Genomic DNA, 227,440 nt, shown 5'->3' with positions numbered 1-227,440 from the left:
AAGACCCACCTGTGGGCTTCGGATCGCGGCGTGTTCAACCCGGGTGATCGCTACGCCACGTGCCTGTGGAACGGCGTGCGCGTCGGCCTGCTGATCTGCTACGACATCGAGTTCCCGGAAACCGCCCGCGCCCTGGCGCAGTTGGGCGCCGAGCTGCTGATCGTCACCAACGGCAACATGGACCCGTACGGCCCCACGCATCGCACCGCAATCATGGCTCGCGCCCAGGAAAACCAGGCGTTTGCGCTAATGGTCAACCGGGTCGAAGAGGGTGACGGCGACCTGTTGTTCGCCGGCGGCAGCGCGCTGGTGGACCCGAACGGCACTTTGCTGTTTGAAGCCGGGCGCGAGGAAGGGCAATTCACTGTCGAGCTGGATCTCGACCAATTGGTGGCGGCTCGCAAGGACTACCGCTACCTGGATGACCAGCGCTTGAAATTGCCCGGCGAGGTGATTGAGCGCAGCGATGGCACGCGCGAATTGCTGATCCCCCACGTTTAAGACTGGCCCCTTGTGGCGAGGGAGCTTGCTCCCGCTGGGGCGCGTAGCGGCCCTAAGATTTTGGTGCCGCTGCGCAGCCCAGCGGGAGCAAGCTCCCTCGCCACAACAGCAGCATTAAGCATAAAAATAGTTTGCGCTTCACCGACTTCAGTTCTGCCATAAATCTAATAAATCAGCGGAGAATCGCTCATGGCTCGTTTGCAACGCACCCTGTCGTTAGGGTCGGTGGTGCTGTTTGGCATCGCCTATATGACGCCGATCATTGTGCTTGGCACCTTCGGCATCCTCGCGCAATCCACCGGCGGCATGGTGCCGGCCGCGTACCTCGCGGCGCTGGTGGCGATGTTCTTTACCGCCATGAGCTACGGGCGCATGGCCTCGGCTTTCCCGGTGGCCGGTTCCGCCTACAGCTATGTGCGCAAGGCTATCAGCCCCAAGCTGGGTTTTATCGCCGGTTGGGCGGTGTTGCTCGACTACCTGTTCCTGCCCATGGCCATCTGGCTGATCGGCGCTGCGTACCTGCACTCGGCGTTCCCGACGGTGCCGCAGTGGGTGTGGGTGCTGGCGTTTATCGGCATCACCACGGCAATCAATATTATCGGCTTGAAGCTCGCCAACGGCATCAACGCGCTGCTGATGCTGGTGCAGTTTCTGGTGCTGATCGCATTCGTCGCGCTGTGCATCCACTACATCGGCGGTGACGCGAGCAAGCCACTGTGGACGCTTGCCCCCTTCTTCAACGGCCAGATGCACATGCCGCTGATCATGAGCGGCGCGGCCATCGCCTGTTATTCGTTCCTGGGCTTTGACGCGGTCAGTACCCTCACCGAAGAAACCCGCGACCCACGCCGCACCATCCCACGGGCGATCATGCTGATCACCTTGATCGGCGGGCTGATCTTCGTGGGGGTGTCGTACTTCGTGCAGATCGCGCACCCCTCGTTTGAGTTTGCCGATGTGGACTCGGCGGCCTATGAGATTGCCCGCAACGTGGGCGGCGACCTGTTTGTGTCGATCTTCCTGATCGGCCTGATCGTCGGCCAGTTCGCCTCGGGGCTGTCGGCCCAGGCCAGCGGTTCGCGTCTGTTGTTTGCCATGGGCCGTGACGGCGTGTTGCCCAAGTCATTCTTCGGCACCTTGCACGCGCGCTTCGGCACGCCGGTCAACAGCATCCTGTTGTGTGCGGTGGTGGCCTTGCTGGCGTTGAAGCTCGACGTGACCACCTCGACTTCTTTCATCAACTTCGGCGCGTTCCTGGCGTTCAGCCTGGTGAACCTGTCGGTGATCTTTCACTACTGGATCGGCGCCAAAGCGCGCGGTGTGCGTGAGGTGATTCTGTTCCTGGTCTTCCCGACCATCGGCCTGTTGGCGGACCTGTGGCTGATGGTCAGCCTCGATCACCTGGCGATTTACCTGGGCGCGGTGTGGTTGGCGATTGGCGTGGTGTACCTGGGCTTCCTCACACGCGGTTTCTCAAAGCAACCGCCGGAAATGGACTTTCAGGAAGCGGCATAGAAGCAGTCGGCCTATTCTTATTGCAATCGGTTCTCGTTTGGGCGCATGATTTGTGTTACTGTATAACACTTCAATTGCACCCAGACGCCCCGGAGGCCTTATGAAAGCTGGTATCCATCCCGACTACCGTACCGTGCTGTTCCACGACACCGCCGCCGACGTGTTCTTCCTGATCGGCTCCACCGCCGACAGCGACCGCACCCATACACACAGCGACGGCAACACTTACCCGTACATCCCGCTCGATGTGTCCAGCGCCTCGCACCCGATCTACACCGGCCAGCAGCGCAAGACCCAGGTCGAAGGCCGGATTGCCGGGTTCAACAAGCGTTTCGCTTCGTTTGGGTCCAGCCCAAAAAAGGCGGATGCATAACCCAGACTCGACGGCGTGCCCTACGCCGTCGTTTGCCGAATCGGCAGTACCACCCGAAAGGTCGTGCCCTTGCCCAGTTCACTGCTGACCGAGATTGAGCCCCGGTGTTTCTTGACGATGCCGTAGGACAGTGACAATCCCAAGCCGGTGCCTTCGCCGACGGGTTTGGTGGTGAAGAAGGGGTCGAAAATCTTCTGCACGGTTTGCGGCGCAATCCCACAGCCGTCGTCCGCCACTTCCAGCCAGATGTTCTCACCTTCCACGCCATTGCTGATGGTAATGGTGCCACGTTCCGGGCCCATGGCTTGTGCGGCGTTGATCACCAGATTCATCACCACTTGATTGAGCTGCGACGCCAGGCACTCGATGTCCGGCAGCGGCAGGTAGTGCTTGACCACATCAGCCTTGTACTTGAGTTCGCTGGCGACGATGTTCAGCGTCGAATCAATGCCTTGTTGCAGGTTGGAGAATTGCCAGGTCTGGTCGTTGTCCACCCGCGAAAAATTTTTCAGGTCTTTGACGATTTGCACCACGCGGCCAATGCCATCCTTGGATTCGCGGATCAGGACCGGGATGTCCTCCTTGAGAAAGTCCAGCTCCAACGTAGTGCGCAAGGCCTTGAGCTGGTCGCGCTGTGGTTGCGATGCGATTATTTCCTCACTGTGTCGATAAGCTTCAAGCATTTGTTGCAGCTGGTTAAAGTAGCCATCAAGGGTGTTGAGGTTGGACGAAATGAAGCCTACCGGGTTGTTGATCTCATGGGCGACACCGGCGGCAAGCTGACCCAGTGAAGCGAGCTTTTCCGACTGCACCAGCTGGCTTTCCAAGTGTTTGCGCTCGTCGATTTCCAGTTGCAGCGCCTGGGTACGTTGTTCCACCAGCTGTTCCAGGTGCAAGGTTTGCAAGGCGGCGCGACGGGCCATGTCCCACTTGTTGGCCAGGGTATTGGCCATTTGCTGGACTTCAATGTTGTCGAAGGGTTTTTTCAGGATCAGCAAACGGTCATGGGCGTGCAGGCGAAAGAGCAGGTCCTCCCAGGAGTAATCCGAGTACGCGGTGCACACCACCACTTGCAGGTCGGGGTCGACCTTCCACAAGGCCTCGATGGTCTTCGCGCCGTCCCAGCCCTGGGGCATGCGCATGTCCACAAAAGCCAGCGCGTAGGGCCGTTGTTCCGCCATGGCCGTGGTCAGCAAACCCAGGCCTTCTTCGCCACCGTACGCCGAATGCAGGTCGAATGCCTGAGCCTGAGGCGTGACGGCGTCGCCGAACAGCGCTGACTCCAGGTCATCCAGTGCGGGGTTGGAGGCCACGCTCGGCATCAGAATCTTGCGAAAATCTTCATGAATTGACGGTGTGTCATCAATCAGCAGAATGCGCCGGTTGGGAGGCTGGTTCATGGGGCAGTTCCGGCAAGGGTGAGAGGAATCGTCAAGGTAAACACTGCGCCAAGGCCTGGCCCATCACTGTGAGCACTGAGTTGGCCGTGCATTTCCACGGCGGCCAGAGCACAGCTGTGCAGGCCGAAACCATGGCCTTCTTTGCGGGTGGTGAAGCCGTGGGTGAATATCCGGGTCATGTTCTCGGCGGGTATGCCTTCGCCATCGTCCTTTACACTGATTTTCAGGGTCTCGTCAGCCGCCGGTTGCACGGTCAGGGTCATTTGCCGTGGCCGGTCACTGAGGTTGGACATGGCGTACTTGGCGTTGCTGATCAGGTTGACCATAATCAGCAACAGTCGGTGTTTGTCGCCCAGAATCTCCGGTACTTGGGCGTACTCCTTGACCACCGTGACGTGATGACGGCTTAAAGCGCCGGCGTTCATGCGCAGGGCGTCTTCCATCAGCGCGCTGATGTTGACGGGTTCGAGCAGTGTGGAGGCGCCGGCATAGGATTGCTGGGTCGAGACGATGTCCTTGATGTGGTCAACGCTTTTGCTCAGTTGCGTCAGTTCCTCGCTCATGCCTTGCTGTTCGAGTGCAATCGCTTCGACCAACTGGTTCAGGTAGCCCGGCAGCAATTTGCCCTTTTCATCCTCGCTGAGGAAGGTGCCCAGGTCGCCCTGATGCGCGTTGATCAGCTGCATGGCTTTACCCAGGCCCTGGACCTTGCTGTTGCGCAGTTGGCGCGCCACCAGGTCGGCGGAAATGTTCACGCTGTTGAGCACGTTGCCAACGTTGTGCAGCACGTTCGTGGCGATTTCCGCCATGCCCGCCTGGCGGGCGCTGTCCATCAGCTCGCTCTGGGCATCCTTGAGCTGTTGCGTGCGCCGCTCCACCCTGTGTTCCAGGGTTTCGTTGGCGGCCTGCAAGGCACGATTGATCCGGTTGATCTCGGCGAAACTGCGCAACAGGCGTACTGCCAGGTACAGCAGCAACACCACCAGCAAGGTTGAGAAAATCAACAGGTAGCGGTGGTATTGATGATCAACGAGGTCGGCCGCCTGCTGGTCCTGGTTGAGGTGGGTGGTCAAGTCATCCAGGCGCTCGGCCACGGGCACTGCGGCAATTCGTTCGAGGAGGCTGTTGACCACCGGCTGCTCGCGCAGGATCAGCGAAATGTGGTTGCTGAGGATCACGACCGGTGCCTGGAATTCACTGGGCAGGCGCTCCTTGTTGACTTTCAGCTTGCCCAGGCCCACCAGAATATCGGCCGCGCGATCGGTCACTGGTGACCTGGGCGAACTCCAGGCTGCTGAGCAGCAGGTCGTAGGTGTCGGTGGCCACGCTTTGCAGTTGCAGCCGACTTCCATCGTCAATACGACTGAACTGGGCCTGGATATCGTCTTCAGCGGTCGGCAGAAACGCCAGCGAGTTGCGCAGCACCGCATTGTGGGATTTGAACTGGTCTACCAGCCGCGCCTTTTCCTGGATGGCGGCTTGATACGCTTGCTGGGTGGCGCGCCAAAGGGGCAGGTCGGCGGTGTTGTGGTAGGTGTCGCGGCTGCCCAGTTCGGCCCATATGCGCGTCATTTCGGTGAGCGGTGTCACCAGCGGATCGTAGTTGTGGGTAATCGAGATCCGGGCCTTGAGCACTTCGCTGTCCCATTGCGCATTGAGTTGCTGGAGCTGGCGAATCAGGTCCCGTGACTGGGTGTAGCTGGCCGTTTGGTCGCGGGAGGACATGAGGTACAAAAAGATCAGGGTCGAGGCCAGCAGCAGGGTCATCAACCCCAGCAGCAACTGGCTGGTACGGCGGCTGGACAGGCTCGGCAGTCGGCTCATAACGGCTTGCCCGCCCATTGGCCGGTCAGGGTCTTGAGAAACAGGATGATCAGGTCCTTGTCTTCCTGGGTCGGAGTGCGCCCCAGTTGATACTTGAACATTACGTCCACGGCCTCTTCCAGGCTTTTGGCCGAAGCGTCGTGAAAGTAGGGCGCGGTGACCGCCACATTGCGCAGGCTGGGCACCTTGAACACATAGCGGTCCTCTTCATCCTTGGTCAACAGGTAACGCCCCAGGTCCGACTCGACCGGGTTGCCGCGGGCCGTGAAGTAGTCATCCATCACGCCGAATTTTTGAAACATGTTGCCGCCGATGTTCACTCCCTGGTGGCAGGCGATACAGCCGTAATCTTTGAAATGCAGGTAGCCGTACTTTTCCTTGAGGGTGAGGATATCTGTATTGCCATTCAAGTATTGGTCGAATCGCGAATCGGGCGTGAGCAGCGTGCGCTCATAGGTGGCCAGGGCGTTTTGCACATTGGCTGCAGTGACGCCATCGGGATAGGTCCGCTGGAATGCGGTCTGGTAGGCGGGCACGGCTGCGAGGTTCTGCACCACGGTTTTCCAGTCGCTGCCCATTTCTGCCGTGCTGATGACCGCGTGTTCGACTTGCGCTTCCAGCGTGTCGACACGACCATTCCAGAACTGTTTGAAGTTCAGGCTGGCGTTGAACACCGATGGGGTGTTGACCTCTACCGGTTTGCCGTCAAAACCGATCGAAAACGGCTTGTCGTCGCCGCCGCCGGACGCCAGGCGATGGCAACTGGCGCAGGACAGTGTGTTGTTGGCTGACAGGCGCGGCTCATTGAACAGTTGCCGGCCCAGTTCGACTTTGGCCGGGTCCAGCCTCGGCACGCCCGGCAAGGGTTTGAGTGCCTCGTCCAGCGGTGCGGCTGCCAGTGGCAGACTCGCGCTTAACCATAAGGTGAGGATGAGCCCGTGGGTTGATACTTCGTTCAAGCGAGCACTCCTTGCAATCGGCTATTGATCGGGCATCAGGGTAGGGTGACCGGCTTGCATCAACTGCGCAAAATCCTTTGGGGGCACGGCTTTGCTGAATAGAAAACCTTGGCCTTCTTCGCACCGCTGAGCTTGCAGGAAATTCAGCTGTTCGAGGGTCTCCACGCCTTCGGCAATGATGCTCAGGTTCAGACTTTTGCCCATGCCGATGATAGCGCTGATCAGTTGGGCGTCCTGGCTATTTACGCTCATGCCGCGCACGAAAGATTGGTCGATTTTCAGCACGTCGATGGAAAAGCGCCGCAGGTAGCTGAGGCTGGAGTAACCGGTGCCGAAGTCATCCAGGGCCAGACGCACGCCCATGGCCTTGATGGTGTTCAAGGTGGCAACGGTGTCGTCGACATTCTGCATTAACACGCTTTCGGTGATTTCCAACTCCAGTTGGGCAGGCGGCAGGCCGGTCTGTGTGAGTATCTCGGCCAGGTTGTCGGTAAAGTCCCGCTGGCGAAAGTCGATGGCCGAGACGTTCACCGAGATGCACAACGGGCTCAAGCCCATGGCGCGCCAGGCTTGCCCTTGCTCGCAGGCCCGGCGCAGCACCCACTGGGTCAAGGGCACTATCAGCCCACTGTCTTCGGCCACCGGAATGAACTCAGACGGGCTGATCCATCCCGAGCGCGGCTCAAACCAACGTATCAAGGCTTCAGCACCGACGATTTTGCCGGTTCTCAATTCCAGTTTCGGCTGGTAGTGCAGCACAAACTCGTCATGCTCCAGGGCCTGGCGGATTGCACTTTCCAGGCCCTGTTGCTGTTGCGCGCGCAAGTTCATGGTCTGGGTATAAAAGCTGAAGTCACCCGGGCCGCGCTCCTTGCTGGTGTGCATGGCGGTTTCGGCATGTTTGATCAGTTCCACCGCGGTGCTGCTGTCATTGGGGTAAATACTGATGCCGAGGCTGGCGGTGACGCTCAGGTCGTGCCCGGCGAGGTGGCGGGTTGCGCGCACGGCCGTGAGCAACTTTTGCGCAATATGCTGGGTTTGTTGCGGGTGCTGGATATCGTTGAGCAGAATCACAAACTCATCGGCCACATAGCGAAACACTGAATCCGAGCCTCGTACCGTCGCCACCAGGCTCTGGCTGATCTGCTGGAGTACCTCGTCGCCCACCGGATACCCCAAGGCATTGTTGATGCGCTTGAAGCGGTCTAGCCCGATAAATATCACCGCCAGTTGTGTGTCATGCCGTCGGCCCAGGGCGATGGCCTGGGTCAGGCGATCACCCAGCAAGGTGCTGTTGGGCAACTGCGTGAGCGCGTCGTATTGCAGCAGGTGCGAAACTTTGAGCAGTTCCTGCACGCGTTCTTCAATGGTGCGCTCCAGGCTCTGCACCTTGAGGGCGACGTCTTGGGCGAGCTGCCATTTCCAGGTCAGGGCGCTGGCCATCTGGCGGATTTCCAGGTGGTCAAAGGGTTTTTTCAGGATCAGTAACTGGTCGTTGTACTTCAACCGCGCTTCGATGGCCTCAAAGGAGTAATCGGAATAGGCGGTGCACAGGGCAATCTGCAGGTTGGGGTCGACGCTCCACAACTGTTCGATGGTGTGCAGACCATCCCAGCCGGGAGGCATGCGCATGTCGATAAACACCATGGCGTAGGGCGCACCGTCCGCCAGGGCCTCGTTCACCAGGGCAAGGGCCTCCTGGCCCTGATAGGCCGAATCCAGCAAAAACGTCTGGCGCACCGGCACCTCGGTGCCGAACAGGGCTTCTTCCAGGCTGTCCAGTGAGGGGGCATCGTGGGGGTGGGCGCACAGAATCTTGCGGAAATCTTCGTGGATAGAGGCCGTGTCATCCACGATCAGAATGCGTCGGTTGGCCCGCCCTGAGTTCGGGTTCATGGCGCACTTTGCATTGGCAACAGGTTCGATGGCATAACGCTTCCTTCCTTGGTTTGACATCCGGGAGGAGTACGTACCGGTTGAGACAGCATAGTTGAGTTCCCTTGATATCGACGGCTAATTGGCGTCAAATCAGCTGCGTGGCTACGTGCATCAAGCGCAGATACGCGGCGGGATATCAGGCTTCAATTCAGCTCAATTACGTTTATTTTTAAGGCGCAGTAACCATGGACGAACAACTTGCGACCCCACCCACGATTCTGCTGGTTGACGATGAAGAGTCGATCCTCAACAGCCTGCGCCGGCTGTTGCGCGGCCACCCTTTCAATGTCGTGCTCGCCGGCAGCGGCGCCCAGGCCCTGGAGATCATGGCGGCCCAGCCCATCGACCTGGTGATGAGCGACGCCCGCATGCCCGGCATGGACGGCGCGCAGTTGCTGGCTGAAGTGCACCGGCTGTACCCGGCTACCAGCCGCATCCTGTTGACCGGCTATGCTGACCTCGCGACGATCATCAAGGCGATCAACGAAGGGCAGATTCACCGTTACATCAGTAAGCCCTGGAATGACGAAGAACTGCCGCTGGTGTTGCGCCAGGCCCTGGAGCATCAGCGCCTGGAGCGCCTGGCTCATGAGCAGAACGATCAGCTCAAGGTGTTGAACGCCAACCTGGAAAAACGCGTGGCAGCCCGAACCAGCGAGCTGCAACAGACCGCCGACATGCTCGACCTGGCCTACGACGAGCTCAAGCGCAGCTACGTGACCGGTACCGAAGTGTTTTCGCTGTTGGCCAACCTGCGCTTGCCCAAGAACAAACAGACCAACCGCGCCTTGATCGAACTGGTGCGGGTCTATTGCGCGGCCCAGTCCATCGACGAAGCCAGCACCCGCGACCTGACTATGGCCGCTGCGCTGTACAACATCGGTAAGCTGAGCTGGAGCGACAGCATGATGGTTGCGCCGTCGGACAAGCTGCACAGCACCGACCGTGGCCTGTACCGCGAGTACCCGACCCAGAGCGAATCGCTGCTGATGACCCTCGACCCCATGAAGGATGCGGCGCGGATCATTCGCCACCACCAGGAGCGTTGGGACGGTACGGGGTTTCCCGATCACCTCAAGGGCGATGCGATCCCGCCCGGCTCGCGCCTGCTTAAACTGGCGGTGGACTTCATCGAACTGCAAAAAGGCTTGATCCTGGAACGGCATCTGAACAGCGACGAAGCGCTGCTGTATATCCGCAAGTACGCCGGGCGCCTTTACGATCCGGAACTGGTGGAAGACTTCGTGCAGGCCTGCGCGGCCTTCCTCAGCGATGTGACCCTGGGCGACCCCAACGTCAAGGTCCTCTCCACCCGAGAACTGGAAGCCGGCATGGTGCTGGCCCGCAACCTCAATGCCGATAACGGCATGCTGTTGCTGAACGCCGGCAAGGTGTTGAACCTGCCGCTGGTGGACAAGCTAATTGCCTTCGAAACCATGGAAGGCGCGCGGTACAGCGTGTTCATCAAGGAAGACGCAGTCATCCCAGGCTGAACACAATCAAAAATGTGGGAGCGGGCTTGCTCGCGAAAACGGTGTATCAGTTACAGATGCAGTGGCTGACACACCGCTTTCGCGAGCAAGCCCGCTCCCACAGTGGATTGCGGCGTGCCTGTGGCTCATGTGATCCTTGCGCTCTTTGCACCCAAGGAAGATTTCAAATGCCATCCGTCATCCGCATCGCCGCCGCCCTCCTGATCGGCAGCGACGGTCAAACCCTGCTGGTGCGCAAGCGCGGCACCCAGGCCTTTATGCAACCGGGCGGCAAGATCGATGCCGGTGAGCAACCTGCCGAGGCGTTGGCCCGTGAGCTGTACGAGGAACTGAACCTGCGTATCGACCCGGCTGAGGCTGTCTACCTGGGCCAGTTTTCGGCCCCGGCAGCCAACGAGCCGGGCTTCACCGTGGAGGCTGAGCTGTTCCAGGTGCATATCGATTCGCCGGTAAGCCCGGCCGCTGAAATCGAAGAAGTGCGCTGGATCGACCCGGCCGGCGAGGGTGGTTTGCACCTGGCGCCGTTGACTCGCGATTGGATCCTGCCGTTTTATCGCGCGTCGCTCGCTGCATGCTGATCCGCACACTGGTGGCCAATGACGCCGAAGCTTATCGCGCGTTGATGCTCGAGGCCTATGGCGCCTATCCCCAGGCGTTTACCTCCAGCGTGGCGGAACGCGCACGAATGCCATTGAGCTGGTGGGAAAAGCGCCTACAGAGCCCGCTGGATCAGGTGCTCGGCGCTTTCGAAGAGCAAACCCTGGCCGGCATTGCTGGCCTGGCCTTTGAACCACGGGAAAAGGCCCGGCACAAAGTCACGCTGTTCGGCATGTACGTGACCAAAGCCTATCAGTGCCAGGGCCTGGGCCGTCAGTTGGTGGAGGCGGCGCTCGATGGCGCGCGCCGCCAGCCCGGCGTCAAACTGATCCAACTGACCGTCACCGCGGGCAACGACGCCGCGTTCGCGTTGTACCAGCGCTGCGGTTTTATTCAATACGGCCTGGAGCCGTTGGCGGTGCGGGTGGGGATCGAATATTTCGACAAGATCCACATGTGGCGTGAACTCAAAGGCGACTGAATCTGCATTGGGGCACTCAATCGAATGTGGGAGCTGGCTTGCCTGCGATGGCATCACCTCGGTGTGCCAGGCAGACCGCGTCATCCACATCGCAGGCAAGCCAGCTCCCACAGTAGAGTCGTCATTTGTGCGCGATTAACGCACGGCGCTGACACCATCCAGGGTCGAAAACGAGGTGTCCTTGGCTGTCAGCAAGAAGTCGCGCATATACGGCGCATCCAGCATGTCCGCACGAATCCCCGCATACAACGTCGCAAACAAGCCCTTCTCGCCCAAACGCTTGGCCTTCACATACCCACGCGAGCTGTATTCATGCAGCGCCCAATGCGGCATGCCGCACACGCCGCGGCCGCTGGCGACCAACTGCATCATCATCACCGTGAGCTCCGAGGTGCGCACCTGGGCCGGTTCCACGTCAGCGGGTTCCAGGAACCGCGTGAAAATGTCCAGGCGGTCGCGCTCAACCGGGTAGGTGATCAGGGTTTCGCTGAGCAAGTCTTGCGGCACGATATACGACTTGTTCGCCAGCGCATGCTGGTTGGCCACGGCCAACATGGCTTCGTAGGTAAACAAGGGTACATAGGTGATGCCCGGCAGTTCCAGCGGGTCGGAGGTCACCACCAAGTCCAGGTCGCCACGGGCCAGGGCCGGCAGCGGCGCGAAGGCAAAACCTGAGGCCAGGTCCAGCTCAACCTCTGGCCAGGCATCGCGGAACTGGTCGATGGTCGGCATCAGCCACTGGAAGCAGCTGTGGCACTCGATGGCCATGTGCAGACGCCCGGCGGTGCCACCGGCCAGGCGCGCGATGTCGCGTTCGGCGCCGCGCAGCAAGGGCAGGGTGGCGTCGGCCAGTTGCAGCAGGCGCAGGCCGGCACTGGTGAAGCGCAGCGGCTTGGTCTTGCGCACGAACAGCGGCATGCCCAGGCGCTCTTCCAGCTCCTTGAACTGGTGGGACAGCGCCGATTGCGTCAGGTGCAGGCGTTCGGCGGCTTCGACCAGGCTGTCGGCTTCGCGCAACGCGTGCAGGGTCTTGAGGTGGCGGATTTCGAGCACGGGCGCTCCATGAAGATAATTTGTGATAAATACAGATAGCGTGAGTTTGTCTCATGTTGCCAGTCCTGTCGACCATGACCGTTGGGCGCACTTCATCAAACTGTCACGCAACTGTGGCAGCGCGCTTGTACAAACTTCATCAGACTCGCGCTCTACTGGGGTTCTGCGTTTCGGTGTTTTTCATGCGCGTGTGGTTTTTACTGGCCGCTCTATTGTTCGGCCTGCCGTCCTTTGCGGCTTCTCGATGTGATGTCAATGTCCCGACCCAAACGGTCGACCTGGAAAAAGTCAGCATCGCCTATCAGAGTATCGGCCGAGCGTCCGACCCTGCGTTGCTGCTGGTCATGGGCCTGGGCGGGCAGTTGATCCACTGGCCGGATGAAGTGGTGGTGGCCTTGTGTGAACAGGGTTTTCGGGTGATTCGCTACGACAACCGTGACGTTGGCCTGTCCACCTGGCGCCAGGCACCCGCCAGCGCCAACCTGACGTTCGAAGTGCTGCGCTACAAACTCGGTTTGCCGGTGGCGGCGCCGTACACGCTGACCGACATGGCCGACGATGCATTGGGCTTGATGGACGCGCTGCAGGTCCAGCAATTCCACGTGCTGGGCGCAAGCATGGGCGGCATGATCGCCCAGCATCTGGCGGCCATGGCGCCGCAGCGGGTCGAAAGCCTGACCCTGGTGATGACCAGCTCCGGCGCCGAAGGCCTGCCGGCGCCCAACGCGGCGTTGGTGCAGTTGCTGTCGCGGCGCAGTGCGCCGAACCGTGAAGTGGCGCTGGAACAACAAGCCGATTTGCTTGCCGCCCTGGGCAGCCCCAACGTGAAGGATGATCGCCAGGCGCTGCTGCACCAGGCCGCGCTGTCCTACGACCGCGCCTTCAACCCGGACGGCTTGAAGCGCCAGATCATGGCGATTTTGGCTGAGCCGAGCCGCGTGCCCTTGCTTAACCAATTGCGCGTGCCGACCCTGGTGGTGCACGGCACCGCCGACCCGTTGTTGCCGGTGATGCACGGCGTACACCTGGCCGCGCATATCCAGGGCAGCCAGCTGAAGCTCATACCGGGCATGGCCCACCGCTTTCAGGAAGCCTTCAAGGCGCCATTGTTGACGGCTGTGCTGCCGTACCTCAAAGCCCATCGCGAAGATGCGGCGCATTGGGCGCAGATTGACCTGGGCGAGCCTTCGAAGGTGCTGTGAAGTTGGTGTATCGTGCAACCTTTACGGCGCATTAATACTGCCAGCGAGGTTGCCTGCCATGAGTACTCCCCTGAAAATCGATTTTGTCAGCGACGTGTCTTGCCCCTGGTGCATCATCGGCCTGCGCGGCCTGACCGAAGCCCTCGACCAACTGGGTAGCGAGGTGCAGGCCGAGATTCATTTCCAGCCGTTTGAGCTGAACCCGAAGATGCCCGCCGAAGGGCAGAACATCGTCGAGCACATCACTGAAAAATACGGCTCCACCGCCGAAGAGTCCCAGGCCAACCGTGCGCGTATCCGCGACATGGGCGCGGCGCTGGGCTTTGCCTTTCGCACGGACGGGCAGAGCCGCATCTACAACACCTTTGATGCGCACCGGCTGCTGCATTGGGCGGGGCTTGAAGGGTTGCAATACAACCTCAAGGAAGCGCTGTTCAAGGCGTATTTCAGTGATGGGAAAGACCCGTCCGACCACGCGATATTGGCGATCATCGCCGAGAGTGTCGGGCTGGATATCCAGCGTGCTGCGCAGATTCTGGCGTCCGACGAATACGCAGCTGAAGTCCGTGAGCAGGAAGAATTGTGGATTTCACGCGGTGTGACTTCAGTACCCACCATCGTGTTCAACGACCAGTACGCGGTCAGCGGTGGGCAGCCAGCAGAGGCCTTCGTGGGCGCGATTCGCCAGATCATCCAGGAAGCCAAAGCCTGAGCGCCGATGAATCTTCCTGTGGCACTAGGTTTGTGTGGGAGCTGGCTCCCACAGGGTCAGTCAAACTTGTAGCTGATCGCCGTCTGCACCTGGCCCTGGTTCACGTTGCCGGTCTCCTTGACGATGCTGCTGTTGGCCGCCGAACCCACCAGGTGTGTCCAGCTGGCGCTGGTCAACAGCGACCAATGGCTCGCCAGCGGGAACTCGAAGCTTTGGGTCAGCGTCAGGTTCTGAAAGCCCGCACTGGCGTTATAGGCGCGAATGCCGGACGCCGCTGACTCCTTATCGTCAACGCCAAAAAACGCCTGGGTCTGGCGCGCATCGGCAAAATGCGCCATCAGGCCGGTGCTGCCGATAATGCCGCCGCCCAGCGGGTAGCCCAGTTCGCCACCGACCTTGCCCAACACACCACTCTGATCACGCGGGCCGCCGACGGCCTGGCCAACCTGGGCGTACACGCGCCAGAACTCGGCCGGTGCGTACTGGATGAAACCCCCGACTTCGGCCATGTCCGGCACATCCCGCAAGCCACGCAGCGAGCGATCGGCCGTACGGCCCGGCAGGTAATTGATATACGGGCCAGCGGTGAAACCGTGGGTATTGAGCGCGCTCCAGGTCAGGCCATCGTCGGTGCCCAGGCTCACATTGCCCCAGTCCAGATCGAAGTAGGGAATCGGCCGGGTTTCGTAGCGGCTGCCTGTCGGGTCATGGGGCTGGTAGCTGACGCCTGCGCCGACTTCGCCGGTAATGCCTTCGGCCCATGCCGTGCTGGAAAAGCCCCACAGCCCCAGCAAGCCGGCGAATACAGCAGAAGTAACCTTGAACATGGAGCGTTTCCTTATCTGAACGTGCGCGCATTCACGCGCGAAGCGCCTCCCTGACGCAAGCACTCATCTTGTTTGTAGCAAGCTACAAAAATTGTAGCTCCTGCGACACAAATCCCCCTGCATATCGACCAAAACCCCAGCCCCGCTGGGGTTTGGCCGGTTGGCACAGTCTCTGCAATACCCGATGGCACAAGCGCATAGAGCGCTACTCCTCAAGGTAAACGCAATGATCCAGTGGCATATCGTGTGCGACTTCGACGGGACCATCACCCCCACCGACGTCATCGACAACGTCCTCCAGCGCTTCGCCGGCCCTGAGTGGGAAACCATCGAACAGGAATGGCTGGATGGGCATATCGGTTCCCGCGAATGCCTGAGCCGTCAACTGGCGCTGATCAAAGCCACCCCGGCTGAACTGCTGGCGTACTTCGACAGCGTGGAGATCGACCCGGACTTCCCGGACTTCGTCGATCACGTCATGGGCCTGGGCGCGACCATCGAAGTGGTCAGCGACGGCATTGAGCAAGGCATCGCGCGCATCCTGTCGCGCAACTACGTGACCTTGCTGCCGATCCTCGCCAACCGCCTGCGCCAGGTTGACCAGAACAGCTGGCGCATCGACTTCCCGTACTCCAGCGATGCCTGCCGCGCCGCCTCCGGCAACTGCAAGTGCAAATCCACGCCGCGCAACAAGCGCGTGCTGGTGATCGGCGACGGCAAGTCCGACATGTGCGTGGCTTCAACCGCCGACTTCGTCTTCGCCAAAGGCAGCCTCGCCAAGTACTGCGAAGCCAACAACATTCCCCATGCGCGCTTCGACACCTTTGCCGAATTGCCCGCATTGCTGACCGCTTTGCCACAAGGCATCGCCGCTAACGCCGGCGCCTTTGCCGCCGACCTCTCTGTTGAAAATCAGGAACTCTTCCACCATGTCTGATATTCGTATTGCTACCGCCGAAGACCGGATTCTTCTGGATAAAGAAGCCAAATACTGCTCCTACGGCGACACCGTTCACTACATCGAGCCGCCGCGTATTTTCAGCCGTTGCGAAGGCTCCTACGTGTGGGACACCGAAGACCAGGCCTACCTCGACCTGCAAATGTGGTACTCGGCCGTTAACTTCGGCTACGCCAACCCACGCCTGAACAACGCGCTGAAACAGCAGATCGATACCCTGCCGCAAATCGCCAGCCAGTACCTGCACAAAGGCAAGATCGAGCTGTCGGAAATGATCGCCGTCGACGCCAAGAACAAATTCGGCCTCGACGGTCGCGTGCACTTCAACGTCGGCGGTTCGCAGTCGATCGAAGACTCGTTGAAAGTGGTGCGTAACGCCTCCAACGGCAAGAGCCTGATGTTCGCCTTCGAAGGCGGCTACCACGGCCGTACCCTCGGCGCCTCGTCGATCACCTCAAGCTTCCGCTACCGTCGCCGCTACGGCCACTTTGGCGAGCGCGCCAACTTCATCCCGTTCCCGTACCACTTCCGCGGCCCTAAAGGCATGACCAAAGAAGAGTACGGCAGCCACTGCGTGCAGCAATTCGCGCGGCTGTTCGAGACCGAATACAACGGCGTCTGGGACCCTAAAACCAACCAGTGCGAATACGCAGCGTTCTACGTCGAGCCGATCCAGGGCACCGGCGGCTACGTGATCCCGCCGATGAACTTCTACCGCGAATTGAAGCAAGTGCTGGATCAGCACGGCATCCTGATGGTGTCCGATGAAATCCAGATGGGCTTCTACCGCACCGGCAAACTGTGGTCGATCGAACACTTCGACGTGCAGCCGGACGTGATCGTCTTCGGTAAGGCGCTGACCAACGGCCTCAACCCGCTGGGCGGCATCTGGGCCCGTGAAGAGTTGATCAACCCGACGGTGTTCCCGCCAGGTTCGACCCACTCCACCTTCGCCTCCAACCCGCTGGGTACGGCGGTAGGCCTGGAAATGTTCAAGATGACCAGCGAAGTCGACTACGGCGCGATGGTCATGGCCAAGGGCAAATACTTCCTGGAAGGCCTGCAAGACCTGCAGAAACGTTTCCCGATCATCGGCGACGTCGACGGCCTGGGCCTGGCCCTGCGCTGCGAAATCTGCGGCCCGGATGGCTTCACGCCGGATAAGGCGACCCTGGACTACATGGTCGAAGAAGGCATGAAGGGCGACATGATCGTGGATGGCCAGAAACTCGGCCTGATCCTCGACGTGGGCGGCTACTACAAAAACGTGATCACCCTGGCACCGTCCCTGGAAATCAGCTACCCGGAAATCGACCTGGGCCTGAAACTCCTCGAGCAGTTGCTGGTGCGAGCGACCAAGCGGTGAATGCTCCTGAGTTAAAAAGCATCGGGATCGACCTCGGTGAAGGTGATGCCGGCTTCGTTCTCGGTGAAGGTCCGGTCGGGATCCTGTTGGTCCACGGCCTGACCGGCACCCCGACGGAATTGCGCCAGGTCGCCAAAGGCCTGGCCAAAGCCGGTAACTGCACGGTGTACGTGCCCACGCTGGCTGGGCACTGCGGCGATAACAGCGACCTGCAGGCCACCGGCTGGCTGGACTGGTACGAAGGCGTGCGCAAGACCTTTGCGCAGGTCAAGCAGCGCCACGAGCAGGTGTTTGTCGGTGGCTTGTCCATGGGCGCGGTGATGTCCATGTATGTGGCCGCCGAGCACCCAGGGCAAGTGGCCGGGCTGTTGATGTATTCGACCACCTTGAAGTACGACGGCTGGAGCATTAACAAGCTGGCGTTTCTGACGCCGTTGCTGATGAAGATCCCGTTCGGCGTGCACATCTGCCGCTTCGAAGAGAAGCCGCCTTACGGCATCAAGAACGAGCGCCTGCGGGCCATCGTCGAGCGTCAGATGAAGGAAGGCGAAAGCAGCGAGGCCGGTTTGCTGACCATGGAAGGCATCACGGTGCGCGAGTTGCACCGCATGAACGCCGTGGTCAAAAAGCGCATGCCCGAGGTCAAGGTACCGGCGCTGGTGTTGCACTCCATCGAGGACGACATCACCAGCCGCTGGAACGCCGATTACGTGGAACGCCACCTCGGTGGCCCGGTGACCAAGATTCTGCTGGATAACTGCTACCACATGATCACCGTCGACCTGCAATACCGCCGGGTGATCGAGTTGAGCGCAGAATTTGTCGAGCAGCACGCCGCCCCGGCTGTGCAGGCGCCCGTGGATTATCGACAGCGGGCATCAGCCTAAGGACTAGACGTGATTACCGCTCAAGCCTTCTCGACTATCCGGGCCATCCCGCGTTGCGCCTGGAATGACTGCTTTCCCGCAGCCCTGGAGGATTGGGATTTTTACGTTGCCGTGGAAAACGCCGCGATCGATGATTTCAAGTGGCGTTACCTGGCCGTCTACGACGATGAAACGCTGGTGGCCGTTGCCGCCGCGTTCATCACTTATTATCGCCTCGACACCACGGTGTCGGGCGCCGGCAAGCGCTTTACCGAGCGCCTGGAGCGACTGTGGCCGGGTGTTTTGCGCTTGCAGCTGTACGCCATCGGCTCGCCGGTGGCCGAGCGTTGCGACGCGGGTATCGCCAGTCACGTGCACCAGGAGCAGCGCCCGCTGCTGATCAAGAACTTGCTGGAGGCGGCCCGCCAGGACGCCAATACCTTCGGGATTGGCCTGGTGGCGGTCAAAGACGTGCCGACTCATGACCTCGACTGGGCAGACAATTGCCGTCAGGCGGGCTTTCAGAGCATGCCAAGTTTACCCAGTGGCTGGCTGACGGTGCCTTACGGCTCGGTGGACGCCTACCTGGGCTCGCTGTGCAAGGCGACCCGCAAAGACCTGCGCCGCAAATTGCGCGCGCCGGGCCCACGGGTCGAGTGGCGGTACACCATTGATGACGTGTTACCCGAGGTGATGCGCCTGTACGAAGACACGCTCAGCCGCGCCGATTTGCAGTTCGAACGCCTGCCGGCAAGTTACTTCACCGGCATCCTGGAACGGCTGCAAGGGCGTGCGGTCTGTGCTCTTTACTGGGTGAATGAGCGGCTGGTAGCGTTCAACCTGGTGTTGTTGGACGAGCACCGCCTGGTCGATAAGTTTTTCGGGCATGACCGTGAATTTACCCGCGAATACAGTTTGTACTTTCGCTACTGGCTGACCAATGTCGACTACTGTATTGCACACAAGATCCCGCTGTACGAGTGCGGTCAGGAGGGTTATGCCAGTAAGCTGCGCCTGGGCTGTAAGTTCCAGGGCAACAGCATGTTCTTCCGTCACCGTAACCGGCTGGTCAACAGCGTGCTCAAGCTCGTGAAAATGTATATAAGACCGGATCGATCCGACCCTGCCATGGCTGCTGCGATAAGCGAAACCTGATGATCACCAAGACCCGCCAAAAAGCCCGCCCCTTTGCCATTTCGCGTTGGAGCGTCCAGCGCAAGCTGGTGCTGGCGTTCTGGCTGGTCAGCGTTATCCCGACCATGATCGCGGCCGAACTGGCGGCGACCACCTTGTCGCAGATTTTCGACAGCAACGTGCGCATCTGGCTGCAAGAGTCGACCAAGATCGTCAAGGACGAAATCGGCGACATCCTGCATGACAACGCGCGCATGGCCAAACTGTTCCTGCGCTACACCGCGCCACCGTCGAGCAAGCAAGCGGCCAAGCATGACCGCCTGACCGCGGACATCGCCGACGCCACCGATATCGATGTGGTCGCGCTGATCCGTGTGAGTGACCACAAAGTGGTGTTCAGCACCGCGGCAGACGATGTGGTCAAGCAGATCAACCTGACCAGCAACGCCGTGTTGCAGACCGTGCAAGTGGCCGGCGTGACCACAGGCCTGGTGGTCTCCACATTCGAAACCACCCAGGAGGGCGTCGATTACCTGCTGCTGGTGGCCACCTACCTGGACAGCAGTTTCCTCACCAGCGTGGCCGATGTGCATTCCCTCGACCTGCGCCTGTACCTGGCCAACCCCCAAGGGTTTTCCGAGATCTTCTCGACCCAGCGTTTTGAAAACCACCCTTCGCGCATCCCGAAGAATGTCGAAACCGCCATGCGCGCCACCAAGCAGCCGAGCGAGCAGTTCACCAATAACTACAGCGGGTTGTACTGGCCGATCTTCAATGACGCCGGCGAACTGCAAGGCGTGATCTTCAGCGGCCTGTTGCGCCATACCAGCCTGGTGGGGCTGGTGAATCAGAGCAACCTGTTCGTGTTGATCTTCCTGCTGAGTTCGGCGTTGTCCCTGGGCGCCGGTGTGCTGGTGTCACGCCGCCTGACCAAACCGCTGCGCGATTTATCCCAGGGCGTTGACGCGGTGATCTCGGGCAATTACGAACACCGTGTGTTGGTCACTGGCGGCGATGAGCTGGCGCAACTGAGCAGCACCTTCAACCACATGACCGAGCGCCTGGGCGAGTTGCATCACCTTGAAGCCCAACTGCGTCGCCGCGACCGGCTGCATGCTTTGGGCGAAGTCGCCATGGGCCTGGCCCACGAGATTCGCAACCCGCTGGGCATCATCAAGACCGCCACCCAATTGCTGCACCGCCGAGTTGACCTGCCGGACACCGACAAGCGCCACCTCGAATACGTGATCAGCGAAGTCAGCCGCATCAACGACCTGATCACCGAGTTTCTGGATTTCGCCAAACCCAATCCGCCCCTGCGTGTGTTGCAGGCGGCGCGCCCGGTGGTGGAAGAAATCCTCGGCTTTTGCAGCCCGGAACTGGCCACCCATAACATTGATGCGCACATCGATGACCAGTCGCCCGGCGCGACAATCTATGCCGATGCCAAGCAACTCAAGCAGGCGTGCCTGAACCTGATCCTCAACGCCATCGACGCGATGCCCGGAGGCGGGCGCCTGACCCTGGGCATTCGCAGCGTGGACGGCAACACGGTGATCAGCATCGCCGACACCGGCCAAGGCATTCCGGCCGATATGATCGAGCGCATCTTCACACCATTCGTCACCACCAAGGCCTCGGGCACGGGCCTGGGGCTGGCTAAAGTCTATTCGATCATGGAAAGTCACGACGGCAGCATCGAATGTGCCAGTGAGAAAGATGCCGGCGCCACCTTCAGCCTGTACATTCCGGCCCATGGCGAAGACGACGGCGACGATGAGGAAGTTCATGACGCATAACGTATTGGTAGTCGACGATGAGCCCAAGCTCTGCGACTTGCTGTCATCGGCCTTGAGCCAGAATGGCATCCAGGTCTTTACCGCCGGCAACGGCCTGCACGCACTCAAGGTGCTGGAGCAGGAAGACATCGACCTGGTGATCAGCGACTGGCGCATGCCGGGCATGGACGGGCCGGCGCTGCTGGCCGAGATAAAAGTGCGCTTTCCGGAGTTGCCGGTGATCGTGATGACCGCCTACAGCACGGTCAAGAACGCCGTGCAGTCGATGCGCAACGGCGCCTATGACTACATTGCCAAGCCGTTCGATATCGACGAGCTGGACATCACCGTGGCCAAGGCCCTGCAGTTTCGCGACATCATGCGCGACAACGCACGCCTGCGCGCCGAGCTGGATCACCATGCGCAGTTCGACAGCCTGGTGGGCGACAGCCCGGCGTTTCGCCAGGTGCTGCACGCGGTCGATTCGGTACGCGACAGCAACGCGACCATCCTGCTGACCGGCGAAAGCGGCACCGGCAAGGAAATGGTCGCGCGAGCGATTCACAAACATGGCAGCCGCGCCGACAAGCCGTTCGTGGCGGTCAACTGCGCGGCCATTCCCGAAGGCTTGCTGGAAAGCGAGATGTTCGGCCATCGCAAAGGCGCCTTTACCGGCGCCGTGGCCGACCGGGTAGGGCGCTTTATGCAGGCCGACCAGGGCACTTTGTTTCTGGATGAAGTGGGCGATATGCCGTTGGCGTTGCAGGCCAAAATCCTGCGGGCCTTGCAGGAGCGCGTGATCGAGCCGGTGGGCGACCCCCGCGAGCGCAAGGTGGATGTGCGCGTGATCGCCGCCACCAACAAGAACCTGCTGGATGCGGTGGCCAATAAAGAGTTTCGCGAAGACCTGTATTACCGCCTCAATGTATTCCCGATCCCGTTGCCGGCCCTGCGCGAGCGCGCCGAAGACATCGTGCCCCTGGCCCGCCACTTCGCCCAGACCCTGAGTGCTACGGCGGGCAAACGCATCACCGGTTTCAGCCCCGAGGCATTGCAGGCGATGGCGGCCTACCACTGGCCGGGCAATATCCGTGAGCTGCAGAACTGCGTGGAGCGGGCGACCATCGTCGCGGCTTCGCCGGTGATCGAAGACATTGACTTGCCGGCTTACCTGTTTGCGTCCAAGCCTGCCGAGGATGGCGTTGCGGCGCTGCTCGGTGATACACCGGGCGTGCCTGCCGACCTGGATGCGGCGCTGGCTGAGGTTGAGAAAACCTACATCATGGCCGCGTTGAACGAGAGCAACGGCGTGCAGGCCGCCGCGGCGGCGAAGATCGGGATTTCCGAGAGGAGCTTCTGGTATCGGCTGAAGAAGCTGGGGATTCAGGTCGAGAAGATCATTCGCTGATCTATCAGGCTCACCATGAACCCCAATGTGGGAGCTGGCTTGCCTGCGATAGCGGTCTGTCTGGGCCAGATAAGTTGGCTGATACACCGCCATCGCAGGCAAGCCAGCTCCCACAGGTTTAACCGCGTTGTGTCAGGCGTGGACGCGGACCCACACGCTCACCAACACCGTCGCCGCCATCAGCCACTGAACTCAATGTGGGAGCTGGCTTGCCTGCGATAGCGGTCTGTCTGGGCCAGATGAGTTGGCTGATACACCGCCATCGCAGGCAAGCCAGCTCCCACAGGTTTAACCGCGGTGTGTCAGGCGTGGACGCGTACCCACACGCTCACCAACACCGTCGCCGCCATCAGCCACTGAACTCAATGTGGGAGCTGGCTTGCCTGCGATAGCGGTCTGTCTGTGCCAGATGAGTTGGCTGATACACCGCCATCGCAGGCAAGCCAGCTCCCACAGGTTAAACCGAGGTGTGTCAGGCGTGGACGCGTACCCACACGCTCACCAACACCGTCGCCGCCATCAGCCACTGAACTCAATGTGGGAGCTGGCTTGCCTGCGATAGCGGTCTGTCTGTGCCAGCTAAGTTGGCTGATACACCGCCATCGCAGGCAAGCCAGCTCCCACAGGTTAAACCGAGGTGTGTCAGGCGTGGACGCGTACCCACACGCTCACCAACACCGTCGCCGCCATCAGCTACTGAACCCAATGTGGGAGCTGGCTTGCCTGCGATAGCGGTATTTCTGGGCCAGATGAGTTGGCTGATACACCGCCATCGCAGGCAAGCCAGCTCCCACAGGTTTAACCGCGTTGTGTCAGGCGTGGACGCGTACCCACACGCTCACCAACACCGTCGCCGCCATCAGCCACTGAACTCAATGTGGGAGCTGGCTTGCCTGCGAGCGGTCTGTCTGGGCCAGATGAGTTGGCTGATACACCGCCATCGCAGGCAAGCCAGCTCCCACAGGTTAAACCGAGGTGTGTCAGGCGTGGACGCGTACCCACACGCTCACCAATACCGTCGCCGCCATCAGCCACTGAACTCAATGTGGGAGCTGGCTTGCCTGCGATAGCGGTCTGTCTGGGCCAGATGAGTTGGCTGATACACCGCCATCTCAGGCAAGCCAGCTCCCACAGGTTTAACCGCGGTGTGTCAGGCGTGGACGCGGACCCACACGCTCACCAACACCGTCGCCGCCATCAGCCACTGAACTCAATGTGGGAGCTGGCTTGCCTGCGATAGCGGTCTGTCTGGGCCAGATGAGTTGGCTGATACACCGCCATCGCAGGCAAGCCAGCTCCCACAGGTTTAACTGCGGTGTGTCAGGCGTGGACGCGTACCCACACGCTCACCAACACCGTCGCCGCCATCAGCCACGCCACCGCCGCCACGGCGAGTGACGCCTCCAGGCGCATGCGGTCGACCATCACATACAGCGTCGCCAAATACACAAAATACGGAATGATCGACCACATCCCAAACAGGATTGTGGTCTTCAGGTCGTCCAGCGAACGGCCTTTGCCGACGATGTAGTGCGCGATCAACGCAAAGGTTGGAAACAGCGGCACCAGCCCTGCGATGTAGTAGTTTTTGGTCTTGGCCAGCGCCGCCAGGATCAGCACCACCGCCGCGCCCAGGGCGGCTTTCAGGAGTAAGTCCATCAGTGGCTCAACCCGTATTTCTTGACCTTGTCGAACAGCGTGGTCTTGGCCATTCCCAGTTCCAGGCTCGCCTGGGTAAGGTTGCCGCCGCTGCGTTGCAGGGCATCGTTGAGCAGGTTGCGCTCGAAGGCTTCCACCGCCTCGGTAAAGGCCAGGCCGTGATTGCTGCTGCTGGCGCCGCTTTTCTTGAAGGCCGGCAAGCCCAGCGCAAAGCGCTCGGCGACGTTGCGCAGTTCACGCACGTTGCCTGGCCAGTCGTGGCTCATCAGGGTCGAGACGGTCTGGTTGTCCAGCTCCGGCACACTGCGGTCAAAACGCAAGGAGGACTGCTGCAGGAAGTGTTCGAACAACTGCAGAATGTCCTCGCGGCGCTCGCGCAGCGGTGGTAATTCCAGGGTCACCACGTTGAGGCGGTAGTACAGGTCGCTACGGAACTGGCTGGCGCGGCTCAGCTCGTCAAGGTCGGATTTGGTCGCGGCAATCACCCGGCAATCCACCGCCACGCTCTGGTTGGAGCCCAGGCGTTCCAAGGTGCGTTCCTGCAACACGCGCAGCAGCTTGATCTGCAGGTTGATCGGCATGCTTTCCACTTCGTCGAGGAACAGCGTGCCCTCATGGGCGTGTTCGATCTTGCCGATACGCCGCTTGCCCGCGCCGGTAAAGGCGTTGGCTTCGTGGCCGAATATTTCGCTTTCGAACAGGTTCTCCGGCAGGCCGCCGCAGTTCAGGGCAACGAACTGGTGGTCGTGGCGCCGGCTGAAATCGTGCAAGCAACGCGCGACCAGTTCCTTGCCGGTACCGGTTTCGCCTTCGATCAGCACGTTGGCCGAGGTGTCAGCGACGTTGGCGATCAGCTCGCGCAGGTTCTGCATGGCGGGCGAGCGGCCGATGATGCGGCCTTCCAGCGAGTCGCGCTCGGCCAGTTGGCGGCGCAGCGACCAGACTTCCCGCGCCAGCCCACGTTGCTCAAGGGCGCGGCGCGCCACATCGACCAGGCGTTCGGGGGAGAAGGGTTTTTCCATGAAGTCGTAGGCGCCGTTACGCATGGCGCCCACTGCCATCGAGATATCGCCATGGCCGGTGATCAGCACCACCGGCAGGCTTTTATCCAGGGCCTTGAGGCGGGTCAGCAGCTCCAGGCCGTCGATGCCTGGCAGGCGAATGTCGCTGATGACGATGCCGGCAAAGTTCTCGCCGATGCGCTTGAGGGCTTCTTCGGCGCTGCCCACACCCACGCTGTGAATGTCTTCCAGCGCCAGGGCTTGCTGGCAGCCGAGCAGCACATGGGGGTCGTCTTCGACGATCAGAACGGTGAGGTCTTTAGGATCGGTACTCATCATGTCGACTCAGCTTTTTGGGTGCCCACCAACGGCAGGCACAAGACAAAGGCAGTACCACCACTGGCCGGGTGTTCCACGGCGAGGTTGCCGCCGGTGGCCGCCGCCAGGCTGGCGGAAAGGGTCAGGCCCAGGCCCAGGCCTTGTTCGCCGGGTTTGGTGGTGAAGAACGGTTCGAATAAATGTTTGCGCGCTTCGGGGTCGATGCCGTGGCCATTGTCGCGCACGTGCAGACGGTATTTACCGTCGGCGCCCTGGCCGTCCAACCATAGCTCGGGTGTCGGCTGAGCTTGCATCGCATCGAGCGCGTTGCCGATCAAGTTGACCAGGATCTGTTCCAGGCGGGTCTGGTCGATCTGCAGCTGGGCGGCGGCGAAGTCGCGGTGCACGGTCAACGGCAAGCCGTCCAGACGCGCGCCCAGCACCTGGAAGGCGGCGTCCACGGCTTTGCCCAGGTTGGCTTCGCCCTGGTCATCACCGCGCCGGGCAAACGAGCGCAGGCTGGCGGTAATGCGGCCCATGCGGTCGATCAGCTCGTTGATGGTCTTGAGGTTGGCGCTGGCGGTGTCGAGGGCGCCACGTTCGAGGAAGCGCACCGTGTTGCCCGACAGCGTACGTAATGCCGCCAGCGGCTGGTTAAGTTCATGGGCAATGCTGGTCGACATCTGGCCGATGGCCGCCAGCTTGCCGGCCTGCACCAGTTCATCCTGGGCGCGGCGCAGGGTTTCTTCGGCCTGGCGGCGTTCGCGGATCTGGCCCTTGAGCCGTTCGTTGCTGGCGCGCAGGTCGGCGGTGCGTTCGGCAATCCGTCGTTCCAGCTGGCTGTTGGCTTCCTGCAAGGCTTCGCGCGCAGCGAGGCGGGTGGCGATGACTTTGCGCCGCTCGTTCCAGGCGATCAGCAAGAACGCGACCAGGCCAAAGGCGACCGCCACCAGAATGCCCTGATTGATCGCGGCGCGGCGCAAGTCGTTAAGCGGGGTCAGCAGGGTGAAGTTCCACGGCGTGTCGCTGAGCGGGCGGGTCTGGGCCAGGTAGCTGACTTCACGCTCGTCGTTGACCACTTCGCTGTTGGCCGGGAAGGTGAGTTTCTCGGTGCCTTCGTTGAGGCGCTCGCGGGCCAACGGCTCCAGCTCGTTCAACGTTGCCCAGTAATATTGCAGGCTGTGGGCCAGGCGTTCCTTGGTGTCATCGCTCAGCGGGCGCACGGCCTTGAGGCGCCGGGCCGGGTCGCTGGAAAGGATGATGATGCCGTTTTCGTCGCTCACAAAGGCTTCGAGGCGCGCGCGCTGCCAGCGTTCTTCGAGGGCTTCAAGACGCACTTTGACCACGGCCACGCCGATGATCTTGCCGTGCTCTTCGAGGCCGTGGGCCAAGTAGTAACCGGGTTCGCCGTTGGTGCTGCCAATGCCATAGAAACGGCCGGGCTGGCCGCGCACGGCATTTTGGAAATAGGCACGGAAGGACAGGTCTTCACCCTGGTAACTGTCGGCATCGCGCCAGTTACTGGTGGCCAGCACGCGGCCGGTGGTGTCCATCACGTAGATGGCCCGACTGCGACTGCGTCGGTTCAGGCCTTCGAGGTAACCGTTGACCGTTTGCCGGGTTTCCTGGCTCGGGTCGGCCAGCAGCCTGGAGACGCTGGATTCGAGCTCCAGCAGGCTGGGCAGGTAGGTGTATTTGCTCAGCTCGCTTTCGACGGTGCGGGCATGCAGTTCCAGCTGGCGCTCGCCGTTGTCGCTGAGGGTGCGAATGCCATAGTACTCACTGACCCAGAAGCCGATGTAACCCAGGCCGACCATCAGGGCGATGATCAACGGCGGCAGGAACAGTTGGCGAATCAGACGAGGTTTCACGGCAAGTGATGGCGGTGCGGCGCGAAATTGGTTGGGGTCGCATTTCATCACAGATGCCTTGGGTCAGCTACCAATGTGAATACAAGGATCTTTGCCTGGGAATGCTGATTGTGGCGAGGGAGCTTGCTCCCGCTGGAGAGCGAAGCGCTCCCAGCTTTTGGGGCCGCTGCGCAGCCCAGCGGGAGCAAGCTCCCTCGCCACAGTAAAGCCTCTGAGCACTGCCTGTATTCAGCGTAATCAGTGCTGCAGGATTTTCTCAAGGAAGTGCTGCGCGCGTTCGGAGCGGGCGCTGATGTCGCCGAAGAACTCCTCTTTCGGGCAGTCTTCGATGATCTTGCCGGCGTCCATGAAGATCACACGGTCGGCCACTTTGCGCGCAAAGCCCATTTCGTGGGTCACGCACATCATGGTCATGCCTTCGTGGGCCAGTTGCACCATCACGTCGAGCACTTCGTTGACCATTTCCGGGTCGAGGGCCGAGGTCGGTTCGTCGAACAGCATGACGATCGGGTCCATGGCCAGGGCGCGGGCGATGGCCACACGCTGTTGCTGGCCGCCGGAGAGCTGGCCCGGATGCTTGTGGGCGTGTGCCGACAGGCCAACGCGTTCAAGCAGTTGCAGCCCTTTCTTGGTGGCTTCTTCCTTGCTGCGGCCCAGCACCTTGATCTGCGCGATGGTCAGGTTTTCGGTGATGGTCAGGTGCGGGAACAGCTCGAAGTGCTGGAACACCATGCCCACGCGCGAGCGCAGTTTGGGCAGGTTGGTCTTCGGGTCGGCGATGGAGGTGCCGTCGACCACGATGTCGCCCTTCTGGAACGGTTCCAGCGCGTTGACGCACTTGATCAGGGTGGATTTGCCCGAGCCCGATGGGCCGCACACCACGATCACTTCGCCTTTTTTGACATCAGTGCTGCAATCGGTCAGCACCTGGAAGTCGCCATACCACTTGTTGATGTTCTTGATAGAGATCATACGGCAAACCTTTTTTGCAGACGCTTGACCAGCAGCGAGGCGGAAAAGCTGATGATGAAGTAGACGACACCGGCGAAGATCAGGAACTCATTGGAGCGGCCGATGATGTCGCCGTTGGAGCGGGCGGAGTTGAGGAAGTCCACCAGGCCCACGGTGTAGACCAGCGAGGTGTCCTGGAACAGGATGATCGACTGCTGCAGCAGCAACGGGGTCATCTTGCGGAACGCCTGGGGCAGGATGATCAGGCGCATGGTCTGGCCATACGTCATGCCCATCGCCTGGGCTGCGGCCATCTGGCCCTTGGGGATCGACTGCACGCCGGCCCGCACGATTTCACAGAAGTACGCGGCTTCGAACATCATGAAGGCCACGACGCAGGAGGTGAACGCACCGATCGGGGTGTCTTCGCCGGTGATCCAGCGCAACACGAACGGCACCGCCAGGTAGAACCAGGTGATCACCAGCAGCAGCGGGATCGAGCGGAAGTAGTTCACGTAGGCGCCGGCCAGGCGTGACAGCAGTTTGCTGGACGACAGGCGCATCAGCGCCAGGACCGTACCCAGCGCGATACCGCCGACCACGCCCATGACCATCAACTGCAAGGTCATGACCATGCCGTTCCACAGGCCCGGGATGGCGGGGATGATACCGCTGAAATCGAAGTCCATTATTTACCCCCCACGGAGATCAGGCCGGGCACCGCGACTTTCTTCTCGATCACGCGCATCAGCAACATCAGGCTCATGTTCAAGGTGAAGTAGATCAACGTGGCCAGGGTGAAGGCTTCAAACAGGTTGGCCGAAAACTCGGCGGTCTGTTTGGTTTGCGCCAGCAGTTCCATCAAACCGATCAAGGACGCCACGGAGGAGTTCTTGAACACGTTGAGGAATTCGGAGGTAAGCGGCGGAATGATGATGCGGTAGGCCTGGGGCAGCAGCACGTTCCAGTAGATCTGCGGCAGCTTGAAGCCCATGGCACGCGCTGCAGCTTCCTGGCCACGCGGCAGCGCCTGGATGCCGGTACGCACTTGTTCGCACACCCGGGCGGCGGTGAAGAGGCCCAGGCACACGACAACGCTCAGGTAGGCCGAGGTGGTCGGGTTGAGGTCTTGTTTGTACCAGTCCTGCAGGTTCTGCGGCAGCATATCGGGCACCAGGAAGTACCAGATAAACAGCTGCACCAGCAGCGGCACGTTACGAAACAGTTCCACGTAGCAGGTCGCGATGCCCGCTACGAGGCGGTTTGGCACGGTGCGCATGACGCCCAGAATGGAGCCAAGCAACAAGGCGATGATCCATGCCACGACAGCGATGGCGATGGTCCAGCCCAAACCGGCGATGTACCAGTCGAGATAAGTCTCGCTGCCAACGCCGGTGGACTTGAAGAACACGCCCCAGTCCCAGTTGTAATTCATTAGGGTCTCCCCTCGAGATCGATCGATGTACAAGCACCTGCTTGGGGAAGATCCTTTCCCGCCTGACGGTGAACGCCAGGCACACGCGATCGGCTCGAAAACCGCCAGGTCGAGTGTTCCACAATAAAGCCAGCAGGTAGTAACAGACGCCTGAGGGAGGGTTGGCTCCCTCAGGACATAAGCTTAGTCAGGTATCAGATTTTTACGTCAGGGGCTGGCTTGTCGCTTGGGTTAGCGATCAGCTCCTTAACCTTTTCGCTCATCGGGAAGTTCAGGTTCAGGCCTTTTGGTGGGATCGGGCTCTCGAACCACTTGCTGTAGATCTTGTTGATCTCGCCGGACTTGTACAGGGCGACGATGGCGTCATCCACGGCTTTCTTGAAGGCCGGGTCGTCTTTACGCACCATGCACGCGTAGGCTTCGAAGGACTGTGGAGTACCGGTGATGACCCAGTCGTCCGGCTTCTTCGCCTTGGCTTCTTCGCCGGCCAGCAGGGCATCGTCCATCATGAACGCAACGGCACGGCCGCTTTCGAGCATCTGGAAGGATTCGCCGTGGTCTTTGGCGGAGATGACGTTCATGCCCATCTGCTTGTCGGCGTTCATCGCTTTGATGATGCGCTCGGACGTGGTGCCGGCGGTGGTCACGACGTTTTTGCCTTTCAGGTCGGCAAAGTCAGCGTAGGACGGCTTGCCATCCTTGTCCTTCTTGACCAGCAGGCGGGTGCCGATTTCGAAGATGTTGACGGTGAAATCAACTTGCTGGGCGCGTTCGGCGTTGTTGGTGGTGGAGCCGCACTCAAGGTCCGCAGTGCCGTTCTGGATCAGCGGGATACGAGTCTGCGAAGTCACCAGGTTGTACTTGGTCTTCAGGTCGGGCTTGTTCAGGTCTTTTTTCAGGGCTTCAACCACAGCCAACTGAACGTCGTGGGAGTAGCCCACGGGTTTGCCCGAGCCATCCGCGATGTAGGAAAACGGAATGGAGCTGTCGCGGTGAGCGAGGGTGATGGTGCCGGAGTCGTTGATTTTCTTCAGTGTGCCGGTGAGTTCGGCGGCGAAAACTGGAGTGCTGATCAGAGCAGCAGCGATAGCTGCGCCCAGGATATGGGGAACGATGCGCATCAATACTTCCTCGACATTTGTTTTTTTTATGAAGCCGGCTTAGCGGCTCTCTTTGTACTGCGAATGCCCATGACGGCTCCTAAGGCGCCTCAGGCAATCGTCAGGGAGTGTAGAGCATGAGTCGTGCCATACCGGAAATAAAAGGTTATATGATTGATTTATAAGGAGATTAACTTTGTGTTACGAGGGATTTGTAACAGTGCGGTCCGGCAAACCGAATCGTTTGGGGTGTAGCGTTCGGAAAACCGAATGCTTGATACGGATAGATGGAGATCCAAATGTGGGAGCGGGCTTGCTCGCGAATGCGCAGTGTCAGTCAATACAGCTTTAACTGATCCACCGCATTCGCGAGCAAGCCCGCTCCCACATTTTTGACCGAGATCCGCTCTTAGAAGGTGTAGTCCGCCGACACCACCGCCGCACGCCCGTCACCCGGCACTGCCCAACCGTTGTTACGGATGCGTGTCAGGTATTGCTTGTCGAACAGGTTGTTGACGTTCAACTGCAGGTTCAGCTGTTTATTGACCTTGTAACCGAGCATCGCGCGCTGTACCGCGTAGCCAGGCGCAGTCGGTGCCCCGGCGGCACTCACCAGGTACTGCTTGGACTGCGCAGTAATGCCGTAGCCCACCTGGAAGTCATACGGCAGGTCGTACACCGTCCACAGGCTTGCCGCATGTTTGGGCGTAAACGGCAGCGGTTCACCTTTCTGCGCGTCGAACCCGGTGCTGGCCAGGGTGAAGTCGCTGGCGCTGCGCAGCACGCGGGTGTCGAGGTAGGTGTAGTTGGCGAAGACCTTCCACTTGTCCGTGATCGCGCCGCTCAGGCCCAGTGCAACGCCGTCCGCCCGTGCCTTGCCGTCGAGCGATTGCGTGCCGCTGAGGTTGGTTGGGTCATTGCTGGCGACTTTGTAGTTGGTGCGGTCATTACGGAAGACTGCGCCAGTGATCGACAGGGCGTTGTCGAAGAAGTCCCACTTGGTGCCAATCTCATAGCTGACCGCGGTTTCCGGAGAGACGTTGCAGTTGTTGATGGCGGCCGTGTTGTTCTTGGCCGGGGTGTAGCAACTGCCGTTGACGCTGGCCTGGGACGGCGTCTTGCTGTTGCCGTAGGCAATGTAGAGGCTGCCGTTTTCGGCCGGCTTGTACACCAGCGCCAGGCGATAGGACGTCAGGTCATCCGCCTGGCCGAAGCGCCCGCCAGGGGTTTCCACGCCGGTGCTGGAGTAGGCGTTGGTCACCGAACTGCCGGCGTTGTGCTCGTAGCGCAGGCCGCCGTTGATTTCCCATTGCGGGTTGAGCTTGAGCGTGTCGAAGGCATAGGCGGCGCGGTTGTTAAGCGCACCGTCGATGTGCGCCGCGCGGGTGAAGTTGACCGGGCCGGTCCACTCCGAGTTCGGGTCACTGAAGCTGACGGGTGATGGCACGATGGTGCTGCCGTTGGCGTTGGTCAGCCATTTGCCGGTGTCCGCCTCGTATTCCTCGCGGCTGATGGCGATGCCGGTCACCAATGTATGCTCGACGAAACCGGTGCTGAAGTGGCTGGTCACGTCAGTCTGGTTGGTGAACATTTTGTTCTGGGTGTTGCGCTCGTTACCCAGCGAGCCGCCGCTTGGCTGGAAGTAGCCGGGTTTGAGCCCGCCCGTGCACGGGGCGCCGGTGATCTGGGTGCCGGTGGCCAGGCAGCCGGCCTGGGCGCCTTCGGGGCCGGAGGCGCGCAGGTCTTGGCGCACGCGCTCGACGCGGGTGAAGTTGCGCACCGATACGGCGTCGTTGAAGTCGTGCTCGAGCTTCAAGCTGAACGCGTCCGAGGTGATTTGCTGGTCATTGATGTTGTGGTAGCCGTAGTAGTCGCTCCAGCCCACGCCCGGCATCGGTTTGCCGTTGTAGATCGGGATGCCGTACTGCGGCGTGTTGTCGTCTTTCTGATGCTCATAACTGACGGTCACACGCGTCGGTGTGCCCAGGCCGAAAGCGATCGAGGGCGCGATGCCCCAGCGCGAGTAATCTTCATAATCGCGGCCCGGCACGTCGTTACCATGGGCCATCAGGTTCAACCTGAAGGCGGTGGTGTCGTTGAGTTGCTGGTTGGTGTCCAGGGTGAGGCGCTTGTAGCTGTCGGTGCCGATGCCGGCGCTGACGGTGGTTTTATCGCGCAGCTCAGGTTGCTTGGTCACCAGGTTGATGGTGCCGCCGACTGCACCGGAACCCGAATACACCGAGCTTGCGCCGCTGACGACTTCGACCTGTTCGAGGTTGAACGGGTCGGTGCGGCTGTATTGCGCGCTGTCGCGCACGCCGTCGACGTAGATGTCGCCACTGGCCGAGAAGCCGCGCAGGTTGATGCTGTCGCCATAACCGCTGCCGCCTTCGCCGGCCCCAAAGGTGATGCCGGGCACGGTGCTGAGCACATCGCGCAGGGTCAACAGGTTCTGGTCATGAATGACTTCCTTGGGCACCACCGTGATGGTCTGCGGCGTATCGCGCAGCAACTCGGTGTATTTGGGGGATGAGGGAGCGGCGGGGTTGTAAGTGCTCTGGCTCGGCGCCTGACCTTCGATACTGGTCGCGCCGAGCTGGATTACGCCCGTGCCGTCATCTGCTGCCGTCTGCGCCGCATAACTGAATCCTCCCTGCGCAGCCACTGCCAAACCCACTGCCGACGCGAGCAAATGCCGCGATGAAAGGGGGGCAGAACTGATCCCGGTAGCCATTGATTATTCTCGTGTGGGTGAAAGTGAGAGGCGATCGTAATTGATAAAGGATCTCAAATGTAATAGTTTGTAACGAAATAATTCATGAAACTTTTGCGGTCACAGATCGCGATACAGGGCAGTCATGCAGAGCGATCCGTCGGATATCGGTGAAAACCCACGTGCCTTTGCACGTTGGGTCATGCATGCCGCGCAACTGGGCGATGTCGACGCGCAGGCAACACTGGCGCAGCTGTTACTTGACGGCCGTGGCGTGCAGAAGGATGAGGCGCTGGCGCTGAGCTGGTTTCGCATCGCTGCACGCCAGCGTCACCCCATGGCAATCAACATGATCGGGCGTTGCCTGGAGAACGGCTGGGGTTGCGCGATCGATCTGGCGGATGCCGCGCAGCATTACCGACAGGCCGCCGAGCTGGGCCTGGATTGGGGCTTGTACAACTACGGGCAATTGCTCACCGGCGGGCGTGGTGTAGAACGTGACCTGGGCGCGGCGTATGCGCTGTTTGCGCAGGCGGCGGATAAGGGCCACGCCAAGTCGATGAACCTGCTGGGGCGTTTCCACCATGAGGGCGTGGTGGTGCCCAAGGATGTGCGCCTGGCCAAAGCGTGGTATCAGCGCTCGGCCGAGGCCGGGGATTTTCGCGGGCAGTACAACCATGCTGCGGAGTTGGTGGCAGAGGGCGATGAAGCCCAGGCCTGCGTATGGCTTGAGCGTGCGCTGGCGACGGCGACGCCGGGGTTCCTGCAGGCAGCTTATCCAGTGCTGCTGGGCTCGACGTTCGGCGCGATTCGCGACATGGGCCTGCGCTATCAGCGCCAGGCACACGCCACATAAAAAAGCCCCTGGACCTTGCGGTACAGGGGCTTCTCGTTACTGGCTGCGATCAGGCAGCTTCAATCTTTGCGCGGTTTTGCTCGACCTTGGACAGGTAGCGCTGCACGTTGTCCTGCTCTTGCGGCGTGGTGAACAAGCCCAGCTTGGTCCGGCGCCACAGCACGTCCTGCGGTTGCGTCACCCATTCTTCAGCGCACAGGTAATCGACTTCGCGGGTGTACAGGCCGCCACCCAGGTGTTCGCCCAAGTCAGCCAGCGATTGCACGCCTTCGAGCAAGCGCCAGGTACGGCTGCCGTACGTGGTGGACCAACGGCGTGCGATCTCACTCGGCACCCAGTCAAATTTGGCGCGAATCGCTTCGGCCAAGGCTTCTGGCGTGGTCATGTTTTCGCCACCCGGCAGGCTCGCCGTGGCGGTCCAGCTTGGGCGCATCTGCGTGAAAAACGGCGCCAGTTGCGCCATCGCCGACTCGGCCAGCTTGCGGTAGGTGGTCAACTTGCCGCCGAACACGGACAGGATCGGCGCTTCACCATTACCGCCAGACAGTGACAGGGTGTAGTCGCGGGTAATGGCCGACGGGTTATCGGATTCGTCGTTGCACAGCGGGCGCACGCCGGAGTAGGTGTGCACGATGTCGTCGCGGCTCAGCTGCTTCTTGAAGTGCGCATTGACCACTTTGAGCATGTAGTCGGTTTCACCTTCGGTAATCGCAACTTTCGCCGGGTCGCCAGTGTACTCACGGTCGGTGGTGCCGATGATGGTCAGGTGGTTCAAGTACGGAATAGTGAAGACGATGCGCTGGTCTTCGTTCTGCAGAATGTGCGCATGCGCACCTTCGTAGAGTTTCGGCACGATCAAGTGGCTGCCCTGGATCAGACGGATGCCGTAAGGCGAGTCCAGCTTCAGGTCTTCCTTGATGAACTTGGCGACCCACGGGCCGGCGGCGTTCACCAAGGCGCGAGCGCGGATCGAGAACAGGCTGCCATCGGCGCGTTCCATGTTCATTTCCCACATACCGTTGCTGCGATGTGCGCTGATGCAACGGGTCTGGGTGTGGATATGCGCGCCTTTTTCGCGGGCGGCCATGGCGTTGAGCACCACCAGACGGGCGTCATCGACCCAGCAGTCGGAGTATTCGAAGCCTTTGGTGATTTCGCTTTTAAGCGGGCTGTCGGGGCCGAACTTAAGGCTCTTGGAACCGGCGAGTTTTTCGCGCTTGCCCAGGTGGTCGTACAGGAACAGGCCCGCGCGAATCATCCACGCCGGGCGCAGGTGCGGGCGGTGCGGTAACACGAAGCGCATCTGCTTGACGATGTGCGGGGCCTTGGCCAGCAGCACTTCACGTTCGGCCAAAGCTTCGCGCACCAGGCGGAACTCGTAATGTTCGAGATAGCGCAGGCCACCGTGGATCAGCTTGCTGCTGGCCGAAGAGGTGTGGCTGGCCAAGTCGTCCTTTTCGCAAAGGAATACCGACAAACCGCGCCCGGCTGCGTCTGCTGCAATGCCGACGCCATTGATCCCGCCGCCAATTACGGCAACGTCATAGACTTCGGCAAGCGGTGGAGCAGGCAAGGTGGAAAGGTTCATCGGCTGGCCTCGCGATCTTTTCGTCTTGGAATTCGAACATTAATGTTCATTTGCGAAAATGGTAGCTGATAAACGCGCGCACAGCCACCTGACTTCGATTGAAAAAACTCATCGAAGGGCGGAAAAAGGAAAAATTGTGAACATGAGCCAAGGAAAGGCTCGAGAGCGGGGGGGCGATATATCGCCATCGCGGGCAAGCCCGGCTCCCACAGTTGACCGAGTGCCTGCATGAGAATGCGGTCAACTGTGGGAGCGGGCTTGCCCGCGATGGCGCCAGTCCAGGCGCTAAACCACTTCCAGCCTGACTTTGTGCTGATTCAACAACTGCACCAACGCCGGCACCGGCTGCTGATCGGTCACCAGGCAGTCCACCAGACTGATCGGCCCCAAGCGAATCATGGCATTGCGCCCGAATTTGCTTGAGTCCGCCGCCAGGATCACCTGGCGTGCATTGGCGATGATCGCCTGGGAAACCCTGACTTCCTGATAATCGAAGTCCAGCAGGCTGCCGTCCTCATCAATACCGCTGATGCCCACCAAGGCAAAGTCGACCTTGAACTGGTTGATAAAGTCGACACTCGCCTGGCCCACCACACCGCCGTCACGGCGCACGTTGCCGCCGGTCAACAGCACGTCGAAGTCGTCCTTGGCACTGAGCATGGTCGCAACGTTGAGGTTGTTGGTGATGATTTTCAGGTGGTTGTGATTGAGCAGCGCACGCGCGATGGATTCGGTGGTAGTGCCGATATTGATAAACAGCGAGGCGTGATCAGGGATTTGCGCGGCAATGGCTTCGCCGATGCGTTGTTTTTCGTCACGCATCTGGTCGGCACGCATGGCGTACGCGGTGTTCTCGACACTGGAGTCATAGGCCGCACCGCCGTGGTAGCGGCGCAGCAGATTGGCGTCCGCCAGTTGGTTGATATCGCGGCGGATGGTTTGCGGGGTGACAACGAATAGCTGCGCCATCTCCTCGATACTGACGTAGCCGCGTTCGCGCACCAGTTCGAGGATTTGTTGTTGGCGGGGAGGCAGATTCATGGGGCGTCCTTTGGGCTGCCATACAAAAGTGGCCCATGATGCCGCAGCAATCGACTCCCCGCCAGTTACAACCCGATATGGGTCCGGCGGTTGGCTTATTCAGCGCCTTCGTGCGGTTCCCAGTCGCGGGTGCGGCTGACTGCTTTTTGCCAGCCGGCGTAGAGCTTCTCTTTGGCGGCTTCATCAAGCTGTGGTTCGAATTCGCGCTCGATCACAGCCTTGCCACGCAGTTCTTCCAGGCTGCCCCAGAAACCACAGGCCAGGCCTGCCAGGTAAGCGGCGCCGAGTGCCGTGGTCTCGCGCATTTGCGGGCGCTCGACCTGGGTGCCGAGGATGTCGGCCTGGAACTGCATCAGGAAGTTGTTGGCCACCGCGCCGCCGTCCACGCGCAGGGCTTTGAGGCGTTCGCCCGAGTCCTGTTGCATGGCGTCCAGCACGTCGCGGGTCTGGTAGGCAATCGACTCCAGGGCGGCACGAATAATGTGATCCACGCGCACGCCACGGGTCAGGCCGAACAGCGCGCCACGGGCATACGGGTCCCAGTACGGGGCGCCCAGGCCGGTGAAGGCGGGCACCAGGTACACGCCGTTGCTGTCCTTGACCTTGCCGGCGAAGTATTCGGTGTCGGTGGCGTCGGCGATGATTTTCAGCTCGTCACGCAGCCATTGCACGGTGGAGCCACCGTTGAAGACCGCGCCTTCGAGGGCGTAAGCCACTTCGCCACGCGGGCCGCAAGCGATGGTGGTGAGCATGCCGTGCTTGGATTTCACGGCTTTGTCGCCGGTGTTCATCAGCAGGAAGCAACCGGTGCCGTAAGTGTTCTTGGCCTGGCCGGCTTCCACGCACATCTGGCCGAACAGCGCCGCTTGCTGGTCACCGGCAATCCCGCCGATGGCAATGCCGCTTTTGGTACGGCCGTAGATTTCCGAGGAGGACTTAACTTCCGGCAGCATTTCGCGCGGTACGTCGAGAATCTCCAGCATCTTCGCATCCCACTCCAGGGTGTGGATGTTGAAGAGCATGGTGCGCGAGGCGTTGGTGTAGTCGGTGACGTGGGTCTTGCCGCCGGTAAATTTCCAGATCAGCCAGCTGTCGACGGTACCGAACAGCAGTTCGCCGTTGCGTGCACGCTCGCGGCTGCCTTCGACGTTGTCGAGGATCCACTTGAGCTTGGTGCCGGAGAAGTACGGGTCGGTGACCAGGCCGGTGGTGTCGCTGATGTATTGCTCGTGGCCGTCGCGCTTGAGCTGCTGGCAGATCTCGGTGCTGCGGCGGCACTGCCACACGATCGCGTTGTAGATCGGGCGGCCGGTGATCTTGTCCCAGACCACGGTGGTTTCACGCTGGTTGGTGATACCGATGGCGGCGACCTGGTCATGGTGCAGGCCGGCTTGTGCCAGGGCCTCTACCATTACCGCGCTTTGGGTGGCGAAGATTTCCATCGGGTCATGTTCGACCCAGCCGGCTTGCGGATAATGCTGAGCGAATTCACGCTGGGCGGTGCAGACCACGTTAGCGTCACGATCGAAGATGATCGCCCGCGAACTGGTGGTGCCCTGATCGAGGGCAATGATGTAGTTCTTATTCTGAATGTCGGTCATGTCAATTGCCTTGGACGAAATAAGGAAGTCGGAAATCAGCCTGGGCCGCGAAGGGCAGGGGCGCCAGGCCGGCGCTTTCAGGAAATACGAGTCTTGCCGTTGACAGCCGTGTCAGGTGTTTCTTCAGCTATAGCAGGTGCGGCGCTTGGCAGGTGGCGGGCAATCAGCCCGCGGTAAGCCGCTGCGCCGAGGCAGGCGCCGACAATCGGCGCGAAAATCGGTACCAGGAAGTAAGGAATATCGCGGCCGCCAGTAAAGGCCATTTCACCCCAGCCGGCGAAAAAGGTCATCAGCTTGGGGCCGAAGTCCCGCGCCGGGTTCATCGCAAAGCCGGTCAACGGGCCCATGGCGCTGCCGATTACGGCAATCAACAGGCCGATCAGCAGTGGGGCCAACGGGCCACGGGGCAGGCCGTTGTTATCGTCGGTCAGGGCCATGATCACACCCATCAGGATGGCGGTGATGACCATTTCCACCAGAAATGCCTGGGCCGTGCTCAGCAAGGCATGCGGGTAGGTGGAGAACACCGATGCCAATTCCAGGCTGGCCTGGGAACCGCGCACCATGTGGTGAGTTTGTTCGTAATCGAAAAAGAGGTTGCTGTACAGCGTGTAAACCAACGCCGCCGAGCAGAAGGCACCAGCGATTTGCGCGAGGATATAGAAAGGCAGTTTGCGTTTTTCAAAATCGGCAAAGATGCACAGGGCGATACTCACCGCCGGGTTGAGGTGCGCCCCGGAAATACCGGCTGTGAGGTAGATCGCCATACTCACGCCGATCCCCCAGATAATACTGATTTCCCACAGCCCGAAGCTGGCACCCGCGACCTTGAGCGCAGCGACACATCCTGTACCGAAGAAGATCAGAAGCGCAGTCCCCAGGAACTCGGCCATGCATTGGCTCGAAAGTGAAGGCTGTTGAAGAGCAGTAGTCATGGCAAACCTCGATTGTTGTTCTTGTTGGCGCATAGCCTCAACGGGCCATTGCGCGATTTTCACCGTAATCAGGATCCCCATCCTGACTGCAGCTTCCCGCTGGAACACTGGAGCACTATTCCTACAGTATTCGGAAACGAAAAAATATAGACAAGAATGACCGCTGTCAAAGGTCGAAAGTGAACCATTGGTCATTTTCGAACTATTGGTCTGGTGAATGATCACGGGTGAGGCTGTAGGTGTTCACGGCAGGAGGGTCGCACTAGAGCGTTTTGCGCGGGCTTGGCCTAGAATTGGCGATCTTTTTGCTGCGCCAGGAGTAGACATGACCCCCGCACTGGACCTGTTGAAAAAAGTTCGCGCCGAACATCGCATCCACAGTTACGAGCACGACCCCAAGGCCGCGTCTTATGGCCTGGAGGCCGCGGAAAAATTGGGGCTCGACCCGGCACAGGTGTTCAAGACCTTGCTGGCCAGCAGTGAGAAAGGTGAATTGTTGGTGGCGGTGGTGCCGGTCGTCGGAAGTCTGGACCTGAAGGCGCTGGCCCATGCGGCCGGCGTTAAAAAAGCCGAGATGGCCGATCCGGTCGCGGCGCAGCGCTCTACCGGCTACCTGTTGGGCGGCATCAGCCCTTTAGGGCAGAAGAAGCGTTTGCGCACATTTATCGATGAGACCGCGCAACAGTTTGCGACGATTCATGTGAGTGCAGGTAGAAGGGGGTTGGAAGTGGAATTGGCCGCAGCGGTGCTGGCCGAGCATACCCAGGCCAAGTTCGCGCCGATTGGGCGGGGCTGAAATTCACTGCTGAATCCACTAAAAACCCAATGTGGGAGCTGGCTTGCCTGCGATGGCATCACCTCGGTTCAACTGACAGACCGAGGTGCTTGCATCGCAGGCAAGCCAGCTCCCACATTTTTACCCGGTTTCGTCAGTTGCTCAGTGCGCCGGGCTGTAACGTCGCACGCCAGATTCGACTTGAGGAATCTGCGCCGCCGTGCTGCCAGACGCTTGAAACAACACCAGATGCTCCGCCGCTACCCGAATCCCCACCTGCGCACCGACCTGATGGTCTGCATGGCTGGGGAAAATCGACTCCAGCTGTGCGCCGGTTGGCAGTTGCAGGCGGTACAAGGTCGAAGCGCCAAGGAACGTTTTGCCGACAATTCGCGCTTTCAACGCGCTGTCCGGCGCATAAACGATGTCATCCGGGCGTAGCAGAACATCCACCGCGCCACCGGTTGGCCAGGTATAGGCACGATTGCCACGCAAGTCACCCAGTTCGGTACTCACCGATTCCGGCGAGCTCAGTTGCCCGCGTATGAAGTAACCCTGGCCGATAAAGCTGGCGACATAAGGCGTCTGCGGTTCGTGGTAGAGGTTGTAGGGCGTGTCCCACTGCTCAAGGCGGCCTTCCTTGAATACGCCCACCTGATCACTCACGGCGAAGGCTTCTTCCTGATCATGGGTGACCAGAATCGCACTGGTGCCACGCGCCTTGAGAATGTCGCGCACCTCATGGCTGAGCTTGCGCCGCAGTTCGCCGTCGAGGTTGGAGAAGGGTTCGTCGAGCAGCAACAGTTGCGGCTCCGGCGCCAGCGCGCGGGCGAGGGCGACGCGTTGTTGCTGGCCGCCGGAAAGCTCGTGGGGGAAGCGCTTGCCGAGGTTTTTCAGGTTGACCAGTTCCAGCAGTTCGGCAACCACGCGGTCTTTTTGCGGGTGCTTGCGAATGCCGAAGGCGATGTTGTCGGCCACGCTCAAATGCGGAAACAGCGCGTAGTCCTGGAACACCATGCCGATGCGACGTTTCTCCGGCGCCAGGGTGAACCCGGCGCTGGAGATTACTTCGCCGGCCAGGCTGATTTCGCCCTCGTGCACCGGTTCAAACCCGGCAATCGCCCGCAAGGTCGTGGTTTTGCCGCAACCCGAGGAACCCAGCAGGCAGCCGATGTCGCCGGCGTTGAGGTGCAGGTTGAGGTTCTGCACCACCCGTTGATCTTGATAGCCGCATGCCAGATTGCGCAGGTTCAGCAGTAATGGCTGGCTCATGCGTGGTGGTACGACGGCGGGACGAGGAATTCGAGCAGCGCCTTCTGCGCGTGCAGGCGGTTCTCGGCCTGGTCCCACGCCACCGAACGCTCATCGTCGAGCAGGTCGAGGCTGATTTCTTCGCCACGGTGCGCGGGCAGGCAGTGCATGAACAGCACGTCCGGCGCGGCCAGGTCTAGCAAGGCGCGGGTGACCTGGAACGGCGCGAACAGCGCCAGGCGCTTGGCGGTTTCTTCTTCCTGGCCCATGGAGGTCCACACATCGGTGCTCACCAGGTGTGCGCCGATGACCGCGTCACGCGGGTCGCGCACCAGGGTCACACGATCGCCGGCCTGGGCCAGGAAACGTGCATCCGGCTCGTAGCCTTCGGGGCAGGCAACGCGCAGTTGGAAGTCGAACTGGATCGCCGCTTCTATATAGCTGTTGCACATGTTGTTGCCGTCGCCGATCCAGGCCACGGTCTTGCCCTGGATCGAACCACGGTGTTCAAGGAAGGTTTGCATGTCGGCCAGCAACTGGCACGGGTGCAGGTCATCGGACAGGCCGTTGATCACCGGTACCCGCGAGTTGGCGGAAAATTCGGTCACGGTGCTGTGGGCAAACGTACGGATCATCACCGCATCGAGCATGCGCGACATCACGCGGGCGGCGTCGGCAATCGGCTCGCCACGGCCCAGTTGGGTGTCACGCGAGGACAGGAAGATGGCTTGGCCACCCAGCTGGATCATGCCGGCTTCGAACGACACGCGGGTGCGGGTCGACGACTTCTCGAAAATCATCCCGAGCACACGGTTTTTCAAAGGCTCGAACAGTACGCCGCGGTTACGCAGGTCTTTAAGCTCAATGCCTCGACGGATCACGCTGACCAGCTCTTCGGGCGTGCAATCCATCAGGGAGAGAAAGTGCCTTGCGCTCATCATTAACTACCTTTTTGCAACAGACCGCAGATACTCAAAGCCTTGTTTATTGTGACAACGGGCGAGACCTGCGGCGAAAGCCGCACGGGGCGACGAAATAGGGGAAGGCGCGATCTTATAATTAAATGTCGCGTCTTACCAATAGGGCTACAGTTTTTAAGGGTGTTCAAGAGGGGCGCCGGAGCGCTTTTGAAGACTGATTCCTGACAGCAGCGACCCATTTGTACACTGGCGCCAAGACCTTTTGCAATGTGTCGGGCGGGCCTGGAGCGGGTTGTGTCGGTTTCGGAGCGCATATGCAAAGATTTGAAACACTTGCCCATGGTCTGGCCTGATGCCCCTCGATTCACAGGACGAACGTTGCTGGTGCGCGTCCGGATGTCGGGCCATAGTTGGGCCAAAGCCCAATAAAGAGACTGGCCATGACCAAGACTCTCCACCACCGTGCCTGCCATCTGTGTGAAGCCATCTGCGGTCTGACCCTGGAAACCACCCAGGCGGACGACGGCAGCCTGGCGATCACTTCCATCAAGGGCGACCCGCTGGATACGTTCAGTCGCGGACACATTTGCCCAAAAGCCGTGGCGCTGCAGGACATCCAGAACGACCCGGACCGCCTGCACCAGCCCATGCTGCGGGTGGGCAGCGACTGGCAGCCGATCCCGTGGGACGAAGCCTTTGCGCTGGTGGCCGAACGCCTCGCAGGCATTCAGGCCCGGCACGGGCAGAATGCGGTGGCGGTGTATCAGGGCAACCCCAGCGTGCATAACTATGGGTTGATGACCCACAGCAATTACTTCCTTGGCCTGCTGAAGACGCGCAATCGGTTTTCCGCCACCTCGGTGGACCAGTTGCCCCATCACCTCACCAGCCACCTGATGTACGGCCATGGCTTGTTGCTGCCGATTCCGGACATCGACCACACCGACTTCATGCTGATCCTGGGCGGCAACCCGCTGGCGTCCAACGGCAGCATCATGACGGTGCCCGATGTGGAGAAACGCCTCAAGGCCATCCAGGCGCGTGGCGGCAAAGTGGTGGTGGTTGACCCGCGGCGCAGCGAGACGGCGGCGATTGCCGATCAGCATGTGTTCGTACGGCCCGGCGGCGACGCAGCGTTGCTGTTCGGGCTGCTCAACACCTTGTTCAGCGAAAACCTGACCCGCGACAGCCATTTGCCGATTGCTGGCCTGGAGGCTGTGCGCCAGGCGATTGCCGGGTTTACCGCCGAAGCCATGAGCCACCAGTGTGCCGTGCCTGCCGAGCAGATCCGCCAGTTGGCGCGGGACTTTGCGGCGGCGGACAAGGCCGTGTGCTACGGGCGCATGGGCGTATCGACCCAGGCCTTCGGCACGCTGTGCCATTGGCTGGTGCAATTGATCAATCTGGTCACGGGCAACCTCGATCGTGTCGGCGGCGCCCTGTGCACCACGCCGGCGGTGGACCTGGTGGCCTCCACGGGCGGTGGGCATTTCAATCGCTGGCAAAGCCGGGTGTCCGGGCGTCCGGAGTACGGTGGTGAGTTGCCCGTTTCGGCCCTGGCCGAAGAAATGCTCACTGAAGGCGAAGGGCAGATCCGCGCCCTGGTGACCGTGGCCGGAAACCCGGTGCTGTCCACGCCTAACGGCCGCCAACCTGGAGAAGGCCCTGGACGGTTTGGAGTTCATGGTCAGCGTCGACCTGTATATCAACGAAACCACGCGCTATGCCGACCTGATCCTGCCGTCCACTTCGGCGCTGGAAAACGATCACTACGACACCACATTCAATATGTTTGCGGTGCGTAACGTCACCCGCTTCAATCGCGCGATCCTGCCCAAGCCTGTTGGCGCGTTGCATGATTGGGAGATCTTTGTCGGTTTGGCCAAGGCCTTCGCTGCGCACACTGGGGCCGCGCTCAAGCCAACCATGGCGCCGGCGCAGATGATCGACTTTGGCTTGCGCGCCGGGGTCTATGGCGATGCCTCCGAGCACAAACTGTCGGTGGCCATGCTCGCCGATCATCCCCATGGCGTAGACCTGGGGCCGCTCAAACCTAATCTGGCCGCACGCTTGAAAACCGCCGACGGCCACGTGCAGGCGGCGCCTGCGGTGATCCTGGCGGACCTGGCGCGGTTCGCTGCGCAGCCGGTGCCAGTGGTCAATGAGCTGTTACTGATCGGCCGTCGGCATGTGCGCAGCAACAATTCCTGGATGCATAACTATCACCGCCTGGTGAAGGGCAAGCCGCGCCATCAACTGCATATGCACCCCGACGACCTGGCCAGCCGACAATTGAGCGATGGGCAGTGGGTGCGCGTCAGCTCACGCATTGGTGAGATTGAAGTGGAAGTGGTGGCCAGCCTGGACATGATGCCCGGTGTCGTCAGCCTGCCTCACGGCTGGGGGCACGGTCGCCCAGGCGTGCGCATGACCATCGCCAGTGAGCAGCCCGGGGCCAGTGCCAATGACCTCACCGACGAGCGGCAATTGGACGAATTGTCTGGAAACGCCGCGCTCAATGGCGTGCCGGTGCAGGTGGCCGCCGCATAAGGCCCGAGCACCGCGCTGGAATTTTGCGTTACAATGCGCCACCGTGCCGACCTGTGAGTCGCAAAGTTCCAGCCGAGGTGTTCCATGGATATCATCGAAACGATCAAAGAGCAGATTGCCAATAACACCATTCTGCTTTACATGAAGGGCGCCCCGAACGCTCCTCAGTGCGGTTTCTCCGCGAAGGCTTCCCAGGCCATCATGGCGTGCGGCGAGAAATTCGCTTACGTGGATATCCTGCAAAACCCGGAAATCCGCGCTAACCTGCCGAAGTACGCCAACTGGCCAACTTTCCCGCAATTGTGGGTAGCCGGTGAACTGGTCGGCGGTAGCGATATCATCACTGAAATGGCAGCTGATGGTTCGTTGCAAGCGCTGATCAAAGACGCAGCGGCAAACGCGGCAGCCAAGACTGACGCTTGATCCGAATGCAATAAAAAGCCCCGCTTCTCGAAAGAGAGCGGGGCTTTTTTGTAGCTTTTACCTGCAAGCCAATAGGGCTTACTCACCCATCTGCGATTGCAGGTAGTTTTCCAGGCTGACTTTAACGATCAAGCCCAGCTGGGTTTCCAGCCAGTCGATATGTTCTTCCTGATCTTCCAGGATATCTTCCAGCAGCTCACGGCTGCCGAAGTCGCCTTTGGTTTCGCAGTGAGCGATGGCGGCCTTGAGGTCGCTGTGGCTCTTCTGTTCGAACTTCAGGTCGCTGCTGATCATTTCCTGGGTGTGCTCGCCGATGTTCAGCTTGCCCAGGTCCTGTACGTTCGGCAGGCCTTCCAGGAACAGGATGCGCTTGATCAGCGCGTCTGCGTCCTTCATGGCCTTGATCGATTCTTTGTATTCACGCTTGCCGAGCTTTTCCAGGCCCCAATCGTCATACATGCGCGCATGCAGAAAGTACTGATTGATCGCGACCAGTTCATTGGCAAGGATTTTGTTGAGTTGCTGGATGACTGAGATGTCGCCTTTCATGACTGGGGTCCTGCCCTGTAATAGCTGTGTATGAGGCGGAGTTTGAGCGGCGAAATCTCTAGTGTCAAACCTAAGTTATTGAATAATAAATGAAAATTAATCGGAATAAGAATGTTTGTGTTCCGCGTCTTGGCGCTAACTAATTGAATTGTGGGCATAAAAAAACCGGACACTAAGTCCGGTTCTTCAAAACACGCCTATTTAAGCGTGTGTAAATTCTGCTGAGTAGGGGAGCGCGGCCTGGGCTGTTTGCAGCTGCGTCAGGGTTTCCCGTACCACTTGCTTGGCGAGGCAAGCACATTTGCCGCACTGGCTGGCGACGCCGGTGGTTTCACGTACTTCCTTGTAGCTGCAGCAACCATCATAGATTGCTTCGCGGATTTGTCCGTCGGTGACGCCAGTGCAGAGGCAGACATACATAAGGGAGAACCATCGCGGGTTTAAGGCTTAAGTGCGATGGATCTTAATGTTAACGAGAATGATTGTCAAAGTAGATTCGCAGGGTATTGCCAGGTCCCTGCGGCGCGCTGACGAACGGTTTTTTCAGTGTATGATGGTCGGTCTTCACGAAGCGTGACTGCGTCACAGGCCTGTCGCTTAACTGCGCCAGACTTGGGCCGGTCCTTTTACTTCATTCGTCACCCTTACATCAGGAGATACCCAATGAGCGTACTCGTCGGCAAACAAGCCCCGGATTTCGACGTACCTGCCGTCCTCGGCAATGGCGAAATCGTAGACAGCTTCAAACTGTCTGAAGCCATCAAAGGCAAATACGGCCTGGTGTTCTTCTACCCGCTGGACTTCACCTTCGTGTGCCCGTCGGAGCTGATCGCTCTGGACCACCGCATGGACGATTTCAACGCGCGCAACGTTGAAGTGGTCGCCGTTTCCATCGACTCCCATTTCACCCACAACGCCTGGCGCAACACCGCTATCAATGATGGTGGCATCGGCAAAGTCAAATACACCATGGCTGCCGACATGAAGCACGACATTGCCAAGGCCTACGACGTTGAGTCCGAAGGCGGCGTAGCGTTCCGTGGCGCGTTCCTGATCGACGACAAGGGCGTTGTGCGCTCGCAGATCATCAACGACCTGCCGCTGGGCCGTAACATGGAAGAGCTGATCCGTCTGGTTGACGCCCTGCAATTCCACGAAGAGCACGGCGAAGTCTGCCCTGCCAACTGGAAAAAAGGCGACAAAGGCATGAACGCTTCGCCAGAAGGCGTTGCGGCTTACCTGACCGAGAACGCTGGCAAGCTGTAAGCCTCGTTTCAGGTACAAAAAAACCGGCCTGTGAGGGCCGGTTTTTTTATGCACTGCATTTTTGACTCTGTGGCGAGCGAGCTTGTTGTGGTGAATGAGCTTTTGTGGCGAGGGAGCTTGCTCCCGCTGGGCTGCGAAGCGGCCCCAAATCCTGACACCGCGGTTTAACAGGTCAACCGGGGCGATCTTATCGGGGGCCGCTGCGCAGCCCAGCGGGAGCAAGCTCCCTCGCCACAACAAACTCGCTTGCCACAGAAGCTCGCTTGCTACAGAGGCGTCAGCCTCAGTCGTTGAAGTCTTCCCAGCCGCCCATCTGTTTCCAGCGGTTGACGATGCCGCAGAACAGCTCGGCGGTCTTTTCGGTGTCGTAGCGGGCCGAGTGGGCCTCACGACCGTCAAAGTCGATACCGGCTGCCTGGCACGCCTTCGCCAGTACCGTCTGGCCATACGCCAAACCGGCGAGGGTGGCGGTGTCGAAGCTGGAGAACGGGTGAAACGGGTTGCGCTTCATGTCCAACCGCGTCACGGCAGCATTCAGGAAACCCAGGTCGAAGCTGCTGTTGTGGCCCACCAGGATCGCGCGTTTGCAGCCATTGGCCTTCAACGCTTTGCGCACACCACGGAAGATATCGGTCAGCGCCGCTTCTTCACTCACAGCCATGCGCAGCGGGTGATCGAGCTTGATCCCGGTGAATTCCAGGGCTGCGGCTTCGATATTCGCACCTTCAAACGGCTCCACGCGGAAGAAGTGGGTATGTTCCGGGAACACAAAACCCTGCTCGTCCATGCCGATGGTGGTAGCGGCGATTTCCAGCAACGCGTCGGTGGCGCAGTTGAAACCACCGGTTTCTACGTCGATGACAACCGGCAGATAGCCGCGAAACCGCTCGGCCATCGGGTGGCGGGAGCCGCCACCACTGTGCTCGTGTTCGTCGTCGTAATGGTCTTCACTCACTTGCTTTCCTCCAGCAGGCGCCAGCGCAGTGTTTCACCGGCGCGCAGCGGGATAACAGTCAGCTCGCCAAACGGCAGGCTGGCAGGGGCGGTCCAGTCTTCACGAACCAGGGTAATGCGGTCGGTATTCGCCGGCAGGCCGTAGAAACGCGGGCCGTTGAGGCTGGCGAACGCCTCGAGCTTGTCCAGGGCGTTGCGCTGTTCAAACGCTTCGGCATACAGCTCGATGGCGGCATACGCGGTGTAGCAACCGGCACAGCCGCATGCCGCTTCTTTGGCGTGCTGGGCGTGGGGCGCCGAGTCGGTGCCGAGGAAGAACTTCGGGCTGCCGCTGGTGGCGGCGTCCAGCAGGGCCACCTGGTGGGTGTTGCGCTTGAGGATCGGCAGGCAATAGAAGTGCGGCCGAATCCCGCCCACCAGCATGTGGTTGCGGTTGTAGAGCAGGTGATGCGCGGTGATGGTCGCGCCGACGTTGGCCGAAGCCTCGTTGACGAACTGCACGGCGTCGGCGGTGGTGATGTGTTCGAACACGACCTTGAGGGTCGGGAACAGCTCGACCACACGGCGCATATGCTCGTCGATGAAGATCTTTTCACGATCAAACACATCCACATCGCCACGGGTGACTTCCCCGTGGATCAGCAGCGGCATGCCGACTTCAGCCATGGCTTCGATCGCCGGCAGGATCTTGTCGATACTGGTCACGCCGGAGTCGGAGTTGGTGGTCGCGCCCGCCGGGTACAGCTTGGCGGCGTACACAAAACCGCTGGCCTTGGCCTCGCGGATCTCGGCAGGCTGGGTGCGGTCGGTGAGGTAGAGCACCATCAACGGTTCGAAGCGGCTGCCGGCCGGGCGCGCAGCGAGGATACGCTGGCGATAGGCATCGGCTTGCTCGGCATTACGCACCGGAGGTACCAGGTTAGGCATGATAATCGCGCGGCCAAACGTGCGCGCTACATCGGCCACGGTTTGGGGTAACGCAGCACCATCGCGAAGATGAATATGCCAGTCGTCGGGACGCAGCAGGGTCAGGCGGTCGGACATTGGGGATTCCAGGCGGGTCAATCTGGTGGGAATGCTACCGGAAAAGACTCTTGCAGGCACTCGCTATCAAGTTTTGCCGCACGTGTCCGATATCCCTGGGTATGCCTTAACGACGTATGACGCTTTGAAGTGTTGTAGAAACCAGTGGAGCCTCCCGTGCGCCAGCATTATCTAGCCCTGCTCAGTGTGTTCGCCAGCCTGCCTGCGATGGCACTCACCTTCCAGACACGTCTGGAGAACATTGAGTGGAAGGTGGAAGGCGACCAATTCGAGTGCCGCCTGACCCAGCCGATCACCGATTTCGGTTCGGGTGAGTTCGTGCGCCGGGCCGGCGAGCAGGCGACATTTCGCCTGAAAGCCTACAGCGGCGCGCTCGGTGCGGGCTCGGCGACCTTGTTGGCGGCGGCTGCTCCGTGGCAACCGGGCCGTGGCGATATCAACCTCGGTGCGGTGCGTGTCGGCAGTGGTGATGTGCTGTTCAACAGCTCCCAGGCCCAGGCTGGGCGTTTGTTCACCGGCTTGCTCGAAGGGCGCAGCCCCACCGTGCGGCATTACGGGCGTGACGGCGGCTACTCGGAAGTCCGCCTGTTGCCGGTGAAATTCAACAAGGCCTTCAACGACTATCAACTGTGCACCACCAAGCTGTTGCCGATGAATTACGATCAGGTCAAACAGACGGAAGTCGGCTTCCCGGGCGGCGGTATTGAGCTGGACGCCGCAGCCAAAAAGAAGCTGGATGTGATTCTCGCGTTCATGAAAGCCGACCCGACAGTCAATCACGTCGAGCTCAATGGGCATTCCGATAACAGCGGCAACCGCCTGACCAACCGTGACGTCTCGCGCCGTCGTGCCCTGGCGGTGATGGACTACCTCAAGGCCAATGGCATTCAGGAAGCACAGATCACGATGCGTTTTCACGGTGAAAGTTACCCACTGGCGCCCAATACCAATGCCGCCAACCGCGCCCGCAATCGCCGCGTGAATATTCAGCTCGAACGCGTGGCTACCCCCGAGAAACCGGCGCCCCAGGCCACTGGCCCGAGCAACGCGGCCCACACCTCATAAGGTGCGACCATCGGTCGCCCGCTCGACATAATCTGTCGCTTTATCTTCATTTGCTGTCGCGCCTCTGTAAATTCACGGTTTTGGTCGGTAGAATCGACGGCTTTCCGTACAACCCCGTGGAGTGATGGCATGGCCGACGTAAACAAGGTCGTTCTCGCGTATTCCGGCGGCCTGGACACTTCGGTGATCCTCAAGTGGCTGCAGGATACTTATAACTGTGAAGTGGTGACCTTCACCGCTGACCTGGGTCAGGGCGAAGAGGTCGAACCTGCACGTGCCAAGGCGCAAGCCATGGGCGTGAAAGAGATCTACATTGACGACCTGCGCGAAGAATTCGTCCGCGATTTCGTCTTCCCGATGTTTCGCGCCAACACCGTCTACGAAGGCGAGTACCTGCTGGGTACTTCCATCGCGCGCCCGCTGATCGCCAAACGCCTGATCGAAATCGCCAACGAAACCGGCGCCGACGCCATTTCCCATGGCGCTACCGGCAAGGGCAACGACCAGGTGCGTTTCGAGCTGGGTGCCTACGCTCTCAAGCCAGGCGTGAAAGTGATTGCACCGTGGCGTGAATGGGACCTGTTGTCCCGTGAAAAGCTGATGGATTACGCAGAAAAGCATGCGATCCCGATCGAGCGTCACGGCAAGAAGAAGTCCCCGTACTCGATGGACGCCAACTTGCTGCACATCTCCTATGAAGGCGGCGTGCTGGAAGACACCTGGACCGAGCACGAAGAAGACATGTGGAAATGGACCGTCTCCCCGGAGAACGCTCCAGACAAGGCCCAGTACCTGGAACTGACCTACCGCAACGGTGACATCGTGGCACTGGACGGCGTCGAAATGACCCCGGCCACCGTGCTGGCGACCCTGAACCGTATCGGTGGCGAACACGGTATCGGCCGTCTCGACATCGTCGAGAACCGTTACGTGGGCATGAAGTCCCGTGGCTGCTACGAAACCCCAGGCGGCACCATCATGCTGCGCGCCCACCGCGCCATTGAGTCCATCACCCTGGACCGCGAAGTGGCTCACCTCAAAGACGAGCTGATGCCCAAGTACGCCAGCCTGATCTACACCGGTTACTGGTGGAGCCCGGAGCGTCTGATGCTGCAACAGATGATCGACGCCTCCCAGGTCCACGTGAACGGCGTTGTGCGCCTGAAGCTGTACAAGGGCAACGTGATCGTCACCGGTCGCAAGTCTGATGAGTCGCTGTTCGACGCCAACATCGCCACCTTCGAAGAAGACGGCGGTGCTTACAATCAGGCGGACGCCGCAGGTTTCATCAAGCTGAACGCGTTGCGTATGCGCATCGCCGCCAACAAGGGTCGCAAGCTGTTCTGAGTGCTGCCTTCGTTGTAAAAAATGGCCCCTTGTTCAAGGGGCCATTTTTTTGCCTGCCTATAAAGATAGACGACTTTAATGCGCGCTGATGTTTAAACGGTGCGTGGCTGTTTAACGTTTGTTGAATAGTGAAGTTGAACACGGCCTTTTCCGCACCGGTGTGTTTATTTCTGTACGGTCGAATGAATTTTTTACACCTGCACAGGAACTATATCTGACGGAAAATTCACTACCTAAGTAAGGCGAGTACGTAGGGCGCTGAAACTTCTGTAGGAAATAAGGATGTAAACAGCTATGTTGAATGGAACTAAATCAGTTGATTTTTTTGCCGCTGCTCACTGGCCTTGCTGCCACAAGCAAGGGGTATTTCCTGAAAGTCATGTGCGGTACATTTACCTCGCCCCCCTTCTGCGGTGCATATTTAACTCAAAATATGTACGGCTCCGGAAAGTTCTGAAGGGCTCCATAAAACCGGATGCACCTGAGTTTGTGTTTTTTTGTAGGTTAATTCCTATATCGTTGTGGGTTGGGTCTCTGCTTGCTGTTGCTTGGGGGGGAGCGCTATGCCAACTAGGAAACGACTAGGCTATTGTGCTTGCTCTAAATAATTCGAACAGCGAAATTGGACTTTCTCATGAATAAAGTGCTGATCGTGGATGATCATCCCGTCATTCGTCTTGCTGTGCGCATGCTAATGGAACGTCATGGTTATGAAGTCGTTGCCGAGACTGATAACGGCGTCGATGCGTTGCAACTTGCACGGGAACATATGCCGGACATTGTCATACTGGATATCGGGATACCCAAGCTCGATGGCCTGGAAGTTATCTGTCGCCTGGCGTCTACCAAGCAGTCCGCACCCGTCAAGGTGCTGGTGCTGACGTCCCAGGCGCCCGGCCATTTTTCCATGCGCTGCATGCAGGCGGGGGCGGCGGGGTACGTGTGCAAGCAACAGGACCTGACCGAGCTGTTGAGCGCCATCAAGGCGGTACTTTCCGGCTACAGCTATTTCCCCAACCAGGCGCTCAACTCGGTACGCTCGACCATGGGCAATGCCAGCGAGGCGGACATGGTTGAACGCCTGTCGGGTCGCGAGATGATGGTGTTGCAGCAACTGGCCCGAGGCAAAACCAACAAGGAAATCGCCGATGGCATGTTCCTGAGCAACAAAACCGTCAGCACCTACAAGACCCGGCTGTTACTCAAGCTCAATGCACGCTCCCTCGTAGACCTGATCGAGCTGGCCCAGCGCAACGGACTCGTGTAGACGCGGGTGCGGTTGTGCACTAAAACCCGAATAACCGGCAAAAAAAAGCCTCCGTCAGGGAGGCTTCCGGCCGTCAGCGCATCGATCAGAGGTCGAAGTCGTAATCGGCCAGTTGTTTTTGCAAGCGTCGCTCTTCCAGCAGGTTGTCGATAGTGCGGCGTTTGCTCAAATTGGTCTTGGCCACCTCAACGGGAGCTTCGCTCTCGTCCTCCGAGTCTGCAGGGAGGTCTTCGTCTACTTCCAGTTGTTCTTTGCCAGTGCTCATAAGGTTAACTCCAGGCTAAGACTGCCGTTGGCGCTCCTTATAACGATAATCCACGAACGGGTAAAAAAGATTTTTTCAATCGACTGATCGAGAAAACCAATGAACCCTCAATCGTCCGAGGTTTTGTCCTTGTATTCGCACAGGTCTTCGATGCGGCAACTTCCGCAGCGAGGCTTGCGGGCCTGGCATACGTAGCGCCCGTGCAGGATCAGCCAGTGGTGGGAGTCGAGCAAGTACGGCTTGGGTACAAACTTCATCAACTGCTTTTCGACCTCGACCACGTTCTTGCCGCGCGCGATCCCGGTGCGGTTGCTGACGCGGAAAATATGCGTGTCCACTGCCATGGTCAGTTGCCGGAACGCGGTATTGAGTACCACGTTAGCGGTTTTGCGGCCTACGCCTGGTAGTGCTTCCAGGGCTTCGCGGGTTTGCGGCACTTCACTGCCGTGCAATTCAACCAATAGGCGGCAGGTCTCAATGACGTTCTTGGCCTTGCTGTTGTACAGGCCGATCGTCTTGATGTATTCCGACAAACCGTCCACACCCAGGGCGTAAATGGCGGCTGGCGTATTGGCCACCGGGTACAACTTGGCCGTAGCCTTATTGACGCCAACGTCGGTGGATTGTGCCGACAGGATCACCGCAATCAGCAACTCGAACGGCGACGAGTAGGCCAGTTCGGTCTTGGGTTCCGGATTGTCTTCGTGAAACCTGCGGAAAATTTCCAGGCGTTTTGCGGCATTCATGGGGCGGGTGGTTCCTTGCAGGCGATCTGCGGGATTGTAGCAATACACACAGCAGGGTTTATTTTCGGCTTAAGCGCTGTTATGAGCATCCACGTGGCGTTGTGCGTCATCGAGTTTGCTTTGCGCCTCGGCCAATTGCTCTGGGGCGGCGTTTAGATTCTGGGCTTTGTGCAATTCTGCGCGACGCATGGCCAGTTGGATTTTAGCGCGCTTGAGGTCGGCGCTGTTACTGGGCGCAACTGCTGGCGCCGGTGTGGCATGTACTTCCAGGGCGGCCAGCGCCTGCTCCGCCGCTTCGAACTGCTGTTGCAGCAGGATCAACTGCGATTGCTGCTCAAAGGTCGGTGGATGTCCAAATGCCTTGAGTGATTTATGCAGTTGGGCACGGCTCATGGCAACGGCGATCTTGGCTTTCTTGACCGCTGTATCCCGGGCCGCTTGAGTGTCATCGGTTGTTACGGGGGCAGCCGGCGGTGCCGAACGTTTAGCCCGCGCCAGGCGTTCGGCGAGTTTATGCGCCTCCTCGCGTTGCAGCCGCGCATTGCGTTGCTCAAAACGCCGCCGCGCGCGGTCGCGCTTGAGGGCGCGTGCCTGATACTGCAGATCATTGCTGGCCAGGCCGCCGACAATCGCCAGCACAGCGGTCGCCGGGCGCATTTCGATGCAGTCCACAGGGCAGGGCGCAACACACAGGTCGCAGCCGGTGCATTCATCCATGATCACGGTGTGCATCAACTTGGCCGCGCCGACAATCGCATCCACCGGGCACGCCTGGATGCACTTGGTGCAGCCGATGCACTCGGCTTCGCGAATGTAGGCCACCTGGGCCGGGGCTTCGCCGCGACTGGTGTCCAGTTCCAACACCGGCACGCGCAACAGGTGGGCCAGGCCAGCAATGGTTTCCTGTCCACCCGGCGGGCACTTGTTGATCGCCTCGCCTTGGGCGATGCCCTCGGCGTAAGGCTTGCAACCCGGATGCCCGCATTTGCCGCATTGGGTCTGCGGCAGCAGCGCGTCGATACGTTGAATCAAGTTCATGGGGTGATCATTGGTATGCCGGTTGAACAAACTGGGCCTGTTGGAGTGGCTAGTGAGCCTGTTGTGGCGAGCAGGCTTTCTGTGACGAGTAGGCTTTCTGTGATGAGCGGGCTTCTTGTGGCGAGCGGGCTTGCCCCGCGTTGGGGCGCGGAGCGGCCCTTGGTACAGACACTCGGTTTAACAGGCATAGTGCGGCGACTTTATTGGGGCTGCTGCGCAGCCCAACGCGGGGCAAGCCCGCTCGCCACAAGAAACCTGTTTGCTACAGAGAGCCTGTTTGCCACGCCAGGCCCGCTCGCCACAAAAAGCCCGTCTGCCACGGTATGCCCGCTTACCGCAGACGGGCTGTGCAGCCTTACTTGATACGTTGACCCGGCTTGGCGCCGCTGTCGGGGCTCAACAGGTAGATCTCTTCGCCGCCAGGGCCCGCTGCCATCACCATGCCTTCGGAGATACCGAACTTCATTTTGCGTGGCTTGAGGTTGGCGATCATCATGGTCAGGCGACCGTCGAGCTTGGACGGGTCCGGGTAGGCGCTCTTGATGCCGGAGAACACGTTACGTTGCTCGCCACCCAGGTCCAGGGTCAGGCGCAGCAACTTGTCGGCACCTTCGACGGCCTCGGCCTTGACGATCAGCGCAACGCGCAGGTCGACGGCGGCAAAGGCGTCGAAGTCGATTTCTGCCGAGATCGGATCCTTGGCCAGCTCACCGTTACCGGCGGGCGCCGCCGAACCGGTGTCGGTCTGGCTGGCGACCAGGTCTTCTTTCGAAGCGTCGGTCATGGCCTGGACTTTTACCGGGTCGATACGCGTCATCAACGGCTTGAACTCGTTCAACTGATGGTTGCTGAGCAGGGTGGCGTGGTCGTTCCAGGTCAGCGGCGCGACGTTGAGGAACGCCTCGGCATCAGCGGCCAGCAATGGCAGCACCGGCTTGAGGAAAATCACCAACTGACGGAACAGGTTGACGCCCGTGGCGCAGATCGCCTGGACTTCCGCCTGCTTGCCTTCCTGCTTGTTCAGCGACCACGGCGCCTTGTCGGCGATCCAGGCGTTGGCGCGGTCGGCCAGGCCCATGATCTCGCGCATGGCGCGGGCGAAATCGCGGGCTTCATAGGCGTCGGCAATGCTGGGCGCGGCGGCCAGGAAGGCTTCGGTCAGCTCCGGTGCGGCGTTTTCAGCCACCAGCACACCGGCATTGCCCTTGTGGATAAACCCGGCGCAACGGCTGGCGATGTTGACGACTTTGCCGACCAGGTCCGAGTTGACCTTCTGTACGAAGTCTTCCAGGTTCAGGTCCAGGTCGTCGACACCACGGCCGAGCTTGGCGGCGTAGTAGTAGCGCAGGTATTCCGGCGACAGATGGTCCAGGTAGGTGCGCGCCTTGATAAAGGTGCCACGGGACTTGGACATTTTCTGGCCATTGACCGTCAGGTAGCCGTGCACGGCGATGCCGGTCGGCTTGCGATAGCCCGAGCCTTCGAGCATGGCCGGCCAGAACAGCGCGTGGAAGTTGACGATGTCCTTGCCGATGAAGTGGTACAGCTCGGCGGTGGAATCCTTGGCCCAGTACGCATCGAAGTCCAGCTCCGGCGTGCGGTCGCAGAGGTTCTTGAAGCTGGCCATGTAGCCAATCGGCGCGTCCAGCCACACATAGAAGTACTTGCCTGGCTCGCCGGGGATCTCGAAGCCGAAATACGGCGCATCGCGGGAGATGTCCCACTGCTGCAGGCCGCTGTCGAGCCATTCGGAGAGTTTATTGGCCACGGCGTCCTGCAAGGTGCCGCTGCGGGTCCAGGTTTGCAGCATCTGCTGGAAATCCGGGAGCTTGAAGAAGAAGTGCTGGGAATCCTTGAGCACCGGGGTGGCGCCGGAGATTGCCGACTTCGGGTTCTTCAGGTCAGTCGGTGCATAGGTCGCACCACATTTTTCGCAGTTGTCGCCGTACTGGTCTTCGGTGCCGCACTTGGGGCAGGTGCCCTTGATGAAGCGGTCGGCCAGGAACATTTTCTTTTCCGGGTCGAAATACTGGGTCACCGAACGCTGGTCGATGTGCCCGGCTTCTTTCAAGCGCAGGTAGATCTGGCTCGACAGCTCGCGGTTTTCTTCGGAGTGGGTCGAGTGGAAGTTGTCGAAGTCCACCAGGAACTCGGCAAAGTCGGCGCTGTGTTCAGCCTGCACATTGGCGATCAGTTGTTCCGGGGTGATGCCTTCCTTCTCGGCGCGCAACATGATGGCCGAACCGTGGGCGTCGTCCGCGCAGACATAAATGCATTGGTTGCCGCGATGCTTCTGGAAGCGCACCCACATATCGGTCTGGATGTACTCAAGCATATGGCCAAGATGGATGGAACCATTGGCATAGGGCAGGGCGCTGGTGACGAGGATCTTGCGTGGCTCGGACATGGGGCTCGGCTACTTGATGAAACGGAGGTCGGCCACTATAAAGCGCCGGGAAATATATTTCACCCCGTGGTGCTGTTTCTGAATCTTCCCAGGCCTCGAAAGCATGCCGCTGGGCGGCCGGAACGGTTAGGATAGCCGCCTGTTTCACTCAGTCTTTTTTCGGGAGTAGCCCATGAGCGCCGTCAATCGCGCAGCGGTGGAAGCCGTTCTTCGCCAGTACACCGACCCCTATTTGAACCAGGACCCGGTCAGCGCCGGCTGTGTACGTGCCATTGAAGTCCAGGGCGACCAGGTGTCGGTCCAGTTGGAACTGGGCTATGCCGCCGGTTTGTTCAAGAGCGGTTGGGCGCAGATGCTGCAAATGGCCATCGAAGGCCTGGACGGCGTGCGTTCGGCCAAGGTCGACATCCAGTGCGTGATCGCCGCGCACAAGGCCCAGGCGCAGATCCCGGGCCTGGCCAACGTCAAGAATGTTATCGCGGTGGCCTCCGGCAAGGGCGGTGTGGGTAAGTCCACCACTGCCGCCAACCTGGCGCTGGCGCTGGCCCGAGAAGGTGCGCGCGTGGGCATCCTCGACGCCGATATCTACGGCCCAAGCCAGGGCGTGATGTTCGGCATCGCCGAAGGCACGCGGCCCAAGGTCAAGGACCAGAAGTGGTTTGTGCCGATCGAGTCGCTGGGCGTGGAAGTCATGTCCATGGCGTTCCTCACCGACGACAACACACCGATGGTCTGGCGCGGGCCGATGGTCTCCGGCGCCTTGCTGCAACTGGTTACCCAGACCGCATGGGGCGACCTCGATTACCTGGTGATCGACATGCCGCCAGGCACCGGCGATATCCAGCTGACCCTGGCGCAAAAGGTGCCGGTGGCCGGTTCGGTGATCGTGACCACGCCTCAGGACCTGGCGCTGCTGGATGCCAGAAAAGGTGTGGAGATGTTCCGTAAGGTCAACATCCCGGTGCTGGGCGTCGTTGAAAACATGGCGGTACACATCTGCTCCAACTGCGGCCACGCCGAGCATTTGTTTGGCGAAGGCGGCGGCGAGAAGTTGGCGACCCAGTACGGGGTTGAGTTGCTGGCGTCGTTGCCGCTGGCGATGGAAATTCGTGAGCAGGCCGACGGCGGCAAGCCCACCGTGGCCGCCGAGCCTGATGGGCCAATTGCTCTGGTGTATCAGGAACTGGCCCGTCATGTGGGCGCGCGGATCGTCCTGCAGGAAGCCGCAGCACCGGCAATGCCGACCATCACCGTCAGCGACGACTGAGCCTGCTGAAGGAAAACAGCCTCGGCGTTGTCGGGGCTTTTTTATGCCTGCCGATCAGTCAACGGTTCCGAATCATGCGTTTACGCAATTGCGCGTGTAAGCATTTGCTTACTTTTTCGTAAGTGTTTGGTTTTTTTACCAGGCATGTCCATCTCGAAACGACGAAAGACTTTTCTATCCTTTTGAAAAATAACAAATATTTATACTTGAATGAGCGTTCAAGTCTGTCAGCCGATCACTTGGATCCCGTTGAACTTCCCTCGGAACTCTCTAAGATCAGCCCTGTGTCCACGGATTGGCACAGCCATCAAGGAACGATGGTTGAAGGAACGTCGCAGGAAGCGATTCATCAGGATGATGAAAAGGAATACAGGGACTAGGGAAAAAATGTGGGCGGGTCATACCGCCCCTTTTTTTTGCCTGCAGAAAAGTGAAACCGACCACCCGCAAACGCAAAAAGGCCCGCAAGGGGCCTTTTCGATGAAGCCAGTTGATCAGCGTTCCAGATCGGCGATCTTGCCTGGCTTGCCATCCCACTCTTTGGCGTCTGGCAGCGCATCTTTACGCTCTGTGATGTTTGGCCAAATGTCGGCCAACTCCTGGTTCAATTCGATAAAGTTTTCCATACCCGCCGGGATTTCATCTTCGGAGAAGATCGCATTGGCCGGGCACTCTGGTTCACACAGGGCGCAGTCGATGCACTCATCCGGGTGGATAACCAGGAAGTTCGGGCCTTCGTAGAAGCAGTCCACCGGACACACTTCGACGCAGTCGGTGTACTTGCACTTGATGCAGTTGTCGGTAACGACGAAGGTCATTTCTAATTTTCTCCTCAGGCGGCGGCAGCGAAACCCTGTGTGGCAGGGCTCGCGAGGTTCAGGAGCGATAGTCTGCAGGCCAGGCTAATAACCCGCAGCATCCCAAACCGCGCGAGAGTCTACCAGCTTGCAAGCCTGTGCGTTATATCCGAACTTGCAGTGCATATAACATTTCGAGCGCTTTACGCGGCGTCAAGCCGTCCAGGTCAAGCTTTGCCAACTCATCCAGCACCGGATGGGGCAGGCTGGCGAACATATCGCTCTGGTGCGGCGCGCTGGGTTTGCTGCTGGTTTTGGCCGGGCTCGCCACGGGAATCTCGTGGGGCAGGGCGGTTTCTTCCAGGCGGCTCAAGTGTTCACGGGCGCGGGTGATGACTTGCGCGGGCACCCCCGCCAACTGCGCCACGGCCAAACCGTAACTCTGGCTCGCCGGCCCCGGCAGCACGTGGTGCAGGAACACGATGCGCTCGTTGTGCTCGGTGGCATTGAGGTGCACGTTGGCCACCAGCGGCTCGCTTTCCGGCAACACCGTCAGCTCGAAATAGTGTGTGGCGAACAGCGTGTAGGCACGCAACTGCGCCAAACGCTCGGCCGCCGCCCACGCCAGCGACAGACCATCGAAGGTGCTGGTGCCGCGCCCCACTTCGTCCATCAGCACCAGGCTGCGTTCGGTGGCGTTGTGCAGAATGTTGGCGGTTTCGCTCATCTCCACCATGAAGGTCGAACGGCCGCCAGCCAGGTCATCACTGGAACCGATCCGGGTGAAAATGCGGTCAACCAGCGACAACTCGCAACTGGCCGCCGGCACAAAGCTGCCGATGTGCGCCAGCAACACGATCAACGCGGTCTGACGCATGTAGGTGGATTTACCACCCATGTTGGGTCCGGTGATCACCAGCATGCGCGTGTCGTCATCCAGCGACAGGTCATTGGCCACGAACGGCGTGGTCAACACCTGCTCCACCACCGGGTGGCGCCCCTGCACGATACGCATGCACGGCTCACTGACAAAACGCGGGCAGTTCAGGTCAAGGTTCAGCGCCCGCTCGGCCAGGTTGCTCAGCACATCCAGTTCCGCCAGGGCGGCGGCGGTGTCTTGCAGCGGCGCCAGGCGGCTGATCAAGTCCTCAAGCAACGCCTCATACAGCATCTTTTCGCGCGCCAGGGCACGGCTTTTGGCCGACAGTGCCTTGTCTTCGAACTCTTTGAGCTCCGGCGTAATGAAACGCTCGGCGCCTTTAAGGGTTTGGCGGCGCTGATAATCAATCGGCGCCGACTCGGCCTGTTTGCTCGGCAACTCAATAAAGTAGCCGTGCACGCGGTTGTAGCCGACCTTCAAGTTGGCCAGGCCGGTGCGGGCTTTTTCGCGGGCTTCCAGGTCAATCAGGAACTGCCCGGCGTTTTCGCTCAGCGATTGCAGCTCGTCCAGCTCGCTGTCGTAACCGGTTTTAAGCACGCCGCCGTCACGAATGATCGCCGGCGGGTTGTCGATAATGGCTTTTTCCAGCAGCGCCGCAAGGTCCGGGTAAGTGCCGGCCGTGACGGCGAGTTGTTGCAGGTGCGGCGTGTCCAGCTCGGTCATCGCCACTTGCAACTGCGGCAGCGCGCTCAAGGCATCGCGCAGGCGCGCCAGGTCACGCGGCCGCGCATTGCGCAGGCCGATCCGCGCCAGGATGCGCTCGATATCGCCGATTTCCTTGAGCTGCGGCTGCAGGCTCTCAAAACGATAGCGATCCAGCAGGCAAGTAATCGACGTCTGACGCGCTTGCAGCACAGTCAGGTCGCGCAGTGGGCGGTTCAACCAGCGGGTCAGCAAGCGGCTGCCCATGGCGGTCTGGCAACGGTCGACCACCGACTGCAGCGTGTTGTCACGGCCACCGGCCAGGTTGGTGTCCAGTTCCAGGTTGCGACGGCTGGCGCCATCGAGCACCACGGTGTCGTCCAGGCGTTCATGGCGCAGGCTACGCAAATGCGGCAGGGCGGTGCGCTGGGTTTCCTTGGCATAGCTGAGCAAGCAACCGGCAGCGCCGATGGCCAGGGTCAGGGTTTCGCAGCCGAAGCCTTTAAGGTCCTGCACCGAGAACTGCTGGCACAGACTTTTCAGCGCCGTGTCGCGCTCAAAGTCCCACGGCGCACGACGCTTGGTCCCACGGCGTTTTTCCGCCGGTAGATCCTTGGGCCAATCATCCGGAATCAACAATTCCACCGGATTGATGCGTTCCAACTCCGCCAGCAGGTTCTCCCAGCCCTTGATCTCCAGCACGCTGAAGTTGCCGCTGGTGATATCCAGCACCGACAGGCCGAACAACCGCTCATCGCCCAACACCGCCGCGATCAGGTTGTCACGACGCTCATCCAGCAACGCCTCATCACTCACCGTGCCCGGCGTAATAATGCGCACCACCTGACGCTCCACCGGCCCTTTGCTGGTGGCCGGGTCGCCGATCTGCTCACAGATCACCACCGACTCGCCCAGCTTCACCAGCTTGACCAGGTAACCTTCCAACGAATGGTAAGGAATCCCACACATCGGAATCGACTGCCCCGCCGACTGCCCGCGCGCGGTCAGGGTGATGTCCAGCAGCTTGGCGGCCTTCTTCGCGTCTTCGTAGAAGATCTCGTAGAAGTCGCCCATGCGATAGAACATCAACTGATCAGGGTGCTGGTTTTTCAGGCGCCAGTACTGCTGCATCATCGGGGTGTGGGAAGACAGATCGGAGGTGTTTTTACTCATCAGATAGTTAGCAAATTCGTTGAAAGTGATGGGGCAAAGGGCACGCTTGGTCCAGTGTCGATCAGTGGCGGAGCGCGGACTTCCAAACGACGCAGGCCGAATGTGGGAGCTGTCGAGCCTTAGCGAGGCTGCGAAGGGATCGCCGCGCTGTACCTGCAGGCCGCAGCCCGCGCATCGCTGAAGTTCTAAAGCTCAACATCGTGCCCAATCGTAGTCGCTTAACTGATCGGCATTGGGCGCTTGGCCCAGCATTTGTTGCGATGGGCGCAAGGTTAACACGTGAAGTCGGCCCTTCGCAGGTCGCAAACGGCCAGGTAAAACACAAAAAGGGCAGCGCCTTTATATAAGCGCCACCCTTTTTTACTGTCGCCCGATTTACTGAAGGTTGCCGGGCGAATCCAACACCTTCACCACATCATCAACCACTGCCTTGACCATCTCCTGCAAGTAATGCGACGCCCAGGCGTAACGGTCCCTCTCCTTGGTCATCGCCGCATCTTCGGCGAGTTGCTTGGCGACGTGGAGGAGGTCCGAGGCGTGGTTTAAGGCTTCGTGCAGGGAGACGCCGCTGTTGACGCGGAATAGCGGTTGGTCGGAGTGGAAGGAGAAGGGGGTGACGCCGAGGGTGGTTAACGCAGACGGATTTGTAGCGGTCATCGGTAAAACTCCCATATCAATTGAGAGCTACCACATTCGTTATCAGGCGAATTGGGTGGCAGCTGTGCGCAGGCTGATAAACCGGAGATACAGGAACCCGGCAGACCCGAAAGTCTCCCACGCACAGCCGCCATTGCACGAAATGTTGGGCGAAAAAAAACGCCTGCAAATCGAGTTTTGGGGGCGCTTGGTGCGCCTGCATCTTGCCGGGTTATCAGGCCCGGTCGCTGAATTGGCAGCGACGGAGGGGAGGGTAGCGTGGTGGTGGGGTGGGTGCAACTGGGAAAAGGGGGAATCTCTTTGCTTTGCTTTCCTTCGCCAGTTGCCAGCGGACCCCTGCGGGAGGATACGCCCCGGAAATTATCACCTAAAGATGTGAGGGCAGGATTGATCGCTTGGTCAATGGTTTAAGGTGAAGGCAGCTTTCGGCCAATAGCAGACAGATCGTTCTACAGCCTCGGCGCTTTGTATCAGCCAGCAGAGCACTAGCGCAGAGAGGAAAAATACTGAGTAGGCGGTTTACCCAGTGCTTTCTTGAACATAGTGATGAATGCATTAACAGAGTCATATCCCAGGATGCCCGCCACACGTTGCACGGATACCCCCTCCGCCAAATGACTCAGTGCGATCATCAAATGCAATTGTTGACGCCAGCGTCCGAAGCTCAGCCCGGTCGTGCTTTCTACAAGCCTGGCCAGCGTTCGTTCACTGGTTGCAAGCCGAGTGGCCCACTCGCGCAACGTGGTTCGGTCGCCTGGATCTGAGAAGAGCGTATCCGCGATTTGTTTGATCTTGGGGTGGTCTGATATCGGCAAATGCAGCTCTTTCAGCGGGGCATCGGAAAGCTGCTCAAGCAGCACTGCAACCAGCCGAGCTGTCTTGCCCTCGGAATGGTAAGCAGGTTCCTGTTCAGCGAGATGCAGGACCATCTCCCGAACAAGGGGCGTAATGGCAACCGTGCAGCATTCTTCAGGCATGGCTGCCGCACCGGGCTCAACGAACAGAAAGCAGGTCCGGGCGTTTTCGGTCACTCGGCAACTGTGCGGCGTGCCGCCCGGGATCCATACGGCGTGCTGGGGAGGGACAAGCCAGAGTGCATTTTGCACCTCACAGCTCACTGCGCCATGCAAAGACAGGATGAGCTGGCCTTTGCGATGATCATGCGGACGGGCACCCGAATCATTGAGGTCAGGCGCAACCTTGAGGGCAATCGCTGCCTGGGCGAAAAGGTCTGAATCGAAATCTTCCGGCGAGGAAACGACATTTTTTGAGCTTGGCATAATTTAGATATCAGGTGTCTTGATATCTATATTAGCCGGTTCTGAAGTTCTCTACAGTTGTCTTCTTTTAAGAGGACAGATAAAGAATATGTCAGATACAAAAAACAAGTGGCATGCCATCGCGCTCGTCGCATGCATTCTGCTTATCGCCGTGAACCTGCGCGTTCCCTTTACCAGCATCGCGCCCGTTTTGCCGCTGATCCAGAATGATTTTGGCTTGAGCGCCTCAGCTCTAGGCCTGCTTACTTCACTGCCATTACTTGCCTTTGCAGCCTTCTCCCCGCTCAGCGCATCGGTCGCCCGCAGGTTCGGCATCGAGCGCACGCTTTTCGGTGCACTGTTGGTCATTTCAGCGGGCATCCTGCTCCGCTCCGCAGGCAGCGCATGGGTGTTGTACGCCGGTACGATATTGATAGGCACTGGGATCGCCCTGGGCAACGTGCTGCTGCCCGGCCTGATCAAACGCGACTTCTCGACAAAAATGGCGTCCATGACCGGCGCTTATTCCATCACCATGGGTGCAGCGGGCGCTGTCGGTTCAGCCGTAATAGTTCCGCTGACCCAATCATGGGGATGGCCGATTGCCCTGAGTTTGTTGGTCGCAGCCCCGTTGTTGGCGCTGGTGGTGTGGCTGCCGCAGTTGAAAAAACACGAACACGTAAATCTGTCAGGTCCGAAACAAGCGCCAACCGTGGCCGTCTGGCGTTCGCCGCTGGCATGGCAGGTCACACTGTTCATGGGGCTGAACGCGATGCCTTTTTATGTCGCCGTCGGCTGGCTGCCGACCATTCTGATGGACCATGGCATATCCCCGGAGCAAGCAGGCACGGTACACGGCACGCTTCAACTGACGACGGCCATTCCCGGCTTGATTCTGGCGGCCACGCTTCGTCGTCTCAAAGACCAGAAACTGGCAGCCGCTACCGTCAGCCTGTTAACCGCCTCATCCCTGATCGGGCTCATTTACGCGCCAGACTACGCCATGTTGTGGGCCGCGGTCCTGGGCTTCGGCTCTGGTGCCAGCATGATGCTCGGCCTGACCTTCATCGGCTTGCGCACAAAAAATGCCGGTGACACGGCGGCACTTTCAGGAATGGCGCAGTGCGTCGGCTACCTGATGGCAGCCGCAGGCCCCTTGCTGCTGGGCCAACTGCACGACTGGACCGGTGGCTGGACAGGACCGCTGCTGATCACAGCCGCAATCTCCGTAGCCGGAGCATTCACCGGCATGCTGGCCGGGCGCAACGTTCAACTTGAATCTGCTGAATCATCGTCGCGAACAAGCCCAGCAATCCAGTCAGCGAATGCGCTCACAGCTGGCGATAAAAAGCGCTGATGCGGGTATAGCAGGTGAACAGGAACCGATGCGGGCTGCCAGTCAGCAAGCACTTCGACCAGTCGCCCTTCTCGCAGATGCTCGCTGACCACGTTCTCAGCGAGCTGCACCAGCCCAAAGCCTTCAAGGCACATTTTGATGTAAAGCCCAGTCTCGTTGACGGCCGCTGTGCCGTTCACCGGGACTGAGATTTTTTCGGTACCACGGGCAAAGCGCATTTCACCTGCTTGCCTTGCGCGGCCCGAGAAGTAATGGATGGCCCGGTGGTGAGACAAATCTTGCGGATTTTGCGGAGTGCCGTTCTCTTCGAGATAGGCGGCAGACGCACAGGTTACCCAGCGAAACCGACCGAGTGGGCGCGCAACGAGCGTTGAGTCATCGAGCTCGCCTGTACGAATAACGCAATCGACACCCTCTTGAACCAGATCAACCTGCCGATCGTTGACGCCTATCATCAGGTAGATATCCGGGTAGCGCCTGTAGAAGTCTTGCAGGTTTGGCATGACGATGAAGTGTGCAATGCCACCCGGCATATCGACACGCAAACGCCCCTGTGGCCGTTTTACGGAATCCGTCAGGCTGGTCTCTGTGTGTTCGATCAGCTCCAATATTTCCCGGCATTGCGCCAGATATTGTGCGCCCTCAGAGGTCAGGCTGACCCGACGCGTTGTTCTGTTCAGCAGGCGTACCTGCAAGTACTTCTCAAGATTTTTAACGCTGCTGGTAACTGTGGAGGCCGGCAGAGAGAGCGTCTGCGCCGCCTGGATAAAGCTTCCTGCTTCAGCCACACGTACGAAAACCTGCATCGCTTGAATACGGTCCATGACTGTTAGCAGCCTCAAAGCAGTGATCGGGTAAAGTCGTTATTATTCGTAGATATTGAATAATAAAAACAGTTTAACCATCTTTTTCCCGCAGTATCGCATTGCGTACATTGCTTCCAACGAAATTTGAAGAGGTGTACAGAAAATGGCTGAATATAACCGCAGCATTGTGCAGGCCCCGACCGCTCAGGCCGCCCGCACCCTTATCCGCGGCGCCACTGTGCTGAGCATGGACGGTGATATCGGCAATCTGGCGCGCGGCGATATCCTTATCGAAGGCAGCACCATCACGGCCATAGGTGAAAACATCGAGGCCGGCGACGCTATGGTTATCGAGGCATCCGGCATGATTGCCATGCCCGGCATGGTCGATACGCATCGTCACTCCTGGGAGGGCCAACTGCGTCGAATCAATCCGAATGCCGAAACCCTGGAAGACTACTGCAACGCAACGCACTTCTCGTTCGCCAAATACTATCGCCCGGCTGACATGTATATTGGCAATCTACTGACTGCATTGGGGTGCATCGATGCGGGCATCACGACCGTGGTCGATAACTCGCACAACAGCCGCACCGGCGCGCACTCCGACGCCGCGGTCGAGGCGCTGCTCGATGCTGGTATCCGGTCTGTACACGCCTCCGGTGCGCCAGTTTCTGGTGAGTGGGACAAAGCCCACTGGCCCGGCAACCTGGAGCGTCTCCAGGGGAAATACGTCAAGAACGGTGACAACCCGCTGCTCTCGCTGGCGGTAATGGCGCAGCTGGAGCCTGAGCTATGGGCTGAGGCCCGGCGCTTGGGGCTGCCTATCATTACCGAATTCTTCGGCGGGGACATGGCAGCTGAGTTGGAGGGTTTGCATCGCGAGGGTCTGCTGCGCCCCGATAACATCTTCAACCACTGCACAGCGCTGCCGGACGCCGGCTGGAAAATCATTCGCGAGGCTGGCGTGCGGGTCAACGTATGCCCGCGTTCAGATGCCCACTACGGCATTGAAGATGGAATGTTCGCCATGCAGTCGGCCCAGCGTCACGGCATCAGCCCGGGGCTGAGTGTCGATAACGAAACCTCCTATAGCGGTGACATGTTCATGGAGATGCGGGTGGCGTTCTACCTGCAACGCGTCATGGGCATGCACCAGCAGCGCTGCTGCGGCGCAGAGCATCATCCGGTGACCCTGCCGGCTCATGGCCTGCTCAAAGCCGCCACTCTTGACGGCGCCACCTGTGCAGGATTGCAGGACAAAGTCGGCACCCTGACCCCCGGCAAACAGGCCGACCTGATCCTTATCAATGCGCAGGACATCAACCTTTACCCGTCGGGTAACGCATTCGGCACCGTGGTACACGCGGCCGAACGCAGCAATGTCGACACGGTCATGATTGGCGGGCGCATCGTCAAGCGCGGCGGCAAGGTGCTGGGCGTGGACAGCGAAAGGCTGCGTGCAGCAATCGACGAATCCCGTGAGCATCTGTTTGCTGCCGCAGGCTACCAGCCGGATATTTTTGCCGAGACATTCATGCCGCTTGAGTCAGCCAAGTAAGGAGGCGCGAAATGAACGCAGCTTACTACCTGCTGGCCATCGCCGCGGGGCTTGGCATTACCCTGCAGACCACGCTGAATGGTCAACTCGCTAAAGGTGTGGGTGGAGATTCCGTAGCGGCGGCGCTGTTCTCATTTACTGCCGGAGCGGTGTGCCTGGGCGTCTTTTCATTGATGCGTGGCGGGATAGTGGCCTCACTGGCGGCTATACCTGCCCAGCCCTGGTGGAGCCTGCTGGGCGGTCTGCTGGGTGCCGGTGCCTTGCTTAGTTATGTGGTGCTTGCGCCAAAAATCGGCCTGTCAGCCCTGCTGGGCCTCGCTATCGCAGGTCAGATTATCTCCTCACTGGTTATCGATCATTTCGGATTGATGGGGGCATCGGAAAGGCCGGTGTCTCTCATCAAGTTGGCCGGGTCGATGGTGATGCTCGCAGGACTGGCCATCGCCCTGTTCGGTGACAGGTGGTCAGCGCTTTTCTCCAACTGACTGCCTTGTTTGCCCCATCCTGTTTCGTAGGACGCAACCATGTTTAAAACCCTAAGCGGCACCACCAGTCTTCTTGGCGAGTGCCCTGTCTGGTGTGAAAGAACGGAACGCCTGTTCTGGACCGATATCCCTGGTTGCGAACTGCTTGCTCTGGACCCCGTGAGCGGTGAAGTACAGCACTGGCGAGTGCCCGAGCCGCTGGGGTCGTTCGCCCTTACGACCAATACAGACGTATTGCTAATGGGATTGGCCTCCTGCCTAGGTTATTACAACCTGAGTACTCTTCGCTTCACCAAAATTACCATCACGCCTGGAGTACCCGGAACCCGGGTCAATGATGGCCGCTGCGACCGTATGGGCAACTTTGTGTTTAGCACTATGGATGCCGGTGAGGCGGTGCAAACTATAGGGCGATTTCACCGGTTCAATGCCGCGACGCTCAAGACTGAAACGCTGGACCTTCCCGAAGTGGCGATCCCGAACAGCATCTGTTTTAGCCCGGACGGTTCCACCATGTATTACGCGGACTCCCTGCAAGGATGCATTTTCTGCTGCGATTACCCGTCGCTAGAAAACCAGCGTGTATTCACTACAGTCAACGGTCAGGGTGCTCCAGACGGTTCTTGTATTGATGCGCAGGGCTTTCTCTGGAATGCGGAATGGGGCGGTAGCAGAGTCGTGCGTTACGCGACTGACGGCAAAGTTGACAGCGTGATCGACTCCCCGTGTATTCAGACCACTTGTCCGGTGTTAGCGGGACTTGGTTATGAAACGCTTTACTGCACCAGCGCACGGATAGGGCTGGATAAGCCGGCAGATTTCGATGGCACGCTGATAAAAGCCGAAGCCGTTTTAGCTGCCGGATCCCCTGAAGAGCGATTTACAGGACGACTGCACTGAATAGTAGGTGCTAGCCTGTCGCGCCGTTCTGAATGCCAACTTGGTAGACGCGTATGAATGACCGCTTCTGGCCGATACCAGCCTCTCGGACTTCGAAATTGACGAGTGCCCAGACCCCAATTGCTTACCGACGTGTCGGTTAACACTTTCTGCCATTGCATAAATTATGCAATTTAGCATTTGCCAACCCCCAAAACTCCCGGCACTATCGCCGTTATGCAAAAACGCAACGTTTCAACCGTCTTAAGAGAGCTGCTGGACCGCGACCGGATCTCCCCCACGGAGCTTCACCGGCGTACCGGCGTGCCTCAATCCACACTCTCGCGGATCCTCAGCGGCAAGATCGTTGATCCGTCGGACAAGCACATCTCGCGCATCGCCGAGTATTTCCGCGTCAGCACCGATCACCTGCGCGGGCGCGCGGCGTTGGGCGTTGGGCGCGATGACGGGCGCGACCCGATGCATTCGGAACTCAAGGACATAAGCCTGTGGGACGACGACACGCCCGTTAATGATGACGAGGTGTCGATCCCCTTTCTGCGCGAGGTTGAATTGGCTGCTGGATCAGGAAGATTCGTCATCGAGGAAAGCGAGAAGGCCAGCCTGCGGTTCGGCAAGCGCAGCCTTCGCCACAACGGGGTGCAGTTCGACCAGGCCAAATGCGTGACAGTGCGCGGCAACAGTATGTTGCCGGTGCTGCGCGATGGCGCGACGGTCGGGGTGAATGCGGGCAAGAGCGGCATTGGCGACATCGTCGACGGCGACTTGTATGCCATCAATCACAATGGCCAATTGCGGGTGAAACAGCTCTATCGCCTGCCTTCCGGGATTCGCCTGCGCAGTTTCAATCGCGATGAGCACCCGGACGAAGACTACAGCTTCCAGGATATCCAGGATGAGCAAATCAGCATCCTTGGTCATGTGTTCTGGTGGGGCATGTACGCCCGTTAACCTCCTTGCGTAAGACAAAGCCCGCCATGTGCGGGCTTTTTTTCGACCTTAAAAAACCGGTAAACCCTTGGCCCATCAGGCTCTCAATGCACTGATGCATTTCGCTGGCAAAAATAAATGCGTTTGTGCATTGACTGTATATGCATACATGCATACTCTTCATCTCAAGCCAGCCAACAAGGTGGTGGAGGCGGCAAGGATGCTGCCAAGGAAAGTGACAAGGAAGGCACGCAACATCGGCAAGGACGCCATCGAAGCGATGGCAGGGACGCCAGGCAACACCGGCAAGGATGCCGACGCTCTTTAGTTACACCGCTTTAAAAAAACAGGCAGCGATGAACCGGCCTTAACGGTTCAGAGGGTTGGCAACTGACCCGGGTGTGCAGCGTAAAGCACCAGAAGCAGTTATCCGGCAGACAGGGATCGTGGTCGGAAAAACATTGAGGAAAGAACCGTACCGCGCCAGTAGCGCCGAACGTTCGAGGACATCATTACTGAAAAGCCCGGGCAACCGGGCTTTTTGGAATGCCGACCTATCGAAGCATGTGTGAATGAAAAATGGACTATTGAGTGCTCAGCCAGGAGGCGTGACATGACAAATGAACAACAAGCGTTAGCGGAAATGCCTATCTGGCTGGTCATCGTATTGGCCGTGATCGGCGGGGTGTCCGGCGAAATGTGGCGCGCCGACAAGGAGGGCGCACGTGGCTGGTCGCTGATCCGCCGCCTGGCCCTGCGCTCCGGCGCGTGCATGGTTTGCGGCGTTTCAGCCTTGATGCTGTGCTACGCCGCCGGCATGTCGATCTGGACCGCCGGCGCCATCGGTTGCCTCACCGCAATGGCCGGTGCCGATGTCGCCATCGGCCTTTATGAGCGCTGGGCGGCCAAGCGCATCGGGGTCAACCAAGGCTCCGGCCAAGACCCGCAGTAATCGTTGCAAGGATGCTACTTACTATGACCCTTATCGAAAAACCCTCCCAACTGCCCCTTGCCATTAGCGCGGCGCTGCATGCGGCCTTCCCGGACTTGAAGGTTGGCAATCACCAGGATTTTCAGGGCGCCGGGGATAAAACCGGCGTGTTGATCACGGTCGAAGGCAATGGCCCAGGCATTCGCTCTCGTGAAGGGCGCAAGGCGCACGCCCTGACCGTTTCTCTCAGGGCCATGGTGGCGCCGGGGGCGTTGCCGTTTGATGCCTGCGACCTGGCCAGCCAGCTTATGGACCAGGTGCTGGATAACCGTTGGGGCCTGCCCTTGGCCCAGTGCGATTTGCCGATAAATATCGTCGCCGCTCCGGTTGCTGCAACAACAGCAGAAACGGACTACGACACCTGGACTGTCTCCTTCACCCAAACCCTCTACATCGGGCCGGTGTTACTCACAGATCCTACCGGCCAGCCGCTGTTTGCCCGCACCTGGGAAGTGGCGGATATCGACGATCCCGACCAATACAAACCACTGGCGGAGTAGCCCATGTTTGACGCGCTGTTACGCATGCAACTGGGGCCGATTGTCGAACGCCTGGCAGAGATGGAAACCCAGCTTGAAGACCTGTACCGACGCGCCGAGAGTTTTTGTCGGATTGGCACGTGTCAGTCGGTCGACGCGGCGAGCAATACCTGCAAGGTCAGCCATGGCGAATTGCTCACGCCGGCAATCCGTTTTTTCAACCCCAGCGCCGGTGCGCAAACCGAAACCCGTATCCCGTCCGTAGGCGAACAATGTCTTTTACTTAACTACGGCAGCGGAGAAGGCGGCGGGCAGTCCGTAGCCTTGTTCGGCCTCAACAGTAGGCAGTTTCCGCCCGTCTCCAGCGTTGCCACAGTGACCCGAAGGCGCCATCAGGACGGCACCCAAAGCGACTACGACGACGCCAGCCACACCTTCAATTGGGTCAACGGTCCCACCACATTCAGCGGCACCCGCGAACAAGTCGAAGTGAAGGTCGGCGTCGCCAGCCTGACGATCACTCCCCAGAACATCACCCTGCAAATCGGCGGCACCCGCCTGGTACTGGACGCTGGCGGCGCGCACTTCAGCGGCCCGCTGGTGGACCATCAAGGCCGCGTCATCAGCCCCCGATAAGGACATCCCATGCTCGGCATCGATCGAAACACCGGGGCAGCCGTCGATGACTGGCTGCAATTCGTGCAGCGCGCCACCCGAGCGCTGACCACCCCCGTGGGCACTCGGCAGAAACGCCCGCTGTACGGCTCGCTGATCCCGCAACTGCTTGGCCAGAACCTCGGCGACGACCTGCTGATCCTCGCCCAAAGCCACGCCGCGCAGGCGTTCTACAACAGCCACAACGGCATCGGCGATTTTCAACCCCAGGTCATCGTCGCCACCCGCCAGGGCGCCGGCCTGCTGTTGCGCTTCGCCGGCACCTGGAAAAACCGCCAACAAACCTTCGAGGTCGTGACATGAGCATGCTGATCCCCGGCCAGAACCAACTGGCGGAACCGGCCATCATTGCGGTGGATGAGTTCGAGCCGCTATTGGCCGAATTCAAGGCGTTTGTGGTCGATTACGTCGCCACCCGAGCACCGCAAAGCGCGGCCAAACTCAAGGTCAGCCTCGACAACGAAAGCGAGTTGCTGACCCTGGCCCTGGAAGCGTTTTGTGTGCGGTTGCAAACCCACGAACGCAAATACAATGCGCGTATCAAGCAGATGCTGGCGTGGTGGGCCACTGGCAGCAACCTGGATGCACGCCTGGCCGATATGGGCCTGGAACGCCAGGTACTCGACCCCGGCGACCCGGCGGCGTTGGAAAGTGACGACGACGCTCGCTTGCGTTATTACCTGGCGCCCCATGCCCCGGCAGCGGGCTCGCGCATGCAGTATCGGCGAGAGGTGTTTACCCTGGGTGAACGGCCGTCGGTGAAAGTGCAAAGCGCGACGCCGGGCGTGGTGACAGTCAGCTACACCTTTGACCCGGACGGCTATGCGGCGCAGGTCAAGGACGGCAACGCGCGTCGAACGGCGCCCGGCGAAGTGATGGTCACGGTGCTTTCTCGCGAAGGCGACGGCACGCCCTCTGCGGATTTGCTTGACGGTGTTCGCCGCCACTTCGCACGGCCGGATGTACGACCGGAGACGGACCTGGTCAGCGTGCAAGCGGCGCACATCCTGCGCTACAAGATCCGTGTAATCGCGAAGATCAACGCCGGTCCGGACTCGGGGCTCACTCAGGTAGCGGCGCAGAAACTGCTGCAAGACTATGCAGAGTCGTGTCATCGCCTCGAAGGGCGAGTAGACCCCAGTTGGATCGACTATGCGATTCACAGCGCCGGTGCCGCGCAGTTACAGATCGTTGAGCCGCTCGAACCCATTATCAGCAACGCCTTCCAGGCTCCGTATTGCACGGGTGTCGAGGTGGAGGTGCGCACGTTATGAGTGAGCACAAAGCGAGTTTGTTGCCAGCCAACAGTTCACCGTTGGAAAAGGCTCTGGACGTGGGATTCGGGCAATTGCTCGACCGCGTCATGCCACCGTTTCCGGCGTTGATGAACCCACTGCAAACCCCGGGCGAATTTCTGCCTTACCTGGCCGCCGACCGCGGCGTCAGTGAATGGGACGCCGACGCCAGCGAAACCGAAAAGCGCCTGACCGTGGCCTTGTCCTGGCAGATCCAGCGTCAGGCCGGCACGCCCAAGGCGTTGAGTCATGCGGTGGAATCGCTGGGGTTCACCCCCAACATCAGCGCCTGGTATCAGCAGCGGCCAAGGGAGATGCCCTACACCTTCGATGTGCAGGCGATCATCGGGCGCAGTTGGTCCAGCGGTGATCACAACCGTTTGATTCGCCGTATCAACGCGGCCAAGAGCGAGCGGGACCAGGCGACCATCACCATCGTGCACGAAACCCAAGGGCGGCTTGCGCTCACTCAGGTCCTCCATGCGCCGCTAAGTGACGGCGAGTTGTACCTGGACGGAGCGCTGCCGGACGTTGCGCTGGTTGCCCGGCTTAACAGTGCTGGGGTTGCCCAGCACTACACCATTAACGACTACGACCTCAGGGCGCAGCCATGACAGATGACATAACGCGCCTGGTGCGCTTCACCTCCAAGGGTTTGGATGAAGTGCTGCAGGCAAAGAACCAGGGCTTGAAAGGCGAGATCACCCACATCGGCGCTGGTACTGGCCGCTATAACCCGGACGGCGCGCAAGTGGCCTTGCGTGATGAACGCCAGCGGGTCGCCATTGTGGATTACGAGGACCTGGGTGACCGGCAACTCAGGATGGCCGCGCTGTTTGACGGCGAGGCCGAGTATGAAATTGGCGAGTTCGGTTTTTACCTCGCCAGTGGGACCTTGCTGGCGGTGTATTCCGTGGCGGGGAAATTGCTGACCTATAAAGCGTCAGCGGCGCGAGTGCTGCAAAAGTTTACGCTGGATATTTCGCCGTTGCCGGCGGACAGCGTGACGGTAGTAGTGGGGGCTGAGAACCTCAATATTCTGCTGACTGAAGAGCTGGCTTCGCTGTCGGCTGCCAGCATCGACAACATGTCCAGAGGCGTCTCAGTGTTGTTTCGGGTCATGGCACTGGAGGCCAAGGCCGGGTAGCAACTGTTTATTCAGAGTCCAAACCTGGCCCGGTTCAGAAAGGTCAGGGAACCGTTCAATGCACTACAAGGAGTTCACACATTGAGTACTGAACAGCAATTGGCGGCTGTGGTCAGCGCAGCAAATGCACTGACCACCGTCGTGACCGGCAAGATTGGCGACATTAACCAGGCACTGGCGCAGGCTCAGGCCAGATACGACGAGCAGCTATTGAGCCTGAACAGTCGCTTGCCGCGCCTGGCCGTTACGAAAAACTTTCATATGGTGCCCGATACCACCGGCAAACTGATTGATGGCTGGTTGGTGCATAGCGAAGTCACCGCCACCAACGTGCGTACCATTACCCAGGCGGCGCAATCGGCCGGGCGCCTCGACGCAGACGTGGATTTCATGCGCCAGGTGCAGGCCGATGTGCGCGAGCAATTTCCCGATTTCGACATCAGGGCGGCGGGTTACTGGCGAAACACGGTCAATGTCTGGCAAATGAAATGGTCCGATAGCAAATCCTTGCCTTGGCTGGCGTTTCCCACCTGCATTGATACCGGGCGTTTGAGCGGGACCACTCCCGTGCCGCTGAACAACTGCATGACCATGGGCGCATTCGTTCGCGTCAATGACGGCACGATTGAAGGCGCGTGGGCCACCGGCAACCAGAAGGGCAAGTGGCGCTGGTGTTCGGCACTGCTCATGCCCGACAACTACTTTGCCAACTACATGCATATCCACCCGATGCGCAGTTCAACCACCGGCTCGGTGGACGTCATGCTGGCCGGCGCCTGTACGGGTGTCGTCACGCGTCCCGCCGATTGGGGCACGTTGTTGGGTCTGGGTTAAGGAGAATATTGATGAAACCTGAATTTGTACTGCCGGACATTCATCCATTGATCAAATGGAAACTGATCCGTGCGGCGCGGGATGCCGACCTGTTGGCCAGCGACTACGCAGCCATGCCTGACTACCCGATGGCAGACAAGGATCGCCCGGCGTTCGTGACCTACCGCCAGGGCTTGCGTGATATCCCCGATCAGGGTGCTGATCCTGACGCAGTCGCCTGGCCCCAGAAGCCAGCCTTCCTGAAATAACCCACCGCGAAAGCGGTATTTTTTCGCCTCCCCAAAGCCCCTCACGCAGGGGCTTTGGCGTTTCTCACTCGGAGAATTCCACCCATGCACAACCGCCAAACCTACACCGTCCTCATCCCATTTCCCACCGGAGGTGGCCATTGGTCCACTGCCGGCGAGGAGCTGGAACTGCTCGACGTCGAAGCATCTGCCCTGCGCAGCGCCGGCCGCCTGGAACTGACCAGCGTCCTTAACTCCACCCCCAAGAAGGCTGACTAATCATGGCTGAGGTTTTGAACTTCGAGCACAACGGCATCACCGTGAATGCCACTGAATCTCCCGAGGCCATGGGTGGCCTGGGCGACAACGTTATCGGCCTGGTCGGCACCGCGCCGAATGCCCACGCGTCGATCCCGAAAAACGCGCCGTTTCGCATCAACAGCTTCACTACTCAGGCGCTGTTGGACCCTACCGGCGCTGAGTCGGGCACGCTGTTTCAGGCGGTGTACCAGATCCTCAAAGTGGTGAAGGTGCCGGTCTATGTGGTGATCGTGGAGGAGGGCGCAACCCCGGCTGACACCGTCAATAACGTGATCGGCGGCAACGAGCCGACCACCGGCCGCAAGCTGGGCCTGGCTGCACTGGCCAGTGTCCCTGAAGACCTGACCATCATCGGCGCCCCTGGCTTCACCGGCACCAAGGCGGTAGCGGGTGAGTTCGCCTCCTTTGGCAAGCGTATCAAGGCCCGTGTAGTGCTGGACGGCAAGGACGCATCGGTCGCTGACCAAGTGACCTACAGCGGCGAACTGGGCGGTGCCGACCTCGGCTTCGACCGTTGCCTGCTGGTGCACAACCTGCCGTCGGTGTATTCCAAGGCAGCCAAGAAAAACGTGTTCCTGGCCCCATCCTCGTTGGCCATCGCTGCGTTGGCCAAGGTCAAGCAATGGGAAAGCCCTGGTAACCAGGTGACCTTCGCCGAGGACGTTTCCCGCGTGGTCGAGTACAACATCCTCGACACCTCCACCGAAGGCGACCTGCTCAACCGTTACGGCGTGAGCTACTACGCGCGCACTGTCCTCGGCGGTTTTTCGCTGCTGGGTAACCGCTCCATCACCGGCAAGTTCATCAGCTACGTCGGCCTGGAAGATGCCATCAGCCGCAAGCTGGTCAAGGCCGGCCAGAAAGCCATGGCCAAGAACCTCACCAAGTCCTTCATGGACCAGGAGGTCAAGCGCATCAACGACTGGCTGCAAACCCTGGTCGCCGATGAAACCATCCCCGGCGGCAGTGTTTACCTGCACCCGGAATTGAACAGTGTCGAGAAATACAAGAACGGCACCTGGTTCATCGTCATCGACTACGGCCGTTACGCGCCAAACGAACACATGATTTATCAACTCAATGCCCGCGATGAAATCATCGAGCAGTTCCTGGAGGACGTTCTCTAATGTTTACCAACCGTGTAAGACAGGCCATTGCGGCCACCCTTCAAGGCCTGCCGTTGTCCGCGACGGTGGAGGAATTCACCCCGCCGAAGATCGAGTTCGACATGGAACCCATGTCCGGCGGGCGCTTCATCGCCGAAGAAATGGCCAAGAGCGGCAAGGTGCTCGGCGCCACTTTGGTGCTGCAAGGTGCCGGCCCGGAAATCATGTTGGCCCTGGGCGTGCGCCTGGGTGACGACATCCTGCTCAATGTGCGTGAAGCCGGACAAGACCAGGACGGCAAGACCTACTTCACCTACCACACCGTCGGCGGCAAGCTCAAATCCCTGGAGGAGGCGAAGCTGAAGATGGGCGACAAGGTCACCACCACCCTGGAGCTGTCCTGCCGCACCTACAACCGCCTGGAAAATGGCATCCCGGTGATCGACATCGACGTGCGCACCCAGAAGTTCGTGCTCAACGGCGTCGACATTCTCGGCGATGCACGCCGCGCGGTGCTGATGCCGTAAGCCTTCACTGCACCTGAAGTGGACACTGTCAGTGTGGGAGCGGGCTTGCTCGCGAATACGGAGTGTCAGTCAATACATGTGTGGCTGATAGACCGCTTTCGCGAGCAAGCCCGCTCCCACATGGACCGGCGTTGTCTTGCAGATACTTTCTCACCAAGGAATTGCCCCATGGCCTGGATGCCACCGCTGCACATTCTGCTGTCTCCGATCACCGCCGACACTGGCGCGACGATCCAGCAGATTCAACTCAAACCGCTGTTCTACGCCGCGCAAAAAGCCGCGCTGGCCCGGGCCGGTGATGACGAGGACGACCAGTTTTTTGAACTGGCGAAACTCGCCACCGGCCTGTCGGAAAAAGAGCTTGATCAACTCAAACGCCCGGACTACGTGAGCATCGCTCAGTACGTACATGACATGTCGACACGCCCAGCGTCGTTCTTCCTCGATCAGCCTGACGAAGCGAGCCACGACCAACCGGTCCAGCTGTTGTTGGCGCTCGATGCGGCCGGTCGCAGCCTGACCGAACTGTCTCTGGAAATGCCCGCCCTGCGCGCCACCAAAGTGATGAAAAAACTCGCCACCAACAAAGAGCGCGCCGAGTTCATCACCGCGCATTGCACCGGTTTGATGATCCCCGATCTCGCCGGCCTGACCGTGCCCGACTGGACGCAACTGCAGGAGCGCATCGACGATTTTTTAAATCAACCGGCGGACTTCTTTCGCAGCGCGACATCGAAGTAATCCTCGATGTGGTGCCGCTGATTTACTCGGTCAATGAGGCGGAGATCCTCGACTGGGACGCCGGCAAAGCATTGCGCCGCTACGACATTGCGATCACTCGCCTTGGCGTTAAACAGGAGTAAGCGGGATGCAAAACACGTATTCGCTCGCGTATGCCATGGCCAAGGATGGTCAGGGCGTTTTCGGCAGCGCAAATGGCGCAAATGATGCCAGTCTCGTCAATCCAGGCACGTTGGCACCCTCCGTCCCCGAGAGCGCGACGGGGATGGGCCTGGCGTTAACCCATGCAGACTTGAGGCTTAACGAACTCGCGCAGTCCTTGCAGGTACTGCGTGAGAATGTGGACGCGCTTGAAACATCTTTATCCACACTGAAGACGGCTGATGTGCAGCCGTTGAAATCCGAGGAACACAGCGAATCGAAGACGGTTGCTCAATTCACATCAACCCGGTCCGAAGATCTGCGCCTTACCCGTGAGTCCATGTCGCTGGGCGCCGGGCAACCGCTCGACCCGGTTGCCGCGCAGCGATATTCGAATGCCCATCTTTCGTTTGATACCAAGGCCACTTCGGAGAAGTCGATAACGGTTTTACGAAAGGAAACCACGGAAAGCGCAAGTCGTCTTACCAAGACCCTGGAACCGGCGCCGATATTCCTGGAACCCACATGGTTGCAGGCCAAGACCGAGGTGATGGATAAAGCCAATGACTGGGCCGGCGACTCGCCGCTCGGGGCCAAGACGGTTAAAACGGCAGAGGCCGTGATTTCGGGGTTGGCGGAGACAGTCACTTCCAGATTCAAAGGCAACGTGGTGGATGTGACGCTTGGCAAGATTCCCTTGATTGGGAAGTTTTTCCAGGACGGTGGCTTTGAAAAAGACAAGTCATGCTGCTGTGCAACGGCGGGCGAAAAATCAATGTCGAGCAAGGACTCGGCGCGCGGTGGGGCTTCGGGGAGACAGAGGTCCAGAAAGCCCAAGTCTCAGTCGGCAAAAAAGTCCCAGCCAGCGCGAAAGGCTCAAACAACACAACAGTCTGCGCCAGCGCGAAAGGCTCAAACAACACAGAAGTCTCAAACCTCGCACAAGAAGCAAACGCCTGCAGCGAAGCCACCCGCCGCAAAGCGCTCGCTTGCAAAAGGTGCTGGTTGGGTGGCGTCGCTGTATGGCGTGGGCGAACGCCTTTCGAAGTGGTTTCCCCAGCAGCAGCCGCTTGGGTTTGCAGGTGCCACTTCACCAGGGTTGCAGCCGCGCGTTGCCCGCACGAACAGTCGCAACAAAAAGACGGCCTACCAGCGAATGAGTTCGGGCCGCGCGCCTGGGCTGCTTGAGGCATTGGAACGGGGGCTTGCGCCCATGCCGTTCGAAGGTCGCCAACACGCCCCGCCACAGGCTCAGCCCATTAGTCGTGAACGTCTGCCGGCCCCGGCCCACAGCTCACTGAAGATGCCTGCTTCAGGGTTGTGGGGCACGCTGAGCAAACTGGAGTCGTCCGCCGCCCGCCGCCTCGGCCCACTGAAGTACGTCGACACCGCTATGGACGTGGTGCAGGGCGTAAGTAACGGTGACGCCAACGCTGTCGGTGCAGGCCTCACCACGGCCGGTGGCGCCTGGGCCGGAGCCTCCGCCGGTGCCGCCATCGGCACGCTGATTTTCCCCGGTGTCGGCACCGCCGTCGGCGGCGCAATCGGCGGCCTGCTCGGCAGCGAGGCGGGCAGCTGGCTTGGCGATAAATTGTTCAGCGCAAATGATCGCCTGCCCGCGCCTGGTGCGGTGAGCAAAGAGCTCAATGCCGCGCGCACGGACAACGTGCAAGTCACCCTCGCCCCGAGCATCCAGATCACCGGCGTCAACCCGGCCGATGCCCAGCAAGTCGTCAATCAGGTGATCCAGGCCCTGCAATTTCAGTGCATGCCAATGGTCACCGACGCTCTGGGCATTCGGCGCAACGTGGCACTGGCTGACCCTTCAGGAGGTGATTGATGCGACAACAAATGGTCCTCGGCGACTTTATTTTTGGTTTGTCCCGAGGCTTTGCCTATTCCTCGTTGCTGCGCAGTACCGACGGTGGCTGGGCTGACCTGGCGATTATTGCCAGCAAACCCCTGTCACGGCAGAGCGGGCAAAAGCTGGAAAAACTCACGTTCAGCGGCACGGCCATGTACGCCATCGGCATGCAGCGATTGGACGAACTGCGCGCGCTGCAAAACGCACGGGCACCTCTGCCTTTGGTCGATGGCATTGGCCGCAACTGGGGCCTGTGGCGGATCAATTCAGTTGTGGAAACCCAGAGCAATGTGATCGACGACGGCACCGCCATGCTCATGACCTGGACCCTGGAATTAGAGGAATTCGTCAATGCGTAGAGTGCGAAGTATCGCCGGTGATTCGGTCAACCTGCTGCTCTACCGCGAGGTGGGGCGTTGCGACGACGCGGCGGAAGAAACCCTCTGGCGTCTGAACCCCGAGCTTGCCGAGTACGGGCCGGTACTGCCCGCCGGTGTGTGGGTCATCGTGCCGGAAATGCAAACGCGGCCGGCTGCTGTGCGGCCTGTTCTGGCGTGGGATTAAGGAGGCAACATGGCACAGGGTTTTACGCCGATCGTGGAGTTTTATGGCGCTAATGCCGCGCTGCTCAATCAACGCCTGATGCATTGGAGCCATACCGACGCCGCAGGTATCGAGTCTGACCGGCTGGAGTTGACCCTCAATATCGAGGGGCTGGAAGGTTTGCCCAGCCTGAGCGGCAAGATCGGTTTGCGCGTGGGTTATCAGGAGTCCGCGCTGGTGGAGAAAGGCGAGTTCGTGATCACCCAGCGCACGCCCGTGCTGTTTCCCATGCGCTTGATGATCGTGGCGACAGCCGCACCTTTCAGCATGCTCGACGCCAGCGGTTATCGTCAGCGACGGTCGGCCAGTTACGGGCCAACCACGTTGGGCGCACTGTTTCGCCAACTGGTCAGTCGCCACGGGTTTTCACCGCGTGTGGCTCCTGCGCTGGAAGGCATTGCGATTGCCCATATCGACCAGTCCAATGAAAGCGACATGGCGTTCATCACCCGCCTTGCGAAGCGCTACAGCGCGGTCACCAAACCAATCAACGAGCTGTACGTGCTGGCCGAGGCGGGGCAGGTCAAATCACTTTCCGGGCAACTATTACCGCAGGTGAAGCTGTCCGTGACCCAGGACAATCGCCCCGGTGATCAAGCCTTCATCACCGCCAAGCTCGACGAAACGTCCCGCTCCAAATACATGGGCAGCCGCGTGACCTGGTGGGATGCCGCAGGTGGCAAACAACAGGTCGTCGAGGTGGGAGTGGCCCCATTCAAAACCTTGCGCCAGCGCTGCCAGAACCAAGCCGAGGCGCGTGCCGTGGCTGAAGGCGAACTGCGACGTGTGGGACGCGAAGGTTTGAAACTGCTGATCGATTGCCCTGGCAACCCGCTGCTGGCCGCTGAGGGCTTGCTGGTGCTGGATGAAACCTGGCCTTCGTATATGCAGGGCCAGTGGTCGATGAAACAGGTGGTGCATGTTGGCGATCCGGTGACTGGGTATCGCAGTTCGATTACAGCGAATGGGTTGTCGGCGTGAACAGGTAAGTCATTCGAAGCAGCAGTTCACTGATGTTGGAGGAACTTATGTTGAGAGAGCTTCGATGCGGAAACTGCAAAAAACTCCTTGCTCGAATAGGTGAGGTTACAGAACTCCAGATCAAATGTTCCCGTTGCGGGACGTTGAACCATGTGAAGGCCACGCGCCTCGAGCCATCGCCCATGAGCGCCATACGCCCAATATAGAGGCCTGAACTTAAATCAGCTAAGTAACGGAGTTTAAAATGGAAAACGCAAATTCGGCGTCTCAAACCTTGCAAGATCTTTGGACCCAAGTGCAACCGGTGGATAACACCGGCATGCTTAGGCGCGTGGTTTTTGGGGACGGCAAGTTTTATGCGGCTGGTGGCAACGGTCTTCCCACAACCACTCAGCTTGTCAGCGGAGGCGCGACTGGTACAGCGTGGACCAAGCTTAAGGACGTCGTCACCTCTGATAGCGCAAAGGTCCTCAATGACCTGTACTGGAACGGTCTTGGGACACAGCTTCAAGCCGTTTCTCAATCCGGCAATGTGGCCTACGGCAGCACAGCACGCCCTGAAAGGGCTTGGACAAACATTACGGCAACTGTTCGCGCGTCCGGAGACTTGCAAGGCATTGTGTATTATCAGCCAATTTCCGGCAGCGACGCGACCTGGATCCTGGTTGGATCTAACGGTAAAGTCTTTTCCCGTTATGGCGATTGGTCAGGCCAGGTGGAGCGCACTACGACCTTCACTTCTGACGAGACTGTGTACTGCGTCAACGTCATTGGCGTTTTTGTGTTGGTTGCGGGATCGAATGGGAAGCTGCTTAGCGCTGTGAAGATGGCGACGGGTAATCCGCAATCATTCTCGACCGTAACCAGCACCTTCGGCACTAGCACCATCCTTTCCATGAAGCTTTGCAACGGGAAAATGTTTATCGTTGGTGCGGATGGCAAGATGGCATATTCACCCGATGGGCTTAACTGGACTGCTGTTGCAGATACCAGTTTCGGTGGAACCATCATCCGCGACATTGCTTACGGTAATGGCAAGTATGTAGCTGTCGGCGACGGCGGCAAGACAGCCGTTTCCGAGGATGGGATCGGCTGGGTTCAGCAAGCCAACACTTTCGCAGGAACCGATATCCGGAGCGTCGCCTACGGCAACGGCAATTTTATCGCTGTTGGTGCAGGCGGCAAGATTGCTTACTGGACTCCATGACCTTCTAGCTCCTTGCGTAATAGAGCCCAGCCGTCGCGCTGGGCTTTTTATTGCCTAATTTTCCCCAAGCGCCTACTACGCGCAGATCGGTGCTACCGAAATCGAAAATGCAAAACAGGCCGACTCGATTACACCAGAGCAGCGCTGGTTCCTGAAAGGGCTCACCTTCGGACCTATCAATCGTTAATTCCAGGCCTCGCCATTGAACGGGGACGTTTGCCCCAAGCCGTTCGTCCATTGATTGGCACTGACCATGACCTGCCAGCCTCTCATGTTCAAGCGCGGATATCCCGAGCATAAAAACGGAGAGTCAGCATGGACATCGATAAGAATGCGCCAGGCAATATTTCTCAGCAGGAAGTCACACGCGGCACTGATAACGAGACAGGGCATGACCCAAGGCGTGATGAGGACAAGATCCCGCTGCCGCCTGACGACGATGCACCTCTCGAAGAGGATATGTCGGATGTGGACGCCGCTGATTCAGTAGCGAGCGAGCATCCTGACAACTGAGTAAAGTCAGCTAGCAAACCCGGCGATTGTGTCGGGTTTTTTATTGCCCACGGAAAGGGTAATTCAGCAAAAGGAATTTGCAGATGTTGAAAGAATTCAGATGCGGTAACTGCAAAAGACTTCTCACCCGCACGGGTGGGTTTACAGAGCTCCAGATCAAATGTTCCCGATGCAGGACGTTGAATCATGTGAAGCCCGCGAGCCTCGAGCAATCGCCTTTGAGCGACATGAAAGCGGAATCTTCCGCGACAAGTCATTCGACTCAATAGGTGAGTACACATGAACACTATATTGAACTTCTTCGTCTCTGAGAGCGCCAGGTCGCAGCATTCGCGTGCGGTTAATTCAAGGCGCGTGTGCTGCGTAATAGCTAAAGGATGGATAGGAAAAAGGGAGGCTCTATGTTTACGATTGACTACAACACTTATCGCACGCTTAAACCTTACGGCAAACGTGTACGTTTCCTGGTGTTGCACTACACCGCGTTGGACTTTTCTGGCTCGGTCAAATCGCTGACCACCGGGGCTGCAAGTGCGCATTATCTGATCCCGGATCCAATCGATCCGAGCTACATTGCGGCGGGCTTCAAAGGGCAGAAAATTTTCAGTCTGGTGGCGGAAGAGGACCGTGCGTGGCACGCAGGTGTCAGCCAGTGGGCCGGTCGTTCAGGGTTGAACGACACCTCTATCGGTATCGAGATTGTTAACCAGGCCACGGATGTCGACGGCGTTTTCACGTTCCCTGACTTCCAGGCTTCGCAAATCAGAGCCCTCAAGCAATTGGCGAGGAACATCCTGCAACGTTACCCGGACATGTCGCCGAAAAACGTGGTAGGCCATTCCGATATTGCGGTCGGTCGCAAATCAGACCCCGGCCCCAAGCTTCCCTGGAAAGACCTTGCGCAGGCAGGTATCGGCGCCTGGTACGAGGATTCAGTCAAAGACAAATACCTCCAGCAATTCAGTGGCGAAATTCCTGAGCGTGACCAAGTGGTTCAGGCGTTTTCCCGCTATGGGTACGGGATTGAAACGCCCACTTCTGATGGTTTTTTCAGTGCGCTGGTACGGGCTTTTCAACTGCACTTTCGGCCTGAAAACCATGATGGCGTGCTGGATTGCGAAACCTGCGCGATCTTGTATGCACTGAATGAAAAATACGCCTGAGTTCGTGCGGTACTCAAAGCTCGATCTTCATTCGAAGCGCCGAGGAGGGCAACATGGTCCTGTCCGAGCAACAGTTAGTTAAAGTCTTACCACGCTCACGGCTTAAAGCCGGCGTTTTCATTTCTGCGTTAAACGCGGCCATGTCACACCACCAAATCATCACACCTGAGCGCATGGCCGCATTTCTTGCCCAGGTCGGCCACGAATCCGGCCAGTTGCTCTATGTGCGAGAACTGGGCAGCGATCAATACCTGAGCAAATACGACACCGGCATCCTGGCCGCGCGTTTGGGCAACACCCCCGAGGCCGACGGCGATGGCCAGAGGTACCGGGGCAGGGGGCTTATCCAGATCACGGGGCGGCGCAATTACCTAGCCTGCAGCCAGGCGTTGTTCGGCGACGACCGCCTGTTGCAGCAACCGCAACTGCTGGAGCAGCCGCAATGGGCGTGTGCGTCCGCGGCATGGTTCTGGCAGAGCAATGGTTTGAACGAACTCGCTGACAAAGACCAGTTCACCACTATCACACGGCGCATCAATGGTGGCCTGAATGGCCTGGACGATCGCTTGCAGCTCTGGGCGCGGGCGAAGGCGATATTGGGCGTTTCCTGAGGCAGGGTGCGCGCCGTCGGCCATTAGTGTCTTGATGCACTCTGCAACTTGCATGGCCGATAGGCTCCTGTAGGGTAGGCAAACCCCCGCCCATTCCTGGAGACGACCGTGAAGGAAATCACTCAACTGGCCGCTGAACTGGGTCGCCGTTTGCAGGTGCTCAATGCCCACGTCACCACTGCCGAGTCGTGCACCGGTGGCGGTATCGCCGAAGCCATCACGCGTATTCCGGGCAGTTCGGCGTGGTTCGAGGCCGGGTATGTCACTTACTCCAATCGGCAGAAAACCCGGCAACTGGGCGTGCCGGAGGTGTTGTTCGCCAAGGTCGGCGCGGTCAGCCAGGAAGTGGTGGAAGCGATGGTGCGCGGTGCGCAGGAAAAAAGCCTGTCGCGCTTTGCCGTGGCGGTCAGCGGTGTGGCAGGGCCGGATGGCGGTTCGCCGGACAAACCGGTGGGCACCGTATGGCTGGCGTTTGGCGTGGGCGATGAGGTGACGGCCGAGCTGGCGCACTTCCCCGGTAACCGCGACGAGGTCCGCCGACAAACGGTAAAGGCCGCACTGGAGGGCTTGTTGCGACGAGCTGCAGCAGAAATCGAAAATCAGGGGTAGGCGATCCCGGATCTTTGTGGAACAATACTGTCTACTTATACAGGTGTTGGCCGTCAGGCCTTATTGATTACGTGAGGACTTTAATGGACGACAACAAGAAGAAAGCCTTGGCTGCGGCCCTGGGTCAGATCGAACGTCAATTCGGCAAGGGTGCCGTAATGCGTATGGGCGATCACGACCGTCAGGCGATCCCGGCTATTTCCACTGGCTCTCTGGGTCTGGACATCGCACTCGGCATTGGCGGCCTGCCAAAAGGCCGTATCGTTGAAATCTACGGCCCTGAATCTTCCGGTAAAACCACCCTGACCCTGTCGGTGATTGCCCAGGCGCAAAAAATGGGCGCCACCTGTGCGTTCGTCGACGCCGAGCACGCCCTGGACCCTGAATACGCCGGCAAGCTTGGCGTCAACGTTGACGACCTGCTGGTTTCCCAGCCGGACACCGGTGAGCAAGCCCTGGAAATCACCGACATGCTGGTGCGTTCCAACGCCATCGACGTGATCGTGGTCGACTCCGTGGCGGCCCTGGTACCGAAAGCTGAAATCGAAGGCGAAATGGGCGACATGCACGTGGGCCTGCAAGCCCGCCTGATGTCCCAGGCGCTGCGTAAAATCACCGGTAACATCAAGAACGCCAACTGCCTGGTGATCTTCATCAACCAGATCCGCATGAAGATCGGCGTGATGTTCGGCAGCCCGGAAACCACCACCGGTGGTAACGCGCTGAAGTTCTACGCTTCGGTCCGTCTGGATATCCGCCGTACTGGCGCGGTGAAGGAAGGTGACGAGGTGGTGGGTAGCGAAACCCGCGTTAAAGTCGTGAAGAACAAGGTGGCTCCGCCATTCCGTCAGGCTGAGTTCCAGATCCTCTACGGCAAGGGTATCTACCTGAACGGCGAGATGATCGACCTGGGCGTACTGCACGGTTTCGTCGAGAAGTCCGGTGCCTGGTATGCCTACAACGGCAGCAAGATCGGTCAGGGCAAGGCCAACTCGGCCAAGTTCCTGGCGGACAACCCGGATATCGCCGCCACGCTTGAGAAGCAGATTCGCGACAAGCTGCTGACCCCAGCACCAGACGTGAAAGCTGCTGCCAACCGCGAGCCGGTTGAAGAAGTAGAAGAAGTCGACACTGACATCTGAAGCAAACGATGACTGTGGTACTGGATACACTCGTCGCCGTTCGGCGCACCGCGATGGACCTGCTCGCTCGCCGCGAGCATGGTCGAGTCGAGCTGACGCGTAAACTGCGTCAGCGCGGTGCAGAGCCCGAGATGATCGAAACAGCCCTGGACCGTTTGACGGAAGAGGGGCTGCTTTCCGAAGCCCGTTACCTTGAAAGCTTTGTGTCCTACCGTGCGCGCTCCGGCTACGGCCCAGCGCGAATTCGTGAAGAGCTGAGCCAGCGTGGTCTGCAACGTGCCGATATCGACCTTGCCCTGCGTGAGTGCGGTATCAGTTGGCAGTCGCAGTTGGAAGAAACCTGGCGGCGCAAGTTTGCCGGCCATCTGCCGATTGATGCCCGTGAGCGCGCAAAGCAGGGTCGCTTCCTGAGTTATCGTGGGTTTTCGATGGACATGATCAGCCGGCTACTCAGCGGTCGAGACATGGACGATTGAGTCTTCAGGCGGATGAACATCCAAATGTGGGAGCTGGCTTGCCTGCGATAGCAGTGGGGCGGCAACCTATAAGCTAGCTGGTAAACCGCAATCGCAGGCAAGCCAACGTCCACAATGGATTGGGTTGGTTGTCGGGATGCCAAATCCCGATAAAACAAAAGGCCCACTACGACAGTAGTGGGCCTTTTTTTTTGCCTAAAAAATCACGCCGGCTCCGGTGCCACGCGTTGCTGTGTCTTCCCCTGAGCCTGGGCCCAGTTCTCCGGCAAATTGATGTAGTCCACCAACTCCCGCAGGCGGCCCTGATCACGGCCATTGAAGTTGAACACCAGGCGGGTCAAATGGCTGAACCTGGGCTCATCGTGTTCCTCGCCTGTGTAAGCAAGCTGTTGAAACTCACCACTCAGGCGCAGGCTGGCGAACTCTGTCTGCAAGTGGGCCAAGGCCCGCTCACTGAGCCGGTGGTTCATGCGCACCACAAACTCACGCTTCAACCAGCGCGTAGAGTGGAAGTTGGCATAGAACTGGTTGATTTCCGCCACCGCTTCTTCAGCGCTGTAGACCAGGCGAACCAGCTTGAGGTCGGTGGGCAGGATATAGCGATTGGCCTCCAGCTGGTTGCGGATGAAGTCCAGCGCGCCTTGCCAGAAACCGCCACCGGGGGCATCCAGCAGCACCACCGGCACCAGCGGGCTCTTGCCGGTCTGGATCAGGGTCAGGACTTCCAGCGCTTCGTCCAGGGTGCCGAAACCGCCTGGGCATAGCACCAGCGCGTCGGCTTCCTTGACGAAGAACAGTTTGCGAGTAAAGAAAAAGTGGAAAGACAGCAGGTTGTCGGTGCCATCAATGGTCGGGTTGGCGTGCTGTTCAAAGGGCAGGGTGATGTTGAAACCCAGGCTGTGCTCCAGGCCAGCCCCTTCGTGGGCGGCAGCCATGATGCCGCCGCCGCCGCCGGTGATCACCATCAGGTCCGATTGTGCCAGCAGTGCGCCGACTTCCCGGGCCAGGGCGTACAACGGGCTTTCGAGCGGCGTGCGTGCCGAGCCGAACACGGTCACCTTGCGGCGGCCCTTGAACTGTTCCAGTACGCGGAAGGCATTCTCCAACTCGCGGATCGCCTGCAAGGTGATTTTGGCGTTCCAGCGGTTGCGGTCGTCCTGCGCCATGCGCAGCACGGTGAGGATCATATCGCGATAAAGGGGGATGTTCGGGCTGTTGGGAGCGACCAACTGGAGTTGTGCGTCGACCTGCTGGGTGAGGTCAGCGCCGTTTGCTTCAAAATGACGGAGCAGGCGGTCATTCGGTTCGTAAGGCATTCAACTTCTCCTTCTTCACAGAACCTGGGCCATCGGCGAGAGATTCGTCCGCGGCCACGACACTGCATGTGTCGCTGCACGCCCCAGGCGTGGCACGGTGTTCGCCAGGCGGCAAAACGGGCTCTGTATGTTCCTTGTGATGTGGAAACCTTTGCACTGCAAGTGGCAGGAGGGCAACCCTCTTTTGCCCTGAGAATGTTACAGAACGGCGTGAAAAACGCAGTAGATGGGCTGCCGGGATGGCTTGATCATGAGCCGAAAAACCCATGGCTGGCAACCGCTTATTGGTCACTCATCACGCAGTTTAGTCGTTGCCGGGAATTGCAGCGGGGGAGGTGTGCGCCACTGGACAGTCGCGCACAGAGATCGAGCAGCGGTTTACTTTTTCTTCTTGGCAGCCGCCGGTGCCGGGCAGTCGGCTTCCACAAACTTGACCGATGCTACCGGGCGGTTGGTCTTGTTCTCGGTGATTTCGTAACGCATCACGGCGCCCTTGGCCATCAGCTCGCGATAGCCTTTGTTCAGGCATACGCTTTGACCCAGCTGGAAATACACAGCCTTGGGGTTGGCGCGCATCTGTTCGGCACGGTCAGGTAGCACACTGAGATGATCAATCAGTTGCATGCCTTCAACGGTGTAGGCCACTTCCAGGGTCTTTGCATCGATTTCCCGGGGCAGGTCTTTGTTGCTCTCGGCCGCGACGCTTTGCAGCTTCCTGTTCATTTGGGCCTCCAGCAACGACGCCGCGTGGGCGCCCATGGGCAGGACCAGCGCAAGGGCGACGGATGGGGCAACAAGGCGCAGCATGGAACGCAGCATGAAACTCTCCTGATTCGGTTACTGGTGCATAGACCAGCCACTGCGCTGTGCGTTCAGTGGCACGCAATTATAGGGGACCGCTTGCCACTACAGCCAGGCGTATCGCTGGTAAACTGCGGCCACTTAGTCTTGTTCGAGTTTTTTCTGTGTCGATTGACCTCTGCTCGCGGTGCGCCCGATGAGCCACGCCGTCTCCCGCTTGCGTACCCAGCGCCTGGCGCGCGCCGTCCGGCCGTTTCTCAACCGGGGTTCGCGTGCCGAACGTTGCCCCGGTTGCCGGGTGATTCCCGAGTACTGCCTGTGCGCCTGGCGCCCAACCGTGCAAGCCCGCTCGGCCATGTGCCTGTTGATGCATGACGTGGAACCGATGAAGCCCAGCAACACCGGCTGGCTGATCGCCGATGTGATCGACGACACCACAGCGTTCGCCTGGTCGCGCACAGAAGTGGCTCCCGAGTTGCTGACCTTGTTAGCCGACCCGCAATGGCAACCGTATATCGTGTTTCCGGGCGAATTCGTGGCGCCTGAGCGAGTGTGCAGCGAGGTGAGGGTGCAAGACGGCAAGCGCCCGCTGTTCATTTTGCTGGATGGCACCTGGAGCGAGGCGCGCAAGATGTTCCGCAAAAGCCCATACCTGGAACACTTACCGGTGTTGAGCCTGGCGCCTGAGCAGTTGTCACGCTACAAGCTGCGCCGGTCCAAGCGCGATGATCATTTCTGTACCGCCGAAGTTGCGGCGCTGTGCCTGGAACTGGCCGGCGACGCAGCAGCCAGTGAAGTGCTGGACGCCTACCTCGATGTGTTCAGCACACATTACCTGGCCGCTAAATTCCTATTACTGGTGGACCCTGCGGACAGCGTGCACACGCGGCTTGCGCCTTATATCCCCGCGGTGTAACCAGACGACGTTTGCATGATGGCACCGTAAACCCGCAACCGGCTAAAATGCCCATGGGCGTAGTGCTTGACCCCCCAGGCTACGCTGGGCATGCTGGGCGCCGATTGGGGCGTAACCGTGACTTTTCAGTGTCGTTTCAGGTTTTTTTGATGCTGAGTGTGCCCTGTGGCAATGGCTGCCTGGCCGTTGCCTTGTGTACTGGCGAACCCTGAACCCATCAGGGCTCCCATAAAAAACAGGATCATTTAATCAATGGCCACATACGAAATCCTGATAGCCGATGACCATCCGCTGTTTCGCAGTGCGCTGCATCAGGCCGTTACCTTGGGCCTTGGCCCTGACGTGAATCTGGTCGAAGTGGCCAGCATTGCCGAACTGGAAGCCCGCCTCAACGAAAAATCCGACTGGGACCTGGTGCTGCTCGACCTGAACATGCCGGGTGCCTACGGCTTCTCGGGGCTGGTGCTGTTGCGCGGGCAGTACCCGCAGATCCCGGTAGTGATGGTTTCGGCCCAGGAAGACGCCGATGTGGTGGTGCGCTCCAAGGAGTTTGGCGCCAGTGGCTTCATTCCCAAGTCGAGCGCCATGGAAGATATCCAGAACGCCGTGCGCAAGGTGCTGGACGGCGATGTGTCGTGGCCGCCGCAAGCGTTTGAAGAAATCAACGTGTCCGACGAAGCCAAAGCGGCCCGTGATGGCCTCGCCAGCCTGACACCTCAGCAATTTCGGGTGCTGACCATGGTCTGCGAGGGCTTGTTGAACAAGCAGATTGCCTATGAGCTGAGTGTGTCGGAAGCGACCATCAAGGCCCACGTGACGGCGATCTTCCGCAAGCTCGGCGTGCGCACACGCACTCAGGCGGCGCTGCTCTTGCAACAACTTGAGTCAATTTCGCAGCATTAAGCTGTGCCCGATTCACGCTTTTTTGACTTTGCGTGATCTAGTTTCCCCACTTCTTTGGTTCAGTTGCCTACATCTATGTCGCCTTTCAAGGGTCAAACCGGTATCAAACGTATCTTCAACGCAGGGGGCTATTCCCTGGATGGCCTGCGCGCAGCTTTCACCGGCGAGGCGGCATTCCGTCAGTTGGTGTTGCTGAACGTGATCCTGATCCCGCTGAGCTTCTTCCTGCACGTCAGCCGGGTCGAGCGCGCCTTGCTCATCGCGGTCTGCTTGCTGGCTTTGATCGTTGAGTTGCTCAACTCGGCCGTGGAAGCGGCTATCGATCGGATTTCCCTCGACCGCCACCCGCTGTCGAAAAACGCCAAGGACATGGGCAGCGCCGCGCAATTCGTAGCGCTGACCATGATTACCCTGGTGTGGGCCGTGATCCTGATCTAAGCCTCAGGCAATATTTGGCAGCACGATCTCGTCGCTGCGCTGAACCCCGGCGGTGAAGGCGCGGCACAGTTCCAGAAACTCGCGCATCGCCGAGGTCTGGTACTTCTGTTTATGCCAGATGAAGTAAAACTGCCGGGCCAGGTCCAGGTCCGGGGTTTCCACCGGCACCAAACTGCCACGCCGGAACGCATCGCGTAGCGCCAGCCGGGAAATACAGCCAATCCCCAACCCTGACTCCACTGCACGCTTGATCGCCTCGGTGTGTTCCAGCTCCAGGCGGATATTCAGCGCGCTGCGGTGATGGCGCATGGCCTGGTCAAAGGTCAGGCGCGTGCCCGAGCCCTGTTCGCGCAGGATCCATGCTTCATGGGTCAGCTCTTCCATGGTCGCCACACCGCGCTTGGCCAAGTGATGCTGCGGCGCACAGAACACCACCAACTCATCCTCGACCCAGGTTTGTACCTCGATGTCCGGGTGGCTGCAGTCACCTTCGATTAGACCCAGGTCAATTTCGTAATGCGCCACTTGGTGCACGATATTGGCAGTATTCTGCACATGCAGCTTCACCTGGCTCTCGGGGTGCTGCTGCATGAAGCTGCCGATCAGCAGGGTCGCCAGGTAATTGCCGATGGTCAGGGTGGCGCCGACCGCCAGGGAGCCAAAGCCGGACTTGCCGTTGAGCAGGTCTTCGATCTCCTTGGCCTGGTCCAGCAGGGCCACGGCCTGGGGCAATAGCTGATGGCCAAGGGCGTTGAGGCTCAGGCGTTTGCCCGCGCGGTCGAATAATTGGCAGCTGGATTGACGCTCCAGCTCGGTGATCGAGGTGCTGGCGGCGGATTGAGATAAGGCCAGAAGGCCAGCAGCGCGTGAGACGCTTTCCTGCTGGGCGACGGCGACGAAGACTTGCAGTTGACGTAGAGTAAATCGCATATCGATATAACCGATAACCCTTATCTTAATAATCCAGTTAACAGATATTGTCGCCGCCATTAGAATGCTGTGCAATTGCGCATCTCAACTTTGGCGCAGACCCATTTCCAGGAGTTCCCCGTACATGAGCAACATGAACCACGAACGTGTCCTCAGTGTTCATCACTGGAACGACACGCTGTTCAGCTTCAAGTGCACCCGCGATCCGGGCCTGCGCTTCGAGAACGGTCAGTTCGTGATGATCGGCCTGCAACAGCCCAACGGCCGCCCACTCATGCGCGCTTACTCCATTGCCAGCCCGAACTGGGAAGAGCACCTGGAGTTCTTCAGCATCAAGGTGCCCGATGGCCCGCTGACTTCCCAATTGCAGCACTTGAAGGAAGGCGACGAGATCATCATCAGCAAAAAACCGACAGGCACCCTGGTGCTTGACGATTTGAAGCCGGGCAAACATCTGTACCTGCTCAGCACCGGTACCGGCCTGGCGCCGTTCATGAGCGTGATCCAGGACCCGGAAACCTACGAGCGCTTCGAAAAAGTGATCCTGTGCCACGGCGTGCGTTACGTCAACGAAGTCGCTTACCGCGAATTCATCACCGAGCACCTGCCGCAGAACGAATTCTTCGGCGAGGCGCTGCGTGACAAGTTGATCTACTACCCGACCGTGACCCGCGAGCCATTCGAAAACGAAGGCCGCCTGACCGACCTGATGCGCAGCGGCAAGCTGTTCAGCGACATCGGCCTGCCGCCGATCAACCCCGAGGACGACCGCGCCATGCTGTGCGGTAGCCCAAGCATGTTGGACGAGACCAGCGAAGTGCTGAACAGCTTCGGCCTGAAAGTTTCGCCACGTATGCGTGAGCCGGGTGATTATCTGATCGAGCGCGCGTTCGTCGAGAAGTAAACACTGCTCAAAAAAATGTGGGAGCCGGCTTGTGTGGGAGCTGGCTTGCCTGCGATGCAGACACCTCGGTCGCTCAGTTGAACTGAGGTGATGCTTTCGCAGGCAAGCCAGCTCCCACATGAGCGGCTCCCACAGTTGTTTTCGGCGTTTACTTGGCCGGTACCACTTCCAGCACACAGATGACACCCGCCTCTGGATAGTGCCAGCGCACATCCACATCCCAGAACTGCGCGCCGTATTCGCGCTCAGGCCCTGGCGTCTGATACGCCGGCCGTGGGTCCTGGGCCAAACACTGCTCGATCAACGCCACCAGCGGCTCATCAAGGCGCTGTGCATGGCCTTGCGCCTGCAACAGGGCGGCCTTCAGCCACTGCACGGGAATCAGCTGCGGCGCGCTGCTGGCAATATCATTGGTGGCAGTGTCAATGATGTCCGCGTACGGCACGTAGGGCTTGATATCCAACACCGGTGTGCCATCGAGCAAATCGATCCCGGACACCCATAAGCGGCCTGGCTCGACCTTATCCAGCTTCACCACCGACTGGCCAATGCCATTGGGCCGGTGTGTCGCACGGGTGGCAAACACGCCCATTGAGGCGTTGCCGCCCAGGCGCGGCGGCCGCACCTTGAGGCGCGGCTTGTCTTCCAGGGCCTGGTGGAACAAAAACAGCAGCCACACGTGGCTGACCTGCTCCAGCCCCTGCACCGCCTCGCCCTGGTCGAACGGCGCCACCAGCTCCAGCACGCCACGGGCGGCCGGCGCCAACTGCGGCTGGCGCGGGATGGCGAACTTCTCCTTGAAGCAGGAACGCACGAAACCGACAGGCGAGACCGAGTAACTCATGGCTTACGCACGAACCCGCAGGGTCAGGCCCTTGAGGAAGTTGCGCAGCAACTGATCGCCACAAGTGCGGTAGTTGGTGTGGCCGAACTTGCGGAACAGCGCGCTCAGTTCAGGCTTGGACACCGGGAACTCAGCCGCCTTGAGGATGGCGTGCATGTCGTCTTCCTTGAGTTCGAAGGCCACACGCAGCTTCTTGAGGATGATGTTGTTGGTCACCGGCGTTTCGATCGGCTGCGGCGCACGGCTGTCGTCCTTGCCACGCTTGAAGATCACCAGGCCATCAAGGAAGTGCGCCATGACGTCGTCCGGGCAGAACACAAAACCTTCTTCCTCGTCTTTCTTGAGGTAGGTCAGCAGGTCTTCCTTGGTGACGTCCATGCCGCCGAGCTTGATGATCTCGACCATCTTGTTGTCGCTGATGTCGAGCATGTAGCGCACGCTGCGCAATACGTCGTTGTGAATCATGGTGGGCAATCCTGGTATTCAACTGAGGGCACCGCGCTAGGTTGCCGGTGCCGGGAAAAGGGGAGCGGCTTAGAACTTTTCTTTGCCGGACAGGTAACGCCATTGGCCGACCGGCACTTTGCCGATGGACACGCCGCCAATGCGGATGCGACGGATGGCGATGACTTTCAGGCCGACCGCTTCGCAGAACAGGGCGATTACGCCCGGCTGCGGGTTTTTCAGCGCAAAGCGCAGACGGTTTTCGTTCTGCCAGCTGGCTTTGACGGCCGGCAGCTCTTTGCCTTTGTAGGTCAGGCCGTGGTTCAGGCGGTTGAGGCCGTGGGCAACCATGTCGCCCTCGACCTCCACCACGTATTCCTGCTCGATCTTGGCGGCATCGGCGGTCAACTTGCGCAGAATCTTCCAGTCCTGGGTAAACACCAGCAGGCCGCTGGCCTTGGCCTGCAGGTCGGCGCTGGCGGTCAGGCGCAGGAAGTGGCCCTTGAGCGGGCGCTTGCTGAAACGGTGCTCTTCGGACAGCGTCTCGGCGCTGATCGAGGCCATCGCCGTTTCCACATCCACGCCCACCGGGGCGTGCAACAGGATGGTCACGGGTTCCGGCACCGTGGCTTTAGCCTCTGGGTCCAGCTCGACCTTCTGGGTGGTGACCTTGAATTGCGGTTCGTCGATCACTTCACCGTCCACCGAGACCCAGCCGCCTTCGATAAACAGCTCAGCCTCCCGACGGGAGCAACCGACCAGTTCGATAAGGCGTTTGGAGAGGCGTATGGGGTCAGTCATGACAAGGGCCGTAGCAAAAGGGGGCGGCTATTGTACCTGTGTGGGCGCGGTTAATCCCGGACCCATTTCAGCGCGGTGGGTTTTTGTGGGCGCTGGCCTGTGTGGGAGCCGGGCTTGTGTGGGAGTCGGGCTTGCCCGCGATGCAGACACCTCGGTCGTGCATTTGGAATCGAGGTGATGCCATCGCAGGCAAGCCAGCTCCCACACAAGCCCGCTCCCACATTGGCGCTGTCAGCCACTGCGCCGTTGCTGTTGGCGCAAGCGCATATGCAGCAGCGGGTACGGCTGGCCGAGGCCATCATGCTCGGCACGTCCGACCACCTCGAAACCCTGCTTGAAGTAAAACCCCAGGGCCTGCGGGTTTTGCTCATTAACGTCCAGCGCCTCGGCATTCAGGTGCTCGATCGCATAACCCAGCAATTGCCGACCCAAGCCCTGGCCACGGTATTGCGGGTCGATAAACAGCATCTCGACCTTGCCCGCTGCCACCCCGGCAAACCCGGTGATGCGCTGGCGCGCGTCCTTGGTGCAGATCAGCATCACCGCGTCCAGGTAGCGCGTCAGTACCAGCGCCTTGAGCACGACGATGTAGCTGTCCGGCAGGAAGTCATGGGTTGCTCGCACGGAGTCTTCCCAGATTTGCGCCAATTGCGCGTAGTCGCTGGTTTTAGGTGTGTGGATAACCGAATGCTGACGCATGCCCGCTGCCCCTTGCCGATGATCGGCGCTGATGGGCAAACGATAGACCTAAAAAAGCCCCGCATCTTGCTCAGAGGCGGGGCTTTTAAGGTTTTTTTGATCAGTCGCGCTTTTCAGCCCACAAGTCGTACTCGTCGGCATCCGTCACGGTGCACCAGACCTTGTCGCCCGGCTTCAAGCCGCTGGCATCGTCGATAAACACGTTACCGTCGATTTCCGGCGCGTCGAAGAAGCAACGGCCTACTGCGCCTTGCTCGTCGACTTCGTCGATCAGCACTTCGATTTCCTTGCCGATGCGCAGTTGCAGGCGCGCCGAGCTGATGGCCTGTTGATGCGCCATGAAACGCTCCCAACGCTCCTGCTTGACGTCGTCCGGCACGATGGCCGCATCCAGCAGGTTGGCTGGAGCGCCTTCCACCGGCGAGTACTGGAAGCAACCGACGCGATCCAGTTGCGCTTCGGTCAGCCAGTCCAGCAGGTACTGGAAGTCTTCTTCGGTTTCGCCAGGGAAGCCGACGATAAAGGTCGAACGGATGATCAGCTCCGGGCAGATCTCGCGCCAGTTCTTGATGCGCGCCAGGGTCTTGTCTTCGAAAGCCGGGCGTTTCATGGCCTTGAGGACTTTCGGGCTGGCGTGCTGGAACGGGATGTCCAGGTACGGCAGGATCTTGCCGGCGGCCATCAACGGGATCAGTTCGTCGACGTGCGGGTACGGGTAAACATAGTGCAGGCGCACCCATACGCCCAGGCTGCTCAAGGCTTCGCACAGTTCGGTCATGCGGGTTTTCACCGGCGCGCCGTTCCAGAAACCGGTGCGGTATTTCACGTCGACGCCATAGGCGCTGGTGTCCTGGGAGATCACCAACAGCTCTTTAACGCCGGATTTGACCAGGCGCTGGGCCTCGTCGAGTACATCGCCCACCGGGCGGCTGACCAGCTTGCCGCGCATCGACGGGATGATGCAGAAGCTGCAGCTGTGGTTGCAGCCTTCGGAAATCTTCAGATACGCGTAGTGACGCGGCGTCAGCTTGATGCCTTGCGGCGGCACCAGGTCGATCAGCGGGTTGTGGTCCTGACGCGGCGGCACCACCTGGTGCACGGCATTGACCACCTGCTCGTACTGCTGCGGGCCGGTCACGGCCAGCACGCTTGGGTGCACGTTGCGGATATTGCCTTCTTCCACGCCCATGCAGCCGGTGACGATGACCTTGCCGTTTTCCTTGATGGCTTCGCCGATCACTTCCAGCGATTCAGCCTTGGCCGAGTCAATGAAGCCGCAGGTGTTGACCACCACCACGTCGGCGTCCTGGTAGGTGGACACAACGTCATAGCCTTCCATACGCAGTTGCGTAAGGATGCGCTCGGAGTCGACCAGAGCCTTCGGGCAACCCAGGGATACAAAGCCGACCTTGGGGTTGGCTTTTGCGATGGTGGTGGACATGTCTAACCTCGGTATTGAATGACGCCGCCAGTCGGGCACGACACGGCGGTAGACGGGCGCTTGGTGCGCCTCTGATCAAAAAGTGCGCAATTCTATCGGCGGGCAGCGCGCTTGACCAGCTTTATGCGGGGAAATGCGACGAGCGCTGCGCTATGCTTCGCGCCGTTGCGCACGGGTGAAACCCCGGGGTCAATAAAACGTCTGTTACGAGAAGTAAAACAGCGCATGCTAGGGTCAGCTTAGGCGCGTTGTTTATAAAGACCTCAGGTCAAAGGGCAGGAGTGGTTGATGGGTCAGGCAAATAGTCAGGCGGCAGGTGCCGAGCATTCCAATGCAAAGCCGATTGGCATGCTGGTGGCGGCGGTCGGGGTGGTTTACGGCGATATCGGTACCAGCCCGCTCTATACCCTTAAAGAAGTGTTTACCGGTGGTTACGGTGTGCAGGTCAACCATGATGGCGTGCTGGGTATCCTGGCGCTGATCTTCTGGTCGCTGATTTGGGTCGTATCGATCAAATACATGCTGTTCGTGCTGCGCGCCGACAACCAGGGCGAGGGCGGCATCATGGCGTTGACGGCACTGGCACGGCGGGCAGCAGGCACGCGCAAGCGCCTGCGCAGTTTTTTGGTGGTGTGCGGGCTGTGCGGTGCGGCGCTGTTCTACGGCGACAGCATGATCACTCCGGCGATTTCGGTGTTGTCGGCCGTTGAAGGCCTGGAATTGGCGTTCGATGGCCTGGAAAAATGGGTCGTGCCGATTGCACTGGTGGTGCTGGTGGCGCTGTTCCTGATCCAGAAACACGGCACCGACCGCATCGGCAAGCTGTTCGGGCCGGTGATGGTCACCTGGTTCCTGGTGCTGGGCGGCCTTGGTATCTATGGCATCACCTTGCACCCTGAAGTGCTCAGCGCGATGAACCCGATGTGGGCCGTGCGCTTCTTCGAAGCCCACCCAGGCATTGGCGTGGCGATCCTCGGCGCCGTGGTGCTGGCACTGACCGGCGCCGAGGCGCTGTATGCCGACATGGGCCACTTCGGCCGCAAACCCATTGCCCGCGCCTGGTTCATCCTGGTGTTGCCGGCGCTGGTGCTCAATTATTTTGGCCAGGGCGCCATGTTGCTCGGCGACCCGGAAGCTGCGCGCAACCCGTTCTACCTGCTGGCGCCGAGCTGGGCGCTGATCCCGCTGGTGGTGTTGTCCACCCTGGCCACGGTGATTGCCTCCCAGGCGGTGATTTCCGGCGCGTTCTCGTTGACGCGCCAGGCGATCCAGCTGGGTTACATCCCACGCATGCATATCCAGCACACCTCCAGCGCCGAGCAGGGCCAGATCTACATCGGTGCGGTGAACTGGTCGCTGATGGTCGGTGTGATCCTGCTGGTGCTTGGCTTCGAGTCCTCCAACGCACTGGCTTCGGCCTACGGCGTGGCGGTGACCGGGACCATGCTGATGACCACTATCCTGGTGTCGGCAGTCATGCTGCTGCTATGGAAGTGGCCACCGATCCTGGCGGTGCCGGTGCTGGTCTGCTGCCTGTTGGTGGACGGCCTGTATTTTGCCGCCAACGTGCCGAAGATCATCCAGGGCGGCGCCTTCCCGGTGCTCGCGGGCATTGTGCTGTTCGTGCTGATGACCACCTGGAAACGCGGCAAGCAGTTGCTGGTCGAGCGCCTCGACGAAGGCGGGCTGCCGTTGCCGATCTTTATCAGCAGTATCCGCGTGCAACCGCCTCATCGCGTGCAGGGCACGGCGGTGTTCCTCACCGCGCGGCCCGATGCCGTGCCCCACGCGCTGTTGCACAACCTGCTGCATAACCAGGTGTTGCATGAGCAAGTGGTGATGCTCACGGTGGTCTACGAAGACATTCCGCGTGTGCCTGCCTCGCGGCGCTTTGAGGTGGACGCCTACGGCGAAGGCTTCTTCCGGGTGATCCTGCATTTTGGCTTTACCGATGAGCCGGACGTGCCCGAAGCGCTGAAGCTGTGCCACCTGGACGATCTGGATTTCAGCCCGATGCGCACCACCTACTTCCTCAGCCGTGAAACGGTGATCGCCTCGCGCATCAAGGGCATGGCCCGTTGGCGTGAGAGCTTGTTTGCGTTCATGTTGAAAAACGCCAACGGTAACCTGCGCTTCTTCAAACTCCCGGTAAACCGGGTGATCGAGCTGGGCACCCAGGTCGAGATGTAATCTCTTGCAACACGGGAGCCGGCATTCGGCTCCCGCTTTCCTTTCTGAACCCTGTGCAATCCAGCGTTGTCGACTAGGCTCTAAGCACTGTTTGAATAGTGCCCACAGAACCCAGAAGAGGTGCGCCATGAGTCAGCTGCTCGAACCCTACACCCTCCGTCAATTGACCCTCCTCAACCGCATCGCGGTCTCGCCGATGTGCCAATACTCGTCCGACGATGGCCTAGCCAATGACTGGCACCTGGTGCACTTGGGCAGCCGCGCCGTCGGTGGCGCTGGGCTGATTTTTACCGAAGCCACCGCCGTCACCGCCGATGGCCGCATCACCGCCCAGGACCTGGGCCTGTGGAACGACGCGCAGATCGAACCGCTGCAACGCATCACCCGCTTTATTGCCGCCCAAGGCGCGGTGGCGGGCATCCAGCTGGCACATGCCGGGCGCAAGGCCAGCACTCACCGGCCGTGGATCGGCAAGCACGGCAGCGTCAAGCCGGAAGACGGCGGCTGGGTGCCGGTGGGCCCTTCGCCGATTGCCTTTGACCCGAACCACACGCAACCCAAGCCACTCGATGAAGGGCAGATCCAGCAGGTGATTGCCGATTTTGTCGCCGCCGCCAAGCGTGCGCTGACCGCCGGTTTCGAAGTGGTGGAAATCCACGCCGCTCACGGTTACCTGTTGCACCAATTCCTTTCGCCGATCAGCAACCAGCGTCAGGACCACTACGGCGGCTCGTTTGAAAACCGTATCCGCCTGGTGCTTGAAGTGACCAAAGCCGTGCGCGCTGTGTGGCCCGAGGAGCTGCCGCTGTTTGTGCGGGTGTCGGCCACCGACTGGGTCGAAGACGGCTGGAACCCCGATGAGACCGTGGAGCTGGCGCGCCGCCTCAAAGACCTGGGTGTGGACCTGATCGACGTGTCCTCCGGTGGCACCGCCGCCAACGCCGAGATTCCCACCGGCCCCGGCTACCAGACGCGGTTTGCCGAGCGCGTGCGCAAAGAGTCGGGTATCGCCACCGGCACGGTGGGCATGATCACCGAACCGGCCCAGGCCGAACATATCCTGCGCACCTGCCAGGCCGACATCATCTTCCTTGCCCGTGAGCTGTTGCGTGACCCTTACTGGCCGCTGCATGCCGACGATGACCTGGGCGGGCGCAAAGCCATCTGGCCTGCGCAGTACCAGCGGGCGACTCACCGTGATCAGCCGATTCATGAGTCTGACCTGAGGGATTGAACCCGCGCCTGCGTTCAACAAACCCACCCAATTCGGTGGGTTTTTTGTTGCCCGCGTTTAACGCAAGCCTGATCCGCAGTGGTACGCGCAAGAGTTTCACGATATCCACCTTTAGCGGCCGCTGCGTGCGAAAGGGTTGTAGGTATTTGTTACCGAAGTAATTTTTTAAGTGAATACTCTAAAAAAATCCCACACGTCACGAGATTGTTTCTACGCTTAGGGTAAGTGTGATTTCTGGCCCAGGGAGTCAGGCTGTTTGTCCTTGAAGTCACTGCGCTTCATGAGCGTTGGGAATGGGCACCAGGAGTAATTGACTGATATCAGGAGTAACGGTCCATGACCAAGTCTTATGGTGTAGCGGGTGCGGTGGCGTCTTTTTTGAGTCGCCGGATGTCCTTGCGGGGGCGAAGGTTGAGTTCGGATGAGGTGGAGTTGCTGGCGCAGTATCGCGCCCTCACCGAAAACGATCAGGTGGCGATGCGCTACTTGATCGGCGCAATGAAGAGCGTGTCGCGGTTTTAACCGGCACAAGCTCGTTCCCACGCTCGCGTGGGAACGCTCTGTTGGCGCGTATCAGCTGTACTTGCGCTGATCCGGTGCCGGCGGGAAGTACTGATACAGCCAGGTTTCACTCAAGGTGCGGTCCTGGGTGCGGATAAACAGCCGCAGCTCCACCGGCTCTACGCTGTCGCTGGTCGGGTACCAATCGAACAGAATGCGATAGCCCTTGATGTTGTCCAGCACCAGCACGCTGAAGTCTTTGACTTCACCGTGGGAGCAGGTCACCACCGGCTCGATTCCAGTGCCGGCCGGCAGGCGATCCAGGCCACCGCCCTTGAAATCCACGGCAAAGCGGCGCGCCCACACGTCGGGGTAATGCTCGCCCGGTGCCCAGCCTTCGGTAAAACCGCCCATGCCGGAACGGGTGGCATCCACTTGCGCCAGCGGTGTGCTTACCGGCGGCAGTGCGCTCCAGTACAGCTTGTAGCCATAGTTGAGTGATTCGCCAGCGGCCACGGGCTTTTTCGGGGTCCAGAAGGCCACGATGTTGTCCAGTGTTTCGCCGGTGGTGGGGATTTCCAGCAGGTCGATCGAGCCTTCGCCCCAGGCGGTGGTCGGTTCCACCCACAGGCTTGGGCGCTTGCTGTACCAGTCCACGGTGTCCTGGTAGCTGGCGAACTCATGGTCGGTCTGCACCAGGCCGAAGCCTTTCGGGTCGGTGTCGGCAAAGGCGTTGAACTGCAGCTTGGCCGGGTTGTTCAGCGGGCGGCAGATCCACTCGCCGTTGCCACGCCACATGGCCAGGCGGTCCGAGTCGTGGATTTGCGGGTGGATGGTGTCGCATATCCGCCGTTCGTGGGTGCCGCAGCTGAACATGCTGGTCATGGGCGCGATGCCCAGTTGCTCGATGGCGGTGCGCGCATTGATGTGCGCGTCGATGGCCATGACCACCTGGCTGGCCTGGCAGTCGATGTCAAAACGGTAGGCGCCAGTGGCGCTCGGCGAGTCGAGCAGGGCGTAAACCACAAAGCGCGTGGCGTCCTTGCTTGGGGTTTCGAACCAGAACTGTGTGAAGTCGGGGAATTCTTCGCGTTTTTTCGCGTAGGTATCGATCGCCAGGCCGCGTGCGGAGAGGCCGTACTGGCCGGATGCGTCCACCGCACGGAAGTAGCTGGCGCCGAGAAACGACAGCACGTCATGGCGATCCAGTTCCGGCGCCTTGAACAGCTTGAAGCCGGAGAACCCCAGGTCGCCGGTCAGCTGTTTGGTGTCCACCGTGGTCTTGGCATAGTTGAACAGCGAAGGGCGGAAATGCACCTCGCGGGCTTCGCGGGTCTTGGGGTCGACGCTGTGCATGCGCACCGGCGTCTTGAAGCCCATGCCGACGTGGAAGAATTGCACGTCAAGCTGGCCGTTCAGTTCCTTCCACAGCGAATGGTTGCCGTCGTAGCCAATGGCATTGAAATTCTGTGGGGTCATGGTTGCCAGTGTCGGCGGCAGCACCTGTTTGGTGTCTTTATACGCGGTGGCGGCGAGCTGCTTGGCCTGGGCCTTGAGCGTGTCGAAGTCGAACGCCACGGCCTTGCCATCGGCGGCACGGTTCCCGGCCCAGGCCTGCGCGGCCAGCAGGCCGCTGGCCGACAAACCGGTGTAAGCCGCAATGGCCATGGACGCTTTGAGCAAATTCCTGCGGTGCATAGAGACAACCTGTCGTGAGCAAATCCCGCGCCGTTCCTGGCACGTAACGGATCAGAAATAACGGTTCGGACATGCCTTCGACCAAACGCAACGGACAATAAACAGACGCCGGATAGCTTAAGCGGTTCGATGCAGAAGGAAAATTGATTGATGGCGGGGTGATGGCGTTGCATATGAAACAAGACGTTTCCAGCTTGTGCTGTCGGCGTTACATCTGGAAGCACTCTAGATCGTGGCTTTTTGGCACTTAGTTTTACGCTGGGGGCCTATTGGTCCTACGAACCCAAGTGTCTGGAGGCTACGCATGAATACCCGTGGATTGCTCGATCAGTTGCTCAAATCCGGCCAGGACATGTTGCAAAACAAAGCAGGCGGGCAACGCAAATCGGACGACAAAAGCGCCCTCGGCGGCTTGCTCGGTGGCGGCGGGCTCGGCAGTTTGCTCGGCGGTGCGGGCGGCGGCGCCCTGGCGGCGGGTGCGATGGGGCTGTTGCTGGGGAATAAAAAGGCACGCAAATTCGGCGGCAAGGCGCTCACCTATGGCGGGCTGGCGGCACTTGGCGTGATCGCCTACAAGGCCTACGGCAACTGGCAGGCGCAGCAGGCCGGCGCGCCCCAAGGCGAGCCGCAAACCATCGACCGCCTGCCGCCGGCCCAGGTCGAGCAACACAGCCAGGGCATTCTCAAGGCGCTGGTCGCTGCCGCCAAAGCCGACGGGCATGTAGACGAACGTGAGCGTGCCCTGATCGAAGGCGAATTCACCAAGCTGGATAACGACCGTGAACTGCAAAGCTGGCTGCACGCCGAGCTGAACAAGCCTCTGGATCCCGCCGATGTGGCGCGGGCAGCGAGCACCCCGGAAATGGCCGCCGAGATGTACATCGCCAGCGTGATGCTGGTGGACGAAGAAAACTTCATGGAAAAAGCCTACCTGGACGAGCTGGCCCGCCAACTCAAACTTGAGCCCGGCTTAAAGGCCGAGCTGGAAAAACAGGTACGGCTTAACCAATAAGTCCCGGCTCAATGAGCGCTCCCACGCGTTGCGTGGGAGCGCAGCCCGTGACGCTCTGCGTCACCTGCGCAGTGTTTTTGCGTTCTGTGAGCGCTACATCAAAACCTGTTGATTAATGCGGGCACCCGCTCAGCTATACTCCTCGGCATTTGATCGGCCCTTCGAGGAATTACTGTGAAGAACTGGACCTTGCGCCAACGGATCTTGGCAAGCTTTGCGGTCATTATCGCCATCATGCTGTTAATGGTTGTGGTCTCTTATTCACGGTTGCTGAAAATCGAGGAGGGTGAGAATTCGGTTCGGGATGACGCGGTGCCTGGGGTGTACCTCAGCTCGATGATTCGCAGCGCCTGGGTCGACAGTTACCTGGATACCCTGCAATTGATCGGCCTGCGCGACGACAAAGGGTTGACTGACGCCGACAAGGCCGATTTCAAATCCTTCGAAGCCCGCGTCGTGCAGCAGATGGCCAATTACGCACAAACCATCCGCGGTGACGAGGATCGCAGTCAGTTCGACCGGTTCGAGGCGCTGCACCAGGCCTACAACAAGAGCCTGGCCGTCGTGCTCGACAGCCTGCAACGGGGCGATCTGGCCGGCGCGCGCAAGGAGTTCGACACCCAGTTGACGCCGACCTGGACCGCAGGCCGCATGAAGCTCAACGACATCATCACCGATAACAAGAATGTCGCCGACCGCGCAACCAACGCGATCGATGACGCAGTATCCGCCGCGAAAATCAGTATGTTCGTGTCGCTGGCTGTGGCCATCCTCGCTGCCGGCCTGTGCGGCCTGCTGTTGATGCGCGCGATCATGGCGCCGATGAATCGCATCGTCGAGATTCTCGAAACCATGCGCACGGGCGACCTGAGCAAGCGTTTGAACCTGGAGCGCAAGGACGAATTCGGCGCTGTCGAAACCGGCTTCAATGACATGATGACCGAGCTGACCGCCCTGGTCTCCCAGGCCCAGCGTTCATCGGTTCAGGTGACCACCTCGGTGACCGAGATCGCCGCCACCTCCAAGCAACAACAGGCCACGGCCACCGAAACAGCGGCCACCACCACCGAAATCGGCGCGACGTCGCGGGAAATTGCCGCCACGTCCAAAGACCTGGTGCGCACCATGACCGAAGTGTCCACCGCCGCCGACCAGGCCTCGGTCGCCGCCGGTTCCGGCCAGCAAGGCCTGGCGCGCATGGAGGAAACCATGCATTCGGTGATGGGCGCCGCTGACCTTGTGAACGCCAAGCTGGCGATCCTCAATGAGAAGGCCGGCAACATCAACCAAGTGGTGGTGACCATCGTCAAAGTGGCCGACCAGACCAACCTGCTGTCGCTCAACGCCGCCATCGAAGCCGAGAAGGCCGGCGAGTACGGACGCGGGTTTGCCGTGGTGGCCACCGAAGTGCGCCGCCTGGCCGACCAGACCGCGGTGGCCACCTACGACATCGAGCAGATGGTGCGCGAGATCCAGTCGGCGGTGTCGGCGGGCGTGATGGGCATGGACAAGTTCTCCGAAGAAGTGCGTCGCGGCATGTTCGAAGTGCAGCAAGTGGGCGAGCAGCTGTCGCAGATCATCCATCAGGTGCAGGCCCTGGCGCCGCGGGTGTTGATGGTCAACGAAGGCATGCAGGCCCAGGCCACCGGCGCCGAGCAGATCAACCACGCGCTGGTGCAACTGGGCGATGCCAGCAGCCAGACCGTGGAGTCCCTGCGCCAGGCCAGCTTTGCCATTGATGAACTGAGCCAGGTCGCAGTCGGTCTGCGCAGCGGCGTATCGCGTTTCAAAGTCTGATGAGCGACCTCGCGGCTAAACGCGGCGCCGTCCCGGCAGCGAAAAAGGCGTTGTTCCTGGTGTTCCGCATCGGTGGTGAACGCTACGCCCTCAAGGCCACGGAAGTGGCCGAGGTGTTGCCGCGCCTGCCGCTCAAACCTATCGCCCACGCACCATTGTGGGTGGCGGGGATCTTTGCTCACCGTGGCGCAATGGTGCCCGTCGTCGACCTGTGTGCGTTGACCTTCGGCACAGCGGCCCAGGCGCGCACCAGCACCCGGCTGGTGCTGGTCAATTACCAGCCGCAACCCTGGATCGAGGCACGCTGGCTGGGGCTGATCCTGGAGCAAGCCACCGACACCCTGCGTTGCGACCCGGCCGAATTCCAGCCTTATGGCCTGGCTAACCGCGAGGCGCCGTACCTGGGGCCAGTGCGTGAAGATGCCTTGGGCTTGATGCAATGGGTCGGCGTCGCCGACCTGCTCACCGATGATGTGCGCGCCTTGCTGTTTGCCAGTGAGCTGAGCCTATGAGCAACGACCCGCGCTTCTTTGCCTTCTTGAAAGACCGTATTGGCCTGGACGTCGCCTCGGTGGGCGAGGCGATCATCGAGCGAGCCGTACGCCAGCGCAGCCAGACCGTGCAGGCGCAGACCGCACAAGAGTACTGGCAGCATTTGCAGAGTTCCCATGATGAGCAGCAGGCGCTGATCGAAGCGGTGATCGTCCCCGAGACCTGGTTTTTCCGCTACCCCGAGTCCTTTGTTACCTTGGCGCGTTTGGCCAAGGAGCGCCTGGCGGCGATCAAGCAGATGCGCGCCCTGCGTATTCTCAGCCTGCCATGCTCCACGGGCGAAGAGCCTTATTCGATTGCCATGGCCTTGCTCGATGCTGGGCTTGCGCCGCACCAGTTCAAGGTACTGGGGCTGGATGTCAGCCCGCTGTCGGTGGAGCGCGCCAAGCGTGGCGTGTACGGCAAGAACTCCTTTCGCGGCGGTGATATCGAGTTTCGCGAGCGTCACTTCAGCGAACAGCCCGATGGTTTCCATATCGCCGAGCGGGTGCGCGAACAAGTGCGCCTGCAAGTTGGCAACTTGCTCGACCCGGCGTTGCTGACGAATGAACCCAGTTACGATTTTGTATTTTGCCGCAACCTGCTGATCTACTTCGACCAGCCCACCCAGAAGCAAGTGTTCGATGTGCTCAAGAGCCTGACCCACGAAGACGGCGTGCTGTTTATCGGCCCCGCCGAAGGCAGCCTGTTGGGGCGCCATGGCATGCGTTCGATTGGCGTGCCGCAATCCTTTGCATTCAGCCGGCATGCCGAGCCGGTCAAGCCTGAACCGGTGTTTGTGCCCCTGCCCATCCCCCAACGCAGCGCGGCGCCGATTCCGGCCAAGCCGCGCCCGTTCAGCACGGTGAGTGCCCAGGTGGTGCCGATCAAGGCGCCACACAGCGATGCGGGCGACTTGCTCAGCCGCATCGCCACGCTGGCCAACGAAGGCAAAAGTGCCGAGGCCCGCGCTGCGTGTGAACAGTATTTGAGTAACCACCCGCCGGCCGCCCAAGTGTTTTACTGGCTGGGGCTGCTCAGCGACGTGGCCGGCAGCGCCCTGGAAGCCCAGGGTTATTACCGCAAAGCCTTGTACCTGGAACCGCAGCACCCGCAGGCCTTGATGCACCTGGCCGCATTGCTCGAGTCCCAGGGCGACAGCGCGGGCGCGCGCCGCTTGCAGGCGCGGGCCGCGCGCAGCGAGCGGGCAGACAGTGAGTCCAAACGATGAATAACCTTGATGCGCTCGACACCGCAGGCCTGGACCTGACCCTGGCCGACACCCAAGCCATCGACGACTGCTGGAACCGCATCGGCATCCATGGTGACAAGTCCTGCCCGTTGCTCGCCGAGCATATCCACTGCCGTAACTGCTCGGTGTACTCCGCCGCCGCCACGCGCCTGCTTGACCGTTACGCGTTGCAGCAGGGCGACCGGCAGGCGTATGCCGTCGCGGAAGTTGACGAAAACATCGTCACCCGTTCGATTCTGATGTTCCGTCTGGGTGAAGAGTGGCTGGGCATTGCCACCCGATGCCTGGTGGAAGTGGCGCCACTGCAGCCGATTCATTCGTTGCCACACCAGCGTTCCCGCGCATTACTGGGCGTGGCGAATGTGCGCGGTGCACTGGTGGCGTGCCTGTCACTCGTGGAGCTGCTGGGGCTGGACCCTGCCAGCACCGGCGCAAGCGGCGCGCGGGTGATGCCGCGCATGTTGATTATTGCCGCCCAGGACGGCCCGGTGGTGGTGCCGGTGGACGAAGTAGACGGCATCCATGCCATCGATGAGCGCACCTTGAAGGCCGCGTCGGCCTCCGGCACCCAGGCCAGTGCGCGCTTCACCCAAGGCGTGTTGCAGTGGAAAGGCCGCAGCCTGCGTTGGCTGGACGAGGCGCAATTGTTGTCTGCCGTGACCCGGAGCCTCACATGACCCCCGACCAGATGCGCGATGCCTCGCTGCTGGAACTGTTCAGCCTGGAAGCCGATGCACAAACCCAGGTATTGAGCGCGGGCCTGCTGGCTCTGGAGCGCAACCCCACCCAAGCCGACCAGCTTGAGGCGTGCATGCGCGCCGCGCACTCGCTTAAAGGCGCGGCGCGGATTGTCGGCGTGGACGCGGGGGTCAGCGTGGCCCACGTGATGGAGGACTGCCTGGTCAGCGCCCAGGAAAGCCGCCTGTACCTGCAACCTGAGCATATCGACGCCTTGCTGCAGGGCACCGACCTGCTGATGCGCATCGCCACGCCGGGCAATAACGTAGGCCCGGCGGATATCGAAGGGTATGTGGCGCTGATGGAACGCCTGCTGGATCCGTCGCAGCCGATCGTTCAAGCCGCACCGGTCGCCGTCGCCACTCCGGAACCTGCGCCTGCGCCGGTGATTGACCCGCTGCCGCCGGAGCCAGAGCCCGCGCCGCCTGTCAGCACTGACCTGCCGCGCCCGAACAGACGCATGACCGAAGGCGGCGAGCGCGTGCTGCGCGTCACCGCCGAGCGCTTGAACAGCCTGCTCGACTTGTCGAGCAAGTCCTTGGTCGAGACCCAGCGGCTCAAGCCTTACCTGGCGAGCCTGCAACGCCTCAAGCGCATTCAAAGCAACAGCGCGCGCGCCCTGGACACGCTCGATGGCCAGCTCAAGGCGATGGACTTGAGCCTGGAAGCCCAGGAAGCCCTGGCCGACACCCGCCGCCTGTTGAGTGAAGCCCAGGCATTGCTGGCGGATAAAACCGCCGAGCTGGATGAGTTCGGCTGGCAGGCCGGGCAGCGTGCCCAAGTGCTTTATGACACTGCGCTGGCCTGCCGCATGCGGCCATTTGCCGATGTGCTCGCCGGCCAGGTGCGCATGGTGCGCGACCTTGGCCGCAGCCTCGGCAAGCAGGTGCGCCTGGAGATCGAGGGGGAAAAGACCCAGGTCGACCGCGACGTATTGGAAAAACTCGAAGCGCCGCTCACGCACTTATTGCGCAATGCCGTCGACCACGGCATTGAAATGCCGGAGCAGCGGGTGTTGGCAGGCAAACCCGCCGAAGGCTTGATCCGCCTGCGCGCCTCGCACCAGGCCGGTTTGCTGGTGCTGGAGTTAAGCGATGACGGCAATGGCGTCGATCTGGAACGCCTGCGCGGCACTATCGTCGACCGGCACCTGTCACCGCTGGAAACCGCGCTGCGCTTGAGTGAAGAAGAGCTGCTGACCTTCCTGTTCCTGCCGGGCTTCAGCCTGCGCGACAAGGTCACCGAGGTGTCCGGGCGCGGCGTCGGCCTGGATGCGGTGCAGCATATGGTCCGCCAATTGCGCGGCGCGGTGGTGCTGGAACAGACGGCGGGGCAGGGCAGCCGTTTCCACCTGGAAGTGCCGTTGACCTTGTCGGTGGTGCGTAGCCTGGTGGTGGAAGTCGGCGAGGAAGCCTATGCCTTCCCGCTGGCGCATATCGAACGCATGTGCGACCTGGCGCCGGATGACATCGTGCAACTGGAAGGCCGCCAGCATTTCTGGCACGAAGGCCGGCATGTCGGCCTGGTGGCCGCCAGCCAGTTATTGCAGCGCCCGGCGGGGCAGAGCAATGACGAAACCCTGAAGGTGGTGGTGATCCGCGAGCGTGATGCGGTGTATGGCATTGCGGTGGAACGTTTTATCGGCGAACGCACCCTGGTGGTGTTGCCGCTGGATGACCGCTTGGGCAAGGTCCAGGATATTTCCGCCGGTGCTTTGCTCGATGACGGCTCGGTGGTGTTGATCGTCGACGTCGAAGACATGCTGCGTTCGGTGGATAAATTGCTCAACACTGGCCGCCTGGAGCGTATCGCCCGGCGCAGCCAGCAGGCCACCGAAGCACCGCGCAAGCGCGTGCTGGTGGTGGATGACTCGCTCACCGTGCGTGAGCTGCAACGTAAATTGTTACTTAATCGTGGTTATGAGGTGGCGGTCGCCGTCGATGGCATGGATGGCTGGAACGCACTGCGTTCCGAAGACTTCGACCTGCTGATCACTGACATTGATATGCCTCGTATGGACGGGATCGAATTGGTCACACTCTTGCGCCGTGATAGTCGCCTGCAATCGTTGCCGGTGATGGTGGTGTCGTACAAGGATCGCGAAGAAGACCGGCGCCGTGGGCTGGACGCCGGCGCCGACTATTATCTGGCTAAAGCCAGTTTCCACGACGACGCCTTGCTGGATGCCGTGATGGAGCTGATCGGGGGCGCACGGGCATGAGGATTGCGATCGTCAATGACATGCCCCTGGCGGTAGAGGCGCTGCGCCGTGCCTTGAGTTTCGAACCGGCGCACCAGGTGGTGTGGGTGGCCAACAATGGCCTGGAGGCCGTACAACGCTGCGCCGAGTTGACCCCGGACTTGATCCTTATGGACCTGATCATGCCGGTGATGGACGGCGTGGAGGCCACGCGGCAGATCATGGCCGAGACCCCATGCGCTATTCTGCTGGTGACCGTCGACCGCCAGGCGAATATGAGTCGCGTGTTCGAAGCCATGGGCCATGGCGCCCTGGATGTGGTGGACACCCCGGCGCTGGGCGTGGGCAACCCCAAGGATGCGGCGGCGCCGTTGCTGCGCAAAATCCTCAATATTGGCTGGCTGATCGGCCAGCGAGGCAGCCGCGTACGCGCCGACACCGCGCCTGCACGCGCGCCCGGCAAACGTCAGAGCCTGGTGGCGATTGGGTCGTCGGCGGGCGGCCCGGCCGCCCTGGAAATCCTGCTCAAGGGTTTGCCCCGCGATTTTCCCGCCGCCATTGTGCTGGTGCAGCATGTGGACCAGGTGTTCGCCGCCGGCATGGCCGAATGGTTGAGCAGCGCCTCCGGCCTGCCGGTGCGCCTGGCGCGAGAGGGCGAGCCGCCACAAAGCGGCGTGGTGCTGCTGGCCGGTACCAACCACCACATTCGCCTGTTGAAAAATGGCACGCTAGCCTATACAGCGGAGCCGGTGAACGAGATTTACCGGCCGTCCATCGACGTGTTTTTCGAGAGCGTCGCCAGCCACTGGAATGGTGATGCCGTCGGCGTGTTGCTGACCGGTATGGGGCGCGACGGGGCCCAGGGCCTCAAGATATTGCGTGAACAAGGCTATTTGACCATCGCCCAGGATCAGCAGAGCTGTGCGGTGTATGGCATGCCCAAAGCGGCGGCGGCCATTGATGCTGCTGTTGAAATTCGCCCACTGGACAGCATTGCGCCCCGATTGCTGGAGGTATTTGCAAAATGATCAAAACCTCTCGCGGTGCCGGCTTGCAGGAAAGTAATTCAGGTGACTGCACATGAATGATTTACAGATCGACGACATCAAGACCGACGAAAACGCAGCCATGGTGTTGCTGGTCGACGACCAGGCCATGATCGGCGAAGCCGTGCGGCGTGGCCTGGCCCACGAAGAAAACATCGATTTTCACTTTTGCGCCGACCCGCATCAAGCGATCGCCCAGGCGATCCGCATCAAACCGACAGTGATCCTGCAAGACCTGGTGATGCCCGGCCTTGATGGCCTGACACTGGTGCGCGAATACCGCAACCACCCGGCCACGGCGAATATCCCGATCATCGTGCTTTCGACCAAGGAAGACCCGCTGATCAAGAGCGCGGCGTTTTCGGCCGGGGCCAATGATTACCTGGTCAAGCTGCCGGATAACATCGAGCTGGTGGCGCGCATTCGCTATCACTCACGCTCGTACATGACGTTATTGCAACGGGATGCGGCGTACCGCGCGCTGCGGGTGAGCCAGCAGCAGTTGCTGGACACCAACCTGGTGCTGCAACGGCTGATGAACTCCGATGGTCTCACCGGGCTGTCCAACCGCCGCCATTTTGACGAATACCTGGAGCTGGAATGGCGTCGTGCCATGCGTGACCAGACCCAGCTGTCGTTATTGATGATCGACGTGGACTTCTTCAAGACCTACAACGACAGCTTTGGCCACGTCGAAGGTGATGAAGCCCTGCGCAAAGTCGCCGCGAGCATCCGTGAGGCCAGTAGCCGGCCTTCGGACTTGCCGGCGCGGTACGGCGGTGAAGAGTTTGCACTGGTATTGCCCAATACCTCGCCGGGCGGTGCGCGCCTGGTGGCCGAGAAACTGCGCATGGCGGTTGCCGCGCTGAAAATCCCGCACATTGCCCCGGCAGAAGGGGCGAGCCTGACTATCAGTATTGGCCTGTCGACCATGACGCCGGTGCAGGGCACGGATTGTCGGCAGTTGATCATGGCGGCGGACAAGGGGTTGTACACGGCCAAGCATAATGGGCGTAATCAGGTGGGGATCGAGTAGGCAGAGCACCGCCGAACCCTTGTGGGAGCTGGCTTGCCTGCGATGACGGCCTGTCAGTGACCACATCCGTACCTGGCACACCGCTTTCGCAGGCAAGCCAGCTCCCACAGTTGATCTCTTTTCTCCTGGAAGTTGTGTACAAACCCCGCCTTTTCGCCAAGCGGGCTGCCGTTAGCCCCGGTTTGTCGTTATACTCGTCGGCTTTCAAAAGTTCGCCAACGAGTGCTGCCCGCCATGGAAATCAACCCGATCCTTAACACCATCAAGGACCTGTCCGAGCGCTCCGAAACTATTCGGGGGTATCTTTGACTACGATCAAAAGCATGAGCGTCTGACCGAAGTCAATCGCGAGCTTGAAGATCCGGCTGTCTGGAACAAACCTGAATACGCCCAGGAACTGGGGCGCGAGCGCGCTGCGCTGGCGCAGATCGTCGATACCCTCGACGAGTTGAACACCGGTCTGGGCGATTGCCGCGACCTGCTGGACATGGCCGTCGAAGAAAACGACGAAGGCGCAGTGGGCGATGTCGTCGCCGAGCTGGCCCGTCTCGAGGAAAACCTCGCCAAGCTTGAATTCCGCCGCATGTTCAGCCACGAAATGGACCCGAACAATGCCTACCTGGACATCCAGGCCGGTTCCGGCGGCACCGAGGCCCAGGACTGGGCCAACATCCTGCTGCGCATGTACCTGCGCTGGGCGGATAAACGTGGTTTCGACGCCACCATCATGGAACTGTCCGCCGGTGAAGTCGCCGGTATCAAGGGCGCGACCGTGCACATCAAGGGCGAATACGCCTTTGGCTGGCTGCGGACCGAGATCGGCGTACACCGCCTGGTGCGCAAGAGCCCGTTCGACTCCGGCAACCGTCGCCATACCTCGTTCTCCGCCGTTTTCGTCTCGCCAGAGATCGACGACAAGGTAGAAATCGAGATCAACCCGGCCGACCTGCGCATCGACACCTACCGCTCCTCCGGTGCCGGCGGCCAGCACGTAAACACCACCGACTCGGCCGTACGTATCACCCACGTACCGACCAACACCGTGGTCAGCTGCCAGAACGAACGTTCCCAGCACGCCAACAAGGACACCGCCATGAAAATGCTGCGGGCCAAGTTGTACGAGCAGGAGATGCAGAAGCGCAACGCGGCTTCCCAGGCGCTGGAAGACACCAAGTCGGATATCGGCTGGGGCCACCAGATCCGTTCGTATGTGCTTGATGCGTCGCGGATCAAGGATCTGCGCACTAACATCGAACGCAGCGATTGCGACAAGGTGCTCGACGGTGATATCGACGAATACCTGGAAGCCAGCCTGAAATCCGGCTTGTAACACCCTCTGTGGGAGCGGGCTTGCCCGCGATCCCCAGGTCGAAGGCCTGGGGGCAACGAACCTGTGATGGAAAATTTAAAGACATGAGCGACCAACAACTCGACCCGCAAGCCCTGCAACAGGAAGAAAACTCCCTGATCGCCCTGCGCAAGGAAAAGCTTGCTGCCGAGCGCGCCAAGGGCAATGCCTTCCCGAATGACTTCCGCCGTGACAACTACTGCGATGCCTTGCAGAAACAGTACGCGGACAAGACCAAGGAAGAACTGGCAGAGGCTGCAATCCCGGTCAAGGTGGCGGGTCGCATCATGCTTAACCGTGGCTCGTTCATGGTGATCCAGGACATGACCGGTCGCATTCAGGTGTACGTCAACCGTAAAACCCTGCCTGAAGAAACCCTGGCCTCGGTGAAAACCTGGGACATGGGCGACATCATTGCTGCCGAAGGCACCCTGGCACGTTCCGGCAAGGGCGACCTGTACGTTGAAATGACCAGCGTGCGCCTGCTGACCAAGTCGCTGCGCCCGCTGCCGGACAAGCACCACGGCCTGACCGACACCGAGCAGCGCTATCGTCAGCGCTACGTTGACCTGATCGTCAACGAAGACGTGCGCCAGACCTTCCGCGTGCGTTCGCAAGTGATTGCGCACATCCGCAGCTTCCTGATGGCGCGTGACTTCCTCGAAGTGGAAACGCCGATGCTGCAAACCATCCCAGGTGGTGCCGCAGCCAAGCCGTTCGAAACCCACCACAACGCGCTGGACCTGGAAATGTTCCTGCGTATCGCGCCGGAGCTGTACCTCAAGCGCCTGGTGGTTGGCGGCTTCGAGAAGGTGTTCGAGATCAACCGCAACTTCCGTAACGAAGGTGTCTCGACCCGGCACAACCCGGAATTCACCATGTTGGAGTTCTACCAGGCTTACGCCGACTACGAAGACAACATGGACCTCACCGAAGAACTGTTCCGCGAACTGGCGCAGCTGGTGCTGGGCAGCACCGACGTGCCTTACGGCGACAAGGTGTTCCACTTCGGCGAACCGTTCGTGCGTCTATCGGTGTTCGACTCGATCCTCAAGTACAACCCTGAGTTGACCGCTGACGACCTGACCGACATCGACAAGGCCCGCGCCATCGCCAAGAAAGCCGGCGCCAAGGTGCTGGGCTTCGAAGGCCTGGGCAAATTGCAGGTGATGATTTTCGAAGAACTGGTGGAGCACAAGCTGGAACAGCCGCACTTCATTACCCAGTACCCGTTCGAAGTGTCGCCGCTGGCGCGTCGCAACGATGACAACCCGAACGTCACCGACCGTTTCGAGCTGTTCATCGGCGGCCGCGAAATCGCCAACGCCTATTCCGAGCTTAACGACGCGGAAGACCAGGCCGAGCGCTTCATGGCCCAGGTGGCCGACAAGGACGCCGGTGACGACGAGGCGATGCACTACGACGCCGACTTCGTTCGTGCCCTGGAATACGGCATGCCGCCAACCGCTGGTGAAGGTATCGGCATCGACCGGTTGGTGATGTTGTTGACCAACTCGCCGTCGATCCGCGATGTGATCTTGTTCCCGCACATGCGGCCACAAGCGTAACCGTAGCGAGATCCGAAGCCGCCTTTTATAAGGCGGCTTTTTTGTGTGGCGAATTCAGCCGTCAACAGAACGGCGCCCTTTAAAGGAAGATCTGTCGTGAACCGCGTAATGGCTCAAGAAGGCGCCGCCGGCATTGCTGCTGCCGTGGCTGAAAGTGTCCAGTACCAGGGCCGCAAGGCCAGCCGCCGAGGCAGCGAGCAACGCCGGCAAGACATTCTCGATGCGGCCATGCGCATCGTCGTGCGTGATGGGGTACGCGGCGTACGCCATCGCGCCGTGGCAGCAGAGGCCGGCGTGCCGTTGTCGGCCACCACCTATTACTTCAAGGACATTGATGACCTGCTCACCGATACCTTCGCCCAATACGTTGAGCGCAGCGCTGCGTTCATGGGCAAGCTGTGGGTGCGCAATGAAGGCTTGCTGCGCGAGATGGTCGCCTATGGCGATGGCAGCCCGCAGTCACGCTCACAGCTTGCTGATGACATTGCGCGGCTGACCGCCGACTACGTGATGCGCCAACTGACCAACCGCCGCGAACACTTGATGGCCGAACAGGCCTTTCGCCAGGAAGCTTTGCTCAACCCGCGCCTGGCTGAGCTGGTGCGCTCGCACCAACAGATTCTGTTGCAGGGCACCGGGCAGTTTTTCCAGGTATTGGGTTCCCGCGAGCCGCAACAGGATGCCAGAGTGTTGACGGCGATAATCGGTCGGATGGAATATCAGGGCCTGCTTGGCGGCCCTGAGCCTCTGACGGGTGAAGAGATGCTTGAGATTCTCAAGCGTTACATGCATTTGGTGTTGGCCTCGGTCTAGACCAGCCCGACAACCCAGCTCCCACACTTGATGGGGTTTCCAATGAAAGCCTGGCGTGTCATTGCAATCGCCATATCGTTCCTGCTGCTCAGCGGTTGCCTGGTCACCTTCAAGGACCCGCTGCCGGCCCCTGAAGCCGCGCCCGACGCCTTGCTCGGCCGCTGGTCGAGTAAAAACGCGTGGGGCGAACCGTTGAATCTGCAGATCACCCGTGTCGATCAGCAGCATTACAAGGCCGTAAGCTACCCTAAAGCCAAACCGGGCCAGCGCGATGAATACCTGTTTACGGTGTCGCGCCATGGCAACCGCTGGTACCTGTCGGCGCCGCTGCCGGCGGCCTTCGGTGGCAATTACTTCCTGGCCGGCTTCGACTTTGAAGGTGAGGGCGATAAAACGCGTGAATGGGTGGTCTACAACCTCGACCTTGAGCAGATCCATCAAGCCATAGGTCAAAATGCCTTGCACGGCAGCACCGTGCAAACCGTCGAGGGTGACGGCGTGCGGGTCGACAGCCCGATGGACCAGGTATTTGCCTACCTGGATGACCCGGCCAATGCCGATGTGTTCGTTGAAGCCGTGCGCTACCGGCGCGCGGGCAAATAACGTTTAAAGAGGAAGCACCGGGTGGACGATTACCAGCAGACGATACGCACCTTGTCCGATCGCATTGTGCTGGCACAAACACCGATTCGCGTCCTTGACGCCGTGAAGTGGGACGAGAGCATTCGCCAGGGCTTTCTCAAGGCCAAGGGCAAGGCCATGCCGGCCGTGGACCGCGATTATTACCTGGGCCGGCCGCTGTCGTTCGACTCCAGTGCGGTGAAGCTGGAGTTCCAGAACATCGAGCGCGACATTACCCGCCGTCTCGGCCAGTTCAGTCCGGTGGGGCAGATCATGCGCCGCATGTGCCGCGAGTACCGCATGGTGGTGCGCATGCTCGAAGCGCGGGGCACCGAGGATTTCGGCCTGATTTCCCAGGAACTCTACGGCGCCGCCTCGGACGCGTTCCACGCGGGTGACCCGACGCTGGCCGACCTGGGCCTGATGATGTCCGACTACCTGAACCAGATCGACGGCCGGGGCGACCTCAAGGACGAAGCCAAGACGCTCACGGCCAAGCATGCGGTGGCCTTGCTGCAAACCCGTTTGAACAAGGTGTTTGGCGAGGCCGAAGAGACCATCCGCGTGTTCGAGTCCGACGGTATCGTCGCCGACGCGGCGGCGGGCGCCGACTACATCAAGATCCGCGCCGACGCGATGTTCAACGAGCGTGATGTGCGCGCGCTCGAGGTTCATGAAGGCCTGGTGCACGTCGGCACCACACTCAATGGCCAGAACCAGCCGATCTGCACGTTCCTGTCCAAAGGGCCGCCCTCGTCCACGGTGACCCAGGAAGGCCTGGCGATTCTGATGGAGATCATCACCTTCGCGTCCTACCCCAGCCGCCTGCGCAAACTGACCAACCGCACCCGCGCCATCCATATGGTCGAGGAGGGCGCCGACTTCCTGCAGGTGTTCGAGTTTTTCCGCGAGCAAGGCTTTGAAATGGCCGAAAGCTACGGCAACGCCAGCCGCGTGTTCCGAGGTTCGACGCCGACGGGCCTGCCGTTTACCAAGGATTTGTCCTATCTCAAGGGCTTTATCATGGTCTACAACTACATCCAGCTGGCCGTGCGCAAAGGCAAACTGGAGCAAGTGCCGCTGTTGTTCTGCGGCAAGACCACCCTGGAAGACATGCGCACCTTGCGCCAACTGGTCGACGAAGGCCTGGTGGTGCCGCCCAAGTACTTGCCCGAGCAGTTTCGCGACATGAACGCACTGGCGGCGTGGATGTGCTTCTCCAACTTCCTCAACCACCTGAGCCTGGACCGGATCGAGGCGGATTACTCGAATATCCTGTAGAGATTTCCCTGACACAACCGAATCAAAAAGGTGGGAGCTGGCTTGCCTGCGATAGCGGTGTATCAGTCACCGTTGTCTTAACTGAAAGACCGCTATCGCAGGCAAGCCAGCTCCCACATTTGATCTCATTTGTTCTTGAGAAAATGAGTACAACCTATCAGCGAGGCTTCAACGGATGAGAATCCTCGGCATTTTTTGCCTGCTACTCACATTAAACGGCTGCAGCTCACTGCTGTTCTACCCCGAACCCGGCCTGCCGTTCACTCCGGAAAAAGCCCACCTGGCCTATCGCGACGTCACCCTCACCACTGCCGATGGTGTAAAGCTGCATGCCTGGTGGCTGCCGGCCAAACCCGGTGTGCCGCTCAAAGGCACGGTGCTGCACCTGCACGGTAACGGCGGCAACCTGGCCTGGCACCTGGGTGGCAGTTGGTGGCTGCCGGAGCAGGGCTACCAAGTGCTGTTGCTGGACTATCGCGGTTATGGCCGGTCTGAAGGCAAGCCGTCCTTGCCGGCGGTGTATCAGGACATCGATGCCGCGTTCGGCTGGATCGATAAGGCCCCTGAAACCCAGGGCCAGCCGCTGATCGTGTTGGGCCAGAGCCTGGGCGGTGCGCTGGCGGTGCATTACCTGGCGGCACACCCGCAGCGTCAAACTCAGCTCAAGGCGCTGGTGCTGGACGGCGTGCCCGCCAGTTATCGTGACGTAGGACAATTCGCCCTCAGCACCTCCTGGTTAACATGGCCGTTTCAGGTGCCGCTGTCGTGGCTGGTGCCCGACGCCGACAGTGCGATCAATGCCATGCCCCAGCTTACCGGTGTGCCCAAGCTGCTGTTCCATAGCCTGGATGACCCGATCGTGCCGGTGGCCAACGGCATTCGCCTGTATCAGGCCGCGCCGCCACCGCGGGTGTTGCAGTTGACCCGTGGCGGCCATGTGCAGACCTTTGCCGACAAAACCTGGCAAACCGTGATGCTGCGCTATCTGGACGACCCGCAGCACTTCAATGGCCTGCGCCGCCTGGGCGAAATTCCGAATTACCCTATTCCTAAAGTTGATTCATCAGAGAGCCCGCAATGAGCGAAGAACGCAACATGATCCCGCTGATCCTCACCGGCATCGGCACCATTATCGGTACCGTCGGTTGCCTGTGGTTCTATGGCTACCTGCACTTCGCCAAGCCGGAAGATGCCTTGTTGCTCAGTGACTTCACCCTGCTCAAGACCGTGCCGGGTGAGGACTACAAGGTCTCGCTGACCCCGGCCGCACAAGTCGCGCAATGCATTGATGGCGTATTGGTGATGTTTGATACCGAGCAGAAGGGTTTGAGCGGCGTGCTGGTGAACAACAAGAAACAAGCCGTGCGCTGCATGGGCCAGGAAACGCCGCAGCTTCAGGAGTGATATTGAAATATCTGGAACCGTATTCCGTAAGACGCCACTTAAGGGCTTGTCAGCGTTGCTGATGGATAACTTATGAATGGCCAGTCAAGGGAGAGTCACGGTGAATATTGGTGCGATAGACAGGATGATGGATATGGCCCGGGCGCAGCAAAGCCTGGATGAGCTCAGCGCGTGGAACGCCGAGCCTTCCCAAAAGGAGCAGGACGAAACCAGGCGGCGCACGGAGTTCGAGCTGGCGGGCGGCGACGACAGCAATCGTCAGATCCAATTCTGAAGCAAAAAAAAACCACCGTTTCCGGTGGTTTTTTTATCCTGCGTCAATCAATCAGTTAGCAACGGACGAGCGTGGCTTGACTGGCTGGTTGTCGTTGGAAATGGTTACTTCAACGCGGCGGTTCATGGCGCGGCCCGAAACGCTGCCGTTGTCGGCAACCGGGTATTCCTTGCCGTAACCCTGGGTCACGATGCGCGAGATATCCACGCCTTGATTAGCCAGTGCACGTTGTACCGAAGCGGCACGACGCTCGGACAGGCTCTGGTTGTACGAGTCGGAACCGGTGCTGTCGGTGTAGCCTTCGACGATCACTTTACGGTCCGGGTTGTCACGCAGGAACTGAGCGAGTTTGGTGATGTTCACCAGGCCGCTGGATTTCAGGTCGGACTTGTTGGTGGCGAACAGTACGTCACCGAAAGTCACCAGGGTGCCGCGATCAGTCTGCTTGGCGTTCAAGCTGTCTTGCAGTTGCTTGATCTGTGCATCACGGGCTTGCAGCAGCGCCTTGGCACGTTCATCACCGGCGTTTTTCAGCTTGGCTTCGGACTCACGCAGCGAAATGGTGTCTTTGGCCACTTCAACGCGCTGGTTGGTCAGGTAGGCCAGTTGGTCGACCTTCTTCTCGTCTTCCTTGTCGCGGTAGGCCTTGTCAGCCTTGTCCAGCCAATCCTGCGCGTCCTTGGTTTCCAGCGCCGCTACCTTGGTGGCTTGCGGGTTGGATTGCAGGGCCGAGAAGTTGGTCCGCGCGTTTTCCAGGTTCTGGTTCGGCGGGGTGGAGCAGGCCGCCAGAGCAACGCTCATTGCCAGCAGGGCAGGGATCATCAATTGTTTACGCATAGTCGTGTCGTCCTTTCAATTCGATATCGGGTGCAATGCAATCAGTGGCGGCGGCTTATTGCTGTTTGATCACAGCCGGGCGCATGCCTTCCTGACGCAGTTCCTGCACAGCTTTCTGGGAATCCTTCACAGCCTGGTCAGCCTTGGCAGCCTGGGCTTTGCGCTCTGCGACACGGGCATCCCACTCGGCTTGTTCAGCCAGTTGACGCGCTTTGTCGTAGTTCTTGTCGTGCATGGCCAGTTCAGCAGCTTTTAGCTTGTCCTGAGCCGACTTCATTTCTACCGCTGCGTACTCGGTGCCGCCGGCGCTGACTGCGCTGTTTACGGCGGACTGGGTCACGGCGTATTGCTCGGTCGGCGGGTTACCGGCGCAGCCCGCCAGAACGAAGCTGGTGCCGATTGCCAGCGCGGCCAATTTCAGCCCGCGCAGATGGTTAAACGAGGATTTGGCAGTGCTGGTCTTCATCGTCTTCAACTCCATTGGATAACTCCTGAAAAAATCAAAATCCACTTCATTGGTTGGCGGTTGCAGGCCCGGCGGTAAAGCACCAAATGCCCTTTTCAAACGGCCGTTCCAAGTGATGGCTTACTGGTTGTGACCGGAGCCTTTTTTCAAAAGTTCAGCGGAGATGGCGATTTGCCTAAAAAAATATCTGACTGTTTGGTCAGTGTTTAAAAGTTTGAACTTTTACGTTGCGCAGCGGTACGCCGAGCCTCTGTGAGGCCCGGAATACCGGGGTTAAACGGGGTTTATCGACTGTTTATCAGTGTTGCTGTTCGTCGGCGGCGGCAGACAAATCATGCAGATAGCGGCGTGACAAGGTCAGAAAGCGCGGTGTAGGGCCGACGTCTTCATACAATGGGTCACCCTCTTCATCGGTGGCGATCACATGCTGGCCCTTGATGTAGGGGAAGCTCGCTTCCAGCTCTTCAAGGGCCGCGCCGATCAGCTCGCCGAGCAATTCTTCGGTGCTGCGCTTGGGGTACATCTCGGCGATAGCGGCCAGGCGCGCAGCCGACTCGACGTCCAAGTGGATCGCGTACTCGGTTTTGGTCAGGCGACCCTTGGCGTTCTCTTCCCAATGCTGGGCCAGTTCTCGAATTTTCATGGCAACCTCAATAAGCCCGCGATGGCAGGCGGTGATGGGTGTCCAGCCGCCTGCGCGGGTAACGCGACGACTCACTGTTGAGACTAGCTGCAAGTCGCAAGGTTTAAAGTGTCTTGTCAGAAACTGACGCGGGCGGCACTCTGGAAGGCCTGCGCGTCCCGGATTTCTGGCTGGAGATTGGTTGATGAGTGATATCGATGCACGCTTGCGTGAGGATGTTCACCTGCTGGGTGAATTGTTGGGCAACACCATTCGAGAGCAGTACGGCGATGCTTTTCTCGACAAGATCGAGCAGATTCGTAAAGGCGCCAAGGCTGACAGACGCGGTGCCGGCGATGAGTTGAGCACCCGCCTCAATCAGTTGCAGGAAGACGAACTGCTGCCCGTGGCACGCGCGTTCAACCAGTTCCTCAACCTGGCCAACATCGCCGAGCAATACCAACTGATCCATCGGCGCGATGAATCGCAGCCGGCGCCCTTCGAGTCCCGCGTGTTACCGGAGTTGCTGGCCCGCCTTCAAGGCGAAGGGCACAGCAATGAGTCCCTGGCCCGCCAGCTGGCACGCCTGGAGATCGAGCTGGTACTCACCGCCCACCCGACCGAAGTGGCGCGTCGCACCCTGATCCAGAAATACGATGCGATTGCCGCACAACTGGCGTTGCAGGATCACCGCGACCTCACCGGCGCCGAGCGCGAGCAGATCCGCCAGCGCTTGCAGCGGCTGATCGCTGAAGCCTGGCACACCGAAGAGATCCGCCGCATCCGGCCCACGCCAGTGGACGAAGCCAAGTGGGGCTTTGCGGTGATTGAGCATTCGCTGTGGCACGCCATTCCCAATTATTTGCGCAAGGCCGACCAAGCCTTGCACGCCGCCACCGGCCTGCGCCTGCCACTTGAGGCGGCGCCGATTCGCTTTGCCTCGTGGATGGGCGGCGACCGTGACGGCAACCCGAATGTCACCGCGCCGGTCACCCGCGAAGTGTTGCTGCTGGCGCGCTGGATGGCGGCGGACTTGTATTTGCGCGATGTCGATCACTTGGCGTCCGAGCTGTCGATGCAGCAGGCCAGCCCTGCGTTGCAAGCCAAGGTCGGGGACAGCGTCGAACCTTACCGTGCCGTGCTCAAGCAACTGCGCGAACGCCTGCGCGCCACGCGCCAATGGGCGCATACCGCGCTCACGGCCAGCACGCCGGCGCCGGCCGAGGTGCTGCAAAACAACCGCGACCTGCTTGACCCGCTGGAGCTGTGCTATCAGTCGCTGCATGAGTGCGGCATGGGCGTGATCGCCGATGGCCCGTTGCTCGATTGCCTGCGCCGCGCCGTGACCTTCGGCTTGTTCCTGGTGCGCCTGGACGTGCGTCAGGATTCCAGCCGGCACTCGGCGGCCATGACCGAAATCACCGATTACCTGGGCCTGGGCCGATATGAAGACTGGGACGAAGAAGCGCGCATCAGCTTCCTGAGCAAAGAACTGACCAATCGCCGGCCGCTGCTGCCAGGTTATTTCAAGCCGTCGGCAGACACCGCCGAAGTGTTGAACACCTGCAAGGAAATCGCCGCCGCACCGGCTGCATCGCTCGGCTCTTATGTGATCTCCATGGCGGGTGCCGCGTCGGACGTGCTGGCCGTGCAACTGCTGCTTAAAGAGTCGGGCGTGCAACGGCCGATGCGCGTGGTGCCACTGTTTGAAACCCTGGCCGACCTGGATAACGCCGGGCCGGTGATGGAGCGCCTGCTGCAATTGCCGGGTTATCGCGCGCGTTTGCAAGGCCCGCAGGAAGTGATGATCGGCTATTCGGACTCGGCCAAGGACGCCGGCACCACCGCCGCCGCCTGGGCACAGTACCGGGCCCAGGAACGCCTGGTGGATATCTGCCGCGAGCAACAAGTGGAGCTGCTGTTGTTTCACGGTCGTGGCGGCACTGTTGGCCGTGGTGGCGGCCCGGCGCATGCGGCGATCCTGTCGCAGCCGCCAGGCTCGGTGGCGGGGCGTTTCCGTACGACCGAACAAGGCGAGATGATTCGCTTCAAGTTCGGCCTGCCGGACATTGCCGAGCAGAACCTCAACCTTTATCTGGCTGCCGTGCTGGAAGCCACGCTGCTGCCACCGCCGCCGCCCGAGCCGGCCTGGCGGCATTTAATGGATGAATTGGCAGCAGACGGTGTCAGTGCTTACCGCGCCGTGGTGCGGGAAAATCCGCAGTTCGTCGAATACTTCCGTCAGTCCACGCCCGAGCAGGAGTTGGGCCGCTTGCCATTGGGCAGTCGCCCGGCCAAGCGTCGTGCGGGCGGTATCGAGAGCCTGCGCGCGATTCCATGGATCTTCGGCTGGACCCAAACCCGCCTGATGCTGCCCGCCTGGCTAGGCTGGGAAGCGGCATTAAGCAAGGCGCTGGAGCGTGGCGAAGGCGAGTTGCTGGGGCAGATGCGCGAGCAATGGCCATTCTTCCGCACCCGTATCGATATGCTGGAGATGGTGCTGGCCAAGGCCGATGCCGACATCGCGCGGCTGTATGACGAGCGTTTGGTGCAGCCGGACCTGCTGCCATTGGGTGCGCACTTACGCGACCTATTGTCGCAGGCATGCAGCGTGGTGCTTGGCCTGACCGGCCAGTCGCAACTGCTGGCCCATAGCCCCGACACGCTTGAGTTCATTCGCCTGCGCAACACTTATCTCGACCCGCTGCACCTGTTGCAGGCCGAATTACTCGCGCGCTCGCGCCAGCAAGAGGCGGCGCAGGACAGCCCTCTGGAACAGGCGCTGCTGGTGTCTGTGGCCGGTATTGCCGCCGGTTTGCGCAACACTGGCTGAGGTTTTCTGCGTGTTCTCAAAGGCTTGCGGATAAACAACGGCGGCCGCCCGGAAACGGGCGGTCGGCGTTTATGGGGCGGGGTTGCACTCAGGCACACCCTACCTATGACTGCATGCCGGGCGCGGTTCTTGCGACTTTTGGCGGCTTGTATGGATAGAGCCCGCTGTGTATCTTGATCAGCCTTTGGCCGTTTGATCGGCCAGGACCCACATTTTTACGAGATTGGCCCCACGCGGCGAATCCGAGCGTCATCTCTATAAAAAATTGAGGAGCACATCGATGCGCGTCATTCTGCTGGGAGCTCCCGGGGCCGGTAAAGGTACTCAGGCAAAGTTCATCACTGAAAAATTCGGCATTCCACAAATCTCCACCGGTGACATGCTGCGTGCTGCCGTCAAGGCCGGCACCGAGCTGGGCCTGATCGCCAAGAGCGTGATGGACAGCGGCGGCCTGGTTTCCGATGACCTGATCATCAACCTGGTCAAGGAACGCATCAGCCAGGAAGACTGCAAGAACGGTTTCCTGTTCGACGGTTTCCCACGCACCATTCCCCAGGCAGAAGCCTTGGTGAAAGCCGGCGTTGAGTTGGACGCTGTGGTTGAAATCGCAGTTGAAGACGAAGAAATCGTTCAGCGTATTGCGGGCCGTCGCGTTCACGAAGGCTCGGGCCGCGTGTACCACATCGTCTACAACCCGCCAAAGGTTGAAGGCAAAGACGACGTGACCGGGGAAGACCTGGTGCAGCGTAAGGACGACACCGAAGAAACCGTGCGTCATCGCCTGTCGGTCTATCACTCACAGACCAAGCCGCTGGTGGATTTCTACCAGAAGCTTTCGACTGCCCAAGGCAAGCCGAAGTACAGCCACATCCCTGGCGTGGGTTCGGTAGAAGCCATCACCGCCAAGGTGTTGCAAGCACTGAGCTGATCCTTCGATCGGCTTTGCGTACAACGGCCCGCTTGCGGGCCGTTGTTGTTTATACTGGCGCACTTTTTTTCGACTTGGACACCTACACCGATGAGCACCCTGCTGGCCCTGGACACCGCGACTGAAGCTTGCTCCGTCGCCTTGCTGCACGATGGCAAGGTCACGAGCCACTACGAGGTGATCCCGCGTCTGCATGCGCAGAAGCTGTTGCCGATGATCAAGCAACTGCTGGAAGAGGCGGGCACCACGCTGTCAGCCGTGGATGCGATTGCTTTTGGCCGTGGCCCAGGCGCCTTTACGGGTGTGCGTATCGCCATCGGTGTAGTGCAGGGCCTGGCCTTTGCGCTGGAGCGCCCGGTACTGCCGGTGTCCAACCTTGCGGTATTGGCCCAGCGTGCATTGCGTGAACACGGCGCGACGCAGGTGGCGGCGGCGATTGATGCGCGCATGGATGAAGTGTATTGGGGCTGCTACCGCGAAACTGCTGGCGAAATGCGTCTGGTGGGCGTGGAAGCCGTACAGGCTCCGGAATCATCGGTGTTGCCTGCTGATGCCAGCGGCGACTGGTTCGGCGCTGGCACTGGTTGGGGTTACGGTGAGCGCATCGACGTAAAGCTGGCTGGCGAAGATGCAACAATGTTGCCCCACGCCGAAGACTTGCTGACCCTGGCGCGCTTTGCTTTCGAGCGCGGCGAAGCGATTCCGGCCGACCAGGCTGCACCGGTTTACCTGCGCGATAAAGTTGCGCAAACCAAGGCTGAACGCGGCCTTTAATTGTGGCGAGGGAGCTTGCTCCCGTTGGGCCGCGAAGCGGCCCCGCTGTTAATGGATCGGGACTGCTGCGCAGTCCAACGCGAGCAAACTCCCTCGCCACAGTAAGTGCGACACACCAGCAAATCCGCCAATCGTCAGAATTTGCCCCGGTTTGTAAACCTTTTACAAATTATGTGTTCTAGTTATCACCAGAGCATTTGCGCACCACGGAAAGTGCCGCTAAATTGCCATCATTGATACCGAGTCTGCATGTATGCGTATAGACGGTTTTTCCTCACAGCCCTACCCACTCAAGCGTAAGCCGCGCAAGGCGAACGTCACGGTAGACGAGTCCGTCGAAGATTCGCCGGACTTCATCGAGGTTCAGTCCGAGTCGCAGCCCAGTGCCCAGGGTTCTGGCGCTGCACGCATCAGTGGCCTACCTGCCCGTCAGCAAGACATGGTCTTCCCCCGTTCCATGAGCAAAAGCGTCGCCACCGCGCTGGCCAGCTACCTGACCACCGCCGGCTTTGTCGAATGGGATATGGAAGTGCTGGGTCTCGACATCCACATCTGATGCGCCTGCCTTACTACATCGGCTGCCCGTCCTGGAGTGAAAACGCCTGGCGCGAGTACCTGTACCCAGCCGATGCCCGTTCCGGCGACTACCTCGCTTTGTATTCCCAAGTCTTCAACGCCGTTGAGGGCAACACCACGTTTTATGCCCGCCCCTCGGCCGCCACGGTGCAGCGCTGGGCTGAAATCATGCCTGAGGATTTTCGCTTCACCGCCAAATTCCCGGGAGACATCAGCCACGGCGGCGACCTGCGCGAGCAATTGCCGGCAGCAGAAAGCTTTGTCGGCTTGATGAGCCCCTTGGGTGAACGGGTTTCGCCACTGTGGCTGCAATTGTCAGCGAGCTTTTCGCCGCAACGCCTGGGCGAGCTGGCGGGTTTTATTGACGGCCTGGAGCGCCCGCTGGCCGTGGAAGTGCGCCACCCGGAGTTCTTCGCCAAGGGTGATGCCGAGCGCAGGCTCAACCGGCTGTTGCGCGACCGTGGCGTCGAGCGTATTTGCCTCGATCCGCGTGCGCTGTTCAGTTGCACTTCCACCTCTGCGGCCGTGCTGCACGCCCAGTCGAAAAAGCCCAAGGTGCCAACACGCCCGGCGGCGTTGACGCAGTTTCCCCAGGTGCGCTTCATCGGTCATCCGGAACTGGAGGCCAACGACCCATTCCTGATCCCATGGGTGGAAAAAATTGCTGGCTGGATCGAAGAGGGGCGCACGCCTTATGTGTTCCTGCACACCTCGGATAACCGCCTCGCCGCGCAACTGGCACTGCGTTTTCACCAACAGTTGATGCTGCGCTTGCCGGGTTTGCCAGCGCTGCCGACCTTGCATCGGGAACCCGCAGTGGAGCAACTGGGGTTACTCTAGGGCTCCTTTTTCCGACAGGAGTCAGCCATGGATGCCCAAACCCTTCGCGCCGAAACCTTCAAGGCCTTGCATGAGCGTGATCGCGCGTTCGTGATGCCCAACCCGTGGGACGCCGGCTCCGCCATCATGCTCGCCAGCCTGGGTTTCGAAGCGTTGGCCACCACCAGTGCGGGCTATGCGTTCAGCCTCGGGCGCCCGGACGCGGAAGGCGCATTATCCCTTGAAGACACCTTGGCCAATGCTTCGGCGATTGTGCAGGCCACTGCGCTGCCGGTTGCGGCTGATCTGGAAAACGGCTTCAGCGACACCCCCGAAGGCTGCGCCCAGACCATCCTGCGCGCCGCAGCCTGCGGCATTGTGGGTGGCTCTATCGAAGACGCCACGGGCATCGCGGTCGACCCGATCTATCCGTTTGACCTGTCGGTGGAGCGCGTGGAAGCCGCCGTCGCCGCTGCCCGCAGCTTGCCATTTGCCTTCACGCTCACCGCCCGTGCAGAAAACCTTCTGCATGGCCGCCTGGATTTGCCTGACACCATCCGCCGCCTGCAAGCCTACGCCGAAGCCGGTGCAGACGTGCTCTACGCCCCCGCCTTGCGCAGTGCCGAAGAAGTGCTCGCGGTGGTCAAGGCGGTGGCGCCCAAGCCGGTGAATGTGCTGATGTCCGGCGGCTTGAACCTGAGTGTGGCGCAGTTGAGCGAGATGGGCGTGCGCCGTATCAGCGTCGGCTCGGCCATGGCGCTGGCGGCGTATGGCGAGTTCTATCGGGCGGCGCAGGAGGTGTATGAACTGGGCACCTTTACCTTCACTGAACGCAAGATGCCGTTCAGCCAGGCCAACGGTTTTTTCAAAGATTGAATCAGGCCGCCAGGCGCAGGTTGTTGAGGATCAGCGGACGCGCCCAGTGATAATCGAAGTCCAGCGCCTTTTGTTGCGCCACCAGCTCCTCGGCCGGGTAAGGCGTGGCGGGCGGTGGCAGCAGGTCCAGTTCGAATTCGGCAATCGGCAGGTGCAACGGCTGGGGCTGCGGCGCAGGGCCAGGCTCAGGCGGCGGGTGGCCGGCATTGAGCACAATCGGGCGGACCCAGCCGCTTTCGAAGTTTTGCTGACGCTGCTGGGCGATGATTTCTTCTGCCGGGAACGGCGTGGCAGGTGGCGGCAGCAGCTCGGTGTCAAATTCGGCGATGGGCAGGAACAGCGGTTCCGGCGGGGCGATCTCGGTGTCGTGCACGTCGCACTCACGCTGGGTGAGGATCTGCGACAACAGGTCGGCGCCTTCGCTGGGTTCTACCGCCGGGTCTCTCGGCGCCGAGGCTTTGGCCGCCAGCGCGCCCGGCGTATCGCCAAGTTGCTCGGCCAACGCCCGGGCGAAGAAGTCCTGCCACACATGGCTCACCCCGGCCAGCGCTTGAGTGTTGCGCAGGCCGTAGTGGTTGTGGGTCGGCAGTACACCGATGGTTAGGGGAAGAATGTCTGACATTTTTCTCGGTCGACGCTCAGCTCTGGCAAAATACCTGACTGTTGTTTTTATCGGCCGTCGTTTGCCGATCCTTAATATTTTTGAGCGTAGCGATTGATGAGCGAACAACCAGCGGCCAGCCGCATTCGGGTCGAGGCTTTGGCCGACGGTTTCAAGGCCCGCGCCGAGCACTGGGCCGCGCAGCTTGGCCTGCCTTTGCAACTGGATGAGGCGGACTTTTCCCTGCAAGTCGGGGAACACGGCCTGCAATTGCAACAGCTCGGGCCTGACGCGCCGGGGCCGGTACGCGTGGATTTTGTCGAAGGCGGCGCGGCGCATCGGCGTCTCTATGGGGGCGGCAGCGGGCAGATGATCGCCAAGGCGGTCGGCGTGGCCCAAGGCGTGCGCCCACGGGTACTCGACGCCACGGCAGGCCTGGGCAAGGACGCGTTCGTACTCGCCAGCCTTGGCTGCGAGATGAGCCTGATCGAGCGCCAGCCGTTGATCGGCGCCTTGCTCGAAGACGGCCTGGCCCGCGGCGCGGATGACTTTGAAGTGGCGCCGATTGTGGCGCGCATGCAGTTGCTCAAGGGCAACTCGATCGAGGTGATGCGCAACTGGCAGGGTGAGCCGCCGCAGGTGATCTACCTGGACCCGATGTTCCCGCACCGTGAGAAAACGGCGCTGGTGAAGAAGGAGATGCGCCTGTTCCGCCCATTGGTGGGCGATGATCCGGATGCTCCAGCCTTACTCGCTGCGGCCTTGGCCCTGGCCAGCCACCGCGTCGTGGTCAAGCGCCCGCGCAAGGCGCCGTGCATTGACGGGCCGAAACCGAGTCATGCGTTGGATGGCAAGTCCAGCCGGTATGACATCTATCCGAAGAAAGCGCTTAAACCTTAAATTTTCACTGGCCTCCAGGGCCTCTTCGCGAGCAAGCCCGCTCCCACCTTGGAATGCATTCCAACTGTGGGAGCGGGCTTGCTCGCGAAAGCGTCCTTCCAAACACTACAAGTCTTCAGGCCGATACGCCCGCATAAACAACCCCACCACCTCCTGCACATGCGCTTCGGCGGCTTCTTCACTCAACTGCCCGCCACACCCATACAACAAGCAGAAATTCGCCGTGCCCTTGAGCAGGCAAAAGAAGTGCTCGGCCGCCGTAAACGGTTTGTCGATGCTCAAGGCGCCACTCTGGTCGATACGGCTGAGCAGGCGCTCCATGCCTTGCAGCATGCGCATCGGCCCGGCCTCAAAGAAGATCTGCGAGAGTTTCACGTCCTGATTGCCGGTGGTCATCATCAGGCGGTGCAGGTTCACCGATTCTTCGCTGTTGATCAGCCGATGAAAGCCGCGCGCGATGTTCAGCAGCACGGTGTGCACCGGCATGCCCTCGGGCAACTCGAAATACATCACCGGCAACTGTTCCTCGCACTTGGCCACGACGGCGGCGGTGAACAAGGTCTCTTTATCGGTGAAGTGGCTGTACACCGTCAGTTTTGACACGCCGGCCTCAAGGGCCACGGCATCCATGCTGGTGCTGGCGTAGCCATTGCTCAAAAACAGGATTTTGGCTGCTTCGAGGATTGCCTGGCGTTTTGCCATGTCCTTGGGACGCCCGGGGCTATTGGTGTTTACAGGATTGTCGGACATTTTCACCTTTAATACTGGACTGGTGAGTTTGGTATTAATAACATACCGGCCAGTATAATTATTCCTAGCTCCATTTGCGAAAGGTCCTTCAGCATGCGCAGTACTTTCCTGCCCCTTGCGTTGCCTGTCAGCCTGATCTTCCTGTTGGCCGCCTGCGGCCATGAAGAAGCGGCCCAAACCACCATTCGCCCGGCCATGGTGGTTCAACCGCAGCCTTCGGCACTGGCGATGGACAGTTTTCCGGGGGAAGTACGCGCCCGTTATGAGCCGGACCTGGCCTTTCGCATCGGTGGCAAAGTCAGTAAGCGCCTGGTGGAGGAGGGCGAGCGGGTCAAGGCCAACCAGCCATTGGCAGAGCTCGACCCCCAGGACGTGCGCCTGCAACTGGAAGCTACCCGCGCCCAGGTTGCCGCCGCCGAAGCCAACCTGAGCCTGGTGCGCGCCGAACGCGACCGCTACAAGACCCTGATGGACCGTCAGATGGTCAGCCGCTCGCAGTATGACAATTCCGAAAACCTCTACCGAACAGGTGTTGCACGCCTTAAGCAGATCAAGGCCGAGTTCGACGTATCGAGCAACCAGGCCGGCTATGCCGTGTTGCGCGCGCCTCAAGATGGCGTGGTCGCCAAGCGCGCGGTGGAAGTCGGCCAAGTGGTGTCCGCTGGCCAGACGGTGTTTACCCTGGCCACCGATGGCGAGCGCGAAGTGTCGATCAGCCTGCCCGAGCAAGGTTTTGGCCGCTTCAAGATCGGCCAGCCGGTGTCGGTGGAATTGTGGAGCCAGCCTGACCAGCGTTTCGCCGGGCGCATTCGTGAACTCTCACCGGCCGCCGACCCCAAAATCCCGCACCTTCGCTGCGCGCGTCGCCTTCACCGGCGGCAAAGTCCGCGCAGAGCTGGGCCAGAGCGCACGCGTCTTTATCCAGGCCGACGGTGTTGTCCCGCTGTCCGTGCCGCTGTCGGCCCTGAGTGCGGAGAACGGTGCGTCCTACGTCTGGCGGGTACAGCCGGACAACACCCTCAAACGAGCCCCGGTGCGCATCGGCGCTTTCGGTGAAAAAACCGTGCCGGTGCTCGAAGGCTTGGCCCCCACCGATTGGGTGATCGCGGCGGGCGTGCATGTGCTGCATGAGGGCCAGCAAGTGCGCCCAGTGGATCGCGCCAACCGCGTTGTGAATCTGGCGGCCAAGGAGTAGTCCCCGATGGGTTTCAATCTTTCCGAATGGGCGTTGCGTAATCGCCAGATCGTACTGTTCCTGATGATCCTGCTGGCCGTGGTCGGCACCTTGTCCTACACCAAGCTGGGGCAAAGTGAAGACCCGCCGTTTACCTTCAAGGCCATGGTCATCAAGACCAACTGGCCGGGCGCCACGGCCCAGGAAGTCTCGCGGCAGGTCACCGAACGCATCGAGAAAAAGCTGATGGAAACGGGCGAGTACGAGCGCATTGTCTCGTTCTCGCGGCCCGGTGAATCCCAGGTTACCTTCATAGCCCGCGATTCGATGCACTCGGCGCAAATCCCGGAGCTGTGGTACCAGGTGCGCAAGAAGATCAGCGATATTCGCCAGACCTTGCCGCCGGATATCCAGGGGCCGTTTTTCAACGATGAATTCGGCACCACTTTCGGCAATATCTACGCCCTGACCGGTGACGGTTTCGACTACGCGGTGCTCAAGGATTACGCTGACCGTATCCAGATTCAGCTGCAACGCGTGCCGGACGTGGGCAAGGTCGAGTTGCTGGGCCTGCAGGACGAGAAGATCTGGATCGAGCTGTCCAACCTCAAGCTCGCCACCCTCGGCCTGCCATTGGCTGCGGTGCAGCAGGCACTGCAAGAACAGAACGCTGTCTCCACCGCCGGTTTCTTTGAAACCCCGACGGAACGCGTGCAACTGCGCGTCTCGGGTAACTTCAAAACGGTCGATGAGATCCGTAACTTCCCGATCCGCGTCGGTGACCGCACCTTGCGCATCGGTGACGTGGCGCAAATCCACCGCGGCTTCAACGACCCACCGGCGCCGCGCATGCGCTACATGGGCGCGGACGCCATCGGCCTGGCCGTGGCGATGCGTGACGGCGGCGACATTCTCGTATTGGGTAAAGCCCTTGAAGGCGAATTTGCCCGCCTGCAGAAGAACCTTCCGGCGGGCATGGAGCTGCGCAAGGTCTCGGACCAGCCGGCGGCGGTGAAAACCAGTGTCGGCGAATTCGTTCAGGTACTGGCTGAAGCCTTGGCCATCGTGCTGCTGGTGAGCTTCTTCTCCCTCGGCGTACGCACCGGCATGGTGGTGGCCCTGGCGATTCCGCTGGTGCTGGCGATGACCTTTGCGACCATGTATTACCTGGGCATCGGCCTGCACAAAATCTCCCTCGGTGCCTTGGTGTTGGCCCTGGGCTTGCTGGTGGACGATGCAATCATCGCCGTGGAAATGATGGCGATCAAAATGGAGCAAGGCTACGACCGGCTCAAGGCCGCGAGTTTTGCCTGGACCAGCACCGCGTTCCCGATGCTCACCGGCACATTGATCACCGCCGCAGGTTTCCTGCCGATTGCCACTGCGCAATCGAGCACCGGCGAATACACCCGTTCGATCTTCCAGGTGGTGACCATTGCCCTGCTGGCCTCGTGGGTCGCGGCCGTGGTGTTTGTGCCGTACCTGGGGGAAAAACTCCTGCCGGACCTGGCGAAGATTCATGCGGCCAAACACGGCACGGATGGGCCGGATCCCTACGGCACGCCTTTCTATCAGCGTGTAAGACGCTTGGTCGAATGGTGTGTGCGTCGGCGCAAAACCGTGATCGTATTGACCTTGTTGTTGTTTATCGGCTCGGTGGCGCTGTTCCGTTTTGTGCCACAGCAGTTCTTCCCGGCCTCCGGTCGCCTGGAGCTGATGGTCGACCTGAAACTGGCTGAAGGTGCCTCGCTGAGCAACACCGCCGACCAGGTCAAGCGCCTGGAAGCCTTGCTCAAGGAACATGCCGGCATCGACAACTATGTGGCCTATGTGGGCACCGGTTCGCCGCGTTTCTACCTGCCGCTGGACCAGCAACTGCCGGCTGCCAGTTTTGCGCAGTTTGTGGTGCTGGCCAATACCATTGAAGAACGCGAAAGCCTGCGCACCTGGCTGATCGAGACCCTTAACGAGCAATTCCCCGACCTGCGTTCACGCGTCACGCGCCTGGAAAACGGCCCGCCCGTGGGCTACCCGGTGCAGTTTCGCGTGACCGGCGAGCACATCGAAGAAGTCCGTGCCCTGGCGCGCAAGGTCGCGGCCAAGGTTCGCGAAAATACCCACGTGGTCAACGTGCACCTGGACTGGGAGGAACCGAGCAAGATCGTCTACCTGAATATCGACCAGGACCGTGCCCGTGCGCTGGGCGTCAGCACTGCCAACCTGTCGAAGTTCCTGCAAAGCTCCTTGACCGGCTCCACCGTCAGCCAGTACCGCGAGGACAACGAGTTGATCGAGATCCTGCTGCGCGGCACCGTGCATGAGCGTACCGAACTGTCGCTGCTGCCGAGCCTGGCGGTGCCGACCGACAACGGCAAAAGCGTAGCGTTGTCGCAGATTGCGACCCTTGAGTATGGCTTTGAAGAAGGCATCATCTGGCACCGCAATCGCCTGCCCACGGTGACCGTGCGTGCCGACATCTACGGCAAGGAACAGCCGGCGACCTTGGTCCAGCAGATCCTGCCGACCCTGGAAGGTGTGCGCGCCGAACTGCCGGATGGTTACCTGCTCGAAGTGGGCGGCACCGTCGAGGATTCGGCCCGTGGCCAGAACTCGGTCAAGGCCGGCGTGCCGCTGTTTATCGTGGTGGTGCTGACCTTGCTGATGCTGCAACTGCGCAGTTTCTCACGCACCGCGATGGTGTTTCTGACGGCGCCGCTGGGCTTGATCGGTGTGACCTTGTTCCTGCTGGTGTTTCGCCAGCCCTTCGGCTTTGTCGCCATGCTCGGCACCATCGCGCTGTCGGGCATGATCATGCGTAACTCGGTGATCCTGGTGGACCAGATCGAACAAGACATCAAAGCCGGGCTCACGCCCTGGCAAGCGATCATCGAAGCCACCGTCCGACGCTTCCGCCCGATTGTACTGACGGCGCTTGCGGCGGTATTGGCAATGATTCCACTGTCGCGCAGCGTGTTCTTCGGGCCGATGGCGGTGGCAATCATGGGCGGTTTGATTGTGGCGACGGCGTTGACGTTATTGTTCTTGCCGGCCCTGTATGCGGCCTGGTTTCGCATTAAGAAGGAGGCGCACTAGTTCATGACGGGAGACGAAGGCGTGTAGTTAGTGTTGGCGGGTGTGGGAAAAGCCTGAAATCCGATAACTGCTGTTTAAGCCTGAATGTCTCCCACTTGTTTGATTAGAGTGGGGGCAGTTTTTTCTCAACGGTTTTTATAATGGAGGTGTTGGTGTCGGCTAACGGCGTTATTTTTTGTAATGTCTGGTCAAGGTGGCTGACGGAGTGTGTGTACAGATGGCAGACGAAACTGTCTTCGCCGGTAATCTTGTAACAAACAATACACTCAGGCATTTCTGACAGTAACTGCTCCACGGTTTGAAAATTCCCCGTCAGCGGTTTTACCCGCACCAGAGCTTGAAGCGCAAACCCGAGAGCGTGTGCGTCCAACTCTACGCTGAACCCGCTTATAACCCCTGCCACCTCCAGGCGTTTGAGACGCTCGCTGCAACCTGGGGCAGATAACCCCACCTGCCGGCCAAGTGCGCGGATAGACGCCCGCGCATTCTGATGCAGGGCGATCAGCAGCGCGCGATCAATTGCATCGAGTGTCTGATCGTTTTTTGTAAGCCTTTTCATTAGATGGACCTTACGAACATTGATGAAATAGCGTGAAAATCTTACATACCACAGATCCCTGAAAAAAGAATGGATTTTTAAAAGGTTTCCATCTATTTTTTTATTCTTGAATGTGCGAATTACAGCTGCGTTCAAAAGTTACCGCCGGCTAAACGATGCGGCGGTGTTTGAGTGAGTGTTTTTAACTTGCTATAAATTTTATTGAATGGGTGTATGAAAGTGCAAAGCGGTCCAGTGCGTGGTGGTTGTGAGGGGTGCTAACGTTGAGTTCCAACTACAAGGCGGTGCGGTTTCATTAAGTTTTGAATAAAGCTACCGAGGCGCTTCACATGTTTGATGTCACGCTAAGTGTTTACCAGGCGATATTCACCTTTACCCTCGCAGCTATCGCCTTACTTGCCAGCCCCGGCCCCGCCACCCTGGCGCTGGCAGCCAGCGGCGCGGCGTATGGCATGCAACGCTCGTTTGAGTTTTTTGTCGGGATCACCCTGGGTTTAGTGATTGCCATGGCGTTGGTTGCCTCGGGTCTGTACGTCGTCTTGCACAGCTTTCCCGGGTTGGCGGTGGCACTGACGGTCATCTCTATTGTTTATATTTTTTGGTTGGCTTACCGCATTGGCACGGCACCGCCCATTCAGGATGAGCAAGCCGTGGTCACGCCGGGCTGGGGTGCCGGTTTTGTGCTGGGGGTTGCGAATATCAAAGCGTATGCCGCGTTTGCAGCGTTACTGGGCAGTTTCACCTTGGGTACGACGCCGGGCTGGGAGCAGGGTACAAAAGCGTTTATTTGTTTATTGGTTTGCGTGGTATTCGATTTTTTGTGGCTTTTTGCAGGCAGCCGGATGCGCAAGTTGTTCATCCATCCCGTTTGGAGTCGACGACTTAACGTAAGCTTCGCGATTTTGATGGTAGCGACTGTCGCCTGGTCATTCACGCTGACGTAGTAGCGCTATCGGTGGGAGGGCCCGTGATCATTCCAACCGAGGAAAACCTTCATGTTTGGGACCGTTTCTGCACTGGTGTTGTTACTGGTCGTGCCTGGGCCGACAAACACGCTGCTGTTACGCGCGGGTGTGTTGTTTGGGTTTGCCGCTTCGTGGCGTATGGCATTGATTGAATGCCTGGCTTATCTGCTGCAAGTCTCTGTCTGGGGCGTGGTGTTGTTTTATCTCTCGGCCTGGTCACCGTGGGCGGTGAAAGCCACTCAAATGGCGGCGGCCTGCTATCTGCTCAAATTGTCATTCACGCTGTGGCAACGCCACACCAGCATCGCCGACTCAAGCCTCGATCGATTTTCCAGCCTGCATTTTTTCTGGCTCACGGTGATGAACCCCAAGGGCCTGCTGATTGTTTCGTTTATCGCGCCGCTCGGCACCTTCACGTCGCTGCCAGGCTATGTCGGGTTCATGACCCTGCTGGCGTTGGTGGTGCTACCGGTAGGCACCGCCTGGATCGTACTGGGCAGCCGTTTTGAAGGGGTTCAGAAAGCCTGGTTGACCCCCTTGAAGATCAACCGCATGGCCTCTGTGGCTATCGGTTGTTTTGCCACAATCATGATGGGGCGATTGGCAGGGGCGGTGATTCACTGATTCACATGCGGATGCAAACCGACGTGTGCGGCTTTGGAACGTTTGTCTTTTTTACTCCACTCAGAATTGCCTGATGGACAGGCACAGGTTTTGATTTTGCCGATTCGGCAGTCCGGCCTTTTTCAATGAGTTTATGGAGTTTTAGATGGCTTTTTTTGATGCTGTATTGGCTTTCAAAGGTGCGTTTCTCGGAGCCCTGCTGGGCAATAACTTACCGCGCCACAATGCCGGAAATGGGTATAGGCCGGGGCATGCAACAAACTATCACCACAATCGTCCTCATACAGTCCGGCCATACGCGGGCTATACCCATCCAACCCAGACCCACCATGACAGGCCGTATCCACAGCAACACACGTTCCACGAGCTGCCTTCATCCTACAGGCCTACCTATCCGCTTTTTACGCTGAATCGTTAATGGGCCTGGCCTGAAACAACTGCGCCAAGGCCCGTGGTAAGCGGCCTTGGCGCAGTAGATCCAGCATGTTTGAGGAGCTTACAGCGCGCCAAACACCTTCTTCGCCAGGCTGGTGGCCGCGGCCGCCGGGTTTTTGCGAATGGTTTCTTCCTGCTGCGCGATCATCTTGAACAAGCCGTCCAGCGCCTGTTCGGTCACGTAGTTTTCAACGTTGGCACTTTTGGCATCCACTGCGCCAAATGCTGCCGCCTTGCCGGCCAGAGCGTTGTACTGCTGAGCAACCCCAACCTTGTCGGTAGCCGCCTTGACGATCGGCAGGAACTTGGCGCGGATCTGTTCGCGGCTGCTTTTATTCAGGTACTGCGTCGCCGAATCCTGCCCGCCGCTGAGAATGCCCTTGGCGTCGGTCACGCTCATGTTTTTAACCGCATTGACCAGGATCGGTTGCGCCTGGGTCACGGCCGTTTCAGCGGCCTTGTTCATGCTGGTTTCCAGTTGCGTGACCTGGTCACCCAGGCCGAACATCTTCAGCTTGTCGGCGACTTTGCCCAGCTTGCCTGGCAAGCCGATCTTCACTTCGGGGTTGTTGCTGAAACCACCGGGCGTTCCCAGTTGCTTCACGGCGATCTGAGCGCCTTGGGTCAGGGCGTCCTTGAGACCGCCGGAGGCGTCGCCCTGGGACAGGCTGCCAAGGTCCAGGGCCATGGCGTTGGCACCGAGCAGCAAGCCGGCACACAGGGCAGTGAGGCGAAGAGAGTGACGGAGCATGAGCGCTTCCTTATGTTCGGGCTTATGGTCTGGAAAAGGTCAGTGTGCGACAGCATCAACGCGCAGGCGCAGAGGTTGTTGGTCCTTGCCATCGAGCTGCACCGCGTGGCGTTCGGTGGTAATAAACAGTAGCTTGCCATCCAGCTCGATGCGAGCGCTCACCGAGTAAGTGTGGCCGGGTTTGACCTGCGCCGGGTCGTAGCTCAGGTGAAACGGCAGCGGCACCTGGCCTTTGACCGGGCCTTTCTGTTCGGCCAGGGTCACCGCCGGCGCGTCCATCAGCGACACGTCCTGCAGGCTGACGCTCAAGGTGGCCGTGGGCGGCAAGGCGATGCGTTGCAGGTAGAACACTTCGCCGTCGAGGCTGGCCTTGGGGGCTGGAGTCATGGATTGGCAGGCTCCGAGCAGGGCGGTAAGGCCCAGGAGGATGATCTTTTTCATGTACAGCTCCTTTTCAACGGCGCCGGAAACAGCCCGGCGCCTCAGTCAATCTAGCGGCTTTCTGCCGGTTCCACAGGCGCTTCAGCGGCGCCGTCGACGCGATGCAAGGCCACCTGGCGAATCGACAGGCGAATCTCGGCAGGCAACACGCGTTTGGCCGCGCCTTCCGCCAGTTCACCCAGCAGGTCGTGGTAACTCAATTTCCCGGCCTCGTCGCGGCGCAGCACATCTTGCTCCAGCAATGTCTGGATAAAATGTCGGAAAAGACTCTTGTCGAAGAACTCCGGCGCGTTCAGGCCATGCAGGATCGACAGGCGCTGGGCCATGATCGTGCACAAGTCTTCCAGCTCTTCGGCGCTGATGCTGTTCTGGCCGCTGTTAAGCAGCAGCGAGATTGCCATGTAGAAGCGTTGCAGGGTCTGGGCGATGCTCTTGGACAACAGCGTCAGCAGCACAAAGTGCCGCGAACTCGGGGCCGGGCGCAGGTATACGTTGTTTTCAAAACGCAGCAGGCCTTGTTCGACAAAGGCTTCCAGCCATTGGTCGACGACCGCGTCCAGCGCCTCCAGCGACCAGCGAATAAACAGCTCCGATTGCAGGTACGGGTAGAGCGCGCGGGTAAAGCGCAGGATCTGTTCGCGGCTCATGCGCGAGCTGCTCTGGAAAAAGCTCGCCAGCAGCGCCGGCAGGGCGAAGATGTGCAGCACGTTGTTGCGGTAATAGGTCATCAGGACGGCGTTCTGCTCATCCAGATACACAATCTTGCCCAGAGCGTCACTCTGCTCCGAGAGCAGGTTCATGTCCTTGACGTGCTTGATCAGCGCCAGACCATCGCCTTCGGGCAAGGTGGTGTGCGGCGAGTAGGGCACGCGGCGTAGCAGTGCCAGGTACAGGTCCAGCTGGCGGGCCATGGCTTGTTCATCCAGGGCCAGGCGTGTGGTGGAAAGCAGGGCCAGGGCCACCAGGTTCACTGGGTTCACGGCTGCGGCTTCGTTGAGGTGGCGTGCCACCTGCTCGCCGAGGCGGTTGGTGGTTTCGTTGAGCCATGCCGGTTTGTAGTTCGGGCCCAGCTCCTGGGCACGCCAGTCCGGCTGCTCGGCGTCGAGGAACTCGGCCAGCTTGATCGGCTCGCCGAAGTTGACCGCGACCTGGCCAAAGCGCTGCTTGAGCGCGCCGACCACTTTGAAAATATCGAAGATCGATTCTTTCTTCTTGCTCGCCCCGCGCAACTCGCCCAGGTAGGTACGGCCTTCGAGCACGCGTTCATAGCCGATATACACCGGCACGAACACGATTGGCATGCGTGAGGAGCGCAAGAAGCTGCGCAGTGTGATCGCCAGCATCCCGGTTTTCGGTTGCAGCATGCGCCCGGTGCGCGAGCGCCCGCCTTCGACGAAGTACTCCACCGGGAAGCCCTTGGTGAACAGGGTGTGCAGGTATTCGTTGAACACCGAGGTGTACAGCGGGTTGCCCTTGAAGGTACGGCGCATGAAAAACGCACCGCCACGGCGCAACAGGCTGCCGATCACCGGCATGTTCAGGTTGATGCCGGCGGCAATGTGCGGCGGGGTCAGGCCGTTTTTGAACAGCAGGTACGAGAGCAGCAGGTAGTCGATATGGCTGCGGTGGCATGGCACGTAGATCACCTCGTAACCCTGGGCAACCTTTTGCACACCTTCGATATTGTTGACCTTGATGCCGTCGTAGATCTTGTTCCAGAACCAGCTCAAGACCACTTCCAGAAAGCGAATGGCGGTGTAGGTGTAGTCCGACGCGATCTCGTTGCCGTAGCGCAGGGCCTGGGCCTTGGCTTTTTCCGGAGTGATTTTTTCGCGTTCGGCCTCATCTGCAATCGCCTGGCGCACCAGCGGCATGTTGACCAGGCCTTTGACCAGGTTACGGCGGTGGGACAGGTCGGGGCCGATGACCGCAGTCTTCAGGTTACGAAAGTGCACACGCAAGATGCGCTGGGCCATGCGCACGGTGCGTTCGTGGCCTTTATTGTGCTCGATCAATTCACGCAGGTTGATAGGCGCGGAGAATTGCACACGGGTCTTGCGACCCAGGATCAGGATGCTCAGCAAACGGCGCAGGCGGCCGGTGACCGCCCAGCTGTCGGCAAACAGCAGTTTCCATGGGCTGGATTCGCTTTCGGGCGACTGCCCCCAGAACACGCTGACCGGAATGATTTGTGCATTCTCTTCGGCGTGCTCGGTCAGGGTGTTGACCAGGCGGGTCAGGGTCGGCGGCGCGCCGCGCTTGTCCTGGCGGCCGAGCCAGTCGGGTTCCGGCGTGAGGTAGAAAAACGCCGCCGGTTCCATCAGCGGGCCCACCGATACCGGCAGTACCGGGCGCGGCAGGCCGGCCTTGGTGCATTCCTTGTCGACCACCGCCAATTCGGTGAGAGAAGGCGATTGCAGGACGTAAAACACCGGCCGGCTGCGGTCCAGGTTAAGGGTTAGGGACGACTGATTGATCGTCTCCGAGCGAACCCAGAGGTACAACAGTCGGCGCAAGGTGCCAAACACCAGACGGCGGAACGGGGAGCGGGTCATAGGCGTGCTGCTTCAAGTGGAAAAAACCGAGCAGGCGCTCGGGCGGGTAGTGTGCCGTATTCGCCGAAAATCGGCAAAAAAGCAGCGATGTAAACTTGAGTTGATCGTTTTTGAGCCTGTCTTATACTCGGCAGTTCAATGCGAGCGACTCAACAATAAAAATGCATGTGGGAGTAAGACAGATGGCAACGCGTGAAACCGGCAATGTGAAGTGGTTCAACGATGCAAAGGGCTATGGCTTTATCCAGCGTGAAGACGGCAAGGATGTGTTTGTGCACTACCGCGCCATTCGCGGTGAGGGCCACCGCTCATTGGCCGAGGGTCAGCAGGTGGAATATGCCGTGGTCACCGGCGAGAAGGGCTTGCAGGCTGAGGATGTGGTGGGCCTGTAACACCCTTGTCCTGCCAACCCAATCAACGGTGGGAGCTGGCTTGCCTGCGATGCAGACACCTCGGTATATCAGTCAGACCGCGGTGATGCTATCGCAGGCAAGCCAGCTCCCACATTGATTGGGTTTTCAGGTTTGGGTTATGCAGTTTTCCAGGTGATCTGCTCTTCACCGTCGGCGCTGATGCGAATCCAGGTATCAGCGCTTTCCTCACCTTCCTCCTCAACCCAGGTACCCGGCGCGCAGCGCACTTCGACGTTCAGCGCGGCAAAGGCGGCGCGGGCGCAGGCGATGTCGTCATCCCACGGCGTCTGGTCGCTTTCCAGGTACAGGCTGTTCCACTTGCCCACAGCTTTTGGCAGCCAGGTGACCGGCACGTTGCCGGCCTTGCACTTGTAGGTCTGGCCTTTCTGGACCCACTCGGTGCACGGGCCGAGGGCAGTGCCCAGCCAGGCGGCGATGGCCTTGTAGTCGACCTCGGCGTCTTTCAGGTAAATCTCGATATCAGGTTGGCGCATGGATGTTCCTCGTTGCGGGATTCGAAAATCCATTCGCGGATACTTAAAAGTCGGTTATTGAAGCACGAAATAATCGTAGCGCATCGATACGGTGACCAGCAGCGGCTCGGCGGCCTCGATCACGTCAGCACGGCGCTCGGCACTCGCACGCCAGCCGTGGGGCGTCATCGCCAGCAGGTTGGCGCGGTCCCGGGGCTCGATCAGGCTCAGGGTGAACTCCAGCGTTTCACTGTGCGCCAGGCTCATGCCTTCGGGCACCAACGCCAGATGCTTGTCGTCGGTGTATTCACGCACTTCGTCGTACAGGCGTTCGCGCAGTTCCATCAGGTGGCCGGCAGTCGGGCCGACCTTCATCAAACCGCCGCCGGGGCTGAGCAGGCGCTTGGCTTCGTCCCAGTCCAGAGGGCTGAACACGCTGGCGAGAAACTGGCAACTGCCCGACGCCAACGGCACGCGGGCCATGCTGGCGATCAACCAGGTCAGCGCCGGGTTGCGTTTGCACGCGCGTTTCACCGCTTCCTTGGAGATATCCAGCGCATAGCCGTCAGCGTGGGGCAGGGCGTCGGCGATTTGCGCGGTGTAGTAACCCTCGCCACATCCGATGTCCACCCAGCGCTGCGGCGCGCGCTCGGCGGCCAGTTCGGCCAGGCGCTTGGCCACTGGCGCATAGTGCCCGGCATTGAGAAAGTCGCGGCGTGCCTCGACCATGGCGAGGTTGTCGCCTGGGTCGCGGCTGTTCTTGTGCTGCACCGGCAACAGGTTCAGGTAACCCTGGCGCGCACGGTCAAAACGGTGCCCGGCCGGGCACGCCACGCCGTTATCCACCGCGTTGAGCGGTGCGCTGCAAAGGGGGCAGGCGAGCATCAGGCGAGCAACTTGATCAGGGTTTGGTAGTAGATTTCGGTCAGCACATCGAGGTCGCTGGCCAGGATGCGTTCGTTAACCTGATGGATCGTCGCGTTGACCGGGCCCAGCTCCACGACCTGAGTACCGAGGGTGGCAATGAAGCGCCCATCGGACGTGCCGCCGCTGGTGGACGCCTTGGTCTCGCGGCCGGTAATCGCCTTGATGCTGGCCGAAACAGCATCCAGCAGCGCGCCCGGCTCGGTGAGGAATGGCAGGCCCGACAAGGCCCATTCAACGTGCCAGTCCAGGCCGTGTTTATCCAGAATCGCTGCCACGCGCTGTTGCAGGCCCTCGACGCTGGATTCGGTGGAGAACCGGAAGTTGAACACTGCCGTCAGGTCGCCCGGAATCACGTTGGTGGCGCCGGTACCGGAATTGAGGTTGGAAATCTGGAAGCTGGTTGGCGGGAAGAAGGTGTTGCCATCGTCCCAGTGCTCGGCCGCCAGCTCCGCCAGCGCCGGTGCGGCCAGGTGGATCGGGTTCTTCGCCAGGTGCGGGTACGCCACGTGGCCCTGTACGCCGCGCACGGTCAGGGTGGCACCGAGGGAGCCGCGACGACCATTTTTGACCACGTCGCCCACCAAGGTGGTGCTCGACGGTTCGCCGACGATGCACCAGTCCAGACGCTCCTTGCGGGCCGCCAAGCGCTCGATGACCGCTTTGGTGCCGTGGTGCGCCGGGCCTTCTTCATCGCTGGTGATCAGAAAAGCCACCGAGCCCTTGTGGTCCGGGTAGTCGGTGACAAAACGCTCCGAGGCCACCAGCATTGCCGCCAGGCTGCCTTTCATGTCCGCCGCGCCACGCCCGCAGAGCATGCCGTGTTCGTCGATCAACGCGTCGAACGGGTCGTTCTGCCACGCCTGCACCGGGCCGGTTGGCACCACGTCAGTGTGACCGGCAAAGCACAGTACCGGGCCTTCGTGTTTGCCATGGGTGGCCCAGAAGTTGTCAACGTCTTCGATACGCATCGGCTCAAGTGCAAAACCGGCGTCGCCCAGGCGCTGCATCATCAGCTTCTGGCAGTCGGCATCGATCGGCGTCACCGAGGGGCGACGGATCAAGTCGATGGCAAGTTGAAGGGTCGGCGAAAGGTCGGCATGGGCCGTCATGGGGAAACTCCGGGAAGCGTGTAATGGGCGCGCAGGACGAATGTGCTGAAACGGCGCAGATCCAATGTGGGAGCGGGCTTGCTCGCGAATGCGGTGCGTCAGCCAATACATCAGGAGCTGACCCTCCGCTTTCGCGAGCAAGCCCGCTCCCACATAAAGCAATCGGCGCCTGGCTGATCCAACAAAACGGCCGTTATCTTATAGCAAAACGGCGGCCAGAGGCCGCCGTTTAGTGCATTGCGCAAGTTTTTACTCAGCGGGTGCCGGCTCAACCTTAGGTGCAGGTTTTGGCAGCGATGACAGGAACGCCATGATCAGCGCCGCCACATACGGCAGCGATTGCACCAGCAGCATCACCACCCAGAAGCGTATGTCATTGCTCGGCAGGCCCTGCACCAGGTAAATCCCCAGTGCGGCGCCCCACAACAGCAACATGATGAACATCTCTTCGCGGGCTTCGGAAATGGCTACCCAGAAGCCGTGGTTATCGGCGTTTTTCGGTGTGCGAAAGAACGGAATACTGGTGGTGAAGAAGCCATACAGCACCGCCTTGGCGATGGTGTGTGACAACGCCAGCCCGGCCAGCGCCGCGCAGAACGCATCTTTCAAGTTCACTCCCACCGCACGGCGGTAGAGGAAGATGATCTTGCCGACCTTGAACACAAACAACGCCAACGGCGGGATCGCGAAAATCAGCAGCGGCGGGTCAACACGGGTCGGCACGATGATCATCGCCGCCGACCACAACAGGGCGCCGACGGTGAAGAAGATGTTCATGCCATCCGCCACCCACGGCAACCAGCCCGCGAGGAAGTGGTAACGCTGGCCACGGGTCAGCTCGGTGCCCTTGCCGCGCAACAGGCTGGCGGTGTGGCGCTTGATGATCTGAATCGCGCCGTAGGCCCAGCGGAAACGCTGCTTCTTGAAGTCGATAAAGGTATCCGGCATCAAGCCCTTGCCGTAACTGTCGTGGTAATACGCCGCCGACAGGCCTTTTTCGAATACCCGCAGGCCAAGTTCGGCGTCTTCACAGATGCACCAGTCGGCCCAGCCGAGTTCCTCGAGCACCGAGCGACGGGTCATGGTCATGGTGCCGTGCTGGATGATCGCGTCGCGGTCGTTGCGGGTGACCATGCCGATATGGAAGAAGCCTTTGTATTCGGCGTAGCAGAGCTTCTTGAAGGTGCTTTCGTTCTGGTCGCGGTAGTCCTGCGGCGACTGCACCACGGCGATTTTCGGGTCGGCGAAGTGCGGCACCATGTGCTTGAGCCAGTTGGGCGACACGCAGTAGTCCGAGTCGATCACCGCGATCACTTCGGCATCCTTGGCGGTGTGCGGAATCAGGTAGTTCAGCGCGCCGCCCTTGAAACCGGCCAGGGGCGAGACGTGGAAGAACTTGAAGCGCGGGCCGAGGGTTTCGCAGTAGTCGCGCACCGGCTCCCACACGGCCGGGTCCTTGGTGTTGTTATCGATGATCAGGACTTCGAAGTCCGGGTAATCGAGGGCGGCCAGGGCGTCGAGGGTCTGTTTGACCATCTCCGGCGGCTCGTTGTAGCACGGCACATGGATCGAGACTTTCGGGCGGTAGTCCGAATCGCCTTCCACCGGCAGGAATTCACGCCGGCGCTTGTGGGTCCACACCGCTTCCGCCAGTTCGTGGGCTTCGGTGAGCAACACGATAAACACGCCCAGCGCACCGAGGGCCAGCAAGATGCCAACCGTCACACTGAACCAGGTGCTGTATTGCTGGCTGTAGTCGTAGCCGATCCACACCAATACCGAACCACAGAGGAAGGCGATAAAGGTCAGGAAGGTACGGCCACGCTGGCGCAGGGCCGAGCCGTCGATCATCAGCAGGGTCAGCGACAGCAGTGCCAGTACCACCGAGCCGATGGCCAGCACGCGCCATTGCGGGATGGCGACGACCGGGCCTTCAAAGTTGAATTTCTGCTGGCGCGCAGCGTTATAAACGCCCCAATAGGCACCCGCCGAACCTTCGTCACTGACTTTCCACGGCTGATCGAATGCCTCGATCACGAAGTAGTTGTAACCCTGGCGGTTGAGCTTGTTGACCAGCGTGCGCAGGTAAATCGCCTGGTCGGCCGGCGAGCTTTCATTGCCACCGCGCATCCGGCCGTTGCTCGGCCAGCCCACTTCCGAGAGCAGCAGCGGTTTTTTCGGGAACAGCTTTTTCAGGTCGCGGGCACGGTCGAGGACGTACTGGCCGGCCTTGTCCATGGGGATGAACTCCCAGAACGGCAGGATATGCGCGGCGATCAGGTCGACGTGCTTGGCCAGTTGTGGGTTCTTTTCCCAGATGTGCCATTGTTCGGAGGTGGTCACCGGCACTTTCACGGCGGCGCGCACCCGGTCCAGCAGCACGATCAGCGCCTCTGGGGTGATTTCCTCACGGAACAACGCCTCGTTACCGACCACCACGCGCACAACGCTGCGCGAGGTGTTGGCGATTTCGATGGCGCGCTGGATTTCACGCTCGTTGCGTTCCAGGTCCGGGCTGATCCAGATCCCCAGGGTCACGCGCAGGCCGAACTCTTCGGCCAGTTTGGGGATATCGCCCAACGTGCCGTCCACCGAGTAAGTACGGATGTTGTCCGTCAACTTGCTCATGATCGCCAGGTCCTGGCGCATCTGGTCGTCAGTGGGGTACTGGTCTTTCTGCGGGAACTGGCCTTGTTGGAACGGCGAGTAGGAGAACCCGGAGATCTGTTCAGGCCAGTTAGGGGTGGTGACCGGGCGGTTGATCAGCGCCCAGAAGCCGGTAAACAGCGCGGCAATTGCCAGCACTACCACCAGGTTGAGTCCAAATTTACGCGATGACATGGCTATTTCGGGTTCCAAAGGGTGTGGAACGAAAAGAGGTGTCGGCCTACGCCGAACGGCGCGCATCCTACACCGGCCTTCAACTGAGCGTACAGCAGACAGAGAAAAGCCGGACGTTAGTCAGCGAAAGACCTTCTAAGTTCTTTACTTGTAGCTGGAAGCTTCGAACTTGTCGCTGCGTAGTCCATAATGCGCGCCGGTTTTTGGGGTAATGGTCATGAGCACAGAAGATCCACGGTTTGCAGGCGTCGCCCGCTTGTATGGCATTGAAGGCATGGAACGCTTGAAAGCGGCCCATGTGGCGATCGTCGGCGTTGGCGGCGTGGGCTCCTGGGCGGCGGAAGCCATGGCCCGTTGCGGCGTGGGCGAGATCTCGCTGTTTGACCTGGACGATGTCTGCGTCAGCAACAGCAACCGTCAGTTGCACGCCCTGGACAGCACCGTGGGCAAGCCCAAGGTCGAAGTGATGGCCGAACGCCTGCGCGCCATCAACCCGGACTGCACGGTGCACGCGGTGGCGGACTTCGTCACGCGCGACACCATGGCCGAGTACATCACGCCGAATATCGATTGCGTGATCGACTGCATCGACGCGGTCAACGCCAAGGCCGCACTGATCGCCTGGTGCAAGCGCCGCAAGATCCAGATCATCACCACCGGCGGCGCCGGCGGGCAGATCGACCCGACGCTGATCCAGGTCTGCGACTTGAACCGCACTTTCAACGACCCACTGGCCTCGAAAGTGCGCTCCACGCTACGCCGCGACTACGGCTTTTCGCGCACCGTGACCCGCCATTACAGCGTGCCGTGTGTGTTCTCTACCGAACAACTGCGCTATCCCAAGCCGGACGGCAGCATTTGTTTGCAGAAGAGTTTCGTCGGTGACGGCGTGAAGCTGGACTGCGCCGGTGGGTTTGGCGCGGTGATGATGGTCACGGCCACGTTCGGCATGGTGGCGGCGACCAAGGCGGTGGACAAGATTGTGGCGGGGGGGCGCAGGCCGTCGGAGCGGGTTAAACCTACCCAGATCTAGCTGTCCTGCACAAATCTAAATGTGGGAGCTGGCTTGCCTGCGATAGCTTCACCGCAGTCTGACTGATAGACCGAGGTGCCTGCATCGCAGGCAAGCCAGCTCCCACACAAGCCCGCACATTTAGTGTTGTGTACGGCTTAATTCGCGCATGCGCTGCAGTACCGCATTCAAGCCGTTACTGCGCGACGGCGACAGCTGCCGGGAAAGCCCCAGTTGAGCAAACCAGTCCGGCAGGTCAACGGCCTGCAACTCACTTGCCGACAACCCATTGACCCGTGCCAGCAGCAACGCCACCAACCCACGAATCATGCGCGCGTCGCTGCTGGCGGAAAATTGCCAATGACCATCGCGCAAACGGCCGACCAGCCACACCAGGCTTTCACAGCCCTGCACGAGGTTGGCCTCGACCTTCTCGTCATCCGCCAGCGCCGGCAGTCGCTCGCCCCATTGCATGAGCATGCGGGCGCGCTGCTCCCAACTGCCTACTGCCTGAAACGACTCAAGTGCACTGACGGCATCCACTGGCAGGCTCATCGCAACATATCCAGCGCCTGATCCAGCGCTTCAAAAAAGCGCTCCAGGTCATCGGAGTCGTTGTACAGCGCCAGGGACACACGGATCGCTCCGGACAAGTGCATGCCTTTGAGCAACGGCATTGCGCAGTGGTGGCCGGCCCGCACGGCAATGCCTTGCTCGGTGAGCAAGTGAGCCAGGTCGGCGTTGTGCACGCCCTCCACCACGAAACTGGCGAGTGCCACCTGTGGGGAGCCGAGTACGCGCACGCCATTGCGCGCTTTCAGCCCGCGCAGCAGGTAGTCATGCAGGGCCGCTTCATGCGCGACCACGGCCAGCGGGTCCAGTGAATTCAGGTAATCCAGCGTGGCGCCCAGGCCGATCACACTCGCAATCGGCGGCGTGCCCGCCTCGAAACCCAGTGGGGCAGGGCGAAAGCTCGCACTTTGATACTCGGCCTGCTGCACCATCTCGCCGCCGAACTGCCAGTGGCGCAGGTGATGCAGCGCTTCATTACGGCCATACAGCACGCCGACGCCGTCCGGGCCGTAGAGCTTATGGCTGGAGAATAGATAGAAGTCGCAACCCAGCGCCTGTACGTCGTGGCGACCATGGACAATGCCTTGGGCACCATCGACCACGGTCAAGGCGCCGTGAGCCTTGGCCATAGCCAGCAAGGCCTCCAGGGGTTGCCAGGTGCCGAGCACGTTGGATAGCTGGCTCACTGCCAGCAAGCGCGTGCGCGGGCCGATCAATTCGGCGGCGGCTTGCAGGTTAATCAGGCCATCATCGCCAAGGGGCAAGACCACCAGCGTGAGCGCGCGACGTTTGGCCAGTTGCTGCCAGGGCAGCAGGTTGGCGTGGTGTTCCAGGGCGCTGATGACAATTTCATCACCCGCATTGAATAAGTGCTCAAGGCCATAGGCCAAGAGGTTCAGCGCAGACGTCGCGCCGTGGGTAAACACGATTTGCCCGCTGTCACCTGCGTTCAACCACTGCGCGACCTTGCTGCGACTGTCTTCAAACGCCTGGGTCGCATGGGCTCCCGGCAAATGCTGGGCTCGGTGCACATTGGCTGCGCCATTGGCGTAGTAATGGCTGATGGCATCCAACAGGGCTTGGGGTTTTTGCGTGGTGGCGGCGTTGTCCAGGTAGGTCTGGTCTTGCCGTTGCAGGGTGGCGATGGCCGGGAAATCGGCGCGCCAGGGGGAGGGCACAAGCATGGTCTTAAGACTCGTATAAGCGAGCCCCAGGTTTGGGGCCCGCTAGTGGCATCGAGTGGCTGCTTAGTTGTGAGCGTGCAGCGCTTCGTTCAGTTCGATCGCCGATTTGTGGGTTTTGCACTCCACGGCACCGGTCTGGGAATTGCGACGGAACAGCAGGTCCGGCTGGCCGGCCAGTTCGCGCGCCTTGACCACTTTGACCAGTTGGTTGTGCTCGTCGAGCAGGGCAACCTTGGTGCCGGCCGTCACGTACAGGCCCGATTCCACGGTATTGCGGTCGCCCAACGGGATACCGATACCGGCGTTGGCACCGATCAGGCAGCCTTCGCCCACCTTGATCACGATGTTGCCGCCACCCGACAGGGTGCCCATGGTGGAGCAACCGCCGCCCAGGTCCGAACCCTTGCCGACGAACACGCCTGCCGATACACGGCCTTCGACCATGCCCGGGCCTTCGGTGCCGCCGTTGAAGTTGACGAAACCTTCGTGCATCACCGTGGTGCCTTCACCCACGTAGGCACCCAGGCGGATGCGCGCGGCATCAGCGATACGCACGCCGGCTGGCACAACGTAGTCAGTCATTTTCGGGAACTTGTCCACCGAGAACACTTCCAGCAGCTCGCCACGCAGGCGTGCTTCCAGTTGGCGTTCGGCCAGTTCGTTGATGTCGATTGCGCCCTGGCTGGTCCACGCCACGTTCGGCAACTGCGGGAACACACCGGCCAGGCTCAGGCCGTGGGGCTTGACCAGGCGGTGGGACAGCAGGTGCAGCTTGAGGTAGGCCTCAGGCGTGGAGGTCAGTGCGGCGTCTTCGGCCAACAGGGTCGCGACCAATGGGGTGTGGCTTTCGGCCAGACGGCTGAGCAGTGCGGCCTGGGCCGTGTCGACACCTTTGAGCGCGTCAGCCAGTTGCAGCGCCTGGCTCACGGTGAAGGTAATAGCCTGGTTGCCTTCGGTGTAACCGAGGATCGGCGCGATGGCGGCAACGATCTCGGTCGACGGGTTGAGCAGCGGTTGTGCGTAAAACACTTCCAGCCAAGCACCTTGGCGGTTCTGAGTGCCGACGCCGAAGCCCAGGCTGAACAGGGAATTGGACATGCTGTTACCTCTACAAAAATGGAAGGCTGGCCTACTTGAGGGCCGCCGAATAACTATCTGGCTTGAAGCCAATCAGGGTTCTGTCACCGAGATCGAGCACCGGGCGCTTGATCATCGAGGGTTGTGCGAGCATCAATTCAATGGCTTTCGACTGATCGAGATCGGCTTTGCGTTCGTCTTCGAGTTTGCGAAAGGTGGTGCCCGCACGGTTCAAAACCACCTGCCAACCGTGCTCATTGCACCATTGGGTCAAGTGTTCGCGGTCGATACCGGCCGTTTTGTAGTCGTGGAACTCATAGCTCACAGCGTGCTCATCGAGCCAGGTGCGCGCCTTTTTCATGGTGTCGCAGGCTTTGATGCCGAAAAGGTGCAAGGTTTTGCTTGAAGCGGTCAAGGAATTGCCCCCTTTGGACGTATGAAAGTTAAAGGTCACGGATTATGCCACGACCAGCGGGTTTGGGTGCCGCTCGTCATACTTGCCGATGATTCAGTGCGACCTATGTGCAAAAGCCGTTGCGCAGCCATGCGGGTAACATAGCCGGTTAATATGGCACTTCAACGGCCAGTTGTTGCCTGATCGGTGTCATAGCAAGTCGATTGTCCGGGAAAACCGCGTTATGCAAACCGCCTACACCGTTCTTATCCTGCTGATGCTGGTCAGCGTTTCGCGCCTTGTCGGGCGCATTATTCCCCTGCCGCTGCCTTTGGTGCAGATTGCCGCCGGGGCCTTGCTGGCCTGGCCGACGCTGGGGCTGCACGTAGCACTGGACCCGGAGCTGTTCCTGTTTCTGTTCCTGCCGCCGTTGCTGTTCTCCGATGGCTGGCGCATGCCCAAGCGCGAATTGTGGCGGCTCAGAGGCCCGATCCTTACGCTGGCGGTGGGGCTGGTGCTATTTACCGTGGTGGGCGCCGGTTACTTCATTCATTGGATATTGCCTACGATCCCATTGCCGGTGGCCTTCGCCCTGGCGGCGGTATTGTCCCCGACTGACGCCGTGGCGGTGTCGGCCATTTCCCAAAATCGCCTGCCAAAACCTTTGATGCATATGCTGCAAGGCGAGGCATTGATGAATGATGCCTCGGGTCTGGTGACTTTCAAGTTCGCCCTGGCTGCCGCGTTGACCGGTGTATTTTCCCTGGCGGATGCCAGCCTCACTTTTGTGCTGGTGGCGGTAGGCGGCCTGGCCGTTGGCGTGGCGCTGAGTTGGCTGGTCGGCCGTTTACGCGCGTGGATGATCGCGCGGGGCTGGGACGACCCGGCCACCCACGTGGTGTTTATGTTGTTGCTGCCGTTCGCAGCCTACGTGCTGGCCGAGCGCCTGGGCGCATCGGGGATTCTGTCGGCGGTGGCGGCGGGCATGATGCAAAGCTGGCTCGACTTGCTGCCACGCCAGACCAGTACGCGTTTGCTCAACCGCAGTGTGTGGTCGCTGCTGGAGTTTGCGTTTAATGGCCTGATCTTCCTGCTGCTGGGCCTGCAACTGCCCGACATCATCAAGGCCGTGGTCAGCCATGAGCCGACACTGTGGCCAACCTTGCTGTATCGCTGCCTGGATGTGGTCGCGATTTTCCTGGTGTTGGTGGTGTTGCGGTTTATCTGGGTGCAAAGCATCTGGCGCCTATCAGGATTGCTCCGGCGCTTGCGTGGGAAAAGTGAGCTCACACTGGTACCGACGGCCCGTTCCTGCTGGCTGTTGACCGTGGGCGGCGTGCGCGGTGCGGTGACGTTGGCGGGTGTGATGTCGGTGCCATTGCTGCTGGCGCCGGGCCAGGATTTTCCCGAGCGCGACCTGCTGATCTTTATCGCCGCCGGCGTGATCCTGCTGTCGCTGGTGGCCGCCTGCATCGCGTTGCCGCTGCTATTGCGTGGCATCGAGCAGAGCCCCGATGAAAAGCGCCATAACGAAGTGCGTGAGGCGTGGAAAAAAACCGCTGTAGCCGCCATCCACGCGCTGGAAGCGGACGAGCCTGGCGAAACCGAAACCCCAGACGCCGCCCAGGCAGCACTCGCGACCGAGCTAAAGGCGCGGCTGATGTCGGAATACCGTCATCAGTTGGAAGTATTCAACGATTCGGCCGAAGCCCAGGCGCTGGCGCACCAGATGGACTTGCTTGAGCGCAAGTTACGCCTAAAGGCCCTGCGGGCTCAGCGGTTGGAGTTGTACAGCCTGAGCCGTCATCACCAGATAGGTGATGACGTGTTGCGCGAAGTATTGGCGGATCTGGATATGAGTGAGGCGAATCTGGGGGTGATGAAGTAGTTGTGTGCACCGCAGTACCTTAAGGTTTGGGGTACTGCGAGGCGATGTGAGACTTATCCAGTTTTGTCAATCGGGTGGGCCAAGGGATTGCCGGCTGCTTCCATAGCGCGTCACTGCTGAAGCCGTAATGCATGATTGATTTATTATCGTATTCGGAGGCAGCGACGTTTTTTTCATCAAGGGGTTGGAGAATGTCTTTATAGATGGCTTCATTCGATCCATGGCCTCTAAAGTGTCTGTAGATGACCGGCGTATTAAAATCAATCGTTCTATTGGGGTGTTTATGTTCGTGATGCAACCCAAGGGCATGCCCGAACTCATGGGCTGCAACGGCTTCGAATCTTGGGTTGTCGTAAGGGTTTGGCAACACCATGGTCGGTAGGTAGAGGGGCACCTTTTGCGCGTCGGTTCCAATTGCAGAGCTGCCTGAGTGAGTCTCCCCATAGTCCAGTGCGATGCGTATATCGCCCTCTTCCCCTGGAACAAATTCAAAGGTCAGGTTGATATGCACCAACCAAAGATTCGCAGCCTTTTTTATGTGCTCCAGCGCTTCTTCGTCGGCATCATAGACAGCAATCTTCAGCGTGGAATTTTGCGGCCAGTATTTGTCGGGTGCTGAAACAGCGCGAGTTTTTCTTGAGTGGGATTTATCCGGGGGCGCTTGATATATATCACTGTCGTGAGTGCGTGTGGGGGTGAAACCAAGCGTTGCTGTGCTCAGGTTTGTCATCGTGCCATGTCCACATTGTTCAAAACGTTAATGAACATTGAGTGGTACGTGTGGCTGATAAGATTCCACCGATTATCTTTTTTACGCAAATGGCTACTTATGCAGCGCAGTGTCGATCATATGGCGCTGCCCGCACTTTATTTACAGTGCGGGCAGCGCAGGGATGTTTAGCGACGGCTTATGAAGTCGCGAATGCGTTCTGCCGCTTCCACACACTCCGCCAACGGCGCCACCAGCGCCAGGCGCACGCGCCCGGCACCCGGGTTGAAGCCGTCGACTTCGCGCGACAGGTACGAACCCGGCACTACGGTCACGTGTTCTTCCACAAACAAGTCACGACAGAACGCGGCATCGTCGCCCTTCACATTCGGCCACAGATAGAAGCCGCCGTCTGGGGCTTGTACATCCAGCACTGGCTTGAGAATCGCCAGCACGGCGTCGAATTTCTCCCGATACATGTCACGGTTGGCCAATACGTGAGCTTCATCCTGCCAGGCAGCAATGCTCGCCCGCTGGGTTTGCACCGGCATCGCGCAACCGTGATAGGTGCGGTACAGCAGGAAGGCCTTGAGGATATCGGCATCGCCAGCCACGAAACCCGAGCGCAGGCCCGGCAGGTTGGAGCGCTTGGACAGGCTGTGGAACACCACGCAACGTTTGAAATCCCGGCGGCCCAGTTCCACGCAGGCGCTGAGCAGGCCTGGCGGCGGGGTCTGTTCGTCGAAGTACAGCTCGCTGTAGCACTCGTCGGCCGCGATCACGAAGTCATATTCGTCGGCCAGGGCGATGAGCTTTTTCAGGGTCTCGACCGGGATCAGCGCGCCGGTCGGGTTGCCGGGTGAGCACAGGAACAGGATCTGGCAGCGTTTCCAGATGTCTGGCGAGACGGCGTCGAAGTCCGGGTTGAAACCATTACTGTCCAGGCACGCCAGGTAATGCGGCTTGGCCCCGGCCAGGAACGCAGCGCCTTCGTAGATCTGATAGAACGGGTTGGGGCTGACCACCAGTGCATCGTCAGCGCGGTTGACCACGGTTTGGGTGAAGGCAAACAGCGCCTCGCGGGTGCCGTTGACCGGCAGGATGTTGCGCGCCGGGTCCAGCCAACCTGTTGGCACGTTGAAGCGCCGCTCGCACCAGGCACCGATGGCCTCGCGCAGGGCCGGGATGCCCAGAGTGGTCGGGTATACCGCCATCTGGTCGAGGTTATCCGCCAGGGCCTTGGCTACGAAGGCTGGGGATTTATGCTTCGGCTCACCGATCGACAGCGCAATCGGGCGTTTGTCCGGGTTGGGCGTGACGCTGCCGAGCAGGGCGCGCAGTTTCTCGAACGGGTAGGGCTGGAGCTGGTTCAGGGCGTTGTTCATGTAAGCCTCTTACGGTAAGCACGGGCTCTGTGGGAGCTGGCTTGCCTGCGATGGCATCACTGTGGTCTGCCTGTTAGACCAAGGTGTCTGCATCGCAGGCAAGCCAGCTCCCACATGAATCGTGTCCACAAAGTTAAAAATCAAATGGTCAGTCTGGTCAGCTCGACACCCGGTTCCTGGGTCACGCTCAACTGCTGCACGATGGCTTCCTGCAAGCGCAGGCACAGCTGCGGGTCGGACAGCGGTTGGTTGTCGGCGTCGGTAATGAAAAATACGTCTTCCACGCGCTCTCCCAGGGTCGCAATCTTGGCGTTTTGCAACGACAGGTCGAATTCCAGGAAGATCCCGCCGATGCGCGCCAGCAAGCCTGGGCGGTCGGGTGCGCTGAGTTCCAGCACTGTGACCGGGCGCTGGGCATCGTTGGAAATGGTCACCTGGGGCGCAAACGCAAAGTGCTTGAGCTGGCGCGGTACCCGACGCTGGATGATGGTCGGGTAGTCGTCCGGGTTGCGCAAAGCCTCGGTAAGGCCTTCACGGATTTTTTTCACGCGTGCGGGGTTGTCGCCGATCGAGTCGCCGTCGGTGTCGAGCACGATATAGGTGTCGAGGGTGAACTGGCTGCTGGAGGTGATAACCCGCGCGTCATGGATGTTCAGGTTGAGCTGGTCCATGGCGGCCACGGTCACGGCGAAGAAGTCGTGCTGGTCCGGCGCGTAGATGAAGATCTGCGTGCCGCCCTCGAATTCACGCTGGGTGGTTTCCTTGATCAGCACCAGTGGCCCGCCGTCGGCCGGCTGCTGCAGGATCGCGTCACTGTGCCAGGCCACGTCGCCGGCGGTGTGGCGCAGGAAGTAATCATCGCCCAGTTGCGACCATAGCTGTTCAACGTCATCCGGGTCGTTACCGCCGCGCACGAGGATATCCAGGGCCGCGCTTTGGGTGCGGCGGATCTGCTCTTCGCGGTCTACCGGGTTTTCCAAGCCACGGCGCAGCGCGCGCTTGGTCTCGGTGTAGAGCTGGCGCAACAGGCTGGCGCGCCAGGAGTTCCACAGTGTCGGGTTGGTGGCGTTGATGTCTGAGACGGTCAGCACGTAGAGGTAGTCGAGGCGGGTTTCATCGCCGACGATCCCGGCAAAGTCATGAATCACCTGCGGGTCGGACAAGTCTTTGCGCTGGGCGGTGGTCGACATCACCAGGTGGTTCTGCACCAGCCAGACGATCAGGCGGCTGTCCCACAGCGGCAGTTGGTGGCGCTGGCAGAAGGCTTCGGCATCGACCGCGCCCACTTCGGAGTGGTCGCCATGCCGGCCTTTGCCGATATCGTGGTACAGGCCGGCCAGGTAGATCAGTTCGGGCTTGGGCAACTTGGCCATGAGCTTGCTGGCCAGCGGGAATTTCTCCGACACCTGGGTGTACTGCAACTTGCGCAGGTGTTTGATCAAATTGAGCGTGTGGGCGTCCACGGTATAGATGTGGAACAGGTCGTGTTGCATCTGCCCGACGATAAAGCCGAACTCCGGCAGGTAGCGCCCGAGAATGCCGTAACGGTTCATGCGCCGCAGGTTGCGGTGGATGCCGATCTTGCACTTGAACAGTTCGATAAACAGGCTGGTGTTGCGGATATCGTTGCGAAATTCATCGTCGATCAGGTGACGGTTTTCCCGCAGCAGGCGGATGGTATCGGCGCGCACGCCTTTGATTTCCGGCTGCTGGGCCATCAGCACGAAGATTTCCAGCATGGCGAACGGCGTGCGGCGGAACACATTGTCGTTGCGCGCCTCGATATAGCCGTCGTGCAGTTGGAAGCGCGAGTTGATCGGCAGCGGCGGGGCTTCGTCCTCCGGGGCCAGAATCACTTCTTCAAAGTGCTGGATGATCAGGTCGCTGAGCTGGGCAATGCTCATGACCACGCGGTAATACTGCTGCATGAAGCTTTCGATGCTGGTTTTGGCGTCCTCGCCTTCAAACCCCAGCAGGGTGGCGATGGAGCGCTGGTGGTCGAACAGCAGGCGGTCTTCGGAGCGCCCGGCGAGCATGTGCAGGGCGTAACGCACCTTCCACAGGAACTCCTGGGACGAGGCCAGCAGGGCATTTTCGCTCTCGACCAGAAAGCCTTCGCCGGCCAGGGCGCGCAGGTTGAGGGTGCCGTATTGGCGACGGGCTACCCACAGGATGGTCTGGATGTCGCGCAGCCCGCCCGGTGAGCCTTTGACGTTGGGCTCCAGGTTGTATTCGGTGTCGTTGTACTTGTGGTGCCGGGCTTTTTGCTCGGCACGCTTGGCCAGGAAGAACTCCTTGCTCGGCCACATATGCGCGGTGCTGGTGACCTCCAGCATGCGCTGGCGCAGGCGTTCGGGACCGGCGATGGTGCGGCTTTCCATCAGGTTGGTGATCACGGTGAGGTCGGCGCGCGCCTCTTCGGCGCACTCGTCCACCGAACGCACACTCTGGCCGACTTCCAGGCCGATATCCCACAACAGCGTCAGAAAACGTTCGATGGAATCGCGAAAGATCTCATGGTCGGCACTGTCCAGCAGGATCAGCAGGTCGATGTCGGAGTAAGGGTGCAGCTCGCCGCGACCATAGCCGCCGACCGCCACCAGGGCGATGTCGGCGTCTTCACTCCAACTGAACTGTTCCCAGGCCTTTTGCAGGATGTTGTCGACGAACCAGGCGCGGTCCTCGATCAGCCGACGAATGTCGCGGCCGCTGCGAAAGCGCGCATCGAGCACCTCGCGGGCCTGGCGGATAGCCTTCTTGAAGGCGGCGATGGGGCTTGCCTTCAGGGCCAGTTCGGCCTGGAACTGGCCACGGTCGAAGAGTTCGGGATCCACCTGGGGCATCGATCGGCTTTCCTATCTGTCTATGGAGTCAGTCACAACGGTGTAGCTGGAAAACCGAGGCAACCATTACGCCGAGACGCGAGGGATCGTGTCGTCTGCGCGCAGGGTGAAGATCTCGTAGCCGGTTTCGGTGACGAGCAGGGTGTGTTCCCACTGGGCCGAGAGCTTGCGGTCCTTGGTGATAGCGGTCCAGCCGTCGCCCAGCACCTTGGTGTCGGCCTTGCCCTGGTTGATCATCGGCTCGATGGTGAAGGTCATGCCTGCCTTGAGTTCCATGCCGGTGCCAGCGCGGCCGTAGTGCAGAATCTGCGGTTCTTCGTGGAATACGGTGCCGATGCCGTGGCCGCAGAATTCGCGCACCACCGAAAAGCCGTTTTTTTCTGCGTGCTTCTGGATCACTTCACCGATATCGCCCAGGCGGCAGCCAGGTTTTACGATCTCGATCGCCTTGTACATGCATTCCTGGGTGACCTGGGACAGGCGCTCAGCCCAGACCGGCACATTGCCGACGTGGAACATGCGGCTGGTATCGCCGAAATAGCGGTCCTTGATCACGGTAACGTCGATGTTCAGGGTGTCGCCGTCCTTTAACGGCTTGTCGCCTGGAATCCCGTGGCAGACCACGTGGTTGACCGAGGTGCAGATCGACTTGGGGAAACCCTTGTAGTTCAGGGGGGCAGGGATGGCCTTCTGCACGTTGACTATATAGTCGTGGCAGATCTGGTTCAGGGTTTCGGTGGTGACGCCTGGCTTGACATGCTCGGCAATCATTTCCAGCACGTCCGCAGCCAGTTTGCCGGCAATGCGCATGCCGGCGATGTCTTCGGCGGTTTTCAAACTAACGGTCATACAGGCTCTCTCTAGCGCGGCGCGCTGAAATCAATACGGTTTACGGGCGTGCGACAAATGGTTACGAAATTCGCACAAGCCTCAAAAAACGCGATTCTAACAGACGCTGGCGTCAAATCATGAGCCTCTGATGATCGCTTCTCTCTATAGAGTAGGGGTATGTTGGCTCTATTCAAGGGGTTACGCGAACGCGGTCGCCGGCAAATGTGATTGCGGGTTTCGTTTTCGTCCTTCGTGTGGTATAAAATGCGCCGCTTTCCGGGGATACCCCGCAAAGCTTAAATCCACACACGTGTCGACACGATGACCTGGGTGCCGGAGGCCTTGATGCCGCTGGTTGGTCATTGGGATACGTGGAGGCCAAACCCGACTTATTAAGGAACTATCATGTCCCAAGTCAACATGCGCGATATGCTGAAGGCCGGTGTGCACTTCGGTCACCAGACCCGTTACTGGAACCCGAAAATGGGTAAATACATTTTCGGCGCGCGTAACAAGATCCACATTATCAACCTTGAAAAAACCCTGCCAATGTTCAACGAAGCTCTGACTTTCGTAGAGCGTCTGGCCCAGGGCAAAAACAAGATCCTGTTCGTCGGCACCAAGCGTTCCGCTGGCAAGATCGTTGCTGAAGAAGCAGCACGTTGCGGTTCGCCGTACGTCGATCACCGCTGGTTGGGCGGCATGCTGACCAACTTCAAAACCATCCGTGCTTCCATCAAGCGTCTGCGTGACCTTGAAGTGCAAGCCGAAGACGGTACTTTCGCCAAGCTGACCAAGAAAGAAGCGCTGATGCGCACTCGCGATCTTGAGAAGCTCGATCGTTCCCTGGGTGGTATCAAGGACATGGGCGGTCTGCCTGACGCACTGTTCGTTATCGACGTTGATCACGAGCGCATCGCGATCACCGAAGCCAACAAGCTGGGCATCCCGGTTATCGGCGTAGTCGATACCAACAGCAGCCCGGAAGGCGTTGACTACATCATCCCAGGCAACGATGACGCAATCCGCGCTATCCAGCTGTACATGGGTTCGATGGCTGACGCTGTAATCCGTGGTCGCAACCACGTTGCTGGTGGTACCGAGCAGTTCGTTGAAGAAGCTCCGGTAGCTGCCGCTGAGTAATTAGCGCCCTGGCGTTGACTCAGTAAGCAAAAAGGGGGCTTGGCCCCCTTTTTGCCACCTCGAAAACCATTTGTCGGCAGCGCAGCTACAACTTCTGTAACGTGCAGCGGCCTACAAGGGTGATTCGGGAAGAATTGATCGCCCGTTTGATCGGGTGGAATGGTTGAAAACCTATCCAAGAGGATTTTGAAATGGCAGAGATTACTGCAGCGTTGGTTAAAGAACTGCGTGAGCGTACCGGCGAAGGCATGATGGATTGCAAAAAGGCCTTGACCAAGGCTGGCGGCGACATCGAAAAAGCCATCGACGACATGCGTGCTTCCGGCGCCATCAAGGCTGCCAAGAAAGCAGGCAACGTTGCTGCTGAAGGCGCTATCGCTCTGGTTGAAGACGGCAAGGCTGCCGTTCTGCTGGAAGTGAACTCCCAGACCGACTTCCTGGCCCTGCAGGACGACTTCAAGGCATTCGTTGCTGCCAGCGTCAAGAAGGCATTCGACGACAAGCTCACTACCGTTGAGCCGTTGATCGAAGCTCAAGAAGCTGATCGCCTGGTACTGGTCGGCAAGGTTGGCGAAAACGTCAACATCCGTCGCCTGGCTCGCATCGAAGGTGATGTGGTTGGTGGTTACCTGCACGGCAACAAAATCGGCGTTGTGGTTGCCCTGAAAGGCGGCGACGTTGAGCTGGCAAAAGACATCGCTATGCACGTAGCGGCCAGCAACCCTGAATTCCTGCTGCCATCGGAAGTCTCCGCTGACGCAATCGAACGCGAAAAAGCCGTGTTCCTGAGCCTCAACGCTGACAAGATCGCCGGCAAGCCGGAAAACATCGTTGAAAACATGATCAAAGGCCGTATCAGCAAGTTCCTGGCTGAAGCGAGCCTGGTTGAGCAGGCGTTCGTCAAGAACCCTGAAATCAAGGTTGGCGAACTGGCCAAGAAAGCCGGTGCTGAAATCGTTTCCTTCACCTACTACAAAGTAGGCGAGGGCATCGAGAAGCCGGTCGACAACTTCGCTGAAGAAGTTGCTGCCCAGCTGGCTGCCGCCAAGCAATAAGACAGTTTTCAACTGTCGCCGAAAGAGGCTGCCCGCTCACGCGCGCAGCCTCTTTTCAAATGGGAAGGCCAATTTTATTTGGTTTCCTGTCGGAACTGGCTTACAAAGCCGTGTTCCGATGGCGCTGTGATAGCGTCCAGCTAGAGTGAACGCAAGCCGTAAACGGCTCGCCAAGAATTTTTAAAAAATACGCCGCAGGAGAGATTCGCAATGGCTCAGCAGGGCAGTGGTTATCAGGCTCGCTATAAACGCATTCTACTCAAGCTCAGCGGCGAGGCCCTGATGGGCTCGGAAGAGTTCGGGATCGATCCCAAGGTGCTCGACCGCATGGCGCTCGAAGTCGGCCAACTGGTCGGCATCGGCGTACAAGTCGGCCTGGTGATTGGCGGCGGTAACCTGTTCCGTGGCGCGGCACTGAGCGCTGCCGGTATGGACCGTGTTACTGGCGACCACATGGGCATGCTGGCCACTGTGATGAACGCCCTGGCCATGCGCGACGCCCTGGAGCGCGCCAATATCTCGGCCATCGTGATGTCGGCTATTTCCATGGTTGGCGTGACTGATCACTATGATCGTCGCAAAGCCATGCGTCACCTGAACGCCAAAGAAGTGGTGATCTTTGCTGCCGGTACCGGCAACCCGTTCTTCACCACGGACTCGGCTGCTTGCCTGCGCGCCATCGAAATCGATGCCGACGTGGTGCTCAAGGCCACCAAGGTGGATGGCGTCTACACTGCCGACCCATTCAAAGACCCGCATGCCGAGAAGTTCGATCATCTGACCTACGATGAAGTGCTGGATCGCAAGCTGGGTGTGATGGACCTGACGGCTATTTGCCTGTGCCGCGACCACAAGATGCCGCTGCGCGTATTTAACATGAACAAGCCCGGTGCCCTGCTGAATATCGTACACGGCGGCGCGGAAGGGACTCTGATCGAGGAAGGCCAACAATGATCAACGAAATCAAGAAAGACGCTCAAGAGCGTATGCACAAATCCCTGGAGTCTCTGAACCACGCGTTTGGTCAGATTCGTACCGGCAAGGCGCACCCAAGCATTCTGGGCAGTGTGATGGTGCCGTACTACGGTACTGATACCTCCATCACCCAGGTAGCCAACATCACCGTAAAAGACTCGCGCACCCTGCAAGTCGTGGCTTTTGAGCGCAACATGCTCGGCGCTGTCGACAAAGCCATCCAGAGCGCCGGCTTGAACCTCAACCCGACCAACCTGGGCGAGTTGCTGCTGATCTCCATGCCGGCCCTGACCGAGGAAACCCGTAAAGGCTTCACCAAGCAGGCGCGCAGCGCGGCTGAAGACGCGCGGGTTGCGGTGCGTAATATCCGCCGTGATGCGCTGGGTGACCTGAAGAAGCTGGTCAAGGACAAGGAAATCAGCGAAGACGAAGAACGTCGCGCCGTCGCCGACATCGAAAAGCTGACCAAAGATTCCGAGGCCCAGATCACCAAGGCCACGGAAGAGAAAGAAAAGGACCTGATGGCCGTATAAGGGGTCAGGACGCCTTCATGGAAAAGACCAAGCAGACTGTGCCCTCTGTGGTGCCGCGCCATGTCGCGATCATCATGGATGGGAATAATCGCTGGGCGAAGAAACGCTTTATGCCGGGTGTCGCCGGGCATAAAGCGGGTGTCGATGCAGTGCGCGCCGTGATTGAGGTGTGTGCCGAGGCCAAGGTCGAAGTGTTGACCTTGTTTGCCTTCTCCAGTGAGAACTGGCAACGGCCGGCCGAAGAAGTCAGCGCCTTGATGGACCTGTTCTTCAAGGCTTTGCGTCGTGAGGCCAAGCGCCTCAACGACAACAACATCAGCCTGCGTATCATCGGTGACCGCTCGCGGTTTCATCCGGAGTTGCAGGCGGCCATGCGCGAAGCTGAAGCCATCACCGCCGGCAGCGACCGCTTTGTGCTGCAGATCGCGGCCAACTATGGCGGCCAGTGGGATATCGCCCAGGCCGCGCAGCGCCTGGCCCGCGAAGTACAGGCCGGGCACCTGCGGCCCGACGACATCACGCCTGAACTGCTGCAAACCTGCCTGGTGACCGGCGACCTGCCGTTGCCGGACCTGTGCATCCGCACCGGTGGTGAGCACCGCATCAGCAATTTCCTGTTGTGGCAGCTAGCCTACACCGAGCTGTACTTCTCCGACCTGTTCTGGCCGGACTTCAAACACGATGCCATGCGTAATGCGCTGGCCGATTTCGCTTCCCGTCAGCGCCGCTTCGGTAAAACGAGCGAGCAGATCGAAGCTGGAGCCCGGGTTTAAATGCTTAAACAACGAATCATCACCGCACTGATCCTGCTGCCGATTGCCTTGTGTGGGTTCTTCCTGCTCGACGGTTCCGGCTTTGCGCTGTTTATCGGCGTGGTCGTGACCCTGGGTGCCTGGGAGTGGGCGCGTCTGGCGGGCTTTACTGCGCAATTGCCGCGCGTGGTCTACGCCGCTGTCGTGGCGCTGTTGCTGTTTCTGATGCATACCCTGTCGAGCATCGTGGTGCCTTGGGTATTGGGCGCTGCAGTGCTGTGGTGGGCGCTCGCGACCTTCCTGGTGCTGACCTTTCCACGCACCAGCGGCCATTGGTCCAGTGTCGCCAGTAAATTGGTGATTGGCTTGCTGATTTTGCTGCCCGCCTGGCAAGGCCTGGTGGAAATCAAGAATGCGCCCATGGGCAACTGGTTGATCATGGCGGTGATGGTGCTGGTGTGGGGCGCGGATATTGGCGCCTACTTCTCCGGCCGCGCCTTCGGCAAGCGCAAGCTGGCCCCGGCTGTCAGCCCCGGCAAAAGCTGGGAAGGCGTCTACGGCGGCTTGGCGTTGACCTTGCTGATCACGCTGGTGGTGGGTGTGGTGCGCGACTGGTCGGTGAAGGAAATACTCCTGGCCCTGCTGGGTACGGCCGTCGTGGTGTTCATCTCGGTGGTGGGCGACCTGACTGAAAGCATGTTCAAGCGCCAGGCCGGAATCAAGGACAGCAGCAACCTGCTGCCGGGTCATGGCGGCGTGCTGGATCGTATCGACAGCCTTACCGCTGCGATTCCGATCTTTGCCGTACTGCTGTGGATGACGGCTTCGTGAGCCGCTTGCAACAGGTGACCGTGCTGGGTGCAACCGGCTCGGTCGGGCTGAGCACCCTGGATGTGATCGCTCGCCACCCTGATCGTTATCAGGTGTTTGCCTTGACCGGCTTTACGCGTTTGGCCGAGTTGCTGGCCCTGTGCGTGCGTCACACGCCGCGCTTTGCCGTAGTGCCTGAAGTGGCGGCAGCCCGTGGCTTGCAGCAACAACTGCAGGCTGCCGGGCTGGCCACGCAAGTGTTGGTCGGTGAGGAAGGTTTGTGCCAGGTGTCGGCGGATGCCGAGGTGGATACCGTGGTGGCTGCCATTGTCGGCGCGGCGGGTTTGCGCCCGACCCTGGCAGCGGTGGATGCCGGCAAGAAGATCCTGCTGGCCAATAAAGAAGCGCTGGTGATGTCCGGCACGCTCTTTATGCAGGCGGTACGCAAGAGCGGCGCGGTGTTACTGCCCCTCGACAGTGAGCACAACGCAATCTTCCAGTGCATGCCCGGCGATTTTGCCCGCGGCTTGAGCCAGGTGGGTGTGCGGCGGATTCTTCTTACGGCATCCGGTGGCCCGTTCCGGCAAACTCCACTGGCTGATCTGGAGCACGTGTCGCCTGATCAGGCCTGTGCACACCCGAACTGGTCCATGGGGCGCAAGATTTCCGTGGACTCGGCGAGCATGATGAACAAAGGCCTGGAGTTGATCGAAGCGTGTTGGTTGTTCGACGCTCGGCCCGATCAGGTGGAAGTGGTGATCCACCCGCAAAGTGTGATTCATTCCCTGGTCGACTATGTGGACGGTTCGGTGTTGGCGCAGTTGGGTAACCCGGACATGCGCACGCCGATCGCCAATGCTTTGGCTTGGCCGGAGCGGATTGACTCGGGTGTTGCGCCGTTGGACCTGTTCGCGGTTGCGCGCCTGGACTTCGAGGCGCCGGACGAGCAACGCTTCCCGTGCCTGCGTTTGGCGCGGCAAGCGGCAGAGGCGGGCAACAGCGCGCCGGCAATGCTCAATGCGGCAAACGAGGTGGCTGTGGCGGCGTTTCTGGACGGGCGTATTCGTTTCCCGCAGATCCCGAGTATCATCGAGGAAGTTTTGAGCCTTGAGCCCGTTGTGGCAGTGGATGATTTAGGTGCAGTGTTCGAGGCCGATGCAAAGGCCCGTACCCTCGCCGAGCAATGGTTGAACCGCAACGCGCGTTAGTCTGTGGGCGGGTTTGAGCCTTCAGGCACTGGATTGGAATGCGGAGAAATTAGATGAGTGCGCTCTACATGATTGTCGGCACCCTGGTTGCTCTGGGTGTGCTGGTTACCTTCCACGAATTCGGCCACTTTTGGGTGGCGCGTCGTTGCGGCGTCAAGGTACTGCGCTTTTCCGTCGGTTTCGGCATGCCGTTGCTGCGTTGGCATGATCGGCGTGGCACCGAATTCGTGATTGCGGCCATTCCGCTGGGTGGCTACGTCAAGATGCTCGACGAGCGTGAAGGCGAAGTGCCCGCCGATCAGGTGGACCAGTCCTTCAATCGCAAGACCGTTCGTCAGCGTATCGCGATTGTGGCTGCCGGTCCGATCGCCAACTTCCTGTTGGCGATGGTGTTCTTCTGGGTCCTGGCCATGATGGGCAGCCAGCAGGTGCGCCCGGTCATCGGCGCCGTCGAAGCGGACAGCATGGCGGCCAAGGCCGGCCTGGTCGCAGGGCAGGAAATTGTTTCCATTGATGGCGAGCCGACCACGGGTTGGGGCGCGGTCAATTTGCAACTGGTACGCCGCATGGGTGAAAGCGGCACCATTAATGTGCTGGTGCGCGAACCGGACTCCACGGCCGAGACGCCTCGCGCTCTGGCCCTGGACCATTGGCTCAAGGGCGCGGATGAGCCTGATCCGATCAAATCGCTGGGGATTCGACCTTGGCGCCCGGCCTTGCCGCCGGTGCTGGCCGAGCTGGACCCGAAAGGCCCGGCGCAAGCCGCAGGTCTGAAAACCGGTGACCGCTTGTTGGCCCTTGATGGCCAGGCGCTGGGCGACTGGCAGCAAGTGGTCGACCTGGTGCGTGTACGTCCTGATACCAAAATTGTGCTGAAAGTTGAGCGCGATGGTGCTCAAATCGACGTCCCTGTGACCCTGGCGGTACGCGGGGAAGCCAAGGCCGCCGGGGGTTACCTGGGTGCCGGGGTAAAAGGTGTCGACTGGCCGCCTTCGATGGTAAGGGAGGTCAGCTTCGGGCCGTTGGCCGCAATTGGCGAGGGTGCAAAACGCACTTGGACCATGAGTGTGCTGACCCTCGAATCGCTCAAGAAAATGTTGTTCGGCGAGCTCTCGGTAAAAAACTTGAGTGGACCGATAACCATTGCTAAAGTGGCGGGCGCTTCTGCCCAGTCGGGTGTCGCGGATTTCCTGAATTTCCTGGCTTATCTGAGTATTAGCCTTGGAGTTCTGAATTTGCTGCCCATTCCAGTATTGGATGGGGGGCATCTGTTGTTTTATCTGGTCGAGTGGGTGCGTGGTCGCCCCTTGTCGGATCGGGTGCAGGGTTGGGGGATACAGATCGGTATCAGTTTGGTGGTCGGAGTGATGTTGTTAGCTCTGGTCAACGATCTGGGACGACTGTAACGCTTCGCTGAATTGCGAATCTGCCGCATTTTGCGGCAGTTTGTTTATTGCCAGTTGGAATAAGAAAGGACTTCATGAAACGTCTGCTGCTAACTGCGGTTCTCACCGTATTGATGATCGCCGAAGTTCACGCCGAGTCCTTCACTATCTCCGATATTCGCGTCAACGGCCTCCAGCGGGTTTCCGCCGGTAGCGTCTTTGGTGCCTTGCCGTTGAACGTCGGGGAACAGGCGGATGATCGTCGCCTGGTGGAATCCACTCGTGCGCTGTTCAAAACCGGGTTCTTTCAAGATATCCAGCTGGGTCGCGAAGGTAACGTCCTGGTCATCACCGTCGTCGAGCGACCTTCCGTCGCCAGTATCGAGATCGAGGGTAACAAGGCGATCTCCACTGAAGACTTGATGAAGGGTCTCAAGCAATCCGGCCTGGCCGAAGGCGAGATCTTCCAGCGCGCCACCCTCGAGGGTGTGCGTAACGAACTGCAACGTCAGTACGTTGCCCAGGGTCGCTACTCCGCGTCCGTGGAAACCGAAGTGATCCCGCAGCCTCGTAACCGTGTTGGCCTGAAGGTCAAGATCAACGAAGGCACCGTGGCGGCCATCCAGCACATCAACGTGGTGGGTAACACCAAGTTTGCTGATGACGACTTGATCGACCTGTTCGAACTCAAGACCACCAACTGGCTGTCGTTCTTCAAGAACGATGACAAGTACGCCCGTGAAAAACTCTCCGGTGACCTGGAGCGTCTGCGTTCCTACTACCTGGACCGTGGCTATATCAACATGGATATCGCTTCGACCCAGGTGTCCATCACTCCGGACAAAAAACACGTCTACATCACCGTCAACGTCAACGAAGGTGAGAAATACACCGTGCGTGACGTCAAGCTCAGCGGCGACCTGAAAGTCCCTGAAGACCAGGTGAAGTCGCTGTTGCTGGTGCAGAAAGACCAGGTGTTCTCGCGCAAGCTGATGACCACCACGTCCGAACTGATCACCCGTCGTCTGGGTAACGAAGGCTATACCTTTGCCAACGTCAACGGCGTGCCGACCCCGCACGATGAAGACCACACCGTGGACATCACTTTCGTTGTCGACCCAGGCAAGCGTGCTTACGTGAATCGCATCAACTTCCGTGGCAACACCAAGTCTGCGGACGAAGTGCTGCGTCGCGAGATGCGTCAGATGGAAGGTGGCTGGGCGTCGACTTACCTGATCGACCAATCCAAGACCCGTCTTGAGCGCCTGGGCTTCTTCAAGGAAGTCAACGTCGAAACCCCGGCTGTACCGGGTGTGGATGACCAGGTTGACGTGAACTACGCCGTTGAAGAACAAGCGTCGGGCTCGATCACCGCCAGCGTCGGTTTCGCACAGAGCGCCGGCCTGATCCTTGGTGGTTCGATCACCCAGAACAACTTCCTCGGTACCGGTAACAAGGTCTCCATCGGCCTGACCCGAAGCGAATACCAGAGCCGCTATAACTTCGGTTATGTCGACCCCTACTGGACTGCTGACGGTGTGAGCCTGGGCTACAACGCCTTCTACCGCACCACCGACTACAAAGACCTTAACGTAGACGTTGCCAGCTACGCGATCGACAGCCTTGGCGCCGGTGTCAACATCGGTTACCCGATCAGCGAGACTTCGCGTCTGACCTTCGGTTTTACTGCGCAACAGGACAAAATCAAGACCGGTGTGTACACCACGGACGAGATTTTCGACTTCGTGCGTCGTGAAGGTGACCAGTTCCTGAACTTCAAGGCGTCGGTTGGCTGGTCGGAGTCGACCCTGAACAAAGGGGTACTGGCAACCCGTGGCCACTCCCAAAGCCTGACTGCTGAAGCCACCACGCCGGGCAGCGACCTGTCGTTCTTCAAGCTCGACTACCGTGGCCAGTTGTTCCAGCCGCTGAGCGACAACTACACCGTGCGCCTGCACACCGAGCTGGGTTATGGCGACGGTTATGGTTCGACCAGTGGTCTGCCGTTCTATGAGAACTACTATGCAGGTGGTTTCAACTCGGTTCGTGGCTTCAAGGACAGCACCTTGGGCCCGCGTGGTACGCCGAGTCGTGGTCAAGCGGTAACCGGTAACCAAGGCACGCTTCCTGATTCCAACAATGACGCTCTGGCATTCGGTGGTAACGTACTGATCCAGGGTGGCGCTGAACTTCTGTTCCCGCTGCCATTCGTCAAAGATCAGCGTTCGCTGCGTACTTCGGTCTTCTGGGACGTGGGTAACGTGTTTGACTCCAAGTGCCAGCAGGTCAACAACCCGGCTCCTGGTTCTGTGTCTCAAACCCAGTGCAACGACGTCAGCCTGAGCAACCTCGCCAGCTCCGTAGGTGTGGGTGTGACGTGGGTGACTGCACTTGGCCCATTGAGCTTTGCTTTGGCCATGCCGATCAAGAAACCGGATAACGCTGAAACCCAGATTTTCCAATTCTCCCTCGGCCAGACGTTCTAAGCGTCTGACCCAAGATAACGACAACGGATTCTGTAGGAGTACATCGTGCGTAAGTTGACTCAATTGGTTCTGCTGGCCACCGTGCTGGTAACCACCCCGGCCTTCGCCGAAATGAAAATCGCCGTCCTGAACTATCAGATGGCCCTGCTGGAATCCGACGCGGCCAAGCGTTATGCCGTGGATGCCGAGAAGAAGTTCGGTCCGCAACTGACCAAGCTCAAGACGCTGGAAAGCAGTGCCAAGGGTATCCAGGATCGTCTGGTAGCCGGTGGCGACAAAATGCAGCAAGGCGAGCGTGAGCGTCTGGAGCTTGAGTTCAAGCAAAAGGCCCGCGACTACCAGTTCCAGTCCAAGGAATTGAACGAAGCCAAAGCCGTTGCTGACCGTGAAATGCTCAAGCAACTCAAGCCTAAGCTCGACAGCGCTGTGGAAGAAGTCATCAAGAAAGGTGCCTTTGACCTGGTGTTCGAGCGCGGCGCCGTGATTGACGTCAAGCCTCAATACGACATCACCCGCCAGGTGATCGAGCGCATGAACCAGCTGAAGTAAGCCATGACCGCGACTATCAAGCTCGGCGAGTTGGCCGAGTTCCTGGGGGCCACCTTGCGTGGCTCCAAGGAGAAAGAAATCACTGGGCTAGCCACCTTGCAGGAGGCTGGCCCAGCTCAGTTGAGCTTCCTCGCAAATCCCCAATACCGTAAATACCTGGTCGACAGCCAAGCCGCAGCCGTGTTGCTGAAGGCCGCTGACGCCGAAGGGTTTGCCGGGGATGCGCTGGTGGTTGCCGACCCTTACCTGGCGTATGCCCGGGCGTCGCACCTGTTCGATCCAAAACCCAAGGCGGCGGCTGGTATTCATCCGTCGGCCGTGATTGCCGATGATGCCCAGGTTGACCCTGCGGCCAGCATTGGTGCGTTTGCGGTGATCGAGAGTGGGGCGCGCATTGCTGCCGGCGTTACGGTGGGTGCTCATTGCTTCATCGGTGCGCGCTGTGAAATCGGCGTCGATGGTTGGTTGGCACCGCGCGTTACCCTGTATCACGACGTGCGTATTGGGGCGCGGGTGGTCATTCAGTCGGGCGCCGTGATCGGTGGCGAAGGTTTCGGTTTTGCCAACGCCAAAGGCATCTGGCACAAAATTGCCCAGGTTGGCGGCGTATTGATCGGCGATGACGTGGAAATCGGTGTCAACACCGCTGTGGATCGCGGGGCCTTGGCCGATACCGTGCTCGGTAACGGTGTGAAGCTCGACAACCAGATCCAGATCGCCCACAACGTGCAGATTGGCGATCACACCGCCATGGCGGCGTGCGTAGGCATCTCCGGCAGTACCAAGATCGGCAAGCATTGCATGCTCGCCGGTGGCGTAGGCCTGGTGGGTCATATTGAAGTTTGCGACAACGTCTTCATCACCGGCATGACCATGGTGACCCACTCGATTACCGAGCCGGGTGCCTACTCTTCCGGTACGGCCATGCAGCCGGCGGCTGAATGGCGCAAAAGTGCGGCACGTTTGCGCAAGATCGACGACATGGCCCGACGCCTCAAGCAGGTCGAAAAGCGTGTCGAGGACGTGACCCCTGACGGTAATGCTTCATCAGAAGGCTGATACCATTTCCATATCAAGTGTGCACAGCCGCTAGACTGCCTCCTTGATTTGCTAGCGGGGCGTGCGCTTAGTTCGCCCGCCCCCAATCTTTATTACAGGCTTCCCCCCGAAATGATGGACATCAACGAGATTCGCGAATACCTGCCTCACCGTTACCCGTTCCTGCTGGTGGACCGAGTAGTGGACCTCAACGTCGAGGAAAAGCGCATTCGTGCCTACAAGAATGTCAGCATCAACGAACCGTTCTTCAATGGTCACTTCCCAGCGCATCCCATCATGCCGGGCGTGCTGATCATCGAGGCGATGGCCCAGGCTGCCGGTATCCTTGGTTTCAAAATGCTCGACCTCAAGCCTGCCGACGGCACGCTTTACTATTTCGTGGGTTCCGACAAATTGCGCTTTCGCAACCCGGTCACCCCGGGTGACCAGTTGATCCTGGAAGCCAAGTTCATCAGCTGCAAGCGCCAGATCTGGAAGTTCGAATGCCAGGCTTCGGTGGACGGCAAGCCGGTATGCTCCGCCGAGATCATCTGCGCGGAACGCAAACTATGAGTTTGATTGACCCTCGCGCAATCATCGATCCGTCGGCCGTTCTGGCCGCCGACGTTGAGGTCGGCCCTTGGTCGATCGTCGGCGCAGGTGTTGAAATCGGCGAGGGGACTGTCATCGGGCCACACGTGATCCTCAAAGGTCCGACCCGCATTGGCAAACACAATCGCATCTACCAGTTTTCCTCGGTAGGCGAAGACACCCCGGACATGAAGTACAAGGGTGAAGAGACACGCCTGGTAATCGGTGATCACAACATCATCCGTGAAGGTGTGACCATTCACCGGGGCACTGTGCAGGACCGTGCCGAAACCACCTTGGGTGACCACAATTTGATCATGGCCTATGCGCATATCGGCCATGACAGTGTGATCGGCAACCATTGCATCCTGGTCAACAACACGGCGCTGGCCGGCCATGTGCACGTTGACGATTGGGCGATCCTGTCCGGCTTCACCCTGGTCCACCAGTATTGCCATATCGGCGCCCACAGCTTTTCCGGCATGGGCACCGCGATCGGCAAGGATGTTCCTGCATTTGTCACGGTGTTCGGCAACCCCGCCGAAGCCCGCAGCATGAACTTCGAAGGCATGCGCCGTCGTGGTTTCAGCGAAGATGCGATTCACGCCCTGCGCCGCGCCTATAAGACGGTTTACCGTCAGGGGCTCACGGTTGAACAGGCCCTGACTGAACTGACCGAGCCGGCAGCGTTGTTCCCGGAAGTCGCGGTGTTCCGTGACTCTATCCAGGCATCGACCCGCGGCATCACCCGCTGATCATGGCTAATTTGCGAATCGCGCTGGTGGCCGGTGAAGCTTCCGGCGATATTCTGGGCGCTGGCCTGATGCGGGCACTCAAGGCCCAGCATCCTGCAGTGGAGTTTATCGGTGTAGGCGGCCCGCTTATGCAGGCCGAAGGTCTGACCTCCTACTTTCCCATGGAGCGCCTGTCGGTCATGGGGCTGGTGGAAGTGCTGGGCCGCCTGCGTGAGTTGCTGGCACGCCGCAAGCTGCTGATTCAGACCCTGATCGAAGCAAAGCCCGACGTCTTTATTGGCATCGATGCGCCGGACTTCACCCTCAATATCGAACTCAAGCTGCGTCAGGCCGGAATCAAGACCGTGCATTACGTCAGCCCGTCCGTATGGGCGTGGCGGCAAAAGCGCGTGCTGAAGATCCGTGAAGGCTGCGACTTGATGCTGACCTTGCTGCCGTTCGAAGCCAGGTTTTACGAAGAGAAGGGCGTGCCGGTGCGGTTTGTCGGGCATACCTTGGCCGACACTATCCCGTTGCAAGCTGATCGCGCCGCCGCGCGCGCCGAACTGGGCTTGCCCGACGGCACGCTGGTGGCATTGATGCCGGGCAGTCGTGGTGGTGAAGTCGGGCGTCTGGCCAGTGTGTTTTTCGAGGCTGCCGAACGCCTGCAAGCGTTGAAGCCAGGCGTGCGTTTCGTATTGCCCTGCGCCAGCCCGCAACGGCGTGCACAAATCGAGACGTTGCTCGAAGGCCGCACTCTGCCGTTGACCTTGCTCGACGGCCAGTCGCACCTGGCGCTTGCAGCCTGTGATGCGGTGCTCATCGCCTCGGGCACCGCGACCCTGGAGGCGCTGCTGTACAAGCGCCCAATGGTGGTGGCTTATCGCCTGGCGCCGCTGACGTTCTGGATTCTCAAGCGCATGGTCAAGAGCCCTTACATCTCCTTGCCTAACCTGCTGGCCCAACGCCTGCTGGTGCCGGAGTTGTTGCAGGACGATGCAACGCCCGAAGCCCTGGCACAAACCCTACTACCCTTGATCGACGGCGGCGAAGAGCAGACCCGTGGTTTTGACGACATCCACCGCACCCTGCGGCGTGAGGCATCGAACCAGGCGGCCGATGCCGTATTAACCTTGATCGGGCAAAAACAGGACGCTTTATGACCACGCAAATGGGCCTGGATTTCAGTCTGGTCGCACACGCCGACGCACTGGTCGCCGGTGTGGATGAAGTGGGGCGTGGCCCGTTGTGTGGCGCGGTGGTGACGGCGGCGGTGATCCTCGACCCAAATCGCCCGATCCTCGGTCTCAATGACTCGAAAAAACTCACCGAAGCGCGCCGTGAAAAGCTCTACGACGAGATTTGCGAAAAAGCGTTGAGCTGGCACATCGCCCGTGCCGAAGTCGAAGAGATCGATAAGTTGAATATCCTTCACGCCACCATGCTGGCCATGCAGCGCGCCGTTGAAGGGCTGCATATCACGCCGAAAATGGCGATGATCGACGGCAACCGCTGCCCCAAACTGGCGATGCCTGCAGAAGCCGTGGTCAAAGGGGATAGCAAGGTTCCGGCGATTGCCGCCGCCTCGATCCTGGCCAAGGTCAGCCGCGACCGCGAAATGGCGGCGTTTGAATTGATCTATCCCGGCTACGGCATCGGCGGGCACAAGGGTTACCCGACGCCCGTTCATCTGGAAGCCTTGGCTCGCCTGGGCCCGACGCCGATCCACCGTCGCTCGTTCGCCCCGGTCCGCCAGGCTTACGAGGCGCGCGAGAGCCTGATCGAGGTTTAGTCGCGAGGCTGATGTTTTGCTCAAGGCCCGGTACAATCCCGGGCCTTGTTGTTTCTAAGTTTTTAGACAGGATCACTATGCCGGCTTCATTCGTTCACCTGCGCCTGCACACTGAATACTCCCTGGTCGACGGCCTGGTACGGATCAAACCGCTGGTCAAAACCCTGGTGGGCATGAACATGCCTGCGGTGGCGGTTACCGATCAAAACAACATGTGTTCCCTGGTCAAATTCTACAAAAACGCCATGGGCGCCGGCATCAAGCCGATCTGTGGCGTCGACCTGTGGCTGTCGAACAAAGACCCGGATAACCCACTGAGCCGCATCAGCCTGTTGGCGATGAATGGCGTGGGTTATCGCAACCTCACCGAATTGATCTCCCGCGGGTTTATCGACGGCCAGCGCAACGGCTCGATCATTATCGAGCGTGAATGGGTTGCCGAGGCGAGCGAGGGCGTGATCATGCTCTCGGCGGCCAAGGAAGGTGAGATCGGTATCGCACTGCTGGGTGGCAACCCCCAGGAAGCCGAAGTGCTGGCCCGCGAGTGGATGGACGTGTTTCCCGATCGCTTCTACCTGGAAGTGCAGCGCACCAACCGCCCCAACGATGAAGAGCACCTGCACGCCGCCGTGGCCCTGGCCGACAAGCTGGGCGCGCCGCTGGTTGCGACCAACGATGTGCGCTTTATCAAGAAGGAAGATTTCGAGGCCCACGAAACCCGCGTGTGCATCGGCGAAGGCCGGGCCCTGGATGACCCGCGTCGCTCCAAGAACTACAGCGAAGAGCAGTACCTCAAAAGCGCCGATGAAATGGCCGAGCTGTTCAGCGACCTGCCTGAGGCGCTGGAAAACTCGGTCGAAATCGCCAAGCGCTGCAATATTGAAGTGAAGCTGGGCAAGCACTTCCTGCCCAATTTCCCGATTCCCGATGGCATGACCATCGACGAGTATTTCCGCAAGGTGTCGTTCGACGGCCTGGAAGAGCGCTTAAGCGTTCTGCTGCCCAAGGACACCACCGAAGACTACGACGCCAAGCGCCAGGTCTACGTTGACCGGCTGAATTTCGAGCTGGATATCATTATCCAGATGGGGTTCCCCGGTTACTTCCTGATCGTGATGGACTTTATCCAGTGGGCCAAGAGCAACGGCGTGCCCGTAGGCCCAGGCCGTGGATCGGGTGCCGGGTCGCTGGTGGCCTATGTGCAGAAGATCACCGACCTTGACCCGCTGGAATACGACCTGCTGTTCGAACGGTTCCTGAACCCGGAACGGGTTTCCATGCCCGACTTCGACGTCGACTTCTGCATGGACGGTCGCGACCGTGTGATCGAGTACGTGGCCGAGAAATATGGCCGCAATGCCGTGAGCCAGATCATCACTTTCGGTTCGATGGCGGCCAAGGCCGTAATCCGTGACGTGGCGCGGGTGCAGGGCAAGTCCTACGGCCTGGCGGACCGTCTGTCGAAGATGATTCCGTTTGAAGTCGGCATGACCCTTGAGAAGGCTTATGAGCAGGAAGAGATCCTGCGCGACTTCATCAAGGTCGATGAAGAAGCCGCCGAAATCTGGGACATGGCGCGCAAACTCGAAGGTGTGGTGCGTAACGTCGGTAAACACGCCGGCGGTGTGGTGATTGCGCCGACCAAGCTCACGGACTTTTCGCCCATTTATTGCGACGAAGAAGGCGATGGCCTGGTTACCCAGTTCGACAAGGATGACGTGGAGGCGGCCGGTCTGGTGAAGTTCGACTTCCTCGGCCTGCGAACCCTGACGATCATCGACTGGGCGCTCAAGACCATCAACCGCGAACGCGCCAAGGTCGACGAAGAGCCGCTGGATATCGCGTTCATCCCGCTGGATGACAAACCTACCTACCAGCTGCTGCAAAAAGCCGAAACCACGGCGGTGTTCCAGCTTGAGTCGCGCGGCATGAAAGAGCTGATCAAAAAGCTCAAGCCCGACTGCCTGGAAGACTTGATCGCACTGGTGGCCCTGTTCCGTCCTGGCCCGCTGCAATCGGGCATGGTGGACGACTTTATCAACCGTAAGCACGGCCGCGCCGAACTGGCGTATCCGCACTCCGATTACCAGTATGAAGGCCTCAAGCCGGTACTGGCACCGACCTACGGCATCATTCTGTATCAAGAACAGGTGATGCAGATTGCCCAGGTGATGGCGGGTTACACCCTCGGCGGCGCAGACATGCTGCGTCGCGCCATGGGTAAGAAAAAACCCGAGGAAATGGCCAAGCAGCGCGGTGGTTTCATTGAGGGTTGCGCCACCAACAATATTGACGCGGACCTGGCCGGTAACATTTTCGACCTGGTAGAGAAGTTCGCCGGTTACGGCTTCAACAAATCCCACTCCGCCGCCTACGGCCTGGTGTCGTACCAGACTGCCTGGCTGAAAGCCCACTACCCGGCGCCGTTCATGGCTGCGGTACTCTCGGCGGATATGCACAACACCGACAAGGTCGTGACCTTGATCGAGGAAGTGCGCACCATGAAGCTGCGCCTCGACGCGCCGGACGTGAACGCCTCGGAGTTCAAGTTCACGGTGAACGACGAAGGTCGCATCATCTATGGCCTGGGCGCCATCAAGGGCGTGGGCGAAGGCCCGGTCGAAGCGATCACCGAGGCGCGTCAGCATGGGCCGTTCGAGGATCTGTTCGACTTCTGCGCACGGGTTGACCTCAAGCGTATCAACAAGCGCACCCTCGATGGCTTGATCCGCAGTGGCGCGCTTGACCGTCTCGGCCCGTATTTCCATGATGAGCCCAAGGCTTACCAGGCGAATATCGACCGCAACCGTGCGGTGCTGCTCACCGCCATGGAAGAAGCGATCAAGGCCGCCGAACAGACCGCCCGCACCCATGACAGTGGCCACGCGGACCTGTTTGGCGGGCTGTTTGTCGAAGAGGATGCCGATGTTTATGCCAACCATCGCAAGGCCAAGGAGCTGACCCTCAAGGAGCGTCTCAAAGGTGAGAAAGACACCCTGGGCCTGTACCTGACCGGTCACCCGATAGACGAGTACGAAGGTGAAATACGCCGTTTCGCCCGCCAGCGCATTATTGACCTGAAGCCGGCGCGCGATACCCAGACCGTCGCCGGCATGATCATCGCCCTGCGGGTGATGAAAAATAAGAAGGGCGACAAGATGGGCTTTATCACCCTTGATGACCGCTCGGGTCGCATCGAGGCGTCGCTGTTTGCCGATGCGTTCCACTCCGCGCAGTCGCTGCTGCAAACCGATGCCATGGTGGTGGTGGAAGGTGAGGTCAGCAACGATGACTTCTCCGGCGGCCTGCGCCTGCGGATCAAGCGGGTGATGAGCATGGAAGATGCGCGCACCAACCTGGCCGAAAGCCTGCGCCTGAAGGTCAAGACCGAAGCCCTCAAAGGCGATCAGCTACGCTGGTTAGGGGACCTGCTCAAACGTCACCGCGGCGCGTGCCCGGTGACCATGGAGTACACCGGCAATGACGCCAAGGCGATGTTGCAGTTTGGCGAGACGTGGCGAATTGATCCCGCTGATGGCTTGATTCAAGCTTTGCGTGACCAGTTCGGGCGAGACAACGTCTTCCTCCAATACCGCTGACGGTCAGATAACTCTGATCTCGGCTGAACATTTAATCTCGACCTAAACGCGCCTCTCCCTTAAGGTAGGGCGCGAATAGACAACCGGCTGGCCAGGCACTCCCTGGCCGTCGACCCAAGACGGACGCTTATGAACCCGAATTTTCTTGATTTCGAACAGCCGATCGCTGACCTGCAAGCCAAGATTGAAGAACTGCGCCTGGTCGGCAATGACAATTCGCTGAATATCGGCGATGAGATCGCTCGCCTGCAAGACAAGAGCAGCACGCTCACCGAAGACATCTTCGGCAAGCTGACCAGCTGGCAGATCGCGCGCCTGGCCCGCCACCCGCGCCGTCCGTACACCCTGGACTACATTCAGCATATTTTCACCGAATTCGACGAGCTGCATGGCGACCGCCACTTCTCCGACGACGCAGCCATCGTGGGCGGTATCGCTCGCCTGGACGACCAGCCAGTGATGGTGATCGGTCACCAGAAAGGCCGTGAAGTGCGTGAAAAGGTGCGCCGTAACTTCGGCATGCCGCGCCCGGAAGGCTACCGCAAGGCCTGCCGCCTGATGGAAATGGCCGAGCGCTTCAAGATGCCGATCCTGACCTTCATCGACACCCCGGGTGCCTATCCGGGTATCGACGCCGAAGAGCGCAACCAGAGCGAAGCGATCGCCTGGAACCTGCGTGTGATGTCCCGCTTGAAAACCCCGATCATCGCCACCGTGATTGGTGAAGGTGGTTCCGGCGGTGCGCTGGCCATTGGCGTGTGCGACCAACTGAACATGCTGCAATATTCGACGTACGCGGTGATTTCGCCGGAAGGTTGCGCCTCGATTCTGTGGAAAACCGCCGAAAAAGCGCCGGACGCTGCCGAAGCCATGGGCATCACCGCCGATCGCCTCAAAGGCCTGGGCATTGTTGATAAGGTTATCGCCGAGCCGTTGGGCGGCGCCCATCGCGACCCGGCTGCTGCTGCTGCGACTATCCGTGCCGAGCTGGGTTCGCAACTGGCGATGCTCAAGAAGCTGGACAACGAAGCGCTGCTCAAGCGTCGTTATGAGCGCCTGATGAGCTACGGCCTCTAAGGCGACGCAGCACCCAATGTGGGAGCTGGCTTGTGTGGGAGCTGGCTTGCCTGCGATAGCATCAACTCGGTGTAACAGATAAACCGAGTTGTCTGCATCGCGGGCAAGCCCGGCTCCCACACAAGCCCGCTCCCACATTTGCTTTGTGTATGCTGGGTTATCGCACTCCAGATTGATGGCGTACTTTGCTATGAAGCCCACCCTGACCGCCAAACTTCTGCAAACCCTCGCCCCGTGGCGCACCGCCCCCGCCTGGCATATCGCCTTCTCTGGCGGCCTTGATTCCACCGTCCTGCTGCACCTCCTGGCCTCCCTGGCAAACACCGAAACCCTGCCGCCCCTCAGCGCAATCCATATTCACCATGGCCTGCAAGCGGCCGCCGATGCCTGGCCAGATCATTGCCAGGCCGTATGTGACGAGCTGGGCGTGCCTTTGCAGGTGATGCGCGTGCAAGTCCAGTCGGGTGCCAGCCTTGAGCGTGCAGCGCGTGAGGCGCGCTACCGGGCGTTTACCGAAGTGACCGGGGCAGGGCAGGTGATGCTTACCGGCCAGCATCGTGACGACCAAGCCGAAACCCTGCTGTTTCGCCTGTTGCGCGGTGCGGGGGTGCGAGGCTTGGCGGCCATGCCGGTGCATCGCCCATTGGCGGGGGCGCACTTGGCTGACGGACACTTGGAAAAGGGACATTTGGTGCGGCCCTTGCTGGATGTCTCACGCGCCGAGCTGCAAGCCTATGCGCAGCAGCATCAGTTGCAGTGGATCGAAGACCCTTCCAACGCCGATTCCCGGTTTGCACGCAATTACCTGCGCCATCGTGTGTTCCCGCTGCTGACCGAGCGTTGGCCTCAAGCTGTCGTTAGCCTGGCCCGCACTGCCGAGCACTTGAGCGAAGCCCAGGCTTTGCTCGACGAATTGGCCGTTATTGACCTGCAAGCCGCCGATCTACCTTCGCCGTTCCCCTGGCTGGCCTTGCCGTCATTGGCCCTCGCTCCCTTGCGCGGGCTTTCCGACGCCCGCCAGCGCAATGCCCTGCGCCATTGGCTGACGCCGCTGACGCGTTTACCCGATAGCGACCACTGGGCCAGTTGGTATTCCTTGCGGAATGCCAAGAGCGATGCGCAACCGCTGTGGCGCCTGGCCGATGGTCAGTTGCACCGCTGTGGCGAGCGCGTGTGGTGGTTGCCTTCCACCTACTCAGAGTTTTCCGACACGCCGGTGAGCTGGCCCCATCCGCAAAACCCACTAGAGTTACCCGGTAACGGTCAGCTTGAATTTATCGGAGACGCGCCCGCAGGCCCGTTGGTGATCCGTTATCGCCAAGGCGGCGAAATCATCGATGTGCCTGGTCGAGGCCGGCGGGACTTGAAGCGCCTGCTGAATGAAAGTGGCTTGCCAGGTTTCATGCGTGGCAGATTGCCGCTGCTCTATCAGGGCGAGCAATTGCTGGCTGTCCCAACCCTTGCGGGGCTATGGGGCTGCTCGGCTGGCAAGTGGCAATTACATTGGATGCCACAGACGTGCGATCAAGGTTTGAGCTGATAGAGGCTTTCCGGTAGACTACGCTCCCTTCTTGATACAACTTCTGTGGATTCAGCTGAATCGCAGCAGTTGCCGATTACCAAGCAGTCTTTGCTGGGCGATTCCAAAAAATGTGTAGCGATCAACGTACCGGTGTTTCATTGCTGGTCTGTCACCACGCGGCGGTTTTTTTGAAAGGTGCACTGTGATTAATGCAGGTGATCGGGGGCTTCGGCCTTCCTTCGCTTTCCCCGGCGGCTCGGACCGCTTTAACGCAGACTTCTAGGGTTTTTCATGACGCGCTACATATTCGTCACGGGCGGTGTTGTTTCTTCATTGGGGAAAGGCATTGCCTCCGCTTCATTGGCGGCCATCCTGGAGGCGCGGGGACTTAAGGTCACCATGCTCAAGCTGGACCCGTACATCAACGTTGACCCGGGCACCATGAGCCCGTTCCAGCACGGTGAAGTGTTCGTCACTCACGACGGCGCCGAAACCGACCTGGACCTGGGCCACTACGAGCGGTTCATCCGCACGACCATGACCCAGAACAACAACTTCACCACCGGTCGTGTCTACGAGCACGTGCTGCGCAAGGAGCGCCGTGGTGACTACCTGGGTGCAACCATCCAGGTGATCCCGCACATCACCGACGAGATCAAGCGCCGCATCATCAAGGGTGCAGGCGATGCCGACGTGGCGATGGTCGAGATCGGTGGCACCGTGGGTGACATCGAATCCCAGCCGTTCCTCGAAGCCATCCGTCAGCTGCGTTTCGAAATCGGCGCCAAGCGCGCGATGCTGATGCACCTCACCCTGGTGCCGTACATCGCCACCGCTGGCGAGACCAAAACCAAGCCGACCCAGCATTCCGTCAAGGAACTGCGTTCCATCGGCCTGCAGCCGGACGTACTGATCTGCCGCTCCGATCACCCGATCGACATTTCCTCGCGTCGCAAGATCGCGCAATTCACCAACGTTGAAGAACGTGCGGTGATTGGCCTGGAAGACGCCGACACCATCTACAAGATCCCGGGCATCCTGCATGCGCAAGGCCTGGATGATTTTGTAGTCGAGCGCTTCGGCCTGCAGTGCGGCAGTGCCGACCTCTCCGAGTGGGAAGCGGTAGTCGACGCCAAGCTCAACCCTGAACACGAAGTCACCATCGCCATGGTCGGCAAGTACATGGAACTGCTGGACGCGTACAAGTCGCTGATTGAAGCGATGAGCCACGCCGGTATCAGCAACCGTACCAAGGTCAACCTGCGCTACATCGATTCCGAAGACATCGAGAACCAGGGCACTGCGCTGCTCGAAGGTGTTGACGCGATCCTCGTACCCGGCGGTTTCGGCCTGCGTGGCGTGGAAGGCAAGATCACCGCCGTTCAATACGCCCGTGAAAACAAAGTGCCATACCTGGGTATCTGCCTGGGCATGCAAGTGGCCGTTATCGAGTTCGCCCGTAACGTGCTGGGCTGGAAAGACGCCAACTCCACCGAGTTCGATCACACCAGCGGCCACCCGGTCGTGGGCCTGATCACCGAGTGGGAAGACGCCACCGGCGCCGTTGAAACCCGCACCGAAACTTCCGACCTGGGCGGCACCATGCGCCTTGGCGCACAGGACTGCCTGCTGGAGCCGGGTTCGCTGGTTCACGATTGCTATGGCAAGGACGTGATCGTCGAGCGTCACCGTCACCGCTACGAAGTGAACAACAACCTGCTGCCGCAAATCAAAGAAGCCGGCCTGAAAATCTCCGGTCGTTCCGGTGATGGCAAGCTGGTTGAAGTGGTCGAGGCGCCGGATCATCCATGGTTCGTGGCCTGCCAGTTCCACCCTGAGTTCACCTCGACCCCGCGCGACGGTCACCCGTTGTTCAGCGGTTTCGTTAAAGCAGCACTGACGCAACATCAGAAGAAGGCGTAAACCTGATGGCCCAGAAGATCATTCGCGTAGGCGACATCGAGATTGCCAACGACAAGCCCATGGTGCTGTTCGGCGGCATGAACGTGCTGGAAAGCCGTGACATGGCGATGCAGGTCTGTGAAGAGTACGTAAAAGTGACCGAGAAGCTCGGTATCCCTTACGTGTTCAAGGCCAGCTTCGACAAGGCCAACCGCTCGTCCGTGACCTCCTATCGTGGGCCCGGCCTTGAAGAAGGCATGCGGATCTTCCAGGACATCAAGCAAGCCTTCGGCGTGCCGATCATCACCGACGTCCACGAGCCTGAACAGGCTGCCGTGGTCGCCGAGGTGTGCGACATCATCCAGTTGCCGGCCTTCCTGTCGCGCCAGACCGATCTGGTCGTGGCGATGGCCAAGACCGGCGCTGTGATCAATATCAAAAAAGCCCAGTTTCTCGCGCCCCAGGAAATGAAACATATCCTGAACAAGTGCGTGGAAGCGGGTAACGACCAGTTGATCCTCTGCGAGCGCGGTTCGAGCTTCGGCTACAACAACCTCGTGGTGGACATGCTCGGTTTCGGCATCATGAAACAGTTCGAATACCCAGTGTTCTTCGACGTGACCCACGCGCTGCAAATGCCCGGTGGTCGCGCCGATTCCGCTGGCGGGCGACGTGCCCAGGTGCTGGACCTGGCCAAGGCGGGCATCAGCCAGTCGCTGGCGGGCCTGTTCCTGGAAGCTCACCCGGACCCGGACAACGCCAAGTGCGACGGCCCTTGTGCCCTGCGCCTGGACAAGCTGGAGCCGTTTTTGGCCCAGTTGAAGCAGTTGGACGAACTGGTCAAGAGTTTTCCGACGGTAGAGACCGCGTAAGTCGCGTTTCTCCGGTAAAGTATCCCACGCTAAACGCTCAGGCCCGCGGGCCTGAGCCTTGTCGCCTGCAAGCCTGCCCTGTTGTTCCACCCTTGCGGTCGGTCAAAAAATTTCCTACAGCTGCGTCGTTTTCGTCAACTTTGGAGTGTTTACAACAATGGCAAAAATCGTCGACATCAAAGGTCGTGAAGTTCTCGACTCCCGTGGCAACCCCACCGTCGAAGCCGACGTGCTTCTCGATAACGGCATCATCGGCAGCGCCTGCGCGCCGTCCGGTGCGTCTACCGGTTCGCGCGAAGCGCTGGAACTGCGTGATGGCGACAAGAGCCGTTACCTGGGCAAAGGTGTACTCAAAGCTGTAGCCAACATCAACGGCCCGATCCGTGACCTGTTGCTGGGCAAAGACCCGCTGGACCAGAAAGCCCTGGACCACGCGATGATCAAGCTCGACGGCACCGACAACAAAGGCAGCCTGGGCGCCAACGCCATCCTCGCCGTGTCCCTGGCCGCTGCCAAGGCTGCTGCACAGGACCAGGACCTGCCGCTGTACGCGCACATCGCCAACCTGAACGGTACCCCGGGTGTTTACTCGATGCCGGTGCCGATGATGAACATCATCAACGGTGGCGAGCACGCCGATAACAACGTCGACATCCAGGAATTCATGGTGCAGCCGGTGGGCGCCAAGACCTTCTCCGAAGGCCTGCGCATGGGCACCGAGATTTTCCATCACCTCAAGGCTGTGCTGAAGGCCCGTGGCCTGAGCACTGCGGTGGGTGACGAAGGTGGTTTCGCGCCGAACCTGGCGTCCAACGAAGATGCACTCAAAGTCATCTCCGAAGCCGTGGCCAATGCTGGCTACAAGCTGGGCACCGACGTGACCCTGGCCCTGGACTGCGCGGCCAGCGAGTTCTACGAAGACGGCAAGTACAACCTGTCCGGCGAAGGCCACGTGTTCACGTCGGAAGGTTTTGCCGACTACCTCAAAGGCCTGACCGAGCGCTACCCGATCATCTCGATCGAAGACGGCCTGGACGAGTCCGACTGGGATGGCTGGAAAGTCCTCACCGACAAGATCGGCGAGAAAATCCAGCTGGTGGGCGACGACCTGTTCGTCACCAACACCAAGATCCTGAAAGAAGGCATCGACAAAAAGATCGCCAACTCGATCCTGATCAAGTTCAACCAGATCGGCACCCTGACCGAAACCCTGGAAGCCATCCAGATGGCCAAGGCTGCGGGCTACACTGCCGTGATCTCGCACCGCTCCGGCGAAACCGAAGACTCGACCATTGCCGACCTGGCTGTGGGCACCTCGGCAGGCCAGATCAAGACCGGTTCGCTGTGCCGTTCCGATCGCGTGTCCAAGTACAACCAATTGCTGCGTATCGAAGAGCAACTGGCAGGTAAAGCCAAGTACAACGGTCGCAGCGAGTTTCGCGGCTGATTGTTAAGTGGTAAAAGTCTAAGGATTGTGTCGGAAAATTCACGACAGTGTGTATTTCGGCGCTAATCTGATGGCTATCAAGCACAAGCCTGGGTCTTCCAGGCTTCGTGCTATCAGTTGCTGTAAAAGTTTTACATGGCTGTCTTTTTTTACTGGATACCCGGATTTCGATGCGCAGTCCCAATTGGTTGTTCCTCGTCTTGCTCTTGTTGCTGGCTGGCCTGCAATACCGCCTATGGGTGGGTAATGGCAGCTTTGCGCAGGTAAAAGAGTTGACCCAGCAGATTGCCGACCAGCATGCCGAAAACGAACGTCTGCTGGAGCGCAACCGCGTCCTCGATGCCGAAGTGCTTGAGCTGAAAAAAGGTACGGAGACCGTTGAAGAGCGGGCTCGCCATGAGTTGGGCATGGTCAAGGAGGGTGAAACCCTCTACCAGTTGGCCCAATGATTGAGTCTTTACCGGCCTTCTGGGCCGTGATTCCTGCCGCGGGCGTGGGTGCCCGTATGGCTGCGGACCGTCCCAAGCAGTATCTGCAACTGGGCGGGCGCACTATTCTGGAACACAGCCTTGGCTGTTTTCTCGACCATCCAGGCCTCAAGGGGCTGGTGGTCAGTCTTGCTGTTGATGATCCTTACTGGCCAAACCTGCCGTGTGCCAACGACCCACGCATCGTGCGTGCGGACGGCGGCGACGAGCGCTCGGGGTCAGTGCTCAATGCGTTGTTGCAACTCAACGCCCTGGGCGCCAGTGATGATGACTGGGTGCTGGTGCATGATGCAGCGCGGCCCAACCTGAGCCGGGATGACCTCGACAAACTCCTGGCTGAACTGGCCGATGATCCCGTTGGCGGCCTGCTGGCCGTGCCGGCGCGCGACACGCTCAAACGCGTCGACAAGCATGGCCGTGTGGTCGAAACCGTCGACCGCAGCCTGATCTGGCAGGCGTATACGCCGCAGATGTTCCGTCTGGGCGCCTTGCACCGCGCTTTGGCTGACAGCCTGGTGGCCGATGCCGTGATCACCGACGAAGCCTCGGCCATGGAATGGTCCGGCCAAGCGCCGCGACTGGTCGAAGGGCGTGCGGACAACATCAAGGTCACCCGCCCCGAAGACCTCGAGTGGCTGCGTCAACGCCGGGCTTATCAAGCGTCTTGATTCTCAGCCTTTGACTTGCTGCAACCCGGGTAGAGTTTTCAACTCATTCACCAAGACCTCAATGCTGTCGAACCGCTTTTCATCGAGGGGCCAGCCGGTTACCTGGATGAAGTACCGACCGTCCTGACAGTTGATCCGTGAACTTCGCAGTTCACCGCTTCGCGAACGATAGTCAATGTAGGCAGCCTCGGAAACCAGCCCCTCGGTGAGCATGAATTGGCCCGGCCGTATCAGCAGTGCCTTGGCCGACTTCACCACTCGACTGTGCGAAGGGCCGGGCTGTGATTCCAGTGAGCGTTGCAACACGGCAGGATCAACACGCAAGACCAGGTTGGCTTTGACCGTGCCTTCCCCCTTGTTGAGGCCCAGGCTGGCAGTGCGCCCTGGATCGACTTCGATGCCCAAGGGGTGGGTGCCCGTTCTATCTTCTATCCGCAGGCCGATGCTGCCGGTGAGTTCGGCCAGCCCAGGGATGTCCCTGAAGGTATTGGTATGGGTATCGCCCACCAGTGCGACCCATTTACCGGGTTGGCGCTTGGAGGTCTGGATCCACTGAATCACCTCGGTGGCGTAATAGTTCATCATCCGTTGGCGCAAGGTTCCCGCATTGTCTCGCATATCGCGCAGTACGTAGCTTACGGTGCAGTCGATCGGCTGGATCTTGATCCCCGCCTCTCGGGCTTTGATCACGACGTTTTTGAATGAGTAATAGTGGCTTCGGGGCAGTGGATAGATGCCGTTCAGATAGCTTGTCAGCTCCTCGGTCATGGGGGCGCTCTTCGAGCGGTAAAAAGCCTTCAACATTGGAGCATGCACATCTGTCAGCAGATGTTCGAAGTAGATGCGTTTGACACCTTGGCTAGCGAGTGTCTGCATGTTGTCGATCAGAAAGGCTTTGCTCGATTCGGCGCTGTGGTTTTCGCCGACCACGATGCCGTCACTGGCGCGCAGCAATTTCTCGATAATGCTCTGCTGTGATTCGTTCAAGCTCAAGCGGGGGAGTACCGGCTGCAGGGGCGAGTAGGGCAGGTGGTTAAAGAAGATCGCCGAGTCCTGGTTTAATTGGTTCCTTTTTTCAAAGAACAGTTTCCGGGCGTTGCTGATCGATTGTGCATCCGTTCCGAAGGGTTCGAAGTCTTCCGAGAATGAGCTGGTGTCGGTGAGCATCTGCACGAGGATCTCGCGCACGGGCGCTGGCATCTGGTAGGCGCTGAAGAAACTCAACTGCTGGCTTCCACCGAACTGTTTGTAAACCCGTTGCCAGGCATTGCGAAATGCCCCACCTCCGGCCAACCCGGCGCGTCGCCATTGCTGGTCGGAGCTCTGAATAGCGTAGAGCCCGGTGGATTGGATCTTCTCGGGGGCTTCTGGATTATTCACGAATAGCTCAAAAAAACCCCAGCCATTCGGGCTTTTGTAGGTTAGGAAGGTCTCGCCCTGAATGTTGACGGTCTGCAAACCGCTGGGGGATGTTGCAGCGACAAGGGGGCGCGTCTCGGTTTCGGCGGAGGTGGGGGCCTGAGTGATGACCTTGACGCTGATCTGACCCTCCTCTGCCCGCGTAGCCTGGCCAAGTTCAGGGCGTAACGCCTCAAGACTGCTCGCGCCTTTGCTGATGCCGTGGATAACCACCGGGAGCGCGTTCAGGGCGCCGAACACCATGCGCTCAACGGCGAGGGGTTTGTCTTTGAGCACGTCATCGGCGCCAATAGCCATTCCCGTCAAGCCCGATGTCACGAAACAAAACTCCGCCAGCAACGCCGTGCCCATGGTCAACGCCACGGGGATCGCCAGCAGGCAGGCTTTATCCAAGGCGTCGAGGGTGTCGGCCTTGAACGTGTCCAACGGCGAGACAATGGTTTTGGCTGCCAATTTTGCAATCCGAGTGCGGATCTGTCGCGCGATAAACGCAAATGGGTTGCTTCTGAGTGCCGGATACATTGGGTTGTTGATGTATTGCGCGGGGTCCCAGTAACCGTTGTGCAACAAGCTATTGAAAAAACCGGGTGGGCTGGAAGATTGCGGGTACATCGCCATGCCGATCAATGCTTCCTCGACACCACTGTAGATCAGGCCGGAGTCAATCGAGCCGGGTTCAAAGTGGTTGGCCAGGGCTTTGCGCTGGGTCGGGTCCTTGGCCACTTTCACCAGTGCATTGCGCATGTCCGTTGGGCTGTTGAACCCATGGATGGGGGAGGAGTTGCCCGGGATGTACAGCAGGGTGATCTGGCTCTGGTTGTCGGTAATCGTAAGAATGTCGGTGGCGTCGAACTGATGAATACGCAGCATGCGCACGGACAGGTTTTTATCCGGTGAATAGGGCGTCTGAAAATCTTCGAGGGTCAGATTGCTGGCATCCTTGTCGACGCCGATACCTGCCGCCCGTGCGGCGAGTTGCCGTTCTGCTGCGGTGAGCGTGAATTCTTCGTACTGATTGAGGTAAGCCTTGGTGTAGGCGATGCGCATCAGGGTGGTGTAATTGTCCCGATGTTCGCTCCAGAACAGGGTGATGGTTTTGTCATAGGTTTGTTCGAAGTTGCTTGAATCAATGACCTTCCTCAAAACAGCAGGCGCGATCTCCAGTTGGGTGGTCGGGTCGTAGACCTGAGGTTCGCTTTGCCGGTAAAGCGCCTCATACCGTCTGGGCGGGATCCAGCCGGAGGTGATGAACTCTTCGTTGAACATTTGCGGTATGCGGTTATCCATCAGGCGCGGTAGTTCATCAACGATATTGAAGTACGGCGCAATGGTGGAAAAACCGGTGGTGTTGACCATGCCGCCAGGGGCATGGGGCGCATTGCAGATCATGGCCTCGGTCAGGCTCATGGATTGGATGATCACTGCGGTGTAGGGCGCATTGGGATTGTCTAGGTTGTATTCCAGAGTGGTCAGGAGAGTAGTATCCGGGTCCAGTTTTTCCTGGGTGAATGGTTGCAGGTGCTCGTAAAGCAATTGGGCGGCGATAGCGCTGGGCACCGGAAAGTCGGCCAGGACCTTTCGGACAAAATGATTGATATGCTGGAGTTGCTGGGCGTTGGACGTCATGGGCTTGCCTGGTTTTTCAATGAAAGCGGCTATTAAACGGTATCCAGGCAATGCATCGACGGTAGCTGTTTATGCTCGATAGACCGGATTGTCACCCAAGCCTTCTTTGAGAAAGTCCACCAGCTTTCTGACCTTCGGCGACAAATGCCGCTGCTGCGGATACAGCGCCCACACCGCCGTATTCGGTGGCTGATGGGCCTCCAGCAATGACACCAACGCGCCACTGTGCAAATGCTCCAGCACGTAATAATCCGGCAACTGACACAACCCAACCCCTTGCAGCGCCGCATCCAGTACCGCCTGCCCACTGTTGCAGCGCCAGTTTCCCTGCACCCGCTGGGAAAATTCCCGCCCATCCTGGGCCAGTTGCCAGATATCCGAGCTGCCGATCAGGCAGTTATGCCGACTCAATTCCGACAAACTATGTGGCCGACCATACCGCGCCAAGTAGGACGGCGACGCGCACAGGTACATGCGCCGAGGTGCCAGGCGGCTGGCGACCATGCGTGAGTCTTGCAAGCGCCCCAGGCGAATGGCCAGGTCCAGGCCCTCATGCACCAGGTCCAGCTGGCGATTGCTCAATTCGATATCCACACGCAATTGCGGATACAGCCCCATGAACCGCGTAACCAACGGCACGATAAAGCGCTCGCCGTACGCCACCGCGCAGGTCATGCGCAGCATGCCCTTGGGCTCGCTGGTGAGGTCGCCCACCGCGCGCAACGCTTCTTCACGACCATCTTGTAAACGCTGGCAATGTTGCAGGAAGGTCTGGCCGGCTTCGGTCAGGGTTACCTTGCGCGTACTGCGGTAGAGCAAGCGCGTTTGCAGCCGTTCTTCCAGGCGCGCCACCTGCCGGCTGATATGCGATGAAGACACCCCAAGCCGTTCGGCCGCCGCGGTGAACTGGCTGCACTCGGCCACAGCAACGAACTCATCGATGCCTTCCCAGCGGTTTTCCAGCATGTTGATTATCCCTGTATGGCAATAATGTTTTGCTTTTGCCTGGATTATTCATCACTGAGCCATGTTTTACACTCACTGCCTCAGTTTTTAACTCCCTGGAGAAACCCGGATGATCAAGTCTCGCGCCGCCGTAGCCTTCGAAGCGAAAAAGCCCCTTGAGATCGTTGAAGTGGATGTCGCCATGCCCAAGGCCGGCGAGGTGCTGTTGCGTGTGGTTGCGTCCGGCGTGTGCCATACCGACGCCTACACCTTGTCGGGCGCCGACCCGGAAGGCATCTTCCCGTCGATCCTCGGTCACGAGGGCGGTGCGGTGGTTGAAGCGATCGGCGAGGGCGTGACCTCGGTCGCGGTCGGCGACCACGTGATCCCGCTGTACACCCCGGAATGCGGCAAGTGCAAATTCTGCCTGTCGGGCAAGACCAACCTGTGCCAGGCCATTCGCTCCACCCAGGGCAAAGGCCTGATGCCCGACGGCACCACGCGTTTCTCCTACAAGGGCCAGCCGATTTTCCACTACATGGGCACCTCGACCTTCTCCGAGTACACCGTGTTGCCGGAAATCTCCGTGGCCAAGATCCCTAAAGAAGCGCCGCTGGAAAAAGTCTGCCTGCTGGGCTGCGGCGTCACCACCGGCATCGGTGCAGTGATCAACACCGCCAAGGTCAAGCCGGGCGACACTGTGGCCATCTTCGGCCTCGGCGGCATCGGCCTGTCGGCGGTGATCGGCGCGGTGAAAGCCAAGGCCGGTCGCATCATTGCCATCGACATCAACCCCGCCAAGTTCGAAATCGCCAAGCAACTGGGCGCCACCGACTGCATTAACCCGAAAGACTACGACCGCCCAATCCAAGACGTGATCGTCGACTTGACCGACGGCGGCGTGGACTTCTCCTTCGAGTGCATCGGCAACGTACAACTGATGCGCGCCGCACTTGAGTGCTGCCACAAAGGCTGGGGCGAGTCGGTGATCATCGGTGTGGCCGGTGCCGGCCAGGAAATTTCCACCCGCCCATTCCAGCTGGTCACCGGTCGCGTCTGGCGCGGGTCGGCGTTCGGCGGCGTGCGCGGCCGCACCGAATTGCCAAGCTATGTGGAAATGGCCCAGACCGGCGAGATCCCGCTGGACACCTTTATCACCCACACCATGGGCCTGGAAGACATCAACAAAGCGTTTGACCTGATGCATGAAGGCAAGAGCATTCGTACCGTCATCCACTTCTGAGGTCGGCCATGAACCTGGAAAACCTGTCGTGCCAGAAGAGCTTCGGCGGCTGGCATAAACGCTACAAGCATCATTCCGATGTGCTCGGTTGCGACATGACGTTCGCCGTCTACTTGCCGCCGCAAGCGGAGCAGGGCGGCAAGTTGCCAGTGCTGTACTGGCTGTCGGGGCTTACCTGCACCGATGAGAACTTCATGCAAAAAGCCGGCGCCCAGCGCATGGCCGCCGAGCTTGGGTTGATCATCGTCGCACCCGACACCAGTCCGCGCGGGCCGGGTGTGCCGGGCGATCCGGACAACGCTTGGGACTTTGGCCTCGGCGCCGGCTTCTACCTGAATGCCACGCAGGAACCGTGGGCCAAGCACTATCGGATGCATGACTATGTCGTGCAGGAATTGCCTGCATTGGTTGAAGCGCATTTTCCGGCTTCAGACAAGCGCGGTATCAGCGGCCACTCCATGGGCGGTCACGGTGCGCTGGTGTGTGCCTTGCGCAACCCGGGGCGTTACCAATCGGTGTCGGCGTTTTCGCCGATCAACAACCCGATGGATTGCCCGTGGGGCCAGAAGGCCTTCTCCCGTTACCTGGGCGAAGAACGCTCCAAATGGCGCGAGTGGGATGCCTGCGTGCTGATCAGCGAAGCCTCGGAAAAACTGCCGTTGCTGGTGGACCAGGGTGATCGCGACGATTTCCTTGCCGTGCAGCTTAAGCCTGAGGCGTTGCAGCAAGCGGCCAAGGCCGCCAACCACCCGTTGGAACTGCGCCTGCAGCCGGGCTATGACCACAGCTACTTCTTTATCGCCAGCTTCATCGAAGACCATTTGCGACATCATGGTCGCGCTTTGCTCGGTTAATGTGAGGCAAAAGTAGGTAGAATCACGCCCTGAATTAAATCGGGGCGTTTTTTTATGCGTATTGGCCACGGCTACGATGTGCACCGTTTCGCTGAAGGCGATTTCATCACCTTGGGCGGCGTGCGCATTGCACACCACCATGGGTTGCTGGCTCATTCCGACGGCGACGTTGTGTTGCATGCCTTGAGCGATGCCTTGCTCGGCGCGGCCGCGTTGGGCGATATCGGCAAGCACTTTCCAGACACCGACCCGACTTTCAAGGGCGCGGACAGCCGCGTGTTGTTGCGCCATGTGGTCGGCCTGATCCACGCCAAGGGCTGGAAGGTCGGCAACGTCGACAACACCATCGTGGCCCAGGCACCGAAAATGGCCCCGCATATCGAGTCGATGCGCGCGCTGATTGCCGCCGACCTGCAAATTGAATTGGATCAAGTCAACGTGAAAGCCACCACCACCGAAAAGCTCGGGTTTACCGGCCGGGAAGAGGGCATCGCGGTGCACTCCGTCGCCTTGTTGCTGCGCGCATGAATGATCTGCAATTGCTGGGCCCGCGTGCCTATGGCGAGGCCTTGGGCAGCGCGGTTTTGAAAGCGACGGCTGAAGATTTCCAGGTCGACGAAGTGCTGGACATTCCCCTGAGCGGCGACGGTGAGCACCTGTGGCTGTGGGTCGAAAAGCGCGGCCTGAATACCGAAGAGGCCGCGCGCCGTATCGCCAAGGCTGCCGGCGTGCCCTTGCGCACCGTCAGCTACGCCGGGCTCAAGGACCGCCAGGCGCTGACCCGTCAGTGGTTCAGCGTGCAATTGCCAGGCAAGGCCGACCCGGACATGAGCGGCGCCGAAAACGACACCCTCAAGATTCTTAAGACGGGCCGCCACAGGCGCAAGCTGCAACGCGGCGCGCATTCGGCCAACGGTTTCACCCTGCGCCTGACCCAATTGGCCGGCGATACCGCTGCCATTGACGCACGCTTGCAGCTGATCGCTCAGCACGGTATCCCCAACTACTTCGGCGCCCAGCGTTTCGGTCATAACGGCGGCAACGTCGTGGACGCCCGCGATTGGGCGGCGCGCAAGGCGTTGCCGGAGCAGCGCAATGTGCGTTCGCGGCTGCTGTCGACCGCGCGTAGCTTTCTGTTTAACAAAGTGTTGGCGGCGCGGGTTGCGGACGGCTCCTGGCAACGTGCCCAGGTCGGTGACCTGCTGGCGTTTACCGACAGTCGCAGTTTTTTCCCGGCGGGCGAGGCTGAATGCAGCGACCCGCGCCTGGCGATTCTGGACCTGCACCCCACCGGCCCACAGTGGGGCGAGGGTGATTCACCGGCCGGCGGCGCGACCCACACGCTTGAGCAAACCATTGCCGCCAGCGAGCCAGAGCTGCGCGATTGGCTGGTGAACGCCGGCATGAGCCAGGAACGTCGCATTCTGCGACTGCCCATTGGCGGGTTGACGTGGCATTATCCCGGTCCTGACATTCTGCAATTGGAATTCGTCCTGCCGGCCGGATGCTTCGCCACTGTGTTGGTGCGCGAGCTTGTTGATCTGGTGCCGGTGGGGCCGACGGACAACCCATGCGTATTCTGATATCAAACGATGACGGTGCCACCGCACCCGGTCTTGCCGCGCTTTATGCTGCGCTGCAGGATTACGCCGAGTGCGTGGTGGTTGCCCCGGACCAGGACAAGAGCGGCGCCAGCAGTTCGCTGACGCTCGACCGTCCGCTGCACCCGCAGGTTCTGGCCAATGGCTTTATCAGCGTGAACGGCACCCCCACCGACTGCGTGCACCTGGCAATCAACAGCTTGTTGAAACAGGAGCCGGATCTGGTGGTGTCGGGCATCAACCTGGGCGCCAACCTGGGCGATGACGTGCTGTATTCCGGCACCGTGGCGGCGGCCCTTGAAGGGCGTTTCCTGGGGCGCACTTCGTTCGCTTTTTCGTTTGCCTCACGGCAACTGGATAACCTGGCGACGGCGGCGTATTTCGCCCGCAAGCTAGTGGAGGCCCACGGCTCGCTGGACTTGCCGCCGCGCACGGTGCTCAACGTCAATATTCCCAATTTGCCCCTCGACCATATCCGCGGCATTCAGCTGACCCGCCTGGGCCATCGCGCCCGTGCGGCAGCGCCGTTGAAGGTGGTCGACCCGCGTGGCAAGGAAGGTTACTGGATTGCTGCCGCCGGCGATGCCGAAGACGGCGGCCCCGGCACCGACTTTCATGCGGTGATGCAAGGTTATGTTTCGATTACCCCGTTGCAGCTCGATCGCACCTTCAGTGATGCCTTCAGTAGTCTGGATGGTTGGCTTGAGGGGCTGCGTTAATGGCGCGTGAACAAGACGACCTGTTGCGTCGTGGTATCGGGATGACCTCCCAGCGTACCCGCGAGCGTTTGATCCAGCGTCTGTATGAAGAGGGCCTGTCCAACGCCCAGGTGCTGGAAGTCATCCGGCGCACGCCTCGGCATCTGTTCGTGGATGAGGCGCTGGCGCATCGCGCCTATGAAGACACTGCGTTGCCGATTGGCCACAACCAGACCATTTCGCAGCCTTATATGGTTGCACGCATGAGTGAGCTGCTGCTGGCGGCGGGGCCGTTGGACAAGGTGCTGGAGATCGGCACCGGTTCGGGTTACCAGACCGCCGTGCTCTCGCAATTGGTGGAACGGGTGTTCTCGGTGGAGCGCATCAAGGTCCTGCAGGACCGCGCCAAGGAGCGCCTGGTGGAACTCAACCTGCGCAACGTGGTGTTCCGTTGGGGCGACGGTTGGGAAGGCTGGCCGGCGCTGGCGCCGTATAACGGCATTATCGTCACGGCGGTCGCCACCGATGTGCCTCAGGCGTTGCTCGATCAGCTCGCCCCTGGCGGGCGCCTGGTCATCCCGGTGGGCTCTGGCGAAGTGCAACAATTGATGCTCATTATCCGTGAGGACGAAGGTTTTTCCCGGCATGTACTGGGTGCCGTGCGCTTCGTTCCGCTGCTCAATGGCCCGCTGGCCTGATCATTTCTTTGTAAACAGTGAATTCTGTTGATGGGGATGTGTCTTACGGCGGGGCTTATTGAGTCAACATGACTGGACGCCGGGTTTAAATACGATGAATTTTTCGTTTCAGTCGTGTACCGGTAAAAAGCCAATGCCCAGTTATACTTGCGACATATTTCAAGCCTGATACAGGCATTCATGTTCGGCCAGCACAAAGGGAGCGGCGGGTGAGTCTCACAGGTCTTGCGCAGCGTATGAGTAAAACAAGTTTTCAGCGACTGGTGCTTGGCCTCGTCTTGAGTTCCTTGTTGGTGGGTTGCTCAAGCTCTCCGTCCAGTGGAGCTCGGGTTGTCGACCGAAGCGGTGCCAGCGCCGTGCCGCAAAAACCGACGGTCACCACCGGGCAATATGTAGTGCGAAAGGGGGACACGATGTTCTCGATCGCCTTCCGTTACGGCTGGGATTACAAGGCACTCGCAGCTCGTAACAATATTCCTGTGCCCTATACGATTCATCCGGGGCAAACCATCCGTTTCGATGGGCGTACGGGTTCGGCCTCGACGGCAGTTGTGACAAAATCCGGATCTTCGGCCTCGTCTTCAAGCAAAACCACGATCATCACCAGGCCTGCAGGCACCGCCGCGCCTGCGGTTGCGAGCAAGCCGGCAGCTACGCCATTGCCACCTGCTGGGCCGGCACCGACCGGTTGGGGATGGCCTTCAAACGGGGTGCTGATTGGAAAATTCTCTTCAAACGGTAGTTTGAATAAAGGCATTGATATCGCCGGGGATTTGGGACAGCCTGTTTTAGCTGCGTCTGATGGGACAGTGGTTTACGCCGGGAGTGGTTTACGGGGCTACGGCGAGCTGGTCATCATCAAACACAGCGATACCTACGTCAGTGCTTACGGTCATAACCGCAGGCTGTTGGTTCGGGAGGGGCAGCAGGTCAAAGTCGGACAGACAATTGCCGAAATGGGGTCAACTGGTACAGACCGGGTGAAACTGCACTTTGAGATTCGCCGCCAAGGGAAACCTGTAGATCCGCTGCAATTCCTACCCCGTCGTTGATGTGTTGCACAGCCTGTTCCCTCACGTAGAAGGAACAGGCTCCAGCGTTGCCAAGGATAAAGGCGTCGCTTGAGCTTGAGGTCGAACTCACCAAAGGACTATAACAATGGCTCTCAGTAAAGAAGCGCCGGAGTTTGACATCGACGATGAGCTTCTCCTTGATACGGAGATGCTCACCGAAAAGGAATCGATGTCGAATGATGAAGGGTCTCCAACTCCTTCAGTTCGCACCAAATCCAAGAACTCCACCGCGTTGAAGCAACACAAGTACATTGACTACACGCGGGCGCTCGACGCCACGCAGCTGTATCTCAATGAAATCGGCTTTTCCCCTTTGCTGACTCCCGAAGAAGAAGTCCATTTTGCGCGCTTGTCGCAAAAGGGCGATCCGGCTGGGCGCAAGCGCATGATTGAAAGCAACCTGCGGCTGGTGGTGAAAATCGCCCGACGCTATGTCAATCGTGGCCTGTCGCTGTTGGACTTGATCGAGGAGGGCAACCTGGGCTTGATCCGGGCGGTGGAGAAGTTCGACCCTGAGCGGGGCTTCCGCTTTTCTACCTATGCCACCTGGTGGATTCGCCAGACCATCGAACGGGCGATCATGAATCAGACCCGCACGATCCGGTTGCCGATCCATGTGGTCAAGGAGCTCAACGTCTACCTGCGGGCAGCGCGTGAGCTGACACAAAAACTCGATCATGAACCTTCGCCTGAAGAAATCGCCAACCTGCTGGAAAAACCGGTGGGAGAGGTCAAGCGCATGCTCGGCTTGAATGAGCGCGTGTCTTCGGTCGATGTCTCGCTGGGTCCGGATTCGGATAAAACCCTGCTGGACACCCTGACGGATGATCGCCCGACGGATCCTTGTGAGCTGTTGCAGGACGATGATCTTTCCCAAAGCATTGACCAGTGGTTGTCGGAGCTCACGGACAAGCAACGCGAGGTGGTGATTCGCCGCTTCGGCCTGCGCGGCCATGAGAGCAGCACCCTGGAGGATGTAGGCCTGGAAATTGGCCTGACCCGTGAGCGGGTGCGGCAGATCCAGGTAGAGGGCCTCAAGCGCTTGCGTGAGATCCTCGAGAAGAACGGCCTGTCGAGTGAGTCGTTGTTCCAATAAGCGACGCAGGAAAGACGCAGGACGAAATGTGGGAGCGGGCTTGTGTGGGAGCTGGCTTGCCTGCGATAGCATCACCTCGGTGTACCTGATACACCCAGGTGTCAGTATCGCAGGCAAGCCAGCTCCCACATAAAGTTCGCTCCCACATTTTTTGTGCCTGGCTTTAAGTGCGAGTGATCGCTGAAATCCAGGCATAAAAAAACCCCGCTTTTAAGGGCGGGGTTTTTTCGACTAAGTCAGTACAAGTTAGATAACTTGAACTTCTTCAGCTTGCATGCCTTTCTGACCGCGGGTAGCGATGAAAGAAACCTGTTGGCCTTCTTTCAGGCTTTTGAAGCCGTCGGATTGGATAGCTTTGAAGTGAACGAACAGGTCGTCACCGGATTGTGGAGTGATGAAGCCGAAGCCTTTTTCATCGTTGAACCACTTAACGGTACCAGTTTGGCGATTAGACATGGTGTAACTCCTTGAACAAAGTTAACTGCGACTCAGGAAAAGCCCTGGCCGAGACTGAGTGCAAAGAGCAGGAAAAATTCTTGGAGATGGTTGGATCGAAATTCAACATATCGTGTAGAGATTCTCAGTGACACAAGCAACACAGTGACGTCACCTTAACCGTTTTTACCGAACGTGCCAATGGTATTTCCGAAGGTTTCTCTATTTTCGTGACTGGCGGTGGTATTTACAGTCATAGGGCATTGCAATGTGGGGCCCGGCCCTGCTGGCTGCCGCTTATGGACGGCTGCACATTCATCAACAAATGCCCTGCGCCCTTTGAACCCCAAGGCCGGCCCCGGTAAGATGCCCAACAGAATTTTTCCACCTCGCTATTCAGGACACCCGCCATGAGCATCAAATCGGACAAGTGGATTCGCCGCATGGCGCAAGAACACGGCATGATCGAACCCTTCGTCGAACGCCAGATCCGTGGCGAAGGCGCGGCTCCCGTGATTTCCTACGGTGTTTCCAGCTACGGCTACGACGTGCGCTGTGCCGATGAATTCAAGGTGTTCACCAACATCAATTCGGCGATCGTCGACCCGAAAAACTTCGACGAAAAGAGCTTCGTCGACGTCAAGAGCGACGTGTGCATCATTCCGCCAAACTCCTTTGCCTTGGCGCGCACCGTGGAATTCTTCCGGATTCCCCGTGACGTGCTGACCATCTGCCTGGGTAAAAGCACCTACGCCCGCTGCGGGATCATCGTTAACGTGACACCGCTTGAGCCGGAGTGGGAGGGCCACGTGACCCTGGAGTTCTCCAACACCACCACCTTGCCGGCCAAGATCTACGCCAACGAAGGCGTGGCGCAGATGCTGTTCCTGCAGTCCGACGAAGCCTGTGAAGTGTCCTATAAAGACCGCGCCGGCAAGTATCAGGGCCAGCGCGGCGTCACTCTCCCACGCGCTTGATCGAAAGGTCTTACACGTAAAGGGAATTAGTCTGCGTGAAGTGACTCTATTGGGTGTACTGCCTCGGCGCGTGCAAAACGCGCCGAGCCACGCTTGAGGAGTACTTTATGAAGATCGACCCGCGAATCAGCGCCGAACTCGCCCGGCTTGAACCCAACCAGATTGGTGTTTTGGCCTGGTCCCTGATGGCCGACCCTGCATATGCGGGCGGCATCCCTGGTCAACCTGACGAAGATTGGCCACAGCAGCCCACCGAGCCCGGTGAGCCAGTCCTTCCCGATGAGCCGCCTCCAGCGCCTGTCGCCTGATTTATCAAAAGACATGGCTGGCGCTTCAGTGCACCGGCCATACGTCTTGATCGCCGATCACAAATAACCGCCGATCATCGCTTTTCTCCACGGAGTAACCGCCGGTGAAAGCCCCGAACGCCGGCAGCAAGCTGATCCGCGAGCCGATCTGAAAGCACGGCAGTCGCAAACTCTGGCGGCCTTTGCCGCGCAGCCGATACACCGGATGCACATGCCCGGCCAGCACATGATGGCTGGGGTGCCCATCCGGCTCATGCTGCAGCGCGAACGGCCCCATTAACAGCGGCTCGGCCACCACGTCAATCCTCAGGTCGGCAGGCGGGTCGCCAGCGCGTTTATCGTGGTTGCCGCGAATCAAGGTCAGGTTCAGTTGGTGATTGTGCGCGCGCCAGGCTCTCAAGGCACTCAGGGTGCCGCTGGCGTGTGAGCCAGGGCCATGCAGGAAGTCGCCGAGAAAGATCACCCACGTGCACGGCAGGGCCGATAACAGACGGTCCAGGCGCTGCAGGTTTTCGGTGGTGGTGCCCTGCGGCACCGGTTGCCCGAGGCTGCGATACGCCGAGGCCTTGCCAAAATGCGCATCGGCGATCATCAGGCACTGGCGGGCGGGCCAGTAAATCGCCTTCTCCGCCAGCAGCCACAACTCCTCACCCTCAAGCGTCAGCGAATGATGCATCAGCGTTTCCCGTTATCCGCGACTTTTTCCAGGTCCTTGACCATGCGTGCAATGCGCTCGGACAGCTTCTCCGAACTCATGCTCTCGCGCATTCGCTCAACCAGCAGGGGAAAAGCCAGCGGCGTCGGCCGTTCGATTACATGCAGGTCGAGTTTCAGCGCCGACAGATGGCTGAGTGTCTCTTCGAGCCGACGAATATCCAACTCATCACGCAGGACTTCTTCCCCGGCCTGGGTCAATAAAAGGTTCTCTGGGTCATATTGTTTGAACACCTCAAAGAACAAACCGCTGGAAGCCTGCACCTGCCGCGTGCTTTTCGGCGCGCCAGGGTAACCGGCAAACACCAGCCCGGCGATGCGGGCGATTTCGCGGAAGCGGCGCAGCGCCAGTTCTCCGGCGTTCAAGCTGGCAGCTACATCCACCAGCAGGTTGGCCGGGCTCAGCAGCGCTTCGTTCAACAACACCGGCCAGTCCACCGGCGTGGCGCTCAACAGTTCCAGCCCGTAATCATTCACCGCAATCGAAAAGGTCACCGGCTGGCCTTGGCTGACCCGCCACGCCAGCAGGCTCGCCAGCCCCAGATGCACCTGGCGCCCGGCGAACGGGTAGAGGAACAGGTGCCAGCCCTCCCGCGACTTCAGGGCTTCCGCCAGCAAGCGTGCACGTGTCGGCAGACCTGACCAGCGCAACTGGGTTTGTAACAGAGGCTGCACCGCGCGCATCTCCGGGCCGTCGAAGTGCCCGTGGGCGGCTGCATCAAAGCGCTCGACCACCGCTTGCGCCAATTCATTGGATAGCGGCATGCGCCCGCCATTCCAGCGCGGCACGGCGGCCTTTTTCGCGGTGCTGCGGCGTACATACGCCGTCATGTTTTCCACGCGCACCAACTCCAGCAAACGCCCTGCAAACAAAAAACCGTCGCCAGGCTTGAGCCGGGCGATAAAGCCTTCTTCGACACTGCCCAGATTCTTGCCGCCGCCGCCCTTGCTCCAGAATTTGAGCTGGATACTCGCATCGCTGACGATCGTGCCCACGCTCATGCGATGACGCCGCGCCAGGCGTGCATCCGGCACGCGCCACACGCCATGCTCATCGGGCTCCACACGGCGGTAATCCGGATAGGCCGTCAATGACAGGCCGCCATGGCGCACAAACCCAAGCGCCCAAGCCCAATCGGCGTCAGTAAGGTCACGATAAGCCCAGGCACCACGCACCTCCGTCAACAGTGCATCCGGGGTAAAACCACCGCCCAGGGCCATGCTCACCAGGTGTTGTACGAGCACATCCAAAGGCTTGTAGGGCGATTCGCGAGCTTCGATGCGCCGCTGCGCTATCGCATCCTGGGCGGCGGCGGCTTCCACCAGTTCCAGGCTATGGGTCGGCACCAATGTCACCCGTGATGGCCTGCCTGGCGCATGGCCAGAGCGCCCGGCGCGTTGCATCAGGCGCGCCACGCCTTTGGCCGAGCCGATTTGTAGCACGCGCTCCACCGGCAGAAAATCCACGCCCAGGTCCAGGCTCGAGGTACACACCACCGCTTTGAGCTGGCCGTCTTTCAGGGCGCGCTCCACCCAGTCGCGGGTTTCACGCGACAGCGAGCCATGGTGCAGGGCAATCAAACCCGCCCAATCCGGGCGCGCATCCAACAGTGCCTGGTACCAAATCTCCGACTGCGCGCGCGTATTGGTAAACACCAGGCAACTGCTGCTGGCCTCCACTTCGGCCACCACCTGCGGGAGCATCTTCAAGCCGATATGCCCAGCCCAGGGAAAACGCTCGACAGTGGGCGGCAACAAGGTGTCGACCTTTAGTTCTTTAGCCGTCTGCCCCTGCACATTGATCCCGCCGCCTTGTGGGACCAGAACCTCAAGGGCGTGGGACTGGTTGCCCAACGTCGCGGAAATGCCCCACACCATCAAGTCCGGATGCCAGCGCCGCAAGCGCGCCAACGCCAATTGCAACTGCACGCCACGCTTATTGCCGATCAGTTCGTGCCACTCATCCACGATCACCATGCGCAGGTGCGTAAGACTCGTCTCACTGTCGGCACGTGCGAGCATTAATGTGAGGCTTTCCGGTGTGGTCACCAGCGCGGTGGGCTGGCGGCGGGTCTGGCGTGCGCGTTCGCTGCTACTGGTATCCCCCGTGCGCAGGCCGACGCTCCAGGGAATCTCCAGTGCCGCCAGTGGCGCCTCCAGGGCGCGCGCGGTGTCGGCGGCCAAGGCGCGCATAGGCGTGATCCACAGCACCGTCAGCGGCTCGGCGGGTATTTTGCGTTTACCGGTAGCGGGCGGGCGAGTGACGGCGAAGCGGTTAAGGGCGGCAAACCACAGCGCATAGGTCTTACCCGCGCCGGTGCTGGCGTGCAGCAGGCCTGACTGGCCTTCTTTAACGGCCGCCCAGACGGCTTTTTGAAAGGCGAATGGCTTCCAGCCCTTGGCGGCAAACCATGTTTTGGCGAAATCGAGGGGTTTTGCCATTCGGCGGCTGACGCTCTGGAGGCTCTATGTCAGAGACCCTCCAGGCGTGGCAAAGGTTTACTTCAAGTTACCGCTCAGAAACTGCTGCAGGCGCTCGCTCTTCGGATTGCCCAACACATCTTCGGGCGTGCCTTGCTCTTCCACCAGACCCTTGTGCAGGAACAGCACCTGGTTCGACACCTTGCGCGCAAAGCTCATCTCGTGGGTGACCATGATCATGGTGCGGCCTTCCTCGGCCAGGCCCTGGATCACCTTCAACACCTCGCCGACCAGTTCCGGGTCGAGGGCTGATGTGGGTTCGTCAAACAGCATCACCTCCGGCTCCATGGCCAGGGCGCGGGCGATGGCCACCCGTTGCTGTTGGCCACCAGAGAGAAACGCCGGGTATTGATCGGCCACGCGTGCCGGCAGCCCGACCTTATCCAGGTAGCGACGGGCACGGTCTTCGGCGTCCTTCTTGCTGCAACCCAGTACCCGGCGCGGCGCCATGGTGATGTTTTCCAGCACGCTCATATGGCTCCACAGGTTGAAATGCTGGAACACCATCGCCAACCGCGTACGCAGGCGTTGCAATTCGGCGTCGTCGGCCACGCGCATGCCGTGGCGGTCGCTGACCATACGGATCTGCTGGCCATCAAGGGTCATGGCGCCGTCGTTGGGCGTTTCCAGAAAGTTGATGCAGCGCAAAAAGGTACTTTTGCCCGAGCCACTGGCGCCGATCAGGCTGATCACATCACCGGTGTTGGCCTTGAGTGAAACACCTTTGAGCACTTCATTGTCGCCATAGCTTTTATGCAGGCCTTCAACGGTCAATTTGTACATGGGGCGTGCATCCTCAAGGCGAAAGTAGGTAGCCGCTGCGGTAGGCTTGCGTGCCGGCAACATGGCTGATCACCATGCCGGCAGTGGCCATGCGCCGCAGCGAACGGGCGTAAAGCAGGCCGGCATGTTGGCAGTGCACAGGCGTTACGCGGTCAGTAATGGGGTCGATGATTTCGGCGATCAGTTGCCCGGCTTCCAGGTATTCACCGGGAAGCGCACTGAACACCAGCAAGCCGCCGACCGGCGTGGTCACCGGTTCCACGCCCGCCAGCGGCGTGGCCGGGTAGGGCAGTTCGGGCAGGGGGGCTGCATCGCCTTCAATTGCACCGAAGTGCATCAGGTAATCGATGATCGCCTGGCAATCCAGCGCCGCCAGGCCGTGGTTGACGTCGCCCTGGCCGCGCAGTTCGACGGTCACCGAAAAGCTGCCCATCGGGATCGGGAAGCGCTCGCCGAAGCGTTGCTGCAACTGCCACCACACCAGCGTGAAGCACTCGTCGAACGACTGCCCGCCGGAGTCGGTCGCCAGCAAGTTGGCCTCCGAGCCAATATAGCGCGCCAGCGGCTCCACCTGCGGCCACGCCTCGGGCGTGGTGTACAGGTGCGCCACGGCCTCAAAGTCGCAATGCAGGTCCAGCACCATGTCGGCGTCACAGGCCAGGCGTTGCAGCACCAGGCGATGGGATTGCAGCTGGGTCGCGGGCGTTTGCGCCGCGAGGGCCAGGCTCAGGGCGTCGCGAATAAGCTCGACGTTGTGCGTGGGGTCGTCGCCCAGCAGGTCTTCGACCTGATTGCCGACTTCCTCACTGAGGTCGACAAACAGGCGATTGAAGTTCTGCCCGCTTTCCAGCTCGTAGCGGCCCAATGGAATGTCCATCAACACCTGCTCAAGCCCCACCGGATTGGCGATGGGCACCAGCACGATCTCGCTGCGCAGGCGCCCGGCCGCTGCCAGCTCACCCAGGCGCTGCTTCAGGTGCCAAGCCACCAGCATGCCCGGCAGCTCATCGGCATGCAGTGATGACTGGATGTAAACCTTGCCCTCAGCCTGTTCCGGGCCGAAGTGGAAACTGTGAACCTGCCGCGCCGTGCCGGGCACCGGCGCGATCAGATCATGTACCTGATGACGCATCGCGACTCCTTAATGGCTCGGCCCGAGAAAGGCCAGCCAACGGCGCTCCGCCAGACGAAACAGCCCGACCAGCGCGAAGGTCACGGTCAGGTAGATCAGCGCGGCGATGCCGAATGATTGAAAGGTCATGTAAGTGGCCGAGTTGGCATCCCGCGCTACCTTGAGAATGTCCGGCACCGTCGCGGTAAATGCCACGGTGGTCGAGTGCAGCATCAGGATCACTTCGTTGCTGTAGTAAGGCAGCGAGCGGCGCAGGGCCGAGGGCATGATCACGTAGGCATAGAGTTTCCAGCCGCTCAGGCCGTACGCCTTGGCCGCTTCGACTTCGCCGTGGGCCATGCTGCGGATCGCGCCGGCGAAAATTTCCGTGGTGTACGCGCAAGTGTTGAGGGCGAAGGCCAGAATGGTGCAGTTCATCGCATCGCGAAAGAACGCATCCAGCACCGGCTGCGCGCGCACGGCGGCGATGCTGTAGATGCCGGTGTAGCAAATCAGCAGTTGGATATACAGCGGCGTGCCACGAAACAGGTAAGTGTAGAACTGCACCGGCCAGCGTATGGAGCGTTTGCGCGAGACGCGGGCGATGGACAGCGGGATCGAGACCAGAAAGCCGATTACCAGCGCCGCGCTGAGCAGCCACATGGTCATCGCCAGCCCGGTGATGTGCTGGCCGTCGCTGTACAGGAACGGCCGCCAGTATTGTTGAAGAAGTTCGATCATCGCACGGCCTCCCGGGACCCAGCGGAGTAGCGGCGCTCAAGCCAGCGCAAGACGACGTTGGATGCACTGGTGATCAGCAGGTAGATCAGCGCGGCGATCACCAGAAAATAGAACAGCTGATAAGTACTCTTGCCCGCATCCTGCGCGGCCTTGACCAGGTCCGCCAGGCCGATGATCGACACCAGCGCGGTGGCCTTGAGCATCACCATCCAGTTGTTGCCGATGCCCGGCAAGGCAAAGCGCATCATCTGCGGGAAGGTCACGAAGCGAAACCGCTGCCCGCGCGTAAGCCCGTAGGCGGTCGCTGCTTCCAGCTGGCCACGGGGCACGGCGAGGATCGCGCCGCGAAAGGTCTCGGTGAAATAGGCGCCATAGATGAAGCCCAGGGTGATGACCCCGGCGCTGAATGGGTCGATTTCGATGTAGTCCCATTCCATAAAGTCAGTAAAGCCGGTCAGCCAGATTTGCAGGCTGTAGAAAATCAGCAGCATCAGCACCAGGTCGGGCACGCCGCGAATCAAGGTGGTGTAAAGCTGGGCAGGGATGCGTATCAGGCTGACGCTGGACAGTTTGGCGCTGGCGCCGAGCAGGCCGAGCAGGACGCTGACGGCCAGGGAGGCGACCGACAGTTTCACGGTCATCCACGTACCTTGCAGCAACAGCGGGCCGAACCCCTTCAAGCTGAAGGCACCCAGCCCCAGGGTTTGCAAAAGATCTTCAAACATGAATTCAGGACCTAATGGCGATAAAAAAGCGCCCACCGCAAACCGGTGGGCGCCGGGGTGTTATTTACCGCTGTAGAGGTTCAGGTCGCCGAAGTGTTTCTTCTGGATGGTGGCGTAGGTGCCATCATCGTGTAACGCTTTGATACCTTTATCGAGCAGAGCCTTGAGGTCTTTGTTACCTTTTTTGATACCGACCGCAGTTTTCGATGGCAGCAGTGGGTCGTCGATGGCCTTGCTGACTTCGTAGTCAGCGCCGGCCGGCGACTTCAAAAAGCCCAGTTCGGCTTGCAGCATGTCCTGCACGGAAGCGTCCAGGCGGCCCGAGGTCAGGTCGGCGTAAACCTGGTCCTGGTTGGCGTAGGCCTTGGTGGTCACACCGGCTTTGTCCAGCACGGCCTTGGCGTAGGCTTCCTGGATGGTGCCTTGCTCGTAGCCCACGGATTTGCCCTTGAGGGACTCAGGCGTGGAGAAGTTCGCGCCCTTTTTGAACACCAGGGACGTCGGGCCGGAGAACAGCTCGCTGGAGAAATCGATCGCCTTTTCGCGGGCTTCAGTCACGGTCATCGAGGAAATCACGCCGTCGAACTTGTTGGCGTTCAGGCCTGGAATCATGCCGTCGAAGTCGCTTTCAACCCACTTGCACTTCACTTTCAGCTCGGCACAGATCGCATTGCCCAGGTCGATATCGAAGCCTACCAGGCTGCCGTCGGCGGCCTTGGACTCGAATGGCGCGTAGGAAGGATCGACACCAAAACGCAACTCCTTGTATTCCTTGGCCAGCGCGGTACCAGCAGCCATGCACAGAGCCAGTGCAGAAAGGGTCAGCAATGCTTTTTTCATTATGTAATCCCTGGAAACCAAGATAAGCGCTTGTGGCGCGGTTAGGACTGTTACTGAACGGTGTCAGACGGATCACTGGTAGCAATTTCTGCACCATAGTTCCGAATGTAGTTCCGAATGGGTGTTTTAAAAGGAAGGATAAGGGAGTTATCAGTGTAGGAGATGCCCGAAAATGGGCATTGAATTTTCGTTGCACCATTCTGGATCTTGCTTGGATCCAAAATGTGGGAGCTGGCTTGCCTGCGATGGCGGTGTGTCAGCTAAATCTCTCTAACTGACCCACCGCCATCGCGGGCAAGCCCGGCTCCCACAGGGTTCTGCAGTGTTGGGGGGGGGAAGGGTCAGGTCAACAAATCCTGCAACGTGCCGAGGTTGTCGGCTTCTTCCACTGTCTTATCCTGCCGCCACCGCAACATCCTGGGAAACCGCACCGCAATCCCGCTCTTATGCCGCTTCGACAGCGCAATCCCCTCAAACCCCAGCTCAAACACCATGCTCGGCGTTACGCTGCTGACTGGGCCGAATTTCTCCACCGTGGTCTTGCGCACAATGGCGTCGACCTTGCGCATTTCTTCGTCCGTCAGCCCTGAATACGCCTTGGCGAATGGCACCAGCGTGCGCTCAGTGCCGGGTGGGCCGTCCCACACCGCAAAGGTGTAATCGCTGTACAAACTGGCGCGCCGGCCATGGCCGCGCTGGGCGTAGATCAATACGGCGTCGACACTGAACGGGTCGACTTTCCATTTCCACCACACGCCCATGTCCTTGGTGCGGCCCACGCCGTACAGGCCGTCGCGGGCCTTGAGCATCATGCCCTCCACGCCGAGGCGGCGAGAATCTTCGCGTTGCTCGGCCAGGTCCTTCCAGCTCGCGCCCGCCAGCAAGGGCGATGGCAACAGCACGGGCTGGTTGCACTGCGCTATTACTTGCTCAAGCTGGGCGCGGCGCTCGGCCTGGGTGTGGTTGCGCCAATCGTCGCCCTGATGCTCCAGCAGGTCATAGGCGAGGACCGCCACCGGCGCATCCTCCAGGACTTTTTTGCTCAGGGTTTTACGGCCAATGCGCTGTTGCAGCAGGGCAAAGGGTTGCACCGCGTCCTTCCACACCACAATTTCGCCATCGATCACCGTGCCATCCGGCAGGCCGCTGACCAGGCTGTGCAGCTCGGGGAAACGCTCGGTGACCAACTCTTCACCGCGCGACCAAACCCACAGGCGACCTTCGCGCTTGACCAGTTGCGCGCGAATGCCATCCCACTTCCATTCCACCTGCCAGTCGGCGGTTGCGCCGAGCAGGGCGTCGAATTGCTCCACCGGTTGCGCCAGCCCATGGGCCAGAAAAAACGGATACGGCTGCCCGCCGCGTTGCGCATGTTCGTCGGACGATTCGGCGGCGATCAGTTTGAGGTAGCCTTCGGCCGTAGGGCGGTTGGACAGGTCGGTGTAGCCCACCAAACGCTGGGCCACACGTTTGCTGTCCAGGTCGGCCATGGCGGCGAGGGCGCGGGTGACCAGCAGTTTGGACACGCCGACGCGAAAACTGCCGGTGATCAATTTGATGCACACCATCAGGCTCGGTTGATCGAGTTGTGCCCATAACGCGGGCAGGCGTTCAGCCAATTCCAGCGGCGGCAGACCCCGCAGGGGCAGCAACTTTTCTTCCAGCCATACCGCCAGCCCGTCTTCCGAGGTGTAGGAGAATTCGGGCAGCAACAGCGAAATGGTCTCGGCCAGGTCGCCCACCGACTGGTAACTCTCTTCGAATAACCACGGCTCGATACCCGACGCGGCAGTGGCCATGTCGCGCAGTAAACGGGTCGGCACCAATTGCCGGGGTCGCCCGCCGGAGAGGAAATAAACGGCCCAGGCCGCATCTTCGGGTGGCGCTTGGCGGAAGTAGGCTTGCAGCGCGGCCAGCTTGGCGTTGCTGGAGGTGGTAGCGTCGAGGTTGGCGTACAGCTCGGCGAAGGCTTTCATGCCGTGGCCTCTTCTTCGTCATCGCCGTATTCGGTGGTGAAACCCTGGGCATCCAGGCCTTTTTCCCGCAAGTGGCGCACCAATACGCCGACAGAGCCATGGGTGACCATCACCCGTTCGGCGCCGGTCTGTTCGATGGCCCACAGCAATCCCGGCCAATCGGCGTGGTCGGAGAGCACAAAACCTCGGTCCACACCGCGCCGCCGTCGCGTGCCACGCAGGCGCATCCAGCCGCTGGCGAACGCGTCGCTGTAGTCGCCGAAGCGCTTGATCCAACTGCTGCCACCGGCAGACGGCGGGGCGATGATCAGTGCCTGGCGCAGCAACGGATCAGTCTTTTTGAAGTCACCTGCATACAGGGTTTCAGGGATATAAATGCCGGCCTCGCGGTACACACGGTTCAGCGGTTCCACCGCGCCATGGCTGAGGATCGGGCCGATGCTGGCGTCGATGCCATGCAGGATGCGCTGGGCTTTGCCAAAGGAATAACAGAACAACACGCTGGCCTTGCCGACCGCGATATTGGCCTGCCACCAGTCATTGATCCCGGCAAAAATCTGCGCCTGGGGCTGCCAGCGGTAAATCGGCAGGCCAAAAGTGGATTCAGTAATAAAGGTGTGGCAACGCACCGGCTCAAAGGGCGCACAGGTGCCGTCGGGTTCGACTTTGTAGTCGCCGGAGGCTACCCAGACTTCGCCCTGGTATTCCAGGCGCACCTGGGCGGAGCCGAGCACGTGCCCGGCGGGGTGGAAACTCAGGGTGACGCCGTGGTGGATGAGCTTTTCGCCGTAGGCCAGGGTTTGCAGGTTGATGTCCTGGCCCAGTCGCGAACGCAGGATGCCTTCGCCGGGAGCGGCGGCCAGGTAATGCTGGTTGCCGGTGCGGGCGTGGTCGCCATGGGCGTGGGTGATGACGGCGCGGTCCACCGGGCGCCAGGGGTCGATGTAGAAATCTCCCGCAGCACAATAGAGGCCTTCGGGGCGGGCGATGACAAGGTCCATGGGCGTGCCGGGGCAGTGGGCTTATCAGGTATGAGGGGAGTGAGACTTGAGAAGTTCTATCTAAATGCAGGCGATCAAATGTGGGAGCTGGCTTGCCTGCGATGGCGGTGTGTCAATCGATTAATTAGCGACTGACACACCGCCATCGCAGGCAAGCCAGCTCCCACAGTTACTTGCCGGGTGTGAGGGTCAAGCGGGTTTTCCCATACACCTTGTCAAAGTTCTGCGGCTGCATCGGGAAGCTCAGGTATTGCGCCTTGAGCGACGCATCGATGCCGTTCGCATAGTTCGGGCTGGCCGGGTTGCCGGATTGGCCGATGCCACCTTGACCCATCATCGGTTCGCTTTGGCTGAAGTCGACGATCATGCGCAGCGCCGGCACTTGGGTGGTCACAAAATCCTGCCCCCAGCTGTACGGCGCCGGGTTCAGGGTGTTGTGGTCGCCGCCACTGGCAAACGGGCCGCGGATCACCTGGCCATTGGTGTTTTTCCAGGTGGTGGTGTGCAGTTTGCCCCAGTGCCAGGCCTTGTGATCGCCACCCAATTGGCTGTCGCCAGCGGTGATGGCGGCGGCAAGGCTGCGGGCGAGGATCGCCGGCTTGTCTTCTTTTTGCGCGGTGCGCACGTCGTCCCAGAAGGGGCTGTCTTCACGGCCCAGCAGGTGGTCGGCGTTGGCGGAATAGGACAGGTTGGCGTTGCTGACAAAGGCTTTCCAGCTGGCGCTGTTTTCCGGGCCGAGTTCGTCGAGGAAGATCTGCCTGGTGCTTTCCTGCAGGAACAGCTCATAGATCGCCGCATCGGCGGAGTTCGGTGCCAGGCGGCCATCAAACGCCATCAAGCGACTGAGTGCCTCGCGGGCCTTCACGGCGTCGGCTGCCGGCAGCGCATCGATTGCCTGTTTCAGCGGCTGGGCCATGCCCGGCGCCTGGAACATGGTCTTGAGCTTGGCGGCAAACGAGGTGGTCTGGTCATACTGCATGGCGATCATGCTGCGGCTGTCATGCTTGCCGGCGTTGGCCAGTTGCGCCAGGCGCTCGCTGCGCTCCGGTGCGTCCCAGGAGTTGGACAACTGCATGCCGTAGCCGCGTGGCGCGGTGCGCTGGTTGGCCGTGCCGATCCAGCCTTGGGCCGGGTCTTGATCGTAAGGGTGCAGCATCGCGTCGGCGTAGCCGTCCCAGTCAAAGCGCGCGTCCCAGCCCGGCGAGGGCAGCAGGCCCTGGCCTTCGCGGCGGTTGGGGAAGCGGCCAGTGACTTGCCAGCCAATGCTGCTCGCGTCGGCAAACATCATGTTGAGGGCGATAGCGCGAATTTCCCGGGTCGCGTCCGAGGCCTTGCCGGCGCTTTGGGCGCGGGACAAGTCGAAGAATGCGTCCAGGCTCTTGTCGTCTTTGAGGTCGGCGGTTTGCAGGGCCAGGCCGAACCCGGTGGTGAGTGCCTGGCTGCTGTTGAGCAGGGCGCCGTGGCGGGTTTCGTACACCACTTCGCGAATCGGGCGCTGGCCCTTGGCGAAGTAGGTTTCGTTGCGCACGACGGCCGGTAGCCATTTGCCGTTGTTCTCGTAGTACAACGCGCTGCCTTGGCGTTTGACCTTCTCCAGGAACAGGTCCTGGGTGTCGCCTTTGACCGCGCTCATGCTCCACGCCACTTTGCCGTTGAAGCCGGACAGCAGGGTCGGCAAACCGGCAATCGAGACGCCGACCGCCTGGTATTTCGGCGCGCGGATCTGCACGTAGTTCCACGGCGACGGCGCTTGTGGCTGGGCCGCCAGGTCGCTGGCCAGCAGGCTTTTGCCACTGCGGCTGCGTTGCGGGCCGATGGCCCAGTTGTTGGAGGTGGTGACGGCCAGTGCGTTAAGGCTGTTCAACTGTTGGCCGACGCTTTCAAGCCCGGCAAGGCCGGTGACCTGGCCGAGGTTCACGCCCTTGAGCTTGTCGGCTTCGTCCATCGGGATCGGCTCGTCCGGCGCACTCGGCGTGAGCCAGGCGAGCTTGTCGGCCCCGACTTTCTGCGCCAGCACCAGCGACGAGAGTTCTTCCTGCAGGTTGCTCGACTCGCTGAAATTGAGCAGGCAGAACAACAGTGCCGAATCTTCCGGCTTCCAGTACTCGGGCTTGTAGCCGGTCTGGGCCAGGTCCGGCGGCAGCTTGTCGCGGTAGCGGAACAGGTAGGCATTGACGCCACGCGCATACACTTCAAAGAAGCGCTTGAGGCGCGGCGACGAAGCGTTATACAGCTCACCGGCGCTTTTTTTCAGGTTGACCGCGCGCATGAAACGGTCGACATCCAGCACCTCAGGCCCGGACATCTCCGCCAGGCGGCCTTGAGCCAGCAGGCGCAAAGTGACCATCTGCGTGATGCGGTCGCTGGCGTGTACATAACCGAGGCTGAACAGCGCGTCATGGAAGGTGTTGCTTTCGATCAACGGCATGCCCTGGGCATTGCGGCGCACCGACACATTCTGTGCCAGGCCCTTGATCGGTTGCACACCGGCCACCGGTGGCAGGGTGTCCTGGGTGCTCTGGAGCTGGCAACCGGCCAGGCTTAAAGCACTGGCCACTGCCGCGGCAACGCCGAACCGGGGGATAAAGTGTGAGAGGGCTGGCGAGGCCATGGCAAAGCTCCTGCGGGGGTAGCGTCATTAAAGGCGCTACGTTAGTGAGCGCGGCGAAACGACGCAAGCGGGAGTTTGAGTCTTGCGCAAATCAAATGTGGGAGCGGGCTTGCTCGCGAATGCGGTGTGTCAGTCAATGAAGGTCTGACTGAACCACCGCATTCGCGAGCAAGCCCGCTCCCACATTTGACCGAGCAAGACGTTGAATCAGGACTTGGGCGGATTCACTTTCTGCACCAGTTCATACGCCCGAACCGTCGCAGGCCGTTCCTTGATGCTGGTGAACCAGCGTTGCACGTGCGGGAAATCCTCCAGACGCTGGCTTTGCCACTTGTGGGAAACAATCCACGGGTAGATCGCCATGTCGGCGATGCTGTAGTCCTCACCCGCCACGAACGCTCGGTCGGCCAAACGGCGGTCCAGTACGCCATACAGACGGGCGGTTTCATCCACGTAACGTTTAATGGCGTAGGGGATTTTCTCCGGTGCGAACTGGCTGAAGTGATGATTCTGACCCGCCATCGGCCCCAGCCCGCCCATTTGCCAGAACAGCCATTGCAGCGCCTCTTGGCGGCCGCGCAGGTCTTTGGGGATGAATTGGCCGGTTTTTTCCGCGAGGTACAGCAAGATTGCGCCGGATTCGAACAGCGAAATCGGCGCGCCGCCGTCGGTCGGGCTGTGATCGACGATGGCCGGGATGCGGTTGTTGGGAGCGATCTTCAGGAAGTCCGGCTTGAACTGTTCGCCCTGGCCGATGTTGATCGGGTGCACCGTGTAGGGCAGACCGGCTTCTTCCAGGAACAGCGAGACTTTGTGACCGTTGGGGGTGGTCCAGTAGTACAGGTCGATCATGAAGCTCTCCAAATGAGCGAATGCCTGTCTCTATAGGTGATGATTGAAGGGCAATAATTCAATCAAATATTTACGTCTAACCTTAGAAACCCGTCACACCGCCCCATCGACCAACACCTGCAATGACTGCTGCGAGCAGCGCTCAATGCGCACCTGTACGCCATAGACCTGCGCGAACAACGCCGGGTCGAGCACCTCATCCGCCACGCCGCTGGCGTACAACCGGCCCTGACGCAGCACGGCAATATGGTCGGCGAAGCGTGCAGCCAGGTTGATATCGTGCAGCACCACCACGGCGATCAAGTTGTGTTCGCGCACCAGCGCGCGCACGCAGTCCATGACTTTTAATTGGTAATTGAGGTCGAGCGCGCTGGTGGGTTCGTCGAGCAACATCACTTGCGGGCGCCGCGCAATCAGCTGCGCGAGGCTGACCAATTGGCGCTGGCCGCCGGACAACGTGCTCAGCAGTTGATCGGCCAAATGCGCGATGCCGATACGTTGCAATGCGTCGAAGGCTTCGCGCAGGCAGGCCTCGCTGGACAATGGAATACCGTCCACATTGGCCACCCGTAGCGCGGCGATCACGCTTTCCATCACGCTGAGGCTCAGGCCCGGCGGCAGGTTTTGCGGCATGTAAGTGACGCGGCGCGCACGCTCGGCCACCGACATGGCCGACAGGTCGAGGTCACCCAGCCTGACCACGCCTTGCATCTTTTCCAGCCCGGCAATGGCCCGCAGCAGCGTGGATTTACCCGCGCCATTCGGCCCGATCAAGGCGGTGAGGCTGCCGTGGGGCAGGGTCGGCAAGCTCAGCTCATGCACAATCTGCCGACGCCCGTAGCGGACAGTGGCGTTGTGTACCGATAACCCCGCACTCATAACTGCCTCCCGCGCTTGAACACCAACACCACAAAAATCGGTACGCCCACCAAGGCGGTGACGATACCCACCGGCACAATCACGCCGGGCATGATCAGTTTGCTGGCAATCGACGACAGCGCCAGCAGCAACGCGCCGGTCAACGCACTGGCGGGCAGCAGGAAACGTTGGTCTTCACCCACCAGAATCCGCGCAATATGCGGACCCACCAGGCCGATAAAACCGATGGTGCCTACGAACGCCACGGCAGTGGCCGACAGCAGGCTGATACGCAGCAACGAGAAAAACCGCAGGCGCTTCACGTCCACGCCAAAGCTTTGTGCGCGGTCTTCGCCCATGCGCAGCAGGGTCAGGCGCGGTGCGGCGGCGAAGGAAAACGGCAGCACCACGGCGACAACAAAGGCGAGGATGCCGAGTTTGTCCCAGTTGGCGCGGGTCACGCTGCCCAGGGTCCAGAACACCAGTTGTTGCAGCACGTCTTCGGTGGCCACCAGTTGCAGCAAAGCCACCACGGCGTTGCAGCTGAACACCAGCGCGATGCCGAACAACACCAAACTTTCCACCCCGGCGCCACGCAGGCGTGACATGGCTTGCAGCAAAAACACCGAGGCGGCGGCAAAGATAAACGCCGAAATCGAAATCGCGGTGTTGGCCGACACCCACAGCGTGGTCACCGGAAACACGATGACCAACGACGCGCCCAAGGCTGCCGCCGACGACACGCCCAGCGTAAACGGGCTGGCCAGCGGGTTATTGAGGATCGCCTGCATCTCGGCCCCCGCCAGCGACAGCGCGCAACCCACCAGCACCGCCATCAGCGCGTAGGGCAGGCGCACGTTCCAGATGATCACCTGGTCGGTGGCGCTCAGGTGCGACGGATGCAGGATGCCGTCGAGCAACGCCAGCAGGCCCATGCCTGACGGGCCGCTGGCCAGGTCCACCAGAATGGCGCAGACCAATGCGATGCCGAGCAGCGCCAGCAGCCAGGCACGCCGGGCCAGCAAACGGCGATAGCCGTGAGTGGCGTTGGCAAGGTCGAGGGTTTGAGTGGTCATGGGGCTCACAAGGTCTTAAAAACAATGAACATCCAAATGTGGGAGCTGGCTTGCCTGCGATAGCGGAGTATCAGGCCCATGATTTAGTGACTGACACACCGCTATCGCTGGCAAGCCAGCTCCCACACTGACTGCATTTATGCAGGGCGATAGGGGTTACTTGGCCTTGGCGTCAATCCAGTAAGCACCCTGCAGCGGCATCCCCAAAAACTGCTGGTTGATCTGTTCCATAGTCGCTTGCGGGTCGAGCTTGGCGAACAGTTCCGGGTGCACCCATTTGGCCAATACCTCAATCGCCAGCAAGTTGTACGGCGAGTTGTAGAAGTCATGCCACAGGCCGTGGGCATTGCCCGCGCGGATGGCACGCAGGTTGGCGAACTCCGGCCGCGCCAGCACACGATCAAACGCCTCGCGGGCTTCATCTGTGCTCACGCCAGCGCCGAGCATCAGCCCCGGTGTGTGATTGCCGGTGGCCACGTACACATCCGGGTCGGCTTTAAGCGCGTATTCGACACTGATATCCCCCAGCGCACCCGGCACCACGTCGGCGGCGATATTGCGCCCGCCGACCAGCTTGATCACTTCACCCATGCCGCTTTTGCCGGTGGTGTGCCCCGGCGCCTGCCAGGCACCGGCCAGCAATTCGAGGAACACACTCGGGCGCGGGCCGGCAGGCAAGGTGGCAACGGCGTCGGTGATGGCCTTGATGTGCTGGTCATAGAAACCCAGGAACGCCTTGGCCTGGGCTTCGCGGCCCAAGGCCTGGCCCAGCGCGTTCATGCTGGTGTGGGTGCCTTGCACCGGGTTGATCCGAAAGTCGACGAACAACACCGGGATGCCGGCCTTGGCCAGCACGTCTGCCACCGCGCTGTGTTCGGTCGGGCCGTGGCCCGAAATGCTGAACACCGCCAGATCCGGTTTCAGCGAGAGAATTTCCTCGGCGCTGACACTCTGCTCCGACGCTTGCCCGATCAACGGGATGTCTTTGACCGTAGGAAACTTCGCCACATAGGCGTTGTAAGTGTGCTGGTCCAGCAGCTTCAAATCGTTCTGCCAGCCGACGATGCGCTGGAACGGCGCGTCCTTGTCGAGCAAGGCAAACGCCGAAATCAAGCGGCCTTCGCCGAGTACCACCCGTTTGACGTCGTCTTTGATCTCGACCTTGCGGCCCAGCACGTCGGTGACTTCATGGGCGGCGGCAGTTTCGGCGTGGCCGAGGACCAGCGCGGCGCACAGCACGCCGAGCTTGAGCACGTTACGAGGTTTGAACATGGAAAGGACTCCGGGTGAGGGGCAATCAGAATTCATAATCGACACTGGCGGTGAGCGTGCGACCGGCGCCTGGGATGCCGTAGAGCTGGAAGCCGTCGAGGGATGCGCCGACCTGGCTGTAGTAGAACGTGTTGAACACGTTGTTGAGGTTGAGGTTGACCGTGGTGTCCTTGTTCACCTTGTATTGCGCCGCCAGGTTGCTCAGCCAGTAACCCGGGGCTTTTTCGTGGTCGCGTGTGTAGATCGCATACACGCCGGACGGGCCATTGGCGTAGCTGCTGTTGTTGTTCAAACCGCCGACATATTTGTTGTCGCTGTAGCGACGACGGCCCACGTATTGCTCGCCGTAGCTGAGGCTCAGGGCGTCGGTGACGGCGTAGGTGGTCCACAGGTTGGCGGTCAGGTCCGGGACGTTCTTGGCTTCCGCGCCTTTATTGATGCCTTTGGTCTGCGTGCTTTTGAGCGCCGAAAAACCGGTGTAGGCGGTCCAGCGCGGGGTGATGTTGCCTTGCAGGCCGAGTTCGATGCCGTCCACACGCTTGGCGGGCAGGGCGCGCACCGGCGCGGATTCGCCGTCCTGGTATTCCCAGGCGTTGTCCAGTTCGGTGCGGAAGATCGCCGCCGTGACATTGAGCATGTCGTGGGCAATGTCCCACTTGGTGCCGATCTCGTAGGTTTTCGACTTGGCCGGGCTGTAGTTGCTGGTGGTGGACGCGCCGTAGATCTGATTGTTGGTGGACGCGCCCAGTGCCGACGGTTGCGCCGCCTCGCTGTAGGACACGTAGATGCTGCCGTTCGGCAATGGCTTGTACACCGCGCCGACGCGACCGCTCAGCGCGCCGTCGGTGCTGCTGATGTCGGCCTGGCCGCGCTGGCGGGTTTGCGCGCGCCAGTTGTCGTAGCGCAGCGAGCCAAGCACTTGCCATTGTTCGTTGAGGGTGACGGTGTCGCCCGCGTAGACACCGGCGTTATCGATCACCGAGCGCGGGTCGCCTTCGCCCTTGGTCACGTAGGTGCTGGCGAAGCTGTGGCTGGGGTCGTTCATGTTGAAGAACAGGTCGCCGGCCGGCACTTCGGCGTTGCGTTTCAGACCGCCATACGTCTCGTGATAAAACTCCAGGCCGCTGACCACGGCATGCTGCAGGCTGCCGGTGTTGAACGTGAAGCTGAAGTCGGTCTGGTTATCCAGGATGGTGTAGCGCTTGGACAAGCCAAAGTCGCTGCCTCGCAGAATGCCGTAGCCGGTGTTGCTGTTATTTACGTAGTCGGTGTAGGCATTTACCGTGCTGCCGGGCACTTGGCTGATTGGGCCTACGCCGGTGTAGCCCAAGGTCGCACAGCGGGCGCCGCTGCAGGTTTTTTTGCCGCTGGCGTCGGCGGCGAAGAAGCGTGCCGGCGACAGCACGGCGAAGTTGTCGCTGCGTTCCCAGCGGGTCTGGTTGCGCAGGTGGGCCTCGTTCCAGTCAACGTCATGCTCGAAGCGGGCGGTCAGCGAGGTGGTTTCGTTCTCCTGCGTATACAGGCTGGAGTCGCCGTACCAGCCGGAGCGTTTGACGCCGGGCATGCGGTGGCCGTCGGTGCCACGTTGGATCGGTACGCCGCCGTCCGGGGTGTTGGTGTCTTTCTGGTAGAAAGTGTCGACGAAGAAACGCGTGTCGGTGCCCAGGCCGAAGCCGAACGAGGTGGCGATACCCCAGCGGTCGTAGTCCACGTCATCGCGGTCGGCCACTTGGTTGTAGTGCTTCATCAGGTTGATGCGCACGGCGGTGGTGTCGTTCAGCTGTTTATTGAGGTCGGCGGTGAGGCGACGGTAGCTGTCGGTGCCGATCCCGGCGGACACCTTGTTGGCATCGCCCAGGTGCGCTTCTTTGCTCACCAGGTTAACGCTGCCGCCCACGGCGGAAACGCCGGACTCGATCGAGCCGGTGCCCTTGAACACTTCGGCCTGTTGCAGGTTGAAAGTGTCGGTGCGCGTGGACATGCCCGCATCACGCACGCCGTCGACGGTCAGGCTTTGCTCGGAGGAAAAACCGCGAATCGAAAACAGATCGCCCCAGCCCAGGTTGCCTTCGCCGGACATGAAGGTGATGCCGGGCACGTTGCGCAACACTTCCTGCAGGGTCTGCGCGTTCTGTTCCTTGAGCACCTGCTGCGGCACGATGGTCACGCTTTGCGGGGCGTCGAGCAGCGGCTGGCTGATTTTGGCCGAGGTCACACGGTCGACTTTGAAGGTGGAGCTGGCTTCCTGGCCGTCGACCGTGATCTGCGGCAGGCTCACCACCGAATCATTCGGCGCGGCGGCCGGCGCATCGGCCCAGGCGGTCGGCGCAACACTGCCGGCGGCGAGGAAACCGAACATCGGTGCCAGGGTTGTGTGCAGCGTGTGACGTTGGGGCGTGGGCAGTGACATAGGTGATGATCCGAGTCTAAATTACAATTACTCTCATTCAGGTTCGGTAGTCTAAAGAGCGATTCCGCCTGCCATGCCCTGGCTTTGTATCGCTAGTGCGTGATTATGGTTTCCCACAACATTCCATTACATTTGCGTGTATCGCTGGATGAACGTTCGGCTATCTCCTGCGTTTTGAGTTTTCGGATTGACTGCCCATGGCCAAGCTTGACCACCTGCTGATCGTTGATGATGACCCGCAAATCCGTCAGTTGCTCTGCGACTACTTGAGCGACGCCGGTTTTCAGGTGTCCACCGCCGCCGACGGCAAGGAAATGCGCCGCCGCCTGGCGCTGAATGTGATCGACCTGATCGTGCTCGACGTGATGCTGCCCGGCGAGGACGGCTTGAGCCTGTGCCGCGAACTGCGCGTCAGCTCCAACACGCCGGTGGTGATGCTTACCGCCAAAGGCTCGTTGATCGACCGCATTGTTGGCCTGGAAATCGGCGCCGATGACTACCTGCCCAAACCGTTCGATCCGCGTGAGTTGTTGGTGCGGATCAAGGTGGTGCTGCGCCGGGTGCAGAGCTTTCCGGACCGCGCGCGGCTGGACGAGGCGCCGAGCATCCGGTTCGCCGGCTGGCAACTCGACACACGGGCGCGGCAATTGCTCACGCCCGAGGGCGTGGTAGTGAGCCTGGGTAACTCCGATTACCGCGTGCTGCGCCTGCTGCTGCAGCACCCCAACCGGCCCTTGAGTCGCGACTTTTTGCTCAACCATGTCTTCGACAAGGACAGCACACCGTTCGACCGCTCCATCGACGTGTGCGTCAGCCGACTGCGCTCGCAGCTGCCGGCAGGGCTGATCAAAACCGTGCGCAACGAGGGCTACATGCTCACCGCCGATGATGTGGTGCTGGAGTCGTGAGACTGCTGCCGCGTTCGCTGTTCGGGCGGCTGGTGCTGATTCTGGTCAGCGGCATGCTCGCGGCCCAAGCGCTGACCAGCAGCATCTGGTATGACCGTCGGCATGGCCAGGTGCTGGAAATTCCTGCACGACTGATCGCCACGCGCCTGGCAGATGTGGTGCGCCTGGTGCACAACGACCCGCAGCAGGCCGACCAGTTGATCAGACTGCTCAACACCCCGCATTTTCAACTGACCTTGAGCGATCAGGCCAGCCACACCCCCAGTACGCTGACCGACAGCGACCGGCCCACCGAGCGGCTGATCAAGAAAGTGCTGACGGAGAAAACCGGTTATGCCCAGACCCTGATGTTGTTGCGCCTGTCTCTGGTCGATGGCGAAGGGCAAAGCGCCGGGCTCTCGACCCTGCTCAGTTCCAAGCCGGTCATCGGGCAGTTCCTGATCGACCTGCGCTTGTCCGATGGGCGCTGGTTGCAGGTGGACGCCAGCGAAGAGCAGGGCTGGACCAGCACGTCGCCGCTGGACGTGCTGTTCGACTACGTGATGCGCATCTATTTGCTGCGCGTGCTGGTGCTGGTGATTATCGCGCTGGTGGCGGTGCGCCTGGCCATTCGCCCGCTCAACGCCTTGGCCAGGGCCGCCGAAGCCTTGGGTCGGGATATTCAGCGCCCGCCCTTAGCGTTGGACGGCCCCACCGAAGTGCGCCGCGCGGCCCAGGCGTTTAATGCGATGCAGCAACGGCTGATTGCCAATATTGCCGAGCGCACGCGCTTTCTGGCGGCGATTTCCCACGACCTGCGCTCGCCGATCACCCGCCTGCGCCTGCGCACCGAGATGCTCGAAGACACGCGCACCAAGGAGCGTTTTCGCAGCGACCTGGAAGAAATGGAACACATGGTCTCCAGCACTCTGGATTTTGTCAGCAGCGGCGAAATCAACGAGACGCGGCAGAACATCGACATCAATGCCTTGCTGCAAAGCCTGCAGGCCGACCTGGAAGACGTGGGCGAAAGCGTGACCCTTGTCGGTCGCGCCCGGCAACCGCTGCCGGGCTATGCGCGCAGCCTCAAGCGCTGTGTGCAGAACCTGCTGGAAAACGCGGTGCGTTATGGCCGAGACGTGGTGGTGCGTGTTGAGGATCAGGCGGACAGCCTGAAAATCGTCATCAGTGACCGTGGCCCGGGGATTCCCCAGGAACAGTTGGAGCAGGTGATGGAACCGTTTTACCGGGTCGAAGGCTCACGCAACGCCGACACGGGCGGGTATGGGTTGGGGCTGAGCATTGCGCACACCATTGCGCGGGCGCATGAGGGGCGGTTGAGTTTGAGTAATCGGGAAGGCGGGGGATTGGAGGTGGTGTTGCAGTTTCAGAGAAAGCCCTGACCTCAAATGCTGAGCAAATGTGGGAGCTGGCTTGCCTGCGATAGCGGTCTGACAGTTATACCTGTGTCAGCTGACCCACCGCCATCGCAGGCAAGCCAGCTCCCACACTGACTGCATTCAGGGCATCAGGCCCCGTGGCACTTCTTGAATTTCTTCTCACTGCCGCACGGGCACGGATCGTTGCGACCCACGTCCTTCAACGCGTTGCGCACCGGCTCCTGGTGAGCGTGGCCGCAGTTCGGGCCGTGGACATGGCCGTGGTCGTGATCATGGCCGTGATCATGGTGATCGTGATCGTGGTTGCAGTCAGGACCATGGACATGGGGTTGCTGAGTCATCGATGTCGCTCCGGAATAAAATCGCCGGGGATTATCTCGCCATTGTGGGCGACCTGCACGTCATTACCGATGAATAATCCGGTTTTCAGCTCGCCTTCCAGGCGATAGGGCACGGGTTTAGTCGGGTTTTTGAGCATTTGCACCACATCGCGGATCTGCGGCCAGAGGTTGGTGCGCACCTTCACCCGAAAAAAACCATGGCTGCGTGGCGGTATGGTCAGCCATTCATTGGACTCGCCTTCGGTGAGCACAAAACCGCCCAGGCTGACCTTGTAGATCAGGCCGCGCACCGTGAGGTCGGCATCGTCGCGGTTGTCGACGCGAAACCACAGTTTGAATTTCTGCTCCAGCAGCTTGGCCCGTACCACCTCGACTTTCACCAGGGCGATGTGGGGCGTAGGCGTATCGTCTTCGAACCACGACGCGCAGCCAGTGAGGCTCAGGGTTAACGCCAGCATCAAGCTGTACATCCTAAGCATGGCGTTTTCCCTGTGAGGTGATTAGAGGTAGCTGGAACAGCACTTCTTGAATTTTTGGCCGCTGCCGCACAAACATACATCATTGCGCCCGACCTTCACTTCAACCGTCGGGTCGATGAAGTACCAGCGCCCGTCATTCTGTACGAAAGAAGACTGCTCACGGTGGCTGTGTTCGCCGGTGCTGTCATGCCAGCGTGCGGTAAAGGTCACGAATGCGTGTTCCGGCTGGCCGCCGAACACTTCCGAACTTTCCACCTCCAGGCCCAGCCAAGTGCTCTGCGCGCTCCAGGCGCTGATCGCGGTGCGGTCCAGGCCAGCTTGCTGCGCAGGCACGGTGGTGGCCACCAGGTAGTCCACCAGGCCCAGCACGTAGGCGCTGTAGCGCGAGCGCATCAGCGCAGTGGCGCAGGGCGCGGGGTGGCCGGCGTGATAGTGGCCGCAGCAGGCATCCAGCAGGTTACCGCTGCCGCAGGGGCAAATGGATGTACTCATCGGGTTACCACCAATACTTTCCAAAATTTTCCGGGTTGGCCCAGAAACGGGCGTTGAGCCAGTCGGGCACCTGTTTATAGTCAAGCAGATCATAGGTAAACAGCGTCAGCACCTGCTCATCACGCTGGAAACGCTCGCCGGCTTGCAGCGCGAGGGAGAAGAAGTCGGTGTCCTTCCAGTCGCAGGCGTTCAGGTCCGCCAGCACCGCAATGCGGCTGCTATTAAGGTTGCGAATCCCGCCGAGCAGGGTCAGGCCTTGCGGTTTTGACAGGTGCTCCAGGCAGTCGACCACCAGCGCCAGGTCAAAACGCTGCGCCGCCAGTTCCGGCGGCAACGGCCCGGGCGGGGCGACGGCGACGACAGTGTCAGGATGCTCGGCTTGAAACGCCTCCAGCGCCGGGAACTGGCTGGCGCCCAACAGCAACAGGCGTTTGGGCCGGTGCAAATCGAGCAAAGCAGCCAGGGCTTGCTGGGGTGTACGGGAAGAAATACCAGCGGTCATCACAGATCCTCACATCAGAACCCTAGAGACTAGCGCGGCTGAGCGTGCGGGCCTAGAGCGGGCGGCGGCGAAAAGTCCTACAAGTGCGGCGATCCTCAATGAAACCGGGGGTGTAGCGTACTGGCGCAGATGAAAAGAGCGGTCTTTACTCCACCTGTCGGCCCCCGCCGATACCCTCAGGAGAAATCACATGAGCATCATGCGGACAGCTCTACCCTTGGTTCTGCTAACCGGAGTATTGACAGGTTGCGCAGGGTTGCAAAAAACCGATTGGCCCACCTGTGCTGCAGTCGGTGGTGTGACGGGCGCCGCGATTGGCGCTACTGAAAGTTCAGCGTATGCAGGCGCAGGCGCGCTGTTGATCGGCGGCATGGCCGGCGCCTATTGCTGGGTGCATGGCGATGGCGACGAAGATGGTGACGGTGTGCCGGACAGCCGCGACAAGTGCCCTGGCACGCCAAAAGGCGTGCAGGTCGATGCCAACGGTTGCCCACCCGTACCGCCGGCCGCAGTGGTTGAGGAAGTGGTGGTGGTCAAGGAAGAAACCATCGTGATTCGTGACGTGCACTTCCAGTTCGACTCCGCCAAGCTGACGGCCGCGGACAAAACCAAGCTCGACACCATCGCCACGCGCCTGAAACAAGAAGCCCCAGGCGCGCAGCTGCGGGTCAGCGGGCATACCGATAGCGTCGGTAAAGATGCCTACAACCAGAAGCTCTCGGACAAACGCGCCCACTCGGTGACGGATTACCTGGTCAGCTCCGGTGTGCCTCGCAGCAACTTTGTCTCGGTGACCGGTGCCGGCGAAAGCCACCCAGTGGCCGACAACAAAACCGCTGAAGGGCGTGCGTTGAACCGTCGCGTGGAAATCCACATCAACCGCTGACAGCCCCTGCCCCTGCGGGCGCCGCAGGGGCAGTGCCGGCGAGCCCTGGCAAGTTTTTTCATCCTTCACTGGCATATCGCCTGCAGAAGTCGGTACTGTGCGCCCAAAGAATAATAGGCAGGGGCATGCGGGATGAAGGTGTTTTGGGGGCTGGGGAAGTTTCTGACGTTGCTGTTCTGGGTGGTGGTGCTGGTCAACCTGTTCCGGCCGCTGACCAATCCGTTTCACCTGTTGGTCAGTCTGGCCGGCAGTCTGTTGTTGCTTACCCACCTGTTTGAATTGCTGTTGTTCAACAGCAGCTTGAAACACCGTGCCCACCCTTGGCGTGACCGCTTGCAGATTCTGCTGGTGGGGATGTTCCATGTGCGGGGCCTGTCGGCGCCTGCAACGGTTAATGAAACGAACAAGGAGGCCAATCATGCATAAGGTTTTTCTGTTGGCCCTGTTGGTCAGCCCCATTGCTCTGGCGCAGAGCGTCAGTGTCGAAACCAACTCGCTGATGCGCCTGCCCAGCAGCACCAGCGTGTTGCAACTGGAGCGCCTGGATGTGGCGGACTACGGCACATTGCTGGTGCCGGCCACCATCAGCCAAGTGACCGTGGATGAGCTGCACCTGGGCCGTGAGGCGCGCATCACCATCGCCCCCGGCAATACCGCGCTGCAATTGCAGGTGCGTAATGCGCAGCTGGAGCATGGCAGCCAGATTACGTCGCGCGGGGCTCCCGGTACCCACGAAAAACCGGCCAAGGCTGGGCGTGACCTGGTGCTGCGCATTAACGCGCTGACCGCCGATGAGCTGTCGGTGGACGCCCGTGGCGGCGCCGGTGCCCAGGGTTATGCCGGCCTGGATGGCGCCAACGGCGTGGACCCGGGTTGCACCTGGGGTTCCGCCGGGCGTGGTGCCAATGGCGATAACGGCGGCGACGGCCTGCCGGGCGCGTCGGGGGCGACTGTGCGGGTCGAGCTGCCACAGAGCTTCCCGGCTGAGCAGATCAAGGTCTGGGTCGACGGCGGGCCGGGCGGCTTGGCCGGTACGGCGGGTAAGCCGGGCAAAGGCGGGCAGTCCAAGGGCTGCCTGGTGTACCGCGCCGATGGCGGCGATAAAGGCCGGCCAGGGCTGGAAGGCCAGCCGGGGCCGGCTGGGCCTGCGGGCGCTGTGACCATTCAGCGGTTGTGAGTCGCTTGAACTGACGCTATCGCGGGCAAGCCCGGCTCCCACAGGTTGGAATGCATTCCAAATGTGGGAGCCGGGCTTGCCCGCGATGGCGGACTAACAGCCGCCTCAGAACATCGGCCGCGCCGAAGCAATCGCCACCACCACCAACCCCACAATCAAATTGATCCCTACCAATTTGCGGATCTGGCCCAGCGCGGCCGCACCCGTCGGCCAATCCTCAGCCGCCACCGCTGCGCGCAGTTCCGGGAACTTCAGTGCCTGGATGCGGATAAACAGCGCCGTCATCACCAGGTACAACCCCATCATCACCTGTACATAGCGCGGCGCAGTCTCAAAACCACTGAAGCGCAGTTGCAACAGGCCAATGCCGCTGATCGGCAAAATCAGCACCGCGACCCAGACCCACACAAAAAAACGTTGAAACACATTTGCCCACAGCTTGAGCCGGGCGGGGCCCTCAAGTGCCGCCATAGCGGCGGGGCGCAGGATCATCCAGGCGAAAAACATACCGCCGACCCAAACCAGGGCGGCCAGTACATGCAGGGTGTAAGCGAGGCTAAACGCGGTCATTGTGGTACTCCGTTCTGCGCGGGATTAATTAGCGGGGTATGATAGCGGCCGATCCGAACCACTGAAAATTTATCCAGCGTTTTTTGCGCCCGACTATCCATGATCAGCACTGAACTCAAAACCACGATCCAGGGCGCCTATTCGCGTTTTCTCGAAGCCAAGCGCTTGAAACCGCGCTATGGCCAACGCCTGATGATCGCCGAAGTGGCCAAGGTCCTCGGGGATATCGACACCGACGACGAAGGTCGACGCAGTGGCGACCCTGCGATCGTGGCCGTCGAGGCCGGCACCGGCACCGGCAAGACCGTGGCCTACAGCCTGGCCGCGATCCCGACCGCCAAGGCCGCCGGCAAGCGCCTGGTGATCGCCACCGCCACCGTCGCCCTGCAGGAACAGATTGTCTACAAGGACCTGCCCGACCTGATGCGCAACAGCGGCCTGAACTTCACCTTCGCCCTGGCCAAGGGGCGTGGGCGCTACATGTGCCTGTCCAAGCTCGACGTATTGTTGCAGGAAGGCCACGCGCAAACCGCCACTGCCTCCTTGTTCGAAGAAGAAGGCTTCAAGATCGAGGTGGATGAAGTCAGCCAGAAGCTGTTTACCAGCATGATCGAGAAGCTGGCCGGCAATAAATGGGACGGCGACCGCGACAGCTGGCCCACGGCCCTGGAAGATTCGGACTGGGCACGCCTGACCACCGACCACAGCCAGTGCACCAACCGCCATTGCCCCAATTTCGGCCAGTGCGCCTTCTACAAGGCCCGCGAAGGCATGGGCAAGGTTGACGTGATTGTCACCAACCACGACATGGTACTGGCCGACCTGGCCCTGGGCGGCGGCGCGGTATTGCCCGACCCACGCGACACCCTCTACGTATTCGACGAAGGCCACCACTTGCCGGACAAGGCCATCGGCCACTTCGCCCATTACACGCGCCTGCGTTCCACCGCCGACTGGCTGGAAACCACCGCCAAGAACCTCACCAAACTGCTGGCCCAGCACCCGCTGCCCGGCGATTTGGGCAAATTGATCGAGCAAGTGCCGGAGCTGGCGCGGGAGATCAAGACCCAGCAGCAATTCATGTTCAGCGCCTGCGAGCAAGTCGCCGACTTCAAGCCCGGTGAAGACGTGGAGGGCCGTGAGCGGCCGCGCCACCGCTTTGTCGGCGGGCTGATCCCCGAGCATATGCGCGAAATGGGCATTGAGCTGAAGAAAGGCTTTTCACGCCTCACCGACCTGTTCACACGCCTCACCGACTTGCTCAAGGAAGGCATGGACGGCGAGGTCAATATCGGCATCGCCAGCAACCAGGCCGAGGAATGGTACCCACTGTTCGGCAGCCTGTTGTCGCGCTCCCAGGGCAACTGGGAGTTGTGGACCGCCTTCACCGTCGAAGACCCGGAAGACAACCCGCCGATGGCGCGTTGGCTGACCCTGTCGGAAAGCGGTGCGTTGTTTGATATCGAGGTCAACGCCAGCCCCATCCTCGCGGCCGAAATGCTGCGCCGCAATTTGTGGAACGTGGCCTATGGCTGCCTGGTGACCTCGGCCACGCTGACGGCCCTGGGCACTTTCGACCGTTTCCGCATGCGCGCCGGGTTGCCGAAAAAAGCGGTGACGGCCGTGGTGCCGAGCCCGTTCCACCATGCCGATGCTGGCGTGCTGCGCGTACCGGACCTCAGGGCCGAC

214 protein-coding genes and 3 pseudogenes (2 of these 217 cut by a window edge) are annotated in these 227,440 nt (G+C 60.1%); 131 read left to right on the top strand and 86 right to left on the bottom strand.

All coding sequences use genetic code 11. From position 1 onward, the window contains the following. The 3 genes from QF043_RS23025 to QF043_RS23015 form a co-directional block, all read left to right on the top strand. Positions 1 to 501: the 3' portion of a carbon-nitrogen hydrolase family protein gene (locus tag QF043_RS23025; protein WP_307420293.1), read on the top strand. 321 nt of this gene lie to the left of the window's left edge; only the last 501 of its 822 coding nucleotides appear in the window; its start codon lies beyond the left edge, outside the window; the stop codon is at positions 499 to 501. A 189-nt stretch (positions 502 to 690) separates the two neighbouring features. Next, complete coding sequence (locus QF043_RS23020; RefSeq protein WP_307420292.1) at positions 691 to 2,016, top strand: APC family permease; 1,326 nt, start codon at positions 691 to 693, stop codon at positions 2,014 to 2,016. A gap of 100 nt (positions 2,017 to 2,116) precedes the next feature. Continuing rightward, positions 2,117 to 2,389 (top strand): type B 50S ribosomal protein L31, encoded by a 273-nt coding sequence (locus tag QF043_RS23015; RefSeq protein WP_017135901.1) that lies wholly within the window; start codon positions 2,117 to 2,119, stop codon positions 2,387 to 2,389. Between the two features lie 20 nt (positions 2,390 to 2,409). Here QF043_RS23015 and QF043_RS23010 read toward each other — a convergent pair whose 3' ends face one another. The 4 genes and pseudogenes from QF043_RS23010 to QF043_RS22995 form a co-directional block, all read right to left on the bottom strand. Beyond that, on the bottom strand, positions 2,410 to 3,789 hold the full coding sequence (locus QF043_RS23010; RefSeq protein ID WP_307420291.1) for an ATP-binding protein: 1,380 nt from the start codon (positions 3,787 to 3,789) through the stop codon (positions 2,410 to 2,412). After that, positions 3,786 to 5,631 (bottom strand): annotated as a pseudogene (locus tag QF043_RS23005) (DAHL domain-containing protein). Before QF043_RS23005 ends, QF043_RS23010 begins: the two are co-directional and overlap by 4 nt. Beyond that, on the bottom strand, positions 5,610 to 6,572 hold the full coding sequence (locus QF043_RS23000; RefSeq protein ID WP_307420290.1) for a cytochrome-c peroxidase: 963 nt from the start codon (positions 6,570 to 6,572) through the stop codon (positions 5,610 to 5,612). Before QF043_RS23000 ends, QF043_RS23005 begins: the two are co-directional and overlap by 22 nt. Positions 6,573 to 6,593: 21 nt before the next feature. Beyond that, positions 6,594 to 8,468, bottom strand: coding sequence for a bifunctional diguanylate cyclase/phosphodiesterase (locus QF043_RS22995; RefSeq protein ID WP_307420289.1), 1,875 nt, complete (start codon positions 8,466 to 8,468; stop codon positions 6,594 to 6,596). Between the two features lie 227 nt (positions 8,469 to 8,695). On the opposite strand from QF043_RS22995, the gene QF043_RS22990 reads away from it, so the two are divergent. The 3 genes from QF043_RS22990 (at position 8,696) to QF043_RS22980 (ending at position 11,081) form a co-directional block, all read left to right on the top strand. Next, complete coding sequence (locus QF043_RS22990) at positions 8,696 to 10,003, top strand: HD domain-containing phosphohydrolase (RefSeq protein WP_307420288.1); 1,308 nt, start codon at positions 8,696 to 8,698, stop codon at positions 10,001 to 10,003. Positions 10,004 to 10,170: 167 nt separating this feature from the next. Then, entirely contained in the window at positions 10,171 to 10,581 is a 411-nt protein-coding gene (locus QF043_RS22985) for an NUDIX domain-containing protein (protein ID WP_307420287.1), read from the top strand. Next, positions 10,575 to 11,081 carry a GNAT family N-acetyltransferase gene (locus QF043_RS22980; protein ID WP_307420286.1) on the top strand — a complete coding sequence of 169 codons (507 nt, stop codon included), beginning with the start codon at positions 10,575 to 10,577 and terminating at the stop codon, positions 11,079 to 11,081. Before QF043_RS22985 ends, QF043_RS22980 begins: the two co-directional genes overlap by 7 nt. A 135-nt stretch (positions 11,082 to 11,216) precedes the next feature. On the opposite strand, the gene metR is transcribed toward QF043_RS22980, so the two are convergent. After that, positions 11,217 to 12,134: a transcriptional regulator MetR gene (gene metR / locus QF043_RS22975; protein WP_056858838.1), complete on the bottom strand. Its 918-nt coding sequence runs from the start codon at positions 12,132 to 12,134 to the stop codon at positions 11,217 to 11,219. Between the two features lie 182 nt (positions 12,135 to 12,316). Between metR and QF043_RS22970 the strand changes: the two genes are divergently transcribed. Both QF043_RS22970 and QF043_RS22965 read left to right on the top strand, forming a co-directional pair. Continuing rightward, positions 12,317 to 13,336: an alpha/beta fold hydrolase gene (locus QF043_RS22970; protein WP_307420285.1), complete on the top strand. Its 1,020-nt coding sequence runs from the start codon at positions 12,317 to 12,319 to the stop codon at positions 13,334 to 13,336. A gap of 58 nt (positions 13,337 to 13,394) precedes the next feature. Continuing rightward, positions 13,395 to 14,048, top strand: coding sequence for a DsbA family oxidoreductase (locus QF043_RS22965; RefSeq protein WP_307420284.1), 654 nt, complete (start codon positions 13,395 to 13,397; stop codon positions 14,046 to 14,048). Between the two features lie 56 nt (positions 14,049 to 14,104). On the opposite strand, the gene QF043_RS22960 is transcribed toward QF043_RS22965, so the two are convergent. Beyond that, complete coding sequence (locus QF043_RS22960) at positions 14,105 to 14,875, bottom strand: MipA/OmpV family protein (protein ID WP_307420283.1); 771 nt, start codon at positions 14,873 to 14,875, stop codon at positions 14,105 to 14,107. Between the two features lie 226 nt (positions 14,876 to 15,101). Between QF043_RS22960 and QF043_RS22955 the strand changes: the two genes are divergently transcribed. From QF043_RS22955 to QF043_RS22930, 6 genes are read left to right on the top strand one after another with little or no spacing between them, the layout of a single operon-like run. Then, a complete protein-coding gene (locus tag QF043_RS22955) occupies positions 15,102 to 15,812 on the top strand; it encodes an MtnX-like HAD-IB family phosphatase (protein WP_307420282.1) in 711 nt (236 codons plus the stop codon). Further along, positions 15,805 to 17,199, top strand: a complete 1,395-nt coding sequence (locus QF043_RS22950; protein WP_056858833.1) for an aspartate aminotransferase family protein — start codon at positions 15,805 to 15,807, stop codon at positions 17,197 to 17,199. Before QF043_RS22955 ends, QF043_RS22950 begins: the two co-directional genes overlap by 8 nt. Continuing rightward, the gene (locus tag QF043_RS22945) at positions 17,196 to 18,086 is read left to right on the top strand and encodes a carboxylesterase (RefSeq protein ID WP_307420281.1); all 891 of its coding nucleotides are present in this window, start codon (positions 17,196 to 17,198) and stop codon (positions 18,084 to 18,086) included. Before QF043_RS22950 ends, QF043_RS22945 begins: the two co-directional genes overlap by 4 nt. 9 nt (positions 18,087 to 18,095) lie before the next feature. Next, a complete protein-coding gene (locus QF043_RS22940; protein ID WP_307420280.1) occupies positions 18,096 to 19,220 on the top strand; it encodes a GNAT family N-acetyltransferase in 1,125 nt (374 codons plus the stop codon). Next, positions 19,220 to 20,998 (top strand): HAMP domain-containing sensor histidine kinase, encoded by a 1,779-nt coding sequence (locus QF043_RS22935; RefSeq protein WP_307420279.1) that lies wholly within the window; start codon positions 19,220 to 19,222, stop codon positions 20,996 to 20,998. The genes QF043_RS22940 and QF043_RS22935 overlap by 1 nt, the downstream gene beginning before the upstream one ends. Further along, complete coding sequence (locus QF043_RS22930; RefSeq protein ID WP_307420278.1) at positions 20,988 to 22,385, top strand: sigma-54 dependent transcriptional regulator; 1,398 nt, start codon at positions 20,988 to 20,990, stop codon at positions 22,383 to 22,385. The genes QF043_RS22935 and QF043_RS22930 overlap by 11 nt, the downstream gene beginning before the upstream one ends. A gap of 1,320 nt (positions 22,386 to 23,705) precedes the next feature. Here QF043_RS22930 and QF043_RS22925 read toward each other — a convergent pair. From QF043_RS22925 to QF043_RS22890, 8 genes are all read right to left on the bottom strand, one after another. Continuing rightward, positions 23,706 to 24,044, bottom strand: coding sequence for a GlpM family protein (locus tag QF043_RS22925; RefSeq protein WP_069786192.1), 339 nt, complete (start codon positions 24,042 to 24,044; stop codon positions 23,706 to 23,708). Further along, on the bottom strand, positions 24,044 to 25,381 hold the full coding sequence (locus tag QF043_RS22920; protein ID WP_056858828.1) for a sigma-54 dependent transcriptional regulator: 1,338 nt from the start codon (positions 25,379 to 25,381) through the stop codon (positions 24,044 to 24,046). Before QF043_RS22920 ends, QF043_RS22925 begins: the two co-directional genes overlap by 1 nt. Next, the gene (locus QF043_RS22915; protein ID WP_307420276.1) at positions 25,381 to 27,282 is read right to left on the bottom strand and encodes an ATP-binding protein; all 1,902 of its coding nucleotides are present in this window, start codon (positions 27,280 to 27,282) and stop codon (positions 25,381 to 25,383) included. The genes QF043_RS22920 and QF043_RS22915 overlap by 1 nt, the downstream gene beginning before the upstream one ends. Before the next feature lie 189 nt (positions 27,283 to 27,471). Next, positions 27,472 to 28,206 carry an amino acid ABC transporter ATP-binding protein gene (locus QF043_RS22910; RefSeq protein ID WP_049709764.1) on the bottom strand — a complete coding sequence of 245 codons (735 nt, stop codon included), beginning with the start codon at positions 28,204 to 28,206 and terminating at the stop codon, positions 27,472 to 27,474. Further along, positions 28,203 to 28,874: an amino acid ABC transporter permease gene (locus tag QF043_RS22905; RefSeq protein ID WP_236374203.1), complete on the bottom strand. Its 672-nt coding sequence runs from the start codon at positions 28,872 to 28,874 to the stop codon at positions 28,203 to 28,205. Before QF043_RS22905 ends, QF043_RS22910 begins: the two co-directional genes overlap by 4 nt. Then, positions 28,874 to 29,620 (bottom strand): amino acid ABC transporter permease, encoded by a 747-nt coding sequence (locus QF043_RS22900; RefSeq protein WP_017137031.1) that lies wholly within the window; start codon positions 29,618 to 29,620, stop codon positions 28,874 to 28,876. Before QF043_RS22900 ends, QF043_RS22905 begins: the two co-directional genes overlap by 1 nt. 194 nt (positions 29,621 to 29,814) lie before the next feature. Further along, positions 29,815 to 30,741 carry a glutamate/aspartate ABC transporter substrate-binding protein gene (locus tag QF043_RS22895; RefSeq protein ID WP_065928902.1) on the bottom strand — a complete coding sequence of 309 codons (927 nt, stop codon included), beginning with the start codon at positions 30,739 to 30,741 and terminating at the stop codon, positions 29,815 to 29,817. Between the two features lie 388 nt (positions 30,742 to 31,129). Continuing rightward, on the bottom strand, positions 31,130 to 33,454 hold the full coding sequence (locus QF043_RS22890) for a TonB-dependent siderophore receptor (protein WP_307420275.1): 2,325 nt from the start codon (positions 33,452 to 33,454) through the stop codon (positions 31,130 to 31,132). A 124-nt stretch (positions 33,455 to 33,578) separates the two neighbouring features. Here QF043_RS22890 and QF043_RS22885 point away from each other — a divergent pair, with 124 nt between their 5' ends. Continuing rightward, the gene (locus tag QF043_RS22885) at positions 33,579 to 34,289 is read left to right on the top strand and encodes a tetratricopeptide repeat protein (RefSeq protein ID WP_307420273.1); all 711 of its coding nucleotides are present in this window, start codon (positions 33,579 to 33,581) and stop codon (positions 34,287 to 34,289) included. Between the two features lie 49 nt (positions 34,290 to 34,338). Here the strand turns inward: QF043_RS22885 and glpD are convergent, their stop codons facing one another. The 4 genes from glpD to QF043_RS22865 form a co-directional block, all read right to left on the bottom strand. Continuing rightward, a complete protein-coding gene (glpD, locus tag QF043_RS22880) occupies positions 34,339 to 35,877 on the bottom strand; it encodes a glycerol-3-phosphate dehydrogenase (RefSeq protein WP_307420272.1) in 1,539 nt (512 codons plus the stop codon). Between the two features lie 285 nt (positions 35,878 to 36,162). Then, complete coding sequence (locus QF043_RS22875) at positions 36,163 to 36,918, bottom strand: DeoR/GlpR family transcriptional regulator (RefSeq protein ID WP_010212755.1); 756 nt, start codon at positions 36,916 to 36,918, stop codon at positions 36,163 to 36,165. A gap of 95 nt (positions 36,919 to 37,013) precedes the next feature. Beyond that, positions 37,014 to 38,519 (bottom strand): glycerol kinase GlpK, encoded by a 1,506-nt coding sequence (glpK, locus tag QF043_RS22870; protein ID WP_138453704.1) that lies wholly within the window; start codon positions 38,517 to 38,519, stop codon positions 37,014 to 37,016. Between the two features lie 77 nt (positions 38,520 to 38,596). Continuing rightward, a complete protein-coding gene (locus tag QF043_RS22865; protein ID WP_056857650.1) occupies positions 38,597 to 39,454 on the bottom strand; it encodes an MIP/aquaporin family protein in 858 nt (285 codons plus the stop codon). 325 nt (positions 39,455 to 39,779) lie between these two features. On the opposite strand from QF043_RS22865, the gene ybaK reads away from it, so the two are divergent. Beyond that, positions 39,780 to 40,250: a Cys-tRNA(Pro) deacylase gene (gene ybaK / locus QF043_RS22860; protein WP_017137036.1), complete on the top strand. Its 471-nt coding sequence runs from the start codon at positions 39,780 to 39,782 to the stop codon at positions 40,248 to 40,250. 141 nt (positions 40,251 to 40,391) lie between these two features. Here the strand turns inward: ybaK and QF043_RS22855 are convergent, their stop codons facing one another. Then, on the bottom strand, positions 40,392 to 41,501 hold the full coding sequence (locus tag QF043_RS22855) for an ABC transporter ATP-binding protein (protein ID WP_056857628.1): 1,110 nt from the start codon (positions 41,499 to 41,501) through the stop codon (positions 40,392 to 40,394). Beyond that, positions 41,498 to 42,418, bottom strand: coding sequence for an ornithine carbamoyltransferase (argF, locus tag QF043_RS22850; protein ID WP_056857627.1), 921 nt, complete (start codon positions 42,416 to 42,418; stop codon positions 41,498 to 41,500). The genes QF043_RS22855 and argF overlap by 4 nt, the downstream gene beginning before the upstream one ends. A gap of 422 nt (positions 42,419 to 42,840) precedes the next feature. Between argF and QF043_RS22845 the strand changes: the two are divergent. Beyond that, a pseudogene (locus QF043_RS22845) lies at positions 42,841 to 44,950 on the top strand (molybdopterin oxidoreductase family protein). A gap of 84 nt (positions 44,951 to 45,034) precedes the next feature. Beyond that, a complete protein-coding gene (gene grxD / locus QF043_RS22840) occupies positions 45,035 to 45,373 on the top strand; it encodes a Grx4 family monothiol glutaredoxin (protein WP_010212745.1) in 339 nt (112 codons plus the stop codon). Between the two features lie 78 nt (positions 45,374 to 45,451). On the opposite strand, the gene bfr is transcribed toward grxD, so the two are convergent. Continuing rightward, the gene (gene bfr / locus QF043_RS22835; protein WP_017137040.1) at positions 45,452 to 45,922 is read right to left on the bottom strand and encodes a bacterioferritin; all 471 of its coding nucleotides are present in this window, start codon (positions 45,920 to 45,922) and stop codon (positions 45,452 to 45,454) included. A gap of 201 nt (positions 45,923 to 46,123) precedes the next feature. Continuing rightward, the gene (locus QF043_RS22830; RefSeq protein WP_307420270.1) at positions 46,124 to 46,342 is read right to left on the bottom strand and encodes a bacterioferritin-associated ferredoxin; all 219 of its coding nucleotides are present in this window, start codon (positions 46,340 to 46,342) and stop codon (positions 46,124 to 46,126) included. Positions 46,343 to 46,585: 243 nt separating this feature from the next. Here QF043_RS22830 and QF043_RS22825 point away from each other — a divergent pair, with 243 nt between their 5' ends. Beyond that, the gene (locus QF043_RS22825; RefSeq protein ID WP_307420269.1) at positions 46,586 to 47,188 is read left to right on the top strand and encodes a peroxiredoxin; all 603 of its coding nucleotides are present in this window, start codon (positions 46,586 to 46,588) and stop codon (positions 47,186 to 47,188) included. A 283-nt stretch (positions 47,189 to 47,471) separates the two neighbouring features. On the opposite strand, the gene rnt is transcribed toward QF043_RS22825, so the two are convergent. Both rnt and pyrC read right to left on the bottom strand, forming a co-directional pair. Further along, positions 47,472 to 48,143 carry a ribonuclease T gene (rnt, locus tag QF043_RS22820; RefSeq protein WP_017137041.1) on the bottom strand — a complete coding sequence of 224 codons (672 nt, stop codon included), beginning with the start codon at positions 48,141 to 48,143 and terminating at the stop codon, positions 47,472 to 47,474. Further along, complete coding sequence (gene pyrC, locus QF043_RS22815; protein WP_017137042.1) at positions 48,140 to 49,186, bottom strand: dihydroorotase; 1,047 nt, start codon at positions 49,184 to 49,186, stop codon at positions 48,140 to 48,142. The genes rnt and pyrC overlap by 4 nt, the downstream gene beginning before the upstream one ends. Before the next feature lie 156 nt (positions 49,187 to 49,342). Between pyrC and QF043_RS22810 the strand changes: the two genes are divergently transcribed. The 3 genes from QF043_RS22810 (at position 49,343) to QF043_RS22800 (ending at position 52,865) form a co-directional block, all read left to right on the top strand. Beyond that, positions 49,343 to 50,251: an OmpA family protein gene (locus QF043_RS22810; protein ID WP_307420268.1), complete on the top strand. Its 909-nt coding sequence runs from the start codon at positions 49,343 to 49,345 to the stop codon at positions 50,249 to 50,251. Positions 50,252 to 50,380: 129 nt separating this feature from the next. After that, positions 50,381 to 51,598, top strand: a complete 1,218-nt coding sequence (locus tag QF043_RS22805; protein WP_003208700.1) for an argininosuccinate synthase — start codon at positions 50,381 to 50,383, stop codon at positions 51,596 to 51,598. Between the two features lie 634 nt (positions 51,599 to 52,232). Further along, entirely contained in the window at positions 52,233 to 52,865 is a 633-nt protein-coding gene (locus QF043_RS22800; RefSeq protein WP_056857623.1) for a response regulator transcription factor, read from the top strand. A gap of 85 nt (positions 52,866 to 52,950) precedes the next feature. Here the strand turns inward: QF043_RS22800 and QF043_RS22795 are convergent, their stop codons facing one another. The 4 genes from QF043_RS22795 to metG form a co-directional block, all read right to left on the bottom strand. After that, positions 52,951 to 53,130 carry a PA3496 family putative envelope integrity protein gene (locus QF043_RS22795; RefSeq protein WP_307420267.1) on the bottom strand — a complete coding sequence of 60 codons (180 nt, stop codon included), beginning with the start codon at positions 53,128 to 53,130 and terminating at the stop codon, positions 52,951 to 52,953. A 107-nt stretch (positions 53,131 to 53,237) separates the two neighbouring features. After that, entirely contained in the window at positions 53,238 to 53,876 is a 639-nt protein-coding gene (gene nth / locus QF043_RS22790; RefSeq protein WP_056857621.1) for an endonuclease III, read from the bottom strand. Between the two features lie 69 nt (positions 53,877 to 53,945). After that, positions 53,946 to 54,914: an electron transport complex subunit RsxB gene (gene rsxB / locus QF043_RS22785; RefSeq protein ID WP_307420266.1), complete on the bottom strand. Its 969-nt coding sequence runs from the start codon at positions 54,912 to 54,914 to the stop codon at positions 53,946 to 53,948. A gap of 355 nt (positions 54,915 to 55,269) precedes the next feature. Then, entirely contained in the window at positions 55,270 to 57,321 is a 2,052-nt protein-coding gene (gene metG, locus QF043_RS22780) for a methionine--tRNA ligase (RefSeq protein ID WP_058421611.1), read from the bottom strand. Positions 57,322 to 57,493: 172 nt separating this feature from the next. Here metG and apbC point away from each other — a divergent pair, with 172 nt between their 5' ends. Then, positions 57,494 to 58,588: an iron-sulfur cluster carrier protein ApbC gene (apbC, locus tag QF043_RS22775; protein WP_099485988.1), complete on the top strand. Its 1,095-nt coding sequence runs from the start codon at positions 57,494 to 57,496 to the stop codon at positions 58,586 to 58,588. Positions 58,589 to 59,082: 494 nt separating this feature from the next. Here the strand turns inward: apbC and fdxA are convergent, their stop codons facing one another. The 4 genes from fdxA to QF043_RS22755 all read right to left on the bottom strand — a co-directional run bounded on the left by fdxA (position 59,083) and on the right by QF043_RS22755 (position 64,077). After that, positions 59,083 to 59,406, bottom strand: coding sequence for a ferredoxin FdxA (gene fdxA / locus QF043_RS22770; protein ID WP_065928912.1), 324 nt, complete (start codon positions 59,404 to 59,406; stop codon positions 59,083 to 59,085). Positions 59,407 to 59,548: 142 nt separating this feature from the next. Then, a complete protein-coding gene (gene mutS / locus QF043_RS22765; RefSeq protein WP_307420265.1) occupies positions 59,549 to 62,140 on the bottom strand; it encodes a DNA mismatch repair protein MutS in 2,592 nt (863 codons plus the stop codon). A gap of 375 nt (positions 62,141 to 62,515) precedes the next feature. Beyond that, positions 62,516 to 62,797, bottom strand: a complete 282-nt coding sequence (locus QF043_RS22760; RefSeq protein ID WP_307420264.1) for a DUF3077 domain-containing protein — start codon at positions 62,795 to 62,797, stop codon at positions 62,516 to 62,518. Positions 62,798 to 63,282: 485 nt separating this feature from the next. Next, a complete protein-coding gene (locus QF043_RS22755; protein ID WP_041931406.1) occupies positions 63,283 to 64,077 on the bottom strand; it encodes a helix-turn-helix domain-containing protein in 795 nt (264 codons plus the stop codon). Between the two features lie 88 nt (positions 64,078 to 64,165). On the opposite strand from QF043_RS22755, the gene QF043_RS22750 reads away from it, so the two are divergent. Further along, positions 64,166 to 65,413, top strand: a complete 1,248-nt coding sequence (locus QF043_RS22750; RefSeq protein WP_307420262.1) for an MFS transporter — start codon at positions 64,166 to 64,168, stop codon at positions 65,411 to 65,413. Here the strand turns inward: QF043_RS22750 and QF043_RS22745 are convergent. Continuing rightward, a complete protein-coding gene (locus QF043_RS22745) occupies positions 65,326 to 66,237 on the bottom strand; it encodes a LysR family transcriptional regulator (protein WP_015371104.1) in 912 nt (303 codons plus the stop codon). The genes QF043_RS22750 and QF043_RS22745 overlap by 88 nt on opposite strands. Positions 66,238 to 66,382: 145 nt before the next feature. Between QF043_RS22745 and QF043_RS22740 the strand changes: the two genes are divergently transcribed. The 31 genes from QF043_RS22740 (at position 66,383) to recX (ending at position 87,748) form a co-directional block, all read left to right on the top strand. After that, positions 66,383 to 67,780 carry an amidohydrolase family protein gene (locus tag QF043_RS22740; RefSeq protein WP_053139078.1) on the top strand — a complete coding sequence of 466 codons (1,398 nt, stop codon included), beginning with the start codon at positions 66,383 to 66,385 and terminating at the stop codon, positions 67,778 to 67,780. Between the two features lie 11 nt (positions 67,781 to 67,791). Further along, positions 67,792 to 68,265, top strand: a complete 474-nt coding sequence (locus tag QF043_RS22735; RefSeq protein WP_015371102.1) for a DMT family transporter — start codon at positions 67,792 to 67,794, stop codon at positions 68,263 to 68,265. 39 nt (positions 68,266 to 68,304) lie between these two features. Further along, a complete protein-coding gene (locus QF043_RS22730) occupies positions 68,305 to 69,165 on the top strand; it encodes an SMP-30/gluconolactonase/LRE family protein (RefSeq protein WP_065883888.1) in 861 nt (286 codons plus the stop codon). A 216-nt stretch (positions 69,166 to 69,381) separates the two neighbouring features. After that, positions 69,382 to 70,116: an XRE family transcriptional regulator gene (locus QF043_RS22725; RefSeq protein WP_081321508.1), complete on the top strand. Its 735-nt coding sequence runs from the start codon at positions 69,382 to 69,384 to the stop codon at positions 70,114 to 70,116. A gap of 67 nt (positions 70,117 to 70,183) precedes the next feature. Beyond that, positions 70,184 to 70,423 (top strand): hypothetical protein, encoded by a 240-nt coding sequence (locus QF043_RS22720; protein WP_307421573.1) that lies wholly within the window; start codon positions 70,184 to 70,186, stop codon positions 70,421 to 70,423. A 285-nt stretch (positions 70,424 to 70,708) separates the two neighbouring features. After that, positions 70,709 to 71,047 carry a phage holin family protein gene (locus QF043_RS22715; RefSeq protein ID WP_053254660.1) on the top strand — a complete coding sequence of 113 codons (339 nt, stop codon included), beginning with the start codon at positions 70,709 to 70,711 and terminating at the stop codon, positions 71,045 to 71,047. 23 nt (positions 71,048 to 71,070) lie between these two features. Beyond that, positions 71,071 to 71,586 carry a hypothetical protein gene (locus QF043_RS22710; protein WP_307420261.1) on the top strand — a complete coding sequence of 172 codons (516 nt, stop codon included), beginning with the start codon at positions 71,071 to 71,073 and terminating at the stop codon, positions 71,584 to 71,586. A gap of 3 nt (positions 71,587 to 71,589) precedes the next feature. After that, positions 71,590 to 72,201, top strand: a complete 612-nt coding sequence (locus QF043_RS22705; RefSeq protein ID WP_307420260.1) for a phage baseplate assembly protein V — start codon at positions 71,590 to 71,592, stop codon at positions 72,199 to 72,201. 9 nt (positions 72,202 to 72,210) lie between these two features. Then, positions 72,211 to 72,543, top strand: a complete 333-nt coding sequence (locus tag QF043_RS22700) for a hypothetical protein (RefSeq protein ID WP_053254663.1) — start codon at positions 72,211 to 72,213, stop codon at positions 72,541 to 72,543. Then, the gene (locus QF043_RS22695; RefSeq protein WP_307420259.1) at positions 72,540 to 73,514 is read left to right on the top strand and encodes a baseplate J/gp47 family protein; all 975 of its coding nucleotides are present in this window, start codon (positions 72,540 to 72,542) and stop codon (positions 73,512 to 73,514) included. The genes QF043_RS22700 and QF043_RS22695 overlap by 4 nt, the downstream gene beginning before the upstream one ends. After that, positions 73,511 to 74,149: a phage tail protein I gene (locus tag QF043_RS22690; protein ID WP_307420258.1), complete on the top strand. Its 639-nt coding sequence runs from the start codon at positions 73,511 to 73,513 to the stop codon at positions 74,147 to 74,149. Before QF043_RS22695 ends, QF043_RS22690 begins: the two co-directional genes overlap by 4 nt. Continuing rightward, positions 74,146 to 74,682 (top strand): hypothetical protein, encoded by a 537-nt coding sequence (locus tag QF043_RS22685; RefSeq protein WP_307420257.1) that lies wholly within the window; start codon positions 74,146 to 74,148, stop codon positions 74,680 to 74,682. The genes QF043_RS22690 and QF043_RS22685 overlap by 4 nt, the downstream gene beginning before the upstream one ends. Positions 74,683 to 74,763: 81 nt before the next feature. Further along, the gene (locus QF043_RS22680) at positions 74,764 to 75,516 is read left to right on the top strand and encodes a hypothetical protein (protein ID WP_307420256.1); all 753 of its coding nucleotides are present in this window, start codon (positions 74,764 to 74,766) and stop codon (positions 75,514 to 75,516) included. An 11-nt stretch (positions 75,517 to 75,527) separates the two neighbouring features. Beyond that, on the top strand, positions 75,528 to 75,764 hold the full coding sequence (locus QF043_RS22675) for a tail fiber assembly protein (protein WP_236370673.1): 237 nt from the start codon (positions 75,528 to 75,530) through the stop codon (positions 75,762 to 75,764). A gap of 84 nt (positions 75,765 to 75,848) precedes the next feature. Next, complete coding sequence (locus QF043_RS22670) at positions 75,849 to 76,022, top strand: hypothetical protein (RefSeq protein ID WP_307420255.1); 174 nt, start codon at positions 75,849 to 75,851, stop codon at positions 76,020 to 76,022. 2 nt (positions 76,023 to 76,024) lie between these two features. After that, positions 76,025 to 77,191, top strand: a complete 1,167-nt coding sequence (locus QF043_RS22665) for a phage tail protein (RefSeq protein WP_307420254.1) — start codon at positions 76,025 to 76,027, stop codon at positions 77,189 to 77,191. Beyond that, complete coding sequence (locus tag QF043_RS22660) at positions 77,191 to 77,697, top strand: phage major tail tube protein (protein WP_307420253.1); 507 nt, start codon at positions 77,191 to 77,193, stop codon at positions 77,695 to 77,697. The genes QF043_RS22665 and QF043_RS22660 overlap by 1 nt, the downstream gene beginning before the upstream one ends. Before the next feature lie 168 nt (positions 77,698 to 77,865). Next, entirely contained in the window at positions 77,866 to 78,438 is a 573-nt protein-coding gene (locus QF043_RS22655) for a phage tail assembly protein (RefSeq protein ID WP_307420252.1), read from the top strand. 127 nt (positions 78,439 to 78,565) lie between these two features. Next, positions 78,566 to 80,419: a phage tail tape measure protein gene (locus QF043_RS22650; protein WP_307420251.1), complete on the top strand. Its 1,854-nt coding sequence runs from the start codon at positions 78,566 to 78,568 to the stop codon at positions 80,417 to 80,419. Further along, complete coding sequence (locus QF043_RS22645; protein WP_305458260.1) at positions 80,419 to 80,802, top strand: phage tail protein; 384 nt, start codon at positions 80,419 to 80,421, stop codon at positions 80,800 to 80,802. Before QF043_RS22650 ends, QF043_RS22645 begins: the two co-directional genes overlap by 1 nt. After that, positions 80,795 to 81,007, top strand: a complete 213-nt coding sequence (locus QF043_RS22640; RefSeq protein ID WP_307420250.1) for a tail protein X — start codon at positions 80,795 to 80,797, stop codon at positions 81,005 to 81,007. The genes QF043_RS22645 and QF043_RS22640 overlap by 8 nt, the downstream gene beginning before the upstream one ends. 9 nt (positions 81,008 to 81,016) lie before the next feature. Then, entirely contained in the window at positions 81,017 to 82,027 is a 1,011-nt protein-coding gene (locus QF043_RS22635) for a contractile injection system protein, VgrG/Pvc8 family (RefSeq protein WP_307420249.1), read from the top strand. A 47-nt stretch (positions 82,028 to 82,074) separates the two neighbouring features. After that, positions 82,075 to 82,233, top strand: coding sequence for a Com family DNA-binding transcriptional regulator (locus tag QF043_RS22630; RefSeq protein ID WP_074854399.1), 159 nt, complete (start codon positions 82,075 to 82,077; stop codon positions 82,231 to 82,233). Between the two features lie 38 nt (positions 82,234 to 82,271). Next, a complete protein-coding gene (locus QF043_RS22625) occupies positions 82,272 to 83,234 on the top strand; it encodes a hypothetical protein (protein ID WP_056857600.1) in 963 nt (320 codons plus the stop codon). Positions 83,235 to 83,549: 315 nt separating this feature from the next. After that, positions 83,550 to 83,747, top strand: coding sequence for a hypothetical protein (locus QF043_RS22620; RefSeq protein WP_056857599.1), 198 nt, complete (start codon positions 83,550 to 83,552; stop codon positions 83,745 to 83,747). A gap of 83 nt (positions 83,748 to 83,830) precedes the next feature. Further along, positions 83,831 to 84,016 (top strand): Com family DNA-binding transcriptional regulator, encoded by a 186-nt coding sequence (locus QF043_RS22615; RefSeq protein WP_373460723.1) that lies wholly within the window; start codon positions 83,831 to 83,833, stop codon positions 84,014 to 84,016. Positions 84,017 to 84,148: 132 nt separating this feature from the next. Further along, entirely contained in the window at positions 84,149 to 84,910 is a 762-nt protein-coding gene (locus QF043_RS22610) for an N-acetylmuramoyl-L-alanine amidase (protein WP_307421489.1), read from the top strand. A gap of 53 nt (positions 84,911 to 84,963) precedes the next feature. After that, positions 84,964 to 85,521, top strand: coding sequence for a glycoside hydrolase family 19 protein (locus QF043_RS22605; protein ID WP_307420247.1), 558 nt, complete (start codon positions 84,964 to 84,966; stop codon positions 85,519 to 85,521). A gap of 108 nt (positions 85,522 to 85,629) precedes the next feature. After that, positions 85,630 to 86,130, top strand: a complete 501-nt coding sequence (locus QF043_RS22600) for a CinA family protein (RefSeq protein ID WP_307420246.1) — start codon at positions 85,630 to 85,632, stop codon at positions 86,128 to 86,130. A gap of 83 nt (positions 86,131 to 86,213) precedes the next feature. Then, entirely contained in the window at positions 86,214 to 87,272 is a 1,059-nt protein-coding gene (gene recA / locus QF043_RS22595; protein WP_017137075.1) for a recombinase RecA, read from the top strand. An 8-nt stretch (positions 87,273 to 87,280) separates the two neighbouring features. Further along, a complete protein-coding gene (gene recX, locus QF043_RS22590) occupies positions 87,281 to 87,748 on the top strand; it encodes a recombination regulator RecX (protein ID WP_003189043.1) in 468 nt (155 codons plus the stop codon). Positions 87,749 to 87,951: 203 nt separating this feature from the next. Here the strand turns inward: recX and QF043_RS22585 are convergent, their stop codons facing one another. Beyond that, positions 87,952 to 89,064, bottom strand: a complete 1,113-nt coding sequence (locus QF043_RS22585; RefSeq protein ID WP_065928929.1) for a TIGR00730 family Rossman fold protein — start codon at positions 89,062 to 89,064, stop codon at positions 87,952 to 87,954. Positions 89,065 to 89,442: 378 nt separating this feature from the next. Beyond that, positions 89,443 to 89,883 carry a PA3611 family quorum-sensing-regulated virulence factor gene (locus tag QF043_RS22580; RefSeq protein WP_017137078.1) on the bottom strand — a complete coding sequence of 147 codons (441 nt, stop codon included), beginning with the start codon at positions 89,881 to 89,883 and terminating at the stop codon, positions 89,443 to 89,445. A 178-nt stretch (positions 89,884 to 90,061) separates the two neighbouring features. Here QF043_RS22580 and QF043_RS22575 point away from each other — a divergent pair, with 178 nt between their 5' ends. From QF043_RS22575 to QF043_RS22565, 3 genes are all read left to right on the top strand, one after another. Then, positions 90,062 to 90,781: a tRNA-uridine aminocarboxypropyltransferase gene (locus QF043_RS22575; RefSeq protein ID WP_307420245.1), complete on the top strand. Its 720-nt coding sequence runs from the start codon at positions 90,062 to 90,064 to the stop codon at positions 90,779 to 90,781. Positions 90,782 to 91,033: 252 nt separating this feature from the next. Further along, complete coding sequence (gene erdR, locus QF043_RS22570) at positions 91,034 to 91,684, top strand: response regulator transcription factor ErdR (RefSeq protein WP_056857592.1); 651 nt, start codon at positions 91,034 to 91,036, stop codon at positions 91,682 to 91,684. 75 nt (positions 91,685 to 91,759) lie between these two features. Further along, the gene (locus QF043_RS22565; RefSeq protein ID WP_017137081.1) at positions 91,760 to 92,122 is read left to right on the top strand and encodes a diacylglycerol kinase; all 363 of its coding nucleotides are present in this window, start codon (positions 91,760 to 91,762) and stop codon (positions 92,120 to 92,122) included. A gap of 3 nt (positions 92,123 to 92,125) precedes the next feature. On the opposite strand, the gene QF043_RS22560 is transcribed toward QF043_RS22565, so the two are convergent. Then, entirely contained in the window at positions 92,126 to 93,052 is a 927-nt protein-coding gene (locus QF043_RS22560) for a LysR family transcriptional regulator (protein WP_026013711.1), read from the bottom strand. Positions 93,053 to 93,176: 124 nt separating this feature from the next. On the opposite strand from QF043_RS22560, the gene fpr reads away from it, so the two are divergent. Beyond that, entirely contained in the window at positions 93,177 to 93,956 is a 780-nt protein-coding gene (gene fpr / locus QF043_RS22555; protein WP_003189055.1) for a ferredoxin-NADP reductase, read from the top strand. A gap of 148 nt (positions 93,957 to 94,104) precedes the next feature. On the opposite strand, the gene tsaA is transcribed toward fpr, so the two are convergent. The 5 genes from tsaA to rimO form a co-directional block, all read right to left on the bottom strand. Beyond that, the gene (tsaA, locus tag QF043_RS22550; protein ID WP_056857590.1) at positions 94,105 to 94,800 is read right to left on the bottom strand and encodes a tRNA (N6-threonylcarbamoyladenosine(37)-N6)-methyltransferase TrmO; all 696 of its coding nucleotides are present in this window, start codon (positions 94,798 to 94,800) and stop codon (positions 94,105 to 94,107) included. Between the two features lie 3 nt (positions 94,801 to 94,803). Beyond that, positions 94,804 to 95,265: a DUF1456 family protein gene (locus QF043_RS22545; protein ID WP_307420244.1), complete on the bottom strand. Its 462-nt coding sequence runs from the start codon at positions 95,263 to 95,265 to the stop codon at positions 94,804 to 94,806. A 69-nt stretch (positions 95,266 to 95,334) separates the two neighbouring features. Continuing rightward, a complete protein-coding gene (locus QF043_RS22540; RefSeq protein WP_058421638.1) occupies positions 95,335 to 96,045 on the bottom strand; it encodes an rRNA pseudouridine synthase in 711 nt (236 codons plus the stop codon). 231 nt (positions 96,046 to 96,276) lie between these two features. Further along, a complete protein-coding gene (locus QF043_RS22535; RefSeq protein WP_307420243.1) occupies positions 96,277 to 96,744 on the bottom strand; it encodes a GNAT family N-acetyltransferase in 468 nt (155 codons plus the stop codon). 100 nt (positions 96,745 to 96,844) lie between these two features. Continuing rightward, on the bottom strand, positions 96,845 to 98,185 hold the full coding sequence (gene rimO / locus QF043_RS22530) for a 30S ribosomal protein S12 methylthiotransferase RimO (RefSeq protein WP_058421640.1): 1,341 nt from the start codon (positions 98,183 to 98,185) through the stop codon (positions 96,845 to 96,847). A gap of 288 nt (positions 98,186 to 98,473) precedes the next feature. On the opposite strand from rimO, the gene QF043_RS22525 reads away from it, so the two are divergent. The 3 genes from QF043_RS22525 (at position 98,474) to QF043_RS22515 (ending at position 102,131) form a co-directional block, all read left to right on the top strand. Next, on the top strand, positions 98,474 to 100,375 hold the full coding sequence (locus tag QF043_RS22525; RefSeq protein ID WP_307420242.1) for a potassium transporter Kup: 1,902 nt from the start codon (positions 98,474 to 98,476) through the stop codon (positions 100,373 to 100,375). A gap of 127 nt (positions 100,376 to 100,502) precedes the next feature. Next, positions 100,503 to 101,609, top strand: coding sequence for an NADH:flavin oxidoreductase/NADH oxidase (locus QF043_RS22520; protein WP_056857579.1), 1,107 nt, complete (start codon positions 100,503 to 100,505; stop codon positions 101,607 to 101,609). Positions 101,610 to 101,945: 336 nt separating this feature from the next. After that, positions 101,946 to 102,131, top strand: a complete 186-nt coding sequence (locus tag QF043_RS22515) for a hypothetical protein (RefSeq protein WP_307420241.1) — start codon at positions 101,946 to 101,948, stop codon at positions 102,129 to 102,131. A 51-nt stretch (positions 102,132 to 102,182) separates the two neighbouring features. Here QF043_RS22515 and QF043_RS22510 read toward each other — a convergent pair whose 3' ends face one another. Beyond that, a complete protein-coding gene (locus tag QF043_RS22510; protein ID WP_307420240.1) occupies positions 102,183 to 103,808 on the bottom strand; it encodes a glucan biosynthesis protein D in 1,626 nt (541 codons plus the stop codon). A 304-nt stretch (positions 103,809 to 104,112) separates the two neighbouring features. On the opposite strand from QF043_RS22510, the gene QF043_RS22505 reads away from it, so the two are divergent. From QF043_RS22505 to QF043_RS22430, 16 genes are all read left to right on the top strand, one after another. Continuing rightward, complete coding sequence (locus tag QF043_RS22505; RefSeq protein ID WP_056857576.1) at positions 104,113 to 104,820, top strand: tellurite resistance TerB family protein; 708 nt, start codon at positions 104,113 to 104,115, stop codon at positions 104,818 to 104,820. Positions 104,821 to 104,994: 174 nt separating this feature from the next. Beyond that, a complete protein-coding gene (locus tag QF043_RS22500; RefSeq protein ID WP_056857575.1) occupies positions 104,995 to 106,617 on the top strand; it encodes a methyl-accepting chemotaxis protein in 1,623 nt (540 codons plus the stop codon). Then, positions 106,617 to 107,129 carry a chemotaxis protein CheW gene (locus QF043_RS22495; protein ID WP_307420239.1) on the top strand — a complete coding sequence of 171 codons (513 nt, stop codon included), beginning with the start codon at positions 106,617 to 106,619 and terminating at the stop codon, positions 107,127 to 107,129. The genes QF043_RS22500 and QF043_RS22495 overlap by 1 nt, the downstream gene beginning before the upstream one ends. Then, positions 107,126 to 108,379 carry a protein-glutamate O-methyltransferase CheR gene (locus tag QF043_RS22490; RefSeq protein WP_307420238.1) on the top strand — a complete coding sequence of 418 codons (1,254 nt, stop codon included), beginning with the start codon at positions 107,126 to 107,128 and terminating at the stop codon, positions 108,377 to 108,379. The genes QF043_RS22495 and QF043_RS22490 overlap by 4 nt, the downstream gene beginning before the upstream one ends. After that, positions 108,376 to 109,077, top strand: a complete 702-nt coding sequence (locus QF043_RS22485; protein ID WP_307420237.1) for a chemotaxis protein CheW — start codon at positions 108,376 to 108,378, stop codon at positions 109,075 to 109,077. Before QF043_RS22490 ends, QF043_RS22485 begins: the two co-directional genes overlap by 4 nt. Next, positions 109,074 to 111,359: a hybrid sensor histidine kinase/response regulator gene (locus QF043_RS22480; RefSeq protein ID WP_307420236.1), complete on the top strand. Its 2,286-nt coding sequence runs from the start codon at positions 109,074 to 109,076 to the stop codon at positions 111,357 to 111,359. Before QF043_RS22485 ends, QF043_RS22480 begins: the two co-directional genes overlap by 4 nt. Next, positions 111,356 to 112,366, top strand: coding sequence for a chemotaxis response regulator protein-glutamate methylesterase (locus QF043_RS22475; RefSeq protein WP_307420235.1), 1,011 nt, complete (start codon positions 111,356 to 111,358; stop codon positions 112,364 to 112,366). Before QF043_RS22480 ends, QF043_RS22475 begins: the two co-directional genes overlap by 4 nt. Positions 112,367 to 112,418: 52 nt before the next feature. Next, a complete protein-coding gene (locus tag QF043_RS22470; RefSeq protein ID WP_305458304.1) occupies positions 112,419 to 113,420 on the top strand; it encodes a PleD family two-component system response regulator in 1,002 nt (333 codons plus the stop codon). Between the two features lie 234 nt (positions 113,421 to 113,654). After that, positions 113,655 to 114,750, top strand: a protein-coding gene (prfB, locus tag QF043_RS22465; RefSeq protein WP_096236834.1) for a peptide chain release factor 2 whose coding sequence is annotated in 2 segments (ribosomal slippage) — positions 113,655 to 113,726 and positions 113,728 to 114,750 — 1,095 coding nt in all. Because the reading frame shifts where the segments join, the coding sequence is not laid out codon by codon here. A gap of 83 nt (positions 114,751 to 114,833) precedes the next feature. Next, positions 114,834 to 116,336, top strand: coding sequence for a lysine--tRNA ligase (gene lysS / locus QF043_RS22460; RefSeq protein WP_017137101.1), 1,503 nt, complete (start codon positions 114,834 to 114,836; stop codon positions 116,334 to 116,336). A 96-nt stretch (positions 116,337 to 116,432) separates the two neighbouring features. Beyond that, positions 116,433 to 117,149 carry a TetR/AcrR family transcriptional regulator gene (locus QF043_RS22455; protein WP_305458307.1) on the top strand — a complete coding sequence of 239 codons (717 nt, stop codon included), beginning with the start codon at positions 116,433 to 116,435 and terminating at the stop codon, positions 117,147 to 117,149. Positions 117,150 to 117,191: 42 nt separating this feature from the next. Further along, positions 117,192 to 117,752, top strand: coding sequence for a hypothetical protein (locus QF043_RS22450; RefSeq protein WP_307420233.1), 561 nt, complete (start codon positions 117,192 to 117,194; stop codon positions 117,750 to 117,752). Between the two features lie 21 nt (positions 117,753 to 117,773). Further along, complete coding sequence (locus QF043_RS22445) at positions 117,774 to 119,051, top strand: flavohemoglobin expression-modulating QEGLA motif protein (protein ID WP_307420232.1); 1,278 nt, start codon at positions 117,774 to 117,776, stop codon at positions 119,049 to 119,051. A gap of 175 nt (positions 119,052 to 119,226) precedes the next feature. Next, entirely contained in the window at positions 119,227 to 120,132 is a 906-nt protein-coding gene (locus QF043_RS22440) for an alpha/beta hydrolase (RefSeq protein WP_307420231.1), read from the top strand. Beyond that, positions 120,129 to 120,455: a hypothetical protein gene (locus QF043_RS22435; RefSeq protein ID WP_069786226.1), complete on the top strand. Its 327-nt coding sequence runs from the start codon at positions 120,129 to 120,131 to the stop codon at positions 120,453 to 120,455. The genes QF043_RS22440 and QF043_RS22435 overlap by 4 nt, the downstream gene beginning before the upstream one ends. Positions 120,456 to 120,555: 100 nt before the next feature. Beyond that, on the top strand, positions 120,556 to 120,729 hold the full coding sequence (locus QF043_RS22430) for a hypothetical protein (RefSeq protein WP_305458313.1): 174 nt from the start codon (positions 120,556 to 120,558) through the stop codon (positions 120,727 to 120,729). A gap of 51 nt (positions 120,730 to 120,780) precedes the next feature. On the opposite strand, the gene QF043_RS22425 is transcribed toward QF043_RS22430, so the two are convergent. The 3 genes from QF043_RS22425 to QF043_RS22415 all read right to left on the bottom strand — a co-directional run bounded on the left by QF043_RS22425 (position 120,781) and on the right by QF043_RS22415 (position 122,675). After that, a complete protein-coding gene (locus tag QF043_RS22425) occupies positions 120,781 to 121,566 on the bottom strand; it encodes an OmpA family protein (protein ID WP_307420230.1) in 786 nt (261 codons plus the stop codon). Positions 121,567 to 121,621: 55 nt separating this feature from the next. Further along, a complete protein-coding gene (locus tag QF043_RS22420; protein ID WP_017137109.1) occupies positions 121,622 to 122,047 on the bottom strand; it encodes a DUF4398 domain-containing protein in 426 nt (141 codons plus the stop codon). A 283-nt stretch (positions 122,048 to 122,330) separates the two neighbouring features. Then, the gene (locus tag QF043_RS22415) at positions 122,331 to 122,675 is read right to left on the bottom strand and encodes a pilin assembly protein (protein WP_236370631.1); all 345 of its coding nucleotides are present in this window, start codon (positions 122,673 to 122,675) and stop codon (positions 122,331 to 122,333) included. A 184-nt stretch (positions 122,676 to 122,859) separates the two neighbouring features. On the opposite strand from QF043_RS22415, the gene ppc reads away from it, so the two are divergent. The 6 genes from ppc (at position 122,860) to QF043_RS22385 (ending at position 129,460) form a co-directional block, all read left to right on the top strand. Continuing rightward, positions 122,860 to 125,487, top strand: a complete 2,628-nt coding sequence (ppc, locus tag QF043_RS22410; RefSeq protein WP_307420228.1) for a phosphoenolpyruvate carboxylase — start codon at positions 122,860 to 122,862, stop codon at positions 125,485 to 125,487. 280 nt (positions 125,488 to 125,767) lie between these two features. Then, positions 125,768 to 126,415, top strand: a complete 648-nt coding sequence (gene adk / locus QF043_RS22405; RefSeq protein ID WP_307420227.1) for an adenylate kinase — start codon at positions 125,768 to 125,770, stop codon at positions 126,413 to 126,415. 90 nt (positions 126,416 to 126,505) lie between these two features. Beyond that, positions 126,506 to 127,189 (top strand): tRNA (adenosine(37)-N6)-threonylcarbamoyltransferase complex dimerization subunit type 1 TsaB, encoded by a 684-nt coding sequence (tsaB, locus tag QF043_RS22400; RefSeq protein WP_307420226.1) that lies wholly within the window; start codon positions 126,506 to 126,508, stop codon positions 127,187 to 127,189. A 253-nt stretch (positions 127,190 to 127,442) separates the two neighbouring features. Beyond that, positions 127,443 to 127,745 (top strand): hypothetical protein, encoded by a 303-nt coding sequence (locus QF043_RS22395; RefSeq protein WP_307420225.1) that lies wholly within the window; start codon positions 127,443 to 127,445, stop codon positions 127,743 to 127,745. Beyond that, positions 127,745 to 128,605 (top strand): DUF72 domain-containing protein, encoded by an 861-nt coding sequence (locus QF043_RS22390; RefSeq protein ID WP_307420224.1) that lies wholly within the window; start codon positions 127,745 to 127,747, stop codon positions 128,603 to 128,605. Before QF043_RS22395 ends, QF043_RS22390 begins: the two co-directional genes overlap by 1 nt. Positions 128,606 to 128,632: 27 nt before the next feature. Next, positions 128,633 to 129,460, top strand: coding sequence for an isocitrate lyase/phosphoenolpyruvate mutase family protein (locus QF043_RS22385; protein ID WP_307420222.1), 828 nt, complete (start codon positions 128,633 to 128,635; stop codon positions 129,458 to 129,460). Between the two features lies 1 nt (position 129,461). Here the strand turns inward: QF043_RS22385 and QF043_RS22380 are convergent, their stop codons facing one another. Beyond that, on the bottom strand, positions 129,462 to 130,082 hold the full coding sequence (locus QF043_RS22380) for an energy transducer TonB (protein WP_307420221.1): 621 nt from the start codon (positions 130,080 to 130,082) through the stop codon (positions 129,462 to 129,464). A gap of 96 nt (positions 130,083 to 130,178) precedes the next feature. Here QF043_RS22380 and QF043_RS22375 point away from each other — a divergent pair, with 96 nt between their 5' ends. After that, on the top strand, positions 130,179 to 130,961 hold the full coding sequence (locus QF043_RS22375) for a class I SAM-dependent methyltransferase (RefSeq protein ID WP_307420220.1): 783 nt from the start codon (positions 130,179 to 130,181) through the stop codon (positions 130,959 to 130,961). A gap of 105 nt (positions 130,962 to 131,066) precedes the next feature. Here QF043_RS22375 and QF043_RS22370 read toward each other — a convergent pair whose 3' ends face one another. After that, entirely contained in the window at positions 131,067 to 131,711 is a 645-nt protein-coding gene (locus tag QF043_RS22370) for a TetR/AcrR family transcriptional regulator (RefSeq protein WP_307420219.1), read from the bottom strand. Positions 131,712 to 131,804: 93 nt separating this feature from the next. Between QF043_RS22370 and QF043_RS22365 the strand changes: the two are divergent. After that, positions 131,805 to 132,906, top strand: a pseudogene (locus QF043_RS22365) (efflux RND transporter periplasmic adaptor subunit). 6 nt (positions 132,907 to 132,912) lie between these two features. Next, positions 132,913 to 135,978 carry an efflux RND transporter permease subunit gene (locus QF043_RS22360; protein WP_307420218.1) on the top strand — a complete coding sequence of 1,022 codons (3,066 nt, stop codon included), beginning with the start codon at positions 132,913 to 132,915 and terminating at the stop codon, positions 135,976 to 135,978. 103 nt (positions 135,979 to 136,081) lie between these two features. On the opposite strand, the gene QF043_RS22355 is transcribed toward QF043_RS22360, so the two are convergent. Beyond that, entirely contained in the window at positions 136,082 to 136,672 is a 591-nt protein-coding gene (locus QF043_RS22355; protein WP_307420217.1) for an Lrp/AsnC family transcriptional regulator, read from the bottom strand. Positions 136,673 to 136,866: 194 nt separating this feature from the next. Here QF043_RS22355 and QF043_RS22350 point away from each other — a divergent pair, with 194 nt between their 5' ends. Next, positions 136,867 to 137,481, top strand: coding sequence for a LysE family translocator (locus tag QF043_RS22350; RefSeq protein WP_307420216.1), 615 nt, complete (start codon positions 136,867 to 136,869; stop codon positions 137,479 to 137,481). Between the two features lie 51 nt (positions 137,482 to 137,532). Then, the gene (locus QF043_RS22345) at positions 137,533 to 138,126 is read left to right on the top strand and encodes a threonine transporter RhtB (RefSeq protein ID WP_307420214.1); all 594 of its coding nucleotides are present in this window, start codon (positions 137,533 to 137,535) and stop codon (positions 138,124 to 138,126) included. 496 nt (positions 138,127 to 138,622) lie between these two features. Here QF043_RS22345 and QF043_RS22340 read toward each other — a convergent pair whose 3' ends face one another. Genes QF043_RS22340 through plsB form a run of 3 tightly spaced genes read right to left on the bottom strand, consistent with a single transcriptional unit; the run spans position 138,623 to position 142,308 of the window. After that, on the bottom strand, positions 138,623 to 139,312 hold the full coding sequence (locus QF043_RS22340) for a DUF4197 domain-containing protein (RefSeq protein ID WP_307420213.1): 690 nt from the start codon (positions 139,310 to 139,312) through the stop codon (positions 138,623 to 138,625). A 39-nt stretch (positions 139,313 to 139,351) separates the two neighbouring features. Further along, complete coding sequence (locus QF043_RS22335) at positions 139,352 to 139,753, bottom strand: YbaY family lipoprotein (RefSeq protein WP_307420212.1); 402 nt, start codon at positions 139,751 to 139,753, stop codon at positions 139,352 to 139,354. Between the two features lie 50 nt (positions 139,754 to 139,803). Continuing rightward, positions 139,804 to 142,308: a glycerol-3-phosphate 1-O-acyltransferase PlsB gene (plsB, locus tag QF043_RS22330; RefSeq protein WP_307420211.1), complete on the bottom strand. Its 2,505-nt coding sequence runs from the start codon at positions 142,306 to 142,308 to the stop codon at positions 139,804 to 139,806. A 182-nt stretch (positions 142,309 to 142,490) separates the two neighbouring features. On the opposite strand from plsB, the gene QF043_RS22325 reads away from it, so the two are divergent. Beyond that, positions 142,491 to 142,700 (top strand): cold-shock protein, encoded by a 210-nt coding sequence (locus tag QF043_RS22325; protein ID WP_003219353.1) that lies wholly within the window; start codon positions 142,491 to 142,493, stop codon positions 142,698 to 142,700. Between the two features lie 137 nt (positions 142,701 to 142,837). Here QF043_RS22325 and QF043_RS22320 read toward each other — a convergent pair whose 3' ends face one another. The 4 genes from QF043_RS22320 to QF043_RS22305 form a co-directional block, all read right to left on the bottom strand. Continuing rightward, positions 142,838 to 143,215, bottom strand: coding sequence for a hypothetical protein (locus QF043_RS22320; RefSeq protein WP_307420210.1), 378 nt, complete (start codon positions 143,213 to 143,215; stop codon positions 142,838 to 142,840). A gap of 54 nt (positions 143,216 to 143,269) precedes the next feature. Then, positions 143,270 to 144,079, bottom strand: coding sequence for a putative RNA methyltransferase (locus tag QF043_RS22315; RefSeq protein WP_307420209.1), 810 nt, complete (start codon positions 144,077 to 144,079; stop codon positions 143,270 to 143,272). After that, positions 144,079 to 145,230: a succinyl-diaminopimelate desuccinylase gene (gene dapE / locus QF043_RS22310; protein ID WP_307420208.1), complete on the bottom strand. Its 1,152-nt coding sequence runs from the start codon at positions 145,228 to 145,230 to the stop codon at positions 144,079 to 144,081. Before dapE ends, QF043_RS22315 begins: the two co-directional genes overlap by 1 nt. Before the next feature lie 249 nt (positions 145,231 to 145,479). Continuing rightward, positions 145,480 to 148,071 carry a glycosyltransferase gene (locus tag QF043_RS22305; RefSeq protein WP_307420207.1) on the bottom strand — a complete coding sequence of 864 codons (2,592 nt, stop codon included), beginning with the start codon at positions 148,069 to 148,071 and terminating at the stop codon, positions 145,480 to 145,482. Positions 148,072 to 148,288: 217 nt separating this feature from the next. Between QF043_RS22305 and tcdA the strand changes: the two genes are divergently transcribed. Next, positions 148,289 to 149,104 (top strand): tRNA cyclic N6-threonylcarbamoyladenosine(37) synthase TcdA, encoded by an 816-nt coding sequence (tcdA, locus tag QF043_RS22300; RefSeq protein ID WP_373460721.1) that lies wholly within the window; start codon positions 148,289 to 148,291, stop codon positions 149,102 to 149,104. 120 nt (positions 149,105 to 149,224) lie between these two features. On the opposite strand, the gene QF043_RS22295 is transcribed toward tcdA, so the two are convergent. From QF043_RS22295 to QF043_RS22280, 4 genes are all read right to left on the bottom strand, one after another. Beyond that, positions 149,225 to 149,638 carry a SufE family protein gene (locus tag QF043_RS22295; RefSeq protein ID WP_307420205.1) on the bottom strand — a complete coding sequence of 138 codons (414 nt, stop codon included), beginning with the start codon at positions 149,636 to 149,638 and terminating at the stop codon, positions 149,225 to 149,227. Further along, on the bottom strand, positions 149,635 to 150,840 hold the full coding sequence (locus QF043_RS22290) for an aminotransferase class V-fold PLP-dependent enzyme (protein WP_307420204.1): 1,206 nt from the start codon (positions 150,838 to 150,840) through the stop codon (positions 149,635 to 149,637). Before QF043_RS22290 ends, QF043_RS22295 begins: the two co-directional genes overlap by 4 nt. Before the next feature lie 63 nt (positions 150,841 to 150,903). Further along, a complete protein-coding gene (dapD, locus tag QF043_RS22285) occupies positions 150,904 to 151,938 on the bottom strand; it encodes a 2,3,4,5-tetrahydropyridine-2,6-dicarboxylate N-succinyltransferase (protein WP_307420203.1) in 1,035 nt (344 codons plus the stop codon). A 31-nt stretch (positions 151,939 to 151,969) separates the two neighbouring features. After that, positions 151,970 to 152,278 carry an arsenate reductase gene (locus QF043_RS22280; RefSeq protein ID WP_231982825.1) on the bottom strand — a complete coding sequence of 103 codons (309 nt, stop codon included), beginning with the start codon at positions 152,276 to 152,278 and terminating at the stop codon, positions 151,970 to 151,972. Between the two features lie 277 nt (positions 152,279 to 152,555). Between QF043_RS22280 and QF043_RS22275 the strand changes: the two genes are divergently transcribed. Then, on the top strand, positions 152,556 to 154,199 hold the full coding sequence (locus tag QF043_RS22275) for a Na+/H+ antiporter (protein WP_307420202.1): 1,644 nt from the start codon (positions 152,556 to 152,558) through the stop codon (positions 154,197 to 154,199). Between the two features lie 19 nt (positions 154,200 to 154,218). Here the strand turns inward: QF043_RS22275 and QF043_RS22270 are convergent, their stop codons facing one another. From QF043_RS22270 to map, 4 genes are all read right to left on the bottom strand, one after another. Next, positions 154,219 to 154,929, bottom strand: coding sequence for a M12 family metallopeptidase (locus tag QF043_RS22270; RefSeq protein WP_307420201.1), 711 nt, complete (start codon positions 154,927 to 154,929; stop codon positions 154,219 to 154,221). A 167-nt stretch (positions 154,930 to 155,096) separates the two neighbouring features. Then, positions 155,097 to 156,293, bottom strand: a complete 1,197-nt coding sequence (gene dapC, locus QF043_RS22265; RefSeq protein WP_307420200.1) for a succinyldiaminopimelate transaminase — start codon at positions 156,291 to 156,293, stop codon at positions 155,097 to 155,099. A 140-nt stretch (positions 156,294 to 156,433) separates the two neighbouring features. After that, positions 156,434 to 159,136 carry a [protein-PII] uridylyltransferase gene (locus QF043_RS22260; protein ID WP_065928974.1) on the bottom strand — a complete coding sequence of 901 codons (2,703 nt, stop codon included), beginning with the start codon at positions 159,134 to 159,136 and terminating at the stop codon, positions 156,434 to 156,436. Positions 159,137 to 159,202: 66 nt separating this feature from the next. Continuing rightward, complete coding sequence (map, locus tag QF043_RS22255; RefSeq protein ID WP_032877377.1) at positions 159,203 to 159,985, bottom strand: type I methionyl aminopeptidase; 783 nt, start codon at positions 159,983 to 159,985, stop codon at positions 159,203 to 159,205. A gap of 387 nt (positions 159,986 to 160,372) precedes the next feature. On the opposite strand from map, the gene rpsB reads away from it, so the two are divergent. From rpsB to ispD, 23 genes are all read left to right on the top strand, one after another. Further along, positions 160,373 to 161,110 carry a 30S ribosomal protein S2 gene (gene rpsB, locus QF043_RS22250; RefSeq protein WP_003219330.1) on the top strand — a complete coding sequence of 246 codons (738 nt, stop codon included), beginning with the start codon at positions 160,373 to 160,375 and terminating at the stop codon, positions 161,108 to 161,110. Positions 161,111 to 161,301: 191 nt separating this feature from the next. After that, a complete protein-coding gene (gene tsf, locus QF043_RS22245) occupies positions 161,302 to 162,165 on the top strand; it encodes a translation elongation factor Ts (RefSeq protein WP_053254736.1) in 864 nt (287 codons plus the stop codon). Positions 162,166 to 162,375: 210 nt separating this feature from the next. Beyond that, the gene (pyrH, locus tag QF043_RS22240) at positions 162,376 to 163,119 is read left to right on the top strand and encodes a UMP kinase (RefSeq protein ID WP_003172271.1); all 744 of its coding nucleotides are present in this window, start codon (positions 162,376 to 162,378) and stop codon (positions 163,117 to 163,119) included. After that, the gene (frr, locus tag QF043_RS22235; protein WP_307420198.1) at positions 163,116 to 163,673 is read left to right on the top strand and encodes a ribosome recycling factor; all 558 of its coding nucleotides are present in this window, start codon (positions 163,116 to 163,118) and stop codon (positions 163,671 to 163,673) included. The genes pyrH and frr overlap by 4 nt, the downstream gene beginning before the upstream one ends. A 17-nt stretch (positions 163,674 to 163,690) precedes the next feature. Continuing rightward, entirely contained in the window at positions 163,691 to 164,446 is a 756-nt protein-coding gene (gene uppS, locus QF043_RS22230; protein ID WP_056857537.1) for a polyprenyl diphosphate synthase, read from the top strand. Further along, a complete protein-coding gene (locus QF043_RS22225; protein ID WP_056857536.1) occupies positions 164,447 to 165,256 on the top strand; it encodes a phosphatidate cytidylyltransferase in 810 nt (269 codons plus the stop codon). Further along, entirely contained in the window at positions 165,253 to 166,443 is a 1,191-nt protein-coding gene (gene ispC, locus QF043_RS22220) for a 1-deoxy-D-xylulose-5-phosphate reductoisomerase (protein ID WP_307420197.1), read from the top strand. Before QF043_RS22225 ends, ispC begins: the two co-directional genes overlap by 4 nt. Positions 166,444 to 166,496: 53 nt before the next feature. Beyond that, positions 166,497 to 167,849, top strand: coding sequence for a sigma E protease regulator RseP (gene rseP / locus QF043_RS22215; protein ID WP_307420196.1), 1,353 nt, complete (start codon positions 166,497 to 166,499; stop codon positions 167,847 to 167,849). 74 nt (positions 167,850 to 167,923) lie between these two features. Further along, complete coding sequence (bamA, locus tag QF043_RS22210; RefSeq protein WP_065928979.1) at positions 167,924 to 170,314, top strand: outer membrane protein assembly factor BamA; 2,391 nt, start codon at positions 167,924 to 167,926, stop codon at positions 170,312 to 170,314. A gap of 45 nt (positions 170,315 to 170,359) precedes the next feature. Continuing rightward, a complete protein-coding gene (locus QF043_RS22205) occupies positions 170,360 to 170,863 on the top strand; it encodes an OmpH family outer membrane protein (protein WP_003189173.1) in 504 nt (167 codons plus the stop codon). A gap of 3 nt (positions 170,864 to 170,866) precedes the next feature. Continuing rightward, positions 170,867 to 171,922, top strand: a complete 1,056-nt coding sequence (lpxD, locus tag QF043_RS22200) for a UDP-3-O-(3-hydroxymyristoyl)glucosamine N-acyltransferase (protein ID WP_307420195.1) — start codon at positions 170,867 to 170,869, stop codon at positions 171,920 to 171,922. Positions 171,923 to 172,033: 111 nt separating this feature from the next. Next, entirely contained in the window at positions 172,034 to 172,474 is a 441-nt protein-coding gene (fabZ, locus tag QF043_RS22195; RefSeq protein ID WP_003172281.1) for a 3-hydroxyacyl-ACP dehydratase FabZ, read from the top strand. Beyond that, complete coding sequence (lpxA, locus tag QF043_RS22190) at positions 172,471 to 173,247, top strand: acyl-ACP--UDP-N-acetylglucosamine O-acyltransferase (RefSeq protein ID WP_056857531.1); 777 nt, start codon at positions 172,471 to 172,473, stop codon at positions 173,245 to 173,247. The genes fabZ and lpxA overlap by 4 nt, the downstream gene beginning before the upstream one ends. Before the next feature lie 2 nt (positions 173,248 to 173,249). Next, positions 173,250 to 174,389 (top strand): lipid-A-disaccharide synthase, encoded by a 1,140-nt coding sequence (lpxB, locus tag QF043_RS22185; protein WP_307420194.1) that lies wholly within the window; start codon positions 173,250 to 173,252, stop codon positions 174,387 to 174,389. Continuing rightward, positions 174,386 to 175,018, top strand: a complete 633-nt coding sequence (gene rnhB / locus QF043_RS22180) for a ribonuclease HII (protein WP_307420193.1) — start codon at positions 174,386 to 174,388, stop codon at positions 175,016 to 175,018. Before lpxB ends, rnhB begins: the two co-directional genes overlap by 4 nt. Before the next feature lie 77 nt (positions 175,019 to 175,095). Further along, the gene (dnaE, locus tag QF043_RS22175) at positions 175,096 to 178,617 is read left to right on the top strand and encodes a DNA polymerase III subunit alpha (RefSeq protein ID WP_056857528.1); all 3,522 of its coding nucleotides are present in this window, start codon (positions 175,096 to 175,098) and stop codon (positions 178,615 to 178,617) included. A 129-nt stretch (positions 178,618 to 178,746) separates the two neighbouring features. Then, entirely contained in the window at positions 178,747 to 179,694 is a 948-nt protein-coding gene (locus QF043_RS22170) for an acetyl-CoA carboxylase carboxyltransferase subunit alpha (RefSeq protein ID WP_017137153.1), read from the top strand. A gap of 190 nt (positions 179,695 to 179,884) precedes the next feature. Further along, complete coding sequence (gene tilS, locus QF043_RS22165; RefSeq protein ID WP_307420192.1) at positions 179,885 to 181,234, top strand: tRNA lysidine(34) synthetase TilS; 1,350 nt, start codon at positions 179,885 to 179,887, stop codon at positions 181,232 to 181,234. 273 nt (positions 181,235 to 181,507) lie between these two features. Further along, positions 181,508 to 183,139 (top strand): CTP synthase, encoded by a 1,632-nt coding sequence (locus QF043_RS22160; protein WP_056857526.1) that lies wholly within the window; start codon positions 181,508 to 181,510, stop codon positions 183,137 to 183,139. A gap of 5 nt (positions 183,140 to 183,144) precedes the next feature. Then, positions 183,145 to 183,990, top strand: coding sequence for a 3-deoxy-8-phosphooctulonate synthase (gene kdsA, locus QF043_RS22155; RefSeq protein ID WP_010212442.1), 846 nt, complete (start codon positions 183,145 to 183,147; stop codon positions 183,988 to 183,990). A 157-nt stretch (positions 183,991 to 184,147) separates the two neighbouring features. Further along, entirely contained in the window at positions 184,148 to 185,437 is a 1,290-nt protein-coding gene (eno, locus tag QF043_RS22150; RefSeq protein WP_017137156.1) for a phosphopyruvate hydratase, read from the top strand. A gap of 170 nt (positions 185,438 to 185,607) precedes the next feature. Further along, the gene (ftsB, locus tag QF043_RS22145; protein WP_017137157.1) at positions 185,608 to 185,886 is read left to right on the top strand and encodes a cell division protein FtsB; all 279 of its coding nucleotides are present in this window, start codon (positions 185,608 to 185,610) and stop codon (positions 185,884 to 185,886) included. Continuing rightward, the gene (gene ispD / locus QF043_RS22140; protein ID WP_307420191.1) at positions 185,883 to 186,593 is read left to right on the top strand and encodes a 2-C-methyl-D-erythritol 4-phosphate cytidylyltransferase; all 711 of its coding nucleotides are present in this window, start codon (positions 185,883 to 185,885) and stop codon (positions 186,591 to 186,593) included. Before ftsB ends, ispD begins: the two co-directional genes overlap by 4 nt. Before the next feature lie 3 nt (positions 186,594 to 186,596). On the opposite strand, the gene QF043_RS22135 is transcribed toward ispD, so the two are convergent. Together QF043_RS22135 and QF043_RS22130 are read right to left on the bottom strand one after the other, a co-directional pair. Then, on the bottom strand, positions 186,597 to 189,638 hold the full coding sequence (locus QF043_RS22135) for a membrane-targeted effector domain-containing toxin (protein ID WP_307420190.1): 3,042 nt from the start codon (positions 189,636 to 189,638) through the stop codon (positions 186,597 to 186,599). Between the two features lie 69 nt (positions 189,639 to 189,707). Continuing rightward, a complete protein-coding gene (locus QF043_RS22130; RefSeq protein WP_307420189.1) occupies positions 189,708 to 190,604 on the bottom strand; it encodes a LysR substrate-binding domain-containing protein in 897 nt (298 codons plus the stop codon). 109 nt (positions 190,605 to 190,713) lie between these two features. Between QF043_RS22130 and QF043_RS22125 the strand changes: the two genes are divergently transcribed. From QF043_RS22125 to rpoS, 8 genes are all read left to right on the top strand, one after another. Further along, the gene (locus QF043_RS22125; protein WP_017137160.1) at positions 190,714 to 191,826 is read left to right on the top strand and encodes an S-(hydroxymethyl)glutathione dehydrogenase/class III alcohol dehydrogenase; all 1,113 of its coding nucleotides are present in this window, start codon (positions 190,714 to 190,716) and stop codon (positions 191,824 to 191,826) included. A gap of 8 nt (positions 191,827 to 191,834) precedes the next feature. Next, entirely contained in the window at positions 191,835 to 192,680 is an 846-nt protein-coding gene (fghA, locus tag QF043_RS22120) for an S-formylglutathione hydrolase (protein ID WP_017137161.1), read from the top strand. Positions 192,681 to 192,734: 54 nt separating this feature from the next. Next, positions 192,735 to 193,208 carry a 2-C-methyl-D-erythritol 2,4-cyclodiphosphate synthase gene (gene ispF / locus QF043_RS22115; RefSeq protein ID WP_012722614.1) on the top strand — a complete coding sequence of 158 codons (474 nt, stop codon included), beginning with the start codon at positions 192,735 to 192,737 and terminating at the stop codon, positions 193,206 to 193,208. Further along, the gene (gene truD, locus QF043_RS22110; protein ID WP_307420187.1) at positions 193,205 to 194,263 is read left to right on the top strand and encodes a tRNA pseudouridine(13) synthase TruD; all 1,059 of its coding nucleotides are present in this window, start codon (positions 193,205 to 193,207) and stop codon (positions 194,261 to 194,263) included. The genes ispF and truD overlap by 4 nt, the downstream gene beginning before the upstream one ends. Continuing rightward, on the top strand, positions 194,251 to 195,000 hold the full coding sequence (surE, locus tag QF043_RS22105) for a 5'/3'-nucleotidase SurE (protein WP_056857522.1): 750 nt from the start codon (positions 194,251 to 194,253) through the stop codon (positions 194,998 to 195,000). Before truD ends, surE begins: the two co-directional genes overlap by 13 nt. Positions 195,001 to 195,041: 41 nt before the next feature. Beyond that, positions 195,042 to 195,677 (top strand): protein-L-isoaspartate(D-aspartate) O-methyltransferase, encoded by a 636-nt coding sequence (locus QF043_RS22100; RefSeq protein ID WP_169850588.1) that lies wholly within the window; start codon positions 195,042 to 195,044, stop codon positions 195,675 to 195,677. 209 nt (positions 195,678 to 195,886) lie between these two features. Beyond that, a complete protein-coding gene (locus tag QF043_RS22095) occupies positions 195,887 to 196,729 on the top strand; it encodes a peptidoglycan DD-metalloendopeptidase family protein (RefSeq protein WP_099485887.1) in 843 nt (280 codons plus the stop codon). Between the two features lie 106 nt (positions 196,730 to 196,835). After that, positions 196,836 to 197,846, top strand: a complete 1,011-nt coding sequence (gene rpoS / locus QF043_RS22090; protein ID WP_307420186.1) for an RNA polymerase sigma factor RpoS — start codon at positions 196,836 to 196,838, stop codon at positions 197,844 to 197,846. A gap of 246 nt (positions 197,847 to 198,092) precedes the next feature. On the opposite strand, the gene QF043_RS22085 is transcribed toward rpoS, so the two are convergent. Then, positions 198,093 to 198,302, bottom strand: coding sequence for a cold-shock protein (locus QF043_RS22085; RefSeq protein WP_002554837.1), 210 nt, complete (start codon positions 198,300 to 198,302; stop codon positions 198,093 to 198,095). 389 nt (positions 198,303 to 198,691) lie between these two features. On the opposite strand from QF043_RS22085, the gene dcd reads away from it, so the two are divergent. Together dcd and QF043_RS22075 are read left to right on the top strand one after the other, a co-directional pair. Then, a complete protein-coding gene (dcd, locus tag QF043_RS22080; RefSeq protein ID WP_017137166.1) occupies positions 198,692 to 199,258 on the top strand; it encodes a dCTP deaminase in 567 nt (188 codons plus the stop codon). Positions 199,259 to 199,365: 107 nt separating this feature from the next. Further along, positions 199,366 to 199,566 carry a hypothetical protein gene (locus QF043_RS22075; RefSeq protein ID WP_017137167.1) on the top strand — a complete coding sequence of 67 codons (201 nt, stop codon included), beginning with the start codon at positions 199,366 to 199,368 and terminating at the stop codon, positions 199,564 to 199,566. Between the two features lie 25 nt (positions 199,567 to 199,591). On the opposite strand, the gene pdeM is transcribed toward QF043_RS22075, so the two are convergent. The 15 genes from pdeM to QF043_RS22000 form a co-directional block, all read right to left on the bottom strand. Beyond that, the gene (pdeM, locus tag QF043_RS22070; RefSeq protein ID WP_307420185.1) at positions 199,592 to 200,242 is read right to left on the bottom strand and encodes a ligase-associated DNA damage response endonuclease PdeM; all 651 of its coding nucleotides are present in this window, start codon (positions 200,240 to 200,242) and stop codon (positions 199,592 to 199,594) included. Further along, positions 200,242 to 202,722, bottom strand: a complete 2,481-nt coding sequence (locus QF043_RS22065; RefSeq protein ID WP_307420184.1) for a ligase-associated DNA damage response DEXH box helicase — start codon at positions 202,720 to 202,722, stop codon at positions 200,242 to 200,244. The genes pdeM and QF043_RS22065 overlap by 1 nt, the downstream gene beginning before the upstream one ends. Before the next feature lie 57 nt (positions 202,723 to 202,779). Further along, positions 202,780 to 203,544: an ABC transporter ATP-binding protein gene (locus QF043_RS22060; RefSeq protein ID WP_017137170.1), complete on the bottom strand. Its 765-nt coding sequence runs from the start codon at positions 203,542 to 203,544 to the stop codon at positions 202,780 to 202,782. A 13-nt stretch (positions 203,545 to 203,557) separates the two neighbouring features. After that, complete coding sequence (locus QF043_RS22055; protein WP_307420183.1) at positions 203,558 to 204,676, bottom strand: succinylglutamate desuccinylase/aspartoacylase family protein; 1,119 nt, start codon at positions 204,674 to 204,676, stop codon at positions 203,558 to 203,560. A 9-nt stretch (positions 204,677 to 204,685) separates the two neighbouring features. Beyond that, complete coding sequence (locus QF043_RS22050) at positions 204,686 to 205,396, bottom strand: ABC transporter permease (protein WP_058421686.1); 711 nt, start codon at positions 205,394 to 205,396, stop codon at positions 204,686 to 204,688. Continuing rightward, positions 205,393 to 206,121: an ABC transporter permease gene (locus tag QF043_RS22045; protein ID WP_017137172.1), complete on the bottom strand. Its 729-nt coding sequence runs from the start codon at positions 206,119 to 206,121 to the stop codon at positions 205,393 to 205,395. Before QF043_RS22045 ends, QF043_RS22050 begins: the two co-directional genes overlap by 4 nt. Positions 206,122 to 206,181: 60 nt before the next feature. Continuing rightward, positions 206,182 to 206,961: a transporter substrate-binding domain-containing protein gene (locus tag QF043_RS22040; RefSeq protein WP_017137173.1), complete on the bottom strand. Its 780-nt coding sequence runs from the start codon at positions 206,959 to 206,961 to the stop codon at positions 206,182 to 206,184. A 341-nt stretch (positions 206,962 to 207,302) separates the two neighbouring features. After that, positions 207,303 to 208,937, bottom strand: a complete 1,635-nt coding sequence (locus QF043_RS22035; RefSeq protein ID WP_307420181.1) for an ATP-dependent DNA ligase — start codon at positions 208,935 to 208,937, stop codon at positions 207,303 to 207,305. Next, the gene (locus QF043_RS22030) at positions 208,934 to 209,938 is read right to left on the bottom strand and encodes a ligase-associated DNA damage response exonuclease (protein WP_065928994.1); all 1,005 of its coding nucleotides are present in this window, start codon (positions 209,936 to 209,938) and stop codon (positions 208,934 to 208,936) included. Before QF043_RS22030 ends, QF043_RS22035 begins: the two co-directional genes overlap by 4 nt. A gap of 169 nt (positions 209,939 to 210,107) precedes the next feature. Beyond that, positions 210,108 to 212,549 (bottom strand): penicillin acylase family protein, encoded by a 2,442-nt coding sequence (locus QF043_RS22025; protein ID WP_307420180.1) that lies wholly within the window; start codon positions 212,547 to 212,549, stop codon positions 210,108 to 210,110. Positions 212,550 to 212,756: 207 nt separating this feature from the next. Beyond that, positions 212,757 to 213,401: a glutathione S-transferase N-terminal domain-containing protein gene (locus QF043_RS22020; RefSeq protein WP_307420179.1), complete on the bottom strand. Its 645-nt coding sequence runs from the start codon at positions 213,399 to 213,401 to the stop codon at positions 212,757 to 212,759. Between the two features lie 93 nt (positions 213,402 to 213,494). After that, positions 213,495 to 214,280: an ABC transporter ATP-binding protein gene (locus QF043_RS22015; protein ID WP_307420178.1), complete on the bottom strand. Its 786-nt coding sequence runs from the start codon at positions 214,278 to 214,280 to the stop codon at positions 213,495 to 213,497. Then, the gene (locus QF043_RS22010; RefSeq protein ID WP_307420177.1) at positions 214,277 to 215,335 is read right to left on the bottom strand and encodes an iron ABC transporter permease; all 1,059 of its coding nucleotides are present in this window, start codon (positions 215,333 to 215,335) and stop codon (positions 214,277 to 214,279) included. Before QF043_RS22010 ends, QF043_RS22015 begins: the two co-directional genes overlap by 4 nt. Positions 215,336 to 215,491: 156 nt before the next feature. Then, positions 215,492 to 216,607 (bottom strand): ABC transporter substrate-binding protein, encoded by a 1,116-nt coding sequence (locus QF043_RS22005; RefSeq protein ID WP_307420176.1) that lies wholly within the window; start codon positions 216,605 to 216,607, stop codon positions 215,492 to 215,494. Positions 216,608 to 216,632: 25 nt separating this feature from the next. Beyond that, on the bottom strand, positions 216,633 to 219,017 hold the full coding sequence (locus QF043_RS22000) for a TonB-dependent siderophore receptor (protein WP_307420175.1): 2,385 nt from the start codon (positions 219,015 to 219,017) through the stop codon (positions 216,633 to 216,635). 197 nt (positions 219,018 to 219,214) lie between these two features. Here QF043_RS22000 and QF043_RS21995 point away from each other — a divergent pair, with 197 nt between their 5' ends. Further along, entirely contained in the window at positions 219,215 to 219,925 is a 711-nt protein-coding gene (locus QF043_RS21995; protein ID WP_065929001.1) for a response regulator, read from the top strand. Beyond that, positions 219,922 to 221,307 carry an ATP-binding protein gene (locus QF043_RS21990; RefSeq protein ID WP_307420172.1) on the top strand — a complete coding sequence of 462 codons (1,386 nt, stop codon included), beginning with the start codon at positions 219,922 to 219,924 and terminating at the stop codon, positions 221,305 to 221,307. The genes QF043_RS21995 and QF043_RS21990 overlap by 4 nt, the downstream gene beginning before the upstream one ends. A 125-nt stretch (positions 221,308 to 221,432) precedes the next feature. On the opposite strand, the gene QF043_RS21985 is transcribed toward QF043_RS21990, so the two are convergent. From QF043_RS21985 to QF043_RS21970, 4 genes are read right to left on the bottom strand one after another with little or no spacing between them, the layout of a single operon-like run. Beyond that, positions 221,433 to 221,645: an SEC-C metal-binding domain-containing protein gene (locus QF043_RS21985; protein WP_082463548.1), complete on the bottom strand. Its 213-nt coding sequence runs from the start codon at positions 221,643 to 221,645 to the stop codon at positions 221,433 to 221,435. Next, a complete protein-coding gene (locus QF043_RS21980; RefSeq protein ID WP_305458407.1) occupies positions 221,642 to 222,124 on the bottom strand; it encodes an LEA type 2 family protein in 483 nt (160 codons plus the stop codon). Before QF043_RS21980 ends, QF043_RS21985 begins: the two co-directional genes overlap by 4 nt. Before the next feature lie 21 nt (positions 222,125 to 222,145). Next, positions 222,146 to 222,616: a YchJ family protein gene (locus tag QF043_RS21975; RefSeq protein ID WP_307420171.1), complete on the bottom strand. Its 471-nt coding sequence runs from the start codon at positions 222,614 to 222,616 to the stop codon at positions 222,146 to 222,148. Between the two features lie 4 nt (positions 222,617 to 222,620). Next, positions 222,621 to 223,118 (bottom strand): DUF6231 family protein, encoded by a 498-nt coding sequence (locus QF043_RS21970; protein ID WP_099485862.1) that lies wholly within the window; start codon positions 223,116 to 223,118, stop codon positions 222,621 to 222,623. Between the two features lie 190 nt (positions 223,119 to 223,308). Between QF043_RS21970 and QF043_RS21965 the strand changes: the two genes are divergently transcribed. From QF043_RS21965 to QF043_RS21955, 3 genes are all read left to right on the top strand, one after another. Continuing rightward, positions 223,309 to 224,004, top strand: a complete 696-nt coding sequence (locus tag QF043_RS21965; RefSeq protein WP_307420170.1) for an OmpA family protein — start codon at positions 223,309 to 223,311, stop codon at positions 224,002 to 224,004. Positions 224,005 to 224,136: 132 nt separating this feature from the next. Further along, complete coding sequence (locus QF043_RS21960) at positions 224,137 to 224,430, top strand: DUF1145 domain-containing protein (protein ID WP_307420169.1); 294 nt, start codon at positions 224,137 to 224,139, stop codon at positions 224,428 to 224,430. Next, the gene (locus QF043_RS21955) at positions 224,423 to 225,181 is read left to right on the top strand and encodes a collagen-like protein (RefSeq protein WP_307420168.1); all 759 of its coding nucleotides are present in this window, start codon (positions 224,423 to 224,425) and stop codon (positions 225,179 to 225,181) included. Before QF043_RS21960 ends, QF043_RS21955 begins: the two co-directional genes overlap by 8 nt. Before the next feature lie 105 nt (positions 225,182 to 225,286). Here the strand turns inward: QF043_RS21955 and QF043_RS21950 are convergent, their stop codons facing one another. Next, positions 225,287 to 225,751 (bottom strand): CopD family protein, encoded by a 465-nt coding sequence (locus tag QF043_RS21950; RefSeq protein WP_099485858.1) that lies wholly within the window; start codon positions 225,749 to 225,751, stop codon positions 225,287 to 225,289. A gap of 99 nt (positions 225,752 to 225,850) precedes the next feature. Between QF043_RS21950 and dinG the strand changes: the two genes are divergently transcribed. Next, on the top strand, positions 225,851 to 227,440 hold the 5' portion of the coding sequence (gene dinG, locus QF043_RS21945; RefSeq protein ID WP_307420166.1) for an ATP-dependent DNA helicase DinG. 555 nt of this gene lie beyond the right edge of the window; only the first 1,590 of its 2,145 coding nucleotides appear in the window; its start codon is at positions 225,851 to 225,853; its stop codon lies beyond the right edge, outside the window.

Source organism: Pseudomonas sp. W3I7, assembly GCF_030816095.1.
GTDB lineage: Bacteria > Pseudomonadota > Gammaproteobacteria > Pseudomonadales > Pseudomonadaceae > Aquipseudomonas > Aquipseudomonas salomonii.
Note: the sequence above shows the minus strand (reverse complement) of the source record. Positions and strands in the feature narration are given on the sequence as shown.

Excerpts from the sequence above, each read along its gene's own strand:
- QF043_RS22795 (WP_307420267.1), bottom strand. The coding sequence starts at position 53,130 with ATGAGCACTGGCAAAGAACAACTGGAAGTAGACGAAGACCTCCCTGCA.
- QF043_RS22865 (WP_056857650.1), bottom strand. The coding sequence starts at position 39,454 with ATGACTACTGCTCTTCAACAGCCTTCACTTTCGAGCCAATGCATGGCC.
- QF043_RS22670 (WP_307420255.1), top strand. The coding sequence starts at position 75,849 with ATGCACAACCGCCAAACCTACACCGTCCTCATCCCATTTCCCACCGGA.
- QF043_RS22380 (WP_307420221.1), bottom strand. The coding sequence starts at position 130,082 with ATGTCAGACATTCTTCCCCTAACCATCGGTGTACTGCCGACCCACAAC.
- QF043_RS22645 (WP_305458260.1), top strand. The coding sequence starts at position 80,419 with ATGCGACAACAAATGGTCCTCGGCGACTTTATTTTTGGTTTGTCCCGA.
- QF043_RS22630 (WP_074854399.1), top strand. The coding sequence starts at position 82,075 with ATGTTGAGAGAGCTTCGATGCGGAAACTGCAAAAAACTCCTTGCTCGA.
- lpxB (WP_307420194.1), top strand. The coding sequence starts at position 173,250 with ATGGCTAATTTGCGAATCGCGCTGGTGGCCGGTGAAGCTTCCGGCGAT.
- QF043_RS22375 (WP_307420220.1), top strand. The coding sequence starts at position 130,179 with ATGAGCGAACAACCAGCGGCCAGCCGCATTCGGGTCGAGGCTTTGGCC.
- glpK (WP_138453704.1), bottom strand. The coding sequence starts at position 38,519 with ATGACCGACATTCAGAATAAGAACTACATCATTGCCCTCGATCAGGGC.
- QF043_RS22470 (WP_305458304.1), top strand. The coding sequence starts at position 112,419 with ATGAATGATTTACAGATCGACGACATCAAGACCGACGAAAACGCAGCC.
- QF043_RS22270 (WP_307420201.1), bottom strand. The coding sequence starts at position 154,929 with ATGACAAACCTGAGCACAGCAACGCTTGGTTTCACCCCCACACGCACT.
- QF043_RS21995 (WP_065929001.1), top strand. The coding sequence starts at position 219,215 with ATGGCCAAGCTTGACCACCTGCTGATCGTTGATGATGACCCGCAAATC.
- erdR (WP_056857592.1), top strand. The coding sequence starts at position 91,034 with ATGGCCACATACGAAATCCTGATAGCCGATGACCATCCGCTGTTTCGC.
- QF043_RS22605 (WP_307420247.1), top strand. The coding sequence starts at position 84,964 with ATGGTCCTGTCCGAGCAACAGTTAGTTAAAGTCTTACCACGCTCACGG.
- QF043_RS22040 (WP_017137173.1), bottom strand. The coding sequence starts at position 206,961 with ATGAAAAAAGCATTGCTGACCCTTTCTGCACTGGCTCTGTGCATGGCT.
- QF043_RS22980 (WP_307420286.1), top strand. The coding sequence starts at position 10,575 with ATGCTGATCCGCACACTGGTGGCCAATGACGCCGAAGCTTATCGCGCG.
- QF043_RS22915 (WP_307420276.1), bottom strand. The coding sequence starts at position 27,282 with ATGAAATGCGACCCCAACCAATTTCGCGCCGCACCGCCATCACTTGCC.
- QF043_RS22730 (WP_065883888.1), top strand. The coding sequence starts at position 68,305 with ATGTTTAAAACCCTAAGCGGCACCACCAGTCTTCTTGGCGAGTGCCCT.
- QF043_RS21965 (WP_307420170.1), top strand. The coding sequence starts at position 223,309 with ATGAGCATCATGCGGACAGCTCTACCCTTGGTTCTGCTAACCGGAGTA.
- mutS (WP_307420265.1), bottom strand. The coding sequence starts at position 62,140 with ATGAGTAAAAACACCTCCGATCTGTCTTCCCACACCCCGATGATGCAG.
- QF043_RS22005 (WP_307420176.1), bottom strand. The coding sequence starts at position 216,607 with ATGTTCAAACCTCGTAACGTGCTCAAGCTCGGCGTGCTGTGCGCCGCG.
- QF043_RS22415 (WP_236370631.1), bottom strand. The coding sequence starts at position 122,675 with ATGAAAATTCGAGAACTGGCCCAGCATTGGGAAGAGAACGCCAAGGGT.
- dapD (WP_307420203.1), bottom strand. The coding sequence starts at position 151,938 with ATGTCCAATTCCCTGTTCAGCCTGGGCTTCGGCGTCGGCACTCAGAAC.
- QF043_RS22800 (WP_056857623.1), top strand. The coding sequence starts at position 52,233 with ATGAATAAAGTGCTGATCGTGGATGATCATCCCGTCATTCGTCTTGCT.
- rpoS (WP_307420186.1), top strand. The coding sequence starts at position 196,836 with ATGGCTCTCAGTAAAGAAGCGCCGGAGTTTGACATCGACGATGAGCTT.
- QF043_RS22825 (WP_307420269.1), top strand. The coding sequence starts at position 46,586 with ATGAGCGTACTCGTCGGCAAACAAGCCCCGGATTTCGACGTACCTGCC.
- QF043_RS22315 (WP_307420209.1), bottom strand. The coding sequence starts at position 144,079 with ATGCTCGCCTGCCCCCTTTGCAGCGCACCGCTCAACGCGGTGGATAAC.
- QF043_RS22900 (WP_017137031.1), bottom strand. The coding sequence starts at position 29,620 with ATGAATTACAACTGGGACTGGGGCGTGTTCTTCAAGTCCACCGGCGTT.
- QF043_RS22025 (WP_307420180.1), bottom strand. The coding sequence starts at position 212,549 with ATGGCCTCGCCAGCCCTCTCACACTTTATCCCCCGGTTCGGCGTTGCC.
- QF043_RS22490 (WP_307420238.1), top strand. The coding sequence starts at position 107,126 with ATGAGCAACGACCCGCGCTTCTTTGCCTTCTTGAAAGACCGTATTGGC.
- dapC (WP_307420200.1), bottom strand. The coding sequence starts at position 156,293 with ATGAACAACGCCCTGAACCAGCTCCAGCCCTACCCGTTCGAGAAACTG.
- recA (WP_017137075.1), top strand. The coding sequence starts at position 86,214 with ATGGACGACAACAAGAAGAAAGCCTTGGCTGCGGCCCTGGGTCAGATC.
- QF043_RS22560 (WP_026013711.1), bottom strand. The coding sequence starts at position 93,052 with ATGCGATTTACTCTACGTCAACTGCAAGTCTTCGTCGCCGTCGCCCAG.
- QF043_RS21980 (WP_305458407.1), bottom strand. The coding sequence starts at position 222,124 with ATGCTTAGGATGTACAGCTTGATGCTGGCGTTAACCCTGAGCCTCACT.
- QF043_RS22475 (WP_307420235.1), top strand. The coding sequence starts at position 111,356 with ATGAGGATTGCGATCGTCAATGACATGCCCCTGGCGGTAGAGGCGCTG.
- QF043_RS22010 (WP_307420177.1), bottom strand. The coding sequence starts at position 215,335 with ATGACCACTCAAACCCTCGACCTTGCCAACGCCACTCACGGCTATCGC.
- apbC (WP_099485988.1), top strand. The coding sequence starts at position 57,494 with ATGAGCGCCGTCAATCGCGCAGCGGTGGAAGCCGTTCTTCGCCAGTAC.
- QF043_RS22655 (WP_307420252.1), top strand. The coding sequence starts at position 77,866 with ATGGCCTGGATGCCACCGCTGCACATTCTGCTGTCTCCGATCACCGCC.
- QF043_RS22705 (WP_307420260.1), top strand. The coding sequence starts at position 71,590 with ATGTTTGACGCGCTGTTACGCATGCAACTGGGGCCGATTGTCGAACGC.
- QF043_RS23020 (WP_307420292.1), top strand. The coding sequence starts at position 691 with ATGGCTCGTTTGCAACGCACCCTGTCGTTAGGGTCGGTGGTGCTGTTT.
- QF043_RS22740 (WP_053139078.1), top strand. The coding sequence starts at position 66,383 with ATGGCTGAATATAACCGCAGCATTGTGCAGGCCCCGACCGCTCAGGCC.
- QF043_RS22580 (WP_017137078.1), bottom strand. The coding sequence starts at position 89,883 with ATGCTGCGTTCCATGCTGCGCCTTGTTGCCCCATCCGTCGCCCTTGCG.
- QF043_RS22350 (WP_307420216.1), top strand. The coding sequence starts at position 136,867 with ATGTTTGATGTCACGCTAAGTGTTTACCAGGCGATATTCACCTTTACC.
- fghA (WP_017137161.1), top strand. The coding sequence starts at position 191,835 with ATGAACCTGGAAAACCTGTCGTGCCAGAAGAGCTTCGGCGGCTGGCAT.
- QF043_RS22385 (WP_307420222.1), top strand. The coding sequence starts at position 128,633 with ATGGATGCCCAAACCCTTCGCGCCGAAACCTTCAAGGCCTTGCATGAG.
- QF043_RS22015 (WP_307420178.1), bottom strand. The coding sequence starts at position 214,280 with ATGAGTGCGGGGTTATCGGTACACAACGCCACTGTCCGCTACGGGCGT.
- QF043_RS22905 (WP_236374203.1), bottom strand. The coding sequence starts at position 28,874 with ATGGACTTCGATTTCAGCGGTATCATCCCCGCCATCCCGGGCCTGTGG.
- truD (WP_307420187.1), top strand. The coding sequence starts at position 193,205 with ATGAATGATCTGCAATTGCTGGGCCCGCGTGCCTATGGCGAGGCCTTG.
- QF043_RS22020 (WP_307420179.1), bottom strand. The coding sequence starts at position 213,401 with ATGATCGACCTGTACTACTGGACCACCCCCAACGGTCACAAAGTCTCG.
- QF043_RS22950 (WP_056858833.1), top strand. The coding sequence starts at position 15,805 with ATGTCTGATATTCGTATTGCTACCGCCGAAGACCGGATTCTTCTGGAT.
- QF043_RS22485 (WP_307420237.1), top strand. The coding sequence starts at position 108,376 with ATGAATAACCTTGATGCGCTCGACACCGCAGGCCTGGACCTGACCCTG.
- QF043_RS22805 (WP_003208700.1), top strand. The coding sequence starts at position 50,381 with ATGGCCGACGTAAACAAGGTCGTTCTCGCGTATTCCGGCGGCCTGGAC.
- tcdA (WP_373460721.1), top strand. The coding sequence starts at position 148,289 with ATGAGCACAGAAGATCCACGGTTTGCAGGCGTCGCCCGCTTGTATGGC.
- QF043_RS22535 (WP_307420243.1), bottom strand. The coding sequence starts at position 96,744 with ATGCGTCAGCATTCGGTTATCCACACACCTAAAACCAGCGACTACGCG.
- metG (WP_058421611.1), bottom strand. The coding sequence starts at position 57,321 with ATGTCCGAGCCACGCAAGATCCTCGTCACCAGCGCCCTGCCCTATGCC.
- QF043_RS22370 (WP_307420219.1), bottom strand. The coding sequence starts at position 131,711 with ATGTCCGACAATCCTGTAAACACCAATAGCCCCGGGCGTCCCAAGGAC.
- QF043_RS22540 (WP_058421638.1), bottom strand. The coding sequence starts at position 96,045 with ATGACTGACCCCATACGCCTCTCCAAACGCCTTATCGAACTGGTCGGT.
- QF043_RS22085 (WP_002554837.1), bottom strand. The coding sequence starts at position 198,302 with ATGTCTAATCGCCAAACTGGTACCGTTAAGTGGTTCAACGATGAAAAA.
- QF043_RS21970 (WP_099485862.1), bottom strand. The coding sequence starts at position 223,118 with ATGACCGCTGGTATTTCTTCCCGTACACCCCAGCAAGCCCTGGCTGCT.
- ppc (WP_307420228.1), top strand. The coding sequence starts at position 122,860 with ATGAGTGATATCGATGCACGCTTGCGTGAGGATGTTCACCTGCTGGGT.
- QF043_RS22585 (WP_065928929.1), bottom strand. The coding sequence starts at position 89,064 with ATGCCTTACGAACCGAATGACCGCCTGCTCCGTCATTTTGAAGCAAAC.
- tsaA (WP_056857590.1), bottom strand. The coding sequence starts at position 94,800 with ATGAGTTACTCGGTCTCGCCTGTCGGTTTCGTGCGTTCCTGCTTCAAG.
- QF043_RS22225 (WP_056857536.1), top strand. The coding sequence starts at position 164,447 with ATGCTTAAACAACGAATCATCACCGCACTGATCCTGCTGCCGATTGCC.
- surE (WP_056857522.1), top strand. The coding sequence starts at position 194,251 with ATGCGTATTCTGATATCAAACGATGACGGTGCCACCGCACCCGGTCTT.
- ftsB (WP_017137157.1), top strand. The coding sequence starts at position 185,608 with ATGCGCAGTCCCAATTGGTTGTTCCTCGTCTTGCTCTTGTTGCTGGCT.
- QF043_RS22295 (WP_307420205.1), bottom strand. The coding sequence starts at position 149,638 with ATGAGCCTGCCAGTGGATGCCGTCAGTGCACTTGAGTCGTTTCAGGCA.
- QF043_RS22660 (WP_307420253.1), top strand. The coding sequence starts at position 77,191 with ATGTTTACCAACCGTGTAAGACAGGCCATTGCGGCCACCCTTCAAGGC.
- QF043_RS22960 (WP_307420283.1), bottom strand. The coding sequence starts at position 14,875 with ATGTTCAAGGTTACTTCTGCTGTATTCGCCGGCTTGCTGGGGCTGTGG.
- fabZ (WP_003172281.1), top strand. The coding sequence starts at position 172,034 with ATGATGGACATCAACGAGATTCGCGAATACCTGCCTCACCGTTACCCG.
- rsxB (WP_307420266.1), bottom strand. The coding sequence starts at position 54,914 with ATGAACTTGATTCAACGTATCGACGCGCTGCTGCCGCAGACCCAATGC.
- QF043_RS22510 (WP_307420240.1), bottom strand. The coding sequence starts at position 103,808 with ATGCACCGCAGGAATTTGCTCAAAGCGTCCATGGCCATTGCGGCTTAC.
- QF043_RS22755 (WP_041931406.1), bottom strand. The coding sequence starts at position 64,077 with ATGCCAAGCTCAAAAAATGTCGTTTCCTCGCCGGAAGATTTCGATTCA.
- QF043_RS22345 (WP_307420214.1), top strand. The coding sequence starts at position 137,533 with ATGTTTGGGACCGTTTCTGCACTGGTGTTGTTACTGGTCGTGCCTGGG.
- QF043_RS22075 (WP_017137167.1), top strand. The coding sequence starts at position 199,366 with ATGAAGATCGACCCGCGAATCAGCGCCGAACTCGCCCGGCTTGAACCC.
- fdxA (WP_065928912.1), bottom strand. The coding sequence starts at position 59,406 with ATGACCTTCGTCGTTACCGACAACTGCATCAAGTGCAAGTACACCGAC.
- QF043_RS22545 (WP_307420244.1), bottom strand. The coding sequence starts at position 95,265 with ATGATTCACAACGACGTATTGCGCAGCGTGCGCTACATGCTCGACATC.
- QF043_RS22685 (WP_307420257.1), top strand. The coding sequence starts at position 74,146 with ATGACAGATGACATAACGCGCCTGGTGCGCTTCACCTCCAAGGGTTTG.
- QF043_RS22000 (WP_307420175.1), bottom strand. The coding sequence starts at position 219,017 with ATGTCACTGCCCACGCCCCAACGTCACACGCTGCACACAACCCTGGCA.
- ispF (WP_012722614.1), top strand. The coding sequence starts at position 192,735 with ATGCGTATTGGCCACGGCTACGATGTGCACCGTTTCGCTGAAGGCGAT.
- QF043_RS22575 (WP_307420245.1), top strand. The coding sequence starts at position 90,062 with ATGAGCCACGCCGTCTCCCGCTTGCGTACCCAGCGCCTGGCGCGCGCC.
- dapE (WP_307420208.1), bottom strand. The coding sequence starts at position 145,230 with ATGACGGCCCATGCCGACCTTTCGCCGACCCTTCAACTTGCCATCGAC.
- QF043_RS22995 (WP_307420289.1), bottom strand. The coding sequence starts at position 8,468 with ATGAACCCGAACTCAGGGCGGGCCAACCGACGCATTCTGATCGTGGAT.
- QF043_RS22420 (WP_017137109.1), bottom strand. The coding sequence starts at position 122,047 with ATGGAGTTGAAGACGATGAAGACCAGCACTGCCAAATCCTCGTTTAAC.
- QF043_RS21955 (WP_307420168.1), top strand. The coding sequence starts at position 224,423 with ATGCATAAGGTTTTTCTGTTGGCCCTGTTGGTCAGCCCCATTGCTCTG.
- QF043_RS21975 (WP_307420171.1), bottom strand. The coding sequence starts at position 222,616 with ATGAGTACATCCATTTGCCCCTGCGGCAGCGGTAACCTGCTGGATGCC.
- rimO (WP_058421640.1), bottom strand. The coding sequence starts at position 98,185 with ATGTCCACCACCATCGCAAAAGCCAACCCCAAGGTCGGCTTTGTATCC.
- QF043_RS22760 (WP_307420264.1), bottom strand. The coding sequence starts at position 62,797 with ATGACCGCTACAAATCCGTCTGCGTTAACCACCCTCGGCGTCACCCCC.
- QF043_RS22060 (WP_017137170.1), bottom strand. The coding sequence starts at position 203,544 with ATGTACAAATTGACCGTTGAAGGCCTGCATAAAAGCTATGGCGACAAT.
- QF043_RS22830 (WP_307420270.1), bottom strand. The coding sequence starts at position 46,342 with ATGTATGTCTGCCTCTGCACTGGCGTCACCGACGGACAAATCCGCGAA.
- QF043_RS22100 (WP_169850588.1), top strand. The coding sequence starts at position 195,042 with ATGACCTCCCAGCGTACCCGCGAGCGTTTGATCCAGCGTCTGTATGAA.
- QF043_RS22305 (WP_307420207.1), bottom strand. The coding sequence starts at position 148,071 with ATGTCATCGCGTAAATTTGGACTCAACCTGGTGGTAGTGCTGGCAATT.
- pyrC (WP_017137042.1), bottom strand. The coding sequence starts at position 49,186 with ATGTCCGACCGCCTGACCCTGCTGCGTCCCGACGACTGGCATATTCAT.
- QF043_RS22725 (WP_081321508.1), top strand. The coding sequence starts at position 69,382 with ATGCAAAAACGCAACGTTTCAACCGTCTTAAGAGAGCTGCTGGACCGC.
- QF043_RS22260 (WP_065928974.1), bottom strand. The coding sequence starts at position 159,136 with ATGCCCCAGGTGGATCCCGAACTCTTCGACCGTGGCCAGTTCCAGGCC.
- QF043_RS22035 (WP_307420181.1), bottom strand. The coding sequence starts at position 208,937 with ATGAAAGCCTTCGCCGAGCTGTACGCCAACCTCGACGCTACCACCTCC.
- QF043_RS22425 (WP_307420230.1), bottom strand. The coding sequence starts at position 121,566 with ATGCGTAAACAATTGATGATCCCTGCCCTGCTGGCAATGAGCGTTGCT.
- dnaE (WP_056857528.1), top strand. The coding sequence starts at position 175,096 with ATGCCGGCTTCATTCGTTCACCTGCGCCTGCACACTGAATACTCCCTG.
- QF043_RS22885 (WP_307420273.1), top strand. The coding sequence starts at position 33,579 with ATGCAGAGCGATCCGTCGGATATCGGTGAAAACCCACGTGCCTTTGCA.
- bfr (WP_017137040.1), bottom strand. The coding sequence starts at position 45,922 with ATGAAAGGCGACATCTCAGTCATCCAGCAACTCAACAAAATCCTTGCC.
- grxD (WP_010212745.1), top strand. The coding sequence starts at position 45,035 with ATGGATATCATCGAAACGATCAAAGAGCAGATTGCCAATAACACCATT.
- QF043_RS22965 (WP_307420284.1), top strand. The coding sequence starts at position 13,395 with ATGAGTACTCCCCTGAAAATCGATTTTGTCAGCGACGTGTCTTGCCCC.
- ybaK (WP_017137036.1), top strand. The coding sequence starts at position 39,780 with ATGACCCCCGCACTGGACCTGTTGAAAAAAGTTCGCGCCGAACATCGC.
- QF043_RS22525 (WP_307420242.1), top strand. The coding sequence starts at position 98,474 with ATGGGTCAGGCAAATAGTCAGGCGGCAGGTGCCGAGCATTCCAATGCA.
- QF043_RS22450 (WP_307420233.1), top strand. The coding sequence starts at position 117,192 with ATGAAAGCCTGGCGTGTCATTGCAATCGCCATATCGTTCCTGCTGCTC.
- QF043_RS22750 (WP_307420262.1), top strand. The coding sequence starts at position 64,166 with ATGTCAGATACAAAAAACAAGTGGCATGCCATCGCGCTCGTCGCATGC.
- QF043_RS21960 (WP_307420169.1), top strand. The coding sequence starts at position 224,137 with ATGAAGGTGTTTTGGGGGCTGGGGAAGTTTCTGACGTTGCTGTTCTGG.
- tilS (WP_307420192.1), top strand. The coding sequence starts at position 179,885 with ATGAAGCCCACCCTGACCGCCAAACTTCTGCAAACCCTCGCCCCGTGG.
- QF043_RS22985 (WP_307420287.1), top strand. The coding sequence starts at position 10,171 with ATGCCATCCGTCATCCGCATCGCCGCCGCCCTCCTGATCGGCAGCGAC.
- QF043_RS22055 (WP_307420183.1), bottom strand. The coding sequence starts at position 204,676 with ATGCGTCATCAGGTACATGATCTGATCGCGCCGGTGCCCGGCACGGCG.
- kdsA (WP_010212442.1), top strand. The coding sequence starts at position 183,145 with ATGGCCCAGAAGATCATTCGCGTAGGCGACATCGAGATTGCCAACGAC.
- QF043_RS22855 (WP_056857628.1), bottom strand. The coding sequence starts at position 41,501 with ATGAGCCAGCCATTACTGCTGAACCTGCGCAATCTGGCATGCGGCTAT.
- QF043_RS22745 (WP_015371104.1), bottom strand. The coding sequence starts at position 66,237 with ATGGACCGTATTCAAGCGATGCAGGTTTTCGTACGTGTGGCTGAAGCA.
- QF043_RS22895 (WP_065928902.1), bottom strand. The coding sequence starts at position 30,741 with ATGCGCATCGTTCCCCATATCCTGGGCGCAGCTATCGCTGCTGCTCTG.
- QF043_RS22505 (WP_056857576.1), top strand. The coding sequence starts at position 104,113 with ATGAATACCCGTGGATTGCTCGATCAGTTGCTCAAATCCGGCCAGGAC.
- QF043_RS22735 (WP_015371102.1), top strand. The coding sequence starts at position 67,792 with ATGAACGCAGCTTACTACCTGCTGGCCATCGCCGCGGGGCTTGGCATT.
- QF043_RS22990 (WP_307420288.1), top strand. The coding sequence starts at position 8,696 with ATGGACGAACAACTTGCGACCCCACCCACGATTCTGCTGGTTGACGAT.
- QF043_RS22875 (WP_010212755.1), bottom strand. The coding sequence starts at position 36,918 with ATGAATCTGCCTCCCCGCCAACAACAAATCCTCGAACTGGTGCGCGAA.
- adk (WP_307420227.1), top strand. The coding sequence starts at position 125,768 with ATGCGCGTCATTCTGCTGGGAGCTCCCGGGGCCGGTAAAGGTACTCAG.
- QF043_RS22565 (WP_017137081.1), top strand. The coding sequence starts at position 91,760 with ATGTCGCCTTTCAAGGGTCAAACCGGTATCAAACGTATCTTCAACGCA.
- QF043_RS22925 (WP_069786192.1), bottom strand. The coding sequence starts at position 24,044 with ATGGACTTACTCCTGAAAGCCGCCCTGGGCGCGGCGGTGGTGCTGATC.
- bamA (WP_065928979.1), top strand. The coding sequence starts at position 167,924 with ATGAAACGTCTGCTGCTAACTGCGGTTCTCACCGTATTGATGATCGCC.
- QF043_RS22325 (WP_003219353.1), top strand. The coding sequence starts at position 142,491 with ATGGCAACGCGTGAAACCGGCAATGTGAAGTGGTTCAACGATGCAAAG.
- QF043_RS22620 (WP_056857599.1), top strand. The coding sequence starts at position 83,550 with ATGGACATCGATAAGAATGCGCCAGGCAATATTTCTCAGCAGGAAGTC.
- QF043_RS22610 (WP_307421489.1), top strand. The coding sequence starts at position 84,149 with ATGTTTACGATTGACTACAACACTTATCGCACGCTTAAACCTTACGGC.
- QF043_RS22515 (WP_307420241.1), top strand. The coding sequence starts at position 101,946 with ATGACCAAGTCTTATGGTGTAGCGGGTGCGGTGGCGTCTTTTTTGAGT.
- QF043_RS22440 (WP_307420231.1), top strand. The coding sequence starts at position 119,227 with ATGAGAATCCTCGGCATTTTTTGCCTGCTACTCACATTAAACGGCTGC.
- QF043_RS22065 (WP_307420184.1), bottom strand. The coding sequence starts at position 202,722 with ATGGCAAAACCCCTCGATTTCGCCAAAACATGGTTTGCCGCCAAGGGC.
- QF043_RS22665 (WP_307420254.1), top strand. The coding sequence starts at position 76,025 with ATGGCTGAGGTTTTGAACTTCGAGCACAACGGCATCACCGTGAATGCC.
- QF043_RS22920 (WP_056858828.1), bottom strand. The coding sequence starts at position 25,381 with ATGAGTACCGATCCTAAAGACCTCACCGTTCTGATCGTCGAAGACGAC.
- QF043_RS22275 (WP_307420202.1), top strand. The coding sequence starts at position 152,556 with ATGCAAACCGCCTACACCGTTCTTATCCTGCTGATGCTGGTCAGCGTT.
- QF043_RS22360 (WP_307420218.1), top strand. The coding sequence starts at position 132,913 with ATGGGTTTCAATCTTTCCGAATGGGCGTTGCGTAATCGCCAGATCGTA.
- rnhB (WP_307420193.1), top strand. The coding sequence starts at position 174,386 with ATGACCACGCAAATGGGCCTGGATTTCAGTCTGGTCGCACACGCCGAC.
- QF043_RS22640 (WP_307420250.1), top strand. The coding sequence starts at position 80,795 with ATGCGTAGAGTGCGAAGTATCGCCGGTGATTCGGTCAACCTGCTGCTC.
- QF043_RS22030 (WP_065928994.1), bottom strand. The coding sequence starts at position 209,938 with ATGGACCTTGTCATCGCCCGCCCCGAAGGCCTCTATTGTGCTGCGGGA.
- QF043_RS22690 (WP_307420258.1), top strand. The coding sequence starts at position 73,511 with ATGAGTGAGCACAAAGCGAGTTTGTTGCCAGCCAACAGTTCACCGTTG.
- QF043_RS22890 (WP_307420275.1), bottom strand. The coding sequence starts at position 33,454 with ATGGCTACCGGGATCAGTTCTGCCCCCCTTTCATCGCGGCATTTGCTC.
- QF043_RS22650 (WP_307420251.1), top strand. The coding sequence starts at position 78,566 with ATGCAAAACACGTATTCGCTCGCGTATGCCATGGCCAAGGATGGTCAG.
- recX (WP_003189043.1), top strand. The coding sequence starts at position 87,281 with ATGACTGTGGTACTGGATACACTCGTCGCCGTTCGGCGCACCGCGATG.
- fpr (WP_003189055.1), top strand. The coding sequence starts at position 93,177 with ATGAGCAACATGAACCACGAACGTGTCCTCAGTGTTCATCACTGGAAC.
- pyrH (WP_003172271.1), top strand. The coding sequence starts at position 162,376 with ATGGCTCAGCAGGGCAGTGGTTATCAGGCTCGCTATAAACGCATTCTA.
- QF043_RS22340 (WP_307420213.1), bottom strand. The coding sequence starts at position 139,312 with ATGCTCCGTCACTCTCTTCGCCTCACTGCCCTGTGTGCCGGCTTGCTG.
- nth (WP_056857621.1), bottom strand. The coding sequence starts at position 53,876 with ATGAATGCCGCAAAACGCCTGGAAATTTTCCGCAGGTTTCACGAAGAC.
- QF043_RS22635 (WP_307420249.1), top strand. The coding sequence starts at position 81,017 with ATGGCACAGGGTTTTACGCCGATCGTGGAGTTTTATGGCGCTAATGCC.
- lpxD (WP_307420195.1), top strand. The coding sequence starts at position 170,867 with ATGACCGCGACTATCAAGCTCGGCGAGTTGGCCGAGTTCCTGGGGGCC.
- dcd (WP_017137166.1), top strand. The coding sequence starts at position 198,692 with ATGAGCATCAAATCGGACAAGTGGATTCGCCGCATGGCGCAAGAACAC.
- ispD (WP_307420191.1), top strand. The coding sequence starts at position 185,883 with ATGATTGAGTCTTTACCGGCCTTCTGGGCCGTGATTCCTGCCGCGGGC.
- QF043_RS22710 (WP_307420261.1), top strand. The coding sequence starts at position 71,071 with ATGACCCTTATCGAAAAACCCTCCCAACTGCCCCTTGCCATTAGCGCG.
- QF043_RS23015 (WP_017135901.1), top strand. The coding sequence starts at position 2,117 with ATGAAAGCTGGTATCCATCCCGACTACCGTACCGTGCTGTTCCACGAC.
- QF043_RS22930 (WP_307420278.1), top strand. The coding sequence starts at position 20,988 with ATGACGCATAACGTATTGGTAGTCGACGATGAGCCCAAGCTCTGCGAC.
- QF043_RS22495 (WP_307420239.1), top strand. The coding sequence starts at position 106,617 with ATGAGCGACCTCGCGGCTAAACGCGGCGCCGTCCCGGCAGCGAAAAAG.
- QF043_RS22970 (WP_307420285.1), top strand. The coding sequence starts at position 12,317 with ATGCGCGTGTGGTTTTTACTGGCCGCTCTATTGTTCGGCCTGCCGTCC.
- QF043_RS22045 (WP_017137172.1), bottom strand. The coding sequence starts at position 206,121 with ATGTTTGAAGATCTTTTGCAAACCCTGGGGCTGGGTGCCTTCAGCTTG.
- QF043_RS22280 (WP_231982825.1), bottom strand. The coding sequence starts at position 152,278 with ATGAAAAAGGCGCGCACCTGGCTCGATGAGCACGCTGTGAGCTATGAG.
- QF043_RS21950 (WP_099485858.1), bottom strand. The coding sequence starts at position 225,751 with ATGACCGCGTTTAGCCTCGCTTACACCCTGCATGTACTGGCCGCCCTG.
- rseP (WP_307420196.1), top strand. The coding sequence starts at position 166,497 with ATGAGTGCGCTCTACATGATTGTCGGCACCCTGGTTGCTCTGGGTGTG.
- QF043_RS22435 (WP_069786226.1), top strand. The coding sequence starts at position 120,129 with ATGAGCGAAGAACGCAACATGATCCCGCTGATCCTCACCGGCATCGGC.
- QF043_RS22320 (WP_307420210.1), bottom strand. The coding sequence starts at position 143,215 with ATGCGCCAACCTGATATCGAGATTTACCTGAAAGACGCCGAGGTCGAC.
- QF043_RS22160 (WP_056857526.1), top strand. The coding sequence starts at position 181,508 with ATGACGCGCTACATATTCGTCACGGGCGGTGTTGTTTCTTCATTGGGG.
- argF (WP_056857627.1), bottom strand. The coding sequence starts at position 42,418 with ATGAGCGCAAGGCACTTTCTCTCCCTGATGGATTGCACGCCCGAAGAG.
- QF043_RS22955 (WP_307420282.1), top strand. The coding sequence starts at position 15,102 with ATGATCCAGTGGCATATCGTGTGCGACTTCGACGGGACCATCACCCCC.
- map (WP_032877377.1), bottom strand. The coding sequence starts at position 159,985 with ATGACCGTTAGTTTGAAAACCGCCGAAGACATCGCCGGCATGCGCATT.
- tsf (WP_053254736.1), top strand. The coding sequence starts at position 161,302 with ATGGCAGAGATTACTGCAGCGTTGGTTAAAGAACTGCGTGAGCGTACC.
- QF043_RS23010 (WP_307420291.1), bottom strand. The coding sequence starts at position 3,789 with ATGAACCAGCCTCCCAACCGGCGCATTCTGCTGATTGATGACACACCG.
- rpsB (WP_003219330.1), top strand. The coding sequence starts at position 160,373 with ATGTCCCAAGTCAACATGCGCGATATGCTGAAGGCCGGTGTGCACTTC.
- QF043_RS22125 (WP_017137160.1), top strand. The coding sequence starts at position 190,714 with ATGATCAAGTCTCGCGCCGCCGTAGCCTTCGAAGCGAAAAAGCCCCTT.
- pdeM (WP_307420185.1), bottom strand. The coding sequence starts at position 200,242 with ATGCATCATTCGCTGACGCTTGAGGGTGAGGAGTTGTGGCTGCTGGCG.
- QF043_RS22695 (WP_307420259.1), top strand. The coding sequence starts at position 72,540 with ATGAGCATGCTGATCCCCGGCCAGAACCAACTGGCGGAACCGGCCATC.
- QF043_RS22700 (WP_053254663.1), top strand. The coding sequence starts at position 72,211 with ATGCTCGGCATCGATCGAAACACCGGGGCAGCCGTCGATGACTGGCTG.
- QF043_RS22625 (WP_056857600.1), top strand. The coding sequence starts at position 82,272 with ATGGAAAACGCAAATTCGGCGTCTCAAACCTTGCAAGATCTTTGGACC.
- QF043_RS22050 (WP_058421686.1), bottom strand. The coding sequence starts at position 205,396 with ATGATCGAACTTCTTCAACAATACTGGCGGCCGTTCCTGTACAGCGAC.
- QF043_RS22675 (WP_236370673.1), top strand. The coding sequence starts at position 75,528 with ATGAAACCTGAATTTGTACTGCCGGACATTCATCCATTGATCAAATGG.
- QF043_RS22935 (WP_307420279.1), top strand. The coding sequence starts at position 19,220 with ATGATCACCAAGACCCGCCAAAAAGCCCGCCCCTTTGCCATTTCGCGT.
- glpD (WP_307420272.1), bottom strand. The coding sequence starts at position 35,877 with ATGAACCTTTCCACCTTGCCTGCTCCACCGCTTGCCGAAGTCTATGAC.
- QF043_RS22480 (WP_307420236.1), top strand. The coding sequence starts at position 109,074 with ATGACCCCCGACCAGATGCGCGATGCCTCGCTGCTGGAACTGTTCAGC.
- QF043_RS22395 (WP_307420225.1), top strand. The coding sequence starts at position 127,443 with ATGCGTATAGACGGTTTTTCCTCACAGCCCTACCCACTCAAGCGTAAG.
- QF043_RS22615 (WP_373460723.1), top strand. The coding sequence starts at position 83,831 with ATGTTGAAAGAATTCAGATGCGGTAACTGCAAAAGACTTCTCACCCGC.
- QF043_RS22715 (WP_053254660.1), top strand. The coding sequence starts at position 70,709 with ATGACAAATGAACAACAAGCGTTAGCGGAAATGCCTATCTGGCTGGTC.
- lysS (WP_017137101.1), top strand. The coding sequence starts at position 114,834 with ATGAGCGACCAACAACTCGACCCGCAAGCCCTGCAACAGGAAGAAAAC.
- lpxA (WP_056857531.1), top strand. The coding sequence starts at position 172,471 with ATGAGTTTGATTGACCCTCGCGCAATCATCGATCCGTCGGCCGTTCTG.
- tsaB (WP_307420226.1), top strand. The coding sequence starts at position 126,506 with ATGAGCACCCTGCTGGCCCTGGACACCGCGACTGAAGCTTGCTCCGTC.
- QF043_RS22290 (WP_307420204.1), bottom strand. The coding sequence starts at position 150,840 with ATGCTTGTGCCCTCCCCCTGGCGCGCCGATTTCCCGGCCATCGCCACC.
- QF043_RS22390 (WP_307420224.1), top strand. The coding sequence starts at position 127,745 with ATGCGCCTGCCTTACTACATCGGCTGCCCGTCCTGGAGTGAAAACGCC.
- QF043_RS22335 (WP_307420212.1), bottom strand. The coding sequence starts at position 139,753 with ATGAAAAAGATCATCCTCCTGGGCCTTACCGCCCTGCTCGGAGCCTGC.
- eno (WP_017137156.1), top strand. The coding sequence starts at position 184,148 with ATGGCAAAAATCGTCGACATCAAAGGTCGTGAAGTTCTCGACTCCCGT.
- QF043_RS22910 (WP_049709764.1), bottom strand. The coding sequence starts at position 28,206 with ATGATCTCTATCAAGAACATCAACAAGTGGTATGGCGACTTCCAGGTG.
- QF043_RS22135 (WP_307420190.1), bottom strand. The coding sequence starts at position 189,638 with ATGACGTCCAACGCCCAGCAACTCCAGCATATCAATCATTTTGTCCGA.
- plsB (WP_307420211.1), bottom strand. The coding sequence starts at position 142,308 with ATGACCCGCTCCCCGTTCCGCCGTCTGGTGTTTGGCACCTTGCGCCGA.
- QF043_RS22520 (WP_056857579.1), top strand. The coding sequence starts at position 100,503 with ATGAGTCAGCTGCTCGAACCCTACACCCTCCGTCAATTGACCCTCCTC.
- uppS (WP_056857537.1), top strand. The coding sequence starts at position 163,691 with ATGGAAAAGACCAAGCAGACTGTGCCCTCTGTGGTGCCGCGCCATGTC.
- QF043_RS22170 (WP_017137153.1), top strand. The coding sequence starts at position 178,747 with ATGAACCCGAATTTTCTTGATTTCGAACAGCCGATCGCTGACCTGCAA.
- frr (WP_307420198.1), top strand. The coding sequence starts at position 163,116 with ATGATCAACGAAATCAAGAAAGACGCTCAAGAGCGTATGCACAAATCC.
- QF043_RS22130 (WP_307420189.1), bottom strand. The coding sequence starts at position 190,604 with ATGCTGGAAAACCGCTGGGAAGGCATCGATGAGTTCGTTGCTGTGGCC.
- QF043_RS21985 (WP_082463548.1), bottom strand. The coding sequence starts at position 221,645 with ATGACTCAGCAACCCCATGTCCATGGTCCTGACTGCAACCACGATCAC.